At 68.0% G+C, this 175,332-nt stretch carries 159 protein-coding genes, 2 tRNA genes and 7 pseudogenes (1 of these 168 cut by a window edge); 91 read left to right on the top strand and 77 right to left on the bottom strand.

Annotated features, from left to right (window positions below; translation table 11 throughout):
* The 4 genes from AC3IF3_RS24540 to AC3IF3_RS24525 all read right to left on the bottom strand — a co-directional run.
* Positions 1–248 carry the 5' end (the start) of a TatD family hydrolase gene (locus AC3IF3_RS24540; protein ID WP_489230639.1) on the bottom strand. Its footprint begins 577 nt before the window's first position, so only the first 248 of its 825 coding nucleotides appear in the window; it begins with the start codon at positions 246–248; its stop codon lies off the left edge, out of view.
* Positions 249–295: 47 nt separating this feature from the next.
* Positions 296–1,894, bottom strand: coding sequence for a methionine--tRNA ligase (gene metG, locus AC3IF3_RS24535; protein ID WP_489230638.1), 1,599 nt, complete (start codon positions 1,892–1,894; stop codon positions 296–298).
* 208 nt (positions 1,895–2,102) lie between these two features.
* The gene (locus AC3IF3_RS24530) at positions 2,103–4,751 is read right to left on the bottom strand and encodes an MGH1-like glycoside hydrolase domain-containing protein (RefSeq protein WP_489230637.1); all 2,649 of its coding nucleotides are present in this window, start codon (positions 4,749–4,751) and stop codon (positions 2,103–2,105) included.
* A gap of 533 nt (positions 4,752–5,284) precedes the next feature.
* Positions 5,285–6,337: a DNA polymerase III subunit delta' gene (locus AC3IF3_RS24525; protein WP_489230636.1), complete on the bottom strand. Its 1,053-nt coding sequence runs from the start codon at positions 6,335–6,337 to the stop codon at positions 5,285–5,287.
* 219 nt (positions 6,338–6,556) lie between these two features.
* On the opposite strand from AC3IF3_RS24525, the gene AC3IF3_RS24520 reads away from it, so the two are divergent.
* The 3 genes from AC3IF3_RS24520 (at position 6,557) to AC3IF3_RS24510 (ending at position 10,662) form a co-directional block, all read left to right on the top strand.
* A complete protein-coding gene (locus AC3IF3_RS24520) occupies positions 6,557–7,885 on the top strand; it encodes an AmpG family muropeptide MFS transporter (protein WP_489230635.1) in 1,329 nt (442 codons plus the stop codon).
* Between the two features lie 176 nt (positions 7,886–8,061).
* A complete protein-coding gene (locus tag AC3IF3_RS24515; RefSeq protein ID WP_489230634.1) occupies positions 8,062–9,384 on the top strand; it encodes a DUF2778 domain-containing protein in 1,323 nt (440 codons plus the stop codon).
* Between the two features lie 228 nt (positions 9,385–9,612).
* Positions 9,613–10,662 (top strand): HpcH/HpaI aldolase/citrate lyase family protein, encoded by a 1,050-nt coding sequence (locus AC3IF3_RS24510; RefSeq protein WP_243967348.1) that lies wholly within the window; start codon positions 9,613–9,615, stop codon positions 10,660–10,662.
* A gap of 191 nt (positions 10,663–10,853) precedes the next feature.
* On the opposite strand, the gene AC3IF3_RS24505 is transcribed toward AC3IF3_RS24510, so the two are convergent.
* On the bottom strand, positions 10,854–11,837 hold the full coding sequence (locus AC3IF3_RS24505) for a GlxA family transcriptional regulator (RefSeq protein WP_489230633.1): 984 nt from the start codon (positions 11,835–11,837) through the stop codon (positions 10,854–10,856).
* Between the two features lie 52 nt (positions 11,838–11,889).
* Here AC3IF3_RS24505 and AC3IF3_RS24500 point away from each other — a divergent pair, with 52 nt between their 5' ends.
* From AC3IF3_RS24500 to AC3IF3_RS24485, 4 genes are read left to right on the top strand one after another with little or no spacing between them, the layout of a single operon-like run.
* Positions 11,890–12,633, top strand: coding sequence for a DJ-1/PfpI family protein (locus AC3IF3_RS24500; RefSeq protein ID WP_489230631.1), 744 nt, complete (start codon positions 11,890–11,892; stop codon positions 12,631–12,633).
* Positions 12,630–13,028, top strand: coding sequence for a nuclear transport factor 2 family protein (locus AC3IF3_RS24495; RefSeq protein WP_243967351.1), 399 nt, complete (start codon positions 12,630–12,632; stop codon positions 13,026–13,028). Before AC3IF3_RS24500 ends, AC3IF3_RS24495 begins: the two co-directional genes overlap by 4 nt.
* Positions 13,029–13,075: 47 nt before the next feature.
* A complete protein-coding gene (gene hspQ, locus AC3IF3_RS24490) occupies positions 13,076–13,414 on the top strand; it encodes a heat shock protein HspQ (protein ID WP_243967352.1) in 339 nt (112 codons plus the stop codon).
* 57 nt (positions 13,415–13,471) lie between these two features.
* Complete coding sequence (locus AC3IF3_RS24485; RefSeq protein ID WP_489230630.1) at positions 13,472–14,512, top strand: DUF4424 domain-containing protein; 1,041 nt, start codon at positions 13,472–13,474, stop codon at positions 14,510–14,512.
* Positions 14,513–14,587: 75 nt separating this feature from the next.
* Here AC3IF3_RS24485 and AC3IF3_RS24480 read toward each other — a convergent pair whose 3' ends face one another.
* The gene (locus AC3IF3_RS24480) at positions 14,588–15,361 is read right to left on the bottom strand and encodes an invasion associated locus B family protein (RefSeq protein WP_243967354.1); all 774 of its coding nucleotides are present in this window, start codon (positions 15,359–15,361) and stop codon (positions 14,588–14,590) included.
* Between the two features lie 457 nt (positions 15,362–15,818).
* Here AC3IF3_RS24480 and AC3IF3_RS24475 point away from each other — a divergent pair, with 457 nt between their 5' ends.
* The gene (locus AC3IF3_RS24475) at positions 15,819–17,072 is read left to right on the top strand and encodes an AMP-binding protein (protein WP_489230629.1); all 1,254 of its coding nucleotides are present in this window, start codon (positions 15,819–15,821) and stop codon (positions 17,070–17,072) included.
* A gap of 168 nt (positions 17,073–17,240) precedes the next feature.
* Positions 17,241–17,585, top strand: coding sequence for a hypothetical protein (locus tag AC3IF3_RS24470; protein WP_489218633.1), 345 nt, complete (start codon positions 17,241–17,243; stop codon positions 17,583–17,585).
* Between the two features lie 49 nt (positions 17,586–17,634).
* Here the strand turns inward: AC3IF3_RS24470 and AC3IF3_RS24465 are convergent, their stop codons facing one another.
* Positions 17,635–18,849 carry a UbiH/UbiF family hydroxylase gene (locus AC3IF3_RS24465; RefSeq protein ID WP_489230628.1) on the bottom strand — a complete coding sequence of 405 codons (1,215 nt, stop codon included), beginning with the start codon at positions 18,847–18,849 and terminating at the stop codon, positions 17,635–17,637.
* A 143-nt stretch (positions 18,850–18,992) separates the two neighbouring features.
* A complete protein-coding gene (locus tag AC3IF3_RS24460) occupies positions 18,993–19,877 on the bottom strand; it encodes an alpha/beta fold hydrolase (protein WP_243967358.1) in 885 nt (294 codons plus the stop codon).
* Between the two features lie 98 nt (positions 19,878–19,975).
* On the opposite strand from AC3IF3_RS24460, the gene recG reads away from it, so the two are divergent.
* Both recG and AC3IF3_RS24450 read left to right on the top strand, forming a co-directional pair.
* Entirely contained in the window at positions 19,976–22,192 is a 2,217-nt protein-coding gene (gene recG / locus AC3IF3_RS24455) for an ATP-dependent DNA helicase RecG (protein ID WP_489230627.1), read from the top strand.
* Positions 22,193–22,485: 293 nt separating this feature from the next.
* Positions 22,486–22,809, top strand: coding sequence for a hypothetical protein (locus AC3IF3_RS24450; protein ID WP_489230626.1), 324 nt, complete (start codon positions 22,486–22,488; stop codon positions 22,807–22,809).
* An 81-nt stretch (positions 22,810–22,890) separates the two neighbouring features.
* Here the strand turns inward: AC3IF3_RS24450 and AC3IF3_RS24445 are convergent, their stop codons facing one another.
* Both AC3IF3_RS24445 and AC3IF3_RS24440 read right to left on the bottom strand, forming a co-directional pair.
* Positions 22,891–23,688 carry a DUF502 domain-containing protein gene (locus tag AC3IF3_RS24445; protein WP_243967362.1) on the bottom strand — a complete coding sequence of 266 codons (798 nt, stop codon included), beginning with the start codon at positions 23,686–23,688 and terminating at the stop codon, positions 22,891–22,893.
* Between the two features lie 130 nt (positions 23,689–23,818).
* Positions 23,819–24,754 (bottom strand): sugar kinase, encoded by a 936-nt coding sequence (locus tag AC3IF3_RS24440; RefSeq protein ID WP_489230625.1) that lies wholly within the window; start codon positions 24,752–24,754, stop codon positions 23,819–23,821.
* A gap of 632 nt (positions 24,755–25,386) precedes the next feature.
* Between AC3IF3_RS24440 and AC3IF3_RS24435 the strand changes: the two genes are divergently transcribed.
* Positions 25,387–26,412: a PAS domain-containing protein gene (locus AC3IF3_RS24435; RefSeq protein WP_243967364.1), complete on the top strand. Its 1,026-nt coding sequence runs from the start codon at positions 25,387–25,389 to the stop codon at positions 26,410–26,412.
* A gap of 146 nt (positions 26,413–26,558) precedes the next feature.
* Here the strand turns inward: AC3IF3_RS24435 and AC3IF3_RS24430 are convergent, their stop codons facing one another.
* Positions 26,559–26,981, bottom strand: coding sequence for a Ros/MucR family transcriptional regulator (locus tag AC3IF3_RS24430; RefSeq protein ID WP_243967365.1), 423 nt, complete (start codon positions 26,979–26,981; stop codon positions 26,559–26,561).
* A gap of 974 nt (positions 26,982–27,955) precedes the next feature.
* On the opposite strand from AC3IF3_RS24430, the gene AC3IF3_RS24425 reads away from it, so the two are divergent.
* Entirely contained in the window at positions 27,956–29,356 is a 1,401-nt protein-coding gene (locus AC3IF3_RS24425; protein ID WP_489230624.1) for an HdeD family acid-resistance protein, read from the top strand.
* A 41-nt stretch (positions 29,357–29,397) separates the two neighbouring features.
* Here AC3IF3_RS24425 and AC3IF3_RS24420 read toward each other — a convergent pair whose 3' ends face one another.
* Positions 29,398–30,615 (bottom strand): serine hydrolase domain-containing protein, encoded by a 1,218-nt coding sequence (locus AC3IF3_RS24420; protein WP_243967367.1) that lies wholly within the window; start codon positions 30,613–30,615, stop codon positions 29,398–29,400.
* 346 nt (positions 30,616–30,961) lie between these two features.
* On the opposite strand from AC3IF3_RS24420, the gene AC3IF3_RS24415 reads away from it, so the two are divergent.
* From AC3IF3_RS24415 to AC3IF3_RS24400, 4 genes are all read left to right on the top strand, one after another.
* Entirely contained in the window at positions 30,962–31,288 is a 327-nt protein-coding gene (locus AC3IF3_RS24415) for a DMT family transporter (protein ID WP_243967368.1), read from the top strand.
* Between the two features lie 184 nt (positions 31,289–31,472).
* Complete coding sequence (locus AC3IF3_RS24410; RefSeq protein WP_243967369.1) at positions 31,473–32,051, top strand: cell wall hydrolase; 579 nt, start codon at positions 31,473–31,475, stop codon at positions 32,049–32,051.
* Between the two features lie 142 nt (positions 32,052–32,193).
* The gene (locus AC3IF3_RS24405) at positions 32,194–32,385 is read left to right on the top strand and encodes a hypothetical protein (RefSeq protein ID WP_489230623.1); all 192 of its coding nucleotides are present in this window, start codon (positions 32,194–32,196) and stop codon (positions 32,383–32,385) included.
* 304 nt (positions 32,386–32,689) lie between these two features.
* Positions 32,690–33,106: a hypothetical protein gene (locus AC3IF3_RS24400; protein ID WP_243967372.1), complete on the top strand. Its 417-nt coding sequence runs from the start codon at positions 32,690–32,692 to the stop codon at positions 33,104–33,106.
* 37 nt (positions 33,107–33,143) lie between these two features.
* On the opposite strand, the gene AC3IF3_RS24395 is transcribed toward AC3IF3_RS24400, so the two are convergent.
* From AC3IF3_RS24395 to AC3IF3_RS24385, 3 genes are read right to left on the bottom strand one after another with little or no spacing between them, the layout of a single operon-like run.
* Complete coding sequence (locus AC3IF3_RS24395; RefSeq protein ID WP_489230620.1) at positions 33,144–33,689, bottom strand: transglycosylase SLT domain-containing protein; 546 nt, start codon at positions 33,687–33,689, stop codon at positions 33,144–33,146.
* Positions 33,649–35,196, bottom strand: a complete 1,548-nt coding sequence (locus tag AC3IF3_RS24390) for a flagellar hook-length control protein FliK (RefSeq protein ID WP_489230619.1) — start codon at positions 35,194–35,196, stop codon at positions 33,649–33,651. The genes AC3IF3_RS24395 and AC3IF3_RS24390 overlap by 41 nt, the downstream gene beginning before the upstream one ends.
* Positions 35,193–35,873, bottom strand: a complete 681-nt coding sequence (locus AC3IF3_RS24385; protein WP_489230617.1) for a hypothetical protein — start codon at positions 35,871–35,873, stop codon at positions 35,193–35,195. Before AC3IF3_RS24385 ends, AC3IF3_RS24390 begins: the two co-directional genes overlap by 4 nt.
* Positions 35,874–36,069: 196 nt before the next feature.
* On the opposite strand from AC3IF3_RS24385, the gene AC3IF3_RS24380 reads away from it, so the two are divergent.
* Both AC3IF3_RS24380 and AC3IF3_RS24375 read left to right on the top strand, forming a co-directional pair.
* Positions 36,070–36,234, top strand: a complete 165-nt coding sequence (locus tag AC3IF3_RS24380) for a hypothetical protein (protein ID WP_489231390.1) — start codon at positions 36,070–36,072, stop codon at positions 36,232–36,234.
* Positions 36,235–36,417: 183 nt separating this feature from the next.
* Positions 36,418–36,618, top strand: a complete 201-nt coding sequence (locus AC3IF3_RS24375; RefSeq protein ID WP_489230615.1) for a hypothetical protein — start codon at positions 36,418–36,420, stop codon at positions 36,616–36,618.
* Positions 36,619–36,711: 93 nt separating this feature from the next.
* Here the strand turns inward: AC3IF3_RS24375 and AC3IF3_RS24370 are convergent, their stop codons facing one another.
* From AC3IF3_RS24370 to AC3IF3_RS24355, 4 genes are read right to left on the bottom strand one after another with little or no spacing between them, the layout of a single operon-like run.
* On the bottom strand, positions 36,712–36,894 hold the full coding sequence (locus tag AC3IF3_RS24370) for a hypothetical protein (RefSeq protein WP_489230614.1): 183 nt from the start codon (positions 36,892–36,894) through the stop codon (positions 36,712–36,714).
* Positions 36,885–37,280, bottom strand: a complete 396-nt coding sequence (locus AC3IF3_RS24365; protein ID WP_489230612.1) for a hypothetical protein — start codon at positions 37,278–37,280, stop codon at positions 36,885–36,887. Before AC3IF3_RS24365 ends, AC3IF3_RS24370 begins: the two co-directional genes overlap by 10 nt.
* Complete coding sequence (locus AC3IF3_RS24360) at positions 37,277–37,492, bottom strand: hypothetical protein (RefSeq protein ID WP_489230611.1); 216 nt, start codon at positions 37,490–37,492, stop codon at positions 37,277–37,279. The genes AC3IF3_RS24365 and AC3IF3_RS24360 overlap by 4 nt, the downstream gene beginning before the upstream one ends.
* Positions 37,489–38,103: a hypothetical protein gene (locus tag AC3IF3_RS24355; RefSeq protein ID WP_489230610.1), complete on the bottom strand. Its 615-nt coding sequence runs from the start codon at positions 38,101–38,103 to the stop codon at positions 37,489–37,491. Before AC3IF3_RS24355 ends, AC3IF3_RS24360 begins: the two co-directional genes overlap by 4 nt.
* Positions 38,104–38,197: 94 nt before the next feature.
* On the opposite strand from AC3IF3_RS24355, the gene AC3IF3_RS24350 reads away from it, so the two are divergent.
* The 5 genes from AC3IF3_RS24350 (at position 38,198) to AC3IF3_RS24330 (ending at position 40,552) form a co-directional block, all read left to right on the top strand.
* The gene (locus AC3IF3_RS24350) at positions 38,198–38,398 is read left to right on the top strand and encodes a hypothetical protein (protein WP_489230608.1); all 201 of its coding nucleotides are present in this window, start codon (positions 38,198–38,200) and stop codon (positions 38,396–38,398) included.
* 8 nt (positions 38,399–38,406) lie between these two features.
* Positions 38,407–38,709, top strand: coding sequence for a hypothetical protein (locus AC3IF3_RS24345; protein ID WP_489230607.1), 303 nt, complete (start codon positions 38,407–38,409; stop codon positions 38,707–38,709).
* Positions 38,710–39,101: 392 nt separating this feature from the next.
* Positions 39,102–39,335 carry a hypothetical protein gene (locus tag AC3IF3_RS24340; protein WP_489230606.1) on the top strand — a complete coding sequence of 78 codons (234 nt, stop codon included), beginning with the start codon at positions 39,102–39,104 and terminating at the stop codon, positions 39,333–39,335.
* A 412-nt stretch (positions 39,336–39,747) separates the two neighbouring features.
* The gene (locus AC3IF3_RS24335) at positions 39,748–40,074 is read left to right on the top strand and encodes a hypothetical protein (protein WP_489230605.1); all 327 of its coding nucleotides are present in this window, start codon (positions 39,748–39,750) and stop codon (positions 40,072–40,074) included.
* A 91-nt stretch (positions 40,075–40,165) separates the two neighbouring features.
* On the top strand, positions 40,166–40,552 hold the full coding sequence (locus tag AC3IF3_RS24330) for a hypothetical protein (RefSeq protein WP_489230604.1): 387 nt from the start codon (positions 40,166–40,168) through the stop codon (positions 40,550–40,552).
* 25 nt (positions 40,553–40,577) lie between these two features.
* Here the strand turns inward: AC3IF3_RS24330 and AC3IF3_RS24325 are convergent, their stop codons facing one another.
* The 7 genes from AC3IF3_RS24325 to AC3IF3_RS24295 form a co-directional block, all read right to left on the bottom strand.
* Positions 40,578–40,910, bottom strand: a complete 333-nt coding sequence (locus AC3IF3_RS24325) for a hypothetical protein (protein ID WP_489230603.1) — start codon at positions 40,908–40,910, stop codon at positions 40,578–40,580.
* Between the two features lie 6 nt (positions 40,911–40,916).
* Positions 40,917–43,202 carry a phage tail tip lysozyme gene (locus tag AC3IF3_RS24320; protein WP_489230602.1) on the bottom strand — a complete coding sequence of 762 codons (2,286 nt, stop codon included), beginning with the start codon at positions 43,200–43,202 and terminating at the stop codon, positions 40,917–40,919.
* Positions 43,203–43,210: 8 nt separating this feature from the next.
* On the bottom strand, positions 43,211–44,146 hold the full coding sequence (locus AC3IF3_RS24315; protein ID WP_489230601.1) for a phage protein: 936 nt from the start codon (positions 44,144–44,146) through the stop codon (positions 43,211–43,213).
* Positions 44,147–44,364: 218 nt separating this feature from the next.
* Positions 44,365–45,213, bottom strand: a complete 849-nt coding sequence (locus tag AC3IF3_RS24310) for a hypothetical protein (protein ID WP_489230600.1) — start codon at positions 45,211–45,213, stop codon at positions 44,365–44,367.
* Positions 45,213–45,524: a hypothetical protein gene (locus AC3IF3_RS24305; protein ID WP_489230599.1), complete on the bottom strand. Its 312-nt coding sequence runs from the start codon at positions 45,522–45,524 to the stop codon at positions 45,213–45,215. The genes AC3IF3_RS24310 and AC3IF3_RS24305 overlap by 1 nt, the downstream gene beginning before the upstream one ends.
* The gene (locus AC3IF3_RS24300) at positions 45,521–46,966 is read right to left on the bottom strand and encodes a hypothetical protein (RefSeq protein ID WP_489230598.1); all 1,446 of its coding nucleotides are present in this window, start codon (positions 46,964–46,966) and stop codon (positions 45,521–45,523) included. Before AC3IF3_RS24300 ends, AC3IF3_RS24305 begins: the two co-directional genes overlap by 4 nt.
* Positions 46,963–47,346, bottom strand: coding sequence for a hypothetical protein (locus AC3IF3_RS24295; RefSeq protein WP_489230597.1), 384 nt, complete (start codon positions 47,344–47,346; stop codon positions 46,963–46,965). The genes AC3IF3_RS24300 and AC3IF3_RS24295 overlap by 4 nt, the downstream gene beginning before the upstream one ends.
* Positions 47,347–47,591: 245 nt before the next feature.
* Between AC3IF3_RS24295 and AC3IF3_RS24290 the strand changes: the two genes are divergently transcribed.
* On the top strand, positions 47,592–47,756 hold the full coding sequence (locus tag AC3IF3_RS24290) for a hypothetical protein (protein ID WP_489230596.1): 165 nt from the start codon (positions 47,592–47,594) through the stop codon (positions 47,754–47,756).
* Between the two features lie 482 nt (positions 47,757–48,238).
* On the opposite strand, the gene AC3IF3_RS24285 is transcribed toward AC3IF3_RS24290, so the two are convergent.
* From AC3IF3_RS24285 to AC3IF3_RS24260, 6 genes are all read right to left on the bottom strand, one after another.
* Positions 48,239–49,465, bottom strand: a complete 1,227-nt coding sequence (locus AC3IF3_RS24285) for an AAA family ATPase (RefSeq protein ID WP_489230595.1) — start codon at positions 49,463–49,465, stop codon at positions 48,239–48,241.
* Positions 49,465–49,662: a hypothetical protein gene (locus tag AC3IF3_RS24280; RefSeq protein ID WP_489230594.1), complete on the bottom strand. Its 198-nt coding sequence runs from the start codon at positions 49,660–49,662 to the stop codon at positions 49,465–49,467. Before AC3IF3_RS24280 ends, AC3IF3_RS24285 begins: the two co-directional genes overlap by 1 nt.
* 32 nt (positions 49,663–49,694) lie before the next feature.
* Positions 49,695–50,186, bottom strand: coding sequence for a hypothetical protein (locus AC3IF3_RS24275; protein ID WP_489230593.1), 492 nt, complete (start codon positions 50,184–50,186; stop codon positions 49,695–49,697).
* A gap of 197 nt (positions 50,187–50,383) precedes the next feature.
* Positions 50,384–50,608, bottom strand: a complete 225-nt coding sequence (locus AC3IF3_RS24270) for a helix-turn-helix domain-containing protein (RefSeq protein WP_489230592.1) — start codon at positions 50,606–50,608, stop codon at positions 50,384–50,386.
* 77 nt (positions 50,609–50,685) lie between these two features.
* A complete protein-coding gene (locus tag AC3IF3_RS24265; RefSeq protein ID WP_489230591.1) occupies positions 50,686–51,312 on the bottom strand; it encodes a hypothetical protein in 627 nt (208 codons plus the stop codon).
* Complete coding sequence (locus AC3IF3_RS24260) at positions 51,303–52,496, bottom strand: tyrosine-type recombinase/integrase (protein ID WP_489230590.1); 1,194 nt, start codon at positions 52,494–52,496, stop codon at positions 51,303–51,305. Before AC3IF3_RS24260 ends, AC3IF3_RS24265 begins: the two co-directional genes overlap by 10 nt.
* Before the next feature lie 148 nt (positions 52,497–52,644).
* On the opposite strand from AC3IF3_RS24260, the pseudogene AC3IF3_RS24255 reads away from it, so the two are divergent.
* Positions 52,645–53,280: pseudogene (locus tag AC3IF3_RS24255) on the top strand (FliG C-terminal domain-containing protein); the annotation flags it as partial.
* Positions 53,281–53,396: 116 nt separating this feature from the next.
* A complete protein-coding gene (flhB, locus tag AC3IF3_RS24250; RefSeq protein WP_489230588.1) occupies positions 53,397–54,461 on the top strand; it encodes a flagellar biosynthesis protein FlhB in 1,065 nt (354 codons plus the stop codon).
* A 191-nt stretch (positions 54,462–54,652) separates the two neighbouring features.
* Here the strand turns inward: flhB and AC3IF3_RS24245 are convergent, their stop codons facing one another.
* Positions 54,653–56,794 (bottom strand): malate synthase G, encoded by a 2,142-nt coding sequence (locus AC3IF3_RS24245; RefSeq protein WP_489230587.1) that lies wholly within the window; start codon positions 56,792–56,794, stop codon positions 54,653–54,655.
* A 145-nt stretch (positions 56,795–56,939) separates the two neighbouring features.
* On the opposite strand from AC3IF3_RS24245, the gene AC3IF3_RS24240 reads away from it, so the two are divergent.
* On the top strand, positions 56,940–57,839 hold the full coding sequence (locus tag AC3IF3_RS24240; protein ID WP_489230586.1) for a LysR family transcriptional regulator: 900 nt from the start codon (positions 56,940–56,942) through the stop codon (positions 57,837–57,839).
* 141 nt (positions 57,840–57,980) lie between these two features.
* On the opposite strand, the gene AC3IF3_RS24235 is transcribed toward AC3IF3_RS24240, so the two are convergent.
* The 5 genes from AC3IF3_RS24235 to AC3IF3_RS24215 form a co-directional block, all read right to left on the bottom strand.
* Positions 57,981–58,790 carry a class II aldolase/adducin family protein gene (locus AC3IF3_RS24235; protein WP_489230585.1) on the bottom strand — a complete coding sequence of 270 codons (810 nt, stop codon included), beginning with the start codon at positions 58,788–58,790 and terminating at the stop codon, positions 57,981–57,983.
* Between the two features lie 905 nt (positions 58,791–59,695).
* The gene (locus AC3IF3_RS24230; RefSeq protein WP_489230584.1) at positions 59,696–60,979 is read right to left on the bottom strand and encodes an amidase; all 1,284 of its coding nucleotides are present in this window, start codon (positions 60,977–60,979) and stop codon (positions 59,696–59,698) included.
* 50 nt (positions 60,980–61,029) lie between these two features.
* Entirely contained in the window at positions 61,030–61,809 is a 780-nt protein-coding gene (locus AC3IF3_RS24225) for an SDR family oxidoreductase (RefSeq protein WP_243971524.1), read from the bottom strand.
* Between the two features lie 91 nt (positions 61,810–61,900).
* Entirely contained in the window at positions 61,901–62,209 is a 309-nt protein-coding gene (locus tag AC3IF3_RS24220) for a hypothetical protein (protein ID WP_243971522.1), read from the bottom strand.
* Between the two features lie 80 nt (positions 62,210–62,289).
* Positions 62,290–62,427 (bottom strand): hypothetical protein, encoded by a 138-nt coding sequence (locus tag AC3IF3_RS24215; RefSeq protein WP_489218578.1) that lies wholly within the window; start codon positions 62,425–62,427, stop codon positions 62,290–62,292.
* A 225-nt stretch (positions 62,428–62,652) separates the two neighbouring features.
* Between AC3IF3_RS24215 and AC3IF3_RS24210 the strand changes: the two genes are divergently transcribed.
* Complete coding sequence (locus AC3IF3_RS24210; protein WP_489218577.1) at positions 62,653–62,907, top strand: hypothetical protein; 255 nt, start codon at positions 62,653–62,655, stop codon at positions 62,905–62,907.
* A 30-nt stretch (positions 62,908–62,937) separates the two neighbouring features.
* On the opposite strand, the gene AC3IF3_RS24205 is transcribed toward AC3IF3_RS24210, so the two are convergent.
* From AC3IF3_RS24205 to AC3IF3_RS24195, 3 genes are all read right to left on the bottom strand, one after another.
* Entirely contained in the window at positions 62,938–63,420 is a 483-nt protein-coding gene (locus tag AC3IF3_RS24205) for a hypothetical protein (protein WP_243971516.1), read from the bottom strand.
* Positions 63,417–63,926, bottom strand: a complete 510-nt coding sequence (locus tag AC3IF3_RS24200; protein WP_243971514.1) for a hypothetical protein — start codon at positions 63,924–63,926, stop codon at positions 63,417–63,419. The genes AC3IF3_RS24205 and AC3IF3_RS24200 overlap by 4 nt, the downstream gene beginning before the upstream one ends.
* Positions 63,927–64,123: 197 nt before the next feature.
* Positions 64,124–64,402, bottom strand: a complete 279-nt coding sequence (locus AC3IF3_RS24195) for a hypothetical protein (RefSeq protein WP_243971512.1) — start codon at positions 64,400–64,402, stop codon at positions 64,124–64,126.
* 467 nt (positions 64,403–64,869) lie between these two features.
* On the opposite strand from AC3IF3_RS24195, the gene AC3IF3_RS24190 reads away from it, so the two are divergent.
* On the top strand, positions 64,870–65,124 hold the full coding sequence (locus tag AC3IF3_RS24190; RefSeq protein WP_489230583.1) for a pilus assembly protein PilZ: 255 nt from the start codon (positions 64,870–64,872) through the stop codon (positions 65,122–65,124).
* An 81-nt stretch (positions 65,125–65,205) separates the two neighbouring features.
* On the top strand, positions 65,206–65,571 hold the full coding sequence (locus tag AC3IF3_RS24185; protein WP_489230582.1) for a hypothetical protein: 366 nt from the start codon (positions 65,206–65,208) through the stop codon (positions 65,569–65,571).
* Here the strand turns inward: AC3IF3_RS24185 and AC3IF3_RS24180 are convergent.
* Positions 65,572–65,646, bottom strand: a tRNA-Val gene (locus tag AC3IF3_RS24180).
* A 262-nt stretch (positions 65,647–65,908) separates the two neighbouring features.
* On the opposite strand from AC3IF3_RS24180, the gene AC3IF3_RS24175 reads away from it, so the two are divergent.
* From AC3IF3_RS24175 to scpA, 9 genes are all read left to right on the top strand, one after another.
* Positions 65,909–66,184 carry a hypothetical protein gene (locus AC3IF3_RS24175; RefSeq protein WP_243973700.1) on the top strand — a complete coding sequence of 92 codons (276 nt, stop codon included), beginning with the start codon at positions 65,909–65,911 and terminating at the stop codon, positions 66,182–66,184.
* Positions 66,184–68,370: a glycosyltransferase family 2 protein gene (locus AC3IF3_RS24170; protein WP_489230581.1), complete on the top strand. Its 2,187-nt coding sequence runs from the start codon at positions 66,184–66,186 to the stop codon at positions 68,368–68,370. Before AC3IF3_RS24175 ends, AC3IF3_RS24170 begins: the two co-directional genes overlap by 1 nt.
* A gap of 156 nt (positions 68,371–68,526) precedes the next feature.
* A complete protein-coding gene (locus tag AC3IF3_RS24165; RefSeq protein ID WP_489230580.1) occupies positions 68,527–69,858 on the top strand; it encodes an MFS transporter in 1,332 nt (443 codons plus the stop codon).
* Between the two features lie 188 nt (positions 69,859–70,046).
* On the top strand, positions 70,047–71,276 hold the full coding sequence (gene cyoA / locus AC3IF3_RS24160) for a ubiquinol oxidase subunit II (protein ID WP_489230578.1): 1,230 nt from the start codon (positions 70,047–70,049) through the stop codon (positions 71,274–71,276).
* 95 nt (positions 71,277–71,371) lie between these two features.
* Positions 71,372–73,372, top strand: coding sequence for a cytochrome o ubiquinol oxidase subunit I (gene cyoB, locus AC3IF3_RS24155; protein WP_243973703.1), 2,001 nt, complete (start codon positions 71,372–71,374; stop codon positions 73,370–73,372).
* Between the two features lie 4 nt (positions 73,373–73,376).
* The gene (gene cyoC, locus AC3IF3_RS24150; protein WP_489230577.1) at positions 73,377–74,009 is read left to right on the top strand and encodes a cytochrome o ubiquinol oxidase subunit III; all 633 of its coding nucleotides are present in this window, start codon (positions 73,377–73,379) and stop codon (positions 74,007–74,009) included.
* The gene (cyoD, locus tag AC3IF3_RS24145) at positions 74,006–74,410 is read left to right on the top strand and encodes a cytochrome o ubiquinol oxidase subunit IV (protein ID WP_489230575.1); all 405 of its coding nucleotides are present in this window, start codon (positions 74,006–74,008) and stop codon (positions 74,408–74,410) included. Before cyoC ends, cyoD begins: the two co-directional genes overlap by 4 nt.
* A gap of 74 nt (positions 74,411–74,484) precedes the next feature.
* Positions 74,485–75,222 (top strand): SURF1 family protein, encoded by a 738-nt coding sequence (locus AC3IF3_RS24140; RefSeq protein WP_489231360.1) that lies wholly within the window; start codon positions 74,485–74,487, stop codon positions 75,220–75,222.
* A gap of 1,128 nt (positions 75,223–76,350) precedes the next feature.
* Positions 76,351–78,516, top strand: a complete 2,166-nt coding sequence (gene scpA / locus AC3IF3_RS24135) for a methylmalonyl-CoA mutase (protein ID WP_489230574.1) — start codon at positions 76,351–76,353, stop codon at positions 78,514–78,516.
* A gap of 129 nt (positions 78,517–78,645) precedes the next feature.
* On the opposite strand, the gene AC3IF3_RS24130 is transcribed toward scpA, so the two are convergent.
* A complete protein-coding gene (locus AC3IF3_RS24130; RefSeq protein WP_489230572.1) occupies positions 78,646–79,755 on the bottom strand; it encodes an alpha/beta hydrolase in 1,110 nt (369 codons plus the stop codon).
* Between the two features lie 217 nt (positions 79,756–79,972).
* Between AC3IF3_RS24130 and AC3IF3_RS24125 the strand changes: the two genes are divergently transcribed.
* Positions 79,973–81,607: an alpha-D-glucose phosphate-specific phosphoglucomutase gene (locus tag AC3IF3_RS24125; protein ID WP_489230571.1), complete on the top strand. Its 1,635-nt coding sequence runs from the start codon at positions 79,973–79,975 to the stop codon at positions 81,605–81,607.
* Between the two features lie 150 nt (positions 81,608–81,757).
* Here the strand turns inward: AC3IF3_RS24125 and AC3IF3_RS24120 are convergent, their stop codons facing one another.
* The gene (locus AC3IF3_RS24120) at positions 81,758–82,237 is read right to left on the bottom strand and encodes a GNAT family N-acetyltransferase (protein ID WP_489230570.1); all 480 of its coding nucleotides are present in this window, start codon (positions 82,235–82,237) and stop codon (positions 81,758–81,760) included.
* Positions 82,238–82,434: 197 nt separating this feature from the next.
* On the opposite strand from AC3IF3_RS24120, the gene AC3IF3_RS24115 reads away from it, so the two are divergent.
* From AC3IF3_RS24115 to rpsD, 3 genes are all read left to right on the top strand, one after another.
* Complete coding sequence (locus AC3IF3_RS24115; RefSeq protein WP_489230569.1) at positions 82,435–83,718, top strand: DUF2252 family protein; 1,284 nt, start codon at positions 82,435–82,437, stop codon at positions 83,716–83,718.
* A 20-nt stretch (positions 83,719–83,738) separates the two neighbouring features.
* A complete protein-coding gene (locus AC3IF3_RS24110) occupies positions 83,739–84,434 on the top strand; it encodes an MgtC/SapB family protein (RefSeq protein ID WP_489218564.1) in 696 nt (231 codons plus the stop codon).
* Between the two features lie 191 nt (positions 84,435–84,625).
* On the top strand, positions 84,626–85,243 hold the full coding sequence (gene rpsD / locus AC3IF3_RS24105; RefSeq protein ID WP_243973712.1) for a 30S ribosomal protein S4: 618 nt from the start codon (positions 84,626–84,628) through the stop codon (positions 85,241–85,243).
* 66 nt (positions 85,244–85,309) lie between these two features.
* Here the strand turns inward: rpsD and AC3IF3_RS24100 are convergent, their stop codons facing one another.
* Positions 85,310–85,618, bottom strand: a complete 309-nt coding sequence (locus AC3IF3_RS24100) for a hypothetical protein (RefSeq protein WP_489230567.1) — start codon at positions 85,616–85,618, stop codon at positions 85,310–85,312.
* Between the two features lie 156 nt (positions 85,619–85,774).
* Here AC3IF3_RS24100 and AC3IF3_RS24095 point away from each other — a divergent pair, with 156 nt between their 5' ends.
* The 5 genes and pseudogenes from AC3IF3_RS24095 to AC3IF3_RS24075 all read left to right on the top strand — a co-directional run bounded on the left by AC3IF3_RS24095 (position 85,775) and on the right by AC3IF3_RS24075 (position 88,907).
* Positions 85,775–86,128, top strand: a complete 354-nt coding sequence (locus AC3IF3_RS24095; protein ID WP_489230565.1) for a DUF2293 domain-containing protein — start codon at positions 85,775–85,777, stop codon at positions 86,126–86,128.
* An 83-nt stretch (positions 86,129–86,211) separates the two neighbouring features.
* Positions 86,212–86,421 (top strand): TOBE domain-containing protein, encoded by a 210-nt coding sequence (locus AC3IF3_RS24090; protein ID WP_243973715.1) that lies wholly within the window; start codon positions 86,212–86,214, stop codon positions 86,419–86,421.
* 85 nt (positions 86,422–86,506) lie between these two features.
* Positions 86,507–87,568, top strand: a complete 1,062-nt coding sequence (gene tsaD / locus AC3IF3_RS24085) for a tRNA (adenosine(37)-N6)-threonylcarbamoyltransferase complex transferase subunit TsaD (protein WP_243973716.1) — start codon at positions 86,507–86,509, stop codon at positions 87,566–87,568.
* A pseudogene (locus AC3IF3_RS24080) lies at positions 87,565–87,867 on the top strand (GNAT family N-acetyltransferase); the annotation flags it as partial. The gene tsaD and the pseudogene AC3IF3_RS24080, both read left to right, overlap by 4 nt.
* 47 nt (positions 87,868–87,914) lie before the next feature.
* A complete protein-coding gene (locus AC3IF3_RS24075) occupies positions 87,915–88,907 on the top strand; it encodes an NAD(P)H-dependent glycerol-3-phosphate dehydrogenase (protein ID WP_489230564.1) in 993 nt (330 codons plus the stop codon).
* Between the two features lie 124 nt (positions 88,908–89,031).
* On the opposite strand, the gene AC3IF3_RS24070 is transcribed toward AC3IF3_RS24075, so the two are convergent.
* Positions 89,032–91,398 (bottom strand): bifunctional diguanylate cyclase/phosphodiesterase, encoded by a 2,367-nt coding sequence (locus tag AC3IF3_RS24070; RefSeq protein ID WP_489230563.1) that lies wholly within the window; start codon positions 91,396–91,398, stop codon positions 89,032–89,034.
* 282 nt (positions 91,399–91,680) lie between these two features.
* Between AC3IF3_RS24070 and AC3IF3_RS24065 the strand changes: the two genes are divergently transcribed.
* Positions 91,681–92,097: an EVE domain-containing protein gene (locus tag AC3IF3_RS24065; protein ID WP_243973719.1), complete on the top strand. Its 417-nt coding sequence runs from the start codon at positions 91,681–91,683 to the stop codon at positions 92,095–92,097.
* A gap of 22 nt (positions 92,098–92,119) precedes the next feature.
* Here the strand turns inward: AC3IF3_RS24065 and AC3IF3_RS24060 are convergent, their stop codons facing one another.
* Positions 92,120–93,655, bottom strand: a complete 1,536-nt coding sequence (locus AC3IF3_RS24060) for a sensor histidine kinase (protein WP_489218559.1) — start codon at positions 93,653–93,655, stop codon at positions 92,120–92,122.
* Positions 93,656–93,919: 264 nt separating this feature from the next.
* Between AC3IF3_RS24060 and AC3IF3_RS24055 the strand changes: the two genes are divergently transcribed.
* From AC3IF3_RS24055 to AC3IF3_RS24045, 3 genes are all read left to right on the top strand, one after another.
* Positions 93,920–94,375, top strand: coding sequence for a (2Fe-2S)-binding protein (locus tag AC3IF3_RS24055; RefSeq protein WP_489218558.1), 456 nt, complete (start codon positions 93,920–93,922; stop codon positions 94,373–94,375).
* Between the two features lie 50 nt (positions 94,376–94,425).
* Entirely contained in the window at positions 94,426–96,624 is a 2,199-nt protein-coding gene (locus tag AC3IF3_RS24050; RefSeq protein ID WP_489230562.1) for a xanthine dehydrogenase family protein molybdopterin-binding subunit, read from the top strand.
* Between the two features lie 136 nt (positions 96,625–96,760).
* Positions 96,761–97,378 (top strand): uracil-DNA glycosylase family protein, encoded by a 618-nt coding sequence (locus AC3IF3_RS24045; RefSeq protein ID WP_489230561.1) that lies wholly within the window; start codon positions 96,761–96,763, stop codon positions 97,376–97,378.
* A 211-nt stretch (positions 97,379–97,589) separates the two neighbouring features.
* Here the strand turns inward: AC3IF3_RS24045 and glgX are convergent, their stop codons facing one another.
* Positions 97,590–99,719: a glycogen debranching protein GlgX gene (glgX, locus tag AC3IF3_RS24040; protein ID WP_489230560.1), complete on the bottom strand. Its 2,130-nt coding sequence runs from the start codon at positions 99,717–99,719 to the stop codon at positions 97,590–97,592.
* Between the two features lie 199 nt (positions 99,720–99,918).
* The gene (locus AC3IF3_RS24035; protein WP_243966276.1) at positions 99,919–101,340 is read right to left on the bottom strand and encodes an alpha,alpha-trehalose-phosphate synthase (UDP-forming); all 1,422 of its coding nucleotides are present in this window, start codon (positions 101,338–101,340) and stop codon (positions 99,919–99,921) included.
* 469 nt (positions 101,341–101,809) lie between these two features.
* On the opposite strand from AC3IF3_RS24035, the gene AC3IF3_RS24030 reads away from it, so the two are divergent.
* From AC3IF3_RS24030 to AC3IF3_RS24015, 4 genes are all read left to right on the top strand, one after another.
* A complete protein-coding gene (locus tag AC3IF3_RS24030; protein WP_243966274.1) occupies positions 101,810–102,343 on the top strand; it encodes a hypothetical protein in 534 nt (177 codons plus the stop codon).
* A 4-nt stretch (positions 102,344–102,347) separates the two neighbouring features.
* Entirely contained in the window at positions 102,348–102,761 is a 414-nt protein-coding gene (locus tag AC3IF3_RS24025; protein ID WP_243966272.1) for a phage holin family protein, read from the top strand.
* 5 nt (positions 102,762–102,766) lie between these two features.
* Positions 102,767–103,138 (top strand): DUF3618 domain-containing protein, encoded by a 372-nt coding sequence (locus AC3IF3_RS24020; protein ID WP_243966271.1) that lies wholly within the window; start codon positions 102,767–102,769, stop codon positions 103,136–103,138.
* A gap of 111 nt (positions 103,139–103,249) precedes the next feature.
* Entirely contained in the window at positions 103,250–104,059 is an 810-nt protein-coding gene (locus AC3IF3_RS24015) for a hypothetical protein (RefSeq protein WP_489230559.1), read from the top strand.
* A gap of 126 nt (positions 104,060–104,185) precedes the next feature.
* On the opposite strand, the gene AC3IF3_RS24010 is transcribed toward AC3IF3_RS24015, so the two are convergent.
* From AC3IF3_RS24010 to AC3IF3_RS24000, 3 genes are all read right to left on the bottom strand, one after another.
* Complete coding sequence (locus tag AC3IF3_RS24010) at positions 104,186–105,703, bottom strand: malonate--CoA ligase (protein ID WP_489230558.1); 1,518 nt, start codon at positions 105,701–105,703, stop codon at positions 104,186–104,188.
* 121 nt (positions 105,704–105,824) lie between these two features.
* Entirely contained in the window at positions 105,825–107,234 is a 1,410-nt protein-coding gene (locus tag AC3IF3_RS24005) for a malonyl-CoA decarboxylase (RefSeq protein WP_243966265.1), read from the bottom strand.
* A 257-nt stretch (positions 107,235–107,491) separates the two neighbouring features.
* Complete coding sequence (locus tag AC3IF3_RS24000; RefSeq protein ID WP_192709409.1) at positions 107,492–107,683, bottom strand: hypothetical protein; 192 nt, start codon at positions 107,681–107,683, stop codon at positions 107,492–107,494.
* Positions 107,684–108,027: 344 nt separating this feature from the next.
* On the opposite strand from AC3IF3_RS24000, the gene AC3IF3_RS23995 reads away from it, so the two are divergent.
* A complete protein-coding gene (locus AC3IF3_RS23995) occupies positions 108,028–109,191 on the top strand; it encodes an MFS transporter (RefSeq protein WP_489218547.1) in 1,164 nt (387 codons plus the stop codon).
* On the opposite strand, the gene cobD is transcribed toward AC3IF3_RS23995, so the two are convergent.
* On the bottom strand, positions 109,184–110,203 hold the full coding sequence (gene cobD, locus AC3IF3_RS23990) for a threonine-phosphate decarboxylase CobD (RefSeq protein WP_243966242.1): 1,020 nt from the start codon (positions 110,201–110,203) through the stop codon (positions 109,184–109,186). The two genes, AC3IF3_RS23995 and cobD, sit on opposite strands and share 8 nt — an antisense overlap.
* On the opposite strand from cobD, the gene cbiB reads away from it, so the two are divergent.
* Both cbiB and AC3IF3_RS23980 read left to right on the top strand, forming a co-directional pair.
* Complete coding sequence (cbiB, locus tag AC3IF3_RS23985; RefSeq protein WP_489230556.1) at positions 110,195–111,190, top strand: adenosylcobinamide-phosphate synthase CbiB; 996 nt, start codon at positions 110,195–110,197, stop codon at positions 111,188–111,190. The genes cobD and cbiB overlap by 9 nt on opposite strands.
* A gap of 107 nt (positions 111,191–111,297) precedes the next feature.
* Positions 111,298–112,212 carry an NAD(P)-dependent oxidoreductase gene (locus AC3IF3_RS23980; RefSeq protein WP_489230555.1) on the top strand — a complete coding sequence of 305 codons (915 nt, stop codon included), beginning with the start codon at positions 111,298–111,300 and terminating at the stop codon, positions 112,210–112,212.
* A gap of 399 nt (positions 112,213–112,611) precedes the next feature.
* Here the strand turns inward: AC3IF3_RS23980 and AC3IF3_RS23975 are convergent, their stop codons facing one another.
* From AC3IF3_RS23975 to cobU, 5 genes are all read right to left on the bottom strand, one after another.
* On the bottom strand, positions 112,612–112,767 hold the full coding sequence (locus tag AC3IF3_RS23975) for a hypothetical protein (protein ID WP_243966235.1): 156 nt from the start codon (positions 112,765–112,767) through the stop codon (positions 112,612–112,614).
* A gap of 122 nt (positions 112,768–112,889) precedes the next feature.
* Positions 112,890–114,233, bottom strand: a complete 1,344-nt coding sequence (locus AC3IF3_RS23970; RefSeq protein WP_489230554.1) for an MFS transporter — start codon at positions 114,231–114,233, stop codon at positions 112,890–112,892.
* Positions 114,234–114,416: 183 nt separating this feature from the next.
* Entirely contained in the window at positions 114,417–115,859 is a 1,443-nt protein-coding gene (locus tag AC3IF3_RS23965) for a cobyric acid synthase (RefSeq protein WP_489230553.1), read from the bottom strand.
* A 23-nt stretch (positions 115,860–115,882) separates the two neighbouring features.
* The gene (gene cobO / locus AC3IF3_RS23960; protein WP_489218538.1) at positions 115,883–116,485 is read right to left on the bottom strand and encodes a cob(I)yrinic acid a,c-diamide adenosyltransferase; all 603 of its coding nucleotides are present in this window, start codon (positions 116,483–116,485) and stop codon (positions 115,883–115,885) included.
* Positions 116,482–116,988, bottom strand: coding sequence for a bifunctional adenosylcobinamide kinase/adenosylcobinamide-phosphate guanylyltransferase (cobU, locus tag AC3IF3_RS23955; protein ID WP_489231359.1), 507 nt, complete (start codon positions 116,986–116,988; stop codon positions 116,482–116,484). The genes cobO and cobU overlap by 4 nt, the downstream gene beginning before the upstream one ends.
* A gap of 124 nt (positions 116,989–117,112) precedes the next feature.
* Here cobU and AC3IF3_RS23950 point away from each other — a divergent pair.
* From AC3IF3_RS23950 to AC3IF3_RS23885, 14 genes are all read left to right on the top strand, one after another.
* Positions 117,113–117,188, top strand: a tRNA-Glu gene (locus AC3IF3_RS23950).
* A gap of 754 nt (positions 117,189–117,942) precedes the next feature.
* Positions 117,943–121,101 carry a DISARM system SNF2-like helicase DrmD gene (gene drmD / locus AC3IF3_RS23945; protein ID WP_489230552.1) on the top strand — a complete coding sequence of 1,053 codons (3,159 nt, stop codon included), beginning with the start codon at positions 117,943–117,945 and terminating at the stop codon, positions 121,099–121,101.
* Between the two features lie 20 nt (positions 121,102–121,121).
* Positions 121,122–125,066, top strand: coding sequence for an Eco57I restriction-modification methylase domain-containing protein (locus tag AC3IF3_RS23940; protein ID WP_489230551.1), 3,945 nt, complete (start codon positions 121,122–121,124; stop codon positions 125,064–125,066).
* Between the two features lie 63 nt (positions 125,067–125,129).
* The gene (gene drmA / locus AC3IF3_RS23935; RefSeq protein WP_489230550.1) at positions 125,130–128,675 is read left to right on the top strand and encodes a DISARM system helicase DrmA; all 3,546 of its coding nucleotides are present in this window, start codon (positions 125,130–125,132) and stop codon (positions 128,673–128,675) included.
* A 6-nt stretch (positions 128,676–128,681) separates the two neighbouring features.
* Positions 128,682–130,538, top strand: a complete 1,857-nt coding sequence (drmB, locus tag AC3IF3_RS23930; RefSeq protein ID WP_489230549.1) for a DrmB family protein — start codon at positions 128,682–128,684, stop codon at positions 130,536–130,538.
* An 89-nt stretch (positions 130,539–130,627) separates the two neighbouring features.
* Entirely contained in the window at positions 130,628–131,449 is an 822-nt protein-coding gene (locus AC3IF3_RS23925; RefSeq protein ID WP_489230548.1) for a GIY-YIG nuclease family protein, read from the top strand.
* 157 nt (positions 131,450–131,606) lie between these two features.
* Entirely contained in the window at positions 131,607–132,092 is a 486-nt protein-coding gene (locus AC3IF3_RS23920; RefSeq protein ID WP_489231389.1) for a hypothetical protein, read from the top strand.
* Positions 132,007–132,264, top strand: a complete 258-nt coding sequence (locus tag AC3IF3_RS23915) for a hypothetical protein (protein ID WP_489230546.1) — start codon at positions 132,007–132,009, stop codon at positions 132,262–132,264. Before AC3IF3_RS23920 ends, AC3IF3_RS23915 begins: the two co-directional genes overlap by 86 nt.
* Before the next feature lie 619 nt (positions 132,265–132,883).
* Positions 132,884–133,753, top strand: a complete 870-nt coding sequence (locus AC3IF3_RS23910; RefSeq protein ID WP_489230545.1) for a hypothetical protein — start codon at positions 132,884–132,886, stop codon at positions 133,751–133,753.
* An 815-nt stretch (positions 133,754–134,568) separates the two neighbouring features.
* Positions 134,569–134,898: a recombinase family protein gene (locus AC3IF3_RS23905; RefSeq protein WP_489230543.1), complete on the top strand. Its 330-nt coding sequence runs from the start codon at positions 134,569–134,571 to the stop codon at positions 134,896–134,898.
* A gap of 29 nt (positions 134,899–134,927) precedes the next feature.
* Positions 134,928–135,890 (top strand): IS1595 family transposase, encoded by a 963-nt coding sequence (locus tag AC3IF3_RS23900; RefSeq protein ID WP_489230542.1) that lies wholly within the window; start codon positions 134,928–134,930, stop codon positions 135,888–135,890.
* Between the two features lie 410 nt (positions 135,891–136,300).
* A complete protein-coding gene (locus tag AC3IF3_RS23895) occupies positions 136,301–137,095 on the top strand; it encodes a hypothetical protein (protein ID WP_489230541.1) in 795 nt (264 codons plus the stop codon).
* A gap of 356 nt (positions 137,096–137,451) precedes the next feature.
* A complete protein-coding gene (locus AC3IF3_RS23890) occupies positions 137,452–137,862 on the top strand; it encodes a hypothetical protein (RefSeq protein ID WP_489230540.1) in 411 nt (136 codons plus the stop codon).
* A gap of 405 nt (positions 137,863–138,267) precedes the next feature.
* Positions 138,268–138,426, top strand: a complete 159-nt coding sequence (locus tag AC3IF3_RS23885; protein WP_489230539.1) for a hypothetical protein — start codon at positions 138,268–138,270, stop codon at positions 138,424–138,426.
* 133 nt (positions 138,427–138,559) lie between these two features.
* On the opposite strand, the gene AC3IF3_RS23880 is transcribed toward AC3IF3_RS23885, so the two are convergent.
* The 3 genes from AC3IF3_RS23880 to AC3IF3_RS23870 all read right to left on the bottom strand — a co-directional run bounded on the left by AC3IF3_RS23880 (position 138,560) and on the right by AC3IF3_RS23870 (position 145,049).
* Entirely contained in the window at positions 138,560–142,372 is a 3,813-nt protein-coding gene (locus AC3IF3_RS23880; RefSeq protein ID WP_489230538.1) for a hypothetical protein, read from the bottom strand.
* Between the two features lie 833 nt (positions 142,373–143,205).
* Positions 143,206–143,880, bottom strand: a complete 675-nt coding sequence (locus tag AC3IF3_RS23875; protein WP_489230537.1) for a hypothetical protein — start codon at positions 143,878–143,880, stop codon at positions 143,206–143,208.
* Positions 143,877–145,049: a tyrosine-type recombinase/integrase gene (locus AC3IF3_RS23870; RefSeq protein WP_489230536.1), complete on the bottom strand. Its 1,173-nt coding sequence runs from the start codon at positions 145,047–145,049 to the stop codon at positions 143,877–143,879. Before AC3IF3_RS23870 ends, AC3IF3_RS23875 begins: the two co-directional genes overlap by 4 nt.
* A 649-nt stretch (positions 145,050–145,698) precedes the next feature.
* Between AC3IF3_RS23870 and AC3IF3_RS23865 the strand changes: the two genes are divergently transcribed.
* The 6 genes from AC3IF3_RS23865 to AC3IF3_RS23840 all read left to right on the top strand — a co-directional run bounded on the left by AC3IF3_RS23865 (position 145,699) and on the right by AC3IF3_RS23840 (position 151,104).
* The gene (locus AC3IF3_RS23865; protein WP_489218536.1) at positions 145,699–146,373 is read left to right on the top strand and encodes a hypothetical protein; all 675 of its coding nucleotides are present in this window, start codon (positions 145,699–145,701) and stop codon (positions 146,371–146,373) included.
* Positions 146,374–146,820: 447 nt separating this feature from the next.
* A complete protein-coding gene (locus tag AC3IF3_RS23860) occupies positions 146,821–147,720 on the top strand; it encodes a hypothetical protein (protein ID WP_489230535.1) in 900 nt (299 codons plus the stop codon).
* Positions 147,721–147,765: 45 nt separating this feature from the next.
* Positions 147,766–148,299, top strand: coding sequence for a hypothetical protein (locus AC3IF3_RS23855; RefSeq protein WP_489218535.1), 534 nt, complete (start codon positions 147,766–147,768; stop codon positions 148,297–148,299).
* Positions 148,300–148,406: 107 nt separating this feature from the next.
* The gene (locus AC3IF3_RS23850; protein WP_489218534.1) at positions 148,407–149,597 is read left to right on the top strand and encodes a nucleotidyltransferase domain-containing protein; all 1,191 of its coding nucleotides are present in this window, start codon (positions 148,407–148,409) and stop codon (positions 149,595–149,597) included.
* Positions 149,594–150,091, top strand: coding sequence for a type II CBASS E2 protein (locus tag AC3IF3_RS23845; protein ID WP_489218532.1), 498 nt, complete (start codon positions 149,594–149,596; stop codon positions 150,089–150,091). The genes AC3IF3_RS23850 and AC3IF3_RS23845 overlap by 4 nt, the downstream gene beginning before the upstream one ends.
* Positions 150,091–151,104: a CBASS cGAMP-activated phospholipase gene (locus AC3IF3_RS23840; protein ID WP_489218531.1), complete on the top strand. Its 1,014-nt coding sequence runs from the start codon at positions 150,091–150,093 to the stop codon at positions 151,102–151,104. Before AC3IF3_RS23845 ends, AC3IF3_RS23840 begins: the two co-directional genes overlap by 1 nt.
* Before the next feature lie 256 nt (positions 151,105–151,360).
* Here the strand turns inward: AC3IF3_RS23840 and AC3IF3_RS23835 are convergent, their stop codons facing one another.
* The 3 genes from AC3IF3_RS23835 to AC3IF3_RS23825 all read right to left on the bottom strand — a co-directional run bounded on the left by AC3IF3_RS23835 (position 151,361) and on the right by AC3IF3_RS23825 (position 153,653).
* Positions 151,361–151,789 carry a VOC family protein gene (locus tag AC3IF3_RS23835; protein WP_489230534.1) on the bottom strand — a complete coding sequence of 143 codons (429 nt, stop codon included), beginning with the start codon at positions 151,787–151,789 and terminating at the stop codon, positions 151,361–151,363.
* 382 nt (positions 151,790–152,171) lie between these two features.
* Entirely contained in the window at positions 152,172–153,035 is an 864-nt protein-coding gene (locus AC3IF3_RS23830) for a hypothetical protein (RefSeq protein WP_489218529.1), read from the bottom strand.
* Positions 153,036–153,086: 51 nt separating this feature from the next.
* A complete protein-coding gene (locus AC3IF3_RS23825) occupies positions 153,087–153,653 on the bottom strand; it encodes a DUF805 domain-containing protein (protein WP_489218528.1) in 567 nt (188 codons plus the stop codon).
* A 117-nt stretch (positions 153,654–153,770) separates the two neighbouring features.
* Here AC3IF3_RS23825 and AC3IF3_RS23820 point away from each other — a divergent pair, with 117 nt between their 5' ends.
* Positions 153,771–154,034 carry a helix-turn-helix domain-containing protein gene (locus tag AC3IF3_RS23820; RefSeq protein ID WP_489218527.1) on the top strand — a complete coding sequence of 88 codons (264 nt, stop codon included), beginning with the start codon at positions 153,771–153,773 and terminating at the stop codon, positions 154,032–154,034.
* 20 nt (positions 154,035–154,054) lie between these two features.
* Here AC3IF3_RS23820 and AC3IF3_RS23815 read toward each other — a convergent pair whose 3' ends face one another.
* The 4 genes from AC3IF3_RS23815 to AC3IF3_RS23800 form a co-directional block, all read right to left on the bottom strand.
* Complete coding sequence (locus AC3IF3_RS23815) at positions 154,055–154,363, bottom strand: hypothetical protein (protein WP_489218525.1); 309 nt, start codon at positions 154,361–154,363, stop codon at positions 154,055–154,057.
* Positions 154,364–154,381: 18 nt separating this feature from the next.
* A complete protein-coding gene (locus AC3IF3_RS23810) occupies positions 154,382–154,645 on the bottom strand; it encodes a hypothetical protein (protein ID WP_489230533.1) in 264 nt (87 codons plus the stop codon).
* A 111-nt stretch (positions 154,646–154,756) separates the two neighbouring features.
* Positions 154,757–155,125, bottom strand: a complete 369-nt coding sequence (locus AC3IF3_RS23805) for a DUF3768 domain-containing protein (protein WP_489218523.1) — start codon at positions 155,123–155,125, stop codon at positions 154,757–154,759.
* Positions 155,126–155,137: 12 nt separating this feature from the next.
* Complete coding sequence (locus tag AC3IF3_RS23800) at positions 155,138–155,821, bottom strand: hypothetical protein (RefSeq protein ID WP_489218522.1); 684 nt, start codon at positions 155,819–155,821, stop codon at positions 155,138–155,140.
* A 335-nt stretch (positions 155,822–156,156) separates the two neighbouring features.
* Between AC3IF3_RS23800 and AC3IF3_RS23795 the strand changes: the two are divergent.
* Positions 156,157–157,157: pseudogene (locus AC3IF3_RS23795) on the top strand (DDE-type integrase/transposase/recombinase).
* 90 nt (positions 157,158–157,247) lie between these two features.
* On the opposite strand, the gene AC3IF3_RS23790 reads toward AC3IF3_RS23795, so the two are convergent.
* The 4 genes from AC3IF3_RS23790 to AC3IF3_RS23775 all read right to left on the bottom strand — a co-directional run bounded on the left by AC3IF3_RS23790 (position 157,248) and on the right by AC3IF3_RS23775 (position 161,208).
* On the bottom strand, positions 157,248–157,706 hold the full coding sequence (locus AC3IF3_RS23790) for a hypothetical protein (protein WP_489218521.1): 459 nt from the start codon (positions 157,704–157,706) through the stop codon (positions 157,248–157,250).
* Between the two features lie 321 nt (positions 157,707–158,027).
* Positions 158,028–159,443, bottom strand: coding sequence for a DUF2142 domain-containing protein (locus tag AC3IF3_RS23785; RefSeq protein WP_489218520.1), 1,416 nt, complete (start codon positions 159,441–159,443; stop codon positions 158,028–158,030).
* Positions 159,440–160,228 (bottom strand): glycosyltransferase family 2 protein, encoded by a 789-nt coding sequence (locus AC3IF3_RS23780; protein WP_489218519.1) that lies wholly within the window; start codon positions 160,226–160,228, stop codon positions 159,440–159,442. Before AC3IF3_RS23780 ends, AC3IF3_RS23785 begins: the two co-directional genes overlap by 4 nt.
* Entirely contained in the window at positions 160,228–161,208 is a 981-nt protein-coding gene (locus tag AC3IF3_RS23775) for a WcbI family polysaccharide biosynthesis putative acetyltransferase (RefSeq protein ID WP_489230532.1), read from the bottom strand. The genes AC3IF3_RS23780 and AC3IF3_RS23775 overlap by 1 nt, the downstream gene beginning before the upstream one ends.
* 395 nt (positions 161,209–161,603) lie before the next feature.
* Between AC3IF3_RS23775 and AC3IF3_RS23770 the strand changes: the two genes are divergently transcribed.
* Positions 161,604–162,650 carry a hypothetical protein gene (locus AC3IF3_RS23770; RefSeq protein WP_489218517.1) on the top strand — a complete coding sequence of 349 codons (1,047 nt, stop codon included), beginning with the start codon at positions 161,604–161,606 and terminating at the stop codon, positions 162,648–162,650.
* A 458-nt stretch (positions 162,651–163,108) separates the two neighbouring features.
* Entirely contained in the window at positions 163,109–163,690 is a 582-nt protein-coding gene (locus AC3IF3_RS23765) for an SGNH/GDSL hydrolase family protein (RefSeq protein WP_489230531.1), read from the top strand.
* Here the strand turns inward: AC3IF3_RS23765 and AC3IF3_RS23760 are convergent.
* A complete protein-coding gene (locus AC3IF3_RS23760; RefSeq protein WP_489230529.1) occupies positions 163,654–164,412 on the bottom strand; it encodes an SGNH/GDSL hydrolase family protein in 759 nt (252 codons plus the stop codon). The two genes, AC3IF3_RS23765 and AC3IF3_RS23760, sit on opposite strands and share 37 nt — an antisense overlap.
* A 185-nt stretch (positions 164,413–164,597) precedes the next feature.
* Positions 164,598–165,656 (bottom strand): GSCFA domain-containing protein, encoded by a 1,059-nt coding sequence (locus AC3IF3_RS23755; RefSeq protein WP_243971746.1) that lies wholly within the window; start codon positions 165,654–165,656, stop codon positions 164,598–164,600.
* Between the two features lie 815 nt (positions 165,657–166,471).
* On the opposite strand from AC3IF3_RS23755, the pseudogene AC3IF3_RS23750 reads away from it, so the two are divergent.
* The 4 pseudogenes from AC3IF3_RS23750 to AC3IF3_RS23735 form a co-directional block, all read left to right on the top strand.
* Positions 166,472–166,783: pseudogene (locus AC3IF3_RS23750) on the top strand (DUF6502 family protein); the annotation flags it as partial.
* Positions 166,777–167,241 (top strand): annotated as a pseudogene (locus AC3IF3_RS23745) (TolC family protein); the annotation flags it as partial. The pseudogenes AC3IF3_RS23750 and AC3IF3_RS23745, both read left to right, overlap by 7 nt.
* Positions 167,242–167,263: 22 nt before the next feature.
* Positions 167,264–167,854 (top strand): annotated as a pseudogene (locus tag AC3IF3_RS23740) (outer membrane protein assembly factor BamA); the annotation flags it as partial.
* Positions 167,855–167,950: 96 nt separating this feature from the next.
* A pseudogene (locus AC3IF3_RS23735) lies at positions 167,951–168,265 on the top strand (integrase core domain-containing protein); the annotation flags it as partial.
* Between the two features lie 10 nt (positions 168,266–168,275).
* Here AC3IF3_RS23735 and AC3IF3_RS23730 read toward each other — a convergent pair.
* The 3 genes from AC3IF3_RS23730 to AC3IF3_RS23720 all read right to left on the bottom strand — a co-directional run bounded on the left by AC3IF3_RS23730 (position 168,276) and on the right by AC3IF3_RS23720 (position 171,844).
* Complete coding sequence (locus AC3IF3_RS23730) at positions 168,276–169,319, bottom strand: hypothetical protein (protein ID WP_489230528.1); 1,044 nt, start codon at positions 169,317–169,319, stop codon at positions 168,276–168,278.
* A gap of 544 nt (positions 169,320–169,863) precedes the next feature.
* Positions 169,864–170,703 (bottom strand): class I SAM-dependent methyltransferase, encoded by an 840-nt coding sequence (locus AC3IF3_RS23725; protein WP_489230527.1) that lies wholly within the window; start codon positions 170,701–170,703, stop codon positions 169,864–169,866.
* Between the two features lie 55 nt (positions 170,704–170,758).
* Positions 170,759–171,844 (bottom strand): GNAT family N-acetyltransferase, encoded by a 1,086-nt coding sequence (locus AC3IF3_RS23720; protein ID WP_489230526.1) that lies wholly within the window; start codon positions 171,842–171,844, stop codon positions 170,759–170,761.
* A gap of 817 nt (positions 171,845–172,661) precedes the next feature.
* Here AC3IF3_RS23720 and AC3IF3_RS23715 point away from each other — a divergent pair.
* From AC3IF3_RS23715 to AC3IF3_RS23705, 3 genes are read left to right on the top strand one after another with little or no spacing between them, the layout of a single operon-like run.
* Positions 172,662–173,471, top strand: coding sequence for an EAL domain-containing protein (locus AC3IF3_RS23715; RefSeq protein WP_489230525.1), 810 nt, complete (start codon positions 172,662–172,664; stop codon positions 173,469–173,471).
* A gap of 30 nt (positions 173,472–173,501) precedes the next feature.
* Complete coding sequence (locus AC3IF3_RS23710) at positions 173,502–173,858, top strand: hypothetical protein (protein WP_489218509.1); 357 nt, start codon at positions 173,502–173,504, stop codon at positions 173,856–173,858.
* An 11-nt stretch (positions 173,859–173,869) separates the two neighbouring features.
* A complete protein-coding gene (locus tag AC3IF3_RS23705; RefSeq protein WP_489230524.1) occupies positions 173,870–175,156 on the top strand; it encodes a sensor domain-containing diguanylate cyclase in 1,287 nt (428 codons plus the stop codon).
* Positions 175,157–175,332 lie beyond the last annotated feature (176 nt).

Genomic DNA, 175,332 nt, shown 5'->3' with positions numbered 1-175,332 from the left:
GCGGCGATCTCGGCGATCGTCTCGGCCGGCACGTCGGGCTCCTGGGCGGCGCCGTCCGGATGGGTGCCGATCGTGTGCCAGACCTCGGGATGGGCCTCGGCGATCGCCCGGTAGGTCTCGGCCCGGGCGACCCGGGTCGAGATGGTGAGCATGCCGGTGACACCCGCGGCCTTCGCCCGGGCGATCACGCCGGGCAGGTCGGCGGAAAAATCGGAAAAATCGAGGTGGCAGTGGCTGTCGATGAGCATCGGGTCTCGGGGCCGGCGGGCGGCAGAGTCCTTCACGCGGAAGGGACTCAGGCGGAGGGGGCTTCGGGGCGCTCGAAGCGCGGGAAGATCGGCGCGGGGGCAGGCAGGGCCGTGCCGGGCACGAGGCGGCCCCCCTCCCCCACATCGGCGAGGCTGCGCCGGTCGGCCGGCACCGCCAGCAGATCCAGGAGCTTGGCGGCCGCACCGGGCACGAAGGGCTGGATCAGGATGCCGAAGGCGCGCAGGGCCTCCAGCGTCGTGTAGAGCACGGCGTTCATCCGCGCGGGGTCGGACTTGCGGAGCTTCCAGGGCTCCTGGCCGGCGAAGTAGCGGTTGGCCTCCGCCACCACGGCCCAGATCTCGGCCAGGATCGTATGGAGCGCGAGGTCGCCCATCAGGTCCCGCGCCCGCTGCGGCAGGGCGTCGGCCTGGGCGAGCAGCGCCCGGTCGGCCTCCGCCAGTTCGCCGGGATCCGGCACCGCGCCATCGCAGTTCTTGGCCACCATCGACAGCGAGCGCTGGGCGAGGTTGCCGATGTCGTTGGCGAGGTCGGCGTTGATCCGGCCGATGATCGCCTCGTGGCTGTAGCTGCCGTCGCCGCCGAACGGCACCTCGCGCAGCACGAAATAGCGCACCGGATCGACCCCGTAGGTGTCGGCGAGCTCGAACGGGTCGAGGACGTTGCCCAGCGACTTCGACATCTTCTCGCCCTTGGAGAGCAGGAAGCCGTGGCCGAAGACGCGCTTGGGCAGGGGCAGCCCGGCCGACATCAGGAAGGCAGGCCAGTAGACCGCGTGGAACCGGACGATGTCCTTGCCGATGATGTGCAGATCCAGCGGCCAGAATTTTTTCCCGGCGGCTGACTCGTCGGGGAAGCCGGTGACGGTCAGGTAGTTGGTCAGCGCGTCGACCCAGACGTACATGACGTGGTTCGGGTGCCCCGGCACCGGCACGCCCCAGTCGAAATTGGTGCGGCTGACCGACAGATCCTTGAGGCCGGAGCGCACGAAGCTCGCCACCTCGTTCCTCCGGGTTTCCGGCCCGATGAAGTCCGGCTGGTCCGCGTAGAGCTTGAGCAGCCGGTCCTGGTAGGCGGACAACCGGAACAGGAAATTCTCCTCCTCCATCCACACGACGGGCGTGTCGGTGGTGAGGCTGCGGCGGCTGCCATCCTCCAGCAGGCGGGTCTCGGCCTCGTCGTAATAGGCCTCGTCGCGGACCGAGTACCAGCCGGCGTACGTGTCCAGGTAGATGTCGCCGTTGGCCTCCATCCGCCGCCAGATCGCCTGCGCGGCCTCGTAATGGCTCGGCTCGGTGGTGCGGATGAAGCGGTCGTAGGCGCAGTCCATCCGGTCGGCCATGGCCTGGAAGCGGGCGGCGGTGCCGTCGACATAGGCGCGCGGGCTGGTGCCGGCCCGGGTCGCGGCCTGCTGGATCTTGAGCCCGTGCTCGTCGGTGCCGGTGGAGAACAGCACGTCGTACCCGTCGAGCCGGTGGAACCGCGCGATGGCGTCGGCGGCGATCACCTCGTAGGCGTGGCCGATATGCGGCGCGCCGTTGGGGTAGGAGATCGCGGTCGAGAGGCCGAAGGTCTTTTGGGGCTGCGCCGGGGTGTTGGACGTCACGTCGAGGGTGTTCCGGATCATCGCGAAAAGCTGCCCGCGTTGTCGCGCGGCAGCGGCCGGGACGCAACCGCCGCCCGCTCCGCGGACGGCACCGTCCGGCCCCGGACACGCATCGGCGTCCCCACCCGCCGGAGGCGCCGGGGGCAGGGCTCCGGATACCGGCATGCGGGGCCCGCGGAACCCCGCGGGGGCCGCCGCCCTTCGCCTGCGACGCCGATTGCGAGGCGGCCTACGGGGGCGGCTTCGCCCGGTGGTGCAGCAGGTTGAGGATCAGCGCCGTCCAGCCGGTCTGGTGGGAGGCGCCGAGACCGCGGCCGGTGTCGCCGTCGAAGAACTCGTGGAACAACAGGGCCTCCTCGGCGCCCGCGGCCGCCGGGATCGGCGGCCGGTCGCCGAAGGCCGGGCGGCGGCCGGCCCCGTCCTTGGAGAACAGGGCGATCAGCCGGTCCCGGAGCGCGTCGGCGATCGCGGCGAGCGTGTGCATCTCCCCCGAGCCGGTGGGGAATTCGACGCGAAAGTCGTCGCCGTAATAGGTGTGGAAGCGGCGCAGGGCCTCGATGATCAGGTAGTTCGTCGGCATCCACACGGGCCCGCGCCAGTTCGAGTTGCCGCCGAACATGTTCGAGGTGGAATCGGCCGGATCGTAGCGGACCGTGAAGGAGGCGCCGAACTCGTTCAGGGCATAGGGCTGGTCGCGATGCGCCTTCGACAGCGAGCGGACGCCGTAGGGCGAGAGGAACTCCGCCTCGTCGAGCATGCGCCGCAGCAGCGCCTTCATCCGGTGGCCGCGCAGCAGCGACAGCAGCTTGCGGTCCTTGACGCCGCCCTCGTCCCAGCGGGAGACGAGGCGGGCGAGATGCGGGCGGTTCTCCAGCAGCCAGTTGAGGCGCCGGGCGAAGTCCGGCAGGCGCTGGAGCACGGAGGGCTCGATCACCTCGACGGCGAACAGCGGCACCAGCCCGACCATGGAGCGGACACGCAAGGGGAGCAGCCCGGCGCCGGGCATGTCGACCTCGTCGTAGTAGAACTCGTCGTCCTCGTCCCAGAGGCCGAAGCCCTCGCCGCCCATGTCGGTCATCGCCTCGGCGATGAGCAGGAAATGCTCGAAGAACTTCGAGGCGGTGCTCTCGTACACGTCGTTATGGAGCGCGAGTTCGAGGGCGATGCGCATCATGTTGAGGGCATACATCGCCATCCAGGCGGTGCCGTCGGCCTGGTGCACCATGCCGAAGCCCGGCGGCGGGCGCGACCGGTCGAACACGCCGACATTGTCGAGGCCGAGGAAGCCGCCCTGGAAGACGTTGCGGCCGCCCGCATCCTTGCGGTTCACCCACCACGTGAAGTTGATCAGCAGCTTGTGAAAGACGCCTTCGAGGAAGGCGAGGTCGCCGCGTCCGCCGCGGCGGGCGCGGTCGATCTCGAACACCCGGTAGGTCGCCCAGGCATGGACCGGCGGGTTGGTGTCGGAGAACTCCCACTCGTAGGCCGGGAGCTGGCCGTTGGGGTGCATGTACCATTCGCGCGTCAGCAGCAGGAGCTGCTTCTTGGCGAAGTCCGGGTCGAGCAGCGCCAGTGGCAGGCAGTGGAAGGCGAGATCCCAGGCGGCGAACCACGGATATTCCCACGTGTCCGGCATCGAGAGCACGTCGGAGGCCGCGAAGTGGCGCCACTGGGTGTTGCGGCCGCCGTCGCGCTCGCGGGGCGGCACCGGCTGCAGCGGATCGCCCTTGAGCCAGACCCGCACGTCGTAGGCATAGAGCTGCTTCGACCAGATCAGCCCCGCCGCGGCCTGCCGGAAGATCGCACGGGCATCCGGTTCGGCGATCCCGTCCTGAAGGTCGTCGTAGAAGGCGTCGGCCTCGGCGACGCGCAGGTCCCGGAGGCTGCCATCCGCATCGAGCGGGCGCGTCCGCACCCCCGCCGACAGCCGCAGGCGGATCCGCCGGGTCTCGCCGGGCTGCAGGCGGAGCGCGTAGTGCAGGCCGAGCTTGGTCCCGGCATCGCGCCGGATCGCGGCGGCGTCGCCCCCGACGATCGCCGCGTGGAGCCCGTCCTTGAACGGGCCCTCGGCCTCGGGCTGGCCGGCGTGGCGGCGCAGGTTCGTGTCGTTCTCGCAGAACAGCACGTCCGGCGCGCCCTCGAAGACCAGCCGGTAGGGGCCGAGGCGGGGATGCTCGCAGGCGACGCCGCCCTCGGGGTGGATCGCCAGACGCGGGCGCGGGCCGTTCTCCCGCCACGACCACGTGTTGCGGAACCAGAGCTGCGGGACGAGGTGGAGGTCGGCGGCCTCCGGGCCCCGGTTCGTCGCCGAGACGGTGACGTGGATGTCGTCGACATCCGCCTTGGCGTATTCCACGGTCACGTCGAAGAAGTGGCCGCCATCGAAGATCCCGGTGTCGTCGATCTCGTATTCCGGCACCTCGCGGCTGCGCTGCAGCCCCTCGCGCACGAGGTCCTCGTAGGGGTAGGCGGCCTGCGGATAGCGGTAGAGAAACTTGAGGTAGGCGTGGCTCGGGACCGCGTCGAGGTAGTGGTAGTGCTCCTTGACGTCCTCGCCGTGGTTGCCCTGCTCGTTGGTCAGGCCGAACAGGCGCTCCTTCAGGATATGGTCGCGCCCGTTCCACAGGCCGAGCGCGAGGCAGAGCAAGCCGCGCTCGTCGCAGAGGCCGGCGAGCCCGTCCTCACCCCAGCGATAGGCGCGCGAGCGCGCATCGTCGTGGGTCAGCGAGCGCCAGGCATTGCCGTCGCGGCTGTAATCCTCGCGCACGGTGCCCCATTGCCGCTCGCTCAGATACGGCCCCCAGAGCGACCACGGCCGCTCGCCGCGCGCCTGCTCGGCGATGCGGCGGCGCTCCGCCCAAGCGATCGCGTCGCTCACGCCCGCCCCTTTCGAAGGCGGGCCCGCCGCGGCAGGGCGAGGGACAGGATCGTCCGAACGGCCGCGCGATGAGGCAGATCGTGGGTCATGGCATTCCGGGCGGCCAGGGATCGAGCGGGGGCGCGATGCATCATCAGAGCCAAGCGCCGCAGGCCGGATGCCGAGCAGGCGGGCGGGAACGCGCGTTCGATCGCCGCCCCGCGATGGGCCGACGCCAGGATCCCCGCCCGGCCAGCCCTTTCACGGTGTTTGGCGCAGCAATTCATGGGCGACGCGCGTCGCCCTCCTCCCCCCGCGATCCCGGGCCTGCCCGGGATCGCGGGGGCGTGCGGGGAGGCGTTGGAGGTGGGGGCGGTGCAGGATCGAACGGTGCGGTGCCGTCTGCACCACCCCTGACCCCTCCCCGCAAGGGGGAGGGGAAGCGCACGTTTTTCGACGCGTCGGCGTCAAGTGGAGAGGTGTGAACCCTTGGGCGGAACGTCCCGAACGCGACCCAATCCAAACACTTTGAAAGGGCCGGCTCCGCCCGGCCCCTACCCGATCTCCGCCAGATCCCCGAACAGCGACAGCACCACCGGGCGCCGGTCGAGGTTGTAGATCGCCGCCTCCCGGGCCGCGCGGCCGAAGCGGTCGGCGACCTCCACCAGGGCCGCCAGCCGCGCCGGCGGCTCGTCCCGGCGGCGGTCGAGTTCGGCCGAGACGAAGCGCAGCACCGCGTCCTGGGCGGCCGCGAACCGCGTCTCCGCGTCGCGCCCCGCCAGGGTCTCGGCGAGCTTGAGCACCCGGCCCCAATCGGGATCGCGCGCCCGCGCCAGCAGGGTCTCGACCTCCGCCACCAGCCCGGACGTGACCGGGTCGAGCATCGCCAGGGCCCGGGCCACCGAGCCCTCGCACTGGGCGATCGCCCGGGCCAGGGCCGCCTCCTCGGGCTGCGGGAACGGCTCCGGCAGCCCGCGCACCACCCGGGCGACCTCCCCGGCCGCCAGGGGGCGCAGCATCAGCGCCCGGCAGCGGGAGCGGATCGTCGGCAGCAGCCGGCCGGGCTGGTGGGACAGGATCAGGAACAGGGCCCGGGGCGGGGGCTCCTCCAGCACCTTGAGCAGGGCGTTGGCGGCGTTGGCGTTCAGGTCCTCGGCGCTGTCGAGGATGCAGACGCGCCAGCCGGAATCCGTGGCGGTCGCGGAAAACAGGTCCAGGGCCCGGCGGACCATGTCGACGGAGATCTTGGTCGGCAGCGCCTTGGCGCCCGCGATTCGGTGGCGGCGCAGGGCCACGAGGTTCGGATGCGACAGGCCCGCCACCTTGCCGGTGACGGGGTCGCCCGCCGGCAGGTCGAGCCCGGGCGGGCCCCCGCCCCCGGGATGGGCGAGCAGGCGCCGGGCGACCCGGTAGGCGAGCGTCGCCTTGCCGATCCCGGGGGCGCCGCCGATCAGCCATGCGTGGTGCAGCCGCCCCGCCGCGATGCCGGCCGCGAAGGCGTCGGCCGCCGCCGCGTGGCCGACCAGCCCCAGGGTCTCCCGCGGGCGCGGGATGCCCGGCAGGTCCCCGGGCTCGACGTCGTCGGCGGCGCGGTCGATGGGCTTCATGGCGGTCCCTGGGGCTCCCGTCCGGCCGGCGATCCCGGTGCCGCTGCTTACAGGGGTGGGCGGGCGGCGCCCAGCGCCCCGGGCGGGCCTTGGCGAGCGACCTTGCGGTGTAAGCGATGCCGCGCGCGCCTTGCGGGAGGCCCGGTGCGACGGCTCCGCGCGCGTTGCACCGCGCGGCCGGATCTGCTCTCTCCCCCACGCAGCTCAGGAGAGGCGTGGATGGCAAACCCGGCGCAGGTCACCGGCGCGCCCGACCCGGTGAAGTCCGACACCAACGCCTTCCTGAAGCCCCTGTTCACCGACCGGCGGGTCATGGCGGTGCTGGGGCTGGGCTTCGCCCAGGGCATCCCGTTCCTGCTCGTCTACGCCACGCAATCGGCCTGGCTCGTCCAGGCGAAGGTGCCGCTGGCCACCATCGGCCTGATGAGCGAATTGACCATCGCCTACAAGTTCAAGTTCCTCTGGGCACCGTTCCTCGACCGCCACGACCCGCCGCTGCTGGGGCGGTGGCTCGGGCGCCGCCGCGGCTGGATCGTCGCCACGCAGATCCTGGTGGCGCTGGCGCTGGCGGGGGTGGCCTTCGGCGACCCGGCGCACTGGCTGGCCTGGACCGTGGCCTTCTCCCTGGCCCTCGGGGTGGCGGGGGCCACGCAGGACGTGGTCATCGACGGCTGGCGGATCACCGCCGCGCCCCCCGCGCAGCAGGCGCTGATGTCGTCCTGGTCGGAGATCGGCTACCGGATCGGCAACCTCGCGGCGGGCGCGGGCGCCCTGTACCTGTCCGACGCCTATGGCTGGCGCGCCGCCTACCTGTGCATGGCCGCGCTGATGGCCCCCGGCACCGTCGCGGCCCTGCTCGCCCCCGAGCCCCCCGCCCCGGCGACGCCGGCGACGGGCGGCTTCGTCGAGACCGTCTGGGCGCCGATCCGCGACCTCCTGGCCCGGCTCGGGCCGCTGGCCGTGCCCGTGCTCGCCCTGGTGGCGGGCTTCCGGATGCCCGGCTACGTGTCGAGCGCCATGGCGATCCCGCTGTTCAAGACGCTGGGCTACTCCAACACCGACATCGCCACGGTGACCAAGCTGTTCGGCTTCTGGATCGCGCTCGGCGGGACGTTCCTGGCGAGCGCCATCATCCCGCGGATCGGCATGATGGCGAGCCTGCTCGTCGGCACGGTCACGGCCTCCGCGTCGCACCTCGCCCTGGCCTACCTCGCCTGGCACGGCGGCCATGGCGGGGCGGCGTTCTGGACCTTCGCGGCCACCGTGGGGATCGAGGGCTTCGCCTACGCCTTCGCGTCGATCGTGCTGATCACCTACATGTCCCGCCTCTCGGCGACCGCGCATGCGGCAAGCCAGTACGCCCTGCTCACCTCGCTCTGCGCCCTGCCCGGCAGCCTGCTCGCCGGGGTCTCGGGCTTCGTCATCGAGCGGACCGGCTTCCCCTGGTTCTTCGTCGGCACGTCGCTGATCGGCGTGCCGGTGGCCCTGCTCTGCCTGCTGGTCGCGCGCCGGCACGGGCCGATGGAGGCCGCCGAACAGGAGCCCTGAACGCGTATTCGCCGCGGCGTGCGCGTCTTCAGCAAGACTTAACCATAAGGCCGCTTAATGGGGCGGACGGTTGAAGTCCTCCCCAGACGGGCAACCCAGGCCACGCGCGCGGAACAAGCCTCCGCGGGCGAACGGCGGCGGCTGCCCACGGGGAAGCGCGTGCGCGAGTTCCCCGAATGGCCCAGGCTGCGTCGTCCCGAACTGCGGACCCCCGAACTGCGCACCCCATGGCGGAGCCCGCCCGGCGGACGGCGCCCCCGCGGGTCGTCTATGTCGAGACCGCCTACGATCCCGTCGCCCGCACCCGCACCCCCTATCCCAGCGCCATGCGGCGCGCCCGCCGCCGCACCCGGCTGACGGCGATGATTGCCCTGACGGCGGTGAGTCTGTCCGGCTGGGCGATGCTCGCCGGGCCGCCCGCCCCCGACGAGCGCGCGCCCCTCGCCGCGCCCGCGCTCCGGCTGGCGCTGGCCACCGCCCCGCACGCCGCGCCGCAGCCGAACATCGCCTGGATGCTCGATCCGAGCCCCGCCCTGGGCTCCGGTGCGGCGATGGCCTTCGGCACCGAGGCGCTGCCGACCGAATTCCAAGTCGCCACGCAGATCGCCACCCAGGCCGCCACGCAGATCGCCGCATCCGAGCCGTCCCCGGCGATCCGGGAGATCGCACGGCAGGTCGCCGGCGCCGAGCAGGTCAGGGCGGCGCAGATCCGGACCGCGCGGGCCCCGGTGGCGTCGCCCAGGACGACGGTCGCCGAGGCGACCTCGGCCCCGCTGCGGCTCGCCGCGGCCGAGCCGACGCCGGCCGCCCTCGTCCCGCTCCCGGTGGCCCGCCCGCCGGAGCTGCGGCGTCCCGCCCCCGCCCCCCGGGTGGCGTCCCGCACCCTGCCCCGCACCCGCGACGTGTTCCGCGCCGCCATGGCGGAGGAGCCGTCCTTCTTCGAGAAGCTGTTCGGCGTCGGCGCCGCGGCGCCAGGTCCGGAACCCCGCCAGGCCCTGGCCTATGCCAGCCCGGACGCCCTGCCGCGCGAGGCCCCGCGCACCCGGATCAGCCCGGCGCCCGACTCCGTGGCCGGCACGGCGGTCTACGACATCAGCGCCCGCACGGTGACGCTGCCCTCCGGCGAGGTGCTGGAGGCCCATTCCGGCCTCGGCGAAGCCATGGACAACCCGCGCTTCGTCCACCTGCGCATGCGCGGCTCGACGCCCCCCGGCACCTACGCGTTGACCGAGCGCGAGAGCCTGTTCCACGGGGTGCGGGCGATCCGCCTCACCCCGGTCGGCGGCAGCGGCGCGGTCCATGGCCGCGACGGCCTGCTCGCCCACACCTACATGCTGCGTCAGCCCGGCGCCTCGAACGGCTGCGTCTCGTTCCGCGACTACAACCGCTTCCTCCAGGCCTTCCTGCGGGGCGAGGTCCGGCGCCTCGTGGTCGTGGCCGGCAGCGGCGACTTCTTCGGCCGGATCGGGATGAGCGACCGCGGCGGCCGGCGGGGCTAGGGTATGGTCACGGGATCCCAAAGGGCGAGCCCTTTGGTGGGGTGTCGGGGTGAAACCCCGACGAACGGCTCTTCCACCCCCGCTCGGGGGTGGAAGAGCCGTACAGCAAGGCTCTGCCCTGCACCCGCCAAAGGACTCGTCCTTTGGAATCCAGGATCGGGCCCGATTGCAATGCGATCGGGATCGGCTCTAACGGGGGCGGACGCCAGCCCTGACAAGAGGCACCCGATGAAACTGCCCCGCCGCTTCTTCCAGCCCCTCGCCACCGGCGCGCCGGCCCCGTTCCGCGAATTGCCGGTGCGGCTGGAGCGGATGATCCACTTCGTGCCGCCGCACAACGACAAGGTCCGCGCCCGGGTGCCGGAGCTCGCCGGGACCGTCGACGTGGTTCTGGGCAACCTGGAGGACGCGGTCCCCGCCGACCAGAAGGAGGCGGCCCGCAAGGGCTTCGTCGCCATGGCCCAGGCCACCGACTTCGCCGCCACCGGCACCGGCCTCTGGACCCGGATCAACGCCCTCAACTCGCCCTGGATTCTCGACGACCTGTTCACCCTCGTCGCCGAGGTCGGCGCCAAGCTCGACGTGGTGATGGTGCCCAAGGTCGAGGGCCCGTGGGACATCCACTACATCGACCAGCTGCTCGCCCAGCTCGAGGCGCGGCACGGGATCGCCAAGCCGATCCTGGTCCACGCGATCCTGGAGACCGCCGAGGGCGTGGCCAATGTCGATGCCATCGCGTCGGCCTCGCCGCGGATGCACGGGATGAGCCTCGGGCCCGCAGATCTCGCGGCGTCGCGCGGCATGAAGACCACCCGGGTCGGCGGCGGCCATCCGGATTACCGGGTGCTCAGCGATCCCGCGGGCGACGCCCCCCGGGCCACCGCGCAGCAGGATCTCTGGCACTACACGATCGCCAAGATGGTCGATGCCTGCATGGCCAACGGCCTCAAGGCGTTCTACGGCCCGTTCGGCGACTTCTCCGACGGCGCGGCTTGCGAGGCGCAGTTCCGCAACGCCTTCCTGATGGGCTGCGCCGGGGCCTGGACGCTGCACCCGAGCCAGGTGGCGATCGCCAAGCGGGTCTTCGCGCCGGATCCCGCCGAGGTCGCCTTCGCGGCCCGGATCGTCGCGGCGATGCCGGACGGCACCGGGGCGGTGATGCTCGACGGCAAGATGCAGGACGACGCCACCTGGAAGCAGGCCAAGGTCATCGTGGATCTGGCGAAGCTCGTGGCCGCGAAGGATCCGGAACTGGCGGCGGTGTATCAGCTGGGGTGAACCCCCTCTCTCCCGAACCTACAAGGGGCACACATTTGCGCCGACGCGCTCTCCTCCCCCCTGTGGGGAGGAGTTGGAGGTGGGGGTGGTGCAGGCGGCACCGGAACGCTCGATCCTGCACCACCCCCACCCCTGGCCCCTCTCCTGGCGATCCCGGGCAAGCCCGGGATCGCCAGGGGAGGGGAAAAGCGCTAGCTCCCGAACCGCGCCCGATAATCCTGCGGCGTCGCCGCGACGTGCCTTAGAAAGCTGCGCCGCATCGTCTCCTCGGAGCCGAAGCCGCAGGTCCGGGCGATGCGCTTCACCGGCTGCGCGGTCTCGGCGAGCGCCCGCCGGGCCGCCTCCACCCGCAGGCGCTCCACGGCCTTGGCCGGGGTGAGGCCCGTCGCCTCGAGATAATGCCGGCTGAGGCTGCGTGCGCTCATCCCCGCCGCCGCGGCCAGCGCCGGCAGCGCGAGATCGCCCGACAGGTTGTCGGCGATGTAGGCGTGGAGCCGCCCGAACCGCTCCTCCCCCGCCTGCAGGGCGAGCGCCGCGCTGAACTGCGCCTGTCCGCCCGGACGCTTCAGGAACATCACGAGGTGGCGCGCCACCGCCAGGGCGAGGGGGCGGCCGAGATCCTCCTCGACCAGCGCGAGCGCCAGGTCGATCCCCGCCGTGACCCCCGCCGAGGACCAGACCGGGCCGTCGCGCACGAAGATCGGATCGGGCTCGACCCGGACCCGCGGGTAGCGCCCGGCCAGTTCGCCGCAATGATGCCAATGGGTCACCGCCCGCCGCCCGTCGAGGAGCCCGGTCGCCCCCAGCAGGAACGCCCCGGTGCAGACCGAGGCGACCCGGCGCGCCCGTCCGGCCCGCGCCCGGACCCAGGCCACCAGGGTGGGGTCGCCGCAGGCCGCCAGGATTCCGGGGCCGCCCGCGATCACCAGCGTGTCGACCGGCATGTCGTCGCCGGGCAGCGGCTCGGCCACCAGCCGCAGGCCCGCCGAGGTGGTGAGCGTCGGCTCGCCCGCCGCGATCACCCGCGGCGCGTAAGGTTGGCCCACGCCGCCGCGCTCGTTGGCGGTGGCAAACACCTGGAGCGGCCCCGCCACGTCGAGGAGCTGCGCCGACGGGAAGGCCAGCACCTCGACGGGCCGCGGCGCATCTGGCGAAAAACGAGGGCTCTTTGTCATTCGGGCCAGAGCGTGACGCGGTAGGGTCGCCCTGTCCACCCCGGAGGCTCCGATGATCCCGCCCGACACCCACCTGCAGATCGGCTCGCTCCTGTTCGAGGGGCTCGACCAGATCGACCTCACCGGCCCGTTCGAGATCCTGGCCCGGATCCCGAACAGCACCTACCGGATCTACGCGGCCACCCCCGATCCGGTGCGCGACGTGCGCGGCCTGCGGATCCTGCCGGACGCGACCCTCGACGCCGCGCCCCGGCTCGACGTGCTCCATGTCCCGGGCGGCCAGGGCCAGGAGGCGCTGATGCGCGATCCGGCCGTGCTCGGCTGGATCCGGGAGCAGGCAATGGGCGCCTCCCACATCCTCTCGGTCTGCACCGGCGCCCTCCTGCTGGGGGCGGCCGGCCTCTTGGTGGGGCGCCGGGCGACCACCTACTGGAACGCGGTCCACCTGCTGCCCTTCTTCGGGGCCGAGTCGGTGGATGCGCGGGTGGTGATCGACCGCGACGCGGAGGACCGCACCTGGGTGTTCGCGGCCGGCGTCACCGCGGGGATCGACGGGGCGCTGCGCCTCGCCGCCGAACTGCGCGGCACGGAGACCGCGCAGGGCATCCAGCTCGGGATGCAATACGCCCCCGAGCCGCCCTTCGACAGCGGCACCCCCCGGACAGCCCCGCCGGCCGTCGTGGCGCAGGCGCGGGCGCGGGCCGCCGACCTCACCGCCCGGCGCGAGGCCACCGCCCGGGCGATCGCCGCCGAACGCGGCATCCGGACCCCCCAACCCGCAGGAGATCTCCGATGAACCTCACCCATGTCCGCGCCTTCGCGGCCGCCATGCAGGCCAAGGATCCCGACGGCATGCTGGCGCAGATGGCCGACGGCGTCGTGCTCAACACGCCGCTCGCCGCCGAGCCCGTGCGCGGCAAGGCCGCGATCCGGCCGGTGGTCGACGCGCTGCTCGCGACGATCGACGCCTTCGAGATCCGCGAGATCCTGGAAGGGCCCGGGCGGGCCGCCGCGTATTTCGGGGCCTCGGCCGGCCCGCACCGGCTCGACGGCGTGGACGTCTGGCGCCTCGATGCGGCCGGGCTGATCGCCGAGATGAGCGTCCTGTGGCGGCCGCTGCCCGCGGCGCTCGCGGTCCGGGACCGCCTGGCCCAGGCCGCCGGGACGGGGGGATCCGCGCCCACCCGGTGACAGGCCCCGTCATCGGACCTATCTGTCCCGTCAGGACGGACTGAACCATGACGGACGTAACCCTGAGAACCGCCAAATTCGCCATCGGCGCCGTGGTGCGCCACCGGATCTACCCCTTCCGGGGCGTCGTGTTCGACGTCGACCCGGTCTTCGACAACACCGAGGAATGGTGGATGTCGATCCCCGAGGAGGTCCGGCCGCGCAAGGACCAGCCCTTCTACCACCTGCTGGCCGAGAACGCCGAGACCGAATACGTCGCCTACGTGTCGGAGCAGAACCTTCTGCCCGACACGTCGGGCGAGGCCCTGCGCCATGCCGGGATCGCCGAGATGTTCGTGCGCGACGCCGCCGGCGCCTACCGGATGCGCGCCCGCGCCACGAACTGACCGGGCTCGTAAAGCTTCCGACACGGGCGGCGCTTTAGCCTCGGTCCGACGGCCGCCGTGCCGTCGGACGAGTTCGCCGCCATGCCCGCCAAGCCCCGATCCGCCGCCGCGACACTCCTGGCCGCGGCCCTGCTCTGCGCTCCGGCCCGCGCCAATGACAGCGCTGCCGAGCTCGATGCCGGCGGGCTGGTCCTGGTGCCGGAGCCGGGGATCGCCCTCGCCAGCGAGGATCTGTCGATCGGCCTCGACCGGATCGACGTGTCCTACGTCTTCCGCAACCGGGTGGATGAATCGCGCACGGTCCGGATCGCGTTCCCGCTGCCGCCGATCGATGGCCGCCTGCTCAGCGCGTCCGCCCTCAAGCTGCCGCAGCCCGAGCGGGCGAACTTCGTCGGCTTCACCGTGACGGTCGACGGCCGTCCGGTCGAGCCGGCGCTGGAGGAGCGCGCCTTCGTGGGCGAGCGCGAGGTGACGGACCTGCTGCGCCGCCACGGCCTGCCGTTCAACCCCCTGCGCTTCGCCGACCTCGCCGCCGCCGAGAAGCGCCTCGGCCAGGCGGACTGGGCTGAGCTGGTCAAGGCCGGCCTGTTCCCCGAGGGCGCGGGCACGACCGAGGCGCCGAACGATGGGCCGATCGAGGGGCTGTGGCGCAGCGAGGCGAAGTTCCACTGGTTGCAGACCTTCCCGCCCGGGACGGAGGTCCGGATCGCCCACAGCTACGCCCCGGTCAGCGGGTTTCACCTCCTCGATCCCAAGGAAGCCGCCCGCGCCGGTTACCGAGCGACCTACTGCCTGGACGGGGCCGGGCTGGCGGCGATCCGGCGCCTGCACGGCAGGGCCCCGAACGCGAGCGGCCACCTGCGGGCCTTCGTGGTGCCCTACATCGTGACCACCGCGCGCAACTGGGCCGCGCCGATCGGGCGCTTCACGCTGACGGTGGACAAGGGGACGCCGGACGCGGTCGTGAGCTTCTGCCGCACGGGCGTCCGGAGGATCGGACCCACCACGTTCCGGTGGGAGGCCCGGGACTACGTGCCCGACCACGACCTCCGGATCCTGATCGTCCTGCCCGGTCCGGGCCCGATGGGAATCCGTTAGCCCATCGGCGGCCGCGAACGCGAAAGGGCCGGACCTGCCCGGTCCGGCCCCCGCGGGTCGCGCGCTGCGCGGCGGTTACTTCGCCGCCGGGGCGGCACCGGCGGCCGGGGCGGCGCCGCCCTGCTGCTCGAGCTTCTTGCGCATGTCCTCGGAGCGCTTCTCCAGCTCCGCCTGGAGCTTCTTCTGCTGCTCCTCCAGGACCTTCGGGTCGATCGCCGGGCCGTCGAAGGCCTTGCCGAAGCCGGCCAGCGGCACCGCGAAGGTGACCTCGCGCTGGGTCTGGTTCTGGACCGAGACGTTGAGGGTCGTGCCCTTCTTCATCGCCGCGACGACGCCGGCATCGACGCCCCCGGCCTCGGCGAAGCAGCCGTTCGGGAAGCAGACCGCGAAGCGGCCGGGCGTGCCGGCCTGGCCGTCGACGTTGAAGCGGATGCCCGGCTGCAGCAGCAGGCCGAGCGGCAGCAGGTAGCGCACCACGCGCACCTCCTGCTTCTGGGCGGCGTTCTTCATCTCGTAGACCGCCACCGCCAGCACCGGCTGGCCCTGGTCGGACACGAAGTCGCGGGTCGTGTAGCAGATGTCGGTGCCCGAGCCCTGGTCCTTGCCGCAGACCTTGGTCCAGTCGGCCTGGCTCGGCTCGGACTTCACCGCCACGATCTGCGGGCCGGTCTGGGCCGCCGGGGTGTTGGCCGCCGGGGTGCCCGGCGCGGCCGGTGCCGGGGCGGTCGGGGCGGGCGCGGTCGGGGCGGGCTTCTTCGGCTGCGCCAGCGCCGGAGCGGCCGCGAGGCCGAGGCCCGCGAGACCGAGGAGGGCGGCGCGCACGTGCGGCGCGGGGCGGGTGAAGGACATCGGCTCTGACCCCTTGGACGAGATGTGGTGTGCGGCGAACTTGCAGGATGCGGAGCCCGCCTGGCGGCAGGTCCCCCGGACCGTCCGGGCGCGCGCCGCCGTGGCGTGCCTCCCGGAACTCCGGATGAATCGGTCCGGCCATCGGGGGGGACGGGCGCCCGGATGCGCGCAGTTCCCGCCCCGGCGACCGGGCGGCCTGCCTTTCCCCTGGAATGAGGCGAAGGCATGACACCGCGGCCTGGCGGGCCTCTCGGGGCCTTCCGGGCCGCGGCCGGCCCCCCGATAGGCCCGCGCCCGCCCGGCCGCAAGCGCGGCCTTGCAAGCGCGACCTCGCACGAGGGCGTGATCGGTCCGGCCCCTTTGGCCCGGCCGGCCGTCACCCTCCGGTCTTAGCGGTTGGTTAACCGTAATCGGCCGACCATGCCGGCGGATCTGCAGTATCGGTGGGGGCGGTGGGTTGAGCGCGTTCGCGGTGGCGGAGAGGGCGGCCCGTGCCGCACCGGACGCGTCCGCGCGATCCGCCGGCCTGCCCGCCCGCCTGGTCGCGGCGGCGCGTTCCGCACCGGAGCGCACGGCGCTGCGTGATTCGGGCGACCGGGCCGCGTGGTGCGGGCGCCCGCCGATCACCTGGACCTACGCGGCCGCCTCCGAGATCGTCGGCCGGCTCGCCCGCGGGATCGGCGCGTGGCGGCTCCCGCCCGGCAGCCGGATCGGAGTGTGGTTCTCCGGCGGTGCGGAGGCGGCTCTGGCCCACCTCGCCGTCGAGGCGGCCGGCCATCTGCCCTGCGCGATGCCGGCCGGCTGGGATTCCGCGCAGCTCTCCGCCGGGATCGAGGCCGCCGACCTCCTGGGCGTGCTGACCGAGGGCCGCCGCGGGGCGCGCCGGCCCGCGGAGGAACTCACCCACGTGGCGATCCGCCAGTTCAGGCTGCGCTATCTCGCCGCCTTCGGCCCGGGCGTGCCGGACGGCGTGATCAGCCTCGACGCGATGGCGCTGGAACGCGGCGTGGCCGAACCGGTCGCCAGCCGCGGCCTCGTGACCTTCGCGGACGGCGATCCGGAGCGGCCGGTCTACCGCACCGCGGCGGCGCTCGCCGCGGCGATCGCCGCGCATCTCGACGTGCTGCCCCTGGCCGCCGACGAGCGGATCCTGACGCTCCTGCCCGCCCACGACCTGCGCGGCCTGGTGACCGGCCTCGGCGCGGCCCTGACGGCCGGCGCTGGTCTCGAGACCGTGATTCCCTTCGAAGCGGCCGGCTTCGGATCCGCCCTGCTGCGCCCGGTGCCGACCCGGCTCGTCGTCCCGGCCGTGGCCCAGGCCGCCCTCGCCGCCCTGCCCCTGCCCTGGACCGTGCGGACCCTCAACGTGGTGCATCGGGCGCCCGTGGACCTGGGCCTGCGGGCGGGCGCCGAGGCCGGCGCGCCGCCGCGCCTCGAATCCCTGGTCTTCCGCGAGGATGCGGTGCTCACGCGCCCCGGCCTGCGCGATCTCGCCGCGACCCTGGCCTATCCGGAGCGTGCGCCCCTGCCCCGGGCCCTCCTGGCCATCGCCCGCGACGCCGAGGGGAACCTCACCTATCGCGGTCCGGCCTGCGCGGCCGCGCCGCTGCCCCGCGGCGCGATCCCCGAGACCGACGCCGAGACGTGGCGGAGCGCGGGCTATCGCCCGATCCTGTCGGGCGGGACCGCCGTGGCCGTGGAGAACGCCTGAACGGTACCGGTCCCCCCGGCCGCGGTTCATCCGGCGCTCAGGCGCCGTGGGTAGTCTCGCATCTGCACACGGACCGACGGATCCGATCCGCCCCCTCGCGGGTTCTGCAAAGGATTGTGGTCACGGCTACCTTTCCAATCCGTGCCGGATGGAGTACCGCTCAAGCTTATGGGTGCGCTGCAACAAGTGCTCGTGGTCGACGACGGCGTCCGTGCCGTGGACCGTTCCCTTTCGGGCGAGCTGGCCAGCCTCGGCTACGCGAGCGTGACCGCCTCCATGGAGGCGGCCGACGACGTATTGGCCGTGATCGCACGGCCGGCCGCTGTGCTGCTGCAGGCGCCGACCCGCCGGGATCCCGCCTATGCCCGCCGCGCGGCCAGGCTGCGCGCCCAGCTGCGCGATCGCGGCATCCCGGTGATCCTCATCGGCGATTCCGCCGAACCCCGGGCCGGCGGCCCGGTCGACCTCGCGACCCGCCTCGGCGCCTACGTGACCGCCCAGCCGGAATTCTGACGGAGTCCCGGCGGGATTCCGACCCGGCCCGCGGAGCCGAGCGGCCCGGTCAGCGCGCCGCGCGCATCAGTTCCGGTGCGCCGAGCCGCGGCAGCACCCCCTCCCGCATCACCAGCCGCCGCAGCGGCCCGAGCTGCGCCATCGCCAGCAGGCCGAGGCCCCGCAGCACGTCTACCGGCAGCAGGTCGGTGAGCAGGCTGCGGTTGAGCAGATCCACCGCGGCGGTGCGCGCGGCGGTGTCGACGCGGCGGGCACGGGCGTAGCCGTCGAGCACCGGGCGCGAGCCGGGATCCCGTGCGTCCCGGGCGGCGCCCAGCACCACGTCGCGCAGGGTCGCGGCGTCGCGCAGGCCGAGATTGAGCCCCTGCGCGCCGATCGGCGGGAAGACGTGGGCCGCCTCGCCGATCAGGGCCAGCCGCTGCGCCACCGGGCGCGCCACCGCGAGCCCGCGCATGGGCACGAGGCCGCGGGGTCCGTCGACCCGCATGGCCCCGAGCATCGACCGGGCCTGCCGCTCCACCGCCAGCCCGAGATCCGCGTCGTCCAGCGCCGCCAGCCGCCGGGCCGCGGTCTCCCCGGTCACCCAGACCAGGCTGGAGCGGTGCCCGCCCGGCAGCGGCACCAGGGTGAACGGGCCGGAGCGGGTGTGGAACTCGGTGGAGACGTCCCGGTGCGGGCGGTCATGGGCCAGGATCGTGGTGAGCGCGCTCTGCGGGTAGGTCCAGTCGCGCACGCGCAGGCCGCTGGCGGCCCGGAGCGGCGAGCGGCCCCCGTCGGCGCCGACCACCAGCCGAGCCTCGACGGTGCCGCCCGCCGCCAGGGTGATGCGGGCGGCCGCCTCCCCGGGGGTGGTGCCGGCGACATCCGCCTCGACCAGGGTGAGGTTCGCTTGGGCCCGGGCGCGGGCGCGCAGGCTCTCGACCAGGCGGGCGCTCTCGACGTTCCACCCGAAGGCGTCGAGGCCGATCTCGGCGGCCTGGAAGCGCACGGGCGCGGGCCGGAACAGGCTGCCGGTGTCGTCGATGATCTGCAGGGTGCAGAGCGGGCTCGCCAGCGGCGCCACCGCCGCCCAGGCGCCCAGCGCCTCCAGGAAGCGCACCGACCCGTCGAGCAGCGCCACGGTGCGCCCGTCCGCCACGGGGGCGTGGCGGCCGACCAGGGCCGTCGGGATGCCCTCCCGGGCGAGGCTCAAGGCGGCGGCGAGGCCCGCGGCCCCGGCCCCGACCACGGCGACGTCGAATCGAACTGCGCGCGTGTCGGACATGGCTCCCTGCACGGTTGGCCCGCTCACCGGACCCGAGCGGCGCGGCGACGGGCTCTATCTGCGCCTTTTCGCGCGCCTGCCAAGGGCGGCCGGCTCCGGCCCGCGGGGCCACGGCGCCGCAGCCCGGTCCTCCGGCGTCCCGCTCAGGCGAGGAACGCCGCCAGCTCCGAAACAACCGCGTCCGGCCGCTCCTCCTGGAGGGTGTGGCCGCAATCGAGCGCCCGGCCGGAGACAGCGGTCGCCTTCTCGCGCCAGGTCGCCAGCACGTCGTAGGTCTGGCCGACCACGCCCTTCGCCCCCCAGAGGGCCAGGAGCGGCGCCGTGATGCGCGCGTCCGCATCGGCGGCGTCGTGCTCCAGGTCGATCCCGGCCGCCGCCCGGTAATCCTCGCAGATCGCGTGGCGGCAGGCCGGGTCGGCATAGCAGCGCAGGTACTCGGCGAAGAGGTCGGGCGGGGTCGAGCCGGGGGTCTTCGACTGGCCCTCGACGTGGTGGCGCAGGAAATATTCCGGATCGGCCCCGATCAGCGTCTCCGGCAGGGGATGGGGCTGGATGAAGAAGAACCACCAGAAATAGCGCGTGGCGAAATCCTTGTCGGTGCGCGCGTACATGGTCGCCGTGGGGGCGATGTCGAACACCGCCAACCGGTCCACCGCGCCGCTATGGTCCAGGGCCAGCCGGTGGGCGACGCGGCCGCCCCGGTCGTGGCCGACCACGGCGAAGCGCTCGTGGCCGAGCGCCCGCATCACCGCCGCCGCGTCGGCCGCCATGGCGCGCTTGGCATAGGCGGCGTGGCGCGCCCCGCCCGGGGGTTTTGACGAATCGCCGTAGCCGCGCAAATCCATCGCCACCACGGTGCGATGCTCTGCGAGACGCGGGGCGACGTGGAGCCATGTGGACAGGGTCTGCGGGTGCCCGTGCAGGAGCAGCACCGGTGGCCCGGCGCCGGCCGAGCGGGCGTGGATCGTCACCCCCGGCGCGGTCTCGATCCGGTGCCGGCCGAAGCCCGGCAGGAAGTCGCTGGCCATGGGATCGATCTCCGGGGTCGGTCGCCATCACGACGCACTGGCGCGCCGGGATGCACCGGATGATAAGGCGCCTCCGGCACCATGTCCGCCGTACCGCCATGACAGATGCACGCGCGCTTCAGGACGCCGCCCCCCGGGACGCGGCACCGAACGACCCCGAGGCGCCCGGGGGCGAGGCCGTCCGCGCGCCCGCGCTCCGCCCGAGCCTCCTCGATCCCCTGTTCGCCCCGGCCCGCACCCTGCCGGGCATCGGCCCCAAGATGGCCCCGCTCATCGAGAAGCTGCTCGGCACGCCGGAGCGCGAGGCCCGGGTCGTGGACCTGCTGTTCCACCTGCCCCAGGGCGGCGTGGCGCGGAAGCTCATGGGCTCGGTCGGCGAGGCGCCGGTGGGCGAGCCGGTCACCCTCGGCGTCACCGTGGTAGAGCACCGCCCGGCCCAGATCGGCTCGGGCAGGCGCCCGCACCGGGTGGTGGTGGAGGATGCCTCCGGCCACGACATCACGCTGGTCTTCTTCGGCATGCCCCGCCCCCGGGTGGAGAAGATGCTGCCGCTCGGGGCGCACCGCTACATCACCGGCCGGATCGACCTCTGGGACGGGACGCGCCAGATGGTCCACCCGTCCCGGATCGTCGACGAGGCGGGCCTGGCCGAGCTCCCCGCCGTCGAGCCGGTCTATGGCGCCACCGAGGGGCTGACCTCCCGGGCGATCAACAAGCTCGCGGTGGCGGCCCTCGACCGGCTGCCGGTCCTGCCGGAATGGCAGGATGCGGCCTGGCTGGAGAAGAACCGTCTTCCGGCCTTCGCGGACGCGCTGCGCGCCGAGCACCGTCCCGAGGAGGCCCCGCCGAAGGCCGAGGACCCGCTCCAGCCGCCGCCCGCGACGCCGTCCCGCAAGCGGCTTGCCTACGACGAACTCCTCGCCTCGCAGCTGGCTCTGGCCCTGCTGCGCGCCCGCCAGCGGCGCAAGGCCGGCCGGGTCAATGCCGGCGACGGCGCCTTGAGTGGGCGCATCGAGGCCGCCCTCCCCTTCGCGCTGACCGGCGCCCAGGCCCGGGCGGTGGCGGAGATCCGGGCCGACCTCGCGGCGCCCCGGCGGATGCTGCGCCTGCTCCAGGGCGATGTCGGCTCCGGCAAGACCGCGGTGGCTTTGCTCGCCCTGGCCTCGGCGGTGGAGGCCGGGCGTCAGGGCGCGCTGATGGCGCCCACCGAGATCCTGGCCCGGCAGCATTTCGAGCGGCTGAAGCCGCTGGCCGGCTCCCTGCGCCTGCGCCTGATGACCGGCCGCGACCGGGCCGCCGAGCGCAAGAGCACGCTCGCCGACCTCGCCGCGGGGGAGATCGACATCCTGGTCGGCACCCACGCCCTGTTCCAGGAGGCGGTGACCTTCCGCGATCTCGGCCTCGCGGTGGTGGACGAGCAGCACCGGTTCGGCGTGCACCAGCGCCTCGCGCTCGGCGCCAAGGGCGAGGCGGTCGACTTCCTGGTGATGACCGCGACGCCGATCCCCCGCACCCTGGCGCTGACCTTCTTCGGCGACATGGACGTCTCGGTCCTCGACGAGAAGCCCGCCGGCCGGCAGCCGATCCGCACGATCACCCTGCCCACCGAGCGGATCGACGAGGTCGTGGCCGGCCTCGCCCGGGCGATCGCCGGGGGGGAGCGGGTCTACTGGATCTGCCCGCTGGTGGAGGAATCCGAGTTCATCGACCTCGCCGCCGCCGCCGAGCGTTTCGACGACCTGCAGAGGCATTTCGGCGCCGCGGTCGGGCTGATCCACGGCAAGATGCCGGGGCCCGAGAAGGACGCCGCCATGGCCCGGTTCGCCGCCGGGGAGACCAAGCTTCTGGTCTCGACCACGGTGGTGGAGGTCGGCGTCGACGTGCCCGAGGCCACCATCATGGTGATCGAGCACGCCGAGCGGTTCGGGCTGGCGCAGCTGCACCAGCTCCGCGGCCGGGTCGGGCGCGGCTCGAAGGCATCCTCGTGCCTGCTGCTGTACCGGGGGCCCCTCGGGCAGGTGTCCCGGGCGCGGCTCGAGATGATGCGGTCGAGCGAGGACGGGTTCCGGATCGCCGAGGCGGACCTGAAGCTGCGCGGCGAGGGCGAGGTGCTCGGCACCCGCCAGTCGGGGCTGGCGGCGTTCCGGCTGGCGCGGATCGAGAGCGACGGCGCCCTGCTGGAGGCCGCCCGCGACGACGCGCGGATGATCGTGGAGCGCGATCCAGGCCTGAAGAGCCCCCGAGGGCAGGCCCTGCGGGGGCTGCTCTACCTGTTCGAGCGCGAGGCCGCGATCCGGCTGATCGGGGCCGGGTGACCGGCGCCGTTCAGGAAAGCCCCCTGTTCAGGAAAGCCCCGCATTCAGGTGCGATCCCGCACCCGGTGCCGCCTGATCGGTGATCCGATGCAGCGATGTCACAGCCGTCCTGAAAAAGCGTTGCGGATCAGTGCGTTATCGGATTCCGGCGGAAGCTTTGCCGCCTCCGTCGAAGCCGCGGGCGAGCCGCCGGCAAGGGCCGCGACCTTGCAACAGCCACAATCTTCCCTTAACTGCAGATGAACGAATGGCCCGGTAAGCCGGGACATCACGGACGAATCTGGAGGACGAACATGTCGAACGGACTGTTCCAAAACCTGCCGGGCTCAAACGAGATGGCCGGCATCCAAGCCCTGCCGACCGAGCCCTGGCTGCTGCCGATCACGGATCGCGCCGCCGAGGCCGCGAGCCGGACCGCGGAGGATCTGCAGGCCGCCGTGCGGCGGGCGGCGCGCCCCTTCTGGATGGCCGCCAACGGCCTGTGCATGGCGCTGGGTCTCGCCCTGGTCCTGCAATGCGCCACCGGCTGGATGCCGACGGCGCACCGCGGCACCGTGACGGTGGCGCAGGCGACCCCGCCGACCATCGCCCCGCAGACGGCCTCGCTGCAGCGCTGAATCCGTCGATCCCCGTGACGCATCGGAGGGCCGGCCCGCATACGCGGGTCGGCCTTTTTCATGGCCGGCGGCCCGCCGCCGTCACGCGTCCTGCGGCTCCCGCCGCGGTGCCGGTCCGCCCGCCTGGTGGGCCGCCCGCAGGGACGCGGCCATGCCCTGGAGCCGGGCCTGCGGATCCTCCGGCTGGATCACCCCCGCCGACATCACCAGCTTGGCCGCGTCGTCGACGCTGATGGCGAGCTCCACCACCTCGGCCCGGGGCAGGTAGAAGAAGAACCCCGTGGTCGGGTTGGGCGCGCAGGGCAGGAACACCCCGACCAGCTCGTCCGCGGCCGCCCCCCGGGCCCGGAGCGGGCCCTCGACCTCGGGGGCCGCGGGGGCCGACACGAACACCACCGACCACGTCCCCTTCACGGGGAACTCCACCAGCCCGACGGTGCGGAACGAGGTGCCGTTGGCCGAGAACAGGGTCTCGAAGATCTGGCGCAGGCCCTTGTAGAGGCCGGAGATCACCGGGGTCCGGGCGAGCAGCACCTCGCCGAACTCGATCACCGAGCGGCCGACGAGGTTGGCCGTGAGGAAGCCGAGCAGCGTCACCGCCAGGAACGCGATGACGAGGCCGAGGCCGGGAATCGAGAACGGCAGGTAATGGTCGGGCAGGTAGCTCGCCGGCACCAGCGGCTTCACGAAGGAATCGATCAGCGCGATGAACCACCACGTGATGTAGGCGGTGATCGCCAGGGGCCCGGCCACGATGATGCCGGTGAGGAAGTAGGTGCGCAGCCGGCCCCGGGTGCTGACCCGGGTCTTGGGTGCGCCGCCGCCGGGCGCGGGGGCGTCGGGCTCGGGGACCTGGATCGGCGGGGGACTCGGCGCCACGGCTGCCCTCTCGGCCGCTCGACGCGCGGCGATCCTGCTGCGGGGGCCATCCCCCGATGGCACAGGTAGCGGCTGCGCTTGCCCGTCTCAAGGGCGCCCCGCCCCGGGCGGCGGCACGCGCTCGCCGCCGTCAGGCCCCCGCGCCGGAGAACGCGCGGTCGAGGGCCGGCATCGCGTCCCGGGGGATCACGGCGCCGCGATGCCCGATCACCGCGCCGGCGAGGCGGTGCGCCCGGGCCGCGGCCGCCTCCGGGGCCAGCCCGGCGATGCGGGCGGCGAGGTAGCCCGCGGCGAAGCTGTCGCCCGCGGCGGTCGTGTCGACCACCCGTGCCACCGGCCCGGCCGGCACCGCCACGTCGGATCCCCCGTGCAGCACCCGGGCGACCGGCTCGGGTCCGCCCGAGGCCTTGAGCACGATCTCGGCCCGGCCGCGGTGGCGCAGCACCGCGTCCTCCCCCGCCGCGCCGAACAGCCAGTCCAGATCCTCCGCCGAGGCGAAGATCAGGTCGGCCTGCGCCAGGGCCGTCCGGAACGCGGCCTGGGCGATGTCCCGGTCGGGCCAGCCGCGGGGCCGGTAATTGGTGTCGAAGGCGACGCGTCCGCCCCGGGCGCGCAGGGCCGCCAGGGTCTCGGACAGGGCCGCGCGGCCGGCCTCGCCGTAGAGCGAGAGGCTGATGCCGGAGAGGTAGACGAGGTCGTATGCCGCCAGGGCGGCCCGGGTCCCGGCGGCCCCCGGTTCGGCGAACAGGTCCCGGGCCGCGGCCCGGTCACGCCAGTAATGGAAGCTGCGCTCGCCGGCCTCGTCCGTGCGGATGATGTAGAGGCCCGGCATCCGCCCCGGCAGCCGGCGGACCCGGTCGAGGCCGATGCCCTCGCGTGCCCAGGCCGCCGCCATCTCGGCGCTCCAGACGTCGTCGCCGAGGGCGGTCACGTAATCGACCGCGACGCCGAGGCGGGCGAGGTAGAGCGCGGTGTTCAGGGTGTCGCCGCCGAAGCCGCGGGCGAGGCTCCCGTCCGGGCGCTCCGACAATTCGACCATGCACTCGCCGATGCAGGCGACCTTCATGTGGCTCCTCCCGGTGTGCCGACCCGCTCCCCACCGTCCGGCCCGGCTCGGCGCCCCGGGGCGCTCGTGCGGGCGTCGGCGGGAACCGGGCGGCGCACGTGCTTATATCCGCGCCGGATGATGTTGTCTCGCGTGTGCATCTGCCGAAAGACACCTGTCATGAATAGGTATTTTCAATATTCAATGTGGAATTGTTTCGGAATATATTGATGGTCATCGGGCGGATGTCATTGCGACAAGACTTATGAATCTGTTTCATGGGTTGGAAACTGCGCGGTTTAAGCCTGCTTTAGTGCGTGCCGCGGTAAGGGCCTCCCTTGTCCGATCCGAACGCATGCCGGCCGCGGCGTCTCATGCCGGACGGGCGCCGGGGTCCGCTCGCGTGAGGGAGATCGCGGTTCACGGGTTCCGTCTCCTGCACGGAAACCATGTCCGAAGTTCAGGCCTGCGCTGGCGTCGATCCAGCAACCGGTTTCCACTGTTGCGAGGCGGTTGACCCTGTGAAATGCTCGCCGGTGCCGAACGTGTTCCGAGTTCCGGGCGCGTCCTGAATCTTGCCGCGCCATCGATTCGTCTGTCGCTCGGTTCGAGGCCGGCGAGAATCATCTGTCGAATGCACCGGGTTCTCTGGTATGTTTCATTCCGCTCTCAGTGCCCTGACGTTCTCGTCCGGAGAGTTCCTGACCATCACCGAAGGTCGGGGCATCAGCGGCGCCTGGAGCTGGGTTTTCGCCGGCGGCGAGCAGGTCTGGTCCCCGGGCTTCTACCGCCTGCTCGGCCTCGTCCCCAATGCCGCGAAGGCGCATTACGAACTGCTGCTCTCCCTGGTCCATCCGGATGACCGGCCCCTGATGCCGTCGCTCGCCGATGTCTGGCAGGGTCATGTCCCGCGGGAGGCGATCGTCCGGGTGCTGCGCCCGAACGGCACGCAGCGCACCCTGTCGCTGACGATGGAGATGCGCTTCTCGGCCGAGGGGCGGCCCGTCGCCGTCAACGGCACGGCCCTCGACGTGAGCGACCGCGAGCAGCTGGCCCATGCGCGCCACGAGGAGCGGCGGCGCCGGGCGGCGCTCTACCTGACCGAGCGCATCGCCACCTTCTCGATGGGGCTCGACCGTGTCCGCGAGCTGCCCTTCGAGATGGCGCAGGTCCACGGTGTCCCGTTCGAGGAGATCTGCATCAACCCCTTCCTGCTGATCGTTCCCGGGGAGCGGGCGGCCTTCCGGACGATGGCCGAGGAGCATATCGAGCAGCAGACGGTCTACCAGGGGACCGCCCATGAGCGCCTCGCCGACGGGGAGCTCTGGCACTTCCGGATCCTCACGATGCCGGTCTGGGATCCCGACGGAACCTATCTCGGCCGGTGCGGTCTCAAATACCCGGTCGGCGCCGGCGCGCGGGTTCCCGTGCCCCTCCGCGCGGGTCTGGAGCAATCCGTGACCGGACACCACCTGCGCGCCGCGCGGGCGCTGCTCGACTGGTCGATGATGGACCTGGCTCAGGCGAGCGGCCTGTCGCACTCCACGGTCCGGCGCCTGGAGGACGACAGCGAGCATCGCGGGAGCCGCTCCCGTCTCCACGCCGTCGAGGCGCTCCGCCGCGCGGGGGCCCGCTTCGTGGCCATGGACGACGGAACCCTGGCTGTGGCGCGGGCCTGAACCCGACCGCCGCGATCCGCGAGGCCGATCGGGCGGCCCCGACTTCGGAAAGGCGGAGTCCGGAACGTCCCGCGCGCGCCGTCCGGATGCGACGCACCGGCGGCGGCCGGATCGGGCCGCTGCCGGTGGCGAGGCGATCGCGCCTCTCAGGCCGCCTTATGGCCGAGCTGGATCGCCTTGGCGATCTGCGACCGCTTGGCGGCGTAGCCCGGGGCGACCATCGGGTAATCGGCCGGCAGGCCGTACTTGGCCCGGTAGCGCTCGGGCGTCAGGCCGTGGGCGGTGAGGTGGCGCTTCAGGGTCTTGTAGGACCGGCCGTCGATGAAGCTGATCAGGCCATCGTGCTGGATCGAGGCCTCGATCTGGGCCGCGCTCGGCCCGGTCCAGCCGGCGCCCGAAGTGCCGTTCTGCAGGACCGAGATGGCCGTGTGAACCTGATCGATCAGAACAGGCAGGTCGCCGACACCCACCGCGTTCCGAGAGACATAAGCCGCGACCAGAGAAGCCGTGCACTTGATCAGGTCCGTATTCGGATCTGAGGTCTTTTCGTACAGATCGATGGTGTTCATGGAATCCCCCGGTTACGCGAAGAAGCAAAACGATCCGACAGGAGACGGAAGACCGACGATGCGATCGGCATTCCCCCATCCGTACCCTGTCGAACTGCTTCGGATATGCCAAAATTGGCGCCTTACAATACAAAAAAGGCATGAAATGTCTAGGGTTTATCTTAGGATACACTCTGAACATATTTTGCTCGGACGCGTAAACATGAGGTTGTCCGGCGGTGAAGTCGCAACAATTATTGCGCACCTTCGGGGATTGAGCGGCATCACCCGCGCGATGACTTCAAATGCCCATGCGATGACCGGCTGTGGGCGCGCGAATCAGTCCCGGAGACGCGGTCCAACCGTTCGCTGCGGGGCCCCGACCGTCGGCGCAATGGCGCATAGGTTTGTGTCGCCGCGGCCGCTACCGCTTCGGCCGCGCGGTAGCGCGTGCCGGGCGGCGTGTTCGTGCCCGCACGCGTCTCGAGCATCGAAGATGCGGATAATATTTCGAAGGCAATTGTATTTATTGTAGAGATGTTGGGACGTTTGCCGATCCATCAGTCTAAGGCCGACCCGGCATCCGGCGGTCAGACCGGCCGTCGAGCCCCGGTGTCCGCACGGCGATATAGTATTTTGGATGCACCTGAAGCCCCGCCCCGCGGGTCCGGCGATCCCGCGGGGCGGTCGCGGGCAGACGGGTGCGCAGGCCGGCGGGCAGACCGGAATTGCGACGGGCGGCGCCGGTCCGCCGTCGCGCCGGGTCCTGCGGTGCGTCCGATCTTCAGAGATCGTTAAGATGATCCGCGTCTCGGTCGCGGGCGCGGGCGTGCATGCGGGGTCCGATTAAGGAAGTCCTCAGTCAAGGCGCGGATGTTGCCTCCGGAGAATCTTGCGCAGCGCCCGATCTTCGCCCGATCCGTCGCACCGCCGTTTCGGTGCGGCCGCGTTCGTGCGAGAGGCTCTTCGATGTGCACTTTCGAGGGCGACCGTTCATGTCCGGACCCTGTACGACATCTCTTCCGCGCGCCCTCTCGACCCTGGCCGAGCCGGGGAACGCGGATCCGGTGGGCGGCCGGATGGCGCCCCTCTGGCTGCTGCTCGTGGGACGGGCCGCGGTGGGCCGGCACTGGCGCCTCATCCTGGCGGTCGGCCTCGTCTGGGCGCTGCTCGGCATCGTCGTGGTGGTCGATTCCCTCGACGGGGCGATCCACGTCCCGGACCGGTGGTTCGGCCTGATCCTCCTGGCCGACGGCGTGATCTCCCTGGCTCTGGGCGCGACCGCCGTCGGGGCCGCGCGCCGGCTGCGCGTCCTTCAGGGGGGCCTTCTGACGATCATGGCCGTCCTGATCCTGATGGCCACGCGGCACAGCAATTTCCTGCTCGCCATGATCTTCGGCGTCGCCTTCACGGTCGACGGGCTGGTCCGGGTCGCGATCGCCAGTCTGCTGAAATTCGCTGGCTGGCGGATCTCGGTGGCCTTGGGCGCGCTCAGCATCGCGTTCGGCCTGTTCCACCTCCAGCCGTGGCCGACCTGGTATGCCGGGACGGTCGGCTACTGCATCGGGATGTTCCTGATCCTGAGCGGGGCCAACCTGGCGCTGATCGGCCTCCGGGCGCGGCGCCTGCGCGTCGCCGCACCGGAGCCGGCCGCCACCGAGTCCGGCAGCCTGACGGTCTATGTCTGGACCCCGACCGGACAGGCGACCACCCCGGCCAGTCAGCGGCTGATCCGGCGCTACGTGGCCTCCGTCGACACGGCCGGCCGCTATTCCACGGGCCACGCGGCCCTGGGCCAGGGGGACGACCTGTACATCAGTCACTACCCCGCGGTGGAGGTCGACCATTCCCCGACCAACCTGCGGTCGACGTTGCGCGCCGGGCCCGAGAACGACGTGGCCGGGCGCTTCCTGCCCTCCCACGCCGCCGAGGTGGCGGATTGGTGCCCGCCCACCGTCGCCGTCACCCTGAACGGCATCGACGCCCCCCGGCTGCGGGTGTTCTGGGAGGCGTATCGGGGCGACGCCACCTACAACTTCATCAGCCGCAACTGCTCGACCACGGCGGCCCGGGCCCTCGACGTCGCGGTCGAGGGCGCGTTCAGCCGCGGCGGCCACCCCTGGCGCCGGCTCGCGGCGGCGCTGACCACCCCGGAATTCTGGGCGGCGGCCCTGCTGCGCACCGGCGCCCGGTCCATGACCTGGACCCCGGGTTTGGTGCTCGACTACACGCGGGCGCTCAGCGCCCTCATCGATCCCGCCTCGCCGGTGCCGTCCATCGCGTGGAAGCGCGTCGGCTGGCGGCTCGTCCGCAACTGGCGGGCGCGGTCCCTCGCCCGGCTGCACCAGATCACCCGGCGCCCGTCCCTGACGGATGCGGGACCGACCGGGGCCTGACCGACCGGGGCCTGACCGCGGCCGTCGCCCCGCGCGGGCCCTCAGGGCGCCTTGCGGCCCCCGGCGAGATCGGCCGCGATGGCCTGCATCACCGACAGGGTGTCGATCTCGTCCTGCTCGGCGCCGTGGTCGCTGAGCTTCACGATCACCGTGCCGGTCTCGCGGTTGACGTAGACGTACTGGCCGTAGACGCCGATCGCCGAGATGTCGTCGGCATCGCCGCCGGGGGCGTGCCACCACTGGGCCGAGTATTGCCAGCCGTCGACCGCGCGCCGGGCCGGCGTCAGGATCCGCTCGATCCACCGGGCCGGGATGATGCGGGTCTGACCCGCCCGGCCCTGATCGGCCACCAGCAGCCCGAGGCGGGCGAAGTCCCGGGCGGTGGCGTTGATGCAGCAGAACGCCTTCTCCATCCCCCCGGGCCGGTCGAGGTTCCAGGTGGCGTCGGCCTGGGCGCCCATCGGCTTCCAGATCCGGTCCGAGAGGATGTCGGCCAGGGGCCGGCCCTCGGTCCGGGCCAGGATCAGGCCGAGCAGCTCGGTGTCGATGCTGCGGTAGCGGCCCTGGCTGCCCGGCTTGAACGCGAGATGCGCGTGGTCGCGCACGAAGGCTTCGATGTCCCGCGTCAGGTACATCCCGGCGGTGCCGGTCAGGGGATGCCGGGGATCGTAGCTCTCCGGCACGGCGATCCCGCTCGCCATGTCGAGGAGGTTGCGCACGGTGATCTGGCCGAAGACCGCGCCGTTCCTCAGCTCCGGCAGCAAGGCGGAGACGCGGTCCGTCTCGGCGAGCTGGCCGCGGGCCACCGCGGCGCCGACCAGCAGCGAGACGATGGACTTCGCCACCGACCAGGACGGGAACAGCGTCGCCGGACCGGTGCCGGGCCGCTGCCACTCGTGGACCAGGACCCCGTCCTGCACCACCAGGAACGCGTTGGTGTGGGTCTCCGCCAGCACGTCCATGAGCGGGACGGTCCGCCCCTTCCAGGGGACCCGGTCGAGGAGCGGGCGCGGCCGGGACGGCAGGTCCCGGGCCTGCGCCGGCGCCTCGACGACCCGGCTCGGGAACCACGGGCCCACCGAGGACGGCTCGACCAGGGCCAGGGCCGCGAGGGTGACGGGGTCGGGGACGTTCAGCAGCCCGCAGGCGGCCCAGGTGCAGCAAGCGGCCGCCGCGGTGCCGGCCGCCGCGATCGCACCCCAGCGGCGGCCCCGGCGCGGGCGAGCCGGTGTGTCCGGGATCGCGGAGGACGCGGTCATGTCGGATCTGTATCGCTCTGGATCGTCACGGTCGCGCGGCCGGCGACGCGGTGGACGGCCGACGCGCAGTCATCATGGTCAGGAGGGCTTAACGAAAGCCCCACTCCGTCGGCGGGCGAAAGACTTCCGAAGGTTCGGTGGGACGGCGGTTCGGAAATGTTCATGGATTCCGTGGAGACGTATCGGGCGGCGTCCTGTCGATGACAACATCCTGTCGACGAACCGGATCGGACGTGCCGCGGCGGCGCGATCCTTCATCTGCCGGGGCTTCCGATTCGAGGCAGATCTCTACACGCGTCCCGCGTCGCATTCACGTAGCCGTCCCGCGCAGAAAGTTCGCCGTGCCATGAATCCGTTCCTGATCCTCGGGCTCGCCATCGGCGCGGAGGTCACCGCCACCCTGGCGCTGAAGGCGGCCGACGGCTTCACCCGGCCGGGGCCGACGCTGATCGTGGCCGCGGGCTACGGGACCGCCCTGTGGCTGATGTCGACCAGCATGGACATGTTGCCGATCGGCGTCGTCTACGCGATCTGGTCCGGGATCGGCATGATCGGTGCCGCCATCGGCGGCGCGTGGCTGTATGGCGAGACGGTGAACCCGACGATGCTGGCGGGCATCGCGGTGATCGCCGTGGGCGTGACCATCCTGGCCACCGGCCAGGGCCGGCCTTGAAGGGGCGGTCCGCCGCGTCAGGACCGCCGTGACCGGTCGACCGCCGCTGTGGCTCTTCGGCGACACGACCGGGCCCGGCCGGCGTCCCGGACCCGCGCCACATCCTCGCCGCGAACGTGCCGTCAAGCTTGCCCGGCGCCGAGGCGCAGCGGAACGCGGACGACGCAGAACGGAGCGGGCCTGCATGCAGGGTAGCGAGCGGACGAAGATCATTCCTGTCCTGGTGGCCGTGGCCTGCGGCCTGGGGGCCTGCAATACGGCCGCGCCGGTGCTCACGACGGGATCGATCCCCGGCCACAAGCCGCCGGTGGCCGTCAGCGATGCCGAGCGGGATTGCCTGGGCCGGGCCATGTACTTCGAATCGAACCGGAGCGACGAGGGCGGCCTGATCGCGGTCGGCACCGTGGTCATGAACCGGCTGGAGAATGCGATCTTTCCGGGCGGCATCTGTGCCGTGGTCGGCCAGCCGGGCCAGTTCGCCGCGGGGGTCCTGACCAAGCCGATGCAGGACAAGGACCTCCAGAAGGTCGCCGACGCCGCCGACGCCGTCCTGGCGGGCGAGCGTCACCCGCAGGTCGGCAAGGCGATGTATTTCCACACCGCGGGGCGGCACTACGCCTACACCAACATGCATTACGTGGCCGAAGCCGGCGGCAACGCCTTCTACGAGAAGCGTGACGCCCGCGCGGCCAAGCCCGAGACGGCGGCGGCCCCCGCGTCGATCCCGACCTTCGCGGCGGCCCCGACGGCGGCCGCGCCGTAGCGTCCCGATCGGAGCCGGGTCTCCGTGGCAACGGGCCCGGTGTCGCGAGCGGGGCTCGGCCGCCCCGTCGCCGCGGCCGTTGCCGAAAAGGCGTACAACCGTAAGGTTGTATTCCCGCGGGCGATCAGGTTATGGCAGCGCCATGCCCGACGACGACGGTTTTGACCGCATGGTGAGAGCCGCCATCCGCGCCCACCGGCTGATGGGATCGCACGGTACGCCGATGATGCAACTCCTGTCGCGGCTGCTGCTGATGGAAATCGGACTCGCCCTCGCGGCCCGGTGCGAAGTCGACCCCGCCGCCAACGACAATCCGGACGATACCGAAGAGTAGAGCCTCGTCCCGAAAGGCCGCCGCCGGCTGTCGGACAACGACGTTGCGCCGGGCGGTTTTGCGTCTCGCGGGCGCCCGGTGCCCGAAGCCGCCGGGGGGCGATGAAGACCGGGTGGTCCTCGGTGCTGGCCGGCCGGATGCTGCCGAAGATCCCGGATCGACCATGAGTCACTGATCGAAATCCATCGAATGCCGCCGGGAAACTGTTGATCGACCCGGCTGGCCGGGCATGCGGCATTTACACCGGGCGGCGACGGTCTAGCTTGTCGGTAGAATCTACCCACGAATCACGGATGTCACGCCGATGATTGCCAACCGGGTAGCCCTCGCCGGTGCGCTCCTCCTGCTGAGCATCACGCCATCGGCGTCCCAGTTGCGCCGCCCGTTGACCTGTACGGAGGCGGCATCGGTCGGTCTCGACACCGCCGCCGTGCCGGAGGGGACGAAACCGCCGCCGCCACCGCAGAAGGCCCGCACCTTCTCCCTGGTCTCAAGCGGCGGCCTGCTGACCGTGATCTCCGCCGGACGCTCGGACTATTACGAGTGCCAACCCGCATCGCCGCGGTTGAATGAACGCTCGCCGCACAACGCGATCAAGTGCCAGAACGGTGTCTATTTTTTCCTGATCGACCTGATCAAGCTGAACTTCGTCGAGGCCCAGCTCAACCCGGAAGATCGCACCGAGATCAAGATCAGCTACGGAAGCTGTCGGGGTCTGTGATCGTGGCCCCCGGCGGAGCCCGATCCGCCGCGCGGCCTCACCGGCAGAACCGCGCCGCGGCCGGTGTCCACTGCCCGAAGCCCGTCGCGACCATGTTGGTCATCACCCGGCAGACATAGACCTTCTGCGCCGCGTCGTTGTGCGGCCCGGCATGGTAGCGCGCCACCGCCAGCGTCCAGCTGCCCTCCCGCTGCTTCAGCGCCCGGAGGAATTGCGTCGCGTAGTCGACATTCGCGTGCGGGTCGATCATGGCCTCGACCGAGCCGAACTTGCCGCCGTGGTAATGGTGGTTGATCTGCATGCAGCCCAGGTCGATCAGGCGCGCGCCCCTGCGCCGCGCCTCCCTGAAGCGGGCGATCACGTCCCCTGGCCCGGTCGCGAAATAGGCCGCGCCCTCGATGTTCATGGCGTAGGGCTGGAGGGAGCCGCGCTTGCCCGTCTCCGCGAGACCGACGGCGTAGAGCACGCCGAGGGGCACGCCGTAGCGCGCGGAGGCGCGGCCCATCTCGGCCTCGCAGACATTTGCCGCCGCCGGGACCGCGCTACAGATAAACGCCGCCGTCGCGAGGACGTATCGTGTCATCTCCCCGCTCTCCCTCCCGTCTGCCGGCGGCCGGACCCTGGTCCGCCTGTCGCTGCCTGTCCCCGCCCTGGCCCGGTCGGGCGCCCCCGGAAAAGCCGGGCTGCCCCTGCGCGGGGGCGTTGCCGGAAAAGCCCCCCGCCTCGGCCGGGCGCGCCTGGGCGACGGTGACCTCGGCCTGGTAGTTGGCCTGCTTCAGCAGATCGGTGAGGATCGCCGCGTCCCTGTGCAGGAGGGCCGCCGTCTCGGGCTGCGAGGCGCGCAGGTGCGTTTCGAGCTGGCCGTTCGTGAGCCGCAACTCCACCGTGACGGTCCCGAGATCCTCCGGCCTGAGCTGTATCCTGAGCACGCGCACCGGACCGTCTGGGCCGGTCCGGACCGCCGGATCGGCCTGGACCCGGGGTGCCGAATCGGTGGCGGCGGCGCGGTCGATCTCGTCCTTGATGGCCGCCGCGATCGTCGGCAGGGCGCCGGCGGGCAGGCTCGGTGCGGTCCCGTCCAGCCCGGTCGGGCCGGGGGCGTCCGCCGCCTCGGATCCCCCGGCGGAGGCAAGCCCCGTCCTGGCGATTCCCGTGATCGCACGGGTATCCGCGAGGGCGGTGACATCCGCCTTCTCCAGTCCGGCACCGGCCGCCCGGGCCGCCGCACCGGCGGGATCGGGGGCCGGTGCGCCCTGGTTCTGGGGCAGGCTCAGGGCTTGCGCCCCGGGCGCGGCGGCGACCAGCTCCGGCAACCCGGCCCGGTTCGGTTGAGGCTTGGTGGCGGTCAGCGCCGGCGATCCGGCCTGGGCGGCTTGCGGCCTAGCCCCGGTCCTGTCCACGGAGGCCGGGGCCGGCGGTGTGGCGAGCGCCGGGGGGCGCAAGATCGGCTTCGCGACGACGGGCTTGAAGTGGACCGCCCGGTCGAGCACCGCGACCCTGGGCAGGCGGCCCGGATCGATCCCCTCCGGCCGCGCGGTCGCCGTGTTCGCCGCCCCCAGGATGGTTCCGGCCGCCGGGAGCGCTCCGGAGCCGGCGGTCGCGGCCGGTGCGGAGGCGGCCGTGCCGATCGCGGCGGCATCGCCCCCGGTGGCCCCGACCGCCGCTGCGCCCGCGGTTCCGGGACGGCTCTTCGCGTCGCCCGCCGTGGCGGCCGCCGGAGCGCCCGCCGGCCCCCCCGCCGTGGGGGCCGCGGGAGCGCCCGCCGGTGTCACGGCGTTCAGGATGTTGGCGAGGATCGCCGCTGTCGCGTTGGCCGCATCGGCTGCGGATGGCGGCGCTGCCAAGAGTGCCTGGGCCGCCGGCACGGACTCGGCCGTCCCGGCAATCCCGTCCGGCTCGGCCGCCTCACCGGTGTCGCTGTCGCCCCGGGGGGCCGCCGGCCGGCCCGAGGCCGCGCGCAGGGCGGCCGAGAAGCCCCGCTTGGCGCCCGTTTCCGGCGCGTTCGGGGCGTCGGCCTCCGATTGCGGGGGCGACACGTCCCGATCGGGTTGCGGGATCGCCTTCTGGACCGTGGCGGAGATCGGGTTCACGGGTTCGCCTTCCTCAGAAGCAGATCGATCCGGTCGATCATGGCCTGGGCCCGGGGGATCAGCTTGGCGGGCTCGTCGGCCGCCGCCGCGGCCTGCGCCGGCTTCGCCGCGGCGGTGTCGGCCTCCGGCAGGCCGGGCTTGCCGGTGAGCCCCCGCCGGATCTCCTCGGCCGTCGCCAGGGCGGTATCGAGGAGGAGGGTGTCGCGCCGCGGCAGCCTGGACCTGTCGATGGCTTTCAGGGTCCGCAGCCCGGATTGGAACGTCGCCAGGCTCACGATCTCGGCGGCGGCCTGGTAGAGCCGCGCCTGGAGCGCCTCCGGGCTCTCGGGGGGGCAGAGGGCGAAGGCCCGGTCGGCGGCCAGGAGGGCCGAGCGCGTCTTGCCCTCCTGGATCGCCGTGCGGGCGATCAGCAGGTACAGGTCCTTCCGGCTCTCGGGGCCGAGCTCGTCCAGGATCCGGCCGAGCGCGGCGAAGCGCCCCTCGTCCTGGCCGAAATCCAGCTTCGTCAGCTGATAGGCGAGGCGCTGGCGGAAATTCCCCGCGTAGATCGAGTGCGGGAAGCGGCGCAGGTACTGGATCGCCAGGGCCTCGAACTTTTTCAGGTCGCCCACCTGCCCGAGGGTGAAGATCTCGCGGCGCAGGGCGCCCTCCTCCGACAAGGTCCCCGGCAGGAGCATCCTCGGCGTGAGGGGAATTTGCCATTATTCATCAGTATCTTACCTGTTAGGCGGGTGAGCGTACCCACATCTGAACCCACGGCCTTTGTGCAGCTTCGTGAGACCCTTGCGGTATGGCGGGGAACGGCACACCCGCACCGGATGCGCGAGTGGTGCACTTTGGCGTAGGTGACATCCTCGAACTGAGGAGGATGCGTTGGTCTACGTGCTCATCATCATGCTGGCCGGATCAGGCGCGTCGGTCGGATCCGTCGAGTTCAACACCAAAGAGGCCTGCGAAGCGGCAGCTAAGGCGATTGCCGATGCTGGCCGTCCTTTCGCCGGTGCGTCCGCCATCACGGTGTGTGTAGCGAAGGGGTAAGCCCGCACTGGATGCGCGAGCGATGGTCGTGAGGGGCGAAATCAATCCCGATCATTTGGTGGCCGCGCCCTCGGAACCATCGGTCAAGCGCCAGGCTTCCTAGCTTGACCGTGGAAGGATCTGCGCCTTGCACGGCCCGTGAGATGCCACCGCTCCCGGTGGCGGTACGAGAGGAGACATTCCTTGCGCACATCGATGATCACCGCGGCCCTGCTCGCCACGCTCGGCGCCGCAGCTCTCTCGACGTCTGCCTCGGCGGCCCCTCTCAGCCCGGCCCCGGCCGTCGCTGTAACCGGCGCCCACGACAGCATCGTCGACGTTCGCTGGCACCCGATCCGCCGTATGCGTCACATGATGCATCGGCGCGGGCACCACCGCATGTAATGACCGGGCAGTCGCTGCTGGCGACATCGTCCGAGGGCTCGGAAGCGGATGACACCGCTGCCGGGCCTTTCTTTTGTGAGCTGACGCGCATCCTCAAAGCATCGAGGCAAGCGACGGCAGATCCGCCCGATTGGCCAAGGCCTCTGCTTGGCGCACTCGATCCTGTGATCGTTCGAAAGCCTCATCGCCATCGTGGTAGAGGCGTTCGGACCGGGCGAGGTCGAAGCGGGCGAGCCTGAGCATCCGGACCGCGAGGAAGGCATAGATTAGGCGCATAGCTTGATCACCTCCTGCAGGATGGTGGCCGCGAGCCGTTCGTCCCCGTAGGTGCTCTCTAACAGGCCCGTGTCGGACCACTCGTTGAGCAGCAGGCGGGCTTTCGCCGCCAGATCGGCGGGGCTTCGTGAGACCTCCTCGGCAGCCCGAGCCACGATAGCTTCGTGTCGGCCGCACTCTCGATCTAAGCGTTCGTCGGCCCAGCCCTCGGCCACCGCAGCCTTGTTGATCCATGCCCGGTGCTGGACGGCCCAATCGCAAGCTTGAACGAGGTCGGACGGCGCAAAGGGCGGCAGCGAGGCGGAAGGGAGGGCCATGACAGCCCCTCCTGTCAGCGGAGCGGCGAGGATGGCGCCGAGTGCGGCGCGGCGGGTGGAGGCTGTCATTGCTGCCCCCTCGCCGCTTCGAAAGCCTCACGGCGATTGGCGTCGAGGCGCTTGCCGATTTTCGACAAGACCTTGCTGATGACGAACACGTCCTCCGGGTCGATAGGGTCTTGGGAACAACCCATGCGGTTAAGCACGCTCGCCCAGCGACACAGATCCGTCGTGTCGTTTTCCATCCTATCGATGGCGTACCACGCGGGATGCCGGCTCATGCGCGCGCCTCCCGATCCTTGCGGGCGCGCATCGCCTCGGCTTCTCGGCGGGCCTTTAGGGCGCCATCAGCGACGTGAGGATCCCAACCGTGCATCCGCCGCAACACGTCGTCCGGCTGCGGATCGTGCGGCTCATCCTGAATGTCGCCGCCGTGCTCGTTCTCCTCCTCCCGGTTCTCGCCGGCATCATCTTCGCCGTCATGCGTGGCACCGTCAGCCCAGTTGGCCTGATCCGTCGCGGCGCATCGCACCTGTCCGTAACCGGCCGCGACGATCGGCTCCGGGGCGCCAAGAGTGGGCTCTGCGTCGGGGTCGCCGTCCCAGGCGTCGAGAAGATCGATCAGGCCGCCGACGAGATCCTCAACCTCGGTGCGAGACAGGGCACGGATGCCGCGGGTGAACTCGCGCGGATCCAGAACTGGATTGGCCGCCTGGGCCAGGTGCCGGTCCAGCCCATCCTGGATCGCGGCGATAGCTTGATCGGCGGCATGCAGATGCCAAGTTGGGGTCCGCATCGTGCGGATGGCCTGTGTGACAGGTCCTACCTGTGCCGAAGGCAAGCGCGGGCGTTCACCGCCGCCGAGGGGCGGTGTAGGGTGATGGATAGCCATGAACTGCACTCCTGGTGCGGTTGGTGGTCAGGGCTGAGACGGAAGTTACAGCTTCCCCTCGGCCCGCTTTTCTGATACCCAGGAAATCATGTGGATGTCAATTCCTGATACCCAGAAAAAACGCGGACGTCCGGCAACCGGCGTCACGCCGCATCAGGGCATCCGGATGCCGCCTGAGCTTGTTGCAGCCGTCGAAAGCTGGCGAGACGACCAGCCGAGCCCACCGCCGTCGAGGGCCGAGGCCATCCGCCAGATCCTCACCGAGCACCTGAAGGCGAAGGGCTATCTGAAATGAGGTGCATATTGCTCGCCGCCTCACTCGCGGCGGTGATCGGCGGCGCAGCTCAGGCCAAGACCGAACGGTGCATGATGCGTGTCATCAAGCCGACTGGCGCTATCGAAAGTCCAGAGAGCGTGATGAGGGCAGGCTCTCAATTCGGGCCGATCACGCAAATGCGCGTTCAGAAACAGAGCGGTCGGATCAGCTACTGTGCGCACGGTGATTATTGCTATCCATCGACCAATCTGGAATATATCTCCCCCTGCCGGATTGGTGCTGACTCATCTTACGAAGACAAGGATGAGCGCATGTACGATCCACAATAACGCTGACTCCATGCGCCGCCTCGTCGAGGAAGGATTGAGGGCGAAGCGATCCTAGCGGAGCCAAGGATGCCGGACCTAGATCTAGACAATCACGACCTGGAACACTCGCCTTTATCCGGCTCATTCAGCCAAGATGGCGAGACTGTCGATGTCGAGATTTACCGGTATGCCGGGACGCATGATCCTTGGCAGCTTGTCGTGGTCGACCTGTCGTCTGGTCGCCCTACTGCTTGGGCTGAGACCTTCGCGTCAGACCAGGAGGCCTACGACGCATTCACCTCGATGTTAGAAGCGGATGGCTTGGCACCCTTCACGGGCGTCGTGTCGCCTGTGCGGCACTGACCCTATCCCCGCCTCGTGAGCGAGGCGACACCGATGAGAAGGATGAGCCGATGTCGCCTAAGCTTACCAAGACGATCATCGGCGCGGTCGTCGCCATCGCTCTGGCAGTGGCCGTTTCCTACGGTCTGATCAGCCAGCAGACTGCTGATCAGATCCAGACCAAGGCGAACCAAACCCTGCAGAACGATCAAGGCTCGCTTGGCCCGACATCACCCCAGCCGTCTCCGCAGGTGCCCGGTCAGCCCATGGGCCCACAGCCTTCCGCGTCTACGCCTCGCCAGTAGGCCGCCCTTGAAGCCGCCGGCGCCATCTTCATCGACGAGAACGGCGAGGGGGCGGGTGGCTGAGAACACGTCTGTAGGAACGTGCACCGTGACCTTCACCCCCAGGGGCTGTTGTATGTCCCGCCAAGATTGCTCTTGACGGTGCCACGGTACTCCCGGCATGGTGAATCGGTCGGGCTCACAGGGAGATGAGCACGTCTAACGGGGCTTCTTCACCCAGCAAGGTGTTGAGATTCCACTTACAGATTTGCGACGCTAGCCCGGCAAGGCCCGTCGCGAAGGTTTTCAAGCCTCACCCAGGACAATGACAAAACCACCCCGCGCCCGGCAGGCGGCGGGGTTGTCGTGTTTGCGCGTAGGGTAGAGGCATCTCGCCTCGCATCGTCAGTGGAATCGCGAGCCGGGCGTCACGATGAGCGACGAAACCGTCAAGAGCGGCGCGCAATATCCTAGCGTCCCATTCAATGATGCTATCGAATATTTTGATGATAAATTAAAGAATAAAGCATGCGAATTATGCGAAAACACGAATTGGGACGTATTGACGGAGAGGAATGCGCAGGTTCCTGGCTTTGTGATCCAGGACACCAGCAACTTTCAGACGGATGCTGTTTTGCCAGTCGTATTGCTCCAATGCACGAATTGCGGGAATTTGAAAACATTTCTTGAGCGACCAATTTACGAGTATTTGAAGCAGAAGCGGTCGCAGGCGGCGCAGGGGGGCTCCTCAGATGTCTGACAGCCCGGTTAGCAAAATCACTGGCCGGCCCCTACCTTGGGGAGGCAACCCAACGCGCGGTGGTAGGGGGAGCGGAGATCCGCCGGACGACATGAACGCTCGCATTGAGGCTCTGGAAGAAGGTCATCGGGCCATCCTGGCAAAGCTGGACGGCATCTCCAGCATGCTCGTGGAGGGCCGCGCCGAGGCGAAGGAAACGACCAAAGCCATCACGGATCTGCGGATCGACAACGAGCGCCGACTCGGACCGATCGACACCAAACTCGCGGTCCTCGAAGGTCGGGTCGATCGCACAGCCGACGCCACATCGCTAGCGACACTGACCGGAAAAATCGGCAACGTCGAAGCTACGGCGAAGGCGCTTCCGACGACCAAAGAGATGATCGCGCTCACGTTCGGAACGTTGACGCTGGCGCTTATAGGGATCGCCGGCATCGCCTTCGCCGTAGCTCGTTTCGCCCCCGCGATCCGCCCGTAGCCCCTCGACCCCGCCACCCCGGCGGCTATCCTGCCGGGATGCGCAGGCCCAGCACGTCGTGCGTGTGCACGAGCGCCCGGCCGACCATGATGCAGTGGTTCACTAGCGCGTCGTCGCCCATGTCGTGCGCCTCGATCGGGTCCCAGATCCGCAGGCACATGGCCTTGCCGCCAGCGCCATCGTGCAGGGCGAGGTAGAACGGCGTCGGCCCCTCGCCCTTCTCGACTAGGAGCGCGAGCCGCGCACCGGGCCCCGCGAAGACGCACCACAGCTCGTCGTACTCGATCGCCGAACTCAGTTCGTAGACGGGGAACCGCTCGGGCTCGAACTTTTTTCGGAACGCGATGACGTTCGACATGCGGCCTCACGTCAAGATCGGCCTAAGGTTACGAATGGTATCTGACGTGTGATAGCCCTGTGCAGACTTGAATATCTCGCTGATCTGCCGCGGCTCTTGACCGCCGTTCACTGTCAGGTCGCCTTGCTTGATCGTGATGTTGTTCGTCCGGCTGTAGTCGGAGGTCGACATGCTCGGCGCGGTCGGCATGGCGAAGGCTGGGACGTTGCCGCTCTGGAACACAGGCGGCAGGCCGTTCGGTAGCACGTCGCGAACGGAGACCGGCTTTGGCGCCGGTGTGACGGGCGCGGCCGGTGCTGCCGCGACGGCGTCACCACGTTGCAAACGGTCAAGGAAAGGCTTGCGGATCTGGTAGGCGAGATCGTGCTTTTGCGGGTTTTCGAATTTGGCGATGGCCTCGTACAAGGCCTGATTGTCTGAGGGGGCAGCCATAATCGCCCGATACGCGTGGTTATGGCTCACAGCCCCGGGTAGCCCCAGCATCTCCATTCGGTGATACTGTTGCTGGATCTGCATATCTCTCCAATCCTTGCCCTGCGATGCAGCGTACTTCTTCAGCAGAGGGAACCGCGGGTTGCCGTTGGCGTCGCTCCACTGTGCGGTGCCGTGAGCGTGACCGCTATCGCCGTCCGGACCGCCGGGATCGAGGTTCAGGCCGCTCTCGCCCTGCATGGTGGCGATCATCGCCATTGCTTTGCCCTGGGGCATACCTTCGCCACCCTCGGCGACTGGCCGTTGCAGGAACTCCATCCAGGATGCGACGCGCTGTGCACCCGCAGCCGACAGCCGACCCCGCGCGGCCCGCCTGCCATCATTGCCGGTGTAGCTGCCGTCGAGCGCCGCAGCCTCGCCCCCGTTGGTATGCGCCTCGGCGCTGCCGCCGCCCAATGCACGCCTCACCGCGTTGTAGCCGCGCTTCAGCAGCCGCCCCAGGCCGCCGCCCTGCGCCTTGCGCTCGTCATCGAACGCCTTGGCCTCAGGGTCGGTCTTGAGGCTGTCCTGATACTCCTCCGGCGTCTGGTATCCGTGGCCGGTTGCGGCCGCGCCGATAGCGATCGGGATGCCGAACGTTCTGAGCAGACCGGCCCATCCGGCACCGAGCAGCCCGAAGGCACCGAGGATCTTCTTGATCCAGTCCGTCGCCACGTAGGCGCCGAGAAGACCGAGCGCGACCTTCATCTTGTCGACGTTAGCCGTGAACTTTCCGGTCTCCTTGTCGAAATCCCCAAAGGCCGAAAGCATGGTCTCAAACCATTTCTTCGCCTCCGGGCTGGTGATGAGCTCAAGGAGCGCCTTCGCCAGTTCGAGCACAACTTGCGCGATACGGCTCATCACCTCGGCAATCTGGTCGCCGTGATCGTCCAGCCATCCGATGAACTTCTGAAAGGCATTATTCTCGCCGTCGAACAAGCGAGACGCGACCTTCTGGCCGATGATGTCGAGGCTGGCGCCCAGCGAACCGAAGGTGCGCTGAAGGGCGGCAGCATCCTTCGCGGCCTTGTCGGGATCCAGGCCGGTGCGCTTCAGCTTTTCGTTGTACTCTTTCTCAAATCCTTCCATGCCGTTGATTAGTGCTCGGCCCGCCTTTTCATCGGTGATGCCGAAATCGTTCAAGTAATCGCGCTGGAGGAAGATTGGCTTCTCGCCGAGTTTCTTCCCAAAGTCATGGTAGAGCTTATCGGCCTCGACACGCTTGCCCATGACATCGCGCGTCTTGATACCCAGCCGCTCGAGTAGTTCGTAGTAGCCCGGCTCCTGAAGCTTGCGGGCAAAGCTCTCGAACGACGATATTCCGCCTTCAACGCTGCTGCCCATCTGCGAGGCCGCATAACCGATGGCCTGGATCGATCGCACGGTGGTGCTGGTGCGCTGGCTGGTGAACTGGAGCGCATCGAACGACTGCGCCATGCGGACCACGCCGGCATGCACGCCCAGGGCTGCCGCCTCGATGGCGGTCGCGACGCCGACGACGACCTTGAGAAAATCCCCGACCCGCTCCTTGCCGGCTTTAATCGCGGCCTGCTGGTCACGGTCAGCCTTGACCCGGCGAGCCTCCTCATCCTTGGCCTTCTGCAACGCCTCCTTGGCGAGCCTCAGGTTGGTCTCGCGGGTCAGCTTGGCCACCTCCTCTTCGGTCTTCGTGCCGGCCCAGCGGGCGTCCTCGATCACCTTCTCGGCGCGGACGACAGCATCCTGATAGTCTTGTACCGATTTCTCGGCGACCTTGCGGCTGCCATCGTCTGCTTTGAAGCCGATCGCAATCCACAGGGACTGCAAAACATCGTCAGCCATGCTTCACCTCAATCCGTAATGTACTGACGCAAGTTTTGCGGGAAGACGCCGCCCTGAACCGACAAACAGGTCATCTCATTGAACCAGGGGCCGCCCGGGCCGCCGTGGGTGTCGCCAATCCGATTTATGACGTAGACTTTGTATCTGCCGTTACTATCAATCGAAGGTATGCGCGCGTTGATTGGCTCGCTGTGCAAGCTGAGATCGGGCGACGCACGTTGAATAGAGTCGTTATTAATCTTGAGCACACTGCCAGGCGTGACGCGCGGATTGATGAGAGACCGGACGATAAAGCCACCGGGTGTCTGAGTGGGCAGACCAATCAGACCGGTTTCGGAGTTCAACACCACGTCGGGGCCGGGGAGCGTCGCATCCGTCCGCAAGATCTGGAGCTTGCTGCTCTGAATCGACCATTCCGTACCGGTGGCCTTGGCCGTGTCCCGCAGGATGTCCTTCGACGCACCGAAAAGGATGCGCGGTCCGTTAAACTTGGTGTCGGGCAATCCGGCGATGTATCCGCGGGCCACATCGTAGGCCTTCATCGGTTCGAGCGCCGCGGTCACCACATCCATGTGCGTCCAGCCCGCCGGCAGAGACTTGTTTGTCACCGCATAATTATACGCTTCGTCACCATCTCCACAAAAGATGTCTAGACGCTTATCGACCGGTGTCTCTTGACCAAAACGAGAAAACTTGATGTTGCCGGTGTAGATAATTCCATAATTGCCCTCATACCCTGCGCTTAAGACTACGCGGGTATATTCCTTATCTACAAATTGCTGCGCCGTTGCGCGCGACACGTTGTAAATGTAAATTTCGGCCGTGTTCGGCGTCTGCCGGGTCTGCTGCTCGGTGCGAAAAACGACACGGAGCTGCGAGAAGTCGCGTTGCCCGGCGCTTCCCTGCACCGTCAGGCTGATCTTCCGAAGGTACTGGAGTGTCATTGGCTGGCCTCTCGGCAGTCAGGGCGCCCCCGGCACGTCGCGCGCGCCGGAGGCTTCGTCGTGAGGATCTGAGGGATGGAGTACCCCGTTCCTCTGTCGCGGTTACTTAGACAGCGCCACTCAACGACTTGGCGCCGCGCAGGTGACGAACCCGAGCTGCCGAACGGCGTCAAAGTGCCCGACCCGTCCGAAAGGCACCCCGGCATCCGCCCGGATCTCTATTCCGGCGCCAACTCCGGCAAGTTCAGCCGGGCATCCGCATCGGTCGCGAGCGCCTGGACGTAGGCGCCCCACGCCTCCCGCATCCGCCGATTGGTCGCCGTCTCGATCCCGACGATGCGGGGGCCCTGTACCGCCCCCCCGACCACGCGGGCCGTGGCGGATTGGTGCGGAGCGCCCAGCACAGCGTTCGGCCCGAAGTGCGCCCCGATCTGAGCGAGGCTGCCGGCTAAGGCATCGGCTTCTGCCCGCATCGCCTCGACGCGCCGGGCGATCACCTCCGCATCCCGGGTGACGACGCGGTAAACGGCCTGCTGAACCCGGAGCCTGGCATCGGCAGCCGCCTGCTTCCGGGCCGTAGCGGTCGCCGCCAGGGCCATACACGCCTGCTCGGCCGACGCCACACGGGCTTGCGCCCCTACGTGCCGGCCGTGCGCCTCGCCACTGTCGTCCGCCGTAGGGTGGGGGACGCTTCCCCCACCTTCGGCCCAGCGAGCGATCTGGTCCGCGAGGTCAGCGCCGAGCCGGCTTACCCCGGCTGCGGCTTCCTCGACTGCTGCAACAGCCTGCCGGTGCAACTCGCGTCCGCGCTCGGCAGCCTCGACGGAACTGGCATAGTCCGCGTCCCGCAGGGCGCGTTCGGCGATGGCGAGCCGCAGACGGTCGCGAAGCTCGGCCTCATTCCCGATGTCGCTCTCCGGCGCCGGCAAGGCCCGGATCGGCTGTTCTCGCAACTGACGCTCCGCGATCCGCGCGCGCCGCTCGGCGAGTTGCTCCGGCGTGGCGATCTTGCCGTCATCAGAAAGGGTGCGAACGCCCTCGCGCCCCATACGGTCGAGGTAGGCCATCAGCGAGCCCTCCGGCCGGACTGGAGGAAGGCGCGCAATCGGGTAGCCTGCTCGACCTTCAGCCAGGCTTCCGCGACACCGGCACGGGCGGCGTCCGCGAAAGCCGCCCGGCGGGCCGCCTGCCGGGCCTCGCGGTCGTTGGCGTGCACCTGATGTACGTGACCATGACCGCCGCAGGTGCACGGGCCGTTGCCGCAGTCCTTGGTAGGGGTGCGGATCTGAGAGACAGGCGCGTCCCCGTACTTGCTACGGATCATAGGCACCCCGTCAACGACGAAATGCCCATAGAAGTCTTTGCCTTTCACAATCATGCAGCGTCTCCGGCTAGTCGTGCGTAGAGTTCGAGGATCGACGGCTTGGACGCGAGCAGCACGAGGACGCCAGCAACAGCATTCGCCACGTCGTCGTGCGCACCCTTCACCTGCGGATGGTCGATGATGTCCCGGCCCGTGCCGCGGGTCGTGCGCCGCTCTAGAGAGACAAGCTGCTGTTCCAGCTTCGGCACCGGCAGCATGCTGCACCGCTGGCTGTTCAGGACCGGCAAGAACTCGCGGTAGATGTCGGACTTCGACCGCTCGGACACCTCGTATGTGATCCCGTGCGCCCGGAACCGCTCCCGGGGCCACTCGCCCGCGTACCGGTCTCCCGTCACCGAGCCGAGGCCGTAGATCTTCAGGAGATCCGCGAAGCTGGCGACCACAGAGTCCGGAGAGCCGCCGGGATACATCTCCCGAACCGCGTCGAGGTGGGCGATGCCGTTCTCCGAATGGCCGATCGCCAGCGTCATGCTGTCGGCGCCGCCGCCGGACGGGTCGCAGAAGGCTTGGTAGGACAGACCGGGGGCCGGGGCGCGTTCCAGCAGGTCGCCCGCCATGCACGCCTGCACCGCCTCCAGGCTGATGAAGGCTTCCACGTCCACCCGGAATTCGGCGCCGTACTCGGCCGAGGCCGCAGCCGGATCCCGGGTGTAGGCTCGCTTCACCACTGCCGGGTCCAGGCTCGGATTCATGGTCTGCGACGGCGCCCGCAGCACCAGAACAGCCGGATCGCCATTGGGCCCAAAATCCCGCTGGTGGGTGCGGTACAGCTCGCCCTTCCGGGCATAGGGGCTCGACAGCACGCACAGCGGCCCGCCGGTCGTCGCCAGCCCAGGCCGCACCGCGTCGAGGATCAGCGTGTCAGGGTTGGCGCTGTTCTCCAGGTGCCAGAAGGCCACCTCGTCGGCCAAACACCCCGCCAGCGTCTCTCCGCGGATGGTCCTGTAGTTCGCCGGCCGAACCTCGATGTCGACGCCGGCCTTTAGCCGGATCGTGTCGGCGGTTGGATCCTCGTCCACCATGTCCCGCATTTCAGCGGAGTGCTCAAACAGGCCGAGCATGTAGGAGAAGATCTTGGCAGCCTGGACCGTGGTCGAAGCCATGATCGGGAGCTTGATCCGCTCGCCCGGGGCTTGGACGGCAGCGTAGTCCACCAGCCCCGCGAGGTAGGCGCCCAGGACGGAGAAGGCGCGGGATTTGCCGCCGCGGCGGCCCACGATGCCCCACAGCTCGTCAACAGGGCGCTCGGGCTCGCGCTCGCGACCGGTCAGGGCTGTGAAGATCGCCCGCTCGTCGTCGGTCAGAGCTTCGCCCCGGGAGGCGATCAGAATGGCGCGCCACGGCGCCCAGGTCTCACCCGGGAGGATCTCCGCGAAGATGGCGGGATCGGCCAGGGCCTCACGCATTGTGCAGAGGGGGCGGCAAGCCGTGTTCATGTCGGGCGCCTGGCGTAGCGCTCGCGGACGCTCGGCCGCTCTGGAGCCTTCGGAAGGCCCATGCGGCGGGCCTGGCGGTCCATGCGGTCGCCCAGTTGACCCAGGGCCTCCAGATCGACGTTCTGGCCGCTCGCCATGGCCGCGTGCAGCTTGGCCAACTCCACCGCCAGCCCAGCATAGGCGCGGGCCGCCTCGCGCTGAGTGACCGACATGGCAGCCTTGCCGCCGCGCTCGGCCTCTACCTCGTCCAAGACGGACTTGTAGTGCCGTGCCGCCTCGGTGCTGCCCGGCACGGTCACGAGGAACGGCCGGCTACCGTTGGCGAGCGCAGAGCGCTGCTTGGGCGAGCGTGTAGTGGCGGGCTGTGCTTGGAACGACATTCAGGCGCTCGACTGTGAGCTGCTAAATATAGGGCAGATCTGTCGAACTGTCCAATATCCGCAAGTATAGTTCCCTGGCGTTCCCAGGCGTTCGCGGGCGTTCTGTTCGTGATCAATGGCTTTGTATTTGCGCATTGATAGACGCGGCGGTGTCCGGTCCTAGAGGCGCGGCAGTGCCGGCGCCGGAACGGTCCTGATCCGCCCGGCGTTCACCGCGCCCTACACCGGACAGGCTGGAGACCGCCATGAATGCCGTGAAGCCCCTCGCTCTCATCGCCCTGCTCGCCGTCGGCGTGGCCGGCTGCGACGACAAGAAGGCCGAGAACAACACGCCCACGAAAGCGGACTCGTCCAAGATGGAGCCGCAGACCGATCAGTCGGCCCCGCCGAGCCAGAAGCCGAAGCCGTAGGACCAGCGCCAGATCGGGTTAGAAACACCCGCGATCGTGGGCCAGCATGTGGGTAGCTGGCCATGCCGAAACTCAACGCACTAATGTTGCGATGCTTTTCGGGCTCGGCGGCGGAAGGCGCATCCGCCGACATGGGTTTTCGAGGGGGCGCGGTGCCTGCGTCAGGTTTTTCGAGCGGAGCGGCCGCCGTCTCCCGCCACGTTCTCAACACCACTTTAGAACCGAGCCCACAGCGCTTCGAGCAATCAGCTCGCCCTACTGCCCCTGTAGCCGGTCACCGTCATCCTAGCGGCTACCGCCCGGCTTTGTTGCGTCTATCGGCCGACTAACTGGGCTCGTCTTCCATCCTCCTACCCCACCATTAAAAGGTGTGGCGTGGCAAGGTGGGGCGGTGTGGCGCCTCGGGTGGTTTGCCCCACTGCCACACCTGCCCCACCCCCTTTAGGGGGGGGCAAGGTGTGGCGGGGCAGTTCACCCCCGTTTTAGGCTGCCTCACCTACCTCGACGAACGACCGTTTGTTGCGCTTTTCGTCGGTGCCCTCGACGACCACGAACATGCCGGTGTCGATCCATGTCCGGAGCATCGACTTCACCCGATTCCTGCCAACGGCGTCGAGGTCGATGCCAAGCGCGGCGGCGATCGGGATGCCGGCCCACTCCTTGGACTGGGCATTCTCACGCCACCGGCCGTTCGCGAGAGCGCGCTGAGCCTTGCGAAGGTGATCGACCGTCAGGCCTTCCAGCAGATCAGGCCACTGCCAGGGCTCGACGACGGCGACATGATCGCTTCCGCCGATTGGGCCATTGCAGAGGTCGACCGGCACGAGGTGGAACCATTCGCTGCGCTCGGGTGGCGGGGCGAGGTTCGCCTTGCCGTTGTCGGAACGGAAGTAGCCACGGTTCGTCGGCAGCCCGGCGCGGTCCGCCTGCTCCTTGGTCATGGGGTTGAGCACCCGGGCGCTACGGGCGGCGGCGAGCAAGGCACCTGCCCCGCGGCCGTCCTCCACCGTGTATTCGCCCGTGGAGCCGCTCTGGCCCTTGCGGACGTGGTGGATCAGCTCGACAGCGGCGCGGCCATCCTCCGCGACGCGGTTCCAGGCTTTGGCCACGATGTCGATGGCGGCGTTGTCGTTCTCGGTGACTCGGTGCGAGCTGACGAAGGGATCGATCACCAGCACGTCGATTCGATTGTCGAGAATGGCGCGGATCAGGCCCTCCACCATTGGCTCGGCGACCTTCGTTCCCTCTCGGGTGGTGGTGGCGATGACGATGCTGGTGGTCCGGCCGGAGTTGAGGAACAGGCGCCCCTCAATCTCGGCCGGCTTGATCCCGTAGTGCAGGCAGATCGCGGCCACGCGGCGCTCGATCTCCTCCAGCGGATCCTCCAGGTTCAGATACCAGCACCGAAGCGGCTTCGGTACCGACACACCGAGCAAGGGCCGACCGGTGACCATGGCGATCACCTCAACCAGTGCGAGGCTGGACTTGCCGACGCCGCCGGGCGCCGCCGTGGTGCTCAGGAACCTGCGGATCAGATGCCGACCGTAGATCCAATCCCGCGGCGGGATCGTCGTCGGATCCCGCCACCGGAACGGCTGGGCGCGGATCACCGGCCCGACCTCCGGCATGGCATCCGGATCCGGACCAGGCCAGCCGCAGAACGGGTCAGCCTGGTCGATCGAGACGCCGTTGTAGGAGCGCTCCGACATCAGGCACCTCCGCGTGAGCCGGCGGGCTGGAGCGATGCGGCGATCTCGGTGGCGTTGAGGATCGCCGCCCCCGCGCACCGGAGGGCGTAGGCGACGCCGCGCCTGTCCCCGATAGCGGCGAACTCAGCAGCCGTCCGAGCGTAAGTCTCGGCGATCGACGCGGCCTCGGCGACGGCATCGAAGGTGTGAGCGGCCATTGCCGCCCGTTCGGGGCTATGGAAGGGCGCGTTCATTCGGCGCCGCCCCAGCTGATCGTATCGGCAGCGAAGCGGGCCAAGAGAGCGGCGTCGCTGCGCCCATGGTCCTTCTTCCGGCTGAAGCTCGCGGCCGAGGCCGGGAACAGGCGCAAGGCGAGCGCCCGCCCGGCCTCCTTCGGATCCGCCGCGCCGAGTATGCCGTGGTGCCGCTTCCAAACAGACGGCGTCACCAAATGCACCGGGAGGTGGCAAAGGGTGGCGACGGTCTTGGCCGTGGCGTAGGCAGCGCCAATGCCGAAGGCCTGCTTGCAGCCGTCGCGCGGCTGCGGGCCCTGCCGCTCGACCGCGGCGAGCGCCGGACCTAGCTGTCGGATCCGCTGCTCCAGGGTGTGCGCGTCGACCTCGCCGTTCACCACCGGCATGTCCTCGACGGACACACGCTCCGGATAGGCCGGGAAGTAGAAGGCGACTGCGCCGGTGAGGCCCGGATCGACTGCCAGGATGCAGAGGGAGGGGGCGCTCATGTGCGCCCCCAACGGTCTGTCACGCTGAACGCCAGCTCAGCGACGACGCTGGCCATAGACGGCGTCAATCCAAAACGAGTGGTGAGATAGGGGGCTTGCCGAGGAACCTCGGTTGGCGCATATCCCTCAAAGCGATCTTGCCGGACGCACTTTGAGAGACCCGCCGTCGCCCCGCGATGCGCGGGTTTCTTCATGACTCAAGCGGCCTCCTGCACCAGTGAGGCGACGTAAGCCCGAAGGCTCTCGTCCGTGATGAAGCTCGATCGGCCGATGTGAACGACCTTCAGCTTCCCCTGATTGATCAGACGGTGAAGGGATGTGTTGCTGGTCGAGAGCATGTCCATCGCATCCTTGCGACGATGCAAAAGCTTCCCCGTTGGCGCGCGCAGGTCTCCTGCGGCGCCCTGAACTATTGCGTTCATGGCGGCTATCCTTGAGAAGCTCCCCGAAATTCCAGGGGAGCAAGGACAATTTGGTGCGGTCTAAATGGAACTAATAGTCATCTCGTTGAGGCTATTTTTTCCATGGCAGCGGCTGATTGCTGTTTCGCTCGGAACTCATTGTAGGCCGATCGCGCAAACCCAGCAGGCTTGACGCCAAGGTCAAGGATGCCGACAACCTCTATAGATAAGCGCAGGAAATCTCCGCTCACTGAAGGGCCGTTTCCGCTGATATACAGGTAGGTATTCGAGACAATATTTCTGATGCCAGCAACCCGATTGGACTTGTGTCTGCCACGACGCAGTTGTTCAGTCGGTTGTGGTACGCGCGCTGCTCCGGTCGCCTCGGTTAAGATCTGCAGTTTATTGATCAGATCGGTCAATTGATCGCGCAACACTCCTTGGTTGGCTAGTGCTTGGATTGTAGGCGCGTGAAAGTCACCTACTTGCTTCGAAAGAGTGCGGGCGAGTTCGCGAGCTTTTTTAAGCTGTTCGATTGCTGCCAGATTATTGGCCTTGCGAAAGGCTGGTGGCGGAGGCTTGTCACTTCCAGGTCCGATCCCAGCCAGCAGATTGGCTGCGATCTCGATCTTGAGGTCAAGCTCCTCGGCCGTCAGATCCTGCCGCGGTTTAAGCCGCCGAAAGGCAGCAATGAGCTGCTCCTTATGAAGACGGCTCATCGGCACTTAAATTTTCGTGTAGTAAAGGCCGCCCAAGCATCCATCAACTCGCGCCGCTTCTCAAACAGATCGGATCGCCAGTAGGCTCGCTCGGTCGTGCCGCCCACTGTATGCGCCAATGCCGTCTCGGCCAGATCGCGAGAGAACGATGTGCGCTCGGCGACCCAATCTCTGAAGGTTGAACGGAAGCCATGAACGGTCAGGCCCGGGCCTTTAAGCTTGGCGAGCAAGTCGCGCAGAAGCTTGTTGTCGATGCGGTCCCTGCTCTGGGGACCACAGAAGACGAGCGGGTTACCTGTTCTTTCTATGCCTCTCAGAATGGCTAAAACCGGCTCGGAGAGCGGCACGCGATGTTCGGCGCCGCTCTTCATCCGCTCGGCCGGCAGGGTCCAGATTGCGGCTTCCAAATCGAACTCCGACCAATGCGCACTCGCTGCCTCGCCGGCACGAGCTGCCGTGAGGATGGTGAATTCCAGCAACCGCGCTTTGACCCGAGGCTCCTTCGCGAGATCGGCCATGAAAGCAGGCATTTGGTCAAAGGGAAGTGCCGGATGGTGCTTCACCCTCTGCACCTTCGATCGCTTCGGCAGCAGGTTCTGGAGGTGGCCCTTCCAGCGCGCCGGGTTCTCGCCGCGCCGGTAGCCGCGGGTTGTGGCCCAATCGAGCACCACCTCGATACGCCCCCTCACCCGCGTTGCTGTCTCTGCCTTCGTGGTCCAAATCCCCTCTAGAACCTTCATCACCAAACCGGTGTCGATAGCCGCCACCGGCAGATCGCCGAAGACTGGATAGACGTAGGCCTCCATCGAGGCCGGCCACTGTTTCAGATGAGTCGCATTGCGCCAACCGGCCTTGTGAGCCTCGAAGTAGGCCTTGGCGCATTGTATGAAGGTGACGGACCGCGCGGCCTCTAGTTCTTCCTGCTGCCGCTTCTCTTTGCGGATCTCGATGGGATCCACTCCGTCAGCGGTGAGCTTCCGGCATTCGCGCGCTCGATCGCGTGCCTCGGCGAGGCTGAAGGTTTGAGCTGAGCCCAGGCCCATCTCGCGCGATCGCCCAGCCAAGGTGAACCGGTAGATCCAGCTTTTGGCTCCTTTGCCAGTTACCTGCAGCCACAGCCCGTAGCCATCGCCGTACATGCCAGGCGTCTTCAGACGTGCAACGCCGAGCGCCGTGAGCTTACCTTGCATGTTGTTCGTACCCTCGCACCTACCCACATCGCGAACAGGGATTGGGGAGAATGCTAGAGAACTTCCAGAAACTCTGCAATTGAAATATCCGTTGTCGAACATCGTGTTAAGGAGTCCCGGGGAATACCCAGGAGTTACTTGTTCGAGGAAGGAGCACCCGCAGACGGTGGCCCTGGTCCTGTCGAAGGTGAAGCCGGCCTGCGCCGCCAAGGTGATGGCCCAGCTTTCGATCCCCCTGCGCAACGGCGTCATGCGGCGGATGCTGACGTTCAAGCCGATCGTCGAGGCGACGATGAAGCTGATCGAGCAGACGATCCATGAGGACTTCATGATCAATCTGGCGCGCAACGCCGCGGCGGACACCCATTCGCGGATGGCGGACATCATCAACAAGATGGAGCGCCAGAGCATGGAGGAGGTCCTCGACAACCTCTCGCAATCGCGGCCGAAATCGGCGGAGATCCTGAAGAGCCTGCTCTTCACCTTCGACGACATCGTCCACATGACGCCGCGGGCGCGCACGACCCTGTTCGACCAGATCCCGCACGAGAAGGTCATCCTCGCGCTGAAGGGCACGAATCCCCAGCTGCGCAGCGTCGTGCTCAGCGGCCTGACCGCGCGCGCGCGGCGCCTCGTGGAGCACGAGCTGGAGGGCGGCGAGCCCGCCTCCCAGCGGGACGTGCTCGAGGCCCGTCGCTCGATCACCGATCAGGCCCTGGAGATGGCGGCCCGCGGCGAGATCGAGCTCAACGCGGCCGATTCGGAAGACACCTACATCCGCTAGTGCCGTGCCCGATCGCGCCGCGATCGGGCACGGCACCGGGCTTCCGCTCGACCGCCCGCCGTCCCGCCGAATCGATATCCGCTCCGGTGGAGCGCGCTGGAGACTGACCCGCCGCGATGTCCGACGACGATAAGGAGAGCAAGACCGAGGCCGCGAGCGACAAGAAGATCGGCGAAGCGCTCGCCCAGGGGAACGTGCCGTTCTCCCGGGAGGCCCCCGTCTTCGCCTCGATCCTGGGCCTGCTCGTTTTCCTGGTGTTCGTCGCGCGGGATCAGGGCGCCCCGCTCCTGCAGCGGCTGGCGCTGCTCCTCGAGCAGCCGCGAAACTTCCCCGTGGAGACCAGCCGGGACGCCATGCACCTCGTCCACGCGCTGTCCCTGGAGATGGGGCGGTTCCTGCTGCCGGTCCTGTTGATCCTGCTCGTCGTCGGGCTCGCGGCCTCGATCTTTCAGAACGCACCCCGCATCGTGTTGAATCGCATCCAGCCGCAATGGTCCCGCATCTCGCCCGTCAGCGGCTGGAGCCGAATCTTCAGTGTACAAGGCCTCGTCGAGTTCGGGAAAAGTCTCTTCAAGTTCCTGGCGATCGGCAGCATGTCGTTCATGGTGCTGAGCGCCGACCGGCACGAGATCGTGAATGTCATGTTTATGGACCCGATCGGGCTGCCCGAATTCCTCCTGACCCTGTCGGTCCGCCTGATCTCCGCGGTCAGCGTGGCGACCATCGCCCTGGTCGCCGGGGACCTGGTCTGGACGCGGCTGCGGTGGCAGCGCGACCTGCGGATGTCGCGGCAGGAGCTGAAGGACGAGTTCAAGCAGGTCGAGGGCGATCCGCTGGTCAAGGCGAAGATGCGCTCCCTGGCGCAGGACCGGCTGCGCAAGCAGATGATCGCGGCGGTGCCCCGCGCGACAATGATCCTGGCCAACCCGACCCACTACGCCATCGCCCTGCGCTACGACCAGACCGAGAACGACGCCCCGATGGTGCTGGCCAAGGGCACGGACCTGATCGCCCTGCGCATCCGGGAGATCGCCGAGAAGCACCGGATCGAGATCGTGATCGACAAGGCCCTGACCCGGGCGATGTACGACCATGTGGAGATCAACCAGGCCATCCCGGCGGAATTCTACCGGGCGGTGGCGAACCTGCTGGTCTACGTGATGACGCGCAAGCGGCGCTGAGGGATCTCGGGAGGCCCGGGCTATCGCCTGACCGGCGTTGCCCGGGCGGTCGCGGGTCGGGAGGTCCCGGTTCCAGAAGCGCCGCGACCGTTTGCGGGTGCCGGGCTGAGCCCTGCGCTCGGGGGCCGCCCCCGAACCCGGCCAAGGGGCTTGCCGCCCCTGGGAGACCCGTGATCCGGTCCCGGCCAGCCTCAGGCCTCCCGGCGCTTTGCCTCCCGGCGGAACCGGTGCAGCACGAACTCGGTGTAGCCGTTCGGCTGGTGGGCGCCCTCGAAGACCAGGGCCTCGGCGGCCCGGAAGGCCGGCCCGTCGAAGCCCGGGGCCATGGGCCGGTAGGCCGGGTCGCCGGCGTTCTGGCGGTCCACCACGCCCGCCATCCGCCGCAGGGCTGCGCCGACCTGATCCCGGTCCACGATCCCGTGGCGCAGCCAGTTGGCGATGTGCTGGCTGGAGATCCGCAGGGTGGCGCGGTCCTCCATCAGCCCGACCTCGTGGATGTCGGGCACCTTCGAGCAGCCGACGCCCTGGTCGATCCAGCGGACCACGTAGCCCAGGATCCCCTGGCAGTTGTTGTCGAGTTCTTCCTGGATGGCCTCCGGCGCGAAGGCGCCCGCGGCGAGCGGCAGGGTCAGCATGGCGTCCCGGGTCGCCGGTGCCCGGGTGCGGAGCTCGGCCTGGCGGGCGCGGACATCGACCTGATGGTAGTGCAGCGCGTGCAGGGTCGCGGCGGTGGGGGACGGGACCCAGGCGGTGTTGGCGCCGGCCTCCGGATGGGCGCCCTTGGCCTCGAGCATCGCGGCCATCCGGTCGGGGGCGGCCCACATGCCCTTGCCGATCTGCGCGTGGCCCGGCAGCCCGCAGGCGAGGCCGGCATCGACGTTGCCGTCCTCGTAGGCCTGGATCCAGGCGGTCGCCTTCATGGCGTCCTTGCGGACCATGGGGCCGGCCTCCAGGGACGTGTGGATCTCGTCGCCGGTCCGGTCGAGGAAGCCGGTGTTGATGAAGAACAGCCGGTCGGCGGCCGCGGCGATCGCCGCCTTGAGGTTCAGGGTCGTGCGCCGCTCCTCGTCCATCACGCCGATCTTGAGCGTCCGCGGCGCGAGGCCGAGCAGGGCCTCGACCCGGCCGAACAGCGCCACCGCGAAGGCGACCTCCTCGGGGCCGTGCAGCTTCGGCTTGACCATGTAGACCGAGCCGGTCCGGCTGTTGCGCAGGGGGCCGGTGCCGTTCAGGTCGTGCAGGGCGATCAGCGCGGTCACCGCCGCGTCGAGGATCGTCTCGGGGATCTCGGCGCCGTCGAGGGTCACGGCATCCGTGTACATGTGGTGGCCGACATGCCGGACCAGCATCAGCGACCGCCCGGGCAGGGTCAGGCGCCCGCCGTCGGGGGCCGTGTAGGTCCGGTCCTCGGCGAGCCGCCGCTCGAGCGTGCGGCCGCCCTTGGACAGGCGGGCGACGAGGTCGCCGCGCATCAGGCCGAGCCAGCTGCGGTAGACCGCGACCTTGTCGGCCGCGTCCACGGCGGCGACCGAATCCTCCATGTCCATGATGGTCGAGAGGGCCGATTCCAGCACCACGTCGGCGATGCCGGCCGGGTCGGTCCGGCCGATCGGGCTCGACCGGTCGAGGACGATCTCGATATGCAGGCCGTTGTGGCGCAGCAGCAGCGCGGTCGGCGCCGCGGCGTCGCCGGTGAAGCCGGCGAGGTCCGCCCCGCCCGTTAGGCCGGCGCTGCGGCCGGCGCCGAGGGCGACGGCGAGCCGCCCATCCGCCACGGAGAAGCCCACGGCATCGGCCCAGGCGCCGACGCTGAGCGGCGCCGTCGCGTCGAGGAACGCCCTGGTCCGGGCCACCACCGCGGCGCCCCGGGCCGGGTCGAACCCGGTGCCGGGGGCGCCGTCCTGCGGGATCGCGTCGGTGCCGTAGAGGGCGTCGTAGAGGCTGCCCCAGCGGGCATTGGCGGCGTTGAGCGCGTAGCGGGCGTTGGAGATCGGCACGACGAGCTGCGGGCCGGCGATGGCGGCGATCTCGGCGTCCACGTGCTCCGTGGTCACGCGGACCGCGCCGGGTTCCGGCTGCAGGTAGCCGATCCGCGTCAGGAAGGCCGCGTAGGCGGCCGGGTCGTGCGGCCGGCCGCGATGGTCGCGGTGCCAGGAATCGATGTCGGCCTGGAGCCCGTCGCGGCGGTCGAGGAGCGCCCGGTTGCGCGGTGCCAGATCCCGGACGAGGGCCGCGAAGCCGGACCAGAACTGGTCCGCGTCGATCCCCGTGCCGGGCAGCGCCTCCGCGTCCAGGAAGCTGCGGAGTTCGGCGGTGACGACGAGACCCGACATGGTGATTCCTTCGCGCTGCGGCGGCGCCCTCCGTCAGAAAAAGTCGAACGGCGCGTGAAAATTTTTTGAGGCCTCCAGGGTTAGACCCCTTGGCGCCCGCGAAAAAGGCGCCAAAAGGGATTTGATTCTTTCCGCAGCGTTGAGAATGCACGACCAGAGCGACCTGGAGATCTTCGCCCGGGTGGTCCGGACCGGCAGCCTGACCCGGGCCGGGTCCGAACTCGGCCTGTCGGTGGCGGTGGTGTCGAAGCGGCTGAAGCGGCTGGAGGAGCGGCTGGCCGTGCGCCTCCTGCACCGGACCACCCGCCGCCTGGTCCCCACCGATGTCGGCGCGGAGTTCTTCCGGCGGGTGGCGCCGATCGTCGATGCCATCGCGGAGGCCGAGAGCCTGGTGTCGCAGAACGCGACCCGGGCCCGGGGGACCCTGCGGGTGACGGCGCCGAGCTCCTTCGGGCGGCTGCACATCGTCCCGCACCTGCGGGCCTTCTTCGCCCTGCACCCCGACCTCGTGCTCAACCTGGAGCTGAGCGACGATTTCGAATCGATCGTGGAGCGGGGCTACGACCTCGCGATCCGGGTCGGCGCGCTGGCGAGTTCCGGCCTCACGGCGGTGCGCCTCGCCCCGGTGCGGCGGGTGCTGTGCGCGCACCCGGGCTACCTCGACGCCATCGGGCGCCCGGAGACCCTCGACGACCTGCGCGGCCATGTCTGCCTCGCCACCGAGAACCAGAATCCCTGGCGGCTCATCGGGCCGGACGGCCCCTGCACGGTCAGCGCGTCGGGGCCGCTGCGCACCCATTCCAACGAGGTGGTGCGCGAGGCGGTGATCGGCGGCCTCGGGATCGCCCTGCGCTCGACCTGGGACGTGCAGGCGGAGTTGCGCGACGGGGTGCTGGAGGTGGTGCTGCCGGCCTACGCGGCCGCGGCCTCGGCGGGGATCTTCGCAGTCTATCCGAGCCGGGCCTTCGTGCCGGCCAAGACCCGGGCGTTCATCGCGTTCCTGAAGCAGCGCTACCGGTCGGGCGGCACCGGAGCGGAGCCGTGAGCGGGGGCGCCGCGCGCGACCCGTCGCAGGATCGGCGGATGCGGCGGTCCGCAACTGCCCCGTGCCCGCCCTCCCCCGCAGAGCGCGGAGGGCGAGGCGCCCCGGTCCGGCCGGTGCCCGTATCCGGGCGCCGCGCGCGCCTCACCCCTGCGGAAAGACATCCGGATCGGTGCGTGCCAGCATCCGCTTGAACGCCGCCCACTCGCTGTCGGGCGCCCCCTGGCGCGCGACGCGGTCGTAGCCGGCGGCGTATTGCCCGGCGGTCTTGGCGGCGACGGCGGAGGAGGGCCGGATCACCGGGGCGCCGGCGGCCTGGACGGCCAGCTGGGCCCGGCACGACCGCTCCAGGTTGTGCATCAGCTTGAACGCCTCGCCGACCGAGCGGCCGCAGGTCAGGAGCCCGTGATTGCGCAGCACCATGACGGGCTGGTCGCCGAGATCGGCCACGAGGCGCTGGCGCTCGTCGAGGTCGAGGGCGATGCCCTCATAGGCGTGGTAGGCGACGCGGCCGGCGAACTGCATCGACCACTGATTGAGGGCGAGCAGCCCCTCCTCCTGGCAGGAGACCGCGACGCCGGCCACCGTGTGGGTGTGGAGCACGCAGACCGCGTCGTGGCGGGCGGCGTGGATGGCGCTGTGGATCGTGAACCCGGCCGGGTTGATGCCAAGCCCCATCGGATCCGCGATCACCCGCCCGTCGATATCGACGGTGACGAGGTTGTCGGGGGTCACCTCCTCGAAGCGCAGTCCGTAGGGATTGATCAGGAACCGGTGCCCGCCCCCCGGCAGCCGCGCCGAGATGTGGGTGTAGATGCTGTCGTCGAGCCCCAGCCGGTGGATCAGCCGGTAGGCGGCCGCGAGATCGACGCGCATCGCCTGGATCTCGGCCTGAAGTTCCGGGCCGGACTCTTCGGACTGGTCCGCGACGATCGAGGGGGTGGGTGCGTTCATGCGACGGCTCCCTGATGGTTTTTGGGATCGCCAGTCGGCGCGGACGGTCCCGGGATCCCCGGGCGGACGGCGCATCGCGCGGTCGCGGGCCTGGGACACCCACAAGGTGCACCATGGGGTGCCGGTCGGCAATGCGGGGTGCGAGACGGCGGCGGCCGATTCTCATTCCCACCCGCGCCCTCATCCTGAGGTGCGGCCCAGCCGCCTCGCAGGAGCCCTCCTTCGAGGCCCGCTGGCGCGGGCGCCCCAGGATGAGGGCGCGGGAGCGCGACACCCCCCGGCTCGGGCTGGGCGGCAGCCGGCGGGGGAAATGCCCCGGCCGCTGAAGGCTTTGAGGCCGACCCTGTCCTGGGCGGTGCGGCGGTTTGACGGCGCCCTCCACGACGAGGGGGCGTGCGACGAAGGCTCGCTCGGAAGCGCCGGGGTGCGATGCGCAACCCGGGACCGGCTTAGCGTCATTCGCGCCCCCCGCGTGACGGACACCGGACGCACAATCGGACGGGGACGGGCACCGGCCTGCCGGTGCGCGCGCCCGTCCGCGGGACGCCGGGAAGCCGGCTTTGCAACGTTGCGTTCGGGCTTCGCGGCGTCCCGCGTCTCCCCGGCGGCGGGTTGGGCCATGCCCCCGGCGGCGCGTCGCGCGGGGCCGCGGCGGCGTGGGTGGACGCGGCGTTCTCTCCTCCCCCGTGACTACGAGATCCACACATCGCTGGTCGAGACGCTCTCTCCTCCCCCTTGCGGGGAGGAGCCGGAGGTGGGGGTGGTGCAGGAGGCACCGGAACGCTCGATCCTGCACCACCCCCACCCCTGCCCCCTCCCCGCAAGGGGGAGGGGAAAAGCGCTTGTCTTTGAAGTCCTTGGCGTTCGACAGCGATGTGATCCAGATCCGGCCGAGGGGCGGTCCCCTACCCCGCCAGCGCCGCCTCGATCCCGGCGCCGATCGCCAGCAGGCGGCGGTCCTGGCCGTTCCGGGCCAGCAGCATCAGCCCCGCCGGGCGGGCGAGGCCGGGCATCGGCAGGGACAGGCCGGTGAGGTCGAAGAAGTTGCCGAAGGCGGTGTTGCGCAGCATCAGCCGGTTCGCCGCCAGGAAGGCCGCGTCGTCGGCCTCCAGAGGGGCGATCCGCGGCGCCGTGGTGGCGGTCGCCGGGAGCGCCAGCACGTCGAGGGGGGCGAGGTGCCCGTCGAGGGCCGCGATCAGCGCGGCGCGGCGGCGCAGCGTCCGGACATAGCCCGCCGCCGACGCGGACCGGCCGGCCACGATCCGGCGGTGGACCCGGGGATCGTAGCACCCGGCCCGGCTGTCCAGCCAGTCGGCGTGGATCGCGGCGGCCTCGATCGCCGCGATGGACCCGTCCGGGAGCGCCGCGTCCATGGCGGCCAGCAGGTCGTCGATCGGGTGGTCGGCCACCCGGGCGCCGGCCCGGGACAGGGCCGCCAGCGCCCGCTCGAAGGCCTCCGCCACCAGCGGCTCGGTCTCGGTGAACAGGACGCCCCGGGGCACGCCGATCCGCAGCCCGGCCAGGGGGAACGCCGCGAGCGGCAGGGGCTCCTCGCCGGCCATCACGGCGTCCGCGGCGGCGCAGTCCGCCACTGTCCGGGCCAGCGGGCCCAGGGAGTCGAGGGCGTAGGACAGGGGGAAGGCGCCGGCCAGGGGCACCCGCCGGGCGGTGGGCTTGAAGCCGACCACGCCGTTGAGCGCGGCCGGGATCCGCACGGAGCCGCCGGTATCGGAGCCGATCGCGATATCGCTCGTCCCCTGCCCCACCGAGACCCCGGCCCCGGAGGACGAGCCCCCCGGGATGCGCTCCGGATCGGCGGCGTTGCCGGGGGTGCCGTAATGCGGGTTGAGCCCGAGCCCCGAGAAGGCGAATTCCGACATGTTGGTCTTGCCGAGGATCACCGCCCCGGCCCGGCGCAGGCGGGCGACCACCGGGGCGTCGGCCTGCGCCGGATCCGCGTCCGCCAGCAGGACCGAGCCGGCCCGGGTGGTCTCGCCGGCCACGTCGAACAGGTCCTTGATCGAGACGATCGCGCCGTCGAGCGGGCCCAGCGCGACGCCGTCCCGGCGGCGGGCATCCGCCGCGTCGGCCGCCGCCCGGGCCGCCCCGGGGTAGAGGCGGGTGAAGACCGCCGGATCGCCGGCCGCGATCCGCGCCAGACGCGCCTCGACGGTATCGCGTACGCTCATGATCCTCCCCGCGTGATCCCCGGGCGCCCATGCAAGCGGGGGGCCCGCCTTCAGAACGTGCCGGGATAGGCGCCGCCGTCCATCAGCAGGTTCTGCCCGGTGATGAACCCGGCGTGCCGGCTGCACAGGAACGCGCAGGCGGCCCCGAACTCGTCCGGCTGGCCGAAGCGCCCGGCGGGGTTGGCCGCCGCCCGCGCCGCCAGGAACGCCTCCACGCTGGTGCCGGCCTTGGCGGCGCCGGCCGCGGCGTTGCCGCGGATCCGGTCGGTGTCGAAGGGGCCGGGCAGCAGGTTGTTGATCGTCACGCCGTGCCGCACGGTCTGGCGGGCGAGGCCGGCCACGAAGCCGGTCAGCCCCGAGCGGGCGCCGTTCGACAGGCCGAGTTGCTCGATCGGCGCCTTCACCGCGGCGGAGGTTATGTTGACGATCCGGCCGAACCCGCGGCCGATCATGCCGTCGACGGTCGCCTTGATCAGCGCGATCGGCGCCAGCATGTTGGCGTCGAGCGCCCGGATCCAGGCGTCCCGGTCCCAGTCGCGAAAATCGCCGGGGGGCGGGCCGCCGGCGTTGGTGACCAGGATGTCGGGCTCCGGGCAGGCGGCGAGGGCCGCGTCCCGGCCGGCCGCGGTGGCGATGTCGCCCGCCACCGCGGTGACCGCGGCGCCGGTCTCGCGGCGGATGTCGTCCGCGGTCCGCTCCAGCGTCTCGGCGGTGCGCGCCGTGATCGTGACGGCGACGCCCTCCCGGGCCAGCGCCAGGGCGCAGCCCCTGCCCAGACCCTTGCTCGCCGCGCAGACGAGCGCCCGGCGCCCGCTCAAGCCGAGATCCATGTCAGGCCTCCCCGAACCGGCCCCCGTCGCGGGGCCCCGGCCCCATCCTAGCGCATCGTCCCGGGTCCGGTCTTCGGGATCGGCCCCGCGCTCAGGCGCAGGCCCTGGCGCCGGCGCGCTCGGCCTCCTGGCGGGCGAGGCTCAGGACGCGGCGGCGCGCCTGACCGTCGCCGATGGCCAGCCAGTGGCGCACCAGGTCCAGGAGTTCGCCGGCCTCCCCGTCCGACGGCGCGCCCGGGGCACTCTCGGCTGCGGAGGCATCCGCGAAGAACCGCTCGACCGGCACGTCCAGCTCCCGGGCGAGCCGCTGGAGCAGGGCGTCCCGGGGGCCGGCGGAGCGCCCCCGCACGGCTCCGCCGGGCAGCCGCTGAGCCGGGGGCACGATCGTGAGCAGAGTCATACCCGGAAACGGCGCTGGCCCCGGAGGGTTCAGGACCCCGCCCGGTAGGGTGAAGGGAGTCTTAACGGACCCGGCCGGCCTCACCCCCTGCGCGGGTCGCGGCCACCCGGCGAATCGGGGAACTCCTCCCCCTCCGGCGCGACCCACCCGGCCCACAGGAGGGCCATCGCCCCCGTGAGGAGCGGAAGTGCCGTGCTGAGAATGATGCTGAGCGTCACGGCGATCCTGCCGGCAGACGTCGGGGCGACGCGAGCCGGCACTCTTGTCCGATCACGCGTATGCGCGGGATTAAGCCGATCGGTCGCATTGCGGATACCGCCGCGCAGGCTGCGGACACCCCGCGTCGGCCGGCCCGTCCGTCGTGCCTGGACGGCCATATTCATCGGGCTGTTACACGGCCCGCCTATGGGCGGCCGTCGAGGCGCGTGCGGAGGAGCAGGCGGATGCCGGCGCATTACTGCATCGATCCCCTCGACCCGCATGCCGAGGCGCAGGTGCTCGTCATCTACAGCGACGGCCGGCCGCTCCCCGTGGTCACCTCCGTCCGCGACCGGCAGGGCCATGATCTGTTGCCGGACCTGTCCGATGCCTGTGTCCGGATCCTGGAGCTCGAGATCGCGGTCTATTTCGGCCGCGGCGATCCCTTCGCCTGGGCGTTGCACGCGGTCGACGTGATGGCGGCCCCGGCGCTCGCGTAGAGGGTCGTCCCGAACGGCGCCCCTGACCGCTCAGGCCTGGGCCGCGTCCTGGGTGAGGGTGCCGAATTCGCTGACCATGCATTCGTGCATGCGGCGCAGCCAGGACCGCGCCTCGGCGGCCTGGGCCTCCGCCCGCTCGGCCCGCTCACCCGCCGCGCGGGCCTGCGCCTCGGCCCGCTCCGCCCGTTCCACCGCCTCGCGCAGCAGGGCCTCGGCGTGCCGGGCCCGATCCGTGGCGGCGCGCGCGACCGTCTCCGCCTCGCGGACCGAGCGTTGCGCCGCCCGCACCGAATCCTGGGCGCTCTTCTGCAGGGTGCGCACCCGGGTCGCGACCCCGCGCACGGCGTCCAGGGAGGCCGACCAATCGTCGCCCTCCGGGGCGGCGGCCGGGGCGGGGCCGGAGAACAGCGCCACGACCCGGTCGACCGGATCGCCCCGGCCGTCGCGCGACCCGGCGGCTCCGCCGGAGCGGTTCCCCGGCGACGCGAGCGCGGCGCTGGCGGAGCCGCTCACGCCGCGGCCTGCTCGGTCAGATCGGAGAACTCGGCCAGGATCGCCTCTTGGACGCGTCCGAGCCACGCCTCGGCATGCCGGGCCCGCTCCTCGGCGGCGCGGGCGCGCGCCTCGGCGGCCTTCGCCCGCTCCTCGGCCGCGATGACCTGCGCCTCGGCGCGTACCTGGGCCTCGCGGGCCTGCATCTCCGCGATGCGGGCGCGCTCGTTCGAACTGCTGATGTCCTCGCGGACCTGCTCCAGCACGTGCTCGATGCGCGCCTCCCGTTCCCGAGCCTGCGCCTCGATCACGCGCGCCTGGCGGGCCGCGGCCTGAACCCGGTGGATCAACCCGTCCCAATCCTGCGGCGGCGCGTGCGGCGCCGGGACTTCGGCCGGCTCGTCCATCGACGACACCACCCGCAGGACGCTGCCGAGATTGGCTTCGGCCACGGCGCCGGGCTCCTGCTTGGTCCTGTCCGCGGGCCGGAACCGCGGGTCGTTCAGAAGCCTCTGCAGCTCGCTCACGGACCATCCACTCCCTGCCAGCCGGAACCTGGTATGACTAAACCGTTAAAACTGGTTAACGAAGCCTTAAAATCGGAGCGGCTCAGCGGGAATGTTGTCGTGGCGCCGGTCGTCCCGGCCGAAAGCGCGGGTCGTGCGCCGCGGACCGGGATCTCGCCGGATCATCCGCCAGGATGTCCATCGGCGGCCGCCCGAGATCAGCGCCAGCGCTCCTTCGTGCAGGCCAGGACGTACACGGTGCGCATGCAGCGCTCCTGGTCGACCTGCGCATGCGCGCTGCCCATGCAGGCATCCATGCCCGAGGTGAGCAGCAGACGATCGATGTCCTTCTTGGACTCGCAGGTGAAGATCGGCTGAAAACCCTCGAACTGGCTGACCTGCCAGAAGATCGCCACGACCAGCATCAGGCAGAAGGCGCAGACCAACAGCCGGCTGTCGTAGAACCAGTGCCTGCGCTCGGCAATCATGGCGGCCATGCGACCCTTCCGGTGCCGTTCGCGGAATCCGCGTCAGGCTCGCCGAACCTGAAATTCATGCGCCGCGGCCGTCCTGCGGGCGGTGGGTGCGACAGGGATCGAACCCGCCGGCCCCTACCATGTCGACCCCGCGCCCGCAACGAAACGCGCGGACCGCGTCGGGCGTCGGCCGGGACCCGGCGGCGGGAATGCCGTGAGGATCCGGATCGGCGCGCAGGTCCGGGTACGATGAGCCCCGGGAGGGCCGCACGGGTCGGGGCCTCCGCCCGCCCAGCGCCGCGGTCGCACCGATACCGGCCGCCGTGGACCGAGCGCCGCGATCAGGCGGGCCCGAACCCGTCCCAGGCAGCGACGGCGTTCATCCGACAGTAAGCACGGGACGAACGATTCCGATGCTTTCCGCCCGTGTGCAACCGCGGAGCAAGAGCCGCCAATATTTAGTGCCGACAGCTTTTTCAGGGATGCACATGATGGCCGAGAAACGTCTAGCCGGTCGGACGGATTGCTTCAGCGCCGGCCACATCCTGGTCGACGATACCGACAAGCGGGTGCGGTGCCTGGTCTGGAACATGTCGGACACGGGCGCGCTGCTCGAAGCCGGCGAGGCAGACGCTGTCCCGGAGGCCTTCACCCTCCTGACCGCGATCGACCAGACCGCGCGGCGCTGCACGGTCGTCCGGCGCACCGGCGCCCGGTTCGGCGTCGTCTTCGCGGAAAGCTGAGCGCCGGAGCATCGACAGACGGGCGCGCCGCGGCCGGTGACCGGACGCGGATACCGAACCGGGCCGCGGCTCGGACCGTTGATGGCGATGCCCGACCTGACGATCCCGCTGATCTCGGCCGCCGTGTTCATCGCGGTGGGCTGGCTGATCGTCCATGCCGGACGGGACTATGCCGATGCGATCCGGCACACCCTGTCGATCTTCGCCCTGGTCTTCGGACTGCTGGTCATGATCGGCGTGACGGCGAAGCTGCGCGGGCTACTCGGCGTCGGACGGATGACGCACCGGGTCGAGGCCCGGTCGCAGGTCGATCCGCCGAGCCTTCGCCGGCGGACGGGTCTCGACCCGGCGGTCTGCCAGCACGGCGTCCAGCCCGTTGATCGGACCTGTTCCAGGTTCGCCGAACCTGGGATCACCACTGGGAAACCGGTCGCGGTCCCGAAGTAGTGGTGGAGACGACAGGGATCGAACCTGTGACCTTTCCCATGTCAAGGGAATGCACTACCGCTGTGCTACGTCTCCGTTCCGACCTGTTCAGTTCGTCGAACCTGAAACCGCCGAAATAGCTTAACCGGATCAGCGACTTATTGGGGGAAACCCCTACCCTGTCAAGGTAGTGCTCTCCCGCTGAGCGACGCGCCCGGGCCGGAGCTGTACGGCTCCGGTGGGCGGGGCCTATAGCGGCTGGCCGGCGGGGGCGCAAGCGGAACCTGTGTTCTGACCGGCGGGCACCCGCCGCGGGCTGTCCGCCGGCACGAGGTGCACGGGGGCGGTAAAATGCGCTATGGGCCTGCCCCCCGGCATCCGGCCGCGCCGCGAAGCGCCGGCCCGCCGCCTCAAGCTTCGAGACATGCGCCGCTTCATCGACAACGATCAGGGTGATTCGACCCGCGGCCGGATCGCGGCGGACCGTCCCGGCGGCCCCGTCCGGGTCCCGGCCTCAGCCGATGGGCGGCGCGCTTCCGCCGGGCGTCTCGGATCGGTCGGGGCGACGATCGGCGTCTATGGGCCCCCGCGGGACCGCGTGCGGGCCACCGCGGCCGACGCGAGCGGGCTCTGATGGTGTCCTCGACCGGGCCGAAGGCCCCCGAATCCCGCCTCCCGCCGGTGCAGGTCGCCGGGCCCTGGCGCGGGCCGCGCCCCCTCGCGGCGCGGGCGGCCCCGGACGGGCTGCGCGTCGCGCTCCCGGGCCTTGCGGGCCGCTGGGTCGAGGTCGTCCTGTCCAACGATCCGGCGGAGGCCCGGGACACCGTGCCGGACATCAGCCTCGTCGGGTCCGATGGCCGGCCGGGATCGCCGCTGCCCCAGGAGGCGCGGGGCGGAGGCGCCTGCGCGTGGATCGGCCGCCTGCCCGAGGACGCGGCCGAACTCCGCGTCGCCGACCCGTCCGGACGGGTGCCGGCCCACCTGAGGCGGATCGCGGTGCGCCGCCTCGCCCGGCCGATCCTGACCCTGCGCGGCCTCCTGCGCGAGCCCGGATTGACTGTCCAGGCGCTCACCTGGCGCGTCCTCGGCAAGAAGGTCCGGGCCCGGGGCTTCCTCGGCCGGGCCCTGCGCCACCGGCGGGTGACCGGCTACGAGGCCTGGCTCGGCACCCACGCCCTGCGCCGGGCGGAGCGGGACGGGATCGCCGCCGAGATCGCCGCCTGGGCGGACCCGCCCCTGATCTCCGTGCTGATGCCGGTGCACGATCCCGACCCGAAGGTGCTCCGGGCCGCCCTCGCCTCGCTCAGCGCGCAGCTCTACCCCCATTGGGAACTCTGCGTCGTCGATGATGCCTCCACGCGGCCCGCGATCCCAAAAATCCTGGCCCGCGCGGCCGAGGCCGATCCGCGCATCCGCGTCCATACCCGGTCGGAGAACGGCCACATCGCCCGGGCGACCAACGATGCGCTGGGCCTCGCCCGGGGCGTCGCCTGCGCCTTCATGGATCACGACGACGCGCTCACCGAGGACGCCCTCTACGAGGTCGCCCGGGCGCTCCGCCGCGCTCCGGACCTCGTGCTGATCTACAGCGACGAGGACAAGATCGACGGGCGCGGCCGCCGGTTCGACCCGCACTTCAAGGCCGCCTTCGACCGCGAGCTGCTCTACGCGCAGAACTACATCAACCATCTCACGGTGGTGCGGACCGAGGCCCTGCGGGCGGTCGGCGGCCTGCGCCCCGGCTTCGAGGGCAGCCAGGACCACGACCTGCTGCTCCGGCTCACCGACGGCCTCGATCCCGCCCGCATCCGCCACATCCCGCGGGTGCTCTACCATTGGCGCGCGGCGCAGGGCTCCGGCACCTTCTCGGACCGCTCGCTGGCCCGGGCGGAGGCCGCGCGCCTGCGCGCGCTGGAGGAAATCGTGGCGCCCTGGGGCGGCCGGGCCGAGGCCGGCCCCAACGGCTTCAACCGCCTGATCCGCCCCCTGCCGGAGCCGCCGCCCCGGGTCTCGGCGATCATCCCGACCCGGGACCGCGCCGAACTCCTGTCGGTGACCCTCGACGGGTTGCTCGCGGCCACCGATTACCCCGACATCGAGGTGATCATCCTCGACAACGACAGCCGCGAGCCCGAGACCGCCGCCCTGTTCGCCCGCTACCGGGACGATCCGCGGGTGCGCGTGGTGCCGGTGCCGGGGGCCTTCAATTTTTCCGATCTCTCCAACCGGGGGGCGGCAGCGGCCACCGGGCCGATCCTACTGTTCCTCAACAACGACATCGAGGTGCTGGAGCCGGGCTGGCTCACCGAGATGGTCCGCCACGCGGTCCGGCCCGAGATCGGCGCCGTCGGGGCCAAACTCCTCTATCCGGACCGGACCATCCAGCATGGCGGAATCGTGCTGGGGATCGGCGGCGTCGCCGGGCACAGCCATCTCGGCGTGGCCGACGCGGATCCGGGCTACTTCTGCCGCATGGTCATCGCCCACGAGGTCTCGGCTGTGACCGGCGCGTGCCTGGCCATGCGGGCCGATATCTTCGCGCAGGTCGGCGGATTCGACGCGGCCGCCCTGAAGGTCGCCTTCAACGACGTCGATCTCTGCCTGAAGGTCCGCCGGGCCGGCTACCGCATCGTCTGGACGCCCTTCGCCAAGCTCATTCACCACGAGTCGAAGAGCCGCGGGGCCGAGGACACGCCCGAGAAGCAGAAGCGCTTCGAGGGCGAGGTGCTCACGATGCTCGACCGCTGGGGCCCGGAGCTGCTCGCCGACCCGTACTACAACATCAACCTGTCACGGAATTCCGCGCACTACCGCGTCTGAACGGCCAGGCCGACTCGGCGGATCGCGCACGGTGGCATGCATGCGTCAGTGGGTGAACTTGCGTCCAGGGCCGGTTGCGATACCTCTGGACATGCCGCAAGAGGCGGTTCCGGCCAAGGCGTCCCAGGGGGCGCGCGGCGAGGGCGACAGCCAGCGATGAGTGCGAACACACCTACGGTCACGGGCCTCGAGCGCGACGCCCAGCAGGCGATGGGGGACCACAAGGTCCATCCCAACGAGATCGCCATCGGCGTCGTCATCGGCCGCGCGTCCGAATACTTCGATTTCTTCGTGTTCGGCATCGCCTGCGTGCTGGTGTTCCCGAAGGTGTTCTTTCCCTTCGTCGATCCGCTGAAGGGGACGCTCTACGCCTTCGCGATCTTCGCCCTGGCGTTCATCGCCCGGCCGATCGGGACGGTGATCTTCATGGCGATCGACCGGCGCCACGGGCGCAGCGTCAAGCTCACCACGGCCCTGTTCCTGCTCGGCGCCTCGACCGCGGCGGTGAGCTTCCTGCCCCGCTACGACAGCATCGGCATCGCCTCCGTCTACATCCTGGCGGCCCTGCGCGTGCTGCAGGGTCTGGCGCTCGGCGGTGCCTGGGACGGCCTCGCCTCGCTGCTCGCCATGAACGCCCCCCGGGAGCGGCGCGGCTGGTACGCGATGATCCCGCAGCTCGGCGCCCCGCTCGGCTTCATGGTGGCGAGCGCCCTGTTCGCCTTCTTCCTGGTCAATCTCGACGAGGCCGACTTCATCGATTGGGGCTGGCGCTTCCCGTTCTACTGCGCCTTCACCATCAACGTCGTGGCGCTGTTCGCCCGGCTCCGGCTCGTGGCCACCGAAGAGTTCGCCCGGATGATGGATCTCGACCGGCTGCGGCCGGTGCCGGCGCTGGAACTGTTCCGCCACCATGCGGGCGACGTGATGCGCGGCGCCTTCGTGCCGCTCGCCGCCTTCGCCCTGTTCCACCTCGTGACGATCTTCCCGATCGCGTGGCTGGCGCTCAACCCCACAAGCCGCTCCCCCGGCGACTTCCTGATCGTGCAGTTCTCGGGCGCCATCGTGTGCGCCGGCGCGGTCGCCGCCTCCGGGCTGATCGCTGACCAGATCGGACGGCGCAGCTGCCTGATCATGAGCGCCTCGCTGATCGGCTTCTTCGCCGTCGGCAGCATCATCGCGCCGCTCCTGTTCGGCGAGAGCGCCATCGGCCAGACCATCTACGTGACGATCGGCTTCATGCTGCTCGGGCTCGCCTACGGCCAGACGGCTGGCGCGGTGACCGCCCGGCTCGGCAACCACTACCGCTACACCGGGGCCGCGCTCACCTCCGACTTCGCGTGGCTGATCGGCGCCGGCTTCGCCCCGCTCGTGGCGCTGTTCCTGTCGCAGCGCTACGGGCTGGCGATGATCGGCGTGTACCTCCTGTCCGGCGCAGTCTGCACCCTCGCGGCCCTGTACTTCGATCGCTCGGAAATGCGTCAGATGTAGCCGGGACGGCGGGCCGCGCGGGCCGCGCGGCCGTCCGGGATCTGACAGGAACGCCGCCTCGCGCGGCACGGCTGAAGCGCCGCGGCAGCGGCATGGCAGAGCGCCGCACTCGCGGCATGGCAGAAGCGCCGCATTCGCGGCATGGCAGAAGCGCCGCATTCGCGGCATGGGATGACGAGACGCGTGCTGTGACCTCCACGACCCATCGACCGGACAGGACCGACACCGTGCGAGCCCGGGGCGGTCGCGGGCGGCGCCTCCTGTCGCTCCTCGCCCTGCCGCTGCTGACGCTGCTCGGCGGCTGCAACTTCGTGGTGCTGCACCCGGCCGGCTACGTGGCCGAGCAGCAGCGCAACCTCGTGCTAGCCGCCACCGGGCTGATGCTCCTGATCATCGTGCCGGTGATCGCCTTCACGTTGATCTTTGCGTGGCGCTACCGGGCGACCAACGCGGACGCTGTCTACGATCCCGAATGGCACCACTCGACGCAGCTCGAAGTGCTGATCTGGACGGCGCCGCTGATGATCATCATCGCGCTCGGCGCCCTCACCTGGATCGGGACCCACACCCTCGACCCGTTCCGGCCGCTCAGCAAGATCGACCCGAAGCGCGACGTCCCGGCCGGCACCCAGCCCCTCGAGGTCGAGGTGATCGCCATGGATTGGAAGTGGCTGTTCCTCTACCCGCAATACGGGATCGCCACGGTCAACGAGCTCGCCGCGCCGGTGGACCGGCCGATCCAGTTCAAGATCACCGCCACCGACGTGATGAACACGTTCTACGTGCCGACGCTGGCCGGCATGGTCTACGCGATGCCGGGAATGCAGACCCAGCTCCACGCGGTGATCAACCGCGCGGGCGCCTACGAGGGCCGCTCGGCGCATTACAGCGGCGCCGGCTTCTCGAACATGTTCTTCAAGTTCCACGGCCTGACCGATGACGCCTTCGGTCAGTGGATCGCCAAGGCCAAGGCCGAGGGCGGCGAGCTCAGCCAGGAGGCCTACCTCAAGCTCGAGGAGCCGAGCGAGGCCGAGCCCGCGCGCTACTACAAGTCCTACATGAAGGGCCTCTACGACCGGATCATCGGCATGTGCCCCCGGCCCGACCAGATGTGCGTCGGCGAAATGGCGAAGATCGACGCCCAGGGCGGTGCCTCGGGCGAGGAGGCGGAGGCGAACTACAAGCGGCTGCAATACGACAACCGCCTGGCGGAGCGCGGCGTCGAGGGGCCCGGTGCGACGACCCCGGCCTCGGGGACCGGCCCGCACGGGCAGACGCAGCCTCAGGGCATGCGGCCGCGGCCCGACATGGGCAACCCGGATTCCCGCGGGAAGACATCGCCCGAGGACCAGGGCAAGGGCTCCGGCGAGGGCCAGAGCGAGGGCGGTCAGATCGCGCCCAAGCAACTGAACCAATGACGCAGATGAACCAAAGACGACATCGCTCCCCGGAGAGCGAGCCTTACACCGTATGACCGGCGGTCGCCGTCGAACCCACTGAACGGGCCGATCCCATGTTCGCAAATTTGGACTTACAGCAGCTGATCCTCGGGCGGTTCACGTTCGAGCAGATCCCCTACCAGGAGCCGATCCTGCAGGGGACGTTCGCCGGCGTGGCGGTGGTCGGTCTCGCCGTGATCGGCGTCATCACCTATTACCGCTTCTGGGGGCCGATGTGGCGTGACTGGATCACGTCGATCGACCACAAGAAGATCGGCATCATGTACTGCATCTTCGCGGCGGTCATGCTGCTGCGCGGCTTCGCCGACGCGATCCTGATGCGCTCGCAGCAGGCCGTGGCGTTCGGCTCGGAGCAGGGCTTCCTGCCGCCGCACCATTACGACCAGATCTTCACCGCCCACGGCATGATCATGATCTTCTTCGTGGCGATGCCGTTCGTCACGGGGATGATGAACTTCGCCGTGCCGCTGCAGATCGGCGCCCGCGACGTCGCCTTCCCGTTCCTGAACAACTTCAGCTTCTGGATGACGGTGGCCGGCGGCATGCTGGTCATGGTCTCGCTGTTCGTCGGCGAGTTCTCCCGGGCGACCTGGCTCGCCTACCCGCCGCTCTCGGAGGCGTCCATGAGCCCCGGCGTCGGCGTCGATTACTACATCTGGGCGCTGCAGATCGCCGGCATCGGGACCCTGCTCTCAGGCATCAACCTGATCGCCACGATCGTGAAGATGCGCGCGCCCGGCATGACCATGATGAAGCTGCCGATCTTCGTCTGGTCGTCCCTGTGCACCAACATCCTGATCGTGGCCGCCTTCCCGATCCTCACGGCCGTCCTCGCGATGCTGTCGCTCGACCGCTACGTCGGCACGCACTTCTTCACGAACGACCTCGGCGGCAACGCCATGCTGTACTTCAACCTGATCTGGATCTGGGGCCACCCGGAGGTCTACATCCTGATCCTGCCGGCCTTCGGGGTGTTCTCGGAGATCACCTCGACCTTCTGCGGCAAGCGGCTGTTCGGCTACACCTCGATGGTCTACGCGCTGGTGGTGATCACCATCCTCGCCTACCTCGTGTGGCTGCACCACTTCTTCACCATGGGCTCGGGCGCGGACGTGAACTCGTTCTTCGGGATCACGACCATGATCATCTCGATCCCCACGGGGGCGAAGATCTTCAACTGGATGTTCACCATGTACCGCGGCCGGATCCGGTTCGAGGTGCCGATGCTGTGGGTGGTGGCGTTCATCGTCACCTTCGTGATCGGCGGCATGACCGGCGTCCTGCTGGCGGTGCCCCCGGCCGATTTCGTGCTGCACAACTCGCTGTTCCTGATCGCCCACTTCCACAACGTGATCATCGGCGGCGTGCTGTTCGGGATGTTCGCCGGCGTGACCTTCTGGTTCCCGAAGGCCTTCGGGTTCAAGCTCGACGAGTTCTGGGGCAAGGTCGCCCTCGTGTTCTGGGTGACCGGGTTCTACGTCGCCTTCATGCCGCTCTACGTGCTCGGCCTGATGGGCGTGACCCGGCGCATGCAGCACTTCGACGACCCGTCGCTGCAGATCTGGTTCGTGATCGCCGCCATCGGCGCCGCGCTGATCGCCTGCGGCATCGCCTCGCAGATCGTCATGTTCGTGGTCTCGATCCGCAACCGCGACAAGCTTCGCGACCTGACCGGCGACCCGTGGGGCGGCCGGACGCTGGAATGGTCGACCTCCTCGCCGCCGCCGGACTACAACTTCGCCTTCACCCCGGTGGTCCACGATTCCGACGCGTGGTGGGACATGAAGAACCGCGGCTTCGCCCGGCCGATGCAGGGCTACAAGCCGATCCACATGCCCAAGAACACCGCCACCGGCGCGATCCTGGCGGGCCTGAACTTCGCCTTCGGCATCGCCATGATCTGGTACGTGTGGTGGCTGGCGGCGCTCAGCTTCCTGGCGATCTTCGTCGTGGCGATCGCCCATACCTTCAACTACAAGCGTGACTACTACATTCCCGCCGACACGGTCAGTCGGACGGAAGGTCAGCGGACACGCGAACTGGAGATGGCGTGATCCGATGATGCACGCGGAGACTGCACCCCCCGGCGCCGCGGCGCCGGTCTTCTACCAGACCGACGAGGAGGGCCATCACTCCGAGGGCTCGACCATGCTCGGGTTCTGGCTCTACCTGATGAGCGACTGCCTCATCTTCGCGACGCTGTTCGCGACCTACGGGGTGCTCGGCCGCAGCTACGCGGCCGGGCCGACCCCGAAGGAGCTGTTCGACCTGCCGGGCATCGCGGTGAACACCGCCATGCTGCTGTTCTCGTCCATCACCTACGGCTTCGCCATGCTGGAGATGGACCGGGACCGGGTGAAGCAGACGCAGATCTGGCTGGCGGTGACCGGCCTGTTCGGCGCGGCTTTCGTGTTCCTGGAGATCCGGGAATTCGTCCACCTGTTCCATGAGGGCGCACCGCCCTGGCGCAGCGCCTTCCTGTCGTCGTTCTACACCCTGGTGTCGACCCACGGCCTGCACGTCTCCATGGGCATCCTGTGGCTGATCGTGCTGATGGTGCAGGTGCGCAAGTACGGGCTGATCGTCGAGAACAAGCGGCGGCTGATGTGCCTGTCGATGTTCTGGCACTTCCTCGACCTGATCTGGATCGGCGTCTTCACCGTCGTCTACCTGATGGGAGTGCTCGAATGAGCGCCGACGCACACCACCTCACCGGTCACGGTCAGGACACGCACGATTCCCACGCCCATAGCGGCGGCGGGCACGGCACCGTCCAGAGCTACATGACGGGCTTCGCCCTGTCGGTGATCCTGACGGTGATCCCGTTCTGGCTGGTGATGGGCAACGTGCTCGACAACAGCCTCGTCACCACCCTGGTGATCCTGGCACTCGGCGGCGTCCAGATGGTCGTGCACGTCATCTACTTCCTGCACATGAGCACGAAGTCGGAGGGCGGCTGGACCTTCATGGCGCTGATCTTCACCATCACGCTCGTGGTGATCATGCTCTCCGGCTCGGTGTGGGTGATGTACCACCTCAACCACAACATGATGCCGATGGATGCCCACGACGTCATGAACAACGCCCGCTGAGCGGGCGTGCGGACGTGACCCCGTCGGGGTCGGCGGGGGGCTCCGGTGCGGGCCCCTCCCCGGCCCCGTTCTCGTTGCGGCGCCGCATCGTGTTTGGTGTCGCGGCGGCCCTGGTCTGTGTCGTCCTGCTCGGCCTCGGCACGTGGCAGGTGGAGCGCCGGGCGTGGAAGCTCGACCTGATCGCCCGGGTCGACGCCCGGGTCCACGCGCCGCCCGTGCCGGCCCCCGGCCCCGCCGACTGGGCGCGTGTCGGCCCTGACGACGCCTACCGGCATGTCCGGCTCTCGGGCAGCTTCCTCCACGACCGCGAGACCCTGGTCCAGGCGGTCACCGAGCGCGGCGGCGGCTTCTGGGTGCTGACGCCGCTGCGCCGCCCGGATGGCAGCCTCGTCCTGGTCAACCGCGGCTTCGTGCCCGGCGAAAACCGGGACCCGGCGCGCCGTGCGGCCGGGCAGGCCGCGGGCGAGGCCACGGTCACCGGCCTGCTGCGGCTGACGGAGCCGAAGGGCGCGTTCCTGCGCTCCAACGATCCCAAGGACGGCCGCTGGTACTCCCGGGACGTGGCCGCCATCGCGGCCGCCCGCGGCCTGAGCGATGTCGCCCCCTACTTCGTGGACGCCGACGCGGCGCCCAATCCCGGCGGCCTGCCGGTGGGCGGCCTCACGGTGATCGCCTTCCCCAACAACCACCTCGTCTACGCGATCACGTGGTACGGGATGGCGCTGATGCTCGCAGGGGCTCTGGTCTACGTCCTGCGGGGCGCACGCAGGCAGGACGGGGTTTCCAAAGGGCGCACGCCCTTTGGCGGGTGATCAGGGCAGAGCCCTGATGCTGGGGGCGCAGCGCGCTCTTGTAGAGCCCTGCGAGAGGTCTCGATCCAGCACTCTCAAGGGGTTTGGGCCGGGTCCGGGAAGCATCGCCCGGGTCTCTCCCTCCCCCCTCTGCGGGGGAGGGTGGCCCCCGAAGGGGGTCGGGAGAGGGGAGCGACGGTGCAAGACTAAACGCCGGCCTTCATGAAGTCCGCGCCTCTTCCGGAAGCCGGGTTCCCCTCTCCCGACCCCTGCTGACGCAGGGGCCACCCTCCCCCGCAGAGGGGGGAGGGACTGCAAGCAGCACGCCGCCCTTGACAACATTCCTATTTTGTGCTCATTAGCCGCCACCTGTCCGCGGCGGTCCGGGAGCGATCCCGGTCCGTCCTTCGGGGGCCCGCCCGGTGGCTGACCGGGCGGGTCCGGGGACGGGGCGGTGCCCGCGTCGGTGGCTCTCAGCCGCCATCGCCCCGGGCGGCGTGACCGATACGGGGCGTGTCTCGGATCCGGGCGGAGAAACACCGGGCCAACCCGGCGGGGCTGCGGAAATGCCCCCGCGCCGACCCTCCTCTGGGCCGACCCCAAGGGACCTGCGGACCCGTCCATTACGAGACGGGCAAACGGCTGGAAGGCCACAGACTCACTGCGGGTTCCGGAGGTGCGTGCACCTCGTCCGAGACCGTCTGCAGAGACGTCGCAGGATCGGGCGCGCTGAAAAGCACCGCGACGAGAAAGACGGCACCGGCCGGGGCCCACGCCCGGCCGATGCCGCGGGCGCCGCGGGGATCGGATCCCGCGCGTTCTCTCACCACCTGGGTTCCCGCGGCGTCCCGCGTCCCGCGTGTTGCTTCTTGGGCCATGCCCCCGGCGCCGCGAGGCGGGTGGGGACGATGGCGCGTGTCCGGAACCACGGCCTCGCGTCCGCGCCGAGACACGTTCTCCTGCCCGGGCAAGCCCCGGGATCGCCAGGGGGAAGCGCGCCGGGTCGGTGCCCGAAACATCCGACAACACCGTGAACGGGCTGGGTCCCGGGCCTCCTGAAATCAGACCGTCCGGCTCGACCACAAGGGAGTAGCCCGCCTCAAGCGCGTCCCTATAATGGCATGACAAACGCCACAACGAGTCAACGCCATGACCTCCCGGATCCCGAACTTCGCCGACATCCCGCTCGCCGGCGAATCGCTCGCGGTCGCGGCGCCCGTTCTGGGCGAGCCCTGGATGACGCCGGAGGGGATCCCGGTGAAGGGCCGCTACGGGCCGGAGGATCGCGCGGGCATCGAGTTCCTCGACACCTATCCCGGCCTCGCGCCGTTCCTGCGCGGCCCCTACCCGACCATGTACGTCACGCAAGCCTGGACGATCCGGCAGTACGCCGGCTTCTCCACGGCCGAGGATTCGAACGCCTTCTACCGGCGCAACCTCGCGGCCGGGCAGAAGGGCCTGTCGGTGGCCTTCGATCTCGCCACCCACCGGGGCTACGATTCCGACCATCCCCGGGTCTCCGGCGATGTCGGCATGGCGGGCGTGGCGATCGACTCGATCTACGACATGCGCACGCTGTTCTCCGGCATCCCGCTCGACGAGATGACCGTCTCGATGACGATGAACGGCGCGGTGCTGCCGATCCTCGCCCTCTACATCGTCGCGGCGGAAGAGCAGGGCGTGCCGCCGCAGAAGCTTGCCGGCACGATCCAGAACGATATTCTCAAGGAATTCATGGTCCGCAACACCTACATCTATCCCCCCAAGGGATCGATGCGGATCATCTCGGATATTTTCGCCTATACCTCGAAAAATATGCCGAAGTTCAATTCGATCTCGATCTCCGGCTACCACATGCAGGAGGCCGGGGCGACGAACGACCTGGAACTCGCCTACACGCTGGCCGACGGCGTCGAGTACATCAAGGCGGGGCTGGCCGCCGGGCTGACCATCGACCAGTTCGCCCCGCGTCTGTCGTTCTTCTGGGCGATCTCGACCAACTTCTTCATGGAGATCGCCAAGATGCGGGCCGCGCGCCTGATCTGGGCCAAGCTCGTGAAGGGGTTCGACCCGAAATCCGAGAAGTCGCTGGCGCTGCGGACCCATTCGCAGACCTCCGGCTGGTCGCTCACCGCCCAGGACGTGTTCAACAACGTCACCCGCACCAACATCGAGGCGATGGCGGCGACGCAGGGCGGCACGCAGTCGCTCCACACCAACGCCCTCGACGAGGCGCTGGCCCTGCCCACCGACTTCTCGGCCCGGATCGCCCGCAACACCCAGCTGTTCCTGCAGCAGGAAAGCGGCACCACCCGGATCGTCGATCCCTGGGGCGGCTCCTACTACGTGGAGAAGCTCACGGCCGACATCGCGGCCCGCGCCTGGGAGCATATCTGCGAGGTCGACGGGCTCGGCGGCATGGCCAAGGCGATCGAGGCCGGCATCCCCAAGCTGCGGATCGAGGAGGCGGCCGCCCGCGCCCAGGCCCGGATCGATTCCGGCCGCCAGACCATCGTGGGCATCAACAAGTTCAAGGCCGACGACGACATGGCCATCGACCTCCTGCGGGTCGACAACGGCAATGTCCGCCGCCTCCAGATCGACAAGCTCAAGCGCCTGCGCGCCGAGCGCGACGAGGCCGCGGTCACGGCCCGGCTCGAGGCGCTCACCCGGGCCGCGGACGGCGACGGCAATCTGCTCGAACTCGCCGTCGAGGCGGCCCGGACCAAGGCGACCGTGGGGGAGATTTCCGAGGCCCTGGAGAAGGCCTGGGGCCGGCACCGCGCCGAGATCCGCTCGATCTCCGGCGTCTACAAGCGCGAGGTGGGGGGCATGTCGCCTGTGGTCGAGGAAGTCCGGGCGCTGGTCGAGGCGTTCGAGGAGAATGACGGCCGCCGGCCGCGCATCCTGGTCGCCAAGATGGGCCAGGACGGGCACGACCGCGGCCAGAAGGTGATCGCCTCGGCGTTCGCCGATCTCGGCTTCGACGTGGATATCGGGCCGCTCTTCGCCACCCCGGCCGAGGCCGCCCGGCAGGCGGTGGAGAACGACGTGCACATCGTCGGCGTCTCGTCGCTCGCCGCCGGCCACCTCACCCTGGTGCCGGAGCTGAAGGCGGCGCTCACCGAGCAGGGCCGCGACGACGTGATGATCGCCATCGGCGGCGTGATCCCGCCGGGGGATTACGAGGCGCTGCGGGCCGCCGGTGCCGCGGCGATCTTCCCGCCCGGCACGGTGATCGCCGAGGCGGCCGTCAACCTGATCCGGGCGCTGAACGAGCGGCTGGGGTATGGGGCCCGGCAGGCGGCGGAGTAGGCGGTCCCTTTCATCCTCGCCCTCATCCTGAGGTGCCGCACCGCAGGATGAGGGGATGGAGTTGGAGGCTCAGAAGGAGCGACCTGCGGTTGCCGCGCCCGGGATCAAGGCGCGGCGAACGAGAAGCCGTCAGTTCAGCGCCTGCGGATCCGCCTCCGTGAGGAACGCCCCGACCGCGTGGAGGAACTGCATGCGGTTCTTCTCCATCATCACCGTGTGGGTGCCCTCCCCCAGTTCGACGAAGCGCTTGTAGGGGGCGTGCGTGAGCTTGGTGAAGTATTCCTGGGCCTGGTAGCTCGGCAGATCCGCGTCCCACTCGGCGTGGATGATCAGCACGGGGACGCGGATGTCGCCCGGGTCGTAGAGCGGCTTGCCGGCCTGCCAGTACGCCTTCGAGTCGGCGACGACGCCGTTCGGCGCGCGCAGGACCGGCGGGGTCTGCTTCGCGCCGACCGGATCGGTGGCGAAGGTCGCGTCGGCCCAGAGATCGAACCAGCCGGGCGGGATCAGGTCGGCCGTCTTGTCCTCGGGCACGCCGGTCAGCCAGCGCGCCCGGGCGCTGTCCCGGCTGACGCTGCGATAGGCGCCGAGCGGCCCGTTGCCGCCGATCAGGGCCGGCGTGCGCGCCAGCCATTGCGGCGCATAGAGAACGAGCCGGTTGACCCGGTCGTTGTGGGTGCTGGTGTAGAGGCCCATGGTCGAGGTCCCCCAGGACCAGCCCATCAGGTCGATTCTTTCGACGCCGCGCCGCTTGGTGATGAAGTCCACGACCTGTCCGACAACCTTGGCGGAGTCGGGGGTCCGCATGAAGGGCGCGTTGTCCGAGGCCGGCGCGTCCATCGCGGCCGGGCGTCCCGACAGGCCGTAGCCCGGCAGGTCCACGAGGTAGACGTCGAACCCCAGCCCCGCGAGATAGTCCATGGCCGACATCCCGCCGAGCGGCAGGTCGAAGGCGGTGGAGGCCGGATAGGTCGCGCCGTGGACGTAGAGCAGGATCCGGTCGCCCGGGAACCGATCGATCCCGGCGGGGCGCTTGTTGCGCACGTAGATCTCGACGCCCGGCTCGCTCCAGGGCAGGCGGAATTCCTCCGTCTCCAGCCGGCCCGACGGGGCCGCCGCCGCGACCGGCGCGGCCGCCACCGCCATCCCGGCGGCGAGGGCTCCGACGAGGTGGCGGCGCGGCAGGCCCCTGACCGGCTGCGCCCCACCCGGCGGCGTCTGCTGTGATCTGTCCGACATGGCGTTCTCCCGTCCGCCTTGGCCGGCGGCTCGACCGATTCAACCCACCGATGCCGGCCGGCGCAACGCCCCGGGGCGCGGGCCGGCCGACAGGCCGCCGGTTCCGTCGCCCGATCCGGTCAAAGCGCGTGAAAAATACCCGCCCCTGTCGCCGGAACGCGTGACGCCGCGCCTCCGGGCGGGCATGGAGGCGGGAGATCCCGGGAGACGCCCGCCCATGACGACTCCGACCACCGTCACGACCACCCCCTTCCCCGACCAGAAGCCGGGCACCTCCGGCCTGCGCAAGAAGGTGCCGGTGTTCCGGCAGCCGAACTACGTCGAGAACTTCGTCCAGGCGATCTTCGACACCCTGCCCGACAAGGCCGGCGCCACCCTCGTGCTCGGCGGCGACGGCCGGTTCCTCAACCGGGAGGTGGTCCAGACGACGCTGCGGCTGGCCGCCGGCAACGGCTTCGGCCGGGTCCTGGTCGGGCAAGGCGGCCTGCTCTCGACGCCCGCCGCCTCGTGCGTGATCCGGAAATCCAAGGCGCTCGGCGGCATCGTCCTGTCGGCGAGCCACAACCCGGGCGGCCCGGAGGGCGATTTCGGCATCAAGTTCAACGCCGCCAACGGCGGCCCGGCACCCGAATCCGTCACCGACGCGATCTTCGCGCGGGCCAGGGCGCTGACCGAATACCGCCTCGTCGAGGCCCCCGACCTCGACCTCGATACCCTCGGCGAGACTAAGCTCGGCGCCATGACGGTGACGGTGATCGACCCGGTGGCCGATTACGCGGCGCTGATGCGCACGCTGATCGACTTCGACGCGGTGTCGCGCCTGTTCGCCTCCGGCTTCCGCATGCGCTTCGACGCCATGAGCGCGGTGACCGGCCCCTACGCGACCGCGATCCTGGAGGGCATGCTCGGCGCGCCTCGGGGGACGGTGGTCAACGCGATCCCGAAGGAAGATTTCGGCGGCCACCACCCGGATCCGAACCCGGTCCATTGCCACGACCTGTTCGAGCTGATGCAGGGTCCCGACGCCCCGGATTTCGGCGCCGCCTCGGACGGCGACGGCGACCGCAACATGATCGTGGCCCCGGGCCTGTTCGTGACGCCGAGCGACAGCCTCGCGCTGCTGGCCGCCCACGCCCACCGGGCGCCGGGCTATGCGGGCGGGCTCGCCGGCGTCGCGCGCTCCATGCCCACCAGCCGCGCCGCCGACCGGGTCGCGGCGGCTTTGGGCATCCGGGCCTACGAGACGCCCACCGGCTGGAAGTTCTTCGGCAATCTCTTGGATGCCGGGCTGATCACCCTGTGCGGCGAGGAGAGCGCCGGCACCGGCTCGAACCACGTGCGCGAGAAGGACGGGCTCTGGGCGGTGCTGCTCTGGCTCAACATCCTGGCGGCCACGGGCGCGCGCGCCGACGCCCTGGTGCGGGCGCATTGGCGGACCTACGGCCGCGACTACTACGCCCGCCACGACTACGAGGAGGTGGATGCGGACGCCGCTAACGGCCTGATGGACGCGCTCCGTGAAAAGCTCGCCGGGCTGCCGGGGACCCGGATCGGCGACCTCACGGTCTCGACCGCCGACGAGTTCGCCTATCGCGATCCGGTGGACGGCTCGCTGACCGAGCGCCAGGGCATCCGGATCGGCTTCGCCGAGGACGCACGCGCCGTGTTCCGGCTCTCGGGGACCGGCACCGCCGGGGCGACGCTGCGGGTCTATCTGGAGCGCTACGAGAACGCCCCGGACCGGCTCGACCTGCCCGTGGCCGAGGTCCTGGCGCCGGTCGTGGCCGCGGCCCGAGCCCTTGCGGAAACCGAGCCCCGCACCGGCCGGGCCGAGCCGAGCGTGGTGACCTGAGGGGCAAGCTGTCCTGGCGCCGCAGGACGTGGACCTGCCGTCCGTGCGGGCGGAGCGAACCCATCCGGCCGCGCTTCGCTCAGTACGGGCGCGCCGCCCTGGGCCCCTTGGCTGCCCTCGCGACGACGGCGGGATCGATCGCCGAGCCGCTCACGCCAAGTCCCTGACCATATGCACGGTGACGTCGTCGTCCCGGGTCCGGCCCGGGCCGTCATAGGGTTCCTCCCGCTCCACCCGGTAGCCGAGCGACCCGTAGAGGCGCAGATTCGCGACGTATTTTTTGTTTGTGTAGAGCCTGAGCCGCGCAAGCCCCGCCCCGGCGGCGATCGACTCGGCCAGTCCCAGGAGGCGGGTGCCGAAGCCCCGCCCCTGGAAGGCCGGATGCACCGCCACGTTGACGACCAGCAGGTGGTCGCCCTCCCCCGTCGTCTCGATCAGCGCAGCCAACGCGTCGCCGACCTGCAGAAGGTCGAAGCGGTGGTGCCGGAGGGCGTCGCGGTAATCCGCCCGCATCGGCGTCGGCAGGCGGCCGATCACCGGGATCCACTTGGTGTAGGCCGCCTCGACCAGCGCCCGGATCGCCTCCGCGTCCGCTGGCGCCCCGCGCCGGATCGCGACCGTTCCATCCATCCTGAATCCCCCGGTGGTTGACCCGGACGCGTCCATCCCCTGAAGGCCCGCCCGTCGATGGGCTCCGCGTGGGTCCACGTCGCGTTCCACGCGCACCCGTGTCGGCGGTCCCGGGTCGCGAACCCGCTCCGCCCCTGTGAAAGGGAATTTAGTGTCGGATGGGGAAACCGTCTTCGAGATGACGGTTTCATGACACCGTGGCCGCCGAGGCGGCTGCCGACCCCGCCGCGCGGCAATGCGGCGCCCATCATGCACGAGAGCCCACACGCGCGATGAACATCCATGTCCGGTCCGATGACGGCCGTGAGGCCGAGCTGTTGCGGAGCCGGCGCCTGTGCAAGATCGCGGCCTCGCCGCTCGCCTATGTGCGCGGCTCGACGGCCCGGTTCTACGAATGGGTGGCGCAGTTTCCGCCCGGCACCCTGCCAGAGGGGCCGCCGGTCTGGATCTGCGGGGATTGCCACCTCGGCAACATCGGCGCCCTGGCCGATGCCGAGGGTCGGGTTCGGATGCAGATCCGGGATCTCGACCAGAGCGTCGTCGGCAACCCGGCCTTCGACCTCGTCCGGCTCACCCTCTCCCTCGTGACGGCCGGACTCACGGCACCGCTGTCCGGCCTCGTGGTCGCGCGGATGATCCGGGCGATCGCCGAGGGCTACGCCGCGGGCCTGTCCGATCCGGACGAGACCGGCGTCCCGGACGCGGATTCGGTGATCGTTGCCACGACCCGTCGCCTCGCCCATGGCCGGCGCTGGCGCCACCTGTCGAAGGAGCGGCTGCGGGGTAAATCCGCACGGCTTCCCCGGGGCAAGCGCTTCCTCGATCTCCAGCCCGGGGAGCACGCGGGGGTCGAGGCGCTCCTGCGCGAACCCGCCTTCGCCCGGCGGGTCCTCGGCCTCGACGCGGAAGCGCGGATCGACCTCGTCGATGCCGCCTTCTGGATCAAGGGCTGCAGCTCGCTGGGCCGGATGCGCCTCGCGGCCCTCGTCCGCATCGAAGGCGCACACGACCGGGCGCGGGTGGCGCTGATCGACGTGAAGGAGGCGGTGCCGCATCTCGCGCCGCTGGTGCCCGGCGCCACGATCCCCGTCGATCCCGCGCACCGCGTCGTGGCGGGCGCCCGGGCCCTGTCCCCGGCGCTCGGCGAGCGGATGATTGCCGGGCACATCGGCGCGACCCCGGTGATCGTGCGCGCCCTGCTGCCGCAGGACCTCAAGATCGTCGCCGAGCAGTTCTCCAAGGGCGAGGGCGTGCGCGTGGCCAGAAGCCTCGCCGTCGTGGTCGGCCGCGCCCACGGCCGGCAGCTCGCGCCGGAGGCGCGCGCCGCGTGGCGGCGGCAGGTCGAGGAGGGGGGCTGGGACGGGCCCGCCCCGCACTGGCTGTGGTCGTCCGTCACGACGCTGATGGGCCTCCATCAGAGCGGTTACCTCGATCATTGCCGCGACGTCGCCCGCGACGAGCGCCTCGCGCCCTTCCTCTAGATCGGCCTTCCTGTCCCGCCATGCTCGCCGACCCGACCATCGAGACCTTCCTCATCCGGCTCGCCCTGAGCTTCGGCGCGGCCGCCCTGCTCGGGTGGAACCGCGAGGAGCTCGGCCACCCCGCCGGCCTGCGCACGCACGTGCTGATCTGCGTCGCCGCCTGCACGGCGATGCAGCTCGGCAACTGGCTGCTCGTGGAGACCGGCCAGACCGGCAATGGCCTGTTCAAGCTCGACCTGATGCGGCTCGCGCAGGGCGTCCTAGCCGGGATCGGCTTCATCGGCGCCGGCACGATCCTGAAGCAGGGCAACATCGTCCGCGGGGTGACGACGGCGGCGACCGTCTGGCTGGTGACCGTGATCGGCCTGTGCTTCGGCGCCGGGGCCTGGCGGCTCGGCCTGTGCGCCACCGGCGCGACCCTCGCCACCCTGCAGGGGCTGGGATGGGTCGAGCGGGCGCTCAGGCAGCGCAGCTACGGCACGATGACCGTCGCGTTCGACCCCCGCACGACCTCCCACGCGACGCTCCTGAAGGTCCTCGCCGGTGCCGGCCTCGGGATCCGCTCGCGCGTGCTGGAGGCGGATGCCGAGGCGGCAAGCCTGCGCTGCATCGGGGCCTACCGGGGGAGAGAGGCGGCGGCGTGGTCCCTGGGCCTCGTCGAGCGCCTGCGCGGTCTGCCCGGCGTCGGGCGGGTGACCTGGGAGGAGATGGGCTGAGCGGGCGGCGGTTGACCCAGCGGCGCGCCTCCCGTATGGAACCGGCCGTCGACGGGGCTCCTCAACGGGGCCCCGTCGCGTTTTCACGCGCACCCGTGGGCGGGATCCTCCCGCCCTGTCGTCCCGGACCGTGAGCGTCCGGGAAGAGGAGGGCGCGTTCCTCAATCTCGATACCGAGAGGACGCGAATACATGTCGAAGCGGATTCAGGCGAAGCACAAGCTCGACCGCCGCATGGGCCAGAACATCTGGGGCCGCCCGAAGAGCCCCGTCAACCGCCGCGAATACGGCCCCGGCCAGCACGGCCAGCGCCGCAAGGGCAAGATGAGCGACTTCGGCACGCAGCTGCGCGCCAAGCAGAAGCTCAAGGGCTATTACGGCAACATCACCGAGAAGCAGTTCCGCCGCTACTACGCCGAGGCGATCCGCCTGCGCGGCGATTCCGGCGAGAACCTCGTCGGCCTGCTCGAGCGGCGCCTGGACGCCGTGGTCTACCGGGCGAAGTTCGTGGCGACCCCGTTCGCGGCGCGCCAGTTCGTCAACCACGGCCACGTCAAGGTCAACGGCGTGCGGGTCAACATCCCGAGCTACCAAGTGAAGGCCGGCGACCTGATCGAGGTCAAGGAATCCTCCCGCCAGCTCGAGATCGTCATCGTGGCGAGCCAGCTCCCCGAGCGCGACGTGCCGGACTACATCGAGGCCGACCACGCCAAGATGACCGCCCGCGTCACCCGCATCCCCAGCCTGTCCGAGGTGCCCTACCCCGTTCAGATGGAGCCGAACCTCGTCATCGAGTTCTACTCCCGCTAAGGTCTCCCCGGAGATGATCGCCACGGAGGGGCTGCCCGGATCGGGCGGCCCCTCCGCGTTTCGGGCTCAGCAGCCGTGGCAGATCGAGCCCATCGTGTTGCGCATCCGGCCGTCCCAGGCCTTCGAGCGGGCCTCCGCGGCCTTCTGGGCCTTGATCATCTCGGCCTCGTTCACGGGCGTCGGCGGAGCCGCGGGAGAGGCGGGGGGCGGCTTGGTCTGCCCCGTGGCCGTGAGGCGGCGACCGCCGGCCGGGGCCGCGTTCGGCACCGTGTTCGCGCCTGCGCCCGGGGCGACGCTGGCAACCGGGCTCTGCGCCAGGGCCGGCGCCGTCCCGAGCAGGAGGCCCAGGATCACCGCGTGACGAAGAACTGCCATGGACCTGCTCTCTCCCCGGCGGGGGATCGTTCGTCGCCCCCGCCTTCTTCTCCGGGTGACCTTAACCGATCCGCGTGATGAAATCATGCGGCCCGCAGGATCGCATCCCGCAGGTTTGCACCCCGCAGGATCGCCCCCCGGACGACCGCACGCCCGATGAACGATGTCCCGTCGCCGCCCGTGAACCGCCGCGAGGCCGTGGCCGATGCCCTCGCCCACCTCGCCCCGCGCCTGCCTGACTTCGAGGCCGATTCCGTCCTCGGCCGGGCGCTGGCGAGCCCGGGCCTGCGCGGGGCCACCCCCGGGACCGCTGCACGCCTCGCCCTCGTCGCCTATGCCCGCCACGTCTTCACCGACTACGACGACCTCCTGGCGGAGGGCTACGACCGGGACAGCGCCCGGCACTTCGTCCTCGACGACCTCAACGCCGCGCTCGCCGCCTGGGGCGCCGCCCCCGTCCCGGAGGCCGACCCGGAGGCGGGGGGCGACCCGGAGGACGACCCGCGCTGAACCGGTCGCGCCGGACGCCGTCATGCTGTAGGAACCGCCCCCGAAGCCGCCCCCCGGGCGGTTCGCGGAGTTCGGGCCAGAGCATGAAGATCAGCGCGCGCAACGTCATCAAGGGCACCGTCGTGTCCATCGACAAGGGGGCGACCACGGCCCACGTGAAGATCGAGATCAGCCCCGGCCAGGTGGTGACCGCCTCGATCACCAACGAATCGGTCGACGCCCTCAAGCTCGTCGCGGGCGGCCCGGCCTACGCGGTGATCAAGGCCTCCGACGTGATGGTCGCCGTCGACTGAGCGGCCCCGGCACCGGGCCGGCATTGCACCGGCCCGGTGCCCGGACTACGCCGTCCCGGCAGGCCGCTGACAGAGGGGACGCCCCGTGAAGACCGTGCTCGGCATCGAGACCACCTGCGACGAGACCGCCGCCGCCGTGGTCTCCATCGACGAGGATGGCGTCGGGCAGATCCGCGCCAACGAGGTGCTGAGCCAGATCGCCGAGCACGCCGCCTATGGCGGCGTCGTGCCCGAGATCGCCGCCCGCGCCCATGTCGAGGTGCTCGACCGGCTGATCGCCCGCGCCCTCGACCGGGCCGGGATCGGCTTCCCCGACCTCGACGGGATCGCGGTGGCGGCCGGGCCCGGGCTGATCGGCGGCGTGCTGGTCGGCCTCGTCACCGCCAAGACCCTGGCGCTGGTGACCCGCAAGCCCCTGCTCGCCGTGAACCACCTGGAGGCCCACGCGCTCACCGCGCGGCTGACCGACGGGATCGCCTTCCCCTACCTCCTGCTCCTCGCCTCGGGCGGCCACACCCAGCTCGTGGCCGTGCGCGGCGTCGGCGATTACGTGCGCCTCGGCTCCACGGTGGACGACGCCATCGGCGAGGCCTTCGACAAGGCCGCCAAGCTCCTGGGCCTCGGCTATCCCGGCGGCCCCGAGGTCGAGCGCATGGCCGAATCGGGCGACCCCGAGCGCTTCGCCCTGCCCCGGCCGATGCTCGGCCGGCGCGAGGCGGATTTCTCCCTGTCGGGGCTCAAGACCGCCCTGCGGATCGAGGCCGAGCGGATTGCGCCACTCGCCGAGCGCGACGTCGCCGACCTGTGCGCGGGCTTCCAGGCCGCCGTGGTCGACGTGGTGGTGGACCGCGCCCGGGTGGCGCTGCGGGCCTTCTCGGGGGTCGCCGGCCGGCCGACCGCCCTGGTGGCGGCCGGCGGCGTCGCGGCCAACGGTGCCATCCGGCGGGCGCTGGCGGCTTTGGCCGGGGAGGCGGGCCTGGACTTCGTGGCCCCGCCCCTGCCGCTCTGCGGCGACAACGGCGCCATGATCGCCTGGGCCGGGCTGGAGCGCCTGCGGCTCGGGCTCGTGGACGACCTGACGGCGCCGGCCCGGCCCCGCTGGCCGCTCGCCGCCGACCCGGCCCGGGACGCGGTCCCGGCCGGATGACCGACGCGGACCGGCGCGCGCAGTGGCGGGACCTGGTCGCGCGCCGCCTGCCCGGGGCCGCCCGCCCGGACTGGCCGGTGCGGCTGGACCATTGCTTCGCCCGCATCCTCCTCGACAACGCCTGCGGCGGCCCCTGGCGCGACCATGTCCGCCCGCCCGCCCACGCCAACATGCCGCTGGATCGGCTGGAGGCGGCGATCGCCCTGGGCGAGGCGGTCCTCGACGGGACCGCCGATCTCGCCCTGTTGAATCGGCGCTCCCTGGCCTGGCGCGGCAAGATCGCCGGGGCGGCGGGCCCGCCGCGCGGCCAAGCGCCCGACCGGCTCGACCTCACCGGGGAGGCCCCATGAGCGCACCGATCAACGTCGTCGGCGGCGGCGCCTGGGGGACGGCGCTGGCCAACGCCGCCGCGGCCGCCGGACACCCCGTGACCCTGTGGCTGCGCGACCCGGAGGCCGCGGCCAAGCTCCAGGCCGAGCGTGAGAATCCGCGCTATCTGCCGGGCGTGCCGCTCCATGCCCGGATCCACGCGACGGCGCTCTCCGAAACACTCGCCGGCGCCCGGGCGACCCTGCTGGTCGTGCCGGCCCAGACCGTGCGCGGCGTGCTCGAGGACCTGCGCGGGCCCCTCGCCACGGCCGGTCCGGTGATCCTCTGCGCCAAGGGGATCGAGCGCGGCAGCGACAGCTTTCTGAGCGCGGTGGCCGAGGCGGTCCTGCCGCCGGGAACACCGGTGGCGGTCCTGTCCGGCCCGAGCTTCGCGGCCGACGTCGCCCGTGGCCTGCCCACCGCCGTGACCCTGGCGGCGGCCGATCCCGGCCTCGCCGCGTCGCTCTGCGCCCTGCTCTCGGGCCCGAGCGTCCGGCTCTACCACACCGACGACGTGCGCGGCGTCGAGATCGGCGGCGCCGGCAAGAACGTGCTGGCCATCGCCTGCGGGATCGTGGCGGGACGGGGGCTCGGCGAGAGCGCCCGGGCGGCCCTGATCGCCCGGGCCTTCGCCGAATTGATGCGCTTCGCCCGGGCCTTCGGCGGCCGGCCGGAGACGCTGATGGGGCTCTCGGGCCTCGGCGATCTCGTGCTCACCGCCTCCTCGCCGCAATCGCGCAACTTCGCCTTCGGGCAGCGGCTCGGTGCCGGGGCGGCCCCGGCGGAGGCCGCCGGCGGCAAGCTCGCCGAGGGCGCCTTCACGGCGGCGGCGCTCGCCGGATTGGCGGCGGCCCGGGGGATCGAGATGCCGGTGGCCCAGGCCGTCGCGGCGATCGTGTCGGGCCGGGCCGGCGTCGAGGACGTGATCGCCGGCCTGCTCGCCCGGCCGCTGCGCGGCGAGACCGATTAGGGTTCCCGAAGGTCCGGGACCCCGTGTGGGGCCCGGGCCGCCCGGGTGGCGACGCGGGGGCTCCGTCCCCGAGCCCCGCCGAAGGGCTCAGCCCTTTGGGAACCCGGTTCGATGGGTGAGAATCTCACGCCACGGAGGCCGCTCGCTCCGGCCCGGGCCCGTGGGTGTGGGCGGCGAAGCGCGCGATCGGCGCGGGACGGCCCAGCAGGTAGCCCTGGGCGAGGGTGCAATTCTCCTGCGCCAGGAAGGACAGTTCCTCGGCCGTCTCCACCCCCTCGGCCACCACGGCGAGCCCGAGGCCCCGCCCCAGGCCGAGCACGGAGCGCACGATCGCGGCCCCCTGCGCGTTGCTGTGGACCGCCTTGATGAACGAGCGGTCGATCTTGATCCGGTCGAACGGGAAGGAGCGCAGGTTCGACAGGGACGAGTAGCCGGTGCCGAAATCGTCCATGGCGATCCGCACGCCCAGCGCCTTGAGCTGGCGCAGGGTGAGCAGCGCCCGGGCCGGATCGCGGATCAGCGCGGTCTCGGTGATCTCGATCTCCAGGCGCTCGGCCTTCAGGCCGGTCTCGAACAGGGTGCCGTGGACGAACTGCACGAAATGCGGGTTGTGGAGCTGCACCGCCGAGACGTTGACGGCGATCGCCAGGGGTTGCGGCCAGCCGGCCGCCGCCCGGCAGGCCTCGCGCAGCACCCAGGCGCCGATCTCCAGGATCGCGCCGGTCTCCTCGGCGATCGGCACGAACAGGGACGGGGAGACGTCCCCGCGCTCCGGATGGTGCCAGCGCAGCAGCGCCTCGAAGCCCGTCACCGCGCCGGACTCGATCTGGGTCTGGGGCTGGTAGACGAGTTCCAGCTCGCCCCGGGACACCGCTTGGCGCAGGTCGTGTTCCAGCATGCGCCGGTCGCGGATCTGCGCGCCCATGCTGGCGTCGTAGCGGCGGCAGGTGCCCCGCCCCTCGGCCTTGGCCCGGTACAGGGCGGCGTCGGCGTAGCTCAGGAGCGCCCGCTGATCCTCGGCGTCGTCGGGATAGACCGCGACGCCGATGCTGGTGGCGATCACCGGGCCGGAGGCCGCCGGCACCGCCGCGAGCGTGGCCAGGATCCGCTCCGCCAGCCGCTCGGCCGAGTCGCCGGTCTGGGGCGTCAGGATGGCGAACTCGTCGCCGCCGAGCCGGGCCATCAGCTGCGTGCCGTCGAGCAGGCCGCCGACCCGCAGCGCGAGGTCGCGCAGCATCGCGTCGCCGGCCGCGTGCCCGAACAGGTCGTTGACCTCCTTGAAGCGGTCGAGATCGAGGCACAGCACGGCGAGCCGGGTCCCGAGGGCATCCGCCGCCCGCATCTCGCGCTCGATCCGCGCGTGGAAGCTGGTGCGGTTGGCGAGCCCGGTGAGGGCGTCGTGGTGGGCGAGGTACTGGATCTGGCTCTCGGCGCGGCGCCGGGCGCGCAGGTCGCGCACCGCGACGGCGTAGTGCGGCTCTCGGCCGTACTCGGCCAAGGGGCGCAGGATCACCTCCACGGGGACGAGCCCCCCGCCCGACGGGACGAGTTCCGCCTCGATCGGGTGGTCGGCCGTCCCGGCCGCGGCCGTGAGGCCCGGCAGGTAGACCGACAGGCGCGTCCCGACCAGGGCGGCCGTGTCGAGGCCGGTGAGCCGGGCGAAGGCCTCGTTGGCGCTGACGATCTGGCCGCTGCGGCACACGACGAGACCCTCGACGGCCGCGTTGGCGAGGCTGCGCAGGCGTTCGCGCTCGAACGCGGTGCGCTTGCGCTCGCGCAGATCCAGCGCGAGGGCGGCGGCGGCCAGCAGCAGGATCAGGCAGCTCGCCAGCGCCACGGCGGTGGCGAGCCATTCGGTCCGGATCGCGCTCTCCGGGATGGCTACGGCGGGATCCGGCTGGACGGTCACCGCGCCCATGCCGGTGAAATGGTGGCCGCAGATCGCCAGCATCAGCAGCCCGGCGCCGAGGGCCCGGCCGCGATAGGCGGCCGCCGACAGGCCGACCACCAGGGCCGCGGCGCCCAGGGCGCTCCCGATGACCACCGAGAGCGCCACCACCGCGGGGTTCCAGACGAGATGCCCCGGGACCTGATAGGCGGCCATGCCGGTATAGTGCATCGCCGCGATGCCGCCGCCCGCCACGCCGCCGCCGATCGCCGCCCGGATCCGGCCGCCGGTCGAGGCCAGCGCGAAGGCGAGGCCGGTGATCGCGACGGCATCGACGTAGGAGAGGAGCGTCAACCCGACGCCGTAGCCCGACGGCAGCCCCGGCGCGTAGGCGAGCATCGCCAGGAAGTGCGTCGCCCAGATTCCCGAGCCCCCTGCCACCGCCGCCACGGCGAGCCAGGTGTAGCGGCTCCGGCCTCCGGCGCGGACGGCATGGGTCAGCAGCTCGATGGCCGCAACGCTCGCGAGGGTGCAGACCAGCGCGGCCAGCGCCACCAGCCACAGGTTGTGTTCTCCGACGAAACAGCCGACCACCGTGAGCATGAAGACAACCACAGATAGTTAGAGCATGATCATGTTCGTAATGATGGCAAAGATCATTTAATATTCAGCGAATGACAGATTTTTAAAGATCTCTACAAACATAGATCGGCTTTTTCCCCGGCGGCGGAACCCGAGTCGCGTCCGGTTCCGCGACCCGGCGCCTCCGCCCGACGGCCGCCAACCGGCCGCACCCGCGCGGTATCCGGCCTGTTCCCCGGGGACGAAGCTGGGCTATGGCAGGGCCCGCCGCCGCGACGGGCGGGGCCCTGGAGACACGCGGCGATGGCGCACTGGCTGTTCAAATCCGAGCCCGCGACCTGGTCGTGGGACCAGCAGGTCGCGGCCGGGACAGCCGGGACGCACTGGAACGGCGTGCGCAACCATCTCGCCAAGAAGCACCTGATGGCCATGCAGGTCGGCGAGCAGGGCTTCTTCTATCACTCGAACGCGGGCAAGGCGGTGGTCGGCATCGTCGCGGTGATCCGCCCCTACTACCCCGACCATACCGACGAGACCGGCCGCTTCGGCATGGTCGACCTGGCGGCCGTGCGGGCGATGCCCCGCCCCGTGGCGCTGGACGCGATCAAGGCCGACCCGGCGCTCTCCGCCATGGTCCTGGTCAACAATTCCCGCCTGTCGGTGCAGCCGGTGACCGAGGCCGAATGGGCCCGGGTCTGCGCCCTGGGCGGGCTCGATTGAGACCGGTCCCCCGGCGTGCGGGTCAGGCCGCCCGGGTCAGGGCGCCCTTGGCCGGCGCCGGGGACTGCGGGTCGAGGTCGAGGGGCAGCATCGTGTCCATCACCCGGCTGGCCGGCAGCGTCACCACCACCTCGGTGCCCTCGCGGGGTTTCGAGGACAGCTGGAACTGCCCGCCATGCAGTTCCACCAGACCCTTCACGATCGGCAGGCCGAGCCCGGAGCCCTGCTCGGCGGTCTTGATCGCCAGGGAGCCGCGGCCGAACGACGACAGGACCGTGCCGAGCTCGTCCTCGGGGATGCCGGGGCCGCTATCCTTCACCGACACGTATTGCCCGCCCGAGGCGGTCCAGCCGACCTTCAGCCAGATCGCGCCGCCCGGGGGGGTGAACTTCACGGCGTTCGACAGGAGGTTGAGGACGATCTGGCGCAAGGCCCGCTCGTCCGCCCAGAGCCGCGGCAGGGCGTCGTCGACCAGCCCGTGGAAGGTCTGGTTCTTTGCCTTGGCGCGCAGACCCATCATGTGGCGGCACTCCTCCACCACGTAGGCGAGCTGCACCGGCTCCTCGTTGAGCTCGTAGCGCCCCGCCTCGATCCGCGACAGGTCGAGGATCTCGTTGATCAGGTTGAGGAGGTGCATGCCGCTGTCGTGGATGTCGTTGGAGTATTCCCGGTAGGACGGCGCCGTGTGGATGCCGAACACCTCGTTCTTCATCACCTCCGAGAAGCCCAGGATGGCGTTGAGCGGCGTGCGCAGCTCGTGGCTCATGGTGGCCAGGAACCGCGACTTCGCGAGGTTGGCCTCCTCGGCCCGGCGGCGGGCCTCGTCGGAATTGGCCTTGGCCTGCTCCAGCTCGCCGAACACCGCGTCCTTCTCGGCGCGGGAGCGCAGGGCCCCCACCGTCGAGGTGTAGAGGCGGCGGGACAGGCTGAGGAAGAACAGCTGCGCGCCGCCGGCCATCGTGACGAGGAGGAGCCCGTCCATCTCGCGAAAGAAGGCGGCGAGCGACGCGGTGGCCAGCGCCAGCGGTACCAAGGCGGCGACGGCCGCGAGCGGCACCGTCGCGGCCAGCATGGTGGTGACCGCGGAGGCGATGACGAGGCCGAACAGCGCGAAGGTCCAGCCGCCGGTGGCGCCGAGCCCGATCATCGCCGACCACGACAGGCTCTGCAGCACCTCGCCGATCAGGAAGCGGCGGCGCCAGCGCGCCAGCGGGATCGTCGCCGGGTCGGCCTGCAGGAAGCGCCGGCTCAACGTGGTGTTGATCGCGATCAACACGAGCACGGCCAGGGCCCAGGATGCGGTGACCGGCGGCGCGATCCAGAACGTCGCCGCCGTGGCGAGCGCCGCCGCGAGCAGCGCCAGCGCGAGGCCGGCCCCGGCCCGGTACTCGGCATAGTGGCGCAGCAGCTCGTAATCGAAGGCCCGTTCGAGGCCGGTCTGCGAGGTCAGCTTCTCGCGGGCCGAGCGGATCTCGCGGGCGACCCCGAGGCGGCGGGCGGCCTCCTGCGTCGAGGGGCCGCGACCGCGCTGGACCATCTCGACGGTGAGATCGGACATGCGCGTGGTGAGACTCGGGAAGGGCGGTGCCGGCCGGGATTCGCTCGCCGAGAATGCGGCGGATATGTTAAGAAGCACCTGCCGCCATCGCTCGGATCTTAAGGATTCCGGCCTGGACGCGACCGCCGGACATCCGGCCCGACGTGCGCTGGCGCACAGCGTGCAGGCCGTGACGATCGCTAGCGTCGCGCATGGCTCCCAGCGTGCCGCGCGGCGCGCAATCCGGACGCCGCGGCGTCCAGCGCCGATGAGAGGGTGTCGACCATGCCGAAACTCACCGTCAACGGCGTCGCACACCTGATCGACGCCGACCCCGACATGCCGCTGCTCTGGGTCCTGCGCGACCGGCTCGACGCCACCGGCACGAAATACGGCTGCGGCATCGCCCAATGCGGCGCCTGCACGGTCCATCTCGACGGCCAGCCGGTTCGCTCCTGCCAGACACGGCTGGGCGATGTCGGTGCCGCGCAGATCACGACCATCGAGGGCGTGTCGGGCCGGGTCGCCGAGGCGGTCCAGGCGGCATGGCGAAAGCTGGACGTTGTCCAGTGCGGCTACTGCCAGTCCGGCCAGATCATGTCGGCGATCGGCCTCCTGTCCGGCAACGCAAAGCCCAACGACGCCGATATCGACGGTGCCATGGACGGCAACATCTGCCGCTGCGGCACCTACCAGCGGATCCGGGCGGCGATCCACGAGGCTGCCCGAAGCCTCGCCTGATCTCGCCCTGATCGGCCCCTCCCAGCGGTCCTGACCGGAGCCTCGCCGCCATGCTGAACGCCCGTCGACCGAGCCGCCTGCCCGCCCCCCGACCCAGCCGCCGCGGCCTCCTCGCGGGGGCCGGCGCCCTCGTGGTGGCGTTCCGGCTCGACCCCAAATCCGCCCGCGCCGCCGCCGGCCCGAACCTCGCCGACGTCAAGGCGCAGCCCAACGCCTTCGTGCGGATCGCCCCGGACGACACCGTCACGGTGGTGATCAAGCATCTCGACATGGGCCAGGGGAACACCACTGGCCTCGCCACGATCCTGGCCGACGAACTCGGCGCCGACTGGAAGAATGTCCGCACCGCGTTCGCGCCCGCCGACGCGACGCTCTACAACAACAGCCTGATGGGCCCGATCCAGGGCACCGGCGGCTCCACCGCGGTGGCCAATTCCTGGTTCCAGCTGCGCAAGGCCGGTGCCGCCGCCCGCGAGATGCTGATGGCGGAGGCCGCCTACCGCTGGAAGGTTCCGGTCGCGCAGATCACGGTCGAGAAGGGCGTCGTCAGCCACGCGCCGTCCGGCCGGCAGGCCCGGTTCGGCGAGCTCGCGGCCTCGGCGGCCTCCCTGCCGGTGCCCTCGGAGCCGCGGCTCAAGGATCCGAGCGAATGGCGGCTGATCGGCCAGACGATCCCGCGCCTCGATTCCGTGGCCAAGACCGACGGCACGGCCACCTACTCCCTGGATATCCGCCGCCCCGACCAGGTGACCGCCCTGGTGGCCCGCGCCCCGCGCTTCGGCGCCACCGTGAAGGCCTTCGACGCGACGGCCGCCCGCAAGGTCGCCGGGGTGCTCGCCGTGGTGCAGGTGCCGACCGGCGTGGCGGTGATCGCCCGCGACACCTGGGCGGCCATGAAGGGCCGCGAGGCCCTCACGATCACCTGGGACGAGAGCACCGCCGAGACCCGCTCGTCCGAGGCGATCCTCGCCGAGTACCGGGAGCGCGCCAAGGGCCCCGGCCTGACGGCCTCCGAGCGCGGCGACCCGCAGGCGGCGCTCAAGGGGGCCGCCACGGTGATCGAGGCCGAGTTCACCTTCCCCTACCTCGCCCACGCGGCGATGGAGCCCCTGAACGCCACGATCGAGCGGGCGGCCGACGGCGGCTACGACGTCTACGCGGGCTTCCAGTTCCAGACCATCGAGCAGGCCACCATGGCGGCGATCCTTGGGGTGACGCCCGACCGGGTGCGGCTGCACAGCAACTGGGCCGGCGGCTCCTTCGGCCGCCGGGCGACCCCCACCGCCGATTACCTCGCGGAGGCCGCCACGATCCTGAAGGCCTACGGCGAGAAGGCCCCGGTCCACCTCGTCTGGACCCGCGAGGACGACATGGCCGGCGGCTACTACCGCCCGACCGTACTGCACCGGGTCCGGGCCGGCATCGACGCCAAGGGCGCGGTGGTCGGCTGGGACCACGTCATGGTCGGAAAGTCGATCATGATCGGCTCGCCCTTCGAGGCGATGATCGTCAAGAACGGCATCGATTCGACCACCGTGGAGGGCGCCTCCGACACCCCCTACGCGCTGCCGGCCTACCGGTTCGGCGTCCATAACGGCCGCGAGGGCGTGCCGGTCCTGTGGTGGCGCTCGGTCGGCCACAGCCACACGGCCCACGTGATGGAGGTGATGATCGACGAGCTGGCCCATGCCGCGAACGTCGATCCGGTGGCCTACCGGCTGTCACTGCTCGCCCAGGCGCCGCGGCTCGCCGACGTGCTCCGGCTCGCCGCCGACAAGGCCGGCTGGACGGAGAAGCCTGGGGCGAAGGGCCGCGGCCTCGGGGTCGCGGTCCACGAATCCTTCGGCTCCTACGTCGCCATGGTGGCCGACGTCACCGCGCAGGAGGCCGGGATCCGGGTCAATCGGATCGTGGCGGCGGTGGATGTCGGCGTGCCGGTCAACCCGGATGTGATCCGCGCGCAGGTCGAGGGCGCGGTCGGCTTCGCCCTGTCGTCGGTCCTGCGCAACCGCATCACCCTGAAGGAGGGCCGGGTGCAGGAGCGTAATTTCGACGCCTACGCGCCCACCCGGATGAGCGAGATGCCCAAGGTCGAGGTGCACATCGTGCCGAGCCAGGTGGCGCCCACCGGGATCGGCGAGCCGGGCGTGCCCGTTTTGGGTCCGGCGATCGCCAACGCGGTCTTCGCCGCCACCGGCCAACGCCTGCGCGCGCTGCCCCTCGACCTGTCGGGCGTGAAGGGCGCGTGAGGAATCGCACCGTCCGGCGGCTTCGGGCGGCGTAAAACGATTGGGCCTTCCCCCAAGGCAAGAGACCCGACTGAAGACGGCGCGGCGCGACACCGCGCCGTTTCTTTTTTGCGCGGCACCGCGCCATCTCCGGGCGATGCCCGCCTTCGAAGACACCGCCGCCCACTTGCGTGCCTGCCGCCTCTGCCGGGACAGCCCGCTCTACGGGCCGCCCCTGCCCCAGGAGCCCCGGCCGATCGTGCAGGGCAGCACCGGCGCCCGCCTCTGCGTGGCGAGTCAGGCCCCGGGCACCCGGGCCCATCGCACCGGCCTGCCCTTCATGGACCCGTCGGGGGTTCGGCTGCGCGCCTGGCTCGGCCTGGACGAGGCGCAGTTCTACGATCCCGCGAAGGTCGCCATCGTGCCGATGGGCGCCTGCTTCCCCGGCCTCGACGCCAAGGGCGGCGACCGGCCGCCGCGCCGGGAATGCGCCGAGCGCTGGCGGGCGGAGCTGTTCTCCGGCCTGCCGGATCTCGACCTGATCCTAGTGATCGGCCAGTACGCGCAAGGATGGCACCTGGGAAAGCCGGAGGGCGGATTGACCGGCACGGTCCGGCGCTGGCGGGCGATCCTGTCCGCGCCGCGCCGCCCCCGAATCCTGCCCCTGCCCCACCCGTCCTGGCGCAACAACGGCTGGCTCAAGCGTGAGCCCTGGTTCGAGGCGGAGCTGCTGCCGGTGCTGAAGGCCGAGGTGGCGCGGGTGCTGGCGGGATGAGGCTCCGTCGCCGGATCCGCCCGGGACTCGACGGTTCGGCGTGCCCGATCCGACCGACACCCCCGCGCGTGGCCGGAAACGCGCCGGAGCGTCTGAAGCTTTGCCGGGTTCCTCCGGAGGATCGCCGAACGGACCCCGCCGACGCGGAGCCAGGCTCAGGACGGGAGATTTCGCCGCTCATCCGGTCGGGATCATGCGGTCGAACCCGCCCTCAACCCCCCGGCACCCACCCGCTCCGCGCGCCCGCCCCTACGCCTGCCGCCGTGAGAACCAGGACCGTGCGGCCGGGCAGCGGCACGGCGGCGCCGGCCGCGTAGGACGGAGCATCCGGCGGGACCGCGCCGGTGGGCGTCCCCGTATCGAAGACCGGGCTCCACGGGCCGCCGACCACCTGGACCAGGTGGAAGTCGCAGGCCCCCGCCCCGGCGTTGAACAGCATCAGCAGGCGGTCGCCCGGCTCGCCGTCGTTGCCGATCTGCATGCCGAAGACCTGGAGCCCGTCGTCGGACCAGTGGCGGTCCCCCATCTCGGTGCCCTCGGGGGCCAGCCAATGCACGTCGCGCAGGGGCTCGCCCCGGTCGATCAGCGCGCCGGTGAAGAAGCGCCGCCGCCGCAGGGCTGCCTGAGCCCGGCGCAGCGCCAGCAGGTTGGCGACGAACTCCGTGAGGTGTGGGTCCGGATCGGTGCTCCAATCCATCCAGCTCGTCGGGTTGTCCTGGGCATAGGCGTTGTTGTTGCCGCCCTGGCTGCGCGAGCGCTCGTCGCCCATCAGCAGCATCGGCACGCCCTGGGCCAGCATCACGGTGGCCAGCATGTTGCGCTTCTGGCGGGCGCGCAGGGCCAGGATATCCGGGTCGTCGGTGTCGCCCTCGACGCCGTAATTGCGGCTGACGTTGTGGTTATGGCCGTCGCGGTTGTCCTCGCCGTTGGCCGCGTTGTGCTTCTCCTCGTAGGCCACCGTGTCGGCGAGGGTGTAGCCGTCGTGGCTCGCGATGAAATTGACGCTGGCCAGCGGCGAGCGCCGGGACGGCGCGAACACCTCGCGCGAGCCGGTCAGCCCCTGGGTGACCTTGGCCAGCGTGCCGGAATCGCCCTTCCAGAAGCCCCGCATGGCGTCGCGGAATTTGTCGTTCCACTCGCTCCAGCCGCGCGGATAGCCGCCGAGCTGATAGCCCCCCTCGCCGATATCCCAGGGCTCGGCCACCATCTTGACCCGCGCGAGCACCGGATCCTGCGCCACCGCCTGGAAGAAGGCCGCCTCCGGGGTGAAGGCCAGGGGCGCGCGCCCGAGGCTCGAGGCGAGGTCGAAGCGGAAGCCCGCGATGCCGTAGGCGCTCACCCAGTGGCGCAGGGAATCCAGCACCAGCTGCATCACCCGCGGGTGGCTCACGTCGAGGGTGTTGCCGCAGCCGGTGCAGTCGATGGTGCGGCGTGGATCGGCCGGGTCGAGCTTGTAGTAGCTGGCATTGTCGATGCCGCGGAACGCCAGGGTCGGCCCGGTATGGTCGCCCTCGGCGGTGTGGTTGTAGACCACGTCGAGCCAGGTCTCGATCCCGGCGGCGTTCAGCTCGCGGATCGCCGCCTTCAGGCTGCCGGGCCCGCCCTCCCCCAGGTAGCGCGGATCCGGGGCGAAATAGCTCACCGGTTGATAGCCCCAGAAATTGACGAGGCCCCGCTCGACCAGGAAGCGGTCGTCCGCGAAGCCCTGGATCGGCAGCAGCTCCAGGGCTGTGATGCCGAGCTTGACGAGGTGCTCGATGATCGCCGGGTGGGCGAGCGCCGCGTAGGTGCCGCGCTCGGCCTCGGGAATGGCCGGATGGGTGCGGGTCAGCGCCTTGACGTGCGCCTCGTACACCACCGTCTCGGCGAGCGGCCGGCGCACGGGCGTGAGGGCGAGGTCGGGCACCTCGGGGGCGGTGACCACGCATTTCGGCATGTAAAGCGCGCTGTCGCGCCGGTCGATCCGGTCCTCGCGCCGGCTCTCGCCGCCCCTGCGGTGCCCGTAGAGGGCGTCGTGCCAGCGGATCCGGCCGCGGATCTCCCGTGCGTAGGGGTCGAGCACCAGCTTCGACGGGTTGAAGCGGTGGCCGGCGGACGGCTCCCAGGGGCCGTGCACCCGATAGCCGTAGAGCTGCCCCGGCAGCACCCCGCGCAGGTAGCCGTGCCAGACGTCGTCGGTCCGGCCGGGCAGCCGGACGGTGCGGGTCTCGTGCCGCTCCCCGGGCTCGAATAGGCAGATGTCGACCGCGGTGGCGTGCTCGGAGAACAGGGCGAAATTGACCCCGCGCCCGTCGAAATGCGCCCCGAGCGGCGCCGGGACCCCGTCGTCGACGGCGATCATGGGCGGAGTCCGGGCGTGACCGTGACGGTCGAAGACAGGCCGCGCAACGTCATGGTCTCAAAAGGTCTTCGACCTTTCGTGGGGGCCGGGCAAAATCCTGCCGGGTTCGGGCGACGCCCGACATCGGGGCTCTGCCCCGAGAGCCCGCCAATGGGATGATCCCTCTGAAAACCCGGGACAGTGAAGGTTCCACCGCCGTCTACTCGGCGGCCGCCGCAGCGGTGGGCGGCTCGCGCTCGACCGTGCGGAAATTCTCGAGTTCCGCCAGGAAGTTGCGCGCCCACCAGTCGACGTCCTCGCGGGTCATCCGCTCGACCATCGGCTTCCAGCGCGCCAGCCGGTCCGCCTTGGGCATGTAGAGCGCCGCGCGGATCGCCTCCGCCACCTCGAACCGGTCGTAGGGGTTGACCAGAAGCGCCTCGGGCAATTGCCGGGCGGCGCCGGCGAATTTCGACAGGACCAGCACGCCGGGATCGTCCTCGGCCTGGGCGACCACGTATTCCTTGGCCACGAGGTTCATGCCGTCGCGCATGGGCGTCACCAGCCCGACCCGGGCCGCCCGGTAGAGCCCGGCCAGCACGGGCCGCGGATAGGCCTTGGTGATGTACTGGATCGGCGTCCAGGCCGGATCGCCGAGCGCGCCGTTGATCTCGCCGACCTTCTCGTTCACGTCCCGGGCGAGCTGCTCGTATTCCGGCACCTCGCTGCGGGATTTCGGCGTGATCTGGATGTAGGTGACGTTGCCACGCTGGTCGGGATTGGAGGCGAAGAAGCTCTCCACCGCCTCCATCCGCTCCGGCACGCCCTTGGAATAGTCGAGCCGGTCGACGCCGATCAGCAGCTTGCGGGTGCGCAGGCCCGCCATGGTCTCGCGCACCACCTTGTTGGACCCCGCTTTCTCGGCGGCGTCCTTGAAGCCCGCGACGTCGATGCCGATCGGGAAGGCGCGGATCCGGGTCCGGCGCCCGTCGACCATCAGCGAGCCGCCGCCCAGGGGAATCGCCCGCTGCGTGTCGACGAGGTTGCGCTGGAGGTTCTGGACATCCGCCTCGGTCTGCAGGCCGATCAGGTCGTAATCGACGATGGCGCGCAGCAATTCGGTGCTCGCCGGCAGCGAGTTGAACACGTCGGCGGCCGGCCACGGGATGTGGTGGAAATAGCCGATCGGGTTGTCGAGCCCGAGGCCGCGCAACTCGGCGGCCAGCGGCAGCAGATGGTAATCGTGGACCCAGATGATGTCGTCGGGCTCGACCAGTTTGGCCAGCGCCCGGGCGAAGGTGCGGTTCACGCGGCAATAGCCGGCATAGTCCGAGCGCGAGAAGGCGCCCAGCCCCAGCCGGTAATGCATGATCGGCCATAGGGCGCGATTCGCGAAGCCGGCGTAATATTCCAGGTGGTCCTGCGGCGAGAGGTCGACCACGGCGTACTGGACGCGGCCCCGGTCGATCAGGGTCGGCTCCTCGGAGGGCTCCTCCGCGATCGTGCCGCTCCAGCCGAACCACAGGCCCTCGTAGGCGGTGAACGCCTCCTTGACGGCGACCGCCAGGCCCCCCGCCGCGACCGCCTTGCCGCCCTCCTCCGGGACGGCGACGCGGTTCGATACGATCACAAGGCGTGCCACGCGGGTCGGCTCCGGATCAGGGGCGCGGGTCAAGTCAAGGGCCTTGCCGCGCCTGCATCGAGACTTCGTGATGGTCAGAACGCGCGGGGGGCCTGCGCGATCCTTTGATGGTCTTGGGGCAACCCAAGCGTGAAGCCGGGCGCGGGTCAAGTCGAGCCCGTGCCGTTCCGGGACAGGGCGGCCGCTCCGTCCTGGCACCATGTCGTTCCCGTCGAGGCCTTTCCCGCCGGGCCGACCGCGTGCGCGGCGGTGACGGCCGCTCGGGTCCCCGTTGTCGAAGCGTGGCGGTTCTGCCAGACCGTGCCTGAACGCGGACTGAGCGGCGCCGCGAGTCGCGTCCGGAACGGGCATCGGTCCGGCCTGCACGTGGCACCGGAACCGGTCACAGCCCAGTCGGTTACTCAGCCATCGCGGGGGCCGCGGTCGCCGCGAGCGGCGGCGTCCCCGCGTCGCGAGGAGTGTTTTCGAGATGGCCGGCACTGAGTTCCCGCAGAACGCGCCCAAGGATCCGCTGAAGGATCCGCCCCACGAGCCGTCCCAGGAGGCACCCCACGGGGCGACCCCGGAGCGCGCCCAGTGGCGTGCCCTGCAGGGTGACGTCGAGGGGCTGGCCGACGTGGCGGCCGAGCGCGGGCGCGGTCTCCTGGACGCGGCCCGGGTCCAGGCGCAGACCTATGTCGAGCAGCGCAAGAGCGACGCCGCGCAGTCGGTCCACGATCTGGCGCAGACGATCCGCAATTCCGGCCGCGACCTCGGCGACAAGCCAAACGTGCGCGCCTTCTTCGACAGCGCCGCCGACGGGCTGGAGCAGCTCGGCTCGCAGATCGAACGGCGCAGCCTCGGCGATTTCTACAGCGAGGCCGAATCCTTCGCCCGGCGGGCGCCGGTGGCGGTGGCAGTGGGCACCTTCGTGGCCGGCCTGATCGCCGCCCGCTTCATCAAGTCGTCGAGCCTGCCGCCGGAGGCGTCGGACGGCGACGCCCGCGACAGCTTCCGGGCCTGACGCCATGGCCCAGGGTCCAGATCCGCGCCAGACCGGCGCCTCCAGCATCCAGAGCCTGATCGGCGATGCCCTGCGCGAGACCAACGAGCTCGCCCGCAAGGAGATCGCCCTGTTCCGGGCCGAGATGGCCGGCAACGTCCGCCAGCTCATCGTCGGCCTCGCCTGCATGGTCGGCTCGGCGGTGTTCGCCGTGGTCGCCCTGCTGGTCCTGATCGGGGCCTTCGTGAAGTGGCTCGCCACCATCGTCGGATCGGAGTGGCTCTCCGCCCTGATCGTCGGCGGCGTGCTGCTGGCCCTCGCCCTCGGCATGGCCCTGTGGGCGCGCAGCGTCCTCTCCCTCTCGACCCTGGCCCCGACGCGCACGACGCGTCAGGTCCGCCAGGATGCCCAGGCCCTGTCGGAGCGCGTGTCCGGATGAGTACGATGAACGACCTCGAGAAGGAGATCGAGGAGAGCCGCGCCCGGCTCGACGACACGATCGACCGCATCCAGGGCCGGCTCTCGGTGCCGAACCTCGTGGACGAGATGCTGGGCAATGCCCGGCGCGTGCCGGCCCTGAACAGCACCTACGACAGCGCGCTGGACGCGGTGCGGCGCAACCCCGTGCCGGTGCTGCTGATCGCGGCCGGCGTGGGCCTGCTGGTCAACCGGATGGCGCGCGACGCCCAGCGCCGGCGGACGGAGGTCTCGGCCGAACGCGTGGCCGCCCTGAACACCGGCACGGCGCGCGGCTACGACCCCGATCTCCCGACCGCGCGCCCGGCGCGCGATCCCCTGGACAAGACCGAGATCTGACACCCCGGCAGGACCGGACACCAACGACCCGAGGCCGGCCGAGCGGCCGGAACGAACGGCGCCGCCCGCGGACAACCGCGCGCCGCCGAGAGGACATCCGAGGACAGCGCCATGACCGACAAGCCGGGCACCCCCGCCACCCCCTCCCGCACCCCCGAGCAGATCGCCGCCGAGGCGGGCATGCCGCACGGAACCAGCGACAGGAGCCTCCGCCCGGATCCGGCCGGCCTCGGCGATCCCGGAGCTCCCGGCACGGCGGCGGGTGACTTCACCCTTCGGCCCGACCCGCGCGGCCTGCACGATCCGATGCCGCACGGCGCCGCGCCGCTCTCGAGCGGCGGCTCCACGACGTCCGCGGACGCGGCGTCCGCTACGGTGAAGGAAGGCGTCCAGGCGGCGGGCGATAGGGCCGCCGACCTCGCGGGGCAGGCGGGCCGGACCGTGTCGGACCTCGCCGACGATCTCAACGGACGTCTGGGCGGCGCCGCCGATCAGGCCCGCGAACGCGCCTCGGCGGCCTACGATGACGTGCGCGAGCGGGCGGGCGCGCTCCACAGGCGCAACCTGCGGGCGCTCGACGACCTGACCAGCCAGGGGATCGACGGCCTCCAGCGCGGCCGTACCGCCGTGGAACGGTTCGTGGACGACAACCCGCTCCTCGTCGGGGTGGTCGGCGTCGCGGCCGGCCTGCTGCTCGGTGCGCTGCTGCCGCGCACCCGCCAGGAGGACCGGAGCATCGGCCCCTGGGCCGACGAGGTGCGCGACCAGGGCCTGCGCTACGCCCGCGAGGTGACCAGTATCGGCCGCGAGTTCGTCCAGACCGCCCTCGACCCGGACAATCTCAACGCCGCCGCCCGCAAGGTGACCGATCCGGACGACCACACGCCTCCGGAGGGGGAGCGGACGCAGCACAACCTCTGAACCGGGTTACGGCGCAAGCCGTACCCGCACCGTTATCACGCGCGGAGCGCAGTGACCCTGGGTCACTGCGCTCGCGAAGATTGCAGAGGTATTCCTTTGCGCCGGGGACCGAACCGGGAGCCTCAATCAGTCCCGGTACAGCCCCGCATACGCCTCCCGGAGCAAGTTCTTCTGAACCTTGCCCATGGTGTTGCGCGGCAACTCGTCCACGAACAGGACGCGCTTGGGGCATTTGAAGCGGGCGAGCCGACCCTCCAGGGCGGCCTGCACCCCGGCCTCGTCCGGGCATCCCGGGCCGCCCACCACCACGGCGGTGACCGCCTCGCCGAAATCGGGATGGCCTAAACCGATCACCGCGGATTCGACCACGCCAGGCAGGGCATCGATCTCGGTCTCGACCTCCTTCGGGTAGACGTTGAAGCCCCCCGAGATGATCAGGTCCTTGCCGCGCCCGACGATGTGGACGTAGCCCCGTGGATCGACCTTGCCGAGATCGCCGGTGATGAAGAACCCGTCGTCCCGGAACTCGGCGGCGGTCTTCTCGGGCATCCGCCAGTAGCCCTGGAACACGTTCGGGCCCTTCACCTCGATCATCCCGACCGCGTCGGGGCCCAGCGCCGCGCCGCCCTCCGAATCGACCACCCGCAGGGACACGCCCGGCAGCGGAAACCCGACCGTGCCGGCGACCCGGTCGCCCGCGTAGGGGTTCGAGGTGCTCATGTTGGTCTCGGTCATGCCGTAGCGCTCGAGGATGGCGTGGCCGGTGCGGGCCTGCCACTCCCGGTGGGTCTCGGCGAGCAGCGGCGCCGAGCCCGACACGAACAGGCGCATGCCCGCGGCGGCCTCGGGCGTGAGGCCCGGCTCCTTCAGGAGGCGCGTGTAGAAGGTCGGCACGCCCATCAGGACGGTGGCCCGGGGCATCAAAGTCAGCATCAGCTTCGGGTCGAGCCGGGGCAGGAACAGCATCGCGCCGCCGCTCGCCAGCACCGTGTTGGTCGCCACGAACAGGCCGTGGGTGTGGAACACCGGCAGGGCATGGATCAGCACGTCGTCGGCGGTGAAGCGCCAGGACTCCACCAGCGTCCGGGCGTTCGACGCGAGGTTGTCGTGGGTCAGCATGGCGCCCTTAGAGCGCCCGGTCGTGCCGGAGGTGTAGAGGATCGCCGCGAGATCCTCCGGGCCCCGGGGCACGTCGGCGAAGTCGCGGCCCGCCGCCCCGGCCCGGTCCGCCGCCTCGGCGGCGCTGCCGCCGCCCGCGGCGTCGAGGGTCCAGACCTGGCGGACACCGGACGCCGCCTCGGCGAGCGCGTCGCGCCGGCCGGGGTCGCAGACGAACACGGCCGGCTCCGCGTCGCCCAGGAAGTAGCCGATCTCGGCCGGGGTGTAGGCGGTGTTGAGCGGCAGGAACACGGCGCCGGCCCGGACCACACCCAGGTAGAGAAAAATGACCTCCGGGCTCTTCTCGACCTGCACGGCCACCCGGTCGCCCGGCGCGACGCCCGCCGCCCGCAGGGCCGCCGCATAGGCGCCGGCGCGGGCGATCAGGTCCGCGTAGGTGTATCGGCGGCCCTCCGGCGTCTCGATCACCGGCTTGGCGGGATCGGGTACGCCGTCCCGGATCAGGGAGAAGAGGTGGTTGGTCATCGGGCGGCTTGAATTGTCGCGGGCCTTCGTGTCGCCCGCACCCATAGCCGCCTCAGGGGCCTCCCGGCGAGCCCTTTCAGGCGGCGAGCCGCTGCCGCGATGACAGAAGGCGCCCCCCGGCTCACGCCTCGGCCAGCACCACGGCGCGCGGGGGCGGCAGCTTGGCGCGCAGCTCCCGGCTCACCGCCGGGGATGCCACCACCGTGCCGAGATTGGCGTAGGTCTCGTGGTTCCGCTCGATGGCGGCGAGGTCGTAGAGGTAGTTCACCATCAGGCCGTGGGCCTGGGACAGGCCCTTCTGCGAGGTGTCGCCGAGGAAGTTGATCCGGTCGAGGCGCGCGCCGTTGCCGAGGTGGAACCGGGCCACCGGGTCGAGGGGGCGCCCGCGCTCGTTCTTCGCGCGCAGGAAATAGGCCGCCGCCGCCGGGATCAGCGCCTTGCGCACCGCCTCGGCCCGGGTCTTGTCGGCGGGCCAGTCCGGATCGTCCAGCGCCCGCAGGGTCTCGACATCCTCGGGCAGGAGACCCTGCGGGCTGTCGGCCCGGCGCTCCCGGGCGAGCCACGCGGAAAAGCCCGGCACCGGCGACAGCGTCACGAAGGTCTTGAGCGTCGGGACCTCGCGGGTGAGATCCTCGACCACCTGCTTGATCAGGAAATTGCCGAAGGTGACGCCGGCCAGGCCCTTCTGGCAGTTCGAGATCGAGTAAAACACCGCCGTGTTGGCCGCCTGCGGCTGCAGCGGCTTGCGCTCCCGCGACAGGATCGGCGCGATGGCCGGCACGATCTGGTCGGTGAGCGCCACCTCCACGAAGATCAGCGGCTCGTCGGCCAGCGCCGGGTGGAAGAACGCGAAGCAGCGTCGGTCCGGCGGCTCGATCCGGGCGCGCAGGTCGTCCCAGCCGGAGATGGCGTGCACCGCCTCGTAGCGGATGATCTTCTCCAGGATATGCGCCGGCGTGGTCCAGTCGACGTGGCGCAGCACCAGGAAGCCGCGGTTGAACCACGAGGCGAACAGGTGCTCGAAATCGCAATCCAGGCTGTCAACCGCGTCCAGCAGGTCGGGATCCGAATCCTCGCCGGAGCGGAGCGTCCGGCGCAGGTCGAACAGGTCCTCGCGCATCCGCACGAGGCTCAGCGTGCCGCCCCGGGCGAGGTTGAGGCGGCGGATCAACTCCTGGCTGCGCGGCTCGGCCGCGTCGTGCAGGCTGCCGAGCCGCGCCCGGGTCGGGGCGGCCCGGTAGGCGGCGATCGCCGCGTCCACGGCGGCATGGTCCGCGTCGAAGTCGAGGGCGATGGCCCGGAGGAAGGCGTGGCGCTCCGCCTGGCCGAAGCTCGCGTAGCGGTCGAGGATCAGGCGGGCCAGCGCCACCCCCGAGGCCTCGCCCCGCCGGGAGATCAGATCCTCGCACAGCTTGACGAGGTCGCCCGCGCTCGCCCGGGACGCCAGGTCGCCGCGCCCGATGCCGATCAGGTCGCGGCCGCGCTCGCTGATGGTCTGAAGCAGGTCGCCGAAGAAGGAGATCGCCGCCATGACCCTCGCACTGGCTCCCGTCGGCCCGGACTCGAAGCGCGTCCCGCTCCCCGGCGCCGATTCGCCGTTCGGACGCAGGCGCACCCGGATACGCGTGCCGCCGGCCCCCGCCGGGGAGGCCGGATCGGCATCCCGATCCTGCCGGCCATTCTACGGCGGTGCGGGCGCCGCGACCAGAGCTTGAGCGTCCGCCGGGTGCGAAGATCGAGCGTGCCGGTCCGGCACGAAGGTCGTGTGACCGACCGGGGCCGCGCGAATCAGAGCCGCTCGGCCACGGTGGCGAGGTCGGCCCGCTCCCGCCAGTCGCCGACGCCGTGCTGGCGGGCGAAGCGGAGTTCGGCCGCGCGGCGGGCGCGTTCGGGATCGCGGGCCCGGGTGATCTCGACGGAGCCGATCGTGAACGGCACTCCGAGGATTTCCTTGGCGAAGTCGACGCGGTAGTTCGGCATCCCGTACTCCCTGTTGCGGCGGTTCCTGCTGCGGTCGCACGGAACGAACCGCCCTCTCGTTCGTCGTCCGGTGCGGAACCGTGATCGGCTCGACGCCCGGCCTTCGTGTTGTGCGGCACCCGATCGTGCGCCACCGGCGCCGGCCCTGTCGATCGCATATGGTGCGACGGCGGCGGCCGTGAAGGGGCGCGGGGCGTGCCGGCAGGGATGCATCGCCGCAGCTTGCCGGCCGGCGCGCCGGGCCCGTATCGCTGACGGATCGAATGCCCTCCCCGAGACCCGGACCCGACCATGGCCCTTCCGCGGCGGCGTACCTGCCTGCCCTCGACCCAGCCGTGACGCCGATGCTCGACGCGAAAGCCCGTCTCGGCCTGACGCTGATCGCCGGTGGGGCGGTGGCCAACATCTACTACAACCAGCCGCTGCTCGGCCTGATCGTGGCCGAGTTCGGCGACCGCGCCGCCCTCTGGGTGCCGACCACGGCGCTCGTGGGTTACGGGCTCGGCATCGTCGGGCTCGTGCCCCTCGGCGACGCGCTGCCGCGGCGCGCGCTGATCGTGTGGCAGTGCCTCGGCCTCGCCCTGGCGCTCCTCGCGGTGGGGCTGGCGCCCAACCTCGCGAGCCTCGCCCTCGCCCATCTCGTCGTCGGCGTGTTTGCCTGCGCCGCCCAGCAGGCGGTGCCGTTCGCGGCCGAGCTCGCGCCGGATGCGAGCCGTGGGCGGGTCGTCGGCCAGGTGATGACCGGGCTGCTCACCGGCATCCTGCTCGCCCGCACGGCGAGCGGGTTCCTGGGGGCGCATCTCGGCTGGCGGCCGGTCTTCCTGGTCGCGGCCCTGCTGGCGCTGGTCATGGCGGGCATCGCCCGGGCGACCCTGCCCCAGACGGTGCAGACCCATCCCCTGCGCTACCGCGCCCTGATGCTGTCGATCCTCGACCTCGCCCGGACCCAGCCGGTGCTGCGCACGGCGAGCCTGTCGCAGGCGCTGCTGTTTGCCGCCTTCAACGCCTTCTGGGCGACCCTGGCGCTGCTGGTGGAGGGGCCGCCCTTCGGGCTCTCGGCCGCCGGGGCGGGGCTGTTCGGGGTGATCGGCGTCTGCGGGGCCTTCGTGGCGCCCCTGTCGGGCCGCTTCACCGACCGGCGGGGGGCCAAGCCCGTGGTGCTCGGCGGCAGCCTCCTGGTCGCCCTGTCCTTCGTGGTGCTCTGGGCGGGCACGTGGTCGCTCGTCGCAGTGGCGCTCGGCGTCCTGCTCATCGACATCGGCATCAACGGCGCGCTTATCGCCAACCAGACCCGGGCCTACGCCCTGGTCCCAGGGGCGCGGGGGCGGATCAACACCGTGCTGTTCACGACCCTGTTCGTGTTCGGGGCGCTCGGCGCCTATGCCGGCTCGCAGGCCTTCCTGCTGGTCGGCTGGGCGGGGGTCTGCGCGGTCGGGTTCGCCTTCTCGGCGCTGGCCGTGCTGGTGGCGGCCCGCGATCCGCATCCGCCCGGGGGGCGCTCTACTTGAGCACCCGCGACAGCCGGCACCACGCCGCCTTCCCGGCCGGCAGGCCGAAGCGGAGGCGCTCCGGGCGCTCGGCGAAGCGCCGCACCGCGATCCCCGCCGCTGCGAGCCGCCGGTAGAGGTCCGGCCCGTCGGGAAACGCCGCGGTCCGGAACAGGCGCGTGCCGCCGACGACGGTTCCGCCGCCCCGGGCGATCATCCGGTCGAGGCGGCCCGCATCCGCCGCCCGGGCCTGCGCGGCCTCGGCGCGCCACGCCGTATCCGACAGGGCGGCCGTTCCGATCGCCAGGGCCGGCCCGGACACCGCCCAGGGGCCGAGCGCCCCGGCGATCCGCTCCGCCGTCCCGGGATCGGCGACGGCGAATCCCAGGCGCAGGCCCGCGAGCCCGTAGGTCTTGCCGAAGGAGCGCAGCACCACGAGGCCCGGCGCCGCATGCGGGCACAGGCTCTCCACCGGCTCGAGATCCGCGAAGGCCTCGTCGGCCACCAGCAGGCCGCCGCGGGCGCCGAGCGCCGCGGCCAGGGCGCGGCGCGCCGCCAGCGGATGGGTCCGCCCGTCCGGATTGTTGGGATCGACGATCACAACGACCCGGGCATCGCCGACCGCTTCGGGGCCGGAGATCTCCGCCACCGCGTGCCCGGCCCGGGCCCAGGCGGCGGCATGCTCGGCATAGGTGGGCCCGAGGACCGCGACCCGGGTCGGGGCCAGGAGCCGGGGCAGGGTCTCGATCAGGATCTGGGTGCCGGGGGCGGCCACGACGTGACCGGCGCCGGGGGCGCCGTAGGAAGCGGCGGCGGCCTCCCGGAGGGCCTGGACCTCGGCGGCTTCGGGCAGCCGCGTCCAGGCGCTGGCCTCCACCGGCGGCACGGGATAGGGGACCGGGTTGATCCCCGTCGAGAGGTCGAGCCACGGTTCCGGCGCGTCGGGAAAGGCCAGCCGCAGCGCGCCGAGATCGCCGCCATGGGCGATCGGGGCGGGCTCACGCGCGAGAACGTTCCACTCCGAATGGTCCATCTGCCCGGTACGTTTGCCGACACGCTCGCCATCCTCGCCCTCGCCCTCGGGATCGAGGCGGCGGCCGGCTATCCGGACGCGCTCTACAGGGCGGTCGGCCACCCTGTCACCTGGATCGGCCGGCTGATCGCCGCCCTGGAGCGCGGCCTCAACCGCGGCGGCGCCCGGCGGCGCCGGGCCGCGGGCTGCCTCGCCCTGGCGCTCCTGCTCGCCGCGGTGGGGCTGCCGGTGCTCGGCCTCACGGCTTTGGCGGGCCTCGCCGGCCCCCTCCCCGCCTGGCTGCTCCTCGGCCTGATCTGCGCCAGCCTGCCCGCGCAGCGCAGCCTGCACGACCACGTCGCCGCGGTGGAACGGGCCCTGCGCGCCGGCGGCCTGGAGGCCGGGCGCCGCGCGGTGGCGATGATCGTCGGGCGCGACCCCGAACGGCTCGACGCGCCGGCCGTGTGCCGCGCCGCCATCGAGAGCCTGTCGGAGAACTTCTCCGACGGGATCGTCGCGCCCGCCGTCTGGATCGGCGGCCTCGGCCTCCCCGGCGGTGCGCTCTACAAGGCAATCAACACCGCCGACAGCATGATCGGCCACCGGACTCCGCGCTACGCCGCCTTCGGCTGGGCGGCGGCCCGGCTCGACGATCTGGTGAACCTGCCGGCCGCGCGGCTCGCCGGCCTGCTGATCGCCGGGGCGGCCGCCCTGCGCGGCGCCGACGCCCGCGGCGCGTTCCGGGCCATGGCCCGCGACGCCAGCCGCCACCGCTCGCCGAATGCCGGCTGGCCGGAAGCGGCGATGGCCGGGGCCCTCGGCCTGCGGCTCGCGGGACCGCGGGTCTACGACGGCGCCCTCGTCCCCGACGCCCATATGGGCGACGGCCGGGCCGAGGCCACGCCGGACGACATCGCCCGGGCGCTTGCGCTGTACCGCACGGCCTGCTGGCTCCAGGGCGGTCTCGTGCTGGGGCTTCTCGGCATCGGCCTTGCCCTGACGGCCTGATCCGGACCCTCTGCGCGCGCGACTTGGCGCGAGGCGACTTGGCGCGGCAGGGGCTTTGCACCGCCCGCGCACCGGACGCATCGTGGGGACGGAACAGGGAGATGCCGATGCGCGCGGTGTTCGTGGATGCCAACGAGATCCTAGCGGCGGTGGCCCGGCGCCTGCTGCAGCCGGACGACCCGCCCTTCGCGATCCACGCGGAGCCCGCCATCGGCCCGGAGGACCTGCCGGGGATCCTGGCCGGGGCCGCGGTCGCGGTGATCGACCACACCGCCCTCCCCCTGGCCGTGGCCCGCGCCTGCACGGGGCTGAAGCACGTCGTCTTCCTCGGCACCGGCGCGCGCAGCTACATGGACCCGGAGGCGCTCCAGGCCGAGCTCGGCGTGACGGTCCACACCATCAAGGGCTACGGCGACACGGCGGTCGCCGAATGCGCCTTCGCGCTGATGTGGGCCGCCGCCCGGGGCATCGCCGCCATGGACCGGGGCATGCGTGCCGGATCCTGGCTCCGCACCGAGGGGATGCAGCTCACCGGCAAGACGGTGGGCCTCGTCGGGTTCGGCGGGATCGGGGCCGAGATGGCGCGGCTGTGCCTGGGCGTCGGCCTGCGGGTGCTCGCCTGGAACCGGACCCCGAAGGCCCATCCGGGGGTCGCCTTCGTCGCGCTGGACCGGCTGCTCGCCGAGAGCGACGTGGTCTCGCTCCACCTGCTGCTGACCGACGAGACCCGCGGCTTCCTCTCGGCCGCGCGCCTCGCCGCGATGAAGCCCGGCGCCATCCTGATCAACACCGCCCGGGGTGCGGTGGTCGACGAGGCCGCCCTGGTCGAGGCCCTGCGCACCGGGCCGATCGCGCAGGCCGGGCTCGACGTGTTCGCGGTCGAGCCGCTGCCGGCCGATCACCCGCTGGCCGGCCTGCCCAACGTCACCCTCTCGGCGCATTCGGCCTTCCGGACGCCGGAGGCCAGCGACAACCTGATCGGTGCCGCCCTCGACCATTGCCGGCGGATCGCCGCCGGCTGACGGCCGGTGATCCGCTCTGGGATCGAGGGATCCCAGAGGGCTTATGCCCAGCCCTCTGAAGGTGTTTCCGGATGTGCCGGGACACCGACCAGACGCGCTCTCCTCCCCACGGGGGCCACGAGGTTCTCACCGCGCCTCGGGAAGGCGTCACAGGTCCCCTCTCCCGGGCGGGAGGGGGGACCCGCGCCTCGTCCCGTGCCCGCGTGGCCCGGCTCGATCTGTGAGTCCGCAAGCCCACACGGGAAGGGGAAACACGCGGCTTCTTCACGATGTCACAGCCGTGGATCGTGATTCCCGCATCCAGCCCGTACACCTCGAAAGGGCTGGATCCCGGATCTTTCGAACCTGAGACCTTCGCTTATCGAAGCGGCCCTGCCTCGACCAGGGTCGACGACGCGCTCAGTGCTCGGTGCCCGGCATGTTGGGTCGCGGCGCGCCGCCGTGATGCTGGATCACGTTGGAGCGCTCCGGGCTGCCCTTGGCGTCGGCGACCTGCTTCCGGGCCGCGGCGGCCAGGAACCAGATGCCACCGAGCGTTCCGAAGGCGAGAATCATAAGCGGAAATCCCTGACTCATCGCGGTTTCCTCCTCGATGGCACCCCGCGGGCGCGCGGGGTCGCATCATCCTGCCGGTCGAGCCGGCTTGAGGAAGCATAACGCACCAAGCCGTCGGGTGTTCAGGCCGCCCGCGTCGCGGCCGGCACGCCCCGCCGCTCCGCGTCCCGGCGCAGGGCGGAGAGCACCACGAACATCAGGCCGGCCCCCACGGCGAGGCAGGCCGACAGGAACAGCATCGGCACGAGGTCGCTGCGGGTCTGGTCGCGGATGAACGGCACCGCGTTCTGCGCCACGAAGCCGCCGAGATTGCCCACCGAGTTGATCGCCGCGATCCCCGCCGCCGCCGAGGCGCCGCGCAGGAAGGTCCCGGGCATCGACCAGAAGACCGGCTGCGCCGAGAAGGTCCCGGCCGCCGCCACGCACAGGCAGGCGAACTTCACCGCGTCCCCCGGCAGGACGACGCTGAGCGCCAGCCCGGCCGCGCCGACCAAAGCCGGCCCGACCACGTGCCAGGTCAGGGCGTCGCCCTGCGCGCCGGTGCGGGCGGCGTGGCGCGGGACCCACCACAGGGCCACCGCCGTGGCCATCCAGGGGATGATGTTGAGGAAGCCGTTGGTCAGGTTCGAGACGCCGAAGCCCTTGACCACGGTCGGCAGCCAGTAGCCCAGCCCGTAGGCGGCCAGCGGCAGGCAGATGTAAACGCCGGCCAGCATCAGCACCCGCCGGTCGAGGAGCGCCGCGAACGGGTTGCCGTGATCGACATGGCCCCCGCCCGCGCGCTCCGCCTGGAGGGTCCGGGCGAGCCAGTCGCGCTGGGCCTGCGACAGCCAGGGCGCGGTCTCGGGCCCGTCGGGCAGGACGAGCAGGACGATCACGGCCATCAGGATCGCCGGCACTCCGGTGGCCAGGAACACCCATTGCCAGCCCGCGAGGCCGAGCACGCCGTTCAGGCCGAGGAGCGCGCCGCCGACCGCCGCGCCGACCGCGTTGGCCACCGCGCTGGCGATCATGAACCAGCCGATCATCCGGGCCCGGTGCCCCTGCGGGAACCACAGGGTGAGGGCGAAAAGCACGCCCGGGAAGAAGCCGGCCTCGGCGACGCCGAGCAGGAAGCGCAGCACGTAGAACATCGCCGTGCCCCGGGTGAAGCCGAGCAGCACCGTGACGAGGCCCCAGGTGATCATGATCCGGGCGAACCAGATCCGCGCCCCGACCCGCTCCATGAACACGTTGGCCGGCACCTCGAACAGGAAGTAGCCGAGGAAGAACAGCGAGGCCCCGAGGCCGTAGGCGGTCTCGCTGAGGCCGAGGCTGCCGACCATCTCCAGCTTGGCGTAGGAGACGTTCTGCCGATCGATATAGGCGATCAGGTAGAGCAGACCGAGGAGCGGCATCAGCCGCAGGGTCACCGTACGGACGGTGCGCGCGGCGAGATCTGCATCCGCGGGCGCTTGGATGGACATGCGGCGTTCCTCAACTCGCTGCGGCCCTTCGTCGCGAAGGCCTGCCACAGTCCTAAGCAGACTCGCGCCGGCAAGCCAACTCGCCGTCTGCTTCGGTTCTTCAGGAGGGGCAGGGTTTTGACGCGCGGCCACGGTGGGCCGGGCCGGCCTCTGCTTGCGCGCGTCTCGGAGCCGGGGCCGCGTCTACCGGGCGAGGGCCAGGAGCCGGTCGCAATCGACATGGGCCGCGATGTGCCGCGCGAGCCCGTCCAGCGCCGCCTCGACGCCCGCCTCGTAGCCCGCGCCGTCGGATGCGGCCCCGAGGCGCCCGAGCCAAGCCGCCCGCTGGGCATCCTGCGCGAACAGGCCGTGGACGTAGGTCCCGGCCACGCGCCCGTCCGCCGAGACCGCCCCGTCCAGGCGCCCGTCGGCCAGAAGCAGCAGCGGCCGGGCCGCGTCGGGGCCCGCCGTCGCGCCGATATGCATCTCGTAGCCGGAGAACGGCACGCCGTCGGGCAGGCTCGTGCCGGTGACCGCGGCGAGGCGCTTCTCGGGGGTCATCACGGTGTCGATGTCGAGGAGCCCGAGGCCCGGCACCGTGCGGGGCGCCCCCTCGATCCCGTGCGGGTCGGCGAGGGTGCGCCCGAGCATCTGGTAGCCGCCGCACAGGCCGAGCACCCGTCCGCCCCGGCGGACATGGGCGCGCAGGTCGATGTCCCAGCCCTCGGCGCGGAACCGGTCGAGATCGTCGATCGTGGTCTTGGAGCCCGGCAGCAGCACCAGGGCGGCCTCCGCGGGGATCGGCGTGCCGGGCTGGACCAGCACCACCGACACGCCGGGTTCGGCCCGCAGCGGGTCGAGATCGTCGAAATTGGCGATCCGCGGCAGGACCGGCACCGCCACCGTGACGGCCCCCGCCTCGCGCGGGCCCGAGCCGGCCAGGCCGAGCACGTCCTCGGCCGGCAGGCGGGCGGCCGCGGGGAAGTGGGGCACGAGGCCGAGCGCCGCCCAGCCGGTCCGCTCGGCGATCAGCCGCATCCCGTCGGAAAACAGGCTCGGGTCGCCGCGGAACCGGTTGACGATGAAGCCGGCGATCAGCGCGGCGTCCTCCGGCGCGATCACCGCCTTGGTGCCGACGAGGCTGGCGATCACCCCGCCCCGATCGATGTCGCCGACCAGCACCACCGGCGTGTCGGTGGCCCGGGCGAAGCCCATATTGGCGATGTCGCCCGCGCGCAGGTTCACCTCGGAGGCCGAGCCCGCGCCCTCGACCAGGACCAGATCGGCCTCCGCGGCGAGCCGGGAAAAGCTCTCCAGGACGGCCGGCATGAGCTTCGGCTTCCAGGCCTGGTAGTCGCGGGCCTTCACGGTGGCGACCATCCGGCCCTGCACCACCACCTGGGACCCGACCTCGCTCTGGGGCTTGAGCAGGACCGGGTTCATGTGGACGGAGGGCGCCACCCGGGCGGCCCGGGCCTGGAGCGCCTGCGCCCGGCCGATCTCGCCGCCATCGGCGGTGACGGCGGCGTTGTTCGACATGTTCTGCGGCTTGAACGGCCGGACCCGCAGCCCCCGGTCGGTGAAGGCGCGCGCCAGCCCCGCCACGATCAGCGACTTGCCGACATCGGAGCCGGTGCCCTGGATCATCAGGGCTTTTTTCCGCGATAGGTTCAGAACTCGATCCCCTCCTGCGCCTTCACGCCGGCCGAGAAATGGTGCTTGACGCTGCCCATCTCGGTGACGAGGTCGGCGGCCTCGATCAGGGCCGGCTTGGCGTTGCGGCCGGTGACGACCACGTGCAGGTCCGGCCGGCGGTCCGTGAGGGCGGCCAGCACCGCGTCGAGGTCGAGGTAGTCGTAGCGGAGCGCGATGTTGAGCTCGTCGAGGACGAGCAGGCGGATCGTGGGATCGGCCATCAGCCCCGCGGCGACGTCCCAGGCGTGGCGGCAGGCGGCGATGTCCCGGGCCTTGTCCTGGGTCTCCCAGGTGAACCCCTCCCCGAGGGTATGCCAGGCGACCCGGTCGCCGAAGGCCGCCACCGCGTGGCGCTCGCCGGTGTCCCAGCCGCCCTTGATGAACTGCACCATGCCGACCCGCCAGCCGCGGCCGAGCGCCCGCAGCATCAGCCCGAGGGCGGCGGTGCTCTTGCCCTTGCCGGGGCCGGTATGGACCAGGAGCAGGCCCTTCTCGACGGTCTTGGCCGCCACCTCGGCGTCCTGGACGGCCTTGCGCTTCTCCATCTTGGCGCGGTGGCGGGTCGCGTCGTCGCTCATGCGGGGGCTCCTGGCTTCACGATGAGGGGCAGCCCGGCGACGGTGAACACGACCCGGTCGGCCCGGGCGGCGAGCCGCTGGTGCAGGCGCCCGGCCTCGTCGCGGAAGCGGCGGGCCAGGGCGTTGTCGGGCACGATCCCGAGCCCGACCTCGTTGCCGACCAGCACCAGCGGTCCCGGCGCGCCGGCGCAGGCGGCGAGCAGCCGCTCCACGGCCTCCGCCACGTCGGCCTCCGCCAGGATCAGGTTGGTGAGCCAGAGCGTGAGGCAATCGACCAGGACAGGCCCCGTGGCCCCGGCCACCGCCTCCGGCAGGGCCAGGGGCACGTCGCGGGTGCGCCACGCCCCGGCGCGGCGCGCGCGGTGCTGGGCGATGCGCGCGACCATCTCGTCGTCGAAGGCCTGGGCGGTGGCGAGGTAGAGCCACGGGCCGGGACAGGCCTCGATCAGCCCCTCCGCGTAGGCGCTCTTGCCGGACCGCGCCCCGCCGAGGACGAGGGTCATGCGAGGGGGAGGCTGCATGCCCCTCCATCGCCCCAAGCCGGCCTCCGGTCAAACCCAGGCGGTGTGGCGCTTCAGCGGTTGCCGGGCGCGCCGCCTCCGACTATAGAACCCCGGTCCCGCCAAAGCGCCCTTCGTCTAGCGGTCCAGGACGTCGCCCTTTCACGGCGAAAACACGGGTTCGATTCCCGTAGGGCGCGCCAGGGTTTTTATTGCAGTACAACAAGTTAGCGGTGCGGCGTTTGCGCTGTGGCACGGCCGAACTAATTTCGGTCTAATATGCGGCGTTGCCCGATATGCGCCTGAGCTTGATCCGGACCTATGTCACTACCCCGCGGCTTGCCACGAGGGGCGTAGCTGCCCGTCTGCTTTCGAAAGCCAACACCGCTTGTGGCGTTTGGGCTGACACCGCCTACTGCTCAAATCAGAACTAGGCGTACCTGCGGGCAACGGCTTCGTTCCGCTCATCCCAATGCAAGAAGCCGATGCAAAGTCATATCGCCTGAGCGCAACCCCGAGAGCCGAAGGTTCGCGCTGCCGTCGAGCACGTCTTCGCCTGCCAGAAGCGGCCGACGGGGTTTGCCGTGCCCGCCATAGGCTTGATCTGGTCTGACGCGAAGATCGGGCTGGCAACCTCGTTTTCAGCATGAACCGAGTGGTTTGGTTCACCGGTTCCCAGCAAGGACGGGCCGAGGATCAGGATTGAGGTGACTTGGCCCAGACCGGTCCGGCGATGGGGCCGCGTACATGTTCAGAATGCCAGTCCATCGGCAAAACGCCTGCGCAACGGCGGTTTGAATGAAGCTACATGGCCGCCTCGTGACAAGCTTGACAGCGAAATTGCCGCTACCTACGAGTACAGAAGGGTCGAAGCTCTGCCGATGAAGGGAGTCATATACATCATTTTAAGAATATAGCAGTCAAATATTTGACAGTACGTGGTTTCGAAAGCGTATCATGAGCTTAGAAAATTCCGACGCTATTTTAGGTAACGGCGAGAGGTTGCTTGGCTCTTTCATTAGAGCAAGAGCAAAGACCTGGCTCGTTGAGGGCGTGGGGGCTGCGAGCGGCGTGCCACTAGTTGATCTCGTCTCAGTCGATGATGACTCTCAGGGAGAGACGCTACGCCTGACACTCTCGCCGGAAATCAACGTCGAGGTCATCGACCCGCAGGACTGGTCGCCCCTTCTGCGCACTTCTTTCGAAGGACCCGACCGACTTGGCGCTTTCCTGCGTGCCACCGAATGGCGCACGGCATCGGCGGCTGATCGCAAGCTATTTCAAGCCCCGTTCCGCGCTGGCATCCGGCTCGACGCCTACCAGCTCCTGCCGCTCGCCAAAGCGCTCGAACTGCCGCGTGTGAACTTGCTCATCGCGGACGACGTCGGCCTCGGCAAGACCGTTGAGGCCGGGCTGATCGTGCGCGAACTGCTGCTACGACGTCGGATCGACGTTGTGGTCGTGGCCGCACCTGCCTCGATGCTGCTGCAGTGGCAGGACGAGTTGGCGCAAAAATTTGGGCTCGACTTCACCATTGTCGACCGCGAGCACTTGATCGAGACTCGTCGCAGCCGCGGCTTTGCAGCCAATCCTTGGAGTATCGGCTCGCGCTTCATCGTCTCGCACAGCGTGCTGTTTGACGATGTCTATATGGGAGGCCTACGCGATCTTCTGGGCGAATTCCGCGGGCGCTCAATGTTCATCCTCGACGAGGCCCACCACGCCGCCCCCTCCGCAGGCGCGGCGTGGGCGGTCGAGAGCCAGATGACGCGGGCGGTGCGTGAGGTCGCGCGCCGCTTCGAACATCGGCTGTTCCTCTCGGCCACGCCCCATAACGGGCATTCGAATTCCTTTGCCACTCTCTTAGAGATCCTCGACCCACAACGCTTCCACCGCGGTATCGAGGTCGAGCCTGCGGACCTCGCGCCCGTGATGGTGCGGCGCCTGAAGGAAGACCTGCGGCAGCTGGGCCAACCCTTTCCAGAGCGCAAGGTCGACCCGATCCGGATCGCGGACCTGCCGCCAGACGCCCCCGAGCTACGCCTCGCAGCGATGCTGGAGGAATATCGCGCCTCGGCGGCAGGTGGGGCTCGTGCTCGCTTCCTGTTCGCCAATCTGCAACAGCGGCTGTTCTCCTCAATCGCAGCCTTCGACCGCACGCTCGCCACCCACCGCCGCACGCTGCTACGCCGACGCGGAGAGGAAGCCGCAGGATCGTCCGAGACTGCGGATGACGATGACCTCCTCGGCGCCGCGACCGAAGCCGCGCGGGCCGAGATCGGCGACATAGATGCAGCCATTGCCCATGTGGACCGCATGCTCGCGGTCACTCGGGCGGTCCGTGACCTACCGGACGCGCGTATCGCCAAGCTCCTCGACTGGATCGAGGCTGAGATGCTCGATGAGCGCCAGCACTGGCGCGACCGCCGTCTGATCCTCTTCACCGAGTGGGACGATACTCGGCGCTGGCTTGTTGAGCGCCTGAAGGAGGGCCTGCTCCAGCGCAGCCGGGGCGCGGTCGATCTCGACGGACGCATCCTAGTCTTCACCGGCCAGACCAGCCTAGAGGAGCGCGATCGCATCAAGATTGCCTTCAACGCGCCATTCGTGAAGGAGCCGGTGCGTATCCTCGTCTGCACCGATGCGGCACGCGAAGGGCTCAATCTGCAGGCGCGCTGCCGCGACCTCATCCATGTCGACCTACCCTGGAACCCGTCGCGCCTCGAACAGCGCAACGGCCGCATCGACCGCAAGCTGCAGCCTGCCCAGAGTGTGAGCTGCCGCTACTTCATCTACGATCAGCGGGAGGAGGACCGGGTCCTCGACGCACTGGTGCGCAAGGCCGAGACGATCCGACGCGAACTCGGCGCCTCGGGCGAGGTACTGCGCCTGAGCATTGAGGGACGGCTGGCGCGCGGCGGCATCCAGCGCGGCGAGGCGGCTCGGCTAGCGCGAGAGATCGAGGGCGAGACTTCTCGCCGTACGGCTCTTGCCGAGCGGGAACTTGGCGAGGCGCAGGAGCGCCGGATCGCACGGCTGAAGGAGGAGCAGGAGCGCCTCCACGCCGCCCTTGAGCGGGCGAAGAGGCGCGTCGGCGTGGCGGGCGCGGACGTCCGCCGCGTGGTCGAAATCGCTCTGGCACAGGACGGGGCGGCGTTGCGGCCCGGTGGGTTCAGCGTGAGCGAAGCAGCCCGGCTCGACCCCGAGGACCCAGTCTTCGCCAAGGACTCAAGTTGGGCGTCTCTCTTCGACGAATTGCGTCCTGGCCGGCCCGCCCGCCCAAAGGACCGAGCGCGCTGGCGCCGCGAGACCCCCGTGCGCGGCCTCGTGTTCGAGCCGCCGCTCGTGGCGGAGGGCGAGCCCGAACCACAGGATGTGGTGCAGCTCCACTTGGAGCACCGGCTTGTGCGGCGATTAATCTCGCGCTTCGCGAGCCAGGGTTTCCGCGCCTCGGTTGGGCGTGTCACCGCAATGGTCGCGCGCGACCCTCGTATGCGTGTGGTGCTGATCGGTCGCCTGTCGCTATTTGGGCCGGGCGCACGCCGGCTGCACGAGGAGATCATTCCCGTCACCGCGCAATGGCGCGACGTCCGGCGCGAGGCCGAGCCGCTGGTCCCCTACGCCGAGACGGGTGAGGCGACCACGATTGCCGAACTTGACGAGGCTCTGCGCCGCGGGATCTCGCCCGGCGAGGGCGTGCTAGCGCGGCTGCGTGCGAGCGTCGCGGCTGACATCGCAGACCTGCGCCCGCACCTCGAAGCCCGTGCAGAAGCGGCCGAAGCGGCGGCGGTAGCCGACCTCGCCGAGAATGGACAGCGGGAGGCCGACGCGCTGGCCGGGCTGCTGCGTCGGCAGATCGAGAAGGTGGGCGAGGCGATGCGCGACGCCGAAGCCCCGACCCAGTTCGAGCTCGACCTCGCCTCCGCGGAAGACCGCCAGCAGCGCGACAGAGAGCTGCGTCAGTTTGAAGCCGACCGACGCTCCTGGGACGGCAAGCTTTTGCGGCTGCAGACCGACCTCGACGCCGAGCCCCGAGCCGTGCGGGAGGGTTACGCCGTGCAAGCTCGCCAGCTCGAACCCCTCAGCCTTGTCTATCTCTGGCCCGCGACGAACTGAGCGGCGCGGAAAGGACGCCAATGATCGACCATGCACGCCCGGACGAAACCGCGGAATGGCTCAATTATCTCCAGCCGGAGGGGCTCGTCGTCGGCGCGAACGTGCTACGCGAGCGCGAGCTATCGCCCGTCCGCCAGACGGCGTTTGAGACCGCGGAGGCCGCACATGCGCTCGGGCTGCCCACAGCGGCCGAGCGCGCAGAGGACCAGCACTTCGTGCTTGGTGATCCCTGGCGCTTCTTCGAGACAGTGCTGGACTGGCCCGCATCGCGGGTTGCAGCCGCGCCGGGCGGTCCGGCCCTCGACCGTGACCTTGCCCGAACGGTACCCGAGCACACCACACTGCTCACACCCGACATGGCGCTGCTCTGGAACGGTCCAGGTGAAGAGGGGGTGCCAGCGCAAGCGCTGGTGGCGCTCCACCCGGAGCTCGATCCGGACGGCCGCAACCAGTTCGGCGCCGGAGAGTGGGAGGCGAGCCCACACGCGCGACTAGAGCGGCTGGTGCGCGAAACTGGCGTCGGCGTCGGCGTGCTCGTCGCTCGCAACACGTTGCGGTTGATCTACGCCCCACGCGGTGAGACCGCGGGCTGGCTTAGCTTCCCACTCGCGGCGCTCGGGCGCGTTGAGGGCCGCCCAATGCTTGCAGGGCTGAAGCTTTGCCTCGGGCGCAGGGCCTTCTTCACCGGCGCACCAGAAACGCGGCTTCGTGCGCTCCTCCAAGCCTCCCGCGAAGCGCAGGACAGGGTCTCGGAGAAGCTCTCCGGGCAGGTGCTGGGCGCCCTCTACGAGCTGCTACGCGGCCTGCACCGGGCTGATCCGGAGGGGATCGAGTCGCTGGCTGGGCGCGAACCGCACCACCTATATGAAGGCCTGCTCTCCTGTCTGATGCGGCTCGTCTTTCTGCTCTATGCGGAGGACCGCGACCTACTGCCCTCGTCGGACGAGCCGCGGCTGCGGCAACTTTGGGAGAGCGGCTACTCAGTGCGCACCCTCTACGCGCGGCTTCAAGCCGACGAGGCGCTCAACCCGGACACGATGGACCAGCGCCACGGTGGCTGGGGCCAGCTTCTCGCGGTGTTCCGCCTCGTCCATGGTGGGTATCCAGGCTGGGTGACGGGGCGCGGCGGCAAGCTGTTCGACCCCGACGCCTTCCTGTTCCTGGAGGGCCGCACAGCGGGGGAGCCACGGTGCCAAGCGCGGGTGCTGCCGGTCTCCGACGGCACCGTGCTGCGCATCCTGCACGGACTGATGACGGTGGAGGGCCGTAGCTTAGCGGGCGAGCGCATCCGTGAGCGGCTTTCCTATCGGGCGCTCGACGTCGAAAGCATCGGCTCGGTCTACGAGACCGTTATGGGCTTCACCGCTCTGCGCGCGGGGGAGCGTATGATTGCGCTACGCGACGAGAAGCGCCTGCCGGCCTTCATCGGGCTCGACAGCCTACTCTCCCAGAAACCCTCCGAGCGGCAGAAGTGGCTGAAGGAGCGCGGGATAAAGCTTTCAACGAAGCAGCAGAAGGGCGTAAAAGACGCTGGCGACGCCGCAACGCTCCTCGCTGCACTCGGCTCTGCCATCGACGAACGCGCCTCGCCAGACGCCGTGCCCGTCGCGCCCGGCACGCCCTACCTGCAGCCGACCGAGGAGCGCCGCCGCTCCGGCTCGCATTACACCCCGCGCTCACTCACCGAGCCGATTGTGCGCCACGCTCTCGAACCCGCCTTCGCACGTATTGGTGCCGAAGCCCCGCCAGAAGCGGTGCTCGCCCTCAAGGTACTTGACCCGGCCTGTGGCTCGGGCGCGTTCCTCGTCGAGGCGTGCCGCCAGCTCGGCGCCCGGCTGGAGCAGTCCTGGACGATGCGCCCAACCGAGAAGCCGCCGATCCCGGCCGACGAGGATGAGGCTACGCACGCGCGGCGGCTCGTGGCCCAGAAGTGCCTCTACGGCGTCGACCGCAATCCAATGGCGGTGGATCTCGCGCGCTTGTCACTCTGGCTCGCGACGCTGGCCCGGGAGCACGAGTTTCAGTTCCTCGACCACGCCCTGAGGAGCGGCGACAGCCTCGTCGGTCTCACTCGCAAGGAGATCCAGGCAGTCCACTGGGACGCCTCGAAGCCAGGCCTGCCGCTCTTCCGCAGCATAATCGAGAAGGTCGTCGCGAAGGCGCTTGAAGGGCGCGAGGCGATCCGTAACGCGGCCGACGACGTAACGCTTGTGGTCCAGACCGCCCGCTACCGTCGCGTCGACAACGAGGTCGAGCCGGCCCGCATCGTCGGTGATGCGGTGATCGCAGCCTTTTTCTCGGCTGATAAGGCAAGGGCACGAGAAGCAGAGCGGATAAGTGTTGAGAGCTGGCTTACATCTGATATGCAGCCTGACTGGAGCAGACTGCAGCGAGCCTCTGATGAATTTCGCAAGACGCAGAATTGGCGCCCGTTCCATTGGGAAATTGAATTTCCAGAAGTATTCTTGGGAGATAATCCAGGTTTTGACGCAGTCGTTGGAAATCCACCATTTTTAGGTGGCGCGCGTATTTCCAACGAGATCGGAGCGAATTATTTTCAGTTTATTTCTGGAAAATACGAAGGTTGTCGGCATCAATGTGATTTAAGTGCGTATTTCTACAGGGTAAGTTTTTCGTTCATTAAAAACGAGGGCAGTTTTGGTCTTATCGCTACCAAAACCATAGCGGAGGGGGATACTCGAGTTGGCGGCTTACAGCAGATCATCGAAACTGGTGGGACGATTTATAGAGCTATTCGGCGTCATAGATGGCCAGGAGAAGCCGCTATTATCGTTTCTGTAGTCCATGTTTCAAAGGGCCCCTCAGTTCAGGTAGTTCTTAATGGCAAAAAAATTGATCGTATTAGTGCATACCTTCTAAGTGGATCTTACGATAAAACACCATTTATATTGACAAAAAATCCTTATTTCTCCAAAGGAGTAATGATTTATGGACAGGGATTTTTGTTTGATGACAATGATCAGAAGGCAAATTCACGGGAAGACTACGATTTATTGGTTGCCAATCATGCCGATGAGAAACAGTATGTGCATCCGTATATTGGAGGCGATGAACTAAATAGCGACCCGTTTGCACGATCTGAGCGAAAAATAATCAATCTAAGCAAATTCAAAAATGAGCATGAGATTGACGCGAGGTTTTTGCTCGGCCTCGTTCGTCTTCGTGTGAAGCCCGAAAGGGATCGCCTCCCCAATAACGCCAATAACAAGCCGGTTAAGAAGAGGTGGTGGGCTTATCAGGCGTCTCGTTCAGAACTATTTAGTCGAATTGCGAATAAAGACAAAATTTTAGTTCATTCGCAGATTAGTTCCCATCATAATTTTCAATTTTATAATACGAAAACCATTTTTAGTCAAAAAGTAAATGTGTTTGATTTATCTAGCTATGGAGCTTTTGCTATATTACAGTCTAGAGTTCATGGGATCTGGTCGATGTTTTTTGGCGCAACTCTTGGAAATCAATTCTGCTATACACCATCGGATTGCTTTGAGACTTTTCCATTTCCACGAGAGTATGAGGTCCTCGCGGAGCTTGAAAGTATCGGAAAGTCTTATCATGCTCACCGAGCGATGATAATGGCTGAAGCCGACGAGGGCATAACCAAAACTTATAACCATTTCCACAACCCCGACGAGCGAAGGCTCACTATCGAGTGCTTGCGCGAATTGCACAATGAGATGGATCGAGCCGTTCTGCGCGCCTACGGCTGGGACGACCTCGCCGACAATTTGAGGCCTGAATTCCTGACGTCCGAGACCGAGGACGACCACATCTACCAGGGCCGCTATTTCTGGCCGGCGGAGCAGCGCGAGCTCGTCCTCGCACGCCTGCTCGCGCTTAATGCACAGCGCTACGCCGAAGAGGTCGCAGCCGGGATCGAGCCCGCGCGCGGACGGAAGTCTGCTGAGGATGCCCAGGATCAGAACGCGTTCGATCTGACGTAGTTATCTTCAGGTTGCACCGGCCCCATCGACCGCTAGTGTCACCGCCGGGAGAGGGAGCGCCGCATGGACGAAATGAGCGGGGGTGCCATGGCATCAGTGGACCGAGTGTCCGCGCTGGGCAAACCAGCCTCGGCTGTCCAGGTTCGGGAGCGATTGCTCGACCTCCTGCGTCGCGACCTCGTCGGCCCGCATCCTGACCGCGATAGTGATCTCGCGCGCGAGGTGCTGGCCGGTATCAGCCCCTCAACGTGGTACCTCACCGGATATCTTGGGCCGCGTCGGGGAGTGACGGCACCCGCGCCCGTGAAGGGGGCCGCGGCTGAGGAGGAAGCGGCCGAGCTCGGGCTCGCTGCGCAGCGTGGTAGCGAGGGCATGGAACAGGGGGCGCCCGGCCCAGGCGCGGCGGCAGACGATGGCGCCACCGAGCGTCCGCCGGCCCGCTCCTTTGAGCCTTCCTCACTCGGCCTCACGGTGCTGCTGCCGCGAAACATCGAGGCGATCACGGCGCGCATCACTTGGGGCGATTACGTCACAGAGCCGCCCCTTGACCCCGCGGTGGTCCTGCCCGCTGCCCGCGAAGCCGCCGCCGCCGCGGGGGAGGCACCTAATGCCCCCGCGCCCCGCACACTGCACTGGCGGCGCCTTCCGCGTGACGTGTCTTTGCCGATCCGCCTCGACGTGCGCCGGGACGGCGCGCCGCAGATGATTACAATCCCGGAGAGCGCTGCTCCCCAAGCGCCGGGCGGCGGACTGCAACTTGTGGTCTCGGCCCGGCCGACCCGCACCGCCGGCATCGATGGGGTGCACCGCGACCTCGTAGCGGTGTCAGTCTTCCTGGTGAATGCCCGAACCGAGACTCTGCGCCGCTTCGGGGACGTCGCCTTCTGTTTTCAGCCTCGGCTGGAGCTGACCTGCGCGGAGGGCTTCGCCGCGCGAGACGACCGCGCCTCCTACGCCGCGGGTGATTTCGACGAGCGCCTCGCCGATCTGCACTACCGGGACGTCTACTCCTTCGCGGTGGGCCACAACACCTCGGGCGACTGGGCCGAGCCGGATGCCGATGGGCGGGTGACGCGGGTCTTCACCAACCCATTGCCTGTACAGGAGGTCGAGAAGCTCGGCGCCGACATCGAAATATCCGAAGTGACACGGGGGATGGAGGCCCTTGCCGAGGCTGCAGGCGACCCTGCCTCGCTCCGCGCGGCACTCGCGGCCCTGCCGGAGGCCTATGCGACCTGGGCGCAGCAGCAAGAGGCCTCCATCTCAGGCATCGACGGCCTGCGCCGCCAGGAAGTCGCCCGCGAGTGCCTCGCGAACATCGAGACAGCGCGAGGCCGCATCGCGAACGGGATCGCGCATCTCCTCGACGATCCAGTCAGCCGCGAGGCCTTTGCAATCGCCAACCGCGTGATGGCCCGCGCTAACCGCCAGCGCGGCATGACGCTGAACAAGAAGCCGCCGGCCGAGCAGCGGCCGCCGATGTGGCGCCTATTCCAGCTTGCCTTCGTGCTCCTCAATCTCGAAGCTTTGGCTAAGCCTACCCACCCGGACCGACCGGTGGTCGACCTCCTGTTCTTTCCCACCGGCGGCGGCAAGACGGAGGCCTATCTCGGCCTCGCCGCCTTCGCGATCGCCCGGCGGCGGCTCAGCCATCCTGGGCTCGAAGGAGCCGGACTTTCGGTGGTGATGCGCTACACCCTGCGCCTGCTTACCCTTGATCAGCTGCAGCGGGCAGCGGGCCTGGTGTGCGCCCTCGAACTGGAGCGGCGCGGGGCCGGCAGGCTTGGGGTATGGCCGATAGAGATCGGTCTGTGGGTCGGGGGTGCCGCCACGCCCAACACCCTTGGAAGCGGGAAGAACGTCAAGCCCGGCACAGCCGTGCACTGGAACCGCGAGTACCGAGCCAAGCGCGGTCCCGCACCCGCACCCCTCAAGGCGTGCCCCTGGTGTGGCACCACGCTCACGCCTGACTGCTTTCACCTCCACCCGAACGGCCAAGCGCCCCAGCGGCTCGACCTACGCTGCGAGAGCGACGACTGCGCCTTCTCGGGCGAGCAGCGCCTGCCGGTCGTAGTGGTGGACGAAGAGATCTACCGGCGCCTGCCGGCCTTCATGATCGCCACGGTAGACAAGTTCGCCAACGTCCCCTGGGAGGGCCGGACAGGCGCCTTCTTCGGCCAGGTGGACCGGGCCGATGCGACGGGGTTCTACGGCGCTGCCGAGCCCGGCGCCGGGGTGCCGATCGGCGCGGCCCTGCGTCCGATTGACCTGATTATCCAGGACGAATTGCACCTGATCTCAGGGCCACTCGGCACGGTGGCGGCCCTCTACGAGACCGCCTTTGACCTCCTTGCCTCACGCACCATCGACGGGGTCCGGCGCGGGCCAAAGATTGTCGCCTCAACCGCGACGGTGAGGCGGGCCGAGGCGCAGATCCGTAGCCTGTTCGGGCGCCCCCGCACTGCGATTTTCCCACCACCCGGCCCCAACCGCCACAATTCCTTCTTTGCAAAGACGGACCTTGAAAGCCCATCGCGACTCTACGCAGGGGTCGCCTCACCGGGACGTGGGCCGAAGCTCGTCTTCTTACGCACGCTGCAGACCCTGCTGGCAGGGGCGAAGGCGCTCTCTTCCGGAGCAGAGCCTGACCCGGCCGACCCATATCTGACCGCCCTGTGCTACTTTAACGCGCTGCGCGAGCTTGGGGGTGCCCGGCGCATCGTCGACGACGAGGTGCGCACTCATTTGGCCACTTACGGGGAGCAACGCGTGCGGTTGGAGCCGCCGGGTCAGCCCTTTGCCGACCGTGCCCTACGCGAAATCCAGGAGCTAACGTCGCGCTACAGCACCGACAAGGTGTCCGAGGCGCGTACCCGGCTCGGCCAGCCAGCCCGAGCCAAGGATGCGGTCGACGTCGCGCTTGCCACCAACATGATCTCAGTCGGCCTCGACATTGGCCGGCTCGGTCTGATGGTGGTGCAGGGCCAACCCAAGACCGCCGCCGAGTACATCCAGGCAACCTCCCGCGTTGGGCGCGAGGCAGAGAAACCCGGTCTCGTCGTAACGCTGCTGAACTTGCACAAGCCGCGCGACCGTACCCATTACGAACAGTTCCGGGCCTTCCACATGAGCTTCTACCGAGCTGTAGAAGCGACGAGCGTGACACCATTTGCGACGCGCTCGCTCGACCGGGCGCTTGCCGCCACCCTTGTTGCTGCCGCCCGCCACATCGAGCCCGACCTCACCCCGCGCTCGGCCGCCAACCGCATCTCTTTCAACGACCACGCCGTTGCTGCGGTGCGCGCCGCCTTCGAAGAGAAGATGCGGGTGGCTGGGATTGAGGAGGCCGCGATCGTGCGCTGCCTCGCGCGGGTCGATGAGCTCAGCGCGGCGTGGGCCGAGATCGCTGACCGCCAGACGGTCAACGGCGATCAGTTCGTATACGCAAACGAAGAGCCTGTGCGGCGTCTGCTACAGGATCCGCTGGACGCGCCGCCAAACATGGCGCCGAACCGCCTATGGTTCGCTGCCGGGCGGTCGATGCGTGACACCGAGCCGGTCGCCCTACTGAAGCTGCGCGGTCCCGACGGCGCCCCACTCAGCAAGTGAATTCTGATGGCCGAAATCACTCAAAGCTTCAGCCAGCTAATGCTGACCTACGGGCCGGGCGCCATGCTGGATCTGCCCGAGCACGCGGTCGTCGTCGCGGGGCTTCAGGGCTGGCGTTACGTCGGCTGGGTCGAGCTGCCCGAGGAACGACTCGTGCCGCTACTGCGCAACCAACTCGCCGGCAAGCTAGCCCCAACTTTCCTGGGCCTGCGAAAACCGCCAGCATACGACGAGGACCGCCACGACGCGAATGCTCCGGGTGTTGAAGTCACACTCTTCCCAACCTGGTTCACCGCGGATGACGGAGGTGACTCTGAGGCCGAAGGGGACGGGGCGCAGTCTCGCGCGGAAAAGCGACGGCGCATGGTGAAGTTTTCCGAGCTGAGCGTCACCAACAGTGGCAAGCTCTCCTACGGGGGCGGAGGCCGCAAGAGTGCCGTCAACCCGATCCGCTTCGTTGCTGCGTGTCCGCGCGGCCACCTACAAGACATCGACTGGCGCTTCCTCGCCCACCGCGGCCGCGACCTCTCTTGCCGCAAGCCACTCTTCTGGGTTGAGCGGGGCGTGAGTTCGGATCCCGCTGACCTCTTCGTGCGCTGCACCTGCGGCGCCTCGGTCTCGCTTGGGGATCTCTACAAGCCGAAATTTCTAGGTCCGTGCGGCTGCCATAGCCCCTGGCTGCAGCCGCGCCGGCTCGCCGAGGAGGTCTGCGATAGCGATCTCAGGCTGCTACCGCGCTCAGCGACGAACACCTACTTTTCTCAGACCGTCACGGTTATCTCGCTCACGAGCGAGCACAGTCGAGTGCGGGAGGTCATCCAGCAGCATCGCGCAACCATCGAGAGCCTGCGACCACTCCCGAACTTCCTGACGGTTCTGCGCGCTCTCCCGGCTACCAAGGAGGCCTTCGCCGAATTCTCGGACGACGACGTCATGCGCGCGCTCGCGGAGGGTGAGGAGGGCGAGGCTGCGTCGTCTGCGAATCCACGGATCGCAGAGTTCGACCTTCTCGCCTCCGGCAAGCCGGTGATCGGGCAAGAGGGAGCAAACTCTATTCTGTTTGCCGAGACCCTCGATCGCGATCGCCTCGCGCTCACTCCGCCATGGAGCAACCTTCTGCGCGGTGTGGTGCGGGTGCACCGCCTGCGAGAAGTCACCTGCCTGTACGGCTTCACGCGCCTGGAGCCGCCGCCAACCTCCGCCGAGAGCGAGCTCGATGAGATACAGCTCTCTGTCGACGGCGCCGACCTCGCACGCGAGGTGGAGTGGCTGCCCGCGATTGAGCAGTTCGGCGAAGGCATCTTCCTGCACTTCTCACCTGATTTCCTGAAGACGTGGCTGGCGCGGCCGGAGGTCTCTGACAGGGCACAGGTGCTGCGGGAGGGCGAGGCTCGCGACGCACGTCGTTTCAATCGACCACCCCGGCATCTCGGGATTGCCTATTGGGCGCTGCATTCGCTCTCGCACGCGTTGCTTGCTGAGCTGGCCCTGGAGTGCGGCTATCCCCTGTCCTCTCTAAAAGAGCGGATCTACGCCAGCGGGACGGGCCAACCCGATCGGTTCGGCCTCTTAATTTACACCTCGACCGCGGGTGGGCAGGGGACGCTCGGTGGCTTAAGCAGCATGGCTGAGCAAATTCCGCGGATCCTCGCCTGCGCGCTGGAGCGACTAGTGCTTTGCTCGAACGATCCAGTCTGCGCAGAGCATTCTCCCGACCACGAGCAAAACGACCGGCCACTACATGGAGTTGCCTGTCACGCCTGCTTGCTTGTTCCCGAGACATCTTGTGAGGCTCGTAATACTCGATTGGATCGAGGTCTTCTCATAAAAACAGTGATTGGAAGTGAATATTCAATATTCTAAGATCATTAGGTGATGCTGAAATGATGTGCTGCCATGATGTATGTATTTTTGCTGTTTAGTTTCTAGGGTGCGACGGGGCACTGAAGAGCATGCCGCTTCGCTTCAACTCGCTTCTCGCTCAGGCCGGCGTCGAACCCGCCACCGTCCGCCTGCTCCGGCACCAGGATCACCGATCCGCGAAGGGCCGTACCCCTTACGAGCTTTGGCGCGACGATCGGCCAGCCTTCGAGGTCTACCAGGAGGGGCAGAGCTTCAAGAACCGGACGAGGCTGCGAGCCGATCAGTGGGCCTCTTTCGTCGTGACGCCGGCCGGCGAAACCCTACTCGCCGGGTTCTACGGGTGCAGCTACCTCGGCGAGAACCAGACCGAGCGCCAATGGCCGCACACTGCCGGCTTCGACCCAATAGGCTCGTGCGACGTCTACGGGCTGATCCCGGACGAGCGCCTCAACGACCTCGCTGGCCGCCTCGTGATCGCCTGGGGGGACGGTGAGCGGTCGTGGATCCAGCGGGCTGACAACCAAGACAAGGTCGTTCTTGAGTTCCAGCAGGCCTTCCGTGAGCCCAACTTCCCCGGGTTCGCTCGCTTCATCTCGCCCCTCTCCAAGGTGGAGGGTCTGCCGGCGGGATGGATAGCGGCTCTGCGTGTGTCGCGAGGGATCTATCTCCTGATATGCCCGAAGACGCGCGATCAGTACGTGGGCTCCGCCATTGGCGGGGATGGCTTCTACGGACGGTGGCTTTCCTACGCGCGGGACGGACACGGCGGGAACGTCGGCCTCAAGTGCCGGGACCCGAGCGACTACCAGATCTCCATCCTGGAGGTCGCCGGCTCCGCGGCCACGGTCGCCGAGATCCTCGCGATGGAACGTTTTGGAAGCTTAAGCTCCAAAGCCGGGAGATGGGGCTAAACTGCAACTGAAGGGCCTCTCCAGGGCAGCCTGTATCGCAGCGTTAGCCTCGGCGAGCGGGCCGCCTTCGCGGACGTCCCGGGTCGAACAGAGATCGAGGTCGCGAAGCGTCATCGGCGATCCTCTAAACGCACCACCCATCCCGGAGCCCACCGCCATGCGCAGACTACTCGCCGCCGCCACTCTTGCCCTTCTGCCGATGCAGGCCATAGCGCAGTCCGGCCCGGTACATCTGCCGCCGCCAGCAGGCTACTCTAATCCGCTCTACCTCTCAGAACTCCTACAGGATGGTCTCTATCAACTCTCTTTCGTGCGGGCGCTTCCGTACCTGAGACGGGCCCCGAATTGGGTTCTCAATTACGCAGCGAATGGGTCTGGACCCATCGACGAACTGCCGAGCTATCGCTCGACAAAAAGCTCGCAAGCTTATGCCATCGCGGCTATCGCAAGACGATCTTGGCATGACCAAGAGGACGAGGCTGTTCGACCGCCCCGCGACCGAGCATTTTTTGTCTTCAGTGGCACGGAGCCGTTGATGTGGCTTTTTACTATTACGGATGGCTATGGAGAATGGTTCGGAACACCACCGAATGACATCCGCACGGAGGTCGAAAACCTCTATAGCTATCTTGAGCGCAGCTAATAATAGCCTGCACGCTACCGGCTTGCGCTACCGGCTTCATGCGCGCGAGCTGCCTGGCCGGCCTGACATGGTATTCCGTCGTTTCCGGGCGGCTATCTTCGTGCACAGCTGCTTCTGGCACGGCCATGACTGTCCGATGTTCAAGCTGCCGGGTACTCGGCAAGAGTTCTAGTCAGCGAAGATCTCTGGCAACCGGCAACGTGATCAGCGGAAGGCGCTGCTGAGCTTGAGGCGGCCGGGTGGCGGATCCTGACCGTCTGGGAATGCAGCGTGAAGGGGCCGGCACGTCGCCCGCTGAGCGAGGTGACTACCTGCTGCAGCACTTTCCTGAAAAACCATGGATCGCGCAGCGAACTGGCAGGCGACTGGTCGAAGAAAGTCTAAGCTAATATGATAAAGAAACCTATCACGCATTGTCTCAGCGGCAGGTGTCAGCGAATTTGGAGCTAACAGATTATGCGCTGATCGACATAGGTTAGTTCTTAATTTCTGTGTTGAGGCTGCAGTTTTTCACCGGAGCGCCACTTTCTGAACGAGCAGCGACCAACTCTGGTCACAGCTGCTTTGTCATGCGACAGCGCCGTTATCCTCCAAGCGATAAATACTTCCCCAATCGGAATGTCGCAATTTTAGCACACCCTCGAAATCGTATTTGAGTCGGCTTGCTTCGTCCTTGAACGCTCGATTTACTGATCATGAGCGACGCTGGAAGCGCTGACATGTTTCTTAGGTGTTCAAGATTCGTATCTGTTGGGGTCGGGTGCTATCTATTGGGAGGTTGTGGACTCTTCGTGCCCGATCTAAATCCGGTGAGAAGTGGCGCTCCCGATCCTTCGATCCGCGATACCGGCTCACTACAAGCTAAATACGAAGATGAGCTCGTCAGGCATATCAATTGTGAGTTGGCAAACGGCTTGGTGAATTCTGCTAGTTCCTGGACGTCGCCTTGGCTTGTATCTGAAAAAGCCGGCACGACAATAACTCTTACGATTACCGCCGAACAACAAGGGGGTGCAAACGCGAATGCATCGATTATCACTCCTTATCGGAACGCCATTCAGATTTTTCCGACCAACAACGGAGGCAATGTCGTAACTCCGCAATCGTTTTCAATGGGCATAGGCGCCACCGGCGCTGCTACTTCGACGCGCACTGAGACAATTTCTTGGACACAAAATAACGCTGACATTCTGGCCTTTTACAATGATCATAAGAATGGTCACGATTGTTCCAGGTTTCAAAATGGAATCTTGATTGACAGCGACTTAAAGATCGGCGAATTTATCGATGATAAGATGCGGCTCTTGCGCGTGAATAATTTAAACTTTGCATATAAAATACCGCCAAAGTATGCAGCAAAATATCATTACGATATAACACAAGTGCCTATATATAGCACCTTTACTGAAGACCTGAATTTTATTGCTGCATTTGGCGGAACATTAAACCCGAACCTGAAGTTAGTCTCGGCCAATTCAGGAACGACTGGCAATCTTTTGGCTGCGCAAAATACATATACGAACGATCTCGTCATTACAATTGGGTTGCTGAAGCCCAACACGTTTCCCTATGCGCTACAAAGCGATGCTCAGAACCAACATCAGACGCGTGTCAATGCGAGCGCCATCGCAACATCAATTCAAAGTCAAGCTCGTCAGTGAATTGGAGGACGCAACATGAACCTGCACCAGACGTTTCTCCGCAAAACTCGGTTTGGGCTGCTCCAAGTTGTTATTATGACGGTAACAATTACATCTGCATATAGTGTAGATGTACGCTCCGGGCGTGTCGGCAATTGCCGCAATCAGGCGACCTGTTTCGAGCGCATACGAATGGAAATGGAGAACGTATGTCCTGGAGACACGCGACGATGCTGTGTTCCCAATAAAAATACACCGGACTCTCAGTGTAAGATATTCTGTGATGGTCAAGGCGGCTGTAATGATAGTCGGTAATTACGGATTAGTTTAGCTTTTTGCGTGATAAGCTGCGGGGAATAGTTTGAATTCGGCGGAACAGGCCTTAAGCCACCCAAAACCAAACCGTTTTGTCTGGAAAACTAATCGACTTTTCTATCGGATAAACGGCGCATCTTCAGCGCGATCTGCTCTGCTCTCGGCTTCTGACGTACTTCATATTCAACTCCTTTAATCGAGGCTGATCCCCTCAATCAGGACAGCTCAAAGACTGCCGGTCAGGCCAATCCCTTCTATAGACCACATTTCGTATTACTACGTTCGGGTAGCGATACGCGTACGGCAGAGTTCACGATGGCGCGCAAGGGTTTAGTCGAGTCGGTTGCCTACCTCCGGACCTCCTCCCCGACGAACGTCGGAGCTGACAAGGACTCCGAGAAGAGGCAGCGGGCGGCGATCGGGGCGTTCGCGAAACGGGTCAGGTACGGGCTCGTCGACTGGTACTACGACGCCGACGTGCGTGGGTCGGACCCAGTCAACGCCCGGCCGGCTTCGCGGCCATGCTGGACAGGATCGCCGGCAACGGGGTGCGGACCATCATCGTCGAGACCGCGAACCGCTTCAGCCGCGACCTCATCGTGCAGGAGACCGGGCACAAGCTGCTGAAGGCCCGCGGGGTCACGCTTGTCGCCGCCGACAGCCCCGGCGCCTTCGTCGAGGAGACCCCGACCTCCATCATGGTGCGCCAAATCCTCGGCGTCGTAGCGGAGTTCGAGAAGGCGTCGCTGGTCACCAAGCTGAAGGTTGCCCGCGACCGGAAGCGGGCCGCGACCGGCAAGTGCGGCGGTCGGAAGTGGCGGTATTATACTTGCCAAACCCACAGGGTATGACATGGTAGCAGCATCAAGAGTTTGCCGCCATGTCCGCCTCTGTCTTGAACGCCGCCCACTTCGCCACTGAGGAAGCAGCCTATAGTTGGGTTGAGTCCCGCCTATGGCCCGAAGGCCCGGTGTGCCCGCACTGCGGCGGCTTCGAGCGCATTTCCAAGATGCAGGGCAAGGCGACCCGCGTTGGCCTCTACAAGTGCTACCAGTGCCGGAAGCAGTTTCGCGTCACTGTCGGGACCATCTTCGAGGCCAGCCACGTCCCGCTGAACCTCTGGCTTCAAGCCATGTACCTCATGGCGTCAAGCAAGAAGGGCATCAGCAGCAACCAGCTTCACCGGACCTTGGGCGTGACCCTCAAGACCGCATGGTTCATGTCCCACCGCATCCGCGAGGCGATGACCTCCGGCGACCTCGGCTCGCTCGGTGGCGAGGGTCAGACCGTCGAAGCTGACGAGACCTACTTCGGCAAGAAGGAAGGCCCGATCCGGCCGTCAGAGCAGCGCAAGGGCCTCCCCTTCACCAAGGGCGGCAAGTCCGGCCCGTCACACAAGCGGGCCGTCGTGGCGCTCGTTCAGCGCGGCGGCAAGGTGCGGTCCTTTCATCCCGAGAGGGCCACCAAGGAGGCCGTCGTCGGCATCGTGAAGGACAACATCGCCCAAGAGATCCGCTTCATGACCGATGAGCGCCGCCTGTACGTCGGTCTCTCGGCTCACTTCGGATCGCACCTGACCGTCAAGCACTCGCACGGTGAGTACGTTCGTGGCGACGTGTACACCAACACCGTTGAAGGTTACTTCTCGATATTCAAGCGCGGCATGAAAGGCATCTATCAGCACTGCGCTGAGAAGCACTTGCATCGCTACCTCGCGGAGTTCGATTTCCGCTACAACAACCGCGTGAAGCTCCGCGTCAGCGACCTCGACCGCGCGGACAATCTGCTGCGCGGCGTGGTCGGCAAGTGGCTCACCTATCGAACGGTTGGTAGCCGGGTATAAGCACCGGGGGCCGAAGCGAAGGCAGAGCAAGGCGACCTGACAGAAACAAAAGCTGTCACGACCGACTCTTTCCCTCGACGCCGATTGCGCCTACCTACGAGGCTATGCGTAAGCGTAGATTATATCTATTCTAAACTGCGATCGGCGGTGAAGGAAGATAACTTGTGCGAAGATACTGACTATCGAGCGGTTGGCATGCCGGTTTGCCCGCCATTGGGCCGCGCAGTGGTCGCGTGGTCTAAGCTGCTGCGTGCCTATCAGGTAACAGCCCAACGATTTCGGTGTACGGCTTGGCAATGCGTATTGCCCAGCTTGGTTTTGCAACGCCCTAATGGCCTACCCAGTCGACGTTTGGAGGCTATGCGGTGAGCGGATCAAGCCATGCCTTGCTGGCTGGTAGAGCCGTCCCCATGCAGACACTTCCGATGTGGGATCATACCTACGTTACAAGTAGTTGCGGGTGGATCTGGCGGTGCTGGGGCAATTATTCCGGTGGTAAAGTTATAGTCAGTGGTTTGGGCAATTCGTACTGGTCGAACTGCATATCGAAAATGCGGGGTACAGCTGGTATTGAGTACGGCGTGACAGGTGTCTGCCACCAAACAGCAAACCGTATCCTCTCGCCAGGCTTAATAAGGGTCGAACAAGCGCGGGGGTATAATCTATCGGAGCGACGCTTCGGCCCTTACGGCACAAGCCCGTGGCCAGCGCGTTTGATACTTTGCTTGGGACTTACACAAAACGCGCCGGACCTAATCGAATACGATAAAATCGAGGATCAAGAGGTCTTCGATGTCAAAATAAAGGTGCAGCAGATGCTTGAAGATCGGCGCGGCCCACCTTCTCCCGATGACATTCTTAGATATGTGAGTGTCGACGCATCTGAGAGAGAAGCTCTCGAACACATGTTGTGGTCCGCCGGAGTGGACGATCTGTCAGAAGATCAAAAGATCAAACTCATAAATCTAACAATTCGAACGCGAGAAGAGCAAAGCAAACTCGTTCAATTGTTGCGTTCGGAAGATATCAGCAAGTCTGAATACTTATTGGCTTTCAATGATATAACCAAAAGATTTATGAATGCAAATTTTGAAGTGCTCGGCGAAAAAAAATTCTTCGCAGTCTACGGCGAAGCTGGGTATCATTGTCATGGTCTTATAGACGAGGAGACATTTTATCGAGAACAAGCTCTTAAGCTGAGATGAGTGGGCCTTTTAAATCAGAATCGTAGGATGTGTGACGGCGGCTAAGGTGGAGCACCAAAAGCGTGCGTCGGGTGACCACAAGGCCCAACTCGACCGCTTCAAGCAAACCGCCCGCGAACTCGGCTGTGATGAGACGGGGGAGGCGTTTGAGCGAACGTTCGCTAAAGTGGCACCGCCCCGGACAAGAAAGCCCAGTACTGCAAAGGAGGGGGGGTGACCGCAGCCACAGCCCTATCGGGTTTGCCAAGTTCGCCTGAGTCGCTAAGATTGCATCTTCTCTCGTAGAAGCTGCACAACCAACCAGAGGTGCGCGGCCCCTACAAAAGCGGATTAGGCACCGCGGGCTTGCAGCGTTGATGGCCGTCGAACTCAGTCAGCTCATACAGCTCATCGCTGGACAACGGCAAATTCTGAATATTGGCAACGTGCCATACGCCGTTGCCTCGGCTCTTAATTGTGTGCCGGGCATTGTAAATCTAAAAACGAAAGAGGCTCGTCACATTTTTGAGAGTCATCCCACCGATATGACGATTGATGACTTGATGCTACTTACCTTTGCTGTCGAGCGCGGCAAGTACTATCGAGATCCAAAAAGACGAGACGGCTTATCCGTAGTCTATAATAGCTGCGTGACTGGGAAGCCTTATCTGCTGGCATTAAAGCGTGTCGGGCCGGGCGAGCTTTGGGTTTCCACTTATCACCACACGAACCAGAAGAAGGTTCGGCAGAGGCAAGAGAAGTGGCACGTGCTCTGTGAGCACCGCTAGAAATGCAGGCGGCCGCCCCTGGGTAGAGGCGGCCACCATTTCCGAACTCGGTAGGGCCTGTCAGAAACCCTACAAGCTCCCCCAACCTTCCCAGGGTAGGGGCTACGGCTGACAGAATTCCACCGCGTCACAAGCTCGGCTGTACGAAGGTCGCGCCTTCACACTACGAAACCGTAAACCGGTGGACGGTTCCGCGAAACCCCCACACGCTTCACAGGTCGTTAACTTGTTACCCCAAGTTGCGCGGTTCCTAAGCGGCTGTGCGCATTCATGAACCTGCCACCGACCGACTTATCCACAAGCGAATGCTGCCCTGTAGGTTGCCCCGCGGCCTAAGCCCGCACGTCGCTGGGTTTGCGAAGTACGATATCGCCTCGGAAGTCCTATGCCGAGCGCGACGCCGCCATGGTCGAGCTGGCGAAGCGCTTACACCGCTACCCGGTCGACGGACGGCGCCGGCCGCTCCGGGACGTGGCGGCCGAGTTGGCCGCGGCCGGTTACACGTCGGCGGCCGGGACGCCGTTCCCGCCGGCCTCGATCGTGCGGATGATTGGGTTGGCCTAGGCGGGCCGTACGCGTGCGGCGCGGGCTCGGGCTGTAAAGTTACCGCGGCCGAGAGCCGAACGCCGCGGGCGGGGCCCGTTCGCTGCGCGGTTGCGCGTCGCGGGGGCAGCGGGTGTGTGGGATTGCGTGGAGACTAGGTCGCGAGACTCCATCGATCGATCATTTCGCTTGAAACGGCATGCGCGGCGAGGGCCGCGCCGAACCGCTTTAGGCTGATGCCCGCGCAGAGCAATTCGCGGTCGAGGGGACTCAAGTCGGAGAACACCCCGATTGAGGCGCCGGACTTTTTCGCCGGCTCAGCCTCCGCGGATCGCCGTGTTTCTGGAGCCTTCGAGGCATCAGCAGCGACCAACTCGAATGCTGTCAGCTCGACGCCGAGACCCAGCTCGATTCGCACCCAGACGTCGACCGGATCAGCGTACGCCTCCGGGTCGTAGCAGCCAGTGCGCCACTTCTGGCGGGCACCTGCGTGCTGGTAGCGGAACGAGACCCACCCCTGAGGATGCGGCGCTCCGCCGTCACGCTTGCGCTGTCCTTTCACGGCGTCCTCGCTCACGTAGATGTCGGGGTACAGCCGCGCCGTGTCGGCCGCGCTGTCGAGGACCACGCGCACCCCGCCTCTGGAGTCGGGAGCGGCCTGCCGAGGCTCGCCCTCAACCTCGATCCAGTCGATCGCGCCGAGCCGTAGCGCCGTCAGTGCGGCGAACAAGGAACTCGTCGGGCGAGGCGCTCCGGCCAGGAGGTACGCGGTCGAGACTCGGGCGCAGCCCCTGCGCTGGAATCTGAGGGATCTCGGCCGAGCGATCCACAGAGGGTCGCCGTCCGCCCTGTTCCCTATATAGTTTCTATAGAGAGAATGGGGCGCGTCGCGACCCTTTGTGGATTTCCAGGGAGGCGCAGCCCTGCGAGCTTCCTTCTCCGTCAGCCTCCAGGCGGCCATCAGGTCCGCGGTGTCCGCCAGCACGATTCCGCCCTCGGCGTACTCGACCCACGACCCAGGAGCCCCCCAGTCCTCGACGGCGTCGAAGGTCATGTCGACCACGCCGCTCCCGAGGACGTACATGTCGAGCGGCTCGCCCGGCTTCCGATTAACGGCCCGGGCCCGGCCGGCGGCTTGCTCGCGTTCGTCCTCGCAGATGTTCCGGCGGATCGCCTCGCACAGCGGATGCGAGTGCTCCCAGCACGTGACCGCCCAGCCCTTCCCGCCCTTCAGGCGGAGGCCGCGCTTGACCCGGACGTAGCCGGCCGGCTTCACCTCGCGCCCAGTGAGGACCTCGGCGAGTTTCTCGACCGCTACGGTCTTCGGCAGCGTGCCCCCGATCGAGACCAGCGTCCGGACCTTCTCGTAGCCGTTGATGCCGGTCAGGTTGTTGAAGTGTAGCGTCTCGACGCCCGGCGGGATCTGGCGCTTCGGCTCGGCCTCGCTCGGCGCCGCATCCTTGGGCGGCAGGCCCAAGAGCCATCGTTCGTAAGCCTCCTGCGCGACCGCGAGCATCGGCTCGCCCCCGGAAGCCATGAACCTGTCACGCAGGAAGCGGCTTACCGCGACCATGTTGCGGTTCGCCTCTTGGCCCTTCCCGGGCGTGAGCTTGCTCTTCGAGAACGGCCCGTCGACGACGGCGACCGCCCGGACATTCGGTGGCAGCTCCGCCGCGACCCGCGGCAAGATCTCGACGGCTTGGTAGGCGTCGGCGGGGAAGATCGGCGCGAGGATTTCCGGGCCGGGCATCGTGGCGTCCAGCAGGACGGTCGGCTTGCGCAGCGCCTCCACGATCTCCGAGAGACGCCAAGCCCGCACGGTCCACCGCGTACCGTCGCCGTCGCGCTTGCGCTGGATCTCGAGCCGGCCGGACGCTTCGGCCCCCTCGTCGAGCAGGAACGCCCGCATCTCGCGGTAGATCGCCGCCCGCCGCAGGGCGAACTGCGCGTCACTCGTGGCCTCGACCGCCTTCTTGCGCTGCTCGGGCGTCATCCCGGGCCGAAGCGCCGAAGCGACCTTGAGCAGGAACTCGTCCGAGCCGGATTGCTGGAGCGCGTCGGCCGTGAAGTGCTTCTCTACGATCTCGCGGCGCAGCCCCATCTTCACGGTGTCCGCGATCGGCGCCTCCGGATCCTGCTCCGCCTCGAACGCCGCGACATGCTCGGCCAGCATCTTCCCGAGCCGCGATCTGCGCCACTCGATCATCCGCACCGCGCCATCCGTCCGCTCGTCGAGCGTGGCGGTTGCCTCCTCCGGCGACGCGTCCAGCGCGGGCTTCTTCTTGCCAAGGTTCTCGCGCGCGCCGGCCCGCTCACCCAGGCTCACTGCCGCGGGGATTTCCTCCAGCGCGAGCGAGACCGGACGCTCGGCGAACGACTGCCAGAAACCCTCGTCGATCACGACGAGGTCGATCTCGCCGAGCGCCTTCTGCGCTTGCGTTAGCAACTGGCGCGGGACGACCCAGATCTGAGGCGTCGCCCCCCGCTGCTCTTGGTAGGGGCACGCATGGAAGTAGTCGCAGAAGAACTCCCGCGGCGAACTGTCTGGGTTCTTGCCCTCGACCCGGTGGCAAACCGCCTGCTGAACCGGGGCGCCGATCGACGCGGCCAGCTTCGCGGCGGCCGGATCGAGGCACATCTCCTCGCCGGCCTCTCTCGTGGCCTCGCGCCCGTACCAGACCTCCGCGTCGGCCTTGAGCGTCCGGAAGTCCTTCACGACCTGAGCCGTCAGCTTGTGATGGGGAGCGACCCACAAGACCCGGCGCCCACCCTCGACGAACGTCACGACCTTCCGCATCCCGGCCCGGGTTTTTCCAATGCCGGTGCCGACCGGGAGCCCCACGACCGGCGGGGGCGGCAGCACCATCATCACGTCCGGATCCCGCGAGAGCGCTCTCAGGCGGAGCCACTCCTCAGCGCGGTCGAAGGCGTGCGCGATCCCGGCGTCGAGGGCCTTCTCGGCCTCCGGGCGCGGCAACGCGGTGTCCGGATAGAATGGATCGACCGGAGCGGGCTCCGGCTTCTCAGGACGCGCGGCGATCGCGGCGGCGATGCTGGCGTAGCTACGCTCGGCCTCGACGCGGAGACGATCGCTCCCGGTCAGGAACTTGGCCGCGCAACCCTCGGGGTGCCGGCGGCACGTCTCCTCGAAATCGTCGACCGTCAGCTCGTCGAGGTAGGCCGCCCAGGCTGCGCGGTGGAACTGCGACGAGCGGTCGGCAACCTGAGCTTCGGGCACGGTGAGCAGCGCCTCAGCGCTCGCGCTGACCCGGCCCGTCAGGCCCTCCGGGATCTCCGTCTCGACCTTGGGCGGCGCGACGTAGGGGAACGCGGCCCGCATCTCGTCGAGGGACCGAACCGGGCCGTCCAGGGCGAGCGCCTTCGTGTCGACCGGAACCCGGCCTCGGGCGCGCTTCGTCTTCGTGGGGTAGTTCACCGTGCCGGCGGCCCGGTAGGGCTGGGTGATGACGCCCGTATCGGAGTCGCCCCCCGTGTTGGCCCGGAGGGCGAGCCCGAGTTCCTTCGCCTCCGGCCCGGAGAGCCCCGCGACGATGCCGTACCAGCGGTGCGTGTTGCCGGGCGAGGACTCGACGGTGAACGTCGGCGCCACCGTGATCTCGGCGCCCTTGCCCTTGTCTGCGTCGTCGTCGACCACGAGTGCGAAGGCCGCGACCGTGTCGCCCTCGGTGCCGCGGCCCTTTTCGCCGCGGGCGCGCCTCCGGACCGTGCGGCCCTCGACGTAGACGTTGAACCCCGCGTTCGACTGGCGGACGGCCTCGTCGACCATGTGGTCGATCTCGCCGATCGCGAACTGCGCCGTTTGAGAGGCGCCGTCCGGGAAGATCCAGGAGAGCTGCAGCTGGCCCGGATCGCGGAGCCCGGCTGTCGCCGAAGCGGCCAGGGCGTGGAGCCGTTCGAGGAAGGCGTGGACCTGAGTTCGATCAGTCGCCGGACAGGCCGCCGGCACAGTTTCTACCGGTATTTCAATGGGTTGAGCTAGCGGTGCGCTCTTGCTTGGGCTATATTCCGAAGCGTCGACCGGTAAAGCGACATCATTGGAATAGAGCCTGTGGAGCGCCCGCTTCGCGGGCTCATCCATGTCAGGACCTTAACCGAGGAATTCAGGGGCTCCGAAACGAAGATTACGGCCGAGCTACCGGGCCGGCCCTTCGTTCTCAGGCAGCCGACGCCGGGATCTTCAGCATCGCGGCGAGCGCCGCGTCCGGAACCAGCATGTGGCTGCGCAAAGGCCTCGGCTTCTCCCGCGCGTGGACGGAGCACGGGCAGGGCCGGCCGTTGGCCTGCTGCTTCGGAGGTCCCGCGGCAAACAAAGCGCGTAAGCGGACGTTAGACGCGCATTTGCGGCTCAAAGCTGGATTTGCGACTGCCAGCCCGCTCCGCCGGCCGTCGAGGGCGCAGGCGATAGCCTCGGCGCTCATGAGCGTAACTCCGCTGATGATCGGCGGCTGCGTTTTACTGCGCGCGCGGATTTCGCCCGCCGCCGCTCGGCGGCAGCTGTAAGCTCTTCAGCCTCTAGGCCGACCGGATTTTCCCGCGCCGCTTGCCAATCGCTCTCGGCCGCAGCGCTGATCCTGATCGCCGCGCCGAGGTGCATTTCTCTCGGCCCGCGGCCAAGTTTCCTCAGTTCGTAATAAGTCGGGGTCGATATCGCGTTTCTTCGGCAGAATTCTGGGATAGTAAAAGCAGAGACTTGTACGAATAGATTCTGATGTAATTCCATGGGATCTACCAGGGGCTAGCTTGAAGCCTCTGGAGCGTACCCGGCCATGGAGGTCGGGCCTATTTACGCGTATATACGCGGCAAGGAATCTGCAGCAATCGGTCACCCCTCTCTACGCGGGCCCTGATGAGCCTGAGCCTCGTCCGTTCGGGACGTGTCTCCAGACCTCGCGTGAGAGCGCGGACCTCATCCTTAGCTTCCGTCACGGGCCTCCCCGTATCATCGGCGACGAAATGACCGACGACATCTTTCGCTCGCGCCGCGACCGCTCTCTCGTCCCGCTCCGGATAAATTTTGCGCAGCAAATCGCACATCCAGATAAAACGGTGATGAATAACGAAATCATCCTCTGTAATTTCTTCTAACGGTTCGAATTTTGCTCTCGGATGGAAGCCGTTGTACTCGATGAGATCTGAAATTATATTTTTCAACTCGGATGATATGTCCGTTGTTCTAATGACCCTCGTGAGCGGCTTCCATCTACCTTCGGTAGACCTGGAGCTAGTCATGCCCATGAGCAGAGCATCCCTCTCCGTGTCAGAGAGTTGATGTTTACTGCGTTCCATAATGGTGTCGAAAAACTCGCCTTCTCTCGATGCTGCTTCTTCTTGATATTCTTGAAATAGGCCTTCAAGGCGCCTGTCTATGTATTCTAGCCAGTCACGCCTATTGCAGACGTGATCGAAATCCTCCCACGGCGGCGGATCAACACACCATGAAGAGCTATCGATCACGCGAGTGCCTCCGCAGTTCCGAATCTAGGCGCGCTCGCCTTGATGGCTTCATCGAGGTAGGTTTCCGTTAGGTGACCGTAATGCCTCTCGACCATTCGCGTGTCACTGTGGCCGAGGTTGCGAGCTACGACGAGCAAGGGCACGCCGCCCATCACAGCGAGACTCGCCCAAGTGTGCCTGAGTTGGTGAAAGCCCATTGGGGCTAGGCCGGCCGCTCGACATGCTGCCGCCATCGGGCGGCCCTGGAGCGATTTTGCCCATGGTTGACCGTCGCCCCGGGCGAACATGGGCTCTTCGGCGTCGCGTCCAACACTTATCGCCTTGAAGAATGCCCCCCCCTCCTCGGTCAATCGCACATCTCGTGCTTTGCCAGATTTTGATCTCCGCACTGTCAGCAGCCCGCGGGCGAAATCGGACACCCGCAACTCGCATAACTCGCCGTAGCGGCAGCCGGTCAGCAACGCGCCCTGAACGAGCCTCTGGAACCCGGTCGATGCCTCAGCAGCAGCGATCAGGCGCTGAGCTTGGGCAACCGTTAGCCAGCCCGGTCGAGCTGCTCCGACGTTTCGGTAAGGTTTGAGACGTCGCCAAGAGGTGTCATCGGCCACTCTCCCGTGCTCGAAGGCGCGGTTCAGCGCTGCCTTTAGAACGGTGGCCGTCCGGTTCACGGTCGCTCGACGACCGCGCCGCTGATCGTCCGAAATCGGAGCATTCTTATAGCGCTGAGGTTCGCCAAGACGCGTCCGCGCCCGCGGCAACTCTGCTGCCAGGCCATCGCGCCAACGGACGAGAAGATCCGTCGTCAACGCATCCACGCGCAGCTCACCTAGGGCGGGCAGGATGTGAGTGCGTGCTCTGCTCTCCGCGTCGACGGCGCTGCGGCGCTCGGCTCGCAAGAAGGTTAGATAGTCTTCGACGGCGACCCGCACCGTAAGAGGCGCGGCCGTCACGGCCGAAGCATCCTCGGTGCCGCTGGCCGCCTCGTGCGCCAGTCGTTGTGCGTCGGCGTAGCCCAGGACAGTCGCGCCGTCGGCATCTTGATAATCATCGGCGAGACCAAGCGTCTCCGCCCGGTAGCGACCAACACCACCGGCGTCGAGCCCAAGGTATCGCCGAACAACCCAGCTCCCGGGGGCATCTTTGCGGCGTCGGCGGTAGCCGAGGTGCAACTCACCGGGGATGAGACACCGCCAGTAAGGTGCGGGCTGAGGCGTGAGCCGCGCACGAGCCGACCGGCTCTCTAGTTTTGCGTCTCTGACCGTCCGTGCCATAGCCCGACCGCTTGCTTGATCTAATATGGCCTAATATACGGGGGCCGACGCCGGTTAGCTAGCGCTAGCATGCCGACGCAAAATTATTGTTTGTCAGTTACTTAGATTGTAATTCCTAGCTAGCCGGAGCTCTGGTAGCGGCCCTTTCACGGCGAAAACACGGGTTCGATTCCCGTAGGGCGCGCCAACGAAATCAAGCACTTAGCTCAAGCCGCCGCACTCGGTGTCCAGTTTGTGTCCCGTCGAGCGGGCCGGACAGCCTTGGACGAAGCTGGCTTTGGTCGGCCATCAGCACGTCGCCAATTCATACCAACGAGGTGTCGCGCTAACCCGACGCGCGGCCGTTTGCTCGGAATGGATCAAGGCCATGCTCAATGATACGGTCCCAGCCTTTCGGTTTAACCGACCTCGTCCCCCCTCCCCCGCAACCCAGCCGCTTCACCGCCACGAGCCGTTGAGGGCGCATACCGAGCCGAATGCGGCAAAGCCTGCTAGTGAACCTGCCGCATCAGATCGAATCAGCGCCGAAGCTGAAAGCCGCGACGCCGTGGCTGCCGACGCCGAACACTTCTTGCATCAGGTCCGAGGTGCGGGAACGCAGCCGCTCGACAGCGCGGGTTGGCTGCAGCGGGCGGGTTTGAACATCCGCAAAGCATCGGACGCGCAGCACCTTGAGACCATCGCGCTCGCCTACGCCACATACATCCGAATCAGCGCCAGCCCACTGCAGACCGCGATCATGGCCGAGCTTGAAACGCTGAGCGGGCGCAAGCGCTCGCGCACGACCCACGACCTGCACCTGATAGTCGAGCGATTCGTCTCTTACGGCGGTGAGACCGCGGCCGAGCTGCTGGCGGCGCGCAAACTGATCAGTCGGGACGTGCGGGCGATCCAGCATCTCGAATCAGCCAAGGTGCTGCCGAGCCGGGTTCAGGCGCTTGCGGCCTCGCCGGGCGAAGGGTTGCACGCCTGGGCGCGTCAGCGGGCAGTGGCGAAGCGGGTGTCCTCATCCCCGCCGAATGCGATCGCGACTGCGCGTCAAGCGAAGGTCGAGGCACAGCAGCGCGCGCGGATCCACGAGGTGACGATCACGACTCGGCGGCCGGACGGTACGCGGAAGGCCCGGCAGCGGTACAGGATCTCCGGGGTGCTAAGTTCGGAGATTGCCGGGCTGCGGCGGCGCCTGAAGGGCCTGGAAGGACGATCCGCTCGCAAAGCTTAGCTGGGATGACCGAGCCGACAGCTGAGCGGCATCAGGTCAACCAAGTGCCGCTATGCGCCATCAGCGGAACTTCGGGCAAAACCACCTGAATGGCCGCTTAAAATCCGACAGCTGCCGTTGAGATGGAATGGTCGGTCCGGCGACCACAACGCCCTCATGTCGTGCTCCATAAAGTTGACCCTGACCTTTGGGCATCGATACGGTCGCCGTTATGGCCATGGCATACCCATACAGCCGTTTCCCGCGCCCGGAGCAGATGCACGGCGACAGCCTCAGCCGGCAGCGCCAGGCCGCTGATAAGTGGGCGGCCGAGAAGGGGCTAGTGATCGACGAAAGCCTCACGAACCTTGGGTTGAGCGCCTAGTTGTAGCTGTGGCGTGGGTCAGAGGCCGGTATCCCGGCCGCCCAGGTATCATCGCCGATTCGTCTCCAAGAGCGCCGTCGAGCATGTTGATCCGACTGGGGGGGAATTGGCTCAGGGCGAGCGATGTCGACAGGGCGGTACGTTCGGGGGGAAATCTCTTCGCCTCGCCTGCGCCGGTCACCTTCCAGGTGACGAGCGGGACCAAGATGTTGCTCGACGCTTGCGTCCGCCTCCTTGCCTATTCGAACCAGATTATCGCGGAAGGCATCCCAGTCCGGCTCGTGTTCGAAGACGGCCCAGCGATGGGGTACCTCGACCGGATGGGGTTTTTCGATCACCTCACGCCTGAGGTTGAGGTGTCGCCGGATCGTCCTGTCGTGTCCGGCGCGTATGTCTTCGGAGGCAACAATCGGGGCCTCGTGGAAATCTGTGCCATCCGCCCGGGGATGGATGCCCACGACCTGATCTCTAAGCTGAAGGAGACCATTAACGCGACCTGCGGGGCCAGGACCGATTTCCCGCAATTCGAGGATGCGATGTCGACAATTCTCTCGGAACTCATCGAGAACGTGTACCTGCACGGTGGCGACGGTGCGACCGGGCATGCGGCCTTCCAATCGTACCCTGCCTCCAACAAGGCGCGTGTCGTGGTCTCTGATAATGGGCGTGGGCTGATGCAAACCATCAGGCCTCCCTTGGAAGATCGAGATCCGAGCTATCGCCACGTCCGGGACGTAGACCTGCTCGTGGAGATGTTCCGCGATGGCTTGTCGCGTTTCGACGACCCCTCTCACGGGAATGGCCTGAAGGGGTGCGCGACCAAAGCAATCAAATATCGAGCTACGCTCGATGTGCGGCTGAGGTCGCAAGCGGTGACGCTGGTGCCCTCGGGGGAGGCGTACATTCCAAACACCGCCATCCTATCATCGGAGTTACCGAAGCTCGCCGGAACTCACATCGCTTTCGAGCTGTCTCTTGTCTGACGTCATCATCACCGCTTAAATGACGGACATGAACCAGGTGCTCCAATGATCGTGCTTCGCGATATGATGCCCAAGTCCGAGGGCTGGGGCCGGGAGATGGGTCGACCGGTTTTCTCGAAGCTCGTCGAGCATGTCGAGCGCAATCCCGACCAGACAATCTTCCCGATCTCCTTCAAGGGCGTGAAGCAGGTCGACTACTCCTTCGCGTCCGAGACGGTCGTTCAGCTCGCCCGCCGCTACAAGGGTGAGAAGGGGTTCTACCTGTTCGAGATCGCCACACCCTACATTGAGGAAAATATCGACGCGGCAGCCCGACGTGTCGAGCAGCCATTGGTCATCGCCGATGCGAAGGGTCATCGGTTCATCGGTTCCGAGCCCAGCGCCGGATCGAAGGCCGCACTCGATTTCGTCGTGGCACGGTCGCACGCACGTGCTGCCGAAATCGCGGACGCGATCCACGTCACGGTGGCGAACGCCTCTATGAAGCTCAAGCAGCTCTGGTCGAGCGGCTTCCTGCTGCGGCGGGAAAGCGTTGCCGATACGGGCGGCGTCGAGTTCGTCTACCAGCGTATCGCCTAAGCCGCCGGGGTTCGTGATAAACGGACCCTTGACGACGTTCGGCCGCACCCCAATAAATGGCTTCACTTATGGAGATTGGCGCGCCGCCCATCTCAATGGAGATGCGCATGTTCGTCGATCACCGCTTGGCACACCGCAAGGCCTACCTCATCAACCTGCTCGCGCGCATGTGCGCCGAGCTCGACATCACCGAGAGCCGGCTCCAGCAGGCTAAGGAGCGCTACGAGGGCGTCGCCCGGTGGCTCGGTGCCGGCGAGCACTTCCTGCTGCACGACCTCTCCATCTACCTACAGGGCTCCACCGCCCTCGGGACGTCGGTGCGCCCCATCGGCAAGAACGAACACGACGTTGATCTGGTCGCGTTCATGCCCGCAGGGACCACTGTGTGGACGCCCGCCTACATCAAGAAGGTGATCGGCGACCGCCTTAAGGCGCACGCGACCTACGCCCGGCTGCTGGAGGAGAAGATCCGGTGCTGGCGGCTGGTCTACGCGGACGAGTTCCACCTCGACATCACGCCCTCGATCCTGAACCTCGCCTGCCGCAACCAGGGCGAGCTCGTCCCGGACAAGAGCCTGCTGGAGTGGAAGGGCAGCAACCCGCGCGGATACCGCAAGGCTTTCGAGGCCCGCGCTGCGCTGGTGCCGGTCATCATGCTCACGAAGACCGTGGACGAGGCGATCAAGAGCCGCGCCAACATTGAGCCGTTCCCCGTCGCCTCCAGCGGCCGCAGCATCCTCTGCAACATCGTCCAAGTGGCCAAGCGGCACCGGGACGTCCACTTCGAGGGGCAGGATCTCGCCCTCTGGCCGATCTCGGTCATCCTCACCACGCTGATCGCATGGAGCTACGAGCGCTGCGTCAAGGCGGGAGTCTACGACACCGAGTTCGACCTCATGATCGCCGTGCTGCGGGGGGTGCCGGGCTTCATCGGCCGGACGCTGCCGGACGGATCCCCGGGCTGGTACATCCCGAACGAGACCACCATCGACGAGAACTTCGCGGAGCGCTGGAACGACGACCCGGACAAGGCGAAGGCCTTCTTTACCTGGCACGCCAAGGCGGTGGCCGACATGGAGAACCTCGCGCGCGTCGATGGCACCGACCAGGTGCGGAAACGGATGGACGAATCGTTCGGTCCCCGCCCGGTCGGCGCCGCCTTCACCGCGCTCGACAACGAGATCGCCAGCGCCCGCCGCTCTGGCCTGCTGGGGGTGGCGCCGCTCGTCGGGCTGACGGCCGCGCCGGCCGCTGTCCCCGTCAGGAGCAACACGTTCTACGGGCGGGACTGCGGATGAGCCCCCCCTCTGGTCCGCGGCGCCTTACGCTCGCCCAGCAGCACGTCAACCTTAAAGCCAGCCCCATCATTCGGGGCGATGGCGGCATCGCGGGCGGCGCGCTGACATGGCGGTTCCAGGCCTCCCCGTCCCCGATCTCGCGCACGTACGACCTGCGCCTGACGTATCGGGTCAACGGGGTGCCGGCCACCTTCGTCGATCAGCCCGACCTGACCTCGCTCGCGAACGGAGCGAAGATTCCGCATCTCTACTCCGAGCGGCCGGCGCGGCTCTGCCTGTACCTTCCCAGCGCCTACGAGTGGCGGCCCTCCATGCTGCTGGACCGCACCATCGTGCCTTGGGCGGTCCTCTGGCTCTGGTACTTCGAGGACTGGCTGGCGACCGGAGAGTGGCGGGGCGGAGGCGTCCATGTCTCCCCCGATGTCGAGGCCAAAATCATCGTCAACAACCCCGGCCTCATCGAGGTCCTTCAGACTGCAAAGGAGGCCGCGTGATGAAACCCGGCAGCGACGGTCCCGAATTCCGTAAGATCCTCACCCTCGACGGCGGCGGCATCCGCGGGGTCTTTCCGGCCGCCTTCCTCGCCAAGCTCGAAGAGCATCTCGACGAGCGCATCGGCCGCTACTTCGACCTGATCGTCGGCACGTCCACCGGCGCCATAATCGCGGCCGGACTGAGCCTCGGCCTCACCGCCGGGGAGATCCTCCGCTTCTACGAGGAGAAGGGCCCCGCCATCTTCGACCAACATCGCGGCCCCATCGCGAACTGGATCACGAAGCAGGCGCGGTCGACTCGCCACTGGATGGGCACGAAATATTCCAACACGAGCCTTCGGGAGGCGCTGGACGAGGTGATCGGCGGTCGCCTGATCGGCGAGAGCCAGACCCGGCTCGTCATCCCAGCCTGGCATCCGATCCTGGAGCGCGTCTATCTTTACAAGACCGCCCATCACCCGCGTTTCGAGACCGACTACCTTCAGCCGGCGGTTGATGCCGCAATGGCGAGCGCGGCGGCGCCGACCTTCCTCGACCCCTACCTCACGAAGGAGGAGATCGAACTAGTCGACGGCGGTGTTTGGGCAAACAATCCTATCGGCGTGGCGGCGGTCGAGGCGGTCGGCGTTCTGCGGTGGCCGGGTGACCGGCTCAAGATCCTTAGCATCGGAACGACCAACGACGTGAAGGCGCCGAGCCGGATCGGAGGCAAGCTCGGTGCGGCGCCGAACCTCGCCCGGCTCTTCATGGCAGGTCAGTCCCACAGCGCCCTCGGCGCCGCGAAGATCATCACAGGCGACGTGCACGACCGCAAGGCGATCTGGCGGATCGACCAGACCGTCCCGCTGGATCGCTACACGCTCGATGACGTCTCGCGCATCGCCGAGATGAAGAACCGGGCCGTCGTCGAGGCGCGCGAGCAACTCCCCGACCTGCGCCGTCACTTCTTCGGGGAGGTCGCCCCGGAGTTCGAACCCTTCCACCGGCTGCCAGCCGTGAAGGCCGCGGCGTGAGGAAACGCAGGAGAGCATGATGGCGAATACACTGACGAAGTCCGGGCAACCCTAGACGCCCGAGGACACGCGGACCCTGCGCAAGCTGGCCGACGAGAACACGCCGACGCGCGTGATGCACATGCCCATGGCCTCATAGATCCAATCCGCGGTTCAAGACCAGATCCGTCTGGTCCTAGGCGTAGTACCAGCTTCCAGGGCTGCTTCGCCTTCCAAGCGGACATTCGAATAGGCGGGGCGGGAGGTCCGCAAAGGGTCATACCTCGACGTCGTAAGCGGCGAGCTCGGGCAGCATCGCCTCGAGGACGAAATCGACGAACGCCGCCGGCACGTCGAGGTAGAACTCGCGATCGGAGTAGGCACCGATATGAGCCGGCAGCCCCCGCGTTGTGAACCACGCAGCCAACCGATTGAGGTCGGCTTCCGGTGTGTCACTGAGGAATGAGATCTGCGAGCGCTCCCGGTCGTGATCTCGGTGCCCGGTGTCGCTAAGGCTGAGCTGAAGGTCGACGTTGGCCCCGGGTTGCCGCAGCCAAACGGCGCGTTCGGTCCGCCGCAGCTCCACAAACCCCAGCTGCCCGACGAACATGACCACAACGAGCTGGAAATGACCCGGGTTCACGCGGTTGGCAACATGGTTGAACCGCACGCCCCAGCTCCCGCCCGTCACATTGGGCAACGGCATAGAGGATGGATCCGATAGCGTCGAGGAACTAGTTGACCGGGTTGGGATCGAGGTTCAGCAGTCCCAAACACCTACCTTGCCGCGTCGCCCCCCGCCGAGCTTGGCTATGTACTTCACATCGATCATGACAAGACTCGAAGGTAGGCAACCATCTAAACTCGCTCTGGCGGCGTTTCTGACCCGGTTGAGCCGTTCGGAGGCGGGTTTAGGGGCTTCGAGGGGCTGTTTGACCGGTTTGGGCAACTGCACCTGGGCGTCGACGCCTGAACCCCCTGCCCACCCTTCGAAAAAGCCCATGCATCGCGTGTATCCCGTGCAGGCGCCTAGCGGACAAACCAACGTGTACAATCCTCACGCTCTCGCCTCGGCGGTGAAAACCGCCTTAGCCGGGGAAGGTCGAGGTCACCCGTTCGCCGCTGCGAATGAAAGTGATCGTCCAACGTGGACTCACCCTGTTCGCCACCCTGCTGAGGTCCTGAATGCTTCTGACCGGCACCCCATCGACCTGAACGATCACATCACCGCGCTTGAAGTTGCTGCACGTCGCGAAGTCGTCGGTCCGGCAGGAAGCCATGACTGCCCCATAAGTGCCGACGCCGATGCCGAACTGCTGCGCGGTGGCTGGCGAAACATCGACGAACGTCGCGCCTCGGAACGGGGAGCGAACGTTCATCACCAACGCCGGACCGGAAGGAGCATCCGGGCTTTCGGGCGCCGCAGCATTGGGCCGAGCTGCATCCGCTTGCACTGCCGCGTTGGGGACGGCGACAGCCAGAGTGCGTCCCTTGCCCTCCATCAGCCGGTTGGCTTCGGCAAGCAGGGTCTGATCGAACCCGATCAACGGTGCCGCGAATGGCAGCGCCGCGCCCACTGCCAAGCCCGAGCCGACGCATCGGGTGTCCCTCGGTACGGCTGGCTTCGGCGACCCACTGAAGCTCGGATCAGCTGTGTAGGGTGAGCCTTGCAGCGCGAAGGCGGTCATGTTGCCGAGGATGTCGTCGGCATCCTTATTCTCGCGCAGCGCACGTCGCCATCGGTAGGGCTCGGTCTCGGCGTAGTGCTCGCGCAGCCGGTCGAGCGCCCGGCCTACGATCGGTTCGTAGAAGCAGCGCTCGGAGCTCTTCTCGAAGGATTGAACCGCTATCGCGGTCTGGGTCAGCCCGTCACCGAACTGCGCCGACGCCGGCCGAGGGTGCAGGAACGTCGCCACGGCGCTCGCGAGCGCAATGCTGCACAGGATCCTCATCGGCTCTCTCCATCGGTGATCTGCTGGATGTCCATCAGGGTGACGACGCCTTCACCGGCGGCCCTGTGCCAGGGCCTCGGCCTTCATCACGTCGAACTCGGCCTCGCTTAGGTGCCCCTCCCGGCGCAGGCGGCCCAGGCGTTCGAGCTCGGCGATCACGTCGACCCGGCCGGTGGTGGTGGGCTGGAGGGGGGTCGGGGACGGACTTCCGATGGCGGCCTGCCCGATGCCCCCGCCCGTGCCGTCGCCGACGAGCGGATCCGGCCCGTAGCGGTTCGGCCCCGGGGTGCCGGGCATGCAGGAGAACGCGATCAGCGCCAGTCCGACGAAGGGGATCAGCAGCAGCAGGATCATCCAGCCTGACCGATCGGTGTCGTGCAGGCGGCGGGCTGTGACGGCGTAGGACGGGAGGAGGTGAGCGAGGACTACCAAGGCGGTGAAGATACCTGCGGGGTCCTTCTTCGAAACGACATCCGTTTCTTGGGTCACGGCGGCGTCGATGATGAGTGTCACGAACACCAGGCCGAGAAGCACAGCGGTGAACTGCCAGAACTCGGCACGCGACGCCCGGCCCTGGAACACCGCGTAGCGCCTCATCGCTTTTAGGTAGCCCCCCATCCCCCTGTCCCCTTCGTTCTGTGGTCGATGTTGCGATGCTGCGTTGCCGACAGCTTGAGGTAATCAGGGACTGTTGGTCCGTCGATTGTCAAGCCGTCGATCGTGCCCTGTCGCGAGATGGACGCGCGGGGCATCATCGGTTGGAACCTGCGTCGGCTGCGGGTCGAGCAGGGCCTGTCTCAGGAGCGGTTGGCGCTCGCCTCGAGCATCGACCGGGCCTACGTCGGCCGGGTCGAACGCGGGTCCGAGAACGTGACGATCGCCACCCTCGAAGCCTTCGCCACCGTCCTTGGCGTGCCAATCGCCAACCTGCTGACTGAACCGGATCAAGGCGCCGCCAGACCCAAACCATTGCGGGCCGGGCGAAAGCCGAAGCCGTAACCCTAGGGCCAGACCGATGCTCATGACCAAGCCGTCAGCGCGTCGAGGTCGGATAGGATCAGGTGCAGCTCGCGCCAGGGCGAAGTGTCCCGAAGTAAGGCGCCCGGTTCCTGCCAGCTCAGCAGGACCAGCAACTTCAACATGATCCCTGTTGCGGTTGAGGCTGGCGTGGCGAGCAGGGTCGAAACCGCTGCCAGAACGTCATCGCCAGCGGCCGCCTCACGGGCCAGCGCGGCGGTCAGGCCAGTATTGACCGCCGCTTCAACCCAAAGCCGCTGGCGACGCTGGAAAGCGCGCTGAAGCCGTTCGCGCTGGCGCCCTTGTGGCACATGCTGCTCAATGGTGGCCTAGTCGGCGGCGAAACGGGCTCGGATGCCGGCGGCGGAAGGTAGGCGCACCCGCGGGTAGCCGATCTTCGCGACCAATCCCGCCTCGAGCCAATCGGCCTCCGCGAGCCCAGCTTCGTGACTGGCCAGCAGGGTTTGAAAATCCGCGAACAGCGACGGGATCGGGTCTGGGGTTGGAGTCCTGCTCGACGAGGCCGTGGTGGTTGGCGCGGTGTCGATCCGCTGATTCGATGCCGTCGCCAGGGAGCCCATCAGGGCCAGCAACCGCCGTCTGGTCGGTGCCGCCCCTGTCGTCTCGGGAGCGATGGATCTTGATGTGTCGCCCGCCTCGCTCTGGCTGACGTTCGGGTCCGTGGGAAGCCCGGCGCTCACGGCTCAATACTCATCGGCGCTCATGATCGTCAGCACGCGGGTTGTGACCGCGGGATCGGCCGGGTCCGGCGAGCCTCCGAGCAGCGCCCGGTCGTAGGTGTCGATCTTCCAGAAAAAGCGCTCGCCCCCGACCTCGACCGCACCGAAGTCGTGCTCGCCGTATGGGTCGTTGTCGGGATCAAAGCTGCTGAAGCGGCGTACGGCCAGCAGTAGGGCGATGCGGTCGGCCTCGGCCAGTTCGACCACGCCGGGGGTCTCGACCACCTGCCCACCGCTGAAGGTTCGCCGGAAGGCGTCGTTCAGGGCCCGCACCCACGCGACGGGGTCAGCCGCCGCGGGGCTCGACCCAGCGCTATAGATCTGGGTGTTCATGGCAGATCCCCCTCAGGCCACTTCGATCGCGGCGGTATTGGGGTGCAGCAGGGCCATGTGCTCGCGGCGACGCACGAGGAGTGGGAGGTCCGGCCAGTCGCGCCATCGTAGGCTGAAGATCCCTCCAGCCTTCGCCTCGATCACCTCGGCCTCGTACCAGCCGTCCTGCTCGCCTTCTGAGATCAGCACGAGGCTGCCGACCACGACACCGGCCCAGCTACGCGGAAACCGAGCTTCGGTGGTTGCAGTCGCCTTGGGGGTTTGGTCATTCGCGTTGTCCAGGGCCGTAGCAGGCCCTTTCGCAATCTTCTCGCCTGCGGCCGCAATTATTGTGGCCTCGGCCGGCCCAGCCAGGGCGCTTAGGCGGTCGTACAGGCCCTTCTTGACGAACGGCACGAATGCCCGCCCCGAGGCGAACACTCGGCCCTGAGGAAGCTCCGCCGCGAGGGCTCGATGCGCCTCGGTACTGAGCAGCATGGTCCGCATGTTCATCACCTCGGCGGCCTTCATCGCGAGGGCGGTATCGGGCTCGGCGAACCATGAGGCGTGCGGTTTCCCGTCCTTATCGGCGCCGAATACGACCAGCGCTGGCGCGGGCTTGGCAATCGGGGGTTCGGCCTTGGTGTCGGTGTCGGGGCCCCTCGCTGGGTTTGAATTCGTCGACTGCTCTTCGGCCGTGGTGACGATCGCGATCATGGCAAGCTCCTGAAATGCGAAAGGGGCCCCGGATGGGACCCCTTGCTTGGTGTGGATGGGTGGGCGAGGCTCGATGAAGAGCTCGGCCTCAGGTCGCAGTGCGATCGCTTCCGTGGCGGCGGTGGTCGAATCATCATGGCCTCAGGCTTTGAGCAGCTTCGCATCGCCCGCCATAGCTTATATAGGTATTTAGTCTTATTGTCAACTTGTTCAGCAGGTTTAATACTTAGCTGTCTGGTTGCGGAACGTCGTTGAAAGGCGGCACGTTGGGCGATGAAAGCATACGCTTGGCGGTTCGAAGGCGTGCGCCGCCGTGTTGCAAGGAGGGCTCGTTGATGCTGGCCATCCATCCCCAGGCCCGCACCACCCGGGCTGTCCGCGCCGAGATTGCCCGCTCGCCCGAGAGCTCAAACGTGCTGGCCAAGCGCTACGGTGTCTCCACCGAGACCATCCCCAAATGGCGCAACTGCGGCCCCGATGCGTGTCAGGATCGCTCGGCGCAATCCCATAAGCTGCCCTCGCGCGCCAGCGATGAGGTGCGCGCCATCGTGTGCGCGCTCCGCCGGTCCACCGGCTTCCCCTCGACGCGATGACCTTCGTCGTCAGCCACTTCCTGCCGCACCTAAACCGGCACGCCGTCTGCGGCATCCTCAGAGCGTAGGGCCTCAACCGGTTGCCGACCGCCGAGCAGGCCCGTAAGCCGCATGGCACCGTCAAGGACTACGAGGTTGGTTTCGTCCACGTCGACGTGAAGCACCTGCCAAAACTGCGTGATCGCGACGGCACCACCCGCAAGCGCTACCTGTACGTTGCAATCGACTGCGCCACCCGCTACGTGCGCCTCGCGGTCAAGGATGACGAGACCCTGGCCTCGGCGCTGGCCTTCCTCATGAACGCGCTCGACGCCTTCCCCTTCCGGGTCACTCACGAACTCATCGATCGGGGTTCCTGCTTCGCGGTCTAGGCTTTCGAGGCCGCCTGTGAGCGGCACGGGGTGCAGCATGGCACGACGCGCCCCTACACGCCGAAGACCAATGGCATGGTCGAGTGCTTCAACGGCCGGGCGCAGCGGGAGGTACTGGGCATCACGCTCTACAGCCACGCCGACCTGGAGATCGTGCTGCTCGGCTTCAACGCGGCCTACAAGGGTCGCCGTCAGCGCGCGTTCAACGGTCTTTCGCCCGAGATGGTGCTGCGCCAGCATCTCGAAGCTGATCCTGCACTTGCAAATCTCACCTACAGACCGCCCAGTTCTACTCTCATCAATCGCGCCCTCCGCATCGTTGCAGACGCCAAGAAGGTCTTACATCCAGACAGCCGTAGCAGTCGAAGGTGATCACCTTCGGCACAGGTTGCAGCTCTCACCTCGGCTGAAGCCTTCCTCTATGCCGCGGCCGTTATGACCCTCGTCGGACGTCTCACCCGATCAGCCTGACTTCTCGGACGGACCCTCAGCCAGCAACGCGCCGTAGCGGAACGTCGCGATACGCCCATTCGGCTCACTGAACGTCCCTTCGCCTCGATCGGCCCGTGCCGTCGTCACGGTCCCAGGCATGATTGTAGTTCCGGTGCAATCCACACTCAGAGACACAGGCGCATGCGCACTATCGAGCGTGAAACCGCCACTGCACGCGACAAGCCTCTTCGCATCCTGAGTGTAAAAGCTGACGCGTAGGAGACGCACCGACGCGTGACCCTTGAGCAGAAGCCCGTCCTCCCTTCGGATCTCGAAGGGCAGCGAGTCGAAGCCGAACGTGCTGCCGCCTTCGTCCAAGCCTACCTGAATGCCCGGCATCAGCGCTCCACCGCAACCAGACAGGATCGTCAGCCATGCGCCGGCACAGGCGTGGAGCGACCGCCACTTCTTCGAGACGCGTATCGTCACTCCGCCTGCTCGCAAAATGTTGGCGTACGGCCAGCAAGTTCTACCGCGTACGACAATTCGTGTTTGTGTCATCGCTCAAGCCGTCGTCATTGAGGCGTGCCGGGCAATCGTAACGTTGTCCTGATCGACCGTCGGCAGCCTTGGGATCCCAGTCCGGCCCAAGCAAACGGCCGCGGATCGCCTCACGCCGGTAGATCCGGCCCGGCAACGGCACGACGCACGCTCGCGTCAGGGTCGGGTGCTCCATTCGGTGTATATCATGGCAGATTTACTGTAATAGTCAGTAATTATATGGGCGTATATCAATCATCAACAAATTATTCAAAATCTAAGATAAAATGCAGGCACGGCGAGGACATCGATCATCGCGGCTACGAGCGGAAGATATGTAAATCCGTCAGGTGCGGGGCCCCGTCCGGTCCGCCTCCTGGCAAAGGCTAAAATCAGCAAGGGGACCAACGGCAGCAGGTATCGCCCTTGGGGCCCGTACACCCGTTCCTCACCGACGTTCGTCCAGGACAGATATTGGGATACCACGATCAACCAGCAGCAGAATATGACTGACGCCACCAGTAAGATACGTTCAGGCCATGAAGGTAAAGGCTCGCGGTAGGGGATGAGCAGCGGTATAAAAAGCGAGCAGCCCCACAGTACGTAAAGCGCCCCGGGTAGAGGCTGATCGTACCAGCCGAAAATGCCGACCATCCCCTCCGCGAGCACGATCAAGTGTTTCAGGTTGAATACGAACTTTACCGGTACAGTGATGAATCGCAGAGGGGCCGACACGAGCACCCGCGCCTGCGCTGTCGGATCGGTGCTGTTGAACAGTGCCGGACGAGTCGTAGACCAGAGGGGACCTGCCTCGTAGGTGGGACGCGGCACCGGTGCTGCTACGAACACAGTGGCAACCACAGTCCACAGGAGTGCGGGTATCACGGTTAGAGCCATTAAGGACAGCCGGCGCCTATAGAAGCGGCCATCCCGCCGAGCCGGCGGCAGCGGAATCAGCAACATCGCGGCGATCGGCGCGTATGGTGGCTTCGCCCACACGATCGCGGTTATGGCCAGAGCTGCCCCAAACAGGCGGCACCGCGCGCCCTGCTCCGTCATGGACCACGGGGTGAGCAGGGCTGCGGCGAGGGCTGCCAGCGCGATTATCAGCCCGTCCTGGCTAAACGATGCCGCGAGCGAGAGCGACATCGGCAGGCAGAGGAGCGCGAATAGGGCGGCCCGCCCGCGGGTGGCATAAGCTAGGGCTGCGAGGCCCAAAACCATATATGCGACGATGTTCGCGAGCCGTCCGAGCCGAGCCGTCGTTGCGGGATCGAGGTCAAACGCGTCTCCGACCGACAGACCGAGCGCACCGGGGGCGTAGAGGAGGGGCGGATAGGTCGCGATAGTGTGAAGCGGTATGAAAATATTTCCGTCGCTCCCTGCGGTATCGCTCGGCGCCAGGGTGCCACCGAAATCTGGCGGTCGGCTGCGAGCGAGGCGGTCCCACTGGGAGTCGAGCGTTACCCCCGCCACCCGATGGACGGTGCCGTCGGCGTAAGGCACGTTCGCGCGATGCCCGACCCATTGTCCCTGGGCGAGCGCGGCCGCACGGGCGAGGTGCCCGGCCTCGTCGGCGACCTCGCCCAGCGGAACGATCAGCGCCAGCGCGACGGAGACCGGCAGGCCGAGGCACAGGAAGGACAGGCACCAGAACCGGCCCCCTCCGACGAACGGTAGGGTCAAGGCTGCGCCTGCGGCCGCCGAGGCGGCGCATCCCGGGATCTGGAGATCGGCGTGAACAGCGGCGCCTCTTGCAGTCCGAGACGGTGCAGGCGGTAAGCTATCGCAGTCCGGAGCACGCCGAGGCCGTACACGCAGCTGCGCTCGAAGTCGATCGAGGAGGCGTCGTCGAAGTAGCGTGTCGGACAAGAGATCTCGCCGATCCGGAAGCCGGCATGCATCGCCTGGGCGAGCATCTGGTTGTCGAACACGAAGTCGTCCGAGCAAGCCTGGAGTGGAACGAACTCCAAAACCACCCGGCTCCAGGCACGGTAGCCGGAGTGATATTCGGATATCTTCTGACCCATCAGCCAGTTCTGCACGAGGGTCAGGCAGCGGTTGGCGATGTACTTGTACATCGGCATCCCGCCGGCGAGCGCGCCCTTGCCCAGGATACGCGACGCCACGACCGCATCGTATTCGCCCGATACGATCATCGAGGCCATGGCCGTGATCAGGCGCGGCGCGTACTGGTAGTCCGGGTGCAGCATCACCACGATGTCGGCGCCCCGTTCCAGAGCGATCCTGTAGCAGGTCTTCTGGTTGCCCCCGTAGCCGCGGTTGCAGGAATGGCGGTGGGTATGGATGCCGAGGGCCTGGGCGAGCGCCACGGTCTCGTCGTGACTGGCATCATCGATCAGGATGATGTCGTCGACGATGTCCAGGGGGATCTCCGCGTAGGTCCGCTGGAGCGTGGCAGCCGCGTTGTAGGCGGGGAGGACGACGGTGATACGCCTTCCGAGCAGCATCACACCTCCTCCACTATGCGGCGGAGGTCCGCCCGAAGACCCACGTCGGTCTGCCACTGAGCGACTCTGCGATTGACCAATGACGTTCGAGGCAGGCGCGCGTATGCGGCGAAACTCTCCTCGACGAACCGGTTGAGCGGCATCGTCGAGCGTGACGAGCGCCGCCCCGATGCCGGCCGCAAAAAGAGGGCGCTACCGGCAAAGCCGTAATGGGCGGCGATCTCCGGATAGACCGGCCAACTCTCCCCTCTGCCGGGATCGCCGGAGAGGTAATCCTCAAGGTTGCATTGCTGATGGCAAACCCCGACTCGATCGAGCAGCTCTCGGGCGAGGTCGACGATGACGTGCAGCTTGATCTGATTTGTCGAGTGCATGAAGCAGCCACGCCGCATCCAGCGTGCGATCGATGCCTCCAGGTCGTAGCCAGCCTCAGCGCCGAGCTTACGCAGCTGCTCGGCCGCCTCGTCCCATGCGTCGAAATACCCAACCCGCTCGAAGACGCGGCGTTGGAACAGCTTCAACACCTCGCCCTGGGACAGGCGAGAAAGGTAGCCGAACAGGACGAGCGCGGAATGCGACTGTCCCATCGGGCCCGTAACCGGGACGCGCGAATAGGAGCCGACGCGGACCTGATCGGGGTGGAAAGCGGCGAACGTAATCACCGGAACGCGCGCGACCTTGGGACCGTGCAGGCCCGCGATCGCTCCGCCGTTGCGGCACAGCGGAAGGTCGGCGCTCAGGAAGACAAAATCATGCCGGCCGAACTCAGCTAAGAGCCGCTCCGCTGCATAAAGCTTTGTCGCGTCATCAGCTGTCTTGTACGTGACAGTCGCCTCCGGTGCGATGCACGCCATCGCATGCGCGACGGCCGCGCTTTGCTCTCCCCCGATGACTAGGAGACGTGGTGAGCCCTGCGACTGACGAACAGAAAAAAGCGATCTCAATCTCTGAATCGCGAGAACATCTGGCAATTTCATCATCGACTCAAGACGACGTCAGCAAAACGAATAAATCGACAGACATACCAGGGCTTTCATCACTAAATGTGGCATCAATGACTTGAGATTTGCGCCTGATTACAGGAAAAACAAAGTACTGATGCCATGGCGCATGAGGACGGTTGCTTCGCCATCAAAAATCGTATACGTGGGAAAAAATCACACGTCAACGACCGAGAGTATGTTGCCCCGTTGCATCCCATCCCGCCGCAGGACTGGTGCCGCTGCAGCCGTTGTCGTCGCCGGCGGATGCATCGGACTCCAAATCGCGCGCGAACACAGCTGCTCACGAGGTTGCGACCACTGACGCTGCCGCACGCTGCGACCGCGATCGCCCCCGCCGCACACAGCATCCGACGGCAACCCCCAGTCTGACTATGCGATTCTTCATCGACCACGATCAGGGCGACTCGATCCGCGGCTGGATCGTGCCGGATAATCCCCTCGCCATCAGCCGCGTTGCGGTATCAGTCGCTGGACGTCGCGTGGCCGAGATTCCGGCCAGCGTCATCGATGAGGCGTTCAAGCGCAACGGCTGGCACGCAACCGGGCAATGCACGTTCGTGCTCACCGATGTAGAGGTGCCGGGGCTGCCCGAGATCCCACAGCTCGAACTCTACGACGCCGACACCAACGTGCTGATCTACCGTCGCCTGCCGCCGGAGGGGACGGTTCAGCTGCGGACCATGCTAATCAACACCAGCATCGAGCCGGAGACGGCGCTTCAGACAGCGCTCTTCCCGTATTTCCAGCACTGCCATTTCAACGTGCATCGCCTGTCGGACGAGATCATGACCAGCCTGCTCTCGACCAAGGCGATGCCGTCGGCGTTACTGTCGGGGGCCGTGACCATCCCGCGGTATGAAAACTACATGACGCCGGACCTGATGGTCACGGCCATCCTGCTGAAGGACCCGCATGTCGAGATGGCGACACGCATGCTTTGGCTGAAGGCGCGGGCAGGCGACGCGACCGACCCCGGTCGCAGTTGGCGCCTGGGTCCGCTCGCGGAAGCCGCGTCCTTCGCGGACGAGTACGACTTCGCCGACGCGAAGAGCCTCAAACGATTCTTCCGCATGCTGCCAGAGCCCGCCTACCGGCTGCTCTACAATCCGCTGACCCGCCAGCTCGGGACGCGCATGCCAGGCGACCGTCTCGACCCAGGCAACTCGATCGTCGCGGTGGAAGTCCTCGCCCGGGTCGGCATCGTCGGCCACCAGGCGCAGTTCCCCGCCTTCGCGTCGATGTTGTTCGACCGTCTCGGCATCGATGTGCCGCTCCCCGATTTACCGCCAGTGCCCGCGGAAGTTCAGGCACTGGCGGAGCGGCTCAGATCCAGCAAGGCGGTTGAGGAGATGCTCGTCTTCGACGGCGCCATATCCAAGATGGTCGAGGTATCGGTCGCGAAACATTGGAGTAACTGATCTCTAGAGAGACATCCATCCTAAAGATCAGCAAAAATGCAAACCAATATATCAACAAGGCGTCGTTCCAAGCCCTTATAGGATGTAAATCTTCGCTTATTTTTTCGCTCAAGACCTCATGCACAGCATGGCCGATGTGAAGAAAAAGAATGATCTAGATAGAGAACCGAGCATACGTCCCAAAGATGTTTTATGCATCATTGCGATGGCTGCCTAGTCAATGGCGATTTTAGCAATCGAGCACCCAGTCCGCCAAGCGCCGCCGATCGTCTCGTACCTGAGTTTTACCAGCTTTCAAATGCGCTGACGATAATTCGCGCGCTGCCAGGACGATCATGCATGCTCCTTTTGTCCACGTGTTAGTCAAGGACTGGCGGAACCGAAGCTTGCTTCGACAGCGAGCAGATGCGCGCTGGAGGCAAATTCGGATCGACCTCGCCGCCGCTGCGAAGGGGGGCGTGCTGCTCGCCGGCAACTCACACGCGGCTCTGATCGGACACCCCCAAATCGCCGGTCGACCGCCGAGCATCAATATCGCCGCCGGCGGCCTCACCGCCCGAGGTTGCGCCAAACGGATGGCGCGCCTCGATACACCGGCGCGAGCCGATGCCGCGGTGCTGATCATCGGGACGAACGACATCGCCCGGCGCCATCGCCCGGAACGGCCGGCCACGGGGCGACGGTTCGAGGCCGACGTACAGCGTATCCTTGCGATCCTAAATCGTTGGTCCGAGCATATCTTCGTCGCTGCCGTGCCGCCCCTCGGCCCCGAGGCGGCGGACCATGACGCAGACGCCGTTGCGACCTTTTCAGATCGTCTTGAGCAACTCTGCGCGGAGGGGCAGCACGTCTTCTTCGATCCGTTTGCGGCTATTCGCGCATCCGATGGAGGCCACGTGAGGGCAGGCCTCTTGTCCGACGATATACATCTAGACGACTACGCGGCACTCGCCGCTGAGATCGATCGGGTCGTCGGCTCTGTCCTTGATGCCGCGCGTCGATCTCAGCCGTCGAGCGAACGGGCCGGCGTGGTCAGGTAGGTGCGCGAGCGGCCGGCGCCGAACGTCCTGTTCGACGCCCGGGGATGCCGATCCCGCGTCAAGGTCGAGGCGGCCCGGATTGTCGGCACCTGAGAAGGCGCGACGCGAAGGCTGACCAGCCGAACCACCTCCCCGGCCAGGCCGGGATAATCGGCCATTTGAAAGCCGTCGCGATGCAGTCCCGCCAGCGCGAAACCAGTCTCGCCGTCGCGGATCCCGGCGAACGGATCGAAAAAGGTAAACCCGCCTTGCTCGGTCAACGTCCGGAGGCGTTCAGTAAAGGCCATTACGGCGGCTGGGTCACGCCCCGTGGTCCATGGGCCGATCGGTGGGACCGCCGCCACGAAGATGCGTTCCGCCCACGCGGCAAGGGTCTGCAAGATCTGGTCAACATCGTCGGTGAAGCGGTCCGCAGCCGCCGGCCGGGCGGGGTGCCGCCAGCGCAGGATATCGTTGGTGCCGATGAACAGCACGGCCGCTGTGGCGCGGGCGTCCGAATGCAGGCTCGCGAGGTGGCGTGCACAATCGGCCGCCGTGCTGCCGCCGACTCCGAGATTGATGCAGCTTCGGTCGCCGAAATCGGGTGTTCCTAGGAACTCGGCGTGCGAGTCTCCGACCAGGGCGACGTAGCCGTTCGGTGCGGCACGGAGCGCAGCGCGAATGCCCGGCAAGCGTTCGATCCGGCGCCGACGGATGAAGCGCGCCTGCCGCAAAGTTTTCACTGGACTCGTCATCCAACTCACGAACATTCCGTGTGGCTGAATAATTCTGTATAGAATTTACATTATTGATAGAGATTGACATTCAAACGCATGCATTCAAATATTATTGCGTTTATTATTCTGTCAAATAACTTAACGTTGCCGTGAGAAGACGTGGCTTGAGACATAAAAATGGCGGAGAGAAGCTATCGTATGATGGCTTCTTCGTCGCAGATTACAGCGGCGTTGCAGTTGATTTCGGCCTGCAGGTCAATGAGAGCTCGATGCGCCGCGGGTTCGGCGCGGTTCGGCGCAAAGGTTCCGAGGAACTGTCGCATGACGTGGCGCACCCCGGCATCGTTGATGGTGCGCTGGTCCTCATCGTAATACCGCCCGGCATTCGCACTGCCGGTAATGAGGTCGTAGGACGGGAAATACACGATCCTGTCGCCGTGAGTAGCGCATACTTCGCCGGCCGCGGCACGCAAGATCGACTTGGAATAACAATTCGAAGTCATGACGTGCTGATCAAGATAAGTGGCCACCATCGCGACGGGAGAAACCGTCATCACGACGCGCGCCGATGGATTGACGCGCCACAATCGGTCCAGAAAACCGTTCAGGTCGTCGATGACCTCGGCGACGCCCACGTTGACGAACGCGTAGCGGCCTGGGTCGTAGGTGCCGCCCGCAACACCGGGGGCGAGCGGTAGAACCGCCCCATCCGCGCGCCAACGCCAGCTCTCGGTCTGACCGAGCGTGATCACCAGGACGTCCAACGTCTCGAACAACCGACGCACAGCGGCCAAGTGAGCGTCGCGCGCCGCCCGTACCTCTTCTGCGCTCGCAAAGCCGTCCGGTTGGATCCTCGGCCGGAACGGATCTACGAACCGTCCGTCCGCCCGCTCCCAGGTCGTAAGTTCGGGCTCGAAGGCCCCGTATGCCCGATCGAACAGCTGCACGAACTGTCGCGTGTAGTACAGATTGCCGTAGCGGGCCGAATAGGTGCCGTATTGAAGGGCCTGAGCCTGGACGTGCGACATGCCGGCGGGCGCGGTCTCAGTGACATAGTAGTTGAACTGCGAGGCATGGAGAGCCGCCGCCACGCGCTGCGCGAAACAGGAACCAGCTGTGGCTACCCGGTCGTCGGGCGAGATGGTGAAGTTGTCGCCGGAGCGCAGATCCAGGGCGAAAGGCGGCACGTTCGTGACGGCGTTGGACCAGAACTGCTTCGACGGCAGCGACCTGTACGGGTTGTTCGACATTTCGGCCTCACGTGACATGCTGCTGAAAGGATGGGCGCCGCTACCGGCTGCCGCGGTCGACCTGCACGGGCGGCGCCCTCGTTGGTGGTCGGACGCATTCGACTCCGCGAGCGCGATTTGGCCCGCCGATCGCGGCCGGTAGGCGCAGCGGGTGTAAGTCATCGGGCACGGTGCAGCGTCGGATTTTGATCGTGCGCCGATCTCACGGAAGCTCGCGTCGCTGCCGAGGTTAGCGGGCCGACGATTGCAGCGGCGAGGATCAGGCATAGGGCTAGGTCGGGAAGCGCTCGCCGACGGCTGGACGCGCCGCCGCCGCGGCAAGACAAGCCGATTAAAGACCGGATCATCGCCGCACCCGCCCGAAGGCGGAGCCAAGAGTCGCGATCTGAGCGATGTCCCACCGCCTTTCGTCGAGGCGTTGGGGAGCCGATATTTCCGCTGAGGAATCGGTGGAGGCGACCAGTTGCGGGACGATCAGCTCACTGTTTGGACGGACCAGTTCCACGACACAGACGCCGACGGCGGGCAGCGCCAGGGCCGTGAGCGTGTACGCGAGGCGGATCAGGCGCGTCGGGAGGTCAGGGGCTCGGTCGCGGCGTGCCGCCGTTTGATTGAATGCGATCGGCGGCAGGGGGGGGGTAGACGATAGGGTAAGATGCGGGCGGCATCAGCGAGGAACCTCGAAGGTTGTGGGAGATATGCCCACAACATTTATGTGTGCAAATTTCCCACGTCAACCGAGAAATTGCACATACAGGTGTGTCTGCGTACTATGTGAGGTTGCCTCCCACGCTTAAGCTCCTACCAGAGTGGGTATGTCTGAGACTGCCGACACATCGCGAGAGGGCGCGGCCCTGCACGCGCCGTTGGCCCGGTTACTGCTGCCGTTCGTGCGCCTGCTGGTTGCCCACGGCATCACCTTTCCGGCCCTCACCTACCTTCTACGAGAGCTCTACGTGAACGTAGCCGAGTACGATTTCGCCCTGACCGGTTAGGAGCAGACCGACAGCCGTGTCTCCCTGCTCACCAGCATCCATCGCAAGGAGGTGCGGCGCCTGCGCGGGGTCTGCGCCTCCGTGAGCGCGGTGCCCGCCGTGGTCTCGCGCACCAGCCGGGTCATCGCCCGCTCGACCGGTTCGTGCCGTGCTCGCTGGATTCGGCTATCGCCGTCGGCCAGCGCGAGCACTCGCAGATCGTATCGGCCATTCACTCCGTCGACGCGGCGGAAGCGTAGGTGAAGGTTTATGAGGGCCAGCTGGTCCCGAACCTGAGCCTGCAGGGCTCGCTCAGCCAGGTCTACGACCAGACTGGCCCGAACCAGGCTTACTTCGTCGATTTCGTCGGCGGCAAGCTGAACATCCCGATCTACGAGGGCGGCCAGACCTACGCGCAGATCCGGCAGGCGAAGGAGCAGGTCGATCAGGCCCGCATCCAGGTGGATCAGGTCCGCGACCAGGTGCGCGCGCAGATCGTCGATTTCTGGGGCCGGCTCGAAACCGCCAAGGAGCAGGTCATCGCCGCCCAGGTGCAGGTCCAGGCCAACGAGGTGGCGCTGAACGGCGTGCGTGAGGAAGCCCGCGTCGGCCATCCAGGCGGCGTCACCCCAGATCGGCCTCGTTGCATCCTGCGCAGCCGGAGCCCTCAGCCTAGCCGTGCTGTTATGTGCGGGACAGGCGAGCGCCAATGAGATCGTCGTCCAGGGCAACCAACGAGTCGACGCGGAGGCCATCAGGTCCTACGTGACCGGCACGGCGTCCGGCTCCGCCGAGGAGGCCCGCCGCAATCTGCTGGCGAGCGGCATGTTCTCAGATGTGAAGGTCGCCCAATCGGGCGGGCGTACGGTGGTGACCGTCCGCGAGAACAACCTGATCAACCGCGTGGTGTTCGAGGGCAACAAGAAGGTCGAGGCGAAGGCACGCGGGCCCTACACCGGAGCGATCATCAACGCCGACCTCGCCCGCATCCGCGACGTCTACAAGCGCTTCAGCCGGGGTACCGCCAAGGTGACCTACCGCATCGTCGACCTGCCGAACGGCCGCGTCGACGTGATCTACCAGATCGACGAGGGCGATAAGACCGGCATCGTCTCGATCAACTTCGTGGGCAACAACGCCTATTTGGAGCGGACCCTGAAGGGGCTGATGGGCTCCTCGGAGATGAACTTTCTGTCGTTCATCAAGACCTCCGAGGTCTACGATCACCGACAACGGCACCCATTTCACCACGCCCGGCAACGTCGCCTTGGCCGCTTCCATCATTAAGGTACGATTGCAGCCGGCAAGACCTTCCGGGCCCACAGCTTCGAACTTGCCTGCGCCCGCAACGATATCGACCATCGGCTGACCAAACCGCGCCATCCCTGGACGAACGGTCAGGTCGAGCGGATGAACCGCACGATCAAGGACGCGACGGTCAAGCGCTACCATTATGACAGCTACGCGCAACTCCGTGCGCACTTGGCCGACTTCGTCAACGCCTGCAACTTCGCCCGCCGCCTCAAGACCCTGCGCGGCCTCACGCCCACCGAGTTCATCCTGAACGCCTGGACGAAAGAGCCTAATCGCTCCAGGATCGACTCGTCACACCTCATCCCGGGACCATACAACTAGTCTGTCAGTTTTAATGACGGTCACAGACCTCGAAAGCTGGGCACTGCCGCTGCTGACAACCTAATCGATCGTCGATGCGATTGCCGTTGCAGATGTCCCAGCCAGCTTCCGCGCAAAAGCCCCACAGCGCCGCTTGAACAAAACGAGGGAAGGTCGCCGGGAAGTCCGGGTTGTAGGCTTGGGCATCGATCCGGCAGGCCAAGCCCTCGATGATCGCCGCGCAGCCCCCAGGCGCGGTACAAGCCGGCCCGAAAGCGTGTTCGGCGTCAAACCGCGCCAGGGTGCCCGTCCGATGCAGGAAGTTATGAACGAGGGAGTCGACGGCGATCATCCATGATCCGGCTGTGACCCAGCGTTCCCGGTTCGGGTCGGCGCCGAGCAGAAGGTCAGCCAGCATCATCGCCCAGAGCTTCGGGCCGATGCCGTAGATCCTGCAGAGGGGACCAAGAACGGCCTTCCGCAGGCGCGGACCACGTTCGGGCGCCCCGGGGCCAGGATCGGCCTCGGCGAGCCGTTTATCGATCCAGCCGACGAAGTCACCGTCGCAGACATCGCGAATAAAGAGGGCAAGGCTGTAGGCTGCTTGGTTCAGCGATCCCTTCCTCAGCCTCGGGAGGGGTAAGGTGCAGGCGCTGATGTGATCCGGTGCAGCGCAGGTCTGGTCGACCCTGCGATAGCTGCAACCTTCGAAATGCCAATAACTCGCAAGGCGCAAGCACCTCTGAGGTACCGACAAGGCCGCCTGGATCTCGGCGTGGGTCACCCCGCCATGCTGCACGGCGTAGCGGACAGCGATCTGATCGGAGATACCCTGGAGCGGTACGAGGCTCATCATCCAGTCGAAGATCGGAGCGCTATCGTAAGCGGTGACCGCCTGCGAAACACCGTTTGCTGTTTGATGGGCTTGTAGATGCTTGAGAAAGGCGGCCGGTGCGAGGGCAAATGCCGGCGCGGTGACACGTTGTAAATGTATCCACGGATCGCCTTTTGATTGATTCGCCTCGGTATGAATTAGCTTCATGCCATCGAATATACTGACTGCCGCAATAAGCATGTCAAACAGATTTTAAGCTATATTCATTGCTGCCGGCGCAATGGCCGATCGAAGTTTTGTATCAGATTGTAGCGATCGATCAGCGCGACAGTTTTTGGTGGCAGACGGTGTGGTGCCAGATGACTGATTATGGCCGAAAGCGGCTAGTCCGCTTCCGAGTAGACCCGCCGCAAAAGCGGACTGCCTCTTACCGACCCAAGCCATACACCGGGACCGCTTGTTGCGCTTCACCAAAGCGATCGCTTGTCAGCCGTCTAGCAACTTCGGCTGGGGGGCTTTCAGACGGTTCGCCTTCGGGGGGCGGATAGATCGGAGCGGACACAACCGCCGGGACCGTTCACGACCCAACTCAGCCGTCCGGATACCCGCGGGCGCTTCCACAAAGCGGACGTTCGTCCGATTTTTAACAATTTCGCCGCGGATGTAAGCTGTGTAGAACCGCTACGTTTTCGATTACCTCTGCATAACAGCTAAAAGGCCGAGCTCAACTTTTGTTATAGCCCTTCAAGATTATAAAGACGAGTCATGCATCACAATTCACTATTCATTGTTCTTCAAAAACTATCTCTGCGCGCCACGTCGGCTTTGTCGTGATAATATTGAAATCTGAACATCTGTTTTCATATAGATTTACGGTGTTGATAGACTGCCAAACCACTACACCATCGTCGGTGTCGGAATGGTGGTTAAGTTCGTCGGGATCACATGGGACCTGTTCTGCATACCAACGTTTAAAGTAAATTGATTGATCGACTAAATCGCCGTTTACGGGGTTCTCAAATATTACAAAAATGCTACTTCCGGCGATGGCTAGCTGTTCCAACTTACAAATAAGGATCCCAATTGTTGCCCGACCGAATGAATGATACATGAAAACTACAATTTTTCCGCCTTTCAATTGAGTCGTAGTTACATCGGCTCGATCGATGCTGATTTTGGCTCTGCCAGGGAATAAATCTGATATTTTCTGAACGTTCTTCTCCGCGATGGCGCACAGTTCGCCTGATATTTCAATGCCGATTAATTTGTAGAATGGAAATTCTGATGCGGTTATTAATGCGCGACCCATGCCGCAACCAAGATCATAGAAGGTAAATTGAGCAGTATCCGGGAGTGAACGAAGAGCTATTCTTACGCAACTGGGTTGACAACCTGCATAATGATTGTTCTCTCGAAGGCCAATTTTAAATATATTTAGCCCCGAGTCGGTTAGAAAGTTCGGGACAAAACCGCTTGTTTGAATACCATAAATTAAATCGATTGGATGAGTATGGCGCCGAGCCTGAGTTAATGCTCGATGCAGCATAAAATTCCTTCCAACCGCATTGCGCGTAAAAACTATTGTCGTAATTGTGCGCAGCAAGGACAAATAGTGAATTAACATATTAAAATTCCGATCATAACTTACAAAAATAAGCAGCTTTGCCCGGCAAGCCTGTTCAAGCGGCGCTTTTCTTATGTAGACGGCTCAACTGAGACACTTTTCCGCGGGGATGTAGGAGGCTGTATGCGCCGCGAATTATCTTTCCAGGTATGCCTTCAGGAGTTGCGAGGTAATCACCGCAAATTTGAGGCTCGCATACCCTGCTCCAAATGGGCGTTGTCCCAGCTAAAAAAACAACTCCTTCCATTCCGTTATCGATTTCGTGTTGCAAAAAGAAGTGTCTCATTGCCATAGACATAGATGAATTATTTAAATTTTCGTGATTGAGCTGCCATTCGACAATACAAGTTTTGCCTTGTCTCCAGCCCGATATATAGCTAACCCACGCCCCCGTTTTATCAGTCAGCCCCATAGAAAACGAGCCAGGCTGTTTCTCGATCGCGCTTTGACGTCTCAAAGCCTTTTCCAGTTTTTCAAATCTGGCCGCTACGGCCTGCAACCGTTCCACGGCCGCTGTGGCTTGAATTGAGGTGAGCGAAGCATGAAACACACATCCGAAATCCTCCTCGGCGCGCCTTTTATAGTATCGAAAATTCTTCCGCATTTTCTGGCTGAAGCGAGAGGTCAATCCACTCATCCCTCCCGCCAAAGGCAGAGAGCTTCTCATTTCGCGAAATTGCCAATTTTTAGAAGGGGTTGCGTTAGCTTGGCGTCCCGCTGTCTCGTCAATTGTGGCGGGCGGTATCAGCAGTGAGACAATAATCGTGTGAGAGAATCTATTCTTTATTAGAGCTGCTGTGCCATATTCGATAATAGACATGTAATTGTTTGAATTTCCAATGACGCACCCCCTACCACAAAGGTAGCCACCTCTGAATGTACCTATTGGAAATCGTCCGAATTTAGTGCCGTGAAGCAGAAGTGCTCCGAAAGGGATGCGATTGGAGTGCAGTAAAATCACTACCGGAAGAGTATTCCATCGGTCCGAAAGCGCTAAAAACCAAGCCATCGATACGGTCATATCATAACTTTGACCACAGGAATGGCGTAATTTTTCGACTATAATTGAAACAGATTCGATAGCTCTTTTGCCTAAAAAAATACCAACCTGAAATTTGCCACAACTGCTCGATGAGATCATGAGGCGGACCTCTTGGATTTTCGCACTTTTGACGGTTCCGGCATATAAAATTTTTTCATGTTAGTATAGCTGTGCATGTACGCTTACTGATAAAGTAGGAGGGGGTAGGCTGACGCCGAGAAGAGCAGCCCTAAAATCGACTTGGTGTCCGGAAAGCTGGCTAAAAAGATGCATAAGCCAGCCGATAAGGCGAGGTCGAACATCGACACGGCGCGGAAGCCTGCGAAGCGAGCGGTCCTGTTTCGGCGCTTTGAATTGTATGTGAATGCAGCGGCACATTTTGAGGAACAACTGCCTCTCGCGTGACGATTAGCGCCTGAGCTTGACGGTTAGTACCATCCGAAACGGGTCGTGATATAGCGGATTGGGAACGTCCGCCTCCTTGGGGTCTTGCTCAGAAGCAGACCGTCACAAAGCCACCCCCAGCCGAAGTTGCGAGACGACTGACAAGCGACCGTTTTGGAGAAGCGCAACAAGCGATCCCGGTGTCTGGCGTGGGTCGTGAACGGTCCCGGCGGTTATGTCCGCTCCGATCTATCCGCCACCCGAAGGCGGACCGTCTGAAAGCCACCCATCTGGGACGGTCACGCGGGCGATCAGTAGCGGTCGATCCTAGCCGAAAGCTGCCGCTTCGCTTCGGGGGAGAATCAGCCGGGAAAACAGACAGCTCGTTACCGACCTAACCCCGACGCACAGCCTTGCGAGCCTCCGAAAGCGAGCCTTCGCTCGGGTCTCCACTCACTTCAGAATTTTACGTCAGCGAAACCGTCAAGCTGTTAGCTTGGTCCGATCAAAGCGGATGTGAGAAGCCTGAGCTATGAAAAGGGGATGCCAGGGTTGCCAGGCTGGTGAGTCGCTGCCCTTTGAGTTCACAATGGCGTTCCATCCCATCCTCGACATCCAACGACATGGCGTGTGGGGCTATGAGGCTTTGGTCAGAGGCGTCTCGGGTCAGGGCGCCGGCCATATCCTCGCCATGGTCGATGAGGCAAACCGCTACAAGTTCGATCAGGCGTGTCGTGTGAAGGCGATCGAGCTGGCGAGTTCCTTGTTCGTCGAACCAGATACCCGTCTGTCCATCAACTTCATGCCCAACGCCGTCTATGAGCCAGCCGCATGCATCCGGGCGACGCTGGAGGCGGCTCGTCGGGTCGGCTTCGCACATCGGCAGATCATGTTCGAGTTTACCGAGAACGAGCGCATGGCCGATGTCGCTCACGTCCAGCGCATCGTCACCGAATATCGCAAGCAGGGCTTTGCCACCGCCCTCGACGACTTCGGTGCAGGGTACGCCGGGCTCAACCTGCTCGCGAGCTTTCAGCCTGACTACATCAAGCTCGACATGGAGCTGATCCGCGGCATCGGAGCGTCGCGCGCCCGCCAGACCATCGTCGTGGGTGTGGTCGAAATAGCACTTCAGCTCGGTATCGCGGTGATCGCCGAGGGCGTTGAAACAGAAAACGAGCTCGAAACACTGCGTGCGGCCGGCATTCACCTGTTCCAGGGCTACCTGTTCGCCAAGCCTGCGGTGGCGAGCCTGCCGGCCGCTTGGCTCCCACAGCGAGGCTCTGCTGAGTTAAGAACGGAGGCTTGCGTGAATGCTGGGCTTGGCACGCGCGCCGCCTGAGCATTTCCGGACCGACATGCGAGGCCTGCTGTGCTCACTTTCGAAGCCATCTCTCTCGACATACTCCTCACCCTTGAGGCGGATCAGCTCGACACCATGCCGTTCGGGGTGGTCGGACTGTCACCGGCGGGCATCGTCGAAATCTACAACGTTACAGAGGCGCGGCTGGCTGGTCTTCAACGGGAGACCGTCCTCGGCACGCACTACTTCTCAGTGACCGCGCAGTGCATGAACAACTTTATGGTGGCTCAGCGGTTCGAGGATGAGGCGGAGATCGATGCGATCATCGACTATGTGCTCACCCTACGGATGCGCCCCACGCCCGTACGGCTACGACTGCTAAAGGCGCCGCAGACCGATCGCCGCTACATCCTGATCCAGCGCTGAGCGAGGCCGCCGTGACGACTGACCTCGAAGCCGAGAATGCGGCCCTGCTGCAGTTCCTCTATGCCTGCCCGGCCGGTCTCGTGGAGTTCTCGGCGGCTGGTGCCATTGGCATGGTCAACCCGGCTGCGATGGGCCTTCTCATGCCGATCGCGGGTCGTCCGTTCGTCATCAACCTGTTCGACGTCATGGACGCCTGCGCGCCGGAACTGCGCAACATGATCCACCGCTTCGCACCACCGCAGGGGACGGTTTGTGACGGCCACCGCATCGTGACCGGGCGCGGGGAGCGGCCGAACGTCCTGGCCTGCACCATCGTGAAGCTGACCGCGGATCGCTACGTCGCGACCCTTTCCGATGTCACCGAGCAGGTTGCCCGCGAGCGGCGGTTGAAGCAAGCCGAGACGTGGTTCGCTTCCCTGCTCGACGGCGTCGATGATGTCGCTGTGCTCTCGATCAATGCGAACGGCTGCGTTGACGCGGTCACGCCCTCTGCGACGCGCCAGACCGGTTTCACGGAAGCCGAACTCCTGGGCAAACCCTTTGAATGGTTCGACCGCCCGGACCGCGCTACGGCGATGCCGCTGCCCGGTGAGGCGATCGCCGTGGCGCGACGGGACGGCTGGTACCTTCACGAGGGCTGGCACGCCCTGGCCGACGGCGGTCGCTACTGGTGCCAGCGCCTGGTTGCCGTGCGCAATGAGGCAGCGGGGGCTGCCGCGGGATATACCCTGGTCATAAGAGCGGTGACCCGCCAAGGGCGTGACACAGCCGATTTGCGCAGGATGCTGACGCGGGACCATCTCACCGGTGCAAGCAACCGGGCCCACTTCTTCGAGACGGCGGAACGCCAACTTGTACGGGCACTCCGGGATACTGCATCGTTGGCTCTTGTAGTCCTCGATGTCGATCACTTCAAGCGCGTGAACGACGAGCACGGGCATGCGGCGGGTGACGTGGTGCTGCGCGAAGTCGCGCGCCGCTGCGAAGCGGAGTTGCGTCCTGAGGACATCTTCGCCCGTTTGGGAGGTGAGGAGTTCGTGGTGCTCCTGCCGGAGACCTCGCTGATGAAGGCCTCTGCCGTCGCCGAACGCTTGCGCACCTCGCTCGCGCGTGAGCCGATCGTTGCGGGCGGGATCGAGCTGCGCATCACCGCGAGCTTTGGCTGCTCTGCGTTGGATACGGATCCGGCCGCATCCCTGGCTGGCCTGCTCGCGGCCGCGGACACCGCGCTTTACAATGCCAAGCGTGCGGGCCGCGACCGGGTTGAACTATCACACCCAGATCGGGCCGCGGCTTGAACCCAGGTCATCCCGCGATGCTTTCGCGAAGCGCCCTAGCTACGGTCCTGCAAAGCCTTCTTATCGCTGAACTCCTTGCCGCGCGCGGTCGCGGGAATCCTGCAGCGCGTCTGCCGGCGCACCTGCCACCCGCATGGCCCGAGACCACGCACATTAGCTCCGGCGCGGGAGTGGGG

It is taken from the genome of Methylobacterium sp. J-118 (assembly GCF_057836565.1).
The sequence above is the reverse complement of the archived record's forward strand: the minus strand, read 5'-3'. Positions and strand labels throughout refer to the sequence as shown.

Bases quoted from the DNA above. Each gene is read 5' to 3' on its own strand.
- metG (WP_489230638.1), bottom strand. From the start codon at position 1,894: ATGATCCGGAACACCCTCGACGTGACGTCCAACACCCCGGCGCAGCCC.
- AC3IF3_RS24525 (WP_489230636.1), bottom strand. From the start codon at position 6,337: ATGAAGCCCATCGACCGCGCCGCCGACGACGTCGAGCCCGGGGACCTG.
- AC3IF3_RS24520 (WP_489230635.1), top strand. From the start codon at position 6,557: ATGGCAAACCCGGCGCAGGTCACCGGCGCGCCCGACCCGGTGAAGTCC.
- AC3IF3_RS24515 (WP_489230634.1), top strand. From the start codon at position 8,062: ATGGCCCAGGCTGCGTCGTCCCGAACTGCGGACCCCCGAACTGCGCAC.
- AC3IF3_RS24510 (WP_243967348.1), top strand. From the start codon at position 9,613: ATGAAACTGCCCCGCCGCTTCTTCCAGCCCCTCGCCACCGGCGCGCCG.
- AC3IF3_RS24505 (WP_489230633.1), bottom strand. From the start codon at position 11,837: ATGACAAAGAGCCCTCGTTTTTCGCCAGATGCGCCGCGGCCCGTCGAG.
- AC3IF3_RS24500 (WP_489230631.1), top strand. From the start codon at position 11,890: ATGATCCCGCCCGACACCCACCTGCAGATCGGCTCGCTCCTGTTCGAG.
- AC3IF3_RS24495 (WP_243967351.1), top strand. From the start codon at position 12,630: ATGAACCTCACCCATGTCCGCGCCTTCGCGGCCGCCATGCAGGCCAAG.
- hspQ (WP_243967352.1), top strand. From the start codon at position 13,076: ATGACGGACGTAACCCTGAGAACCGCCAAATTCGCCATCGGCGCCGTG.
- AC3IF3_RS24480 (WP_243967354.1), bottom strand. From the start codon at position 15,361: ATGTCCTTCACCCGCCCCGCGCCGCACGTGCGCGCCGCCCTCCTCGGT.
- AC3IF3_RS24470 (WP_489218633.1), top strand. From the start codon at position 17,241: ATGGGTGCGCTGCAACAAGTGCTCGTGGTCGACGACGGCGTCCGTGCC.
- AC3IF3_RS24465 (WP_489230628.1), bottom strand. From the start codon at position 18,849: ATGTCCGACACGCGCGCAGTTCGATTCGACGTCGCCGTGGTCGGGGCC.
- AC3IF3_RS24460 (WP_243967358.1), bottom strand. From the start codon at position 19,877: ATGGCCAGCGACTTCCTGCCGGGCTTCGGCCGGCACCGGATCGAGACC.
- recG (WP_489230627.1), top strand. From the start codon at position 19,976: ATGACAGATGCACGCGCGCTTCAGGACGCCGCCCCCCGGGACGCGGCA.
- AC3IF3_RS24450 (WP_489230626.1), top strand. From the start codon at position 22,486: ATGTCGAACGGACTGTTCCAAAACCTGCCGGGCTCAAACGAGATGGCC.
- AC3IF3_RS24440 (WP_489230625.1), bottom strand. From the start codon at position 24,754: ATGAAGGTCGCCTGCATCGGCGAGTGCATGGTCGAATTGTCGGAGCGC.
- AC3IF3_RS24435 (WP_243967364.1), top strand. From the start codon at position 25,387: ATGTTTCATTCCGCTCTCAGTGCCCTGACGTTCTCGTCCGGAGAGTTC.
- AC3IF3_RS24430 (WP_243967365.1), bottom strand. From the start codon at position 26,981: ATGAACACCATCGATCTGTACGAAAAGACCTCAGATCCGAATACGGAC.
- AC3IF3_RS24425 (WP_489230624.1), top strand. From the start codon at position 27,956: ATGTCCGGACCCTGTACGACATCTCTTCCGCGCGCCCTCTCGACCCTG.
- AC3IF3_RS24420 (WP_243967367.1), bottom strand. From the start codon at position 30,615: ATGACCGCGTCCTCCGCGATCCCGGACACACCGGCTCGCCCGCGCCGG.
- AC3IF3_RS24415 (WP_243967368.1), top strand. From the start codon at position 30,962: ATGAATCCGTTCCTGATCCTCGGGCTCGCCATCGGCGCGGAGGTCACC.
- AC3IF3_RS24410 (WP_243967369.1), top strand. From the start codon at position 31,473: ATGCAGGGTAGCGAGCGGACGAAGATCATTCCTGTCCTGGTGGCCGTG.
- AC3IF3_RS24405 (WP_489230623.1), top strand. From the start codon at position 32,194: ATGCCCGACGACGACGGTTTTGACCGCATGGTGAGAGCCGCCATCCGC.
- AC3IF3_RS24400 (WP_243967372.1), top strand. From the start codon at position 32,690: ATGATTGCCAACCGGGTAGCCCTCGCCGGTGCGCTCCTCCTGCTGAGC.
- AC3IF3_RS24395 (WP_489230620.1), bottom strand. From the start codon at position 33,689: ATGACACGATACGTCCTCGCGACGGCGGCGTTTATCTGTAGCGCGGTC.
- AC3IF3_RS24385 (WP_489230617.1), bottom strand. From the start codon at position 35,873: ATGCTCCTGCCGGGGACCTTGTCGGAGGAGGGCGCCCTGCGCCGCGAG.
- AC3IF3_RS24370 (WP_489230614.1), bottom strand. From the start codon at position 36,894: ATGCGCCTAATCTATGCCTTCCTCGCGGTCCGGATGCTCAGGCTCGCC.
- AC3IF3_RS24365 (WP_489230612.1), bottom strand. From the start codon at position 37,280: ATGACAGCCTCCACCCGCCGCGCCGCACTCGGCGCCATCCTCGCCGCT.
- AC3IF3_RS24360 (WP_489230611.1), bottom strand. From the start codon at position 37,492: ATGAGCCGGCATCCCGCGTGGTACGCCATCGATAGGATGGAAAACGAC.
- AC3IF3_RS24355 (WP_489230610.1), bottom strand. From the start codon at position 38,103: ATGGCTATCCATCACCCTACACCGCCCCTCGGCGGCGGTGAACGCCCG.
- AC3IF3_RS24350 (WP_489230608.1), top strand. From the start codon at position 38,198: ATGTCAATTCCTGATACCCAGAAAAAACGCGGACGTCCGGCAACCGGC.
- AC3IF3_RS24340 (WP_489230606.1), top strand. From the start codon at position 39,102: ATGTCGCCTAAGCTTACCAAGACGATCATCGGCGCGGTCGTCGCCATC.
- AC3IF3_RS24335 (WP_489230605.1), top strand. From the start codon at position 39,748: ATGAGCGACGAAACCGTCAAGAGCGGCGCGCAATATCCTAGCGTCCCA.
- AC3IF3_RS24330 (WP_489230604.1), top strand. From the start codon at position 40,166: ATGAACGCTCGCATTGAGGCTCTGGAAGAAGGTCATCGGGCCATCCTG.
- AC3IF3_RS24325 (WP_489230603.1), bottom strand. From the start codon at position 40,910: ATGTCGAACGTCATCGCGTTCCGAAAAAAGTTCGAGCCCGAGCGGTTC.
- AC3IF3_RS24320 (WP_489230602.1), bottom strand. From the start codon at position 43,202: ATGGCTGACGATGTTTTGCAGTCCCTGTGGATTGCGATCGGCTTCAAA.
- AC3IF3_RS24315 (WP_489230601.1), bottom strand. From the start codon at position 44,146: ATGACACTCCAGTACCTTCGGAAGATCAGCCTGACGGTGCAGGGAAGC.
- AC3IF3_RS24310 (WP_489230600.1), bottom strand. From the start codon at position 45,213: ATGGCCTACCTCGACCGTATGGGGCGCGAGGGCGTTCGCACCCTTTCT.
- AC3IF3_RS24305 (WP_489230599.1), bottom strand. From the start codon at position 45,524: ATGATTGTGAAAGGCAAAGACTTCTATGGGCATTTCGTCGTTGACGGG.
- AC3IF3_RS24300 (WP_489230598.1), bottom strand. From the start codon at position 46,966: ATGAACACGGCTTGCCGCCCCCTCTGCACAATGCGTGAGGCCCTGGCC.
- AC3IF3_RS24295 (WP_489230597.1), bottom strand. From the start codon at position 47,346: ATGTCGTTCCAAGCACAGCCCGCCACTACACGCTCGCCCAAGCAGCGC.
- AC3IF3_RS24290 (WP_489230596.1), top strand. From the start codon at position 47,592: ATGAATGCCGTGAAGCCCCTCGCTCTCATCGCCCTGCTCGCCGTCGGC.
- AC3IF3_RS24285 (WP_489230595.1), bottom strand. From the start codon at position 49,465: ATGTCGGAGCGCTCCTACAACGGCGTCTCGATCGACCAGGCTGACCCG.
- AC3IF3_RS24280 (WP_489230594.1), bottom strand. From the start codon at position 49,662: ATGGCCGCTCACACCTTCGATGCCGTCGCCGAGGCCGCGTCGATCGCC.
- AC3IF3_RS24275 (WP_489230593.1), bottom strand. From the start codon at position 50,186: ATGAGCGCCCCCTCCCTCTGCATCCTGGCAGTCGATCCGGGCCTCACC.
- AC3IF3_RS24270 (WP_489230592.1), bottom strand. From the start codon at position 50,608: ATGAACGCAATAGTTCAGGGCGCCGCAGGAGACCTGCGCGCGCCAACG.
- AC3IF3_RS24260 (WP_489230590.1), bottom strand. From the start codon at position 52,496: ATGCAAGGTAAGCTCACGGCGCTCGGCGTTGCACGTCTGAAGACGCCT.
- flhB (WP_489230588.1), top strand. From the start codon at position 53,397: ATGTCCGACGACGATAAGGAGAGCAAGACCGAGGCCGCGAGCGACAAG.
- AC3IF3_RS24245 (WP_489230587.1), bottom strand. From the start codon at position 56,794: ATGTCGGGTCTCGTCGTCACCGCCGAACTCCGCAGCTTCCTGGACGCG.
- AC3IF3_RS24240 (WP_489230586.1), top strand. From the start codon at position 56,940: ATGCACGACCAGAGCGACCTGGAGATCTTCGCCCGGGTGGTCCGGACC.
- AC3IF3_RS24235 (WP_489230585.1), bottom strand. From the start codon at position 58,790: ATGAACGCACCCACCCCCTCGATCGTCGCGGACCAGTCCGAAGAGTCC.
- AC3IF3_RS24230 (WP_489230584.1), bottom strand. From the start codon at position 60,979: ATGAGCGTACGCGATACCGTCGAGGCGCGTCTGGCGCGGATCGCGGCC.
- AC3IF3_RS24225 (WP_243971524.1), bottom strand. From the start codon at position 61,809: ATGGATCTCGGCTTGAGCGGGCGCCGGGCGCTCGTCTGCGCGGCGAGC.
- AC3IF3_RS24220 (WP_243971522.1), bottom strand. From the start codon at position 62,209: ATGACTCTGCTCACGATCGTGCCCCCGGCTCAGCGGCTGCCCGGCGGA.
- AC3IF3_RS24210 (WP_489218577.1), top strand. From the start codon at position 62,653: ATGCCGGCGCATTACTGCATCGATCCCCTCGACCCGCATGCCGAGGCG.
- AC3IF3_RS24195 (WP_243971512.1), bottom strand. From the start codon at position 64,402: ATGGCCGCCATGATTGCCGAGCGCAGGCACTGGTTCTACGACAGCCGG.
- AC3IF3_RS24190 (WP_489230583.1), top strand. From the start codon at position 64,870: ATGATGGCCGAGAAACGTCTAGCCGGTCGGACGGATTGCTTCAGCGCC.
- AC3IF3_RS24185 (WP_489230582.1), top strand. From the start codon at position 65,206: ATGGCGATGCCCGACCTGACGATCCCGCTGATCTCGGCCGCCGTGTTC.
- AC3IF3_RS24175 (WP_243973700.1), top strand. From the start codon at position 65,909: ATGGGCCTGCCCCCCGGCATCCGGCCGCGCCGCGAAGCGCCGGCCCGC.
- AC3IF3_RS24170 (WP_489230581.1), top strand. From the start codon at position 66,184: ATGGTGTCCTCGACCGGGCCGAAGGCCCCCGAATCCCGCCTCCCGCCG.
- AC3IF3_RS24165 (WP_489230580.1), top strand. From the start codon at position 68,527: ATGAGTGCGAACACACCTACGGTCACGGGCCTCGAGCGCGACGCCCAG.
- cyoB (WP_243973703.1), top strand. From the start codon at position 71,372: ATGTTCGCAAATTTGGACTTACAGCAGCTGATCCTCGGGCGGTTCACG.
- cyoC (WP_489230577.1), top strand. From the start codon at position 73,377: ATGATGCACGCGGAGACTGCACCCCCCGGCGCCGCGGCGCCGGTCTTC.
- cyoD (WP_489230575.1), top strand. From the start codon at position 74,006: ATGAGCGCCGACGCACACCACCTCACCGGTCACGGTCAGGACACGCAC.
- scpA (WP_489230574.1), top strand. From the start codon at position 76,351: ATGACCTCCCGGATCCCGAACTTCGCCGACATCCCGCTCGCCGGCGAA.
- AC3IF3_RS24130 (WP_489230572.1), bottom strand. From the start codon at position 79,755: ATGTCGGACAGATCACAGCAGACGCCGCCGGGTGGGGCGCAGCCGGTC.
- AC3IF3_RS24125 (WP_489230571.1), top strand. From the start codon at position 79,973: ATGACGACTCCGACCACCGTCACGACCACCCCCTTCCCCGACCAGAAG.
- AC3IF3_RS24120 (WP_489230570.1), bottom strand. From the start codon at position 82,237: ATGGATGGAACGGTCGCGATCCGGCGCGGGGCGCCAGCGGACGCGGAG.
- AC3IF3_RS24110 (WP_489218564.1), top strand. From the start codon at position 83,739: ATGCTCGCCGACCCGACCATCGAGACCTTCCTCATCCGGCTCGCCCTG.
- rpsD (WP_243973712.1), top strand. From the start codon at position 84,626: ATGTCGAAGCGGATTCAGGCGAAGCACAAGCTCGACCGCCGCATGGGC.
- AC3IF3_RS24100 (WP_489230567.1), bottom strand. From the start codon at position 85,618: ATGGCAGTTCTTCGTCACGCGGTGATCCTGGGCCTCCTGCTCGGGACG.
- AC3IF3_RS24095 (WP_489230565.1), top strand. From the start codon at position 85,775: ATGAACGATGTCCCGTCGCCGCCCGTGAACCGCCGCGAGGCCGTGGCC.
- AC3IF3_RS24090 (WP_243973715.1), top strand. From the start codon at position 86,212: ATGAAGATCAGCGCGCGCAACGTCATCAAGGGCACCGTCGTGTCCATC.
- AC3IF3_RS24075 (WP_489230564.1), top strand. From the start codon at position 87,915: ATGAGCGCACCGATCAACGTCGTCGGCGGCGGCGCCTGGGGGACGGCG.
- AC3IF3_RS24070 (WP_489230563.1), bottom strand. From the start codon at position 91,398: ATGCTCACGGTGGTCGGCTGTTTCGTCGGAGAACACAACCTGTGGCTG.
- AC3IF3_RS24065 (WP_243973719.1), top strand. From the start codon at position 91,681: ATGGCGCACTGGCTGTTCAAATCCGAGCCCGCGACCTGGTCGTGGGAC.
- AC3IF3_RS24060 (WP_489218559.1), bottom strand. From the start codon at position 93,655: ATGTCCGATCTCACCGTCGAGATGGTCCAGCGCGGTCGCGGCCCCTCG.
- AC3IF3_RS24055 (WP_489218558.1), top strand. From the start codon at position 93,920: ATGCCGAAACTCACCGTCAACGGCGTCGCACACCTGATCGACGCCGAC.
- AC3IF3_RS24050 (WP_489230562.1), top strand. From the start codon at position 94,426: ATGCTGAACGCCCGTCGACCGAGCCGCCTGCCCGCCCCCCGACCCAGC.
- AC3IF3_RS24045 (WP_489230561.1), top strand. From the start codon at position 96,761: ATGCCCGCCTTCGAAGACACCGCCGCCCACTTGCGTGCCTGCCGCCTC.
- glgX (WP_489230560.1), bottom strand. From the start codon at position 99,719: ATGATCGCCGTCGACGACGGGGTCCCGGCGCCGCTCGGGGCGCATTTC.
- AC3IF3_RS24030 (WP_243966274.1), top strand. From the start codon at position 101,810: ATGGCCGGCACTGAGTTCCCGCAGAACGCGCCCAAGGATCCGCTGAAG.
- AC3IF3_RS24025 (WP_243966272.1), top strand. From the start codon at position 102,348: ATGGCCCAGGGTCCAGATCCGCGCCAGACCGGCGCCTCCAGCATCCAG.
- AC3IF3_RS24020 (WP_243966271.1), top strand. From the start codon at position 102,767: ATGAACGACCTCGAGAAGGAGATCGAGGAGAGCCGCGCCCGGCTCGAC.
- AC3IF3_RS24015 (WP_489230559.1), top strand. From the start codon at position 103,250: ATGACCGACAAGCCGGGCACCCCCGCCACCCCCTCCCGCACCCCCGAG.
- AC3IF3_RS24010 (WP_489230558.1), bottom strand. From the start codon at position 105,703: ATGACCAACCACCTCTTCTCCCTGATCCGGGACGGCGTACCCGATCCC.
- AC3IF3_RS24005 (WP_243966265.1), bottom strand. From the start codon at position 107,234: ATGGCGGCGATCTCCTTCTTCGGCGACCTGCTTCAGACCATCAGCGAG.
- AC3IF3_RS24000 (WP_192709409.1), bottom strand. From the start codon at position 107,683: ATGCCGAACTACCGCGTCGACTTCGCCAAGGAAATCCTCGGAGTGCCG.
- AC3IF3_RS23995 (WP_489218547.1), top strand. From the start codon at position 108,028: ATGCTCGACGCGAAAGCCCGTCTCGGCCTGACGCTGATCGCCGGTGGG.
- cbiB (WP_489230556.1), top strand. From the start codon at position 110,195: ATGGTCCATCTGCCCGGTACGTTTGCCGACACGCTCGCCATCCTCGCC.
- cobD (WP_243966242.1), bottom strand. From the start codon at position 110,203: ATGGACCATTCGGAGTGGAACGTTCTCGCGCGTGAGCCCGCCCCGATC.
- AC3IF3_RS23980 (WP_489230555.1), top strand. From the start codon at position 111,298: ATGCGCGCGGTGTTCGTGGATGCCAACGAGATCCTAGCGGCGGTGGCC.
- AC3IF3_RS23975 (WP_243966235.1), bottom strand. From the start codon at position 112,767: ATGATTCTCGCCTTCGGAACGCTCGGTGGCATCTGGTTCCTGGCCGCC.
- AC3IF3_RS23970 (WP_489230554.1), bottom strand. From the start codon at position 114,233: ATGTCCATCCAAGCGCCCGCGGATGCAGATCTCGCCGCGCGCACCGTC.
- AC3IF3_RS23965 (WP_489230553.1), bottom strand. From the start codon at position 115,859: ATGATCCAGGGCACCGGCTCCGATGTCGGCAAGTCGCTGATCGTGGCG.
- cobO (WP_489218538.1), bottom strand. From the start codon at position 116,485: ATGAGCGACGACGCGACCCGCCACCGCGCCAAGATGGAGAAGCGCAAG.
- cobU (WP_489231359.1), bottom strand. From the start codon at position 116,988: ATGACCCTCGTCCTCGGCGGGGCGCGGTCCGGCAAGAGCGCCTACGCG.
- drmD (WP_489230552.1), top strand. From the start codon at position 117,943: ATGAGCTTAGAAAATTCCGACGCTATTTTAGGTAACGGCGAGAGGTTG.
- AC3IF3_RS23940 (WP_489230551.1), top strand. From the start codon at position 121,122: ATGATCGACCATGCACGCCCGGACGAAACCGCGGAATGGCTCAATTAT.
- drmA (WP_489230550.1), top strand. From the start codon at position 125,130: ATGGACGAAATGAGCGGGGGTGCCATGGCATCAGTGGACCGAGTGTCC.
- drmB (WP_489230549.1), top strand. From the start codon at position 128,682: ATGGCCGAAATCACTCAAAGCTTCAGCCAGCTAATGCTGACCTACGGG.
- AC3IF3_RS23925 (WP_489230548.1), top strand. From the start codon at position 130,628: ATGCCGCTTCGCTTCAACTCGCTTCTCGCTCAGGCCGGCGTCGAACCC.
- AC3IF3_RS23920 (WP_489231389.1), top strand. From the start codon at position 131,607: ATGCGCAGACTACTCGCCGCCGCCACTCTTGCCCTTCTGCCGATGCAG.
- AC3IF3_RS23915 (WP_489230546.1), top strand. From the start codon at position 132,007: ATGGCTATGGAGAATGGTTCGGAACACCACCGAATGACATCCGCACGG.
- AC3IF3_RS23905 (WP_489230543.1), top strand. From the start codon at position 134,569: ATGCTGGACAGGATCGCCGGCAACGGGGTGCGGACCATCATCGTCGAG.
- AC3IF3_RS23900 (WP_489230542.1), top strand. From the start codon at position 134,928: ATGTCCGCCTCTGTCTTGAACGCCGCCCACTTCGCCACTGAGGAAGCA.
- AC3IF3_RS23895 (WP_489230541.1), top strand. From the start codon at position 136,301: ATGCAGACACTTCCGATGTGGGATCATACCTACGTTACAAGTAGTTGC.
- AC3IF3_RS23890 (WP_489230540.1), top strand. From the start codon at position 137,452: ATGGCCGTCGAACTCAGTCAGCTCATACAGCTCATCGCTGGACAACGG.
- AC3IF3_RS23885 (WP_489230539.1), top strand. From the start codon at position 138,268: ATGGTCGAGCTGGCGAAGCGCTTACACCGCTACCCGGTCGACGGACGG.
- AC3IF3_RS23860 (WP_489230535.1), top strand. From the start codon at position 146,821: ATGTTGATCCGACTGGGGGGGAATTGGCTCAGGGCGAGCGATGTCGAC.
- AC3IF3_RS23855 (WP_489218535.1), top strand. From the start codon at position 147,766: ATGATCGTGCTTCGCGATATGATGCCCAAGTCCGAGGGCTGGGGCCGG.
- AC3IF3_RS23850 (WP_489218534.1), top strand. From the start codon at position 148,407: ATGTTCGTCGATCACCGCTTGGCACACCGCAAGGCCTACCTCATCAAC.
- AC3IF3_RS23845 (WP_489218532.1), top strand. From the start codon at position 149,594: ATGAGCCCCCCCTCTGGTCCGCGGCGCCTTACGCTCGCCCAGCAGCAC.
- AC3IF3_RS23840 (WP_489218531.1), top strand. From the start codon at position 150,091: ATGAAACCCGGCAGCGACGGTCCCGAATTCCGTAAGATCCTCACCCTC.
- AC3IF3_RS23835 (WP_489230534.1), bottom strand. From the start codon at position 151,789: ATGCCGTTGCCCAATGTGACGGGCGGGAGCTGGGGCGTGCGGTTCAAC.
- AC3IF3_RS23830 (WP_489218529.1), bottom strand. From the start codon at position 153,035: ATGAGGATCCTGTGCAGCATTGCGCTCGCGAGCGCCGTGGCGACGTTC.
- AC3IF3_RS23825 (WP_489218528.1), bottom strand. From the start codon at position 153,653: ATGGGGGGCTACCTAAAAGCGATGAGGCGCTACGCGGTGTTCCAGGGC.
- AC3IF3_RS23820 (WP_489218527.1), top strand. From the start codon at position 153,771: ATGGACGCGCGGGGCATCATCGGTTGGAACCTGCGTCGGCTGCGGGTC.
- AC3IF3_RS23805 (WP_489218523.1), bottom strand. From the start codon at position 155,125: ATGAACACCCAGATCTATAGCGCTGGGTCGAGCCCCGCGGCGGCTGAC.
- AC3IF3_RS23800 (WP_489218522.1), bottom strand. From the start codon at position 155,821: ATGATCGCGATCGTCACCACGGCCGAAGAGCAGTCGACGAATTCAAAC.
- AC3IF3_RS23780 (WP_489218519.1), bottom strand. From the start codon at position 160,228: ATGCTGCTCGGAAGGCGTATCACCGTCGTCCTCCCCGCCTACAACGCG.
- AC3IF3_RS23775 (WP_489230532.1), bottom strand. From the start codon at position 161,208: ATGATGAAATTGCCAGATGTTCTCGCGATTCAGAGATTGAGATCGCTT.
- AC3IF3_RS23770 (WP_489218517.1), top strand. From the start codon at position 161,604: ATGCGATTCTTCATCGACCACGATCAGGGCGACTCGATCCGCGGCTGG.
- AC3IF3_RS23755 (WP_243971746.1), bottom strand. From the start codon at position 165,656: ATGTCGAACAACCCGTACAGGTCGCTGCCGTCGAAGCAGTTCTGGTCC.
- AC3IF3_RS23730 (WP_489230528.1), bottom strand. From the start codon at position 169,319: ATGCTTATTGCGGCAGTCAGTATATTCGATGGCATGAAGCTAATTCAT.
- AC3IF3_RS23725 (WP_489230527.1), bottom strand. From the start codon at position 170,703: ATGTTAATTCACTATTTGTCCTTGCTGCGCACAATTACGACAATAGTT.
- AC3IF3_RS23720 (WP_489230526.1), bottom strand. From the start codon at position 171,844: ATGATCTCATCGAGCAGTTGTGGCAAATTTCAGGTTGGTATTTTTTTA.
- AC3IF3_RS23715 (WP_489230525.1), top strand. From the start codon at position 172,662: ATGAAAAGGGGATGCCAGGGTTGCCAGGCTGGTGAGTCGCTGCCCTTT.